This is a genomic window from Microbacterium sp. NPDC091676, assembly GCF_044756645.1.
Lineage (GTDB): Bacteria > Actinomycetota > Actinomycetes > Actinomycetales > Microbacteriaceae > Microbacterium > Microbacterium paraoxydans_D.
Window position 1 is genome coordinate 893,724 of the sequence record NZ_JBIVTI010000001.1, and the last position, 224,845, is coordinate 1,118,568.

Consider the following 224,845-nt stretch of genomic DNA (forward strand, 5'->3'; position numbering starts at 1 on the left):
GTTGACGATGCCCATGATCCGCACGACGCGGTCACCGGCGAGCGAGTCGCGCAGCGGACGGATGATCGGGATGGCGCCCGCGGCCGCCGCCTCGTAGTACACCGAGGCGCCGACGCGATCCGCCGCCTCGAACAGCTCCGGCCCATGGGTCGCCAGCAGCGCCTTGTTGGCCGTGACCACGTCGGCACCGGAGCCGATCGCCTGGAGGATGTTCGTGCGGGCGGGCTCGATGCCGCCGATGAGCTCGATCACGATGTCGGCGCCGAGGATCAGCGACTCGGCGTCGGTCGTGAAGAGCTCCTTCGGGAGCTCGACGTCGCGGGGCGCGTCGAGGTCGCGGACCGCGATGCCCGCCAGGTCCAGCGCGGCACCCGCGCGGTCGGCCAGCTCGTCGCCGTGGCGGAGGAGGAGGGCCGCCACCTGGGAGCCGACGGCTCCGGCGCCCAGCAGTGCCACGCGAAGTCGTCTGTAGTCAGTCAATGGGTGCTCCTTCGGGGTGGGTCATCGTGCTCCCTCGGGGGCGTGCGCCCCGTCGATGCCCGCGTCGCGGGCCAGCAGGTCGTGGACGGTCTCTCCGCGGACGATCACCCGCGAGCGCCCCTCCCGCACCGCCACGATGGGCGGCCGCGGGACGTGGTTGTAGTTGCTCGAGAGCGAGGCGCAGTAGGCACCGGTCGCGGGGACGGCCAGGAGATCGCCCGGCGTGACGTCTCCGGGAAGGTACTCGTGGTCGACGACGATGTCCCCGGACTCGCAGTGCTTGCCGACGACCCGGCTCAGCTGAGGCTCGTCGGTCCCCGTCCGCGAGGCGAGGCGGGCCGAGTAGCTGGCGCCGTAGAGGGCCGTGCGGGCGTTGTCGCTCATGCCACCGTCGACGCTGACGTAACGCCTGGTCGCTCCTGATGCGACCGTGACGTCCTTCGTCGTCCCGACCTCGTAGAGGGTCACGCCCGCCGTTCCGACGATCGCGCGCCCGGGCTCGAACGAGAGCGCCGGCACCGCGATGCCCCGCGCCGCGCAGCCCTCTGCCACCGCCGCGACGATCCCGCCGGCCAGCTCGTCGATCGGGGTCGGATCGTCGATCCGCGTGTACGCGATGCCGAAACCGCCACCGAGGTTGAGCTGCGGCACCGGACCGTGCGCGAGGAGGGCGGCGTGGAGCTCGAGGACGCGGGCGGCGGACTCGCGGAAGCCGGCCACGCCGAAGATCTGGGAGCCGATGTGGCAGTGCAGGCCCGCGAACTCCAGCCCCGGGATCTCGCGGATCCGCGCCACCGCGACCTCGGCCTCGGCGAGCGGGAAGCCGAACTTCTGGTCTTCGTGAGCCGTGGCGAGGAAGTCGTGGGTCTCGGCGTGGACACCGCTGATGACCCGGACCATGACGCGCTGCACGGTGTCGGTGCGCGCGGTGATGGCGGCCAGGCGCTCGATCTCGATCGCACTGTCGACGACGATGGTGCCGACGCCGATGGTCACCGCACGCTCGAGCTCGGCGACCGACTTGTTGTTGCCGTGGAAGCCCAGCGAGGCCGGTGCGACCCCCGCGGCGAGGGCGACTTCGAGCTCACCGCCGGTGCACACGTCGATGCGGAGCCCCTCGTCGACGACCCAGCGGGCGACCGTCGTGCACAGGAAGGCCTTGCCGGCGTAGTAGACCTGTGCAGTGGTGCCGTGCGCCGACGCGGCGCGGTCGAAGGCGTCACGGAAGGCCCGGGCGCGGCGCCGCACCTCGTCCTCGTCGAGGACGAGGAGGGGCGTGCCGTAGGTACGGGCGAGCTCGGGCGCCGGCACTCCGGCGAGCACGAGGCCGCCGTCCTCGTCGCGCGTCGCCGACGATGGCCAGACACCCGGCGCGAGATCGTTGGGATCTTCGGGGACGACGAGCCAGTCCGGAGCGAGCGTGGCGGCAGAGTCGAGCACGGAACACCAATCGTGGGACGGATCTCGGGCGGAGGCGCACATCGAGTTGCCCCGATTCTAGGGCACCCTCCCTCCCGCCCTGGTCATGGTGACACGCCGCGTCAACCCCCTGGGGAGCGGTACCGCCCGGCTCGTAGGGTGGGCACGTGGCAGACACCGACAACCGAGACTCCGAGAACCGCTCCGCAGCCCCGGCCCGCCCGGGGCTCGTCGCCCGCATCACGGGCCCGGTGATCGCCTGGGCCCTGGCTCGGCGACCGGTGAGGGCGGTGCTGCTGTACTCCGAACGCCGCGGTCCGATGCTCGCCGACAGCGTGACCTACCGGGCACTCTTCAGCGTCTTCGCCGGCGTGCTCCTCGGCTTCTCCCTCGCGGCCCTCTGGCTCTCCGGCAACCCGGAGGCGTGGCGCGCGATCATCGACGCCGTGCAGTCCGCGGTTCCCGGACTCATCGGCGAGGGCGGCGTCATCAACACCAACGATCTCCGGACTCCGGCCTCGTTCTCGATCGCCGGCATCATCTCCCTCGTCGCGCTGGTCGGTGCCGCGCTCGGCGCCATCGGCTCGCTCCGCACGGCGATCCGGACCATCGCCGGCACGATCCAGGCGGACATCCTGTGGGTCTGGGTGATCGTCCGCAACCTGCTCCTCGCGGCCGGCATCGGCATCGCGTTCGTGCTCGCCGCCGGGATCACCTTCATCGGACAGCTCGGGGTGACCTGGATCGGCGACCTGCTCGGGGTGCCGTCGGATGCGCCGCTGCTCGCCTGGACGGTCCGGATCCTGTCGCTGCTCGTGGTCTTCATCCTCGACGCGGCCCTGATCGTCGGCGCCTTCCTGCTGCTCTCCGGCGTCCGGCCCGCTGCCCGCTCGCTGTGGAGCGGAGCCTTCCTCGGCGCCTTCGGGCTCATCGTGCTGCAGCAGCTCTCCGGACTGTTCGTGGGCGGGGCGACGAGCAACCCCCTGCTCGCCTCGTTCGCCTCCCTCCTCGCCCTCCTGATCTGGCTTCAGCTCTCCACGCAGGTCATCCTCGTCGCGTGCGCCTACATCGTCACGGCCGAAGAGGAGCGCGGCGACCGCCTGCACGAACGGTTCGGCGCGCGGACGTTCGTCCAGCGACGGCTGCAGCGCGCCGAGGTCGACGTCAAGATCGCCACGGCCGAGCTGCGCGACGCCCAGCGCGCGGCAGCCGAGGAGAACGGCACGGCCGAGAAGGAGTGACCTTCCCCGTTGTGACCGCAGTCGATATGGTGGTCACAACGAGAGGGGACGCATGTCCGCACCACGACGGCACACCGTGACCGTTGGCGGCGCCCCCGTGTCGGTCCTGGAGTGGCGCCCGCCCGCGGAGTCGCAGCCTCCCGTGCTGCTGCTGCACGGCGGCGGCGCCGACAGCGCGGAGCTCTCGTGGGGCGAGGTCGGACCGGCGCTGGCGGCGGCCGGACACCGCGTCGTCGCCCCGGACCACCCCGGCTTCGGGCACAGCCCGCGCCTCGATGCGCCGCTGACGCAGGAGCGCCTGGTGACGTACGTGGGTGCCCTCGTGGATGCCGTCGGGCTGCACGGGTACGCCGTCGGGGGCCTGTCGATGGGCGCGGGGATGGCGCTGGGCCACCTCCTCGACCGTCCGGACGGCGCGCACGCCGCCGCCCTGCTCGGCAGCTACGGGCTGATGCCGCGCCTGACGGACGGGGCTCTCGGCCCCCTGTCGCACCTGTCGACCTTCCTGCTCCTGCGTTCGGGACTGCTCGGCGCGATGACACGCGTCTACGCGCGCGACCGGAAGGCGATGACGCGAGGCCTCCAGGATCTCGTCCGCTCCCCGGAGGCCCGCACGCCCGCCCTCGTCGATGCGGTGCTCGCCGAGGCCGCGAACGGCTCCGGCCTCACGACGTTCGGCGGCTGGCAGCGCGACCAGGTGCGGCCGCTGCGGCTCCGCACCGACTACCGTGATCGACTCGCCGAGATCCGCGTCCCCGTCCTGTTCGTGCACGGCGACCGGGACTCCGGGGTCCCGCTCCGACGGATCGAGGCGGCCGCGGAGAGCCTGCAGAACGGGCAGCTCCTCGTGGCCCCCGGCGCCGGGCACTGGGTGCAACGAGACCGTCCCGACCTCGTGATCCCCGCCCTGCGCGACTGGTTCGCGCGAGGTTCCGATGCCTAGGCCGCTCGTCCCGGACCGCCGGGCACGCATCCTCGACGCGGCGGAGCGGATGGTCCTCGCGGAGGGGTTCGACGCGATGAGCGTCGCGGCGATCGCCCGCGCGGCCGGCATCGGCAAAGGCGCCGTCTATCTGGAGTTCGCCGCGAAGCGCGACATCCTCGACGCCCTGCTCCAGCGCGGAACCGCGCGGATCGCCGACGCCGTCGCCCGCACCGCCGGACCGCAGCCCTCGCTCAGCGCCCTCTACCGCGCCACGGCCACCGCGCTGCTCGGCGACGAGCTCATGACGGCCGCGTTCCTCGACGACGCGGGAGTGCTCGGCGCCCACGTCGCCGCGCAGCCGCCCGCCCGCTATCGGACGCGTCACGAACAGGTCGTCGCCGGCATCAGCGACCTGCAGAGGCAGGGACGGATCGTGCCGGACGTGGAGCCCGAGGCCCTGGCTCTCGTGTTGTCCAGTGCCACGCTCGGCCTGCTCTCCGCGGCCCGCACGCTGGGGGCGCTCGACCGCCGGACCCTGGAGAGCGCGATCGACACCGTCGGCCGCATGGCCGCGAGCTTTGAGACGGAGTGACATGCATCACGAGACATCGGGTCCCCCGGGAACACCACCGCTTCTGCTCCTGCACGGCGGCGGGGTCGCCGGGTGGATGTGGGAGCCGCTGCGCCGACACCTCGATCCCGCGCGGCGGGTCGTCGTCCCGGATCTTCCCGGCCACGGCCGCAGCGCGAGCGTCGACTACGAGTCGCACGAGGAGACGGTGGCGAGGCTCATCCCCCTGCTGGAAAGGGAGACCGGACCGGCCACCGTCGTCGGCTTCTCCCTCGGCGCGCAGCTCGCCGTCCTGCTCGCGGCGCGACGGCCGGACCTCGTCGCCGACGCCGTGGTCATCAGCGCCCAGGCGGAGCCGATCCGGGCCGTCGGGCCCACTCTGGCGCTGCTCCGACTCACCGCCGGGCTCGCCAGGAACGAGCGCTTCGCCCGTCTGCAGGCACGCGAGCTGTTCATCTCGGAGGACCTGCTCCCCCGCTATCTGGAGACCTCCGCATCCCTCTCGCGCCGGACGCTGGTGCGCGCGGTCGAGGAGAATCTGCGTTTCGCACCGCCGCCCGCGTGGCGTGCGCATCCCGGCTCGGCGCTGGTCCTCGTCGGCGCGGAGGAGAAACCGCTGATGCGCCGCTCCGCCGCGCTGCTGAACCGCGTGCATCCGCGCAGCACGCTCGAGGTCGTCGAGGGGTGCGGTCACGGCATCCCCCTGCAACGGCCCGCGGAGCTCGCCGCACGCCTGCAGGAGCGCCGACCCGATTGAACCGCGGTCCGGTCAGCGGTCGCAGGTGCCCTTCGCCTGAAGCGCCTCGTCCGTGACTATCGCGCCATCGGCGTCGACGTCGATCACGGCGTCGTCGCCGTCGATCTCGACCCCTGTCAGCGTGAGGCCTGCCGGAAGCTGGTCGGCGATGCACACCCGTCGCGGCTGCGTGATCCCCTCGCCGAGGGAGCCGAGCGACGACCCGATGCGGTCGAGGTCGACGTCCACGCCGCCGACGCTGGCCGCCACCGGCGTGAGTTCGAGGTCCCCCTCGACCGCCCCTGGCGTGAAGGTGACGGACACCGGAACCGCCGTGCCGAGCACGGCGAACGAGCCCCCGAGCGTCGCGTTCGGCGCGGCGAACTCGACCGTGTCGACGGGGAGGTCGGTGTCCGAGAGCAGCGCGGTGAACTGCTCCTGGTCGATGCGGATGGTGCCGTCGGCGCCACCGAGGTCGCCCCCGCGCAGCGGGACCCCCGTCGCGGTGACGTCGGCCGCCCCCGTGATGCCCTGCAACGTCACGGCGTCGGTCGACAGGTGCAGGGTGTCGAGGCGGCCGGCGAGCAGCTGCGGCAGCAGGAGCCCCTCGGTCTCGACATCGAGCTGCTGGTCGACGGGGAGGTCGAGCTGCTCGATCACCATCGACCGGACGACGCCGGGGAGCACGGCGCGGGCGACGAGCTCCGCCGCGACCACGAGGGCGGCGAGCACGACCACGACGATGAGGACGGCCCAGGGCCACCGACGCCGGCGACGAACGGCACCGCCCCGCCCGTCCGCCGGGTCCGGGACCACGAGCGTCGGGTGCTCGTCCGAGGGCCTCGGGTACGGCAGGGTCGAGTTGTCGTCGCTCATGGCGCTCCCTACATGCGCTCGGGCGCGGAGACGCCGAGCAGGTCGAGTCCGTTGCGGAACACCTGGCCGGCGGCGTCGTTCAGCCACAGGCGCGTGCGGTGCACGTCCTCCACCGGGGCATCGCTCAGCGGGATGACCCGGCAGTTGTCGTACCAGCGGTGGTACAGGCCGGCGAGCTCCTCCAGGTAGCGCGCGACACGATGCGGCTCGCGCACCTCGGCAGCGAACGCGACGATGCGCGGGAACTCCTGGAGCGCGCCCAGCAGCGCCGCCTCGGTCTCGTGCGTGAGCGTCTCCGGGGCGAAGACCGAACGGTCGATGCCGGAGTCGGCGGCGTTGCGCGCGACGTTGTGGGTGCGGGCGTGTGCGTACTGCACATAGAACACCGGGTTGTCGTTCGTGCGCTTCTGCAGCAGCTCCGGGTCGAGGTCGAGCGGCGAGTCGGCGGGCGAGCGCTCCAGCGAGTAGCGCAGCGCGTCCGTGCCGAGCCAGTCGAGCAGGTCGTCCATCTCGATGATGTTGCCGGCGCGCTTGCTGAGACGGGCACCGTTGATCGAGACCATCTGGCCGATGAGCACCTGGATGTTCTTCGCGGGGTCGTCGCCCGCCGCTCCCGCGACCGCCTTGAGACGGTGCACGTAGCCGTGGTGGTCGGCGCCGAGCAGGTAGATCTTGTCGCGGAAGCCGCGGTCGCCCTTGTTGAGGTAGTAGGCGGCGTCGGCGGCGAAGTAGGTGTACTCGCCGTTCGAGCGGCGGATCACGCGGTCCTTGTCGTCGCCGAAGTCGGTGGTGCGCACCCAGACGGCGCCGTCCTCGTCGAACACGTGGCCCTGCTCGCGCAGACGGTCGACGGCCTGGTCGATGAGGCTGGTACCCGAGGCGTCCTTCGCGTGGAGGGTGCGCTCGGAGAACCACACGTCGAACGGCACGTTGAAGCGCTCGAGGGAGTTCTTGATCTCGGCGAGCTGGTACTCGTAGCCGAGCTCGCGGGCGACCGTGAGCTGCTCCTCCGCGGGGAGGTCGAGCAGGTCGGGACGGGCCTCGAGAACGCGACCGGCGAGCGTCGCGATGTACGCGCCCGGGTAGCCGCCCTCCGGCGTGGGCTCCCCCTGGGCCGCGGCCAGCACGGACGCCGCGAAGCGGTCCATCTGCACGCCCGCGTCGTTGATGTAGTACTCGCGCACCGCATGGGCGCCGCTCGCGAGGAGCAGACGGACGATCGCGTCGCCGAGGGCCGCCCAGCGCGTGTGCGCGATGTGGAGCGGACCGGTGGGGTTGGCCGAGACGAACTCGACGTTCACGCTGACGCCCTCCTGCGAGGAGTTCGTCCCGTAGGCGGGACCGGCGTCGACGATGACCTTCGCGAGCGCACCGGCGGCCGCCGCGTCGAGACGGATGTTGAGGAACCCCGGACCGGCGACCTCCACACTCGCGATGCCGTCCACATCGGCCAGTCCGTCGGCGATCTGCTGGGCGAGCTCGCGCGGGTTCGTGCCGAAGGGCTTGGCCAGGCGCATGGCGATGTTCGAGGCCCAGTCGCCGTGGTCGCGGTTGCGCGGGCGCTCCAGCACGATGTCGGCGGCGGCGAGGTCGAACGGCTCGCCCGGACGTCGTTCCTCGGCGATGGGGGCGAGGACGGCGAGGAGGGCGTGGGCGAGCGTTTCAGGATTCATAGACCCCCCAGTTTACGGGGGCGCGCGGGCCCGCTCCGTCGCCCGGCGTCCCGCGGAGTTTGCGATCCGTCCTCCGTGATCTACTCTCACACCATGAACGCCCCCGCCGCCCCTCGTCGACTGCGCATCGCGGGCGTCGCCGCCGCCCTCCTCGTCGCCGTCGCCGCGGGCGTCCTCGGGGTCTGGCGGCCCTGGGTCCCGGCACCGTCGTCCCTCCCGGTCGGCGCCGCCGCCGGAGACGAGTCCGTCGCGGTGATCGCCCCCGCGCCGCTCGTGCTCCCCGACGAGCCGACCGTCCTCGTGTTCGGCGATTCCTGGACCTACGGCTCGGCCGCCTCCGACCCCACGCTGGGCTACGCGTACGTGCTCGCCGACCTCCTGCACGGCTCGACCATCGTCGACGGCGTCCGCGGCAGCGGCTACCTCAAGCCCGGCATCGACGGCCCCACCTTCGGCGACCGCATCGCGGCACTGGACCCGACTCTCGATCCGGATCTCGTCATCATCCAGGGCTCCATCAACGACCGGGCGCAGGGCGCAGCCGGCTACCGCGAGGCCGTGACCGCCGCGTGGGACGCACTGACGGCCCTCTACCCGCAGGCCGCGATCGTCGTGCTCGGTCCCGCGCCGCACGAGTTGCCGGTCGGCGCGCAGACCGCACGGATCGACCGGGATCTCGCGGCTCTCGCCTCGGCCCGCGGCTGGTGGTACATCTCCCCGATCGAGCGGGACTGGATCACCGAGGACAACTATCTCGCCGTCATCGACGTGGAGGTCGGCCGCAAGCACCCGTCCACCGACGGCCACCGCTACCTCGCCGAGAAGCTGGCCGCCGCGCTCGACGAACTGCGCGCCGCGCCGGTCACGGAGGCCGGTGGGTCGGAGACCACCCCCGACGAGTGATATTGTCGATCGGTACGCCTCCGTAGCTCAGTGGATAGAGCGCCGGTTTCCGGTACCGTAGGTCGCAGGTTCGACTCCTGTCGGGGGCACGTACAGCAAGAGGGATCGTCCACACGGACGGTCCCTCTTCTCGTGCCGCCAGGAGTCCGTCCACGTCCCGCAGCCGAGCCGGGTAGCCTGGATCCGTGCCCTCCCTCCTCATCGCCGGTTCGACGCGCGCTCCGCGCCGTCTGTCGTCCGCGACGCCGATGACGGAGTGGATGCGCGTGGTCCTGCACCCCGGCACGAACGGGTGGACGAGCGTCTGGGGCACCCTCTCGCACGGCGAGATCGCCGGCTGCCCGCCGCCACAGGGATAGGCCGCGCCCGGACGGGTGCGGCGACATCGCGTCACCCATTCATCTGCCGTGAGGTATCCCTGTGTCTTCTTCGTCGTCCCCTGCCCGTTTCCGTCTCGCGCCGCATGAGCTCTGGCGCGGCATCCGCTCCACCGCCCGCAGCGACGTGCTCGGCGGCGGGCTGCTCCTGGCCGCCACGCTCGCCGCCCTGATCCTCGCCAACTCCCCCGCCGCCCCCTGGTACGAGGCCATCAGGGACTTCCGCTTCGGGATTCCCGAGTGGCACCTCGAGCTCAGTGTCGGCGCCTGGGCCGCCGACGGGTTGCTCGCGGTGTTCTTCTTCGTCGTCGGACTGGAGCTGAAGGAGGAATTCGTCGCCGGACGCCTCCGCGACCCGCGCCGTGCCGCGCTTCCGATCGCCGCCGCGGTGGGCGGCGTCATCGTCCCCGCCCTGTTCTTCGTCGCGATCAACGCCTCGTCGGGCGCCGAGGTCCTCCGCGGATGGGCGATCCCCACGGCCACGGACATCGCGTTCGCGATCGCGGTGCTCGCCGTCGTCGGCCGCTTCCTGCCGCCGGCCCTGCGGGTGTTCCTGCTCACGCTCGCGATCATCGACGACCTCATCGCCATCACGATCATCGCCACCTTCTACACCGAGACCATCAGCTTCCCCTGGCTGATCCTCGCGCTCTTGCCCCTCGCGGGCTTCGCACTCGCTGTGCAGAACGGCATCCGGTCCTGGTGGATCCTGCTTCCCCTCGCCCTGGCCGTCTGGGCGTTCGTGCATGCGTCCGGGGTGCACGCCACGGTCGCCGGCGTGCTGCTCGGCTTCATGGTCCCCGTGCGTCCGACGGCACGCGCGCGGGTGCGCACCGGGACGGACGCCGACGGCGCCCCGGTGTACGACGGCCTCGCCGCGCACTTCGCCGACCGCTGGGGCATCGTGGCGACGCTCGTCGCCGTGCCGGTGTTCGCGTTCTTCGCGGCCGGTGTCGAGATCGGCGGCGTGGACGGCCTCGTCTCGGCGCTGACCGACCCGATCACCATCGGGATCGTCGTGGGCCTCGTGCTCGGGAAGCCGGTCGGCATCTTGCTCACGACCTTCCTGTTGAGCCGGATGCCGGCCCTGCGCCTCGACGAGACGCTGCGCTGGCCGGATCTCGCCGGCATGTCCCTCCTCGCCGGCATCGGCTTCACGGTCTCGCTGCTGGTGGGCGAGCTCGCCTACGGCAGCAGCAGCGTCGCCGACGATCACGTGAAGATCGGCGTGCTCGTCGGCTCGCTCCTCGCCGCGGTCCTCGGCGGATTCGTGCTCGCAGCACGCAGCCGCCGCGCGCGCGGGGCCGCCTCCGCCGGCTGATGCCCCGGCGCGACGGCCGGCCTCAGGCGATCTCGAGGTTTCCGGCCGTCGCGCTGCCCGGCGGCTCCGGTACGACGTAGAGCCCGGTGGGGCTGTTGGCCGTGTAGGCGAGCGCGTCGACCCACGCGCGATTCACCTCGGGCTTCCTGCTGCCGAAGTACTGGAAGACGATGCTGCTGTAGGCGTGGATCCAGACCGTGTTCTTCCCGCCGCCGACGCTGGCATCCTCCCGCCAGCTGAACGCGAACGGCTCCCCTCGACGCAGCTTCGCGGTGATGACGAGCTGGATGTGCAGGAGCGCGCGGTCCTCGAGTTCGCATCGCGGGCCGCCCTCGTAGATGAACCGTCCCACGACCTGTCCTCCGCTCCGCGCCGCGCGCGTCGCCTTCCCACGGGGGAAGGTAACACCGAGACTCTCAGCGTTCCCGCCGGGAACCCAGCCCATTGCGCGAACCGCCGACCGGGGGTAGTGCCCGGGCAACCCTCACGAACCTCGCCCAGGGACACCGTCACTCGGCGGTGCTTCGGCCCCCGGCGTCCGCGTTCGTACGCCTCCCCGTCTGATCCGTCAATCCCCTGAGTCATCCCCGAGGCGGTGCATAGCGTCGGTCACTCCACGTAGCGAAGGAGCACCCGATGAAGGCGATGACCTACCGCGGACCGTACAAGATCCGCGTCGAGGAGAAACCCGATCCGACGATCCAACACCCCAACGACGCGATCGTGCGGGTCACGAGAGCCGCCGTGTGCGGGTCGGATCTCCACCTCTTCCACGGCATGATGCCCGACACCCGCATCGGGCACACCTTCGGTCACGAGATCGTCGGGGTGGTCGAGGAGGTCGGCTCCTCCGTGGAGACGCTGCGCCCGGGCGACCGGGTGATGGTGCCGTTCAACATCTACTGCGGCTCGTGCTACTTCTGCCGCCGCGGCCTCTTCTCGAACTGCCACAACGTGAACCCGAACGCGACCGCCGTCGGCGGGATCTACGGCTACTCGCACACGACCGGCGGGTACGACGGCGGGCAGGCGGAGCGCGTGCGCGTGCCGTTCGCGGACGTCGGCCCTTCGGTGATCCCGGAGTGGCTCGCCTCCGAGGACGCGCTGCTGCTCACCGACGCGTTCTCCACCGGCTACTTCGGTGCGCAACAGGCGGACATCGCCGAAGGGGACACGGTGGTCGTGTTCGGCGCCGGTCCCGTCGGCCTGGCCGCCGCCCGCTCGGCCTGGTTCCTCGGCGCGGGCCGCGTCATCGTCGTCGATCACCTCGACTACCGGCTCGAGAAGGCACGGGACTTCGCCTTCGCCGAGACGATGCACCTGCACGAAGCCGGTGACATCGTGCTCGCGCTGAAGAAGGCGACCGGCTACCTCGGCGCGGACGTGGTGATCGACGCGGTGGGCGCGGAGGCGGACGGCAGTGTCGTCCAGCACGTGACCGCCGCCAAGCTCAAGCTGCAGGGCGGCTCGCCCGTCGCGGTGAACTGGGCCATCGACAGCGTGCGCAAGGGCGGCACCGTGTCGATCCTCGGCGCCTACGGCCCGCTGGTGACCTCGGTGCGCCTGGGCGACATCATGAACAAGGGCCTCACGGTGCGCGGCAACCAGGCTCCCGTGAAGAGGCAGTGGCCGCGGCTGCTCGAACACATCCAGGCGGGCCACATCCGTCCGTCCGAGCTGCTGACGCACCGCTTCCCCCTGGAGCACATCGCGGAGGCCTACCACGTGTTCTCGTCCAAGCTCGACGACTGCATCAAACCGCTCATCGTCGTCGGAGAGGAATGACCATGCCGTACGAAGGATCTCGACCCATCCCCGCACCGACCCCCGATGAGCTGCGTGCCCGGATCCCGGGCTGGGGCGCCGACCTCGCCCCCGAGCACCGCCGCACCTGGCAGCAGCTGGAGGATGTCGGCGACACCGGCGCGCACTGGGACCTCCCCGAGCGTCAGGGCCCCGACCGCGGCCGCGAGCGCTCGATCGAGCACGGCATGCTGCCTCCCGTCTGGGGCACCGCTCAGCCGCTGCACGGCGTGTCGGGTGCCATCCGGCGCGTCGCCTACGACCGGTTCAGCGAGACGAAGAACACGCGCTGGCTGCTGCTCGTGCTGGGCGACCGCGTCGACGCCGTGACGGCGCACGCCCGCTCCCTGCTCACCCGGCGCCCGGACGACCCCATCACGCAGACCGGTGTCCTCGCGGAACCGCAGCATCGGCCGCTCGCATCGCGGTTCGGACGCGGACGGATCGATCTCCGGCACACGTGGCTCGACCCGATCATCGTCGTGGGGCCCTGGGTGCTGACGGTGGTCCTGGGCGTCCGCGCTCTCCGCCGCCTCGGCCGACGACACTGAGCCGGGACCGAGACGGCGGCGTGGTGGCGCTCAGCGCTGCAGGATGCCCGCGGTGACGACCTCCGGACGGAGATCGAGCCGCCGCAGCAACTGCGCGTTCAGCGCCACCACGATCGTCGACAGCGACATCAGCACCGCCCCCACCGACATCGGCAGCACGAAGCCGATCGGGGCGAGAACACCCGCCGCGAGCGGGACGGAGAGCAGGTTGTACCCTGCCGCCCACCAGAGGTTCTGCGTCATCTTCCGATACGAGGCGCGGGAGAGCTCGATCACCGACAACACGGCGCGCGGGTCGTCTCCGGCGAGGATCACGCCGGCGGAGGCGATGGCCACGTCCGTCCCGGCGCCGATCGCCAGGCCCACGTCCGCCTGAGCGAGCGCGGGGGCGTCGTTCACGCCGTCGCCCACCATCGCGACCTTGCGACCTTCGCGCTGCAGCTCCTGCACCTTCGCGGCCTTGTCCTCCGGCCGGACGCCCGCGAACACGCGGTCGATCCCGAGGTCGGCCGCGACGGTGTGCGCGACGGCCTCCGCGTCGCCGGTGATCATCACGACCTGGACGCCGAGCGCATGCAGCGCATCGACCGCGTCCCGCGACTCCGGACGCACCTCGTCCGCGAGCTTGAGCGCCCCGATGACGCGGCCGTCCCGCAGCACGTGCAGGATGATCGCGCCGTCCGCACGCCACCTTTCCGCGACGGGAAGCTCCTGCGCCCCCTCCTCCGTGAGCAGGTGCGGCCCGCCGACGCGGATCACCGCGCCGTCCACCGTCGCGGTCACGCCCACCGCCGGCGAGGACGAGAAGTCGCGGCTCGCCGGCACGCGGAGCTCCTTGTCGCGGGCGGCGCGGACGATGGCCTTCGCCAGCGGATGCTCGCTGTCGGCCTCGGCGGCCGCGGCGAGCGCCAGCACCTCCTCCGCGGTCTCCGTGCCGGCCACCGACACCTCGGAGACGACGGGCTCGCCCTTGGTCAGCGTGCCGGTCTTGTCGAACAGCACGGTGTCGACGGTGCGCATGCTCTCCAGGGCCAGCCGGTCCTTGACGAGCACGCCGCCGCGCGCCGCACGCTCGGTCGCGATCGACACGACGAGCGGGATGGCCAGCCCCAGCGCGTGGGGGCAGGCGATCACGAGCACGGTGATCGTGCGGATGACGGCGTCGTCCGGCAGGCCGACGGCGCTCCACACCACCGCGGTGATCACGGCGGCGCCCAGCGCGAACCAGAACAGCCAGCCCGCGGCCGTGTCGGCGAGACGCTGCGCACGGGAGGACGAGTTCTGCGCCTCCGTCACGAGCCGCTGGATGCCCGCCAGTGTGGTGTCGTCTCCGGTCGCGGTGATCTCCACGCGGAGGCCGGAGTCGGTGGCGACGGTTCCCGCCGTCACGAGGTCACCGGTCGACCGCGTGACGGTGCGGGACTCCCCCGTCACCATGGATTCGTCCATCGAGGCGCGACCGTCGACGATCCGCCCGTCCGCCGGGATGCTGCCGCCGGGACGCACCACGACGACGTCGCCCACGCGGAGCTCCGACGGGGCGACTCGCACGACCTCATCGCCCTCGACGCGCTCGGCCTCGTCCGGCAGCAGCGCGGCCAGCGAGTCGAGGGCGGAGGTGGTCTGCGCCAGCGACCGCATCTCGATCCAGTGCCCGAGCAGCATGATGACGATGAGGAGTGCGAGCTCCCACCAGAAGTCGAGCTCGTGATGCAGCAAGCCGAGGCTCGCTCCCCACGACGCGACGAATGCCACGGTGATCGCGAGGCCGATGAGCAGCATCATGCCGGGCTGCCGCGCCCGGATCTCGCTGACGGCGCCCGCGAGGAACGGCCTGCCTCCCCACACGTACATCACGGTGCCGAGGACCGGCGACACCCAGGAGAACCCGGGGATGTCGGGAAGCGGGTAGCCGACGATCATCGCGAACATGCCCGAGAGCAGCACGGTGGGCACGGCGAGGACGAGCATGATCCAGAACAGACGCCGGAACTGTGCAACGTGGTCGCCGTGACCGCCATGGCCGCCGTGACCGCCGTGTCCCGCGTGAGCGCCGTGCCCGGCGTGCTCCTCGTGATCTCCGCGTGCTGCGTGGTCTCCGTGTCCGGCGTGCTCCGCGTGTCCGCCGTGGTCCGCGGGCGTGCCGGCCTCCGCTCCCACGGGGTGGCCGTGCGCGGAATGGTCGTGGTGCGAGGTGCTCATGTCTTCCCTCCGACGTCGATGATGCCGTGCGGGGCCGGATCTGTCGCGGCCCCGCACGGGTGGGGGCTCACGCCGCCCTGGTGTACTTCGCGGGATCGGCGTCGAACGCCGGTCCGCAGCCCGCGCAGCAGAAGTAGTAGCGCGTGCCCTCGTGGTCGCGGTACAGGCCTGCGGCCTCGGCCGTGGCGATCACCACCGGGGTGCCGGCCATCACGGGGCATTCGGCCATGCCCTCGGCCGGCACGGCGAGCAGGTCGGTCCGGCCTTCGGCGGAGACGCCGCTCTGGCGCGGGACGCTGCAGCAGGATCCTGCGGGGGAATCGGACATGTCTGTGCTCCTCTGTCGTTCGTTCACGGGGTGTCCACCGCCCTGCTGCGGAAGGACCGCAGGCGGAGGCTGTTGCCGACGACGAAGACGCTGGAGAACGCCATCGCCGCTCCGGCGAGCATGGGGTTGAGCAGGCCGAGGGCCGCGAGCGGGATCGCTGCGACGTTGTACGCGAAGGCCCAGAACAGGTTGCCCTTGATCGTGCCGAGCGTGCGCCGGGACAGCCGGATCGCGTCGGCCGCGCTGCGGAGGTCGCCGCGGACGAGGGTGATGTCGCTCGCCTCGATCGCCGCGTCGGTCCCGGTCCCCATCGCCATCCCGAGGTCCGCCTGCGCGAGGGCCGCGGCGTCGTTCACGCCGTCCCCGACCATCGCGACGACCTTTCCCTCGTCCTGGAGCCGGCGCACCACGTCGACCTTGTCCTGGGGCAGCACTTCGGCGATCACCTCGGTGATCCCGACCTCGCGCGCGATCTGCTCTGCCACCGCGCGGTTGTCGCCGGTGAGCAGGACGGGCGTCAGCCCCAGCGCCCGGAGCTGCGCCACCGCCTCCGCGCTCGTGCTCTTGACCGTGTCGGCGACGACGAGGACTCCGCGCGCCTGCCCGTCCCAGCCCACCGCGATCGCGGTCTCGCCCCGGGCCTCCGCCTCGGCCTTGACCGCACTCAGCTCTGCGGATAGGTGCTGCGACCAGTCGGCGAGCAGCGATGTGCGTCCGACGACCACCGCGTGGCCGTCCACGATCCCCTGCACGCCCGTGCCCTCGACGTTCACGAACTCCTCGACGGCCGGAAGGGCGCCGAGCTCCCGGGTGGCGGCAGCCGCCACCGCCTGCGCGATCGGGTGCTCGGAGGCGTCTTCGAGCGCACCGGCCAGCCGCAGCAGCTCCTCGCGGTCCACCCCGCCGTCGGGGTGCACCGCGGTCAGCGTCATGCGACCGGAGGTGACGGTCCCCGTCTTGTCGAGCACGATCGTGTCGACCTTCCGGGTCGACTCCAGCACTTCGGGCCCCTTGATGAGGATCCCCATCTGGGCGCCGCGACCGGTGCCGACGAGAAGGGCGGTCGGCGTGGCCAGGCCCAGCGCGCAGGGGCAGGCGATGATGAGCACCGCGACCGCGGCGGTGAAGGCCGCGGACGCCGGGAACCCGGCACCCAGCCAGACTCCCAGCGTGCCGAGGGCGATCACGATGACGATCGGCACGAAGACGCCGGAGATGCGGTCCGCGAGGCGCTGCACCTCGGCCTTCCCGGTCTGCGCCTCCTCCACGAGCCGCGCCATCTGGGCGAGCTGGGTGTCGGCGCCGACGCGGGTCGCGCGCACCACCAGGCGTCCTCCGGCGTTCACCGTGGCTCCGGTGACCGCGTCGCCCGCGCCGACCTCCACCGGCACGGACTCACCGGTCAGCATCGAGGCGTCGACCGCAGAGGTGCCGCCGACCACCACACCGTCGGTGGCGATCTTCTCCCCCGGGCGAACGACGAACTCGTCCCCGACCCGCAGCTCGGTCGTCGGGATCCGTGTCTCGACGCCCTGCCGGAGCACGGCGACCTCCTTCGCGCCGAGCTCCAGCAGCGCCCGGAGCGCCGCACCGGCCTGTCGCTTGGAGCGCTTCTCGAAGTAGCGCCCGGCGAGGATGAACGTCGTCACCCCCGCCCCGACCTCGAGATAGATGTTGCCGGCGCCGTCGCTGGGCGCGACGGTGAACTCGAAGGGGTGCGTCATGCCGGGCAATCCGGCGGTGCCGAAGAAGAGCGCGTACAACGACCACAAGAGCGCGGCGATCGTGCCCATGGAGATGAGCGTGTCCATCGTGGCCGCACCGTGCCGGAGGTTGATCCACGCTGCCTTGTGGAAGGGCCACGCCGCCCACACGATCACGGGACCGGCGAGCGCGAGCGACAGCCACTGCCAGTACGTGAACTGGAGCGCCGGGATCATGGCCATCGCGATGACCGGGACGGTGAGCACGACGGACGCGATCAGCCGGTGCCGCAATGCCGTGAGCTCGGGGTCGGGTTCCTCGCCGTCGGGCTTCGTCCCCTCCGGAGCGGGAGGCGCGGGAACGACGGCGGTGTAGCCGGTCTTCTCGACCTCGGCGATGAGCAGGGCGGTGTCGACGCCCGCCGGCGCCGTGACGTTCGCCTTCTCGGTGGCGTAGTTCACGGTCGCGGTGACGCCGTCGAGACGGTTGAGCTTCTTCTCGATCCGCATCGCGCACGACGCGCACGTCATGCCGCCGATCTCCAGCTCCACGCTGGTCGCGGACGGGGTGTCCATCAGGACCGGACCGCCTGGTAGCCCGCCTCGTCCACGGCGGCCAGCACGGCCGCGTCGTCGACGGGGGCGGAGCTGCGCACCACGAGCTTCCCGCTCTGCGCGCTCACATCGATACCATCGACGCCGGGGATGCGGGACACCTCGTCGCGGATCGCCGTCTCGCAGTGGCCACAGGTCATCCCGGTCACCTGGTACTCGCTCGTGCTCATCATGGTTCCTTTCGTCGGATACCCCCCTGGGGTACTCCTTCGAGCCAACCCTATACCCTCCGAGGGTATTCCCGCACCTCGGGTGGCACCCCGACTCGTCCACAGCGGGTGAGGAGGACTGGGCATCGACGTCCGCACCTGTGAGGATCGCGCTCATGCACTCCTCTCCCCTGTCCTCCTGGCGGGACACCGCCACGCGCCGCCGCATCGAGGCGTTCGTCTCCGCCGCGACCACCGGCCCCGAGGCCGTCCCCGTCGACGAACGCATCGCCGTGTTCGACAACGACGGCACGCTGTGGTCGGAGAAGCCCATGCCCACGCAGCTGCACTACGTGGTGGAGCGCTGGCGCGAGGAGGCGACGCGCGACCCGTCCCTGGCCGAGCGGCAGCCCTACCGCGCCGCGGTCACCGGCGACCTCGCCTGGCTCGGCACCGCGATCGACAAGCACTACGCCGGCGACGACTCCGACCTCGGTGTCATCATCCAGGCGCTCCTGGGGCTGACCGCCGGCGTGAGCGTGGAGGACTACGCCCGTTCGGTGGCGGAGTTCTACCGCTCCGCCCAGCACCCGATCCTCGGCCGCCCGTACGCCGAATCCGTGTACCGCCCGATGGTCGAGCTGCTGCGGTACCTCGAGAGCCACGGCTTCACGTGCTACATCGTGTCGGGCGGCGAGCGCGACTTCATGCGGCCGATGACCCAGGCGAACTACGGCATCCCTCCCGAGCGGGTGATCGGCTCGGCGCTCGGACTCTCCTACGACGAGAAGGATGCCAGCGTGCGCTACTCCTCCGCGCTGGCGTTCTTCGACGACGGACCGGAGAAACCGGTGCGGATCTGGAGCCGGATCGGGCGGCGTCCGCTGCTGGCGGCCGGGAACTCCAACGGCGACATGCCCATGCTCGACTTCGCGCACGGCGGCCCTCGCCCCGGGCTCGCGCTGCTGATCCATCACGACGACCCCGGCCGCGACGACACCCCCTACGACACGGGAGCCGAGCGGGCCCTCGGTGCCGCCGCCGACCGGGGCTACACCGTGGTGAGCGTCCGGGACGACTGGGCGTCCGTGTTCCCTGACCCCGCCTGAACCGCGCGGCAGCGGGCGCTCACAGCGCGCAGCGGAAGCCGATGTGGGTCATCGCCGTGTCCTCCGCCTGGGCGGACCGCGCCGCAGGGCGATAGCGGAGGCAGTACTCGGGGGCGCAGAGGTGCGAGCCGCCCTTGAGCACGCGGCGAGGGATGGGCGACCCGGGCTCGGAGGACAGCAGGCTCGCGCGCTGACCGGCGTCGACGCCCATCGCGCCCGGCGGCACATGCCGGTGCGTCCAGTAGTCGTCCGTCCACTCCCAGACGTTGCCGATCATGTCGCGCAGGCCGTACCCGTTGGCGGGGAACGAGCCGACCGGCGCCGTGCCGATCCATCCGTCGGCGCCGTCGTTCCGGTAAGGGAAGGCGCCCTGCCAGGTGTCGGCCATGAGGGTGCCGTCCGGCTTCGTGTCCTGACCCCACGCGAACCGCGCGCCGACGAGGCCGCCCCGTGCCGCCCACTCCCATTCGGCCTCGGTGGGCAGCCGCGCGCCGGCCCAGGCCGCGTAGGCGGCGGCATCGGGGTGCGCGATCTGCACGACCGGATGATCGAGACGGTCATCGATCGACGAGGCCGGTCCGAACGGGTGCCGCCAGGACGCCCCCGGCTCCCACCGCCACCACTGACGCCAGTCGCGCAGGTCGACGGGGCCGCGGGTCGGCGTGAACACCATGGCGCCGGGGACGAGATCGTCCGGATGCACGCCGGGATAGTCGGCGGGGTCCATGGGCCGCTCGGCGATCGTGACGTAGCCGGTGTCCTCGACGAAGGCGGCGTACTGACGGTTGGTGACGGGGTGCGCGGCCAGGGCGAACGGCTCCACGCGCCGTTCGTGGACCGGCCCCTCCTCCGGGTAGAACTCGTCCGACCCCATGAGGAGCGTTCCGCCGGGGATCTCGATCATCGCCGTCATGCCCTCATGCTAGGCCGCCGCCCGCTCCGGACGGTCACTCGCGCGACAGCATCGCGGCCGCCTCGAGCTCCATATCGAGATACTGCTCCGTGCTCACGTCCACCGCCACGCCCAGGAGCCTGCCGCCGGTGAACGGGAACGGATTGCCGTACTGCGCGCTCACCGGATCGGCGCTGTCCCACCCGACGCAGAGCCCGTCGCCGCAGAGCGTGAACTTCCCGACCTGCGCGCGCATCGGACCGGACGCCACGGCGCGATCGTCGACGTACAGCGTGGTCGTGCCGACGGACTCGCCGTGCTCCCCCGCCCCCTCCCGGACGAACTCCACGCCGAGGGTGTGCGGACCGGGGGTGAGCGGGTCCGACGAGAACGACTGCTCGGGCGGGATGCCGAGGAAGTTGTACACGTAGACCAGCCGGTCGTCCTTGAGGAACAGCGAGTGCCCGCCGAAGCGGGACCCGTGCGCGAAGAGCACGCCCTCCGCGCCCTCGTACAGGACCACGTCGGCGATGATCTTGTACGAGCGGCCCCGGACGTTGACCGCGACGCTCTCCGGCACCGCGGCCGTCCCGGGGAAGTACACGTACCGCTCTCGGGGCGCCTCCGCCTGGGGCCGCGGGACCGTGAGGATCTCCCGGGCGGAGCGGTCGTCGAGCGGAAGGGCGAAGTTCGCCTCCGCCTCCGCGAACCACGCCGCGATGAGCTCCTGCAGCTTCTCCGGGTGGGTCGCGGCCAGGTCGTTCGACTCGGAGCGGTCCTCCGCCACGTGGTACAGCTCCCACACGTCGTCGTCGAAGTGGCCCTTGCCGCTCAGCGGGGCGTGCACCGCCGCCGCCTTCCAGCCGTCCTTCCAGATGCCCCGGGTGCCGAGCATCGAGTAGTACTGGACGCTCTTCTGCGTCGGCCCGTCCGGCGCGGCGTCGAAGGAGTACTTCATCGAGACGCCGTCCAACGGCCGCTGCGGGACGCCGCGGAACGACTCCGGCATCTCGATGCCGATGACGTCGAGCACCGTCGCGACGACGTCGACCGAGTGGTGGTACTGGTGGCGCAGCTCCCCCTTGGCCGCGATCCCCTTCGGCCAGTGCACGACCATCGGGTCGCAGGTGCCGCCGGAGTACTGGGAGTACCGCTTGAACATCTGGAAGGGGGTGGAGAACGCCGCCGCCCACCCCGTCGGGTAGTGGTTGTAGGTGTCGGCGGAGCCGAGCGTGTCGATCATCGCGAGGTTCTCGGCGAGGTCGTCGGGGTAGCCGTTGAAGAACTTGTTCTCGTTCACCGAGCCGTCCGGCGATCCCTCCCCGGAGGCACCGTTGTCGGCGCAGTAGAAGACGATCGTGTTGTCCAGCTGCCCGGTCTCCTCCAGGTAGTCCACGATCCGCCCGACCTGGGCGTCCGTGTACTCGGAGAAGCCGGCGAAGACCTCGGCCATGCGGGAGAAGAGCCTCCGCTCGTCGTCGTTCAGCTCCGCCCACGGCCGCACGTGGTCGGCGGGGTTCGCGGCGTCCTCCGGCAGCGGGTTGAACGGCGTCATCTGCGTGCCCTCCGGCAGCACGCCCTTCTCGATCATGCGGGCCAGCACCCACTCGCGGTAGGCGTCGTAGCCGTCGTCGAACATGCCCTTGTACTTGTCGATGTACTCCTGCGGGGCGTGGTGCGGGGCGTGGTTCGCGCCCGGGCAGAACCACATGTACCAGGGCTTCGAGGGATTCGACGCCTGCTGGTTCCGGATCATCGCGAGCGCCTGATCGGCGAGGTCCTTGGACAGGTGGTATCCGTCCTCGGGACGGTAGGGCTGCTCGACGAAGTGGTTGTCCTCCACGAGGTCGGGGTACCAGTTGTTGGTCTCCCCGCCGAGGAAGCCGTAGAACCGGTCGAAGCCGAGCTGCAGCGGCCACATCGAACGGCTGCCGCCGGGGGCGATGTCCTCCTCAGGGACGTTGTGGTTCTTGCCGAGCCAGAACGTGCTGTACCCGTTCTCCTGCAGCACCTGGCCGATCGTCGCGCATTCCGCCGGCAGGCGCCCCGCGAAGCCCGGGAACCCGTTCGTGCCCTCCATGATCACGCCGGCGCGGTTGACGTGGTGATTGCGGCCCGTGAGCATGGTGGACCGCGTCGGGGAGCACAGCGCCGTGGTGTGCCACTGCGTGTAGGTGAGGCCCCCGGCGGCGAGACGGTCCATGGTCGGCATCGCGATACGGCCGCCGTACGGCGACCACGAGGCCAGCCCGGTGTCGTCGTAGAGCACCACCAGGACGTTCGGAGCCCCCTCCGGCGCCTTCCGCAGCTCGTACGGCGACCAGTCAGGACGGGAGTCGCGGACGTCCAGTGTGATCTCCCCCGAGAAGTCCGCATTGAATTCCGACATCGTCTCTCCTTCGCTCCGGGCGCAGCGGCGCGCCTCGTCCCGAGTCTCCCGACCCCGCGTGCGTGCCGACAGGTGCTCTCACCCGGCCCGGGTGACCTCGGCGTCGTCGGCGTCCTCGACGACGGGCGCATCCCGCTCCTCGACGACCACGGCGGGCGCTGGCCGCCGCAGCAGCTCGACGAGGATCGTCAGCACGAGAACGCCGATCGCCACACCGAGGACGGAGCCGAAGGTGACCGGACGCGTCGCCAGGAGGATGAGCACCCCGATCGCCATCCCGGCGATGAGGATCGCGCCGCGATAGCGGTCGACCGCCCGCCCGAACCGCCCGGTGGAGATCCCGTGCGCCTCCGCCGCGCCGCGCAGCGCCCCGAACCCGCTCTCGGTGACGCGCCGCACCGTGAGGGCACTGCGGCTCGACCCGGCGAGCCAGGCCCAGAGCGCGATGAGCACCCCGACCAGGGCGAGCGCGACGACGGTGGATCCGAGGAGCGCGGTGAGCTGATCGAAGAGGGACTCGGCCGCCGCGGCCGTCATGATCGACGGACTGACGGCGCTGACGAAGAACCCGCGTCCGATGCCCATCCCGGCGGCGAGGAGGAAGAAGACGACGGCGAAGCCCGCACTCGTCCAGAACAGCGCCCGTGGCCGGTTCACCGCGAGCAGCACGCCGAGGACGACGAGGCCGAGGACGACCCAGGGCAGCCAGAACCCCGCCGTCACCGCGATCTGGTAGACCGTGCGGACCAGGACCAGCGCGTCGGCCTGCACCACCGGGATGGTGCGATCGATCACCGGGATGAGGTCGGCCACCCCGGCACCGCGCTCCGCCAGCGCCTCCTTGACCCGTTCGACGACCGCGCCCACGTCCACCGAGAGCACCCCGTCGTCGCTGAGTTCCAGCGCCGTGCCGGGCTCGTCCTGCAGGATCGCGACGGCGCGCTCATGGGTGAACCGCAACGTCTCCGCCCAGATGTCGGCGAACTGCCGGGACGAGACCACCTCGTGCACGACGCCGTCGATCAGGGACGACAGTCCGGACGCGGCCGGTGCCTCCAGCAGCCCGAGAGCGGCGGTGGCGCGCGGCGGGAGGTCGAGGGCACGCAGGCCGTCGAAGAGCTCGCCGACCACGGCATCCAGGTCGACCTGCTCGTCGATGGCGGCCGTCACCTGGTCGGCGACGAAGTCCTGCACGTCCGGGTCTTCGGCCAGCGGAGCGAAGGTCGCGACGAACCGGTCCGCATCCACGAGCTGCAGCCGTGCCCACGTCCCCATCGCCGCGATCGGCGCGAGGAGCACGGCGACGACGAGCACGATCCCGGCGATGATGCTCCGGGCCGAGATCCGGCGTCGAGGGCGTCGGAGCGCCTCGTTCTCCTGCTCCAGCGCGCGCAGTCGTTCCCGCAGGTCTTCGATCTCGCTCATCGGCGCCTCGTCTCGATCGTCGCGACGCTCAGCTCAGCAGCTTCTGCTTCGCGGCGGTGAACTCCTCCTCCGTCAGCACGCCGGAGGCCTTCAGCGATCCGAGCTCCTGGAGCTTGGCGATCAGGTCGTCCGCCGGTGCGGGGGGCGCGGCCGGCGGGCTCGTCGGCGGAGAGTACTGCGCGGCCGCGTTCCGAGCCGCGTCGTCCATCTGGGCCTGTTGCTGGGCGGCCTCGTACTGCTGCTGCTCGTACTCGCTCTGCGCACGGCGCTCCTGATTCCGCATCGCGGCTCCCTGCACCGCGGTCGCCGTCCCGGCGACCACCGCGGTCCGCGCGGCGAGACCGATGAGCCCCGGCCGACCGAATCTCCGCAAGGGCATGTCATTCACCTTCCTGTTCGAGGATGTCCATCACCGCGTTCACGACGGGAGCCGGAACGCGCTCGCTGCGCAGCACCTGGCCTCCCGCCGCGGCGACATCCTGGGCGAGGGTCCGGGCGAACAGGAGCTCCAGGACCACGACCGCCGCCGATCGTCCCGGCGGCACGACCTCCGCCAAGGCGCGGACGTCATCCTCGCTCGCGAGACCGGCGACGATCGGCTCGAGGCCGTCGAGGGCCAGGGGCCCGTCGCCCTCCTCCAGTTCGAGGATGTCGAGGTCCCCGTCCGCCGTCCGTGTCACCAGCACGAAGTCCAGCACGCGCACCACGCCCTTCGACACGAGGTCGGTCAGCGCGCCGAACGTGTCCGGATCCGGCCGGTCCCCGTCGAAGCCCACGAGATAGAACTCGACGGGCCCGAATCGGAACTCCTTCATGTCGCCACCCTTCATCCGGCACCAGGATGCACCCGTCGTCGCCGTCTGCGCCGCCGTCCTCACCCGCTGCGGGTGAGCGCGCGACCACTGCCGGTCCGTGCGGCTGTCACGATCGGAGGAAGGGACGAATCGAGGGTGGACATGAGGAGCCGGGTGCTGGGCGACGTGGCGTTCGTCGTGGTCGAGCTCCGCCGCGCGCACCCGGGGCCCCCCGTCCTGGAACCGCTGCTGCGTCAGGTCGAGGACGGCACGCTGCGCGTGCTCGACTTCCTCGTCGTGCGCCGTGACGCCGCGGACGTCCACCGCATCACGGAGGTCGACGGCGACGACTTCTCGCTCGCCGGCCTGCCTCTCTATGCGCCGGGCCTCATCTCCCTCGACGATGTCGGGCACTTCCTCCCGTGGGTGCCGCTCGGCGCGGTCGCCGCCGTGATCCTCGTCGAGCAGCGCTGGGACGTACGCTTCGTCCGCGAGGTGGAGGACGCCGGCGACCGCATCCTGGCGACCCAGGCGATCCCCTCCGCCGTCGCCAACGCCGCCCTCGTCGCCACTCTGGGCGCGCGACCCTGACGCGTGCCGGACTCACACCATCGCGTGCACGGCCTCCCGCCGAGACGAGACCCCGAGCTTGCGGTAGATCGCGCGCTGATGCGTCTTCACCGTGTTGACCGACACGGAGAGCTCCTGAGCGATCTCCGGCAGTGTGCGCGCTGTCTGCATCTGATGGAAGACGTCACGTTCGCGCTCCGACAGCCGATCGGCCACGGAGCCGACCGCGTCGACGGCGAGGCACTTCTCAATGAACTCCTCGAACTGCGTCCCGTGGTGCACGTGCGCCTGCAGGAGCCGCCGCACGGCGACCTCCCGCGGGCCGAAGAGCACGACGAGGTTCTCCGCGGAGGCGACGGCGAGTGCGGCCTCGCACAGCTCATGGGCGTCGTCCTGGTGGCCCGTCGCCCGTCGGAGCGCGGCCGCGGTGATCAGCGTGGCGGCTTTGACGTACGACAGCTCCGTGAAGGTCCGCAGCGATCGCAGCATCTCCAGCGCCGCCCCGTGCTCCTCCGCGCGGCGCAGGATCCCGGACAGCGCGACGCCCACGAGCGGGAGGTCCGTACCGCCCGCATACTTCTTCGCGATGCGCAGCGCCCGCTCCCTCCTCCCCACCGCCTCTTCGAGCAGCGCCACGGACGACTCCCGGAACGCCGGCCACGCCACCCCCTGCACGACGTCGATGGGCAGCTCCTGCACGCTGATGGCCGCCCGCCGGCAGATCGCGGGATCCCCGGTGAGCGCGGCCGCATAGGCCCCCATCATGCGCGCGTGCCCGGCGAGATCCCGCCCGGACGCGGCCACCTCACGCGCCGCGTCGAAGATCCGGACGGCCTCCTCCGCCTCCCCGGACCAGTAGGCGACCCATCCGGCGGCGGCCACGGCGCTGCCACGCGCGAAGGTGTTCCGTGGAAGGAGCGTCTCCCGGGGGTCCTCGGCCGCGGCCAGCACGGTCGCGGCCTCCGTGAGCCGGCCGGACGTGGCGAGGCCGTACGCGAGGTGTCCCTCGGCACGGGACGTGAGCTCCCGGTCGCCCGCCTCCCTCGCCTCCCGCGCCGCCGCGGAGAAGTACTCGATCGCGAGGTCCGGCGATTCCCGATTGCGCAGCGCCGTCCACCCCAGCAGATGGTTGAGCGCCACCCGACCGCCGTACATCCGGTCTTCCTCGGCATCGAGCAGCGCGCGGATCTCGGGACCGGACACCGCCACCTCGACGGAGGACTCCGCGAGCAGCAGACGGACGATGGGCAGGACGGCGGGGTCGGCGTGGCCGGGCGTCCGGTCGAGGAGAGCCTCGGCCCGTCGGCACAGCTCGCGGGCGACGCGATGATCCCCGAGGACGTCGCTGGCGCCGGCCCGCACGAGGAGCAGGTGCGGATCGTCAGGGTTGTCGCGCAGGAGGGTCGTGGCCGTCCGCTCCACGTCTCCTGCCGAGGCGCCGACCACGAGGCCCAGCCAATGCCGGAGGAGGACGGCTCTGGCGCCGGCCCGATCCCCGGCACGGCGGGCATGCGTCACGGCGGCGATCGGATCCGTGAGCTCCAGGGCGCGCGCGGCCCGGCGATGCACGGCGGCGAAGCGGTCACCATCCGTCCGTGCGAGGTCGGCGCACCGACGCGCGAACGCGGGGTGCCAGCGGTAGATCGGGCCCTGCGGGCCGTCAAACCGGTCGAGGAACAGGCCGAGTCGGACGCAGGTCTCCAACAGTTCGGCGGCGTCGTCGCTCGCCGTCACCTGAGCGGCGGTCTCCGGGGTGAGCTCCGCGCAGGCGGTGCCGTCCAGGACGAAGTCCGCGAGCACGGGCGGCAGCGCATCCAGGACGTGCTCGCGGATGTACTCTCCGAGGAACGACGAAGCCGTCGACGCGCCGCCGGACGGCAGAGACCCGCCCACGAGGACGAGCCGGACCGCGATGGGCCAGCCGCCGGTCTCGTCCCGGACCGCGGTCGCATCGAGCCCGCGGGGTGCCGACCTCGTCAGGTTGCGGATCTCGTCCGTGGAGAACCGGAGGGTCTCGACACCGACGAACGACCCGGGGTGCAGGAGGCGGTGGCGGGACAGGGTGACCTCGATCAGCGTCGTCCCGACCAGGAGGAGGCGCAGACCGTCCGGAGGCTGATCGGCGAGGAGCCCGAGCAGGCCGTCGCGCCAGGCTTCGCCCGCGCGGTGCGCATCGTCGACGACGAGGTGCACGGGGTGTTCGACGTCCTGGAGCTCCGCGCAGAGCTGCCGGTAGGCGCGAGCCGGGTCCTCGACATCGCGCGAGACGGCGAACGCGCGCCCAGCACGCTCCGCGGCGAGCGCGAGGGCGTCCACGACGCCCGAGGTCAGCAGCGCCGGGTCGTCGTCGGACGCGCTCAGCGAGAGCCAGGCGACGTCGTCACGCGTCGCCGCCCACGCCGCGACCGCCGTCGTCTTTCCGTAGCCGCTGGGCGCGCTGACGACCGTCACGCCCTCGGCGTCGACCGCGGCCGCGATCGCGGCCGTCACGCGTTCCCGCGGCACGACGCCGATGGGCGTGGCGGGTGGCCGGAAGCGCAGAGCCGGTCCCGGCCTCGTGGAACGTACGGGAGGCGACATGGCAACACGAAACCACGGCCCCGCGCGCCCTTCCAGGGGGCGGGAGCGCAATCACCCGGATGAAAGTGCCGCGGGCTACGCTGTCCGCGTGACCTCGCTCCCGACTCCTCCGCCCTCCGCAGCAGAACGTTCGCCCGCCCCCGCCCTGCGGACCCTGCTGATCCTGGCGGCGAGCGCGATCGTCCTCGCCGGCGTCTCGCTGGCCCGCGAGGTGTTCGGTCCCCTCGCCCTCGCGATCGTCATCGTGGTCATCTGCGAGCCGATCCGCCGCCCCTTCCAGCGCCCCGGTCGGCCCGCCTGGATCGGGACGACCGCCGTGATCGTGCTGGCCTACGTCATCCTGCTGGCGATGGCGGCGCTGCTGTGGCTCGCCGGCACCCAGTTCGCCCGCCTCGTCGGCGACCTCGCGTCCCAGGACGGCCTGGTGCACGCCGCCGATCAGGTCGTCGCGTGGCTGCAGTCGCTGGGCCTGGATCAGGAGGCGGCGGATGCCGCGGCCTCGGTCCTCGATCCCGAGACCCTGCTCGGTGTGGCGGGAAGCCTGGGCAGCGCGGTGCTCGGCGTCGCCACCGCCCTGTTCTTCGTCTGCGCGTACATCATCTTCCTCGCGGCCGACGCCGCCCGGTACCGGACGGCGCCGGCGCTCTTCGGCGCCACGCACGGCTCGGTGCTCGAGCGCATCGCCCGGCTGCAGACGGGGGTCCGTCGCTACTACGTCGTGAACGCCGCCTTCGGCGCCGTCGTGGCGATCGTCGACGGCCTCGCCCTGTGGTGGATGGGCGTCCCGGCCCCGGTGGTCTGGGCGATCCTCGCGTTCGTGACGAACTTCATCCCGAACATCGGGTTCGTGCTGGGACTCATCCCGCCGGCGATCCTCGCCTTCGTGGTGGGCGGCTGGCCGCTGCTCCTCGGCGTCATCGCCGTGTACTGCGTGGTGAACGTCGTGCTCCAGGTCCTCGTCCAGCCCAAGTTCGTCAGCGACGCCGTCGACCTCAGCCTCACGCTCAGCTTCTTCTCCGTGATCTTCTGGACCTTCGTGATCGGACCGCTCGGCGCCATCCTCTCGATCCCGCTGACCCTGCTCGTGCGTGCCCTCGTGCTCGAGGGCGACCCGGGATCGACGTGGGTGCGCTGGGTCAGCGGCGACCGTACCGCTCTCCCGGAGCCGAGCCCGGAGCCCCTCCCCGCCCCGACCCGACGCCGGTTCCGACGGCGCTGACGCCGCGCACCACCGACGCCGCCGCGCGAAATCACCAGGGCGAGGTTGCCCGTCGCTCTGGTCGTCGCCTTCCGACGATGCCATCGTGAACCCGGAACACGCCGGCGACGAAGGGAGAGCGCATGCCGCGTCCGCTCGCGGGCCTGACCCGACGCAACCTCGCGACCGAGCTCACCGCGGGGGTCACCCTCCTGGCGATCGCGATCCCGCTCAACATCGGCTATGCCCAGATCGCGGGGCTCCCCGCCACCGCCGGGCTGTACGCGCTGATCGTCCCGACCGTCGTCTATGCGCTCGTGGTCTCGTCGCGTCAGCTGGTCGCCTCCCCCGACGCCGCCGCCGCCGCGCTGGTGGCCTCCTCCATCGGCGGGCTGGCCGTCGCCGGAAGCGCCGACTACGCCACGCTCGCCCTCGCCCAGGCGATCCTCTGCGGCGGGATGTTCGTCCTGCTCGCGGTCTTCAAGCTCGGCTTCCTGGCGAACTTCCTCTCCAAGCCGATCCTCGTCGGCTTCGTCGGCGGACTGGCGCTGGACATCATGGTGAGCCAGATCGCGAAGATGCTCGGGGTGAAGATCGACTCCGGCGCGGAGTTCGTCGACAAGGTCGTCGCGCTGGTCACCGGCCTCCCCTCGCTCAACGGCTGGTCCGTGCTCCTCGCCGCCTGCTCCGTCGCGGTGCTGCTCCTCGGGCAGCGCTACCTCCGGGCGGTGCCCTGGGCACTGATCGTCCTCGTCGCGACGACGGTGGCCGTCGTCCTCACCGGGCTCGACGGCCGTGGCGTGGCGGTGCTCGGCGAAGTCCCCGCCGGCCCTCCGACGCTCACCTGGCCGGTCATCGACTGGTCCCTCTGGCTCGCCCTCGTGCCCTCCGCGATCGCCCTGACGCTCGTGACCACGGCGGAGGGCCTGCTGGTCTCGCGCTCGTACAGCGAGAAGCACCGCTACCCGTTCCACGCCAATCGCGACCTGCTCGCGTTCGGCGTCGCGAACGTCGCCGCCGGCGCCCAGGGCAGCTTCGCCGTCGGGTCCTCCACCTCGCGCACGGCGGCGATGGATCAGGCGGGGTCGCGGACGCAGCTCCCCGCGCTGGTGCTCGCCGTCGGGACGCTCCTGCTGCTGCTCTTCGGCACCGCGCTCCTCGCCGACATCCCCTCGCCGGCGATCGGCGCCATCGTCGGCGTCGCGATCATCCCGCTCCTCGGCATCCGCGACTTCATCCGGCTGTGGCGCCTGGACCGGTTCGAGTTCGTCATCGGCGCGGTCTGCTTCCTCGTGACCCTGTTCGTCGGGTCGATCGCGGGGATCGTCGTCGCCTTCGTCCTCGCGCTCGTCAACCTCGCCCAACGCGCCTCGCACCCGGCGATCGACGTGCTGGAGACGTCCGGCGATCCCGGCGAGTCCCTCCTGGAGGATGCCCCCGCGGGCACGACGACCGCGCCGGGAGTCATCGTCGTCCGGCTCGCGGCCCCGCTGTTCTTCGCCAACGGCGCCGTGTTCTCGGCCGCCGTGAAGGAGGCGGTGCGGGCCGCGGGGCCGTCCGCCGTCCAGCACGTCGTCATGGACATGGAGGCGGTCACGGATGTCGACGTCACCGGAGCGGAAGCGTTCCAGGCGCTGCGCGAGTGGCTCGACACGCAGTCGATCTCCCTCGCCTTCAGCCGCGTCCGACCAAACACCCTCCGCCGGCTGCGGTCACTGGGGCTCCTCGACCGGGAGTCGGTCTATGCGACCAACCGCGCCGCCATCACCGACCTCGTACCGTCCGACGCCGCTCCGCCGGCTCCGAACAGGAAGGGCAGCTGAATGGGTGCCGTCATCGGGGAGATCCTCCCCCTCGCCGTGGGTGTCGCGATCAGCCCGGTGCCGATCATCGCCGCCATCCTCATGCTCCTGTCCCCGAAGGCGCGGGTCACGAGCGTCGGCTTCCTGCTGGGCTGGATCGCCGGCATCGTCGTGGCGGCCAGCGTCTTCACCCTGCTCTCCGCGGTCCTCCCCGAAGAGGATCCCGATGCCTCTCGTCCGATCCGCGGAATCATCCAGCTCGTCCTCGGACTCCTGCTGCTGGTGCTGGCGGTCGGTCAGTGGCGCAAGCGCCCGAAGCCGGGGCAGCCGGCGGCCCTGCCGTCGTGGATGAAGGCTATCGACACGATGTCCTTCGGCACGGCGCTCGGCCTCGGGCTCCTCCTGTCCGCGGTGAATCCGAAGAACCTCCTCCTGGCGGCCGGAGCCGGGGTCGACATCGGCAGCGCCGCGCTCGATGCGAGCTCCACGATCCTCGTGATCGCCGTCTTCACCCTGATCGGCGCATCGACCGTGCTCCTGCCCGTCGTGGGCTACCTCGTCGCGGCCGCGCGGCTGCGCGCCCCGCTCGACGCCCTGCGCGGATGGCTCGCCGCCGAGAACGCGGTCATCATGGCCGTGCTGCTGCTCGTGATCGGCGTCTCCATGATCGGCAAGGGCATCGGCAGCTTCTGAGCGCCCACGCCGACGAGATCACCCGGATGAACGCGGTCCGCAGTCCGTGACCCCGGCCCTCGCCCGGCAGTACTGTGCGGGGAAAGGCGGTTCGGCAGAGATGAAGGAGATGGACATGGCCCGTGACTTCCAGGGCAGAATCGAACTCGACGTCCGCGATTCGGAGGCCGACTGGGAGGCCTTCCTCCCGGCGAAGCCCCGCGAGGGAGCGCCCAATGTGCTGGTCGTCCTCTACGACGACACCGGCATGGCGGCCTGGTCCCCGTACGGCGGACGCATCAACATGCCGACCATGGACCGCCTGGCGCAGAACGGTCTGACGTACTCCCAGTGGCACACCACGGCGCTGTGCTCGCCCACCCGCTCGACGTTCCTCACCGGACGCAACCACCACCTCAACGGGTTCGCGACGATCTCGGAGTCGTCCACGGGATTCCCCGGCTACAACTCCCACATCCCCGACTCGAACACGACCATGGCCCACGTCCTCCGCGACGCCGGCTGGTCGACGTTCTGGGTGGGCAAGAACCACAACGTCCCGATCGACGAGTGGACGGCCGGCGCCTCGAAGAAGCACTGGCCGCTGGCGCAGGGCTACGACCGCTTCTACGGCTTCATCGGCGGGGAGACCAACAACTGGTATCCCTCCCTCGCCGAGGACAACCACTACATCGACCAGCCCTACCTCCCCGAGGAGGGGTACCACCTCTCGAAGGACCTCGCCGACCAGGCGCTGTCGATGATCCGCGACGTCAAGCAGACGGAACCGGACAAGCCCTGGTACCTCTGGTTCTGCCCGGGCGCGAACCACGCCCCGCACCACGCGCCGCAGGAGTACATCGACAAGTACAAGGGCATGTTCGACGACGGCTACGAGGCGTACCGCGAGTGGGTCCTCGCCCGGATGATCGAGAAGGGCATCGTCCCGGAGGGCACCGAGCTCACCGCGCTGAACCCGATGCCGGAGGGCACCTTCTCGCCGACCGACGAGGTGCGTCCCTGGGACTCGCTGAACGACGAGGAGAAGGCGATGTTCTCGCGCATGGCGGAGGTCTACGCCGGGTTCAGCGAGTACACCGACGCCCAGGTCGGCCGCATCGTGGACTACCTGGAGGAGTCGGGGCAGCTCGACAACACCCTCATCATCTACTGCGCCGACAACGGCGCGTCCGGCGAGGGCAGCCCGAACGGCTCGGTCAACGAGGGCAAGATCTTCGGCGGCTACCCGGACGACGAGGCCGAGAACCTCCGTCTCGTCGACAAGCTCGGCTCCCCCGACACGTACAACCACTACCCGACGGGGTGGGCCGCGGCCTTCTCGACGCCGTACAAGATGTTCAAGCGCTACACCTACCAGGGCGGCGTGTGCGATCCGCTGGTGATCCACTGGCCGGCCGGCATCAGGGCCCGCGGCGAGGTCCGCCACCAGTACCACCACTCCACCGACATCGTGCCGACGATCCTCGAAGCCTGCGGTGTCGAGTTCCCGGAGGTCTACAGCGGCATCGAGCAGACGCCGCTCTCCGGTGTCTCGATGGCCTACTCGTTCGACGCGACGCCGGAGACGCCGACGGCGAAGGAGACGCAGTACTACGAGATGTTCGGGCAGCGCGGCATCTGGCACGAGGGTTGGAAGGCCGTCACGGTGCACGGCCCGGTCAGCGGCAAGGGGCACTTCGACGAGGACGAGTGGGAGTTGTACCACACGGACGTCGACCGCGCGGAGGCCGTGAACCTCGCCGCCGAGCATCCGGAGAAGCTGGAGGAGCTCAAGGCCCTCTGGATGGAGGAGGCGAAGGCGAACGCGGTGCTCCCGCTGAACGATCTCCAGGTCATCGGCAATCCGAAGGACTTCGAGACCTTCGTCTCGATGGAGTTCCACCAGCCCACGCCGCCGTCCGGCCGTTTCGTGTACTACCCGGGCACCAGCGAGGTGCCCGAGCGGTCGGCGGCGAACACCCACGGCGTCTCCTTCAAGATCGCCGCGGAGGTCGAGTTCACACCGGACACCGAGGGCGTCATCTTCGCGCACGGCTCCCGGTTCGGCGGACACGCCCTGGTGGTCAAGGACGGCCAGGTGCACTACGTCTACAACTTCCTCGGGATCCCGCCGGAGGACCGCATCTCCGGACCCGCCCCGACCTCCGGGAAGCACATCGTCGGGGTCGAGTTCGTCAAGGAGGGCATGGGCGAGTACCGCGAGGGCGTCGGACCCGCGCGGCTCTACATCGACGAGGAGAAGGTCGACGAGAAGCAGATCCGCACGGTTCTCGGTCACTTCTCGCTCTGCGGGGAGGGCCTGACGATCGGGCGGGACAGCGCCGACCCCGTGTCGTCCCTGTACGGCTACGGGTTCGACTTCCGCGGCGGAAGCATCGCCCAGGTCGTGTTCGACATCGCCGACGACGCCTACCTCGACCTGGAGGCGCACCTGGCGGCGGCCATGGCCCGCGACTGACGACCCGGCGGCCGCCCCGGCCCTCAGAGCAATCCGAGGGCCTGGGCGGCCGCTGTCACGCCATCGCGATCCGAGACGCCGAGCTTGCGGTAGATGTTCCGCACGTGCGTCTTCACCGTGTTCGGGGAGATGTACTCCTGCTGCGCGATCTGCCGCAGCGTGGCGTTCCGGCTCAGCGCGCTCAGCACGATGCGTTCCCGCTGCGTCAGCTCCTCCTCGACGAGCACTCCGGCGGCGGACAGCCGCTCGCGCACCCGGTCGGCGAAGTGCGTGCGCGCTCCCGCCGTCGCCCGCGCGGCGAGCAGCCGCGACACGATCGGGCCCGCCTCGGCGACGCGGCGCACATGGTCTTCCGGCTCCGCGAGGGCGAGGGCGGTGGCGAGCGCGAACTGCGCCCGATCCGGCTCCCCGTCGTGCACGTCGAGCTCGGCCTCGACCAGCCACGCGTCGATCATCGAGGCCGGGAGCAGACACGGGATCGCGCCCTCCAGCACCGGCGCCAGCGCGCCACGGGCGATGCCGTCGCGGCGGTCGTGCACGGCGGCGATCGCGCGGAGCACGAGCACGTCCCCCGTGTCGCCCAGCGCATCCTCCATATCGGCGATGAACCGGTCGCGGAGCGTCGGCTCCCCCAAGCGGTCGAAGGCATGGACGGCGAAGGGCGCCATCATGGCGTACCAGTGCGGCGGAAGCGGCAGGTCCTCGCGGGGGGTCAGGGTGTCGAGGAGGCTCACGGCCGCCTCACGGGGATCCGCACCCTGCTCCGCACCGAGCAGCGCGCGCATGCCCTGCAGGCCCCGCGCGATCGCCGTCTCTCCGCCGCCGGCGATCACCCGCGCCGCGGACTCCAGGGTCTCGGCCTCCTCCAGGATCTGCATGCCCTCATAGGGACCCCAGAAACGCCAGACCCTCGTCACCTCGAAGAACGGGTTGTCCGGCTCGTCGAACTCGTGCCAGCGGCGCTCCAGGGCGGCCCCCGCCTCGATCGCGTCACGGAGCCGCCCCCGGAACAGCACGCTGGTGGCGAGGACCGCCTCCGCCTGCAGCTCCGCCGCCCGGGCCCCGATCGCCCGGGCGAGGTCTCCCGCACGTCGGGCGGTCCCCTCGGCCTGATCGAGTCGTCCCACGTAGAGCTCCGCCGTCGCCGCCTCCAGGAGGGCGTAGGCGTCGAGCTGCTCCTCTCCGCTGAGGTCGCGGAGCTCGGCTCCGGCGCTGTCCAGGGTCTCGGCGATCCCGCCCCGCCGCAGCGCCGTGTGCAGCTCGATCCCGAGTCGCCAGCGGCGGTCGGCGGCGGACTCCCCCGTATCGACCGACGGCACGATCACGGCGGCCGACGGATCCCCGCAGGACAACTCCGCCGCGGCGATGAGCATCCGCACCGTCGGCACCGATCGCAGGGCGGCCGGCAGCTCCGCCATCGCCGTCCGCACCGCGTCCGCACGGCCGTCCAGCACGAGCTGCATCCCGCAGCGCCGCAGGACGCCCGCCGTGCAGGCCGTCTCTCCGCCGCGGAGCGCGTGCTGCAAGGCGAGGAGGGGCTGCTGCTGCGCGAACCAGTCGGCCGCCCGTCGGTGCAGCAGCTCTTCGCGGTCGGCGCCGCCTTCCCGCAGCCGGCTGAGGAGGAACTCCCGCAACAGCGGCGGATAGTGGTACCGGACGGGGTCCGCGGCGTCGGGTCCGGCGAGCACGTTGAGACGGAGCAGCCGGTCGATCAGGGCCGTCACGGACCCGGCTCCGGAGAGCACGGCGGCGAGCTCGGCGGTGAAACGCTCCACGACCGCCGTGGCCTCGAGGAAGGAGCGCAGCTCGCCGTCGAGGTCGCAGAGCACCTCCTCCACGAAGTAGTCCGCGACCTCCGGGGCGTCTCCCCGCAGCGACTGGCCGAGGACGCTCTGCGCCCCGGCGGCATCGAGCATCATGAGCTGCAGCCCGGTCGCCCAGCCCTCGGTGCGGGCGAGCACGGTGCTGACCTCTCCCTGGGACAGTCGCAGGCCTCGCGCACCGAAGAAGGCGCGCACCTCGGCCGGGGTGAAGGCGAGTGCACGGGCGTCGAGCTCGAGGGCGACCCCCGCGATGCGCCGCCGTGCGAGCGGGATCGCGCGAGTGCCGCGCCCGGCCAGCACCACGTGCACGGTGCCCGGCACGCTCTGGACGAAGGTCGAGATCAACTGGGCGGTGTGCTCGTCCTCGACGCGGTGCACGTCGTCGACGACGAGGACGATCCGCTTCTTCGCCTCCCGCAGGGCTCTGGCCAAGGTGCGCGCGGTCGCCGCAGAGCGCACCGAAGGCACGGCGGCGAGCGCCTCCTGCAGGTCGGGGTCGTCGATGCGCCCGAGGGCGGCACGCAGGAGCGGCAGGTCGGCCTCCCCGCGCTCGAGGGACACCCACACCAGATCGATGTCCGGATCGGCACGCAGACCCTGCGCCCATTGCGACAGCAGCCTCGTCTTGCCGGATCCCGCCGGAGCGCTCACGAGCGTGAGCGTCCACGGCCCGTCCATCGCCGCCGTCAACCGCGACAGCAGGCGCTCTCGACGGACCTCGCCCTTCATCGCAGCGGGTATGGGACTCTCGTCCGTTCCCGCCCTCCGTACACTCTGCAGCACTCGAAACCCCCCGATTTCGATCTTGCTCCCCCTCGCGGGCAGTCTATTGCAAGGTGGGAGCGGTCCCGCAAGGGGGACTCACTCCGCGACGTCCGCGCGCACCGGTCGCCGTATCGCGAGCAGCGCCGGCACGAGGGCGCCGAAGAACAGGGCGAGGGCGACCCCCAGAAGGGTCTCGAGGGTCCGCTCCAGGAAGCGCTCGGCCGGCGGCTCGGCCGATGTCGACAGCAGCAGGGTGAGCACGAGGAACGTCGTGAAGGCCGGCGCGACGTACCAGCGGCTCTGCTGGACCGCGCCGAGACACCCCACCGCGACGCCGATCCCGAGCCCGATCACCATCCCGCTCGGGGAGAGCAGCGCGAAACCGGCGGCCGCCAGCGCTCCGAGGAGCACCGAGGCCGCCCGACCCACGCTGCGCAGGACGAGCTGCCCGCGCACCGGACGCATCACGAGCAGCACGGTGCCGGTCGCCCAGCCCACGTGCTCGACCCCTGTCGCGAAACCGATGGCGGCCGCCGTCCCCGCGGCGGCACCCAGCAGGATCCCGTAGACCAGCAGGGCTCGCCCTTTGGGCATGGCCGCCGGGGCCCGCGCACCCGCCCCGCGCTCCGGCCACAGCAGCGCGATGAGCCAGGCGTAGACCGAACCCGCGACGATCGCGCCCGCCAGCAGGAGCGTCGTCGACGACAGAGGAAAGCTCAGACCGATCCCGACCATGGGCAGGACCAGGGTCAGGGCGAGCTGTCCGGCGCGCTCGCGCGCAGCGAGCATGCTGGCCAGCACCGCCAGCACCGCCACGGCGAGCACGGCGAGGATCGGCGCGAGGGCGAGGGTCGCGCCGAGCACGAGCCCCAGCGCGACCAGCGTGCCGAGGACGGGGATCGCCGACCGGGCCCGTCGCCGGGCAGGGAGTCCCATCGCGGCGGCGGGGAGGACGCCGATGCTGAGCGCCAGGGCGACCGCAGGGTCGAACGGCGCGACCGCGACCGACGGCACGGCGTACAGGACGCCGAGACCGAACCGCGACCACCGCCACGTCAGTCCGCCGCGCGCCGCCATGACCGTCTCGCTTCCCGGCTCCGGCTGCGGTCGGTCATGCGCTCCCCCGGTCTCGATCGCCCCTCGGCTCCTCCGTGCCGTCAGCCTAGGCAGGCGATGACCGCGCGTCACCGCCCGTCGGCCACTTCACCCGGGTGAACGCCTCCGCTGTCCTCCCGGTCGGCCGCCGCCCGGAGCGCGACATCGACGGCGGGATGCACGCGGCCCGCCGCCTCCAGCCCCGAGTACCAGGGCGTCCGCGCCGCGACGGCGGCCGCCGCCTCCGGCAGCGCCGCGAGGTGGAGCTGCACGCCGAGTTGAGACAGCTCCCGGTCGAGCGCCTCCAGGGTGTCGAGCACGGTGATGGACATCACGACCTGCTGCGGCAACCCGAGCACCAGCGTCCGCACGGGCTCGGACTGAGCGGTGACGGTCTGGACGATGAGCCGTTGATTGGCGAGGGCGTTCGCCGTGTACAGTCCCCGCTCCGGTTCGATTCCGAGCGCGGTCCCGCGCCGTCCGACCACCCGGACGCGGGGGATGTTCAGCTCCCGCAGCACCAGCACCAGCGTCACCACGACGCCGACCGCGACCGCGGGGAGGAGGCCGGCGGTGAGGCCGATCGCCGCCACGGCGGTCGCGACCCAGAAGTCCATCCGACTGATGCGCGCCCAGCGCACGAGCTCGGGGATGTTGATGAGTCCGGCCACCGCGGTGAAGACCATCGCCGCGAGTGTCGCCTCGGGCAGCAGGCTGAGCACCGGGGCGAGGAACAGCGCGACGAGGACGGCGAGCGCGACCGTGGTCAGCGTCGCCAGCTGGGAGCGCGCACCGGCGCCCTGGTTGACGGCGCTCTGCGAGAATCCTCCCGCCGCGGGCATCGCCGCGAAGAACGCACCGACCGTGTTCGCCGCCCCCGTGGCGAAGAGCTCCTGGTCGCTGTCGATCTGCGGTTCCGTCGCCTGGCGCAGGCTCCGTGCGACCGCCGCGGATTCGAGGAACGCCATGACGGCGATGGCGAGCGCTCCCGGCACGAGCGCCGCGGCCTCGGACAGGTCGGGGATCCCCGGGACGGGGAGGCCGCCGGCCACGGGAGCGATGAGGGCGACGCCGAGATCGTCGATGCCCCCGACCCCCACGAGCAGCATGCCGCCCGCGACGACGACGAGCGTCCCCGGAACCCGGGGCGCGAAGCGCTTGAGCAGCAGGAGTGTGGCGATGGACCCCGCCGAGAGGAGGAGCGTCGGGACGTTAACGCTGTCGAGCGCCTCGCCCACGGCGACCAGCGAGCGGAGGAATCCGTGGCCGGAGAAGTCGAAGGACTCCCCCAGGAGCTTCGGGAGCTGCCCGACGGCGACCGTCGCCCCGACGCCGATCTTCAGCCCGAGCACGGTGGCCCCGCTGATGTTCTCGACGAGCGATCCCAGGCGGCACGCCCGCGCCAGCAGCAGCACCGCCCCCACCAGGAGCGTGAGCATCATGAGCGCGCCGATGGCGTCGTCCGCACCGGCGGCGACGCCGGCGGAGACCAGCGTGGTCGCCGTGAGGGTGGCGATGGTCGAGGTCGTCGAGACGCTCATCGCCCGACTGCCGCCCAGCAGGGCGTAGACGAGCATCGGCACGATGCACGTGTAGAGGCCGACCTGCACCGGGAGGTCGGCGATCGTCGCGTACGCCATGGCCTGCGGCACCACGACAGCGCCCGCGGAGAGGCCTGCGAGCACGTCGCGCAGGATCCAGCGGCGCTGGTAGCCGTCCAGGGTGCTCAGCAGCCAGGGTGGTCTGTGCACTGCGCTCATGGGGCTCCCTCCGCCGTCGAGGGAAGCGTACTGCCGACGCTCCGGCGGCAGTCGGCCGGGAACGCCTCGCGACGGCGAGTCACCCGGGTGAACTCCCGATGCAACCGATGCGGAGGGGCCACGCCCGCCGGTATGTTCCGAGCGTGCCCCGGCGACGGCGGCACCGAGAAAGGAGCAGTCATGGGATTTTGGGCATCGTTCTGGGACATCATCTGGTGGTTCCTGTGGATCTTCGCCTTCACCGCGTATCTCTTCGCTCTGTTCGCGATCATCGGAGACCTGTTCCGCGACCACAAGCTGAGCGGATGGTGGAAGGCCGTGTGGATCTTCTTCCTGATCTTCGTGCCGTTCCTCACCGCCCTCGTGTACCTCATCGCCCGCGGCAACGGCATGGCCGAACGCAGCAGCGCCGAGGCCCGTCGGGCACAGGAGGCGGCGAACGCGTACATCCAGCAGGTCGCCGGCAGCAGCCCGAGCGAGGAGATCGCGAAGGCGAAGGCGCTCCTCGACGCCGGCACCATCACGCCGGACGAGTACTCCCTCATCAAGGCGAAGGCGCTGCAGTAGGCCCCGGGCCCGCCCCCACCAGCGCGAGGAGCCCGCGGCATGGACCTGCAGGATCTGCTGCCCACCGACATCGACTGGTGGCAGCTCCTGCTCGCCCTGCTCGTCGCCCTCGCGACCTGGATCGTCTCGCGGTTCGCACGCCGGGGCACCACAGCCCTGCTCCGGCGTGCACCCGGGATCTCCCCCGCCGTCGGGACCGCGATCGCGCAGTTCGTCGGCTACGCCATCCTCCTGCTGGGCTTCGGCATCGCGCTCGCGATGCTCGGCGCCAACGTGCAGCCCCTGCTCGCGATCGTCGTCATCCTCGGCATCGTCGCAATCCTCGTCCTCCGCGGCGTGGCCGACAACTTCGCGGCCGGCGTGCTGCTGCAGGCACGGCAGACGGTCCGCATCGGCGACGAGATCGTCGTGGAGGCATTGGACTCCGTGATCGCCGGGACGGTGACCGAGCTCAACGCCCGCGCGGTGATCCTGCACACGGTCGACGGACGCACCCTCCACATCCCCAACGCGCGCCTGCTCTCCGATCCCGTGGTCAACGACTCCACCCGCGGAGCCCGGCGCAGCGAGGTGGAGGTCAGGGTGCGACGGAACGGGACGACCGGGATCGACGACGTGCTCGGTCCGCTCGTCGATGCCGCGAGGACGGCGGAGGGCGTGCACCGGCACGAGAGCGTGCGGGCGCTCGTGATCAGCGTGAGCGGGGACCGGCTCATCGCGCGGCTGCAGTTCTGGCACCATCCGCTGCACGGCGCCCTCGTGAGCGCCGCTGTCGTGGTCGCGGTCTTCGACGTCCTCGGCGGCCTCGGCACGACCGGCACCGTCACCAGCGTCCCGGCCCCGCCACCGCTCGTGCCGTCCGACCCCGTGTGAGACCCGGGTGCGCGATGTCGGTGCCCTCGGGCATGATCTGCGCATGGACATCACCTTCCTGCAGCCGGACGGCCTCGTCCGCAGCCCCGCCTTCAGTCACGCCGCCGTCATCCCTCCCGGCGCGACCACGGTCTACATCGGAGGGCAGAACGGTGTCGACGCCTCCGGCGCCGTCGTCTCCTCCGACGTGGGCACGCAGTCCCTTCGCGCTCTCGACAACGCACGGGTCGCGCTGGAGTCCGCGGGGGCGACGCTCGACGACGTCGTGAGCTGGACCATCCTCATCCACCAGGAGGCCGATCTGCGCGCGGCGTACGGTGCCGTGGCCGCCACCCTCGCCAGGGACGGCGCTCCGCCCCTCGTGACCGCCGCGCGGGTGGCGGGCCTCGGCGTGCCCGGAGCGCTCATCGAGGTGAGCGCGATCGCCGCGGTGCTCCGCGACCGAGGTCAGATGCGGCCGCGCACAGGGGTGCGCTCGATGCCGTCCGGCTCGTCGGGCATCGTCATCTCGGCACGGACGCCGAGCAGACGCACTTCCCGGTCCGGGTCGAGGGTCTCGCCGAGGGCGCGCGCCATCGCGATCACTTCGTCTCGATCCGTCGTGGGGGCCGGGAGCTTCCGGCCGAAGGTCCTCGTCTCGAACGGGGCGTACCGCACCTTGAGATGCACCCGGGTCACCGGCCGCCCCTCGGCAGCGCAGTCGTCGAACGCGTGTCCTGCGAGCTCGCGCAGCGCCTCCTGCACGGCCTCCCGGGTCGTGAGGTTCTGCTGGTACGTGGTCTCCCTACTGTGGCTCCGCGCCACCCACGGGGTGTCGTCGACGATCCGTGGCCCGAGCCCCGAGCCCAGGCCGAGATACCATCGCCCCATCTTCGGACCGAACTCCGCGACGAGGGTCTCCTCCTCCGCCGCCGCGAGTTCGCGCACGGTGTCGATGCCGTGCGTCGCGAGCCGCTTCTGCACCTTCGGCCCCACGCCCCAGAGGTCACGGGTCGGCCGGTCGCCCATCACCGCGAACCAGTTGTCGGCGGTCAGCCGGAACACGCCTCGCGGCTTGCCGAACTCCGTCGCGATCTTCGCCCGCACCTTGTTGTCTCCGATGCCGACCGAGCACTGCAGACCCGTCGCCTCCTCGACCGCGCGCTGGGCGGCCCGCGCGACGCCCTCCGGGTCATCGGTCACGACGCCGAGGAAGCACTCGTCCCACCCGATCACCTCCAGCACCACGTCGGGCAGCGTCCGCAGCGCCGCCATCACCTCGTCCGAGGCCCGCTCGTACTCCGCATGGTCCACGGGCAGGAACACCGCGTCGTCCGGTGCCTTCCGCGCCGCGATCTTCAACGGCATCCCCGACCCGATGCCGAAGGCGCGCGCCTCGTACGACGCCGTCGAGACGACGGCCCGCTCGGTCGGATCGCCGCGTCCCCCGACGATGACCGGCCGTCCGGCCAGCTCCGGGCGGCGCCGCACCTCGACCGCGGCGATGAACTGATCCATGTCGACATGCAGCACCCACTCGGCCATGCATCGAGTGTGGCCGCTGACGCCGGGGAAGTCACCCCGTCAGACGAGGAAGATCGGCAGGAGCCCCGGATTGTGGGCGTGGACGAGCACGGCGAACACCACCGCATCGAAGAGGAGGTGCACCGTGACGACGTAGGCCAGCGAGTGCGTCCGGAGGAAGATGAAGCCCTGCAGGAGCGCGAACGGGATGGTCAGCAACGGCCCCCACTCCCGGTACCCGAGCTCCCAGAGGAACGAGACGAACACGACGGCCTGCAGCACGTTCGCCAGCGCATCGGGGAAATGCCGCCGCAGCAGAGCGAAGACGGTGCAGATGAAGAACAGCTCGTCCCAGATGCCGACCGCCCCGACACCGACGAACAGCCGTGCGATGAGATCGGGCGTGTCCACCACGGGCCAGTTCTGATAGACGCCGCTGGTGATGAAGTAGAAGGGCAGGATCAGCCAGCCGAGTACGAGAACGGCGACGAGCCAGCCCCAGTGGAGCAGTCCCCAGCGCTGCCCGGTCCGCCAGGGGAACCGGATCGCCCGGTCGCGGAAGACGAACCGCGAAAGCAGATACGGCACGAGCACCGCACCGCCGAGCGCGAGGGTGAAGCGGAGCATGGCCAGGTTGTCGAGCTCCGCCGCGAGCGGGATGACGCTCACGATGAGCATGCCGAGCGCGATCAGCGAGAGGTCACGGCTGAGCGAGGGGCGCCGGGATCCGTCGGTCCCGGGGCGCGGCTCGTCGCGGCGCTCCACGAGCACGGCGACGCCGAGGCCCAGCGCCAGCAGCAGCCAGCCGAGCCAGGGCAGCGCCGCGACGAAGAAGGCCGGGGCGGCCGCGCACACCAGCGCCGCGGGGACGAGGCGCACCCCCACGGGCGCGCTCGGTGGGGCCTGCGTCATGCACGATCCCGTCGGCGGTACACGAGGTCGCGGATGTCGCGCCCCTTGGCGAGACCTTTCCGCTCGAACGCGGTCATGACCCGACCGTCGAACCGCTCGGCCCAGTCGCCCTCGAAGGCCCGCTCGAACAGGGGCTCGGCGTCGAGCACCTCCCGCATCTGGAGCGCGTAGTCCTCCCAGTCGGTCGCGAGCCGGAGCAGGCCGCCGTCGCGCAGCGCCCTGGCCGCGGTGTCCCCGAACCCGGGCCGGACCAGACGCCGTTTCGTGTGGCGCTTCTTGTGCCACGGGTCGGGGAAGAAGATCCACACCTCGGCCGCCGCCGCCTCGGGGAGGTAGGAGGACAGCACCTCCGGCGCGTTGGCCTCCACGACGCGGAGGTTCCGCGTGCCCGCCCGGTCGGCGTCGAGCATGGTCCGGGCGACCCCCGCGCGGAAGACCTCCACGGCGAGGAAGTCGTCGTGCGGACGGCTCGACGCGGCAGCGACGATGGCGTGACCCTGCCCGGAGCCGATCTCGACGAAGAGATCCGCCTGGCGGCCGTACTCGGCCACGACGTCGAGCCGCGCCTCGGGGTGCACGGAGGTCCACGCGACCGCGCGCGGCACGTCCAGCAGATAGTGCGGGGCGAGATCGGTGAAGGCGCGCTCCTGCGCCTCGGACATCCGGCCGCTCCGACGCACGAAGGACACCGGCTCATCGCGGAAGGTACGCGGTTCGGGCATGGATCCAGGGTAGTCGCCGGGACCCCGGCCGCCGGACGCGGTCAGCCGGTGGGCGCGGTGACGAAGTCGATCAGCTCTTCCACCCGGCCGAGGAGCGCGGGTTCGAGGTCGCGGTAGGTCGTGACCTTCGACAGGATGTGCTGCCAGGCCCTGGCGGTGTCGGCCTGCGTCTCGTGCGGCCAGCCGAAGGCGCGGCAGATCCCGGTCTTCCAGTCGACGCCGCGCGGGATCTCGGGCCACGCGGCGATGCCGAGGGCTCGAGGGGTGACGCACTGCCAGACATCGACGAACGGGTGTCCGACGATACGGACATGGCGACCGTGCGGTCCCCGAGCGACCGCCTCGGCGATACGGGACTCCTTCGACCCCGGCACGAGGTGGTCCACGAGGACGCCGTATCGCCGGCGCGCGCTCGGCGGCTCCGCCGCGAGGAGCTCGTCCAGCAGGTCCACGCCCTGGAGGTACTCGACGACGACGCCTTCGACGCGCAGGTCGGCCCCCCACACCTTCTCCACGAGCTCGGCGTCGTGCCGCCCCTCGACGAGGATGCGGCTGGGCAGCGCCGTCCGCGCCCGCTGATCCGCCACGGCGAAGGAGCCGGAGGCGGTGCGACGGGGGCCCTGTGCGGACGCCGCCGGCGCCGCGAGGCGGACCGGAGCCCCATCGATCAGGAAGCCGCCGCCGAGGGGGAACAGCCGCCGTCGCCCGACGCGGTCCTCGAGCTCCACGGCACCGCCCTGCACCTTCGTCACCGCACCGCAGAATCCGTCCGCCGCGACCTCGACCACGAGATCGACCTCCGCGGGCACCTGCGGCACCGGCTTCGCGCCGCGCTCACGCCAGCCCGCCGCCAGCACGTCCGATCCGTACCTGTCGTCCATGCCTTCCAGCGTATGTGTCTCCGCTGAGGGCGAACGCCGAGACGCGCGCGAGTGCTGTCGCGTGTCGGACCCAGTGCATAGACTCGACTCATGGGGCTCGGCTGCCGGTCGGAGGGAACACGATGACGAAACGGTGGCTGACGCTGGGTGCTCTGGCCCTCGCGATCGCGACGGGTGCGCTGTCCGCCTCGGCGGCGTCCGCGACCGATCCGCTCACGCTCGACACCGGGTACGTCACCGACCAGGCCGACGTCCTCTCCCCCGCCGAGGAGGAACAGGTCGAGTCCCGCCTGCAGGAGCTCACCGACAACTCCTCCGCCGATCTCTTCGTCGTCCTCGTGGACGACTTCACCGACCCGAGCGACAGCGTCGCGTGGGCCGATCAGGTCGCGAACGACAACCGGCTCGGCCCCGATCAGTACCTGCTCGCGATCGCCGTGGACGGCCGCAGCCTCTACATCTCCGCCGACTCCTCGGGGCCGTTGAGCGACGGGCGGATCGCCGCCATCGAAGACGCGATCGCGCCCCTCGCCGGCGACGGCGACTGGGTCGGCGCGATCACGCTGGCCGCCGACGAGATCCAGGGGGACGGGGGCGCCGGGGCCCTCCGCGTCACGCTGATCGTCGTCGGGGTCGCCGTCGCCGCCCTCCTCATCTGGCTCATCGTCGCCCTGGTCCGACGCGCACGCCGTACCGCGGCCATCCGCGAGCGGGGCGCCATGCCGGAGACACCCGACCCCGCCGATCCGTTCTCCACGCTCACCGATGCCCAGGTCGAGCAGCAGGCCGGCGTCGCGCTCGTCCGCGCCGACGACGCCATCACCTCCAGCCGCGAGGAGTTGGGGTTCGCCGTGGCGCAGTACGGCGAGGGCGCCACCGCGGAGTTCTCCCGCGCGGTCGACGAGGCGAAGGCGAAGATCGCCGAGGCGTTCGACCTCCGACAGAAGCTCGACGACGAGATCGAGGATTCCGTCCACGACCGCCGTGCGTGGCACATCCGCATCATCCGGCTGGCCGACGAGATCGACGAGATCCTCGACGACAACACCGAGGCCTTCGACGAACTGCGCCGGCTCGAGCAGAACGCGCCGCAGGAGCTGGAGCGGGTGCGTCGAGAGCGCGCCGATCTGACGCCGCTCCTCGCCTCGGCCGCTCCTGCCCTCGCCGCTCTCGCCGCGACCTACGACCAGGCCGCCCTGAGCACCGTGACGGACAACCCGGCGCAGGCCCAGGAGCGCGCAGCCTTGGCCGATCGGGCGATCGACGCCGCGGCCCAGGCCCTCGCGAACGGGCGCACCGGTGAAGCGGCGTTCGCGATCCGTACGGCCGAGCAGGCGGTGGCGCAGGCCGCGCAGCTGGTCCAGGCGATCACCGCACTCGGAACCGAGCTGACCGGGATCGAGGCGCAGGCGCAGGCGCTCGTCGCCGAGCTCCAGGGCGATGTCGCTGCGGCGGCGCAACTGCCCGACCCGACCGGTGCCCTGGCGAGTGCCTCACACGGCGTGACCGCACAGCTTCAGGCGGCGCAGGCCGACCTCGTCGCCACACCGCGCAACCCGCAGCGAGCCCTCGACGCGCTCACCGCGGCGAACTCCCAGATCGACGGCGCGATCGCCGCCGGACGGGAAGCCGTGGAGCGCAGCCGTCGCGCCCAGCAGCTCCTGGAGCAGACACTCGCCCAGGCAGCCTCGGAGATCCGGGCCGCCCGGGAGTTCATCGAGACGCGCCGCGGCACCGTGGGCTCCACCGCCCGCACGCGCCTGGCCGCAGCCGACGCCGCATTGACCCAGGCCCTCACCCTGCGCACGTCGGGCGTCGAGAACGCCCTGGCCGAGGCCCAGCGCGCGCTCGACCTCGCACGCCAGGCCACGTCCGCCGCGGAGGCCGATCTGCGCGCATACGATCCCGGCGGCTATCAGGACGATAGCTGGGGCGGAGTCTTCGGCGGCTCCGGGTCCCGCTCCGGCGGCTCCGGCATCGGCGGGGACATCCTCGGCGGGATCATCGGCGGACTCCTCGCCGGCGGCGGGGGCGGCGGCTCGTCCCGGCGCAGCAGCGGCTGGCGCTCCTCGGGCGGCTTCCGCAGCTCCGGCTTCGGCGGAGGCGGATCCCGCGGGGGCGGCGGACGCGGACGCTCCGGAGGTCGACGCTTCTGATCCCCCGCACAGACACATACGCCAAGCTCTCGAAGACGCCCCTCTGAAAGGAACCACGCATGACCAAGCAGTCCATCTTCGGACGGATCTCCACCCTCGTCCGCGCGAACATCAACGCCCTCCTGGACTCTGCGGAGGACCCGCAGAAGATGCTCGACCAGCTCGTCCGCGACTACACCAACAGCATCGCCGACGCCGAGTCCGCCATCGCGGAGACCATCGGCAACCTGCGGCTGCTGGAGCGCGACCACGAGGAAGACGTGCAGGCGGCCAACGAATGGGGCAACAAGGCCCTCGCCGCCAGCCGCAAGGCCGACGAGATGCGCGGCGCGGGCAACACCGCCGACGCCGACAAGTTCGACAACCTCGCGAAGATCGCCCTGCAGCGCCAGATCAGCGCCGAGCGGGAGGCGACGAGCGCCGAGCCGCAGATCGCCGCCCAGACCGAGATCGTCGACAAGCTCAAGAGCGGCCTGAACGGCATGAAGGACAAGCTCAACGAGCTGAAGAACAAGCGCAGCGAGCTGCTCGCCCGCGCCAAGGTCGCCGAGGCGCAGACCAAGGTGCAGGACGCGGTCAGCTCCATCAACGTGCTCGACCCCACCAGCGAGCTCGGCCGGTTCGAGGACAAGGTCCGCCGCCAGGAGGCTCTCGCCCAGGGCAAGGCGGAGCTGGCCGCATCGAGCCTCGACGCGCAGTTCGAGAGCCTCGAGGATCTCGGCGAGCTGACCGAGGTCGAGGCGCGCCTGGCCGAGCTGAAGGCCGGTGGCAGCGCGCCGCGGCAGGCGCTCGAAGGCAACTGACACCGACGCGGATGCCCGGGTGCACGCCCGGGCATCCGCCGTTCCGTCTCCGGGAGGTCTCCCATGGTGCGTTTCCTGGTCGTGCCGCAGTGGCAGGGTTCGCCCGCCGCGCGCGCGATGCTCCTCGTCGACGGCGCGTCGGCCATCGCCGGCGATCTGCCGCGTGCGGCGACGACCGTCCTCGACGTCCCGGTCGAAGCCGGTGAGGCGCTGGGCACGGGTGTCCGGCGGCTCAGCGCGCTCGCACGTACGCGGGAGTTGGTCGCCGGACATCTCGAAGCAGGGACCGTGCTGATCGGCGGCGACTGCAGCATCACCGTCGCCGCCCTCGACACGCTCCCCGGCGGCACCGACGACCTCGCCGTGGTCTGGTGCGACGCGCACGCCGATCTGCACACACCGGAGACGTCGCCGTCCGGGGCGTTCTCCGGCATGGCACTGCGCGCGGTCCTCGGAGAGGGAGAACCACAGCTCGCCCTCTCCCCCGGCATCCCCCGTGACCGTGTCGTCACCGTGGGGGTCCGTAACGTGGACGACGCCGAGGCCGAGGAGCGGGACCGTCTCCGGAACCTCACCGTGGCCGACCTGGACGCCCCCGGCGCGCTCGCCGACGCCGTGCAGGCCACGGGGGCGCAGCGCGTCTGGGTGCACATCGACGTCGATGTCCTCGACCCGGCGTCCTTCACCGGGGTCTCCGCCGCCGTCCCGTTCGGAGTGACCCCCGCGTCCCTGAGCACGGCGATCCGGGAACTGCGGGCGCGCGTCCCCCTCGCCGGGGCGACGATCGCGGGCTTCGCGCCCCGCACTCCGGCTGACGCCGTCGATGACCTCGGAGCGATCCTGCGCCTCGTCGGAGCCGTCGCGTGAGCCCGGCACCCGGCTGGGAGGCGGTCGCGGCGGAGCGCCTCGCCCGCGGACGCCGCGCGGACCGCCGCATCCCGTCCTTCCTGCTGCGGTCGCCGATCAGCCGGCTGGGCTACCTCTGGGGAACGGCCGTCGGCTGGATCTGGGGCACGCTGTGGAGCACCGGCCCGATCGAACGGCGCGGCGGGCTCTGGGTGTTCCGGGGCATGCCCCGATGGGCCTTCCACCGCGGCGGCGTCTGTGTGGGCGGGTGCTTCCTCACCGGCGACGCGCGGCCCACCGACGCGGTGCTGCGCCACGAGGCCGTGCACAAGCAGCAGTGGCTGCGCTACGGCTTCCTGATGCCGGTGCTCTATCTGTTCGCGGGACGCGACCCGCTGCGCAACCGCTTCGAGATCGAAGCGGGGCTGGAAGACGGCAACTACGTGCGCCGCCCTCGCTGACTCAGCCCTCGACGGGAAGCAGTCCGAAGCGCTCCGGCACGCGGATCCGGTTCACGGCGACGCCGAGGCGGTCCGTGAGGTGCTCGACGATGTCGGCGGTGCCGAGGTAGCCGCCGAGCAGCGTGACGTGCGTCTCGACCTCGTCGTCCACCAGCATCTCGTCCGCCCACGCGCAGGTGGCTCGGGCCAGAGCCTGACCGGGCGTGCAGCCGCGGCCGCTTCCCGGGGCTCCGGAGCGCGCGGAACGTGCGAGCCAGGTGACGGTCATGCGGCCGGGCGCATGGATGACGCCGATGTCGGAGGCGTCGGGAACCTCGATGAAGATCCGACCGGAGGCGCAGAGCGGAAGGGTCGCGAGGAACGCCTCGAGGTCGAGCAGCGAATGCTCGTCGGCCGTCACCAGGTGGTGTGCGCGACGGCGCGCCGCGCGGCGAGCCGCACGCGTGCCTCGGGTGTCGAGCGTGGTGTCCATGGTGATCCCATCGTACACCAAGCGAAGGCTTGCCTAACCTTCGCGGGTGGCGTCCTCCGACACCGGCTCGACGAGGGCATCACGCAGGGCGGCGAGCTCTTCCTCGGTCATGCCGTTCGCGCGCAGGTAGCCCGCGGCCGAGCCCCACCGCTCGTCCACCTGGGCCAGCAGGCGACGCATCACCTCGGCAGGAGACCGGGTGGCCAGGTCCACCGCATGCACGGCCTCCGGATGCTGGCTCCGCAGATAGGCGGCGATGCGCCGTGACCGTTCGGCGGGCAGCTGCGACTCGGTGAGGGCGTAGTCGTCGATGACGGCTTCCCGATCCGCGCCGACCGCCGAGAGGGCCAGGGCGACCGTCACCCCGGTCCTGTCCTTGCCCACGGTGCAGTGCACCAGCGTCGGCTCCCCGGCCGCGATCACGCGGACGGCGGCGACCAGGCGATCACCGCTCTCCTCCAGCAGATGCAGGTACAGGTCGTCGAGGCTCGTGTCGGATTCGAAGAAGGAGCGCACGGATCCGAGGAACAGGGGCAGATGGGTCGTCTCCGGCCCCTCGATCTCGCTCGGCTCCGCGGCGACCTCCTCGCCGTCACGGAGGTCGACGATGCGGCGCACCGCCGACCTCAGGAGCGCGGCGCCATTCGTCGTCGCGGTGGAGAGCTGACCGGAGCGCAGCAGCACGCCGCTGCGGATGCGTCCACCCTCCGCAGGGATCCCGCCGACGTCCCGGACGTTGGTCACGCCTTCGACGTCGAGGATCGTCATGCGCCCGCCTGGGTGCCACGCGGAGGCACCGGGTACCGCCCCGCGATGACGATGCGGTTGAAGGCGTTGATCGACACGCATGCCCAGCTCAGTGCGGCGTACTCCTTCTCGGTGAACACGCTCCCCACCAGGTCGTACACGTCGTCCGAGATGCCGTCCTCCGCGATGAAGGTGAAGGCTTCCGCCAGCTCGAGGGCGGCACGCTCCCGGTCGCTGAACACACCGCTCTCCCGCCAGACCGCGATCTGGCTGATCGTGTCGACGTCCAGCCCGGCGGCGACCGCACGGTCCACGTGGATCCGCGTGCAGTAGCTGCACCCGTTCAGCTGCGAGCAGTGGATCATGACGATCTCCTTCAGCCGATCGTCGATGCCGTTCTCGGCACAGATCGCGCCGACCGTCCTCGAGAAGGCGTCGAGGGCCTGATAGGCCGCAGGCTCCGTCTTGGACAGGTGCACGCGCTGTTCGGTCATACCTCCATGATATTCGGCGCCGGGTGCGGACGACGGTGCAGGCACGACGCTGCTGAAATGCACATTGCCAAGTCGAATGCACTCCTCTGTCACAGATCGCCCTGAGAACGGTGGTCGGAGATTGGCAGAATGATCCGGCATTTCCCGTGGGGTCGGAACGGGGCGCAGAATAGCCGCGTGGCGATCGACACCAGCGAGTTCTCCTATCTTCCCGCGCAGGCCGACGCGCTCGGCGTACCGCTTCCGACCGTGGAGCGCCTGACGCTCCCCCTCCCTGAGGGTCGCGTCGTGAGCGGGCTGCGCTTCGGGTCCGCGCCGCCGCGCATCACCCTGCTGCACGGCGCCGGCCTGAACGCCCACACGTGGGACACGACGGCGCTGGCCCTGGGGCAGCCGCTCCTGGCGATCGACCTCGCCGGCCACGGCGACTCCTCCTGGCGCGACGATGCGGACTACTCCCCCCGCACGCTCGCCGCCGACGTCATCGCCGCACTGGACGCCTGGACCTCCTCGCCGCAGATCCTGGTGGGACAGTCGCTCGGCGGTCTCACGGGGGCCGCCGTCGCCGCGGCCCGACCGGACCTCGTGGCCGCGCTGATCGTCGTCGACATCACGCCGGGGATCGACGTCTCCGCCGGGCCCGCGGCGCTGCGGCAGTTCTACGCCGGGCCGACGGATTTCGCGACCCGCGACGAGCTCGTCGACAAGGCGATGTCCCTGGGGTTCGGCGGCACCCGCCCCGAGACGGAGCGCGGCGTCTTCCTCAACACCCGCGTCCGCCCGGACGGCCGGGTCGAATGGAAGCACCACTTCGCCCACCTCGCCGCCACCGCACTCGCCGCCCACGACCCCGGCACCCCGGCCGCCCCGTCCGTCCTGCACGAGACCGGCTGGGACGACCTGGCGGCGGTCACCGCGCCCGTCACGCTCGTCCGCGCCGAGCGCGGCTTCGTGAGCGCCGCCGACGCCGAGGAGTTTGAGCGCCGCCTCCCCGATGCGCGCGTCGTCACGATGGACGCCACGCACAACGTGCAGGAGACGGCGCCTCGCGACCTCGCCGCCCTCGTCGGCTCCGCAGCCGCGGCCGGAATATGACGTTCCGTTCCACGGCCAGCGCGCCGCATCCCGCACGACCCTAGGCTCGTCCCACCGGCACACAGCACCTGCCGCACCGAGAGGAAACACCCATGTTCCGACGTCATCGACGCCTCGCGCTGATCTCCGCGCTCGCGGCCACCGCCGTGATCCTCAGCGCCTGCTCCGGCTCCGCCGAGCCCGCCCCGTCGGCGGGCGGCGAGCCCGACCCCGACGCCACCCTGCACGTCGGGCTCGTGCTCGAACCCACCAACCTCGACATCCGGCACACCAGCGGCGCCGCGCTCGAGCAGGTCCTCATCGACAACATCTACGAGGGACTGGTCACCCGCACGCAGGACAACGAGGTCGTGGAGCGGCTCGCCTCGGACTACGAGGTGTCGGACGATGGCCTCACCTACACCTTCACCCTCAACGACGGGATCACGTTCCACGACGGCTCGCCCCTGACAGCGGCCGACGTCGTCTCCTCCTACGAGACCGTCCGCACCGACGAGACGGTGCAGGGCAACGCGGAGTTCGCGTCCGTCTCCTCGATCTCCGCTCCGGACGACACGACCGTCGAGATCGTGCTGTCCGAGCCGAACCAGAACTTCCTCTTCGCCCTCACCGGTCCGGCGGGTCTCGTCTTCAAGGAGGGTGACACCACCGATCTGAAGACCGCGGAGAACGGCACGGGACCGTTCACCCTCACCCGCTGGAACAAGGGCAGCACGATCACCTTCGCCCGCAACGACGACTACTGGGGCGAGCCGGCCGGCGTCGCCGAGGTCGAGTTCCAGTACATCCCCGACTTCACGGCCGGAGTGAACGCGGCTCTCGCCGGTGACGTGGACGTCCTCACCGCCGTCGACCCGAACCTCGCTCCGCAGCTCGAGGACTCGGGCGACTTCACCCTCACCACGGGCCGCACGACCGACAAGGCCACGCTCGCCTTCAACAACAAGAAGGCTCCGCTGGACGACGTCCGGGTCCGCGAGGCGCTGCGCCTGGCCATCGACCACGACGCGCTCATCGAGGCCGTCGGCGCCGGCACGCCGCTGTACGGCCCCATCCCCGAGCTCGACCCCGGCTACGAGGACCTCTCCGACGTCATCTCCTACGACCCCGAGCGGGCCAAAGAGCTGCTCGCCGAGGCCGGCCAGGAGGACCTCGACCTCACTCTGACCATCCCGTCGTTCTACGGCACCACCGTGCCGAAGGTCCTCATCTCGGACTTCGACAAGGTCGGCGTGAACCTCGAGGTCGATTCCGTGGAGTTCCCGACCTGGCTCGAGGACGTGTACACCAACAAGGACTACGACCTCAGCTTCGTCCTGCACGTCGAGCCCCGGGACTTCGGCAACTTCGCCAACCCGGACTACTACTTCGGCTACGACAACGCCGAGGTGCAGGACCTCTACGCACAGGCGCTGGCCGAGGTCGACCCGGATGCCTCCGCGAAGCTCCTCGCCGAAGCGGCCCGGATCGTCTCCGAGGACCACGCGGCGGACTGGCTCTACAACGGTCAGACGATCACGGCGGTGAGCCCGCTCGTCAGCGGCTTCCCGCAGGACTCGATCAACTCGCGCATCAACCTCGCGGGTGTGACCGTCTCCGCCGCGAGCTGACGACGGTCGACGCTCCGTGCTGCGTTACGCGCTCGTCCGAGGAGCCCTGCTGATCGCAGGGCTCCTCGTGTCGAGCGCGCTCATCTTCCTCACGCTGCGCGTCTTCCCCGGCGACGTGGCCCAGCTCATCGCCGGCACCCAGGCCTCCCCCGCCGAGGTCGAGGCGCTGCGGGAGTCGCTGGGGTTGAACCAGCCCCTGATCACGCAGTACGCCGACTGGATCGGCGGGATCCTCCGCGGCGACCTGGGCACCTCGCTGCTGTCCGGCGCCTCGGTCGGCGAGGAGCTCCTGCTGAAGGCGCAGGTCACCGTTCCCCTCGGGATCATGTCGCTGGTGATCGCCGTGCTCATCGCGGTGCCCTTCGGGATCCTCGCTGCCCTGCGCCGCGGCCACCGCGACGGCACGGCGCTCAGCGTCGGCGCCCAGGCGCTCGCGGCGGTGCCCGTCGTCTGGGCGGGCATGATGCTGATCGTCGTGTTCTCCGTATGGCTCGGCTGGCTGCCACCCCAAGGCTTCCCCCGCACCGGATGGTCCACGCCGGGAAGAGCGATCGAGGCGCTGCTGCTGCCGGCCCTCACCATCGGCATCGTCGAGGGCGCGATGCTCATGCGCTTCGTGCGCAGCGCGACCCTGCAGGCGGCCGGACAGGACTTCGTCCGCACCGCGGCCGCCAAGGGCCTGACGAAGACCCGCGCCCTCATCCAGCACGGGATCCCGGCGGTCGGGCTCTCCATCATCACGGTCCTCGGCCTCCAGGTCGCCGGGATCATCGTCGGCTCGGTCGTGATCGAGCAGCTGTTCACGCTTCCGGGCATCGGCCGCATGCTCGTGACCGACGTCGGCACACGCGACCTCGTCAAGGTGCAGAGCGAGTTGCTCGTGCTGACCGGCTTCGTCCTGGTGGTCGGCTTCCTCGTGGACCTGCTGCACCGGGCGATCGATCCTCGACAGCGGGAGGCCGCATGAGCGCTCGGTGGTTCCCTCGGCTGTGGCGGACCTCGACCGGCCGGTTCGGACTGATCGTCATCGCGATCGTCGCACTGGCGGCCGTCGTGTCCCTCTTCTGGACGCCGTTCGACCCGCGGGCCTCGAACATCGGCGACCGCTGGCTGCCGCCGGGGTGGCCGCACGTGCTCGGGACCGACGACACCGGACGCGACATCCTGAGTCTGCTCATGGCGGGGGCGCGGACGACCGTGTTCGTCAGCGTGGGCGCCGGACTCGTGGCCACCGTGGTGGGGATCGCCCTCGCCGCCCTCGGTGCCCTGACCACCCGGCTCGTGCGGGAGACGGTCGCCGTGTTCGTCGACATCCTCATCGCCTTCCCCGTGCTGCTGATCGCGATGATGATCTCGTCGGTGTGGGGCGGATCGCTCTGGGTCGTGATCTGGGCGGTGGGGATCGGGTTCGGCGTGAACATCGCGCGGGTCACGCGGCCGGAGCTGCGCCGTGTGCAGCAGAGCGACTTCGTGCTCGCCGCGCGCGCGTCGGGTCTCACCCCCGCGCAGAGCCTCGTCCGTCACCTCCTGCCGAACGTGGCTCCGGTGTTCATCGTGCAGCTCTCGTGGTCGATGGCCGTGGCCGTCCTCGCGGAGGCCGGCCTGTCGTACCTCGGCTTCGGCGCCTCAGTCGTGGAACCGAGCTGGGGGCTGCTGCTCGCGGATCTCCAGCGCTACATCGGCGTGCACCCTCTCACCGTGATCTGGCCCGGGCTCACGATCACCCTGACCGTGCTCGCCCTCAACCTGCTCGGCGACGGGCTCCGCGAAGCGACGGACCCCACCCTGCGGCACCGTGCCGCCGAGACGCACACACCGGCGGTGGTCGCATGAGTCTGACGGTCGAGGATCTCGTCATCGAGATCGACGGACGCCGGGTGGTCGACGGCGTCTCGCTCCAGGTCCCCGACGGCACCCGCCTCGGGGTGATCGGCGAGTCCGGTTCCGGCAAGTCCCTCACGGCGCTCGCCGTGCTCGGGCTGCTGCCGGAGGGGGCGACGGCACACGGGAGCATCCGGTGGGACGGCACCGAGCTGATCGGGATGCCGGACCGTGAGCTCGCCCGGCTGCGCGGCGACGACATCGGCATCGTGTTCCAGGAGCCCCGGACGGCGCTCAACCCGATCCGGACGGTCGGCCGTCAGATCGCGGAGTCCATCCGCATCCACGAAGGCCTGGGCCGGCGCGAGGCACGCGAGCGGGCGATCGCGGAAGCCGCCCGCGTGCGACTCCCCGACCCGGAGACCATCGTCGACCGGTATCCGCACCAGCTCTCCGGCGGCCAGCGGCAGCGCGTCGCGATCGCCATGGCCCTCGCCTGCCGTCCGCGGCTGCTGATCGCCGACGAGCCCACGACGGCCCTGGACGTGACGATCCAGGCCGAGATCCTGTCCCTGATGCTCGGGCTCGTCGCCGACGAGGGCATGTCCCTCCTGTTCATCACGCACGACCTCGCGGTGCTGTCCCAGGTGGCGACGGAGGGCGTCGTGCTGGAGCACGGTCGGGTCGTCGAGAGCGCGCCGGTGTCGCGACTGCTGACCGCGCCGACCTCTCCCGTCACGCAGGGGCTGCTGCGGGACGCGACCGCGACGCTCTGGCGGCCTGAGGGAGGAACGGCATGAGCCTGATCGAGGCGCGGGGGCTGTCACGCGACTTCGTGGTGCCGAAGCGGACGGCGTTCGAGCGCACACGGCGGCAGACGGCCCTGGAGCCGACCGACCTGGACGTCTCCGAGGGGGCCTCCCTCGGGATCATCGGCGAGTCCGGCTCGGGGAAGTCGACCCTCGTGCGGCTCCTGCTGGGTCTGGACCGACCGACCTCGGGCACCGTGTCCGTGGACGGCCGGATCGTCGACGCGGGGGCCTCCGCCCGGTCGCTGCACTGGCTGCGTCGGCAGACGGGACTCGTCTTCCAGGACCCCTACGCCTCCCTGGACCCCCGGATGACCGCGGGGCAGATCGTGCGGGAGCCGTTGTGGGCCCTCGGCATCGACGGCGACCACCGCGCCCGGGTGCGCGAGGTCATCGCCCGCGTCGGCCTCGACCCCGAGATGGGCGACCGCTATCCGCACGAGTTCTCCGGCGGACAGCGGCAGCGGATCGCCCTCGCCCGCGCACTCGTCCATCGTCCGCGGATCCTCGTCGGCGACGAGCCGCTGTCGGCGCTGGACGTCACGGTGCGCGCGCAGATCCTCGAGCTCCTCGCGGAGCTGCGGGTCGCGGATGAGCTCACGCTGCTGCTCGTGTCGCACGATATCGGCGTGGTGCAGAACCTCTGCGACACGGTCGTCGTCATGAAGGACGGCCGCATCGTCGAGCGCGGTCCGACGCGCGACGTGCTCCTGCACCCGACCGCCGACTACACCCGCACGCTGCTCTCCGCGATCCCCGTCATCCCCGACGCCTGATCGCCGACCCACCTATGCGGCCGCTCCGCCCCGTTGCGTGCGCCCGCAACGGGGTGGGAGGCACCAAGGGGGTGGGTCGACGGGTCAGCGCGGGAAGAGCGAACGACGACGCGGACGCAGCGGGCGGCGCAGCGACACCGTGCCCAGATCGCGGCCGAACTTCCGACCGACGCGCCCCATGCGTCCGGCCTCCACGAAGCCGAGCTTCTCGTGCAGCCGGATCGAGGCCTCCGCCCCCTGATCGCTGATCACGGCGATGATCTCGCGGAGTCCCCGCTGCTCGCACGCCTCGATCAGCGCCTGCAGGAGCGCCGACCCCAGCCCCTTCCCCGCGGCACCCGGCCCGAGGTAGATCGCGTCCTCGACGGTGTAGCGGTAGGCGTTCTTCCCGGCCCACGGCTGCACGAGCGCGTACCCGAGCACCGCACCGGACGGCGACACGGCCACGAGGAACGGCAGCCCGAGACGCTCCAGGAGGGTGAACTTGTCCCTCCAGTACGGGATGCTGCTCCGTCGCTCGTCCAGGGTCACCGCCGAATTGCTGACGAAGTGGTTGTAGATCTCGCGGACGTGGGGCAGATCCGCCGCCCGCGCGGGACGGATGACGTAGGAGAACGTGTCCGGCGCGGTGGTCCGTCGGAGATGGCGCGGGAGAACGCGACGTCGGTCCCCGGGCTCGAACTGCATGGGCTCAGCTTAGAGAGCAGGGCCCCTCGCCCTCCACCCTCCAGTCCACCGGAGCGCCGCCGAGGCCTTCCAGGAGCGCGTTCGCGCGGGAGAAGGGGCGGGACCCGAAGAAGCCGCGGCGGGCGGAGAGCGGCGAGGGATGAGCCGACGCGATCACCGGGGTGTCGCCGAGCAGCGGCTGGAGGTTCGCGGCATCCCGCCCCCAGAGGATCGCGACGAGCGGCTGGTCGCGGGCGACGAGGGCACGGATCGCGAGTTCCGTCACCTGCTCCCACCCCCAGCCGCGGTGGGAGGCGGCCGCACCGGGGCGGACGGTCAGGACGCGGTTCAGCAGCAGCACGCCCTGATCGCTCCACGCGGTGAGGTCTCCGTGCGGCGCGGGCGGGATGCCGAGGTCGGTCTCCCGCTCCTTGTAGATGTTCGTCAGGCTCCGCGGCAGCGGCCGCACGTCGCGATCCACGGCGAACGACAGTCCGATCGGGTGCCCCGGGGTCGGATACGGGTCCTGACCCGTGATCAGCACCCGGACGTCGGCGAGCGGTCGCTGGAAGGCCCGCAGCACGTGCGGCCCCGCGGGGAGGTAGCCGTGGCCGGCCGCCTGCTCGGCGCGCAGCCGCTCCCCGAGCGCCGTGACGGTGTCCTGCACCGGGGCCAGCGCCTCCGCCCACCCCGCGTCGATCAGCCCCTCGTCCGCGAGCTCGGCGAGGGTGCGTCCTCCGGTCACTCGACGGGCCGGACCCGCAGCGGTCCCCGCGCGAGCAGGTGCTGCGCCGACTGCGCGACCGGACGCATCGTGATGAGGTCGAGGTTCACGTGACCCGGCGCGTCCAGGGCGTAGGCGATGACGTCCGCCACGTCCTCGGCGAGGAGCGGCGCCTCGACGCCGGAGTACACGGCCTCCGCGGCGACAGCGTCGCCCCCGAGGCGGTTCAGCGTGAACTCCTCGGTGTGCACCATGCCCGGAGCGACCTCGGCCACCCGGAGGGGCTCGCCGTTGAGCTCCTGACGCAGGGCACGGACGAGCATCGCCTCGGCCGCCTTCGCCGCGTTGTAGCCCGCACCGCCCGGGTAGGCGGTCTGCGCGGCCGTCGAGGTCACGAAGAGGAGGTCGGCATGGCCGTCCGCGTCCGCGGTGCGACGCAGCAGCGGCAGCAACCCCGCGACGAGGCGCTGGGTCGCGAGCACGTTCGCGTCGTACATCCACTGCCAGTCGGCGAGCGCGGCGTCCTCGACGCGGTCGGTCCCCCGCGCGCCGCCGGCCACCTGGACGAGCGCGTGCACCGGTCCCGTGCGCTCCAGCTCGGCGAGGAGCGCCGCCACCGCCGCGTCATCCGTCAGGTCGCAGGCGATGGTCGACGCCCCCGTCTCCGCGGACAGCGCGGCGAGACGGTCGGCACGGCGCGCGACGCCGACGACGTCCCACCCGCGCGACCGCAGCACCCGCACCGTCGCCTGACCGATCCCGGAACTCGCACCTGTCACCACTGCACGTCTGTTGGCCATGCCCTCCACCGTACGATGTCCGCGGAGGTTCCGCCCGTTCTCGGCCCCCTCATCGTGTTACGTCACATTTCCCGGTCGTTGTTGACACGGCGCGATATTCCGTACTCTCGCTGCAAGGGCACCAGCCCATCCGACCTTCCGACCGTTCCAGGGGGAACACATGTCCGCACCCGAGACCTGGCGTTTCGAGACCAAGCAGATCCACTCGGGCGCCGCCCCCGACCCCGTCACCAAGGCCAGGGCGACGCCGATCTACCAGACCACGTCCTACGTGTTCGACAGCGCCGACCACGCCGCGAACCTCTTCGCGCTCGCCGAGTTCGGCAACATCTACACCCGCATCCAGAACCCGACCCAGGACGTCCTGGAGCAGCGCCTCGCCGCGCTCGAAGGGGGCACCGGCGCCCTCGTCCTCTCCAGCGGTCAGGCCGCCTCGACCTTCGCGATCCTCAACATCGCGCAGGCCGGCGACCACTTCGTCGCGTCGAGCTCGATCTACGGCGGCACCTACAACCTCTTCAAGTACACCCTCGCCAAGCTCGGCATCGAGGTCACCTTCGTCGAGAACCAGGACGACCCGGAGGAGTGGCGTCGCGCCGTCCGCCCGAACACGAAGCTGTTCTTCGCGGAGACCATCGGCAACCCGCAGATCAACGTGCTCGACATCCGCACGGTCGCCGACATCGCGCACGAGAGCGGCGTCCCGCTGATCGTCGACAACACGATCGCCACCCCGTACCTCATCCGTCCGTTCGAGCACGGCGCCGACGTCGTCGTCCACTCGATCACGAAGTTCCTCGGCGGCCACGGCACCACGATCGGCGGCGTCGTGATCGACGGCGGCTCCTTCGCCTGGTCGGAGAACGTCGAGAAGTTCCCCGGCCTCACCGAGCCGGACCCCTCCTACCACGGCGCCAGCTACACGGCCGCGGTCGGCGACCCGCTCGCCTACATCATCAAGGCCCGCGTGCAGCTGCTCCGCGACCTCGGCTCGGCCATCGCCCCGCAGAGCGCGTGGAACCTCATCCAGGGTGTCGAGACGCTGTCGCTGCGCATCGAGCGCCACGTGCAGAACGCCCAGGAGATCGCCGAGTGGCTGGACAGCCGCGACGACGTGGCCGCGGTCAACTACTCCGGCCTGCCGTCCTCGCCCTGGTACGCCAAGGCGAACGAGTACGCCCCGAAGGGTGTCGGCGCCGTGCTCTCGTTCGAGCTCAAGGGCGGGGTCGAGGCCGGACGCGAGTTCGTCAACAGCCTCTCCCTGTTCAGCCACCTCGCCAACATCGGCGATGTGCGCTCGCTCGTCATCCACCCGGCCTCCACGACGCACGCGCAGCTCACCCCGGAGCAGCAGCTCACCGCGGGCGTGACCCCCGGCCTCGTGCGCCTGTCCGTGGGACTCGAGAACATCGAGGACCTCAAGGCCGATCTCGACCAGGCGCTCGCCGCCGCGCGCGCCGTCTCCGAGGCCGCACGCGCCTGAGCGCATGCCTCCGCGAGGGCCCCGGACCGCACGGTCCGGGGCCTTCGTCGGGTCCGGTGTCGTAACCTGCGGGCCGGAACGCACCCGCCAGGCGAGAATGGAGACATGGACTGGCAGACGACCTCCGAGGACACGGTGCCGTCGGCACCGGTGACGGAGGCCGACGTCCGGCTACTCCGTGCCCGCCCGCCGGCCACCGGCGCGTGGCAGGACGGCGACCCCGTCGGCGGCCGCCGCTTCGCCGCGTTCGGCGCCTTCGACACCGAGAGCGGAGCCCAGCTCCCCGGCATCCGCCTCGCGTACGAGAGCTGGGGCGAGCTCAACGCGGCTCGCGACAACGCCGTGCTCGTCCTGCACGCCCTCACCGGGGACAGCCATGTGCGCGGAGACGCCGGTGCCGGCCACCCGACCGCCGGCTGGTGGGAGGACGTCGTCGGCCCCGGTGCGCCGCTCGACACCGACGAGTGGTTCGTGATCGCGCCGAACATGCTCGGCGGCTGCCAGGGATCGACCGGCCCCGCGAGCATCGCCCCGGACGGCTACGAGTGGGCGTCGCGCTTCCCCTACCTCACCATCCGCGACCAGGTGGCGGCGCAGGTGCGCCTGGCCGACGCGCTCGGCATCGACAGCTGGGCGGCGGTGATCGGCGGCTCGATGGGCGGCATGCACGCGCTCGAGTGGGCCGTGGCGCAGCCGGACCGCGTGCAGCGCCTCGCCGTGCTCTCCTCGCCTCCGGTCACCACCGCCGACCAGATCGCGCTCAACACCGTGCAGCTCGAGACGATCCGCATGGACCCGCGCTTCCAGGGCGGCGAGTACTACGACCTCGCGGACGGCGACGGCCCGCACCGCGGCCTCGCCCTCGCCCGCCGCATGGCGCTGCTGAACTACCGCAGCCCGATCGAGCTCAACCAGCGGTTCCAGCGCTCCTGGCAGTCGGACGTGTCGCCGCTCGGCCACGGCGGACGCTTCGCCGTGGAGTCCTACCTCGACTTCCACGGGAACAAGTTCACGCGCCGCTTCGACGCCAACAGCTACATCACCCTCGTCGAGGCCATGAACTCGCACGACGTCGGCCGGGGCCGCGGCGGCGCGGAGGAAGCCCTGAAGGCGGTGACCGCGACGACCCTCGTCCTCGGCATCGACAGCGACCGCCTCTTCCCGGTCGACGGTCAGCAGCGGATCGCCCGGAGCATCCGGAACGTGCTCGATGGCGAGGCGGTGGTGCTCACGAGCGACTTCGGCCACGACGGGTTCCTCATCGAGACCGAGGCCGTCGGCACGCACCTGCGGCGCCTGCTCGACGCCTGAACCGCGTCAGGCCGGGTCGAACCGCCACGGCAGGGTGTGGGCGTGCAGAGTCCCCTGTGCCCAGCCGAACGCCCGCCCGCCGTCGCGCACCTCCGTCTGGAACAGCTCGACCGCTCCGCCGGAGGCCAGCGCGGCCTCGACGTCGGTGAAGGCGGAGAGCCGGTGCAGCGTGAGCCAGGTGGGTGGGAAGAGCCGCCACTCCCCCGCCGCGTGCCGCTCGAAGGCCGTGACCGGTGACACCCAGGCGAGTTCGACGACCTCGTCGGCGGCGGGTGACGGCTCGGCGTCGGGGGCGGGGGCGAGGAAGAACCAGGTGCGGATCCGCACGGGCGCCTCCGCGGGCGGCCGCCATTCCGAGAGAGGCACCAGGTCGTCGACGACGAGTCCGACCTCCTCCGCGGTCTCTCGGGCGGCGGCACGGCGCGCGTCCTCGACGTCCGCGGCGCCCGCCTGACGATCCCCCGGCTCGACCTTCCCGCCGGGGAATACCCAGGCGTCCGCGAAGGAGCCTCGCGACGGACGGCGCAGCAGCAGCACCTCGAAGCCCCCGGAACTCGGGCGCAGCAGCACGACGGTTCCGGCGAGCGGGATGTCGTCGTCGGGAGCGGTCACCCCGTCACTCTACGACGCGAGGACCGGCGTCTGCGCCACCCGCCGTGCCTCCACGCGGAACGACACCAGAGCGATGAGGAGTCCGGCCACCGCGAGCACAGCCCCGGTCCACGCCGGTGCCGTGAAGCCCCAGCCGATCGCGATCACGATGCCGCCGAGGAAGGCACCGAGGCTGTTGCCGATGTTCAACGCGGAATGGTTCATGGCCGCCGCGATGGACTGGTTGTCTCCGGCCACGTCCATCAACCGCGTCTGGATCGTCGGGCTGAGCACGGACGAGACGAACCCGACGAGGACCACGACGAGGCTCAGGCTCACGATCCAGAACGAGAGCACGGCGAGGAGAGCGAACACGACGGCCATCGCGGCGAGGCCCAGCAGCAGCGTGCGGCGGAGGTCGATGTCGGCGAGATGACCGCCGACGAGGTTCCCGCCCGTCATGCCGAGCCCCATCAGCACGAGCACGATCGGCACGACCCAGTCCGGGGATCCCGCCACCTCCGTCACGAGCGGGGCGATGTAGCTGTAGACGGCGAAGAACCCGCCGAAGCCGATCGCCCCGACGCCGAGCGTGAACCAGACCTGACCGATGCGGAACACCCCGAGCTCCGCCCGCATCGTGCGTCCGGGGTTCCCCGGGTGCGCGGGCACGAACAGCGCGATGAAGACGGTGGCGAGCGCGAAGACGAGCGCGACGACCGCGAAGGCCGCGCGCCAGCCCCACTCCTGGCCGAGGAAGGTGCCCAGCGGCACGCCGACGACATTGGCGACGGTGAGCCCGGTGAGGATGAACGCCACGCCCTTGGCACGGTTGCCCGGCCCCATCACATCGGCGGCGACCAGCGCGCCGATGCCGAAGTACGCGCCGTGCGGGAGCCCGGCGAGGAAGCGCGAGACCCCGACGAGCTCGAACGTCGGCAGCACCACGGTGAGCGCGTTGAAGACGGTGAGCGCGAGGGCGAGCACGATCATCACCCGATGCCGCGGATAGCGGGCGACGAAGCCGGCGATGGTCGGGGCGCCGATGACCACGCCGAGTGCGTACAGCGAGATCAGCCAGCCGGCCTGGCTCAGCGCCTCCTCCTGGCTCGACGCCCAGACGGACGGGAGGAGGTCGGCGGCGATGTTCGGCAGCAGGCCCATGACGACGAACTCGGTCATGCCGATGCCGAAACTGCCGATGGCGAGGGAGAGGAGCGCCCACTTCGCCGCACCCCTCGAAGGTGTCGAGGGATTCACCGGTTCAGCTTACCGGTCGTCGGACTCCTCGATCGCCGCCTCCAGGCGCTCGACCTTGGCGTCGAGCTCGCCCGCATAGCCGGGGCGGATGTCCGCCTTGAGGACGAGGGACACGCGCGATCCGTACGGCATGACCGCCTCGGTCGCCCGCTTGACCACGTCCATCACGGTGTCCCAGTCGGGCCCCTCGATCTCGGTGAACATGCTCGTCGTACGGTGCGGGAGGCCCGACGCGCGGACGACGCGCACCGCGGCGGCCACGGCGTCGTGCACGGAGGCATCGGGGCGCTCGGCACCGTCGGCGGGCGTGCCGCTGGGGGCGACGGAGAAGGCGATCAGCATGGGTTCACTCCTGGGTTCGGGGACGACGGACGGCGGGGACCCGCGCGAGCGCGACGGCGCTCACGGCGGCGAGGACGACGAGCAGCGCGTTGCGCATCGTGAGCAGCACGACGGGGGCGGCTTCGGCCCGCAGCAGCCCGTCGTAGCTCAGCGGATACACGAGACACGTGAGCAGGCACAGCGCGAGCACGAGGGCGGCGGCGGTGCGCGCCCGGCGGCGGTCGAGCACGAGCCACAGGATCACCGGTGCGAGCAGCCAGGTCTGGAACTGCGGCGAGCCGACCTTGTTCAGGGCGATGAGCACCGTCACCAGGAGCAGGGCCAGCGGGGGGAAGAGTCGCGCGAACGACGCGCCGCGGGCGGCCTTGACCCCGCCCACGACGGTGACGACGGCGGCGGCGAGCACCAGGACCGGCGTGAGGACCGTCGCGACGACCTCCGCGCCCGGCGCGACGATCTGGAAGGTGAGGATGTCGTAGCTGTACTCGATGCGGGCGGCCCCCGTCACGGCCATCCAGAGGGACGGCGTCGCGGCGACCGCCTCGATCTGGAGTCCCCGGCCGGTCTGCGCGGTGAGGAAGCCGAGGATCTCGGTGTCGGCGCCGAGCAGCAGGAGCATGACCACCACCCCGGCGGTGATGCCCGCGGCGGCCAGGAGCATCCGCAGCCGCGCCCTCCCGGCCACGACCGCCGCGAGGAGGAGCGCACCGGGCCAGATCTTGATCCAGGCGCCGATGGTCAGCAGCGCCGCGGCGATGGTCGGGCGGGTCACCAGCCAGAGGCCGGCCACGACGGCGATCGGCACGGTGACGGCATCGATGCGGTACAGCGCGATGGGTCCGAGGAGGAGCAGGGCCGCGCACCAGAACCACGCGGCGGTGCGGCGCGCCCGCACGTGTCCGCGCCCGACGAGCACGGCGAAGGCGACGGCGTCGAGCACCGTGACCAGCAGCGCCCACCCGATGAGGTAGGCGCCCGAGACGCCGAGCAGCGGGAGGAACGGGGCGGCGAGCACGGCCGCGAGCATCATCGGCAGGAGCGCGAGCTGCGGATACACCCACGACTCCGTGACGCCCACGATCCCCCCGCCGCTCCACGCGGCCGTCGACCAGGGCTCGTAGACCAGCACGACGTCCCCCATGGGCTGGCTCGGGTAGACCCAGCCCAGCCACGCGGTCACGAGGTGGACGAGGAGGAAGGCGATCCACAGGCCGAGCGCGCTCCTCCGGGCCGTGTTCCTCACGACAGGAGATCCTCGACCGCGCGGGGCAGCGCCTCCGCGACGTCGAGCGCGACGATCGGATGGCCGCTCGCACCCCCGGTCGCGGCGGCGGCGAGGCGGGCGGCGTGCCCGTGCAGCCAGACGGCCGCCGCAGCGGACTCGACGAGCGGGCTGCCCGGATTCGCGGCGATCACGGCGGCGACGATCCCCGCCAGCACGTCCCCGGTCCCGGCCGTGGCGAGCCAGCCGGTCCCCGCCTCGACGGCGATGAGCGTGCCGTCGGGTGCCGCGAGAACGGTGCGCGCGCCCTTGCGCAGCACCACGCCGTCGATCGCGGCGGACGCGTCGCGGACGTCTGCGAGGTCGTCGGACGCCTCGATGCCGACATGCTCGCGCAGCCGCGCGAACTCCCGGCCGTGCGGCGTGGCGACGAACGGGGCGCGTGCGGTCGGCGCCAGATCGAGCGCTCCGGCGTCGATGACCACGGGGACGTCGCCGCCGACGATCTCGCGCAGCGCCTGCGCCTCCGCCGCGCTCCGGTCTTCCGGGTCGGTCCCGGAGCCGATCACCCAGGCACCGATCCGCGTGCGTCCGGCATCCGGCCCCCCGACGGTCTCGGGACGCCGGGCGAGCACCGCCGCCACCGCCGTCGCCGCACCCACGTAGCGCACGAATCCGGCACCGGCCCGCCACGCGGCCTCGACGCCCAGCACCGCGGCGCCGGGATAGGCGGCCGATCCGGTGCGCACGCCCACGACGCCGCGCGAGTACTTGTCGTCCTCGGCGGTCGGAGCGCGGAAGAACCGCGCCGCGTCGCTGCGGGACCACTCGCGCACGTCGCTCATGACTCCACGTTAGCCCGACGGCCCTCTCCCGTCCGCGCCGGCGGTACCGTCGAACGGTGAGTCTCCTCTTCTCCCCGCTGACCATCCGCTCCGCCACGTTCCGCAACCGCCTCTGGGTGTCCCCCATGTGCATGTACAGCGCCGTCGACGGCGTGGCGCAGGAGTGGCATCACACCCACCTCGCGCAGTTCGCCTCGGGCGGTGCCGGGCTCATCGTCGCCGAGGCCACGGCCGTCGTCCCGGAGGGGCGGATCTCCCCTCGCGACCTCGGCCTCTGGGACGACGCGCAGCGCGACGCCCTGGCCCCGATCGTCCGCGCGATCCACGACCGCGGGGCCGCCGCGGGCATCCAGCTCGCGCACGCCGGGCGGAAGGCCTCGACCTGGTGGCCGTGGGCCGACGAGCGCGGCTCGGTCCCCGCCGCCGCGGGCGGATGGACGACCACCGCGCCGTCGCCGGTAGCCTACGAAGGATTCACCGCGCCGGTCGCGCTGGACGCGGCGGGCATCGACCGCGTGGTCGACGGATTCGCCGCGGCGACCAGGCGGGCGCTCGAGGCGGGCTTCGACGTCATCGAGATCCACGGCGCCCACGGGTACCTCCTGCACCAGTTCCTGTCGCCGCTGTCCAACCTCCGGGAGGACGAGTACGGCGGCTCGCTGGAGAACCGGGCCCGGCTGCTGTTGCGTGTCGTGGACGCGGTGCGCGAGGCGGCCGGCGACGACGTGCCGCTGTTCGTCCGCATCTCGGCGACCGATCATGCCGAGGGCGGCTTCACGCCCGAGGAGGCCGCGACGGTCGGCGGCTGGGCGACCGCGCGCGGCGCCGACCTCATCGACGTCTCCAGCGGCGGCCTCGTCGCGCACCAGCGCATCAGCGTCTCCCCCGGCTACCAGGTCCCCCTCGCCGAGACCGTCCGCCAGGGCGGGCGGATCCCGGTGTCGGCCGTGGGCCTCATCACCGCCGCCGCACAGGCCGAGCAGGTGCTGGTCGACGGTGCGGCCGACACGATCTTCGCCGGACGGGAGTGGCTGCGCGACCCGCACTTCGCGCTGCGGGCCGCACACGAGCTGGGCGACGAGGTCGCCTGGCCGCCGCAGTACGAGCGGGCGCACTGGCGCTGACGCCCATGACGAAGGCCGCCGGTTCCCCGAGGGAGCCGGCGGCCTTCGCGTATCCGGATGTCAGTGACCGCGGACGCGACGGGTCGCGTCCTGCACCTCGCCGACGAGCTCCTCGAGGATGTCCTCCAGGAACAGCACGGCCGTGGTCTCCCCGCGGGCGTCGCGGACCTTGGCCAGGTGGCGCCCCGCCCGGCGCATGACGGCGAGGGCGTCCTCCAGGTCGGTGTCCTCCTGCACGGGCACCATGTGATGGATGCGCTTGCCGGGGATCGGCTCGAGCACCTTGGCCTCGGCATCCGGGCCCTCCGAGGCCCGCAGGATGTCCTTGAGGTGGACGTAGCCGATGGGGACGTCCTCGTCGTCGACGATCACGTAGCGCGAGAACCCGTAGCGGGCCACCGCCTTCTCGATGTCGTCGGGCGTGGTCGTCTGCGGCAGCGTGACGAGGTCGCTCAGCGGCACGGCCACGTCGCGAGCCTTCTTGTCGGTGAACTCGACCGCGGCCGTGACCGTGCCCGCGGTGTCCATGAGCACACCCTCACGGCGCGACTGGTTGACGATGGTCGCGACCTCGTCGAGGGTGAACGTCGACGCCGCCTCGTTCTTCGGCTCCACGCGGAAGAGGCGCAGCACGCCGTTCGCCGCCGCGTTCAGCAGCCAGATCACCGGCATGAACACCTTCGACACCCACACCAGCGGCGTCGCCAGCAGCAGCACGGCACGGTCCGGGACGGAGAACGCGAGGTTCTTCGGGACCATCTCGCCGAACACGACGTGCAGGAACGACACGATGAGCAGCGCGATCGTGAACGACACGACGTCCACCGCGCCGTCCGACCAGCCCAGCGCGTGCAGCGGCACGGCGAGCAGGTGGTGGATGGCGGGCTCGGAGACGTTCAGGATGAGCAGCGAGCAGATCGTGATGCCGAGCTGCGAGGTCGCGAGCATGAGCGTCGCGTGCTCCATGGCGTACAGCGCCGTCTTGGCCGGGCGCGAGCCGCGCTCCGCCTTCGGCTCGATCTGCGAGCGCCGCGCGGAGATCACGGCGAACTCGGCGCCGACGAAGAACGCGTTCGCCGCCAGCAGGACGACGAGCCAGGCGAGGCCTCCCCAATCGCTCACAGGGACACCCCCTCGATGACGACGGTGTCCGGTCTCGGGACGTAGCGCACCCGATCCACCCGGCGGCCGTCCATGCGGACCACCTGCAGCGTGCCGCTCTCCAGCGGCACCTCGTCGCCGACGACCGGCACCCGCTCGAGGACGCTCATGACGTAGCCGCCGACCGTGTCGTACACATCGCCCTCCGGCACCTCGACGCCCGCACGGCTGCGCAGCTCGTCCGGACGCAGCTCGCCGGGGAAGGTCACCCCGTCGCGGTTGCGGATGATGCCGGCCCTCGTCCGGTCGTGCTCGTCGGACACCTCGCCGACGAGCTCCTCCACGAGGTCCTCCAGCGTCACGATGCCGGCCGTCCCGCCGTACTCGTCGACGACGACCGCGAGCTGATATCCGCGACCGCGGAGGTCAGAGATCAGGGCGTCGACGTGGGCGGTCTCCGGCACGCGCAGGGGATCGGTCGCGAGAGCACCGACGGGCACCTCGGCCCTGCGCTCCCGCGGCACCGAGATGGCGGCCTTGAGATGCACGACGCCCGTGATGTCGTCGAGGTCCTCGTCGAAGACCGGGAAACGGCTGTGGCCGGTGCGCCGCGCCAGCTGGATCACATCGTCCACGGAGTCGCCGGCGGCGATCGCGTGCATGCTGGGGCGCGCCGTCATGACGTCCGCCGCCGTGAGCCGGGAGAAGGTGAGCGTGCGGTCCAGCAGCGTCGCGGTGTCGGCCTCCAGCACTCCCGCACTCGCCGACCGTCGCACGAGCGAGGAGAGCTCCTCCGCGCTGCGGGCGCCGGAGAGCTCCTCCTTGGGCTCGATGCCCATGCTGCGCAGCACGCCGTTCGCGCTGCCGTTCAGCACGACCACCGCCGGCTTGAACACCGTCGTGAAGGCGATCTGGAACGGCACGACGAGCTTCGCCGTGGCCAGGGGCAGCGCCAGCGCGAAGTTCTTCGGGACGAGCTCGCCGAGGATCATCGAGAGCACCGTCGCGACGAACATCGCCACCACGGTCGCGATGGGCGCGACGGCGGCTTCCGGGATGCTCCAGGCGACGAGCGTGGGGCGCAGGATGTTCGACAGCGCCGGCTCCATCGTGTATCCGGTCAGCAGCGTGGTCAGCGTGATGCCGAGCTGCGCCGAGGAGAGATGCGTCGAGGTGTGCCGCAGGGCGCTGATCGTCAGGGAGAGGCGGGACTCGCCTCGCGCCTGCCGCGCTTCGAGATCCGCGCGGTCGAGGTTCACGAGGGCGAACTCGCTCGCGACGAAGAGGCCGGTGCCGACCGTGAGCAGAAGCCCCACGCCCAACATGATGTAGTCCATCAGATCTTCCTCTCCGGGGAGAGAACGGGACGGTGGGGCGATGTTCGGCAACTGGGAGGGTCGTCCATAGTGCGCTCGATTCTACAGAAGCGGACTGTGGCCGCGGCAGGTGATCACCAACTGACCGGCAGCGCCTTGCCCTCCTCGTAGCCCGCCGCCGACTGCAGTCCCACGAGAGCGCGGTCGTGGAACTCCGGAACGGTGGCGGCACCGGCGTAGGTGAAGGACGACCGCACGCCCGACGTGATCATGTCGAGCAGGTCCTCAATTCCCGGGCGCAGCGGGTCGAGGTAGATCTTGGAGGAGGAGATGCCCTCGGCGAACAGCTCCTTGCGTGCGCGCTCGTAGGCGTCGAGCCGTCCGAACCGCGCCTGCACGGCCTTGGTCGAGGCCATCCCCCAGGACTCCTTGAACAGGCGCCCGTCCGCGTCGCGCTGGAGCTCCCCCGGAGCCTCGATCGTCCCGGCGAACCAGGAGCCGACCATGACGGAGGCGGCACCGGCCGCGAGCGCGAGGGCGACGTCCCGCGGGTAGCGCACCCCGCCGTCGGCCCAGACGTGCGCTCCGGCCTCGGCGGCGGCCTGCGCGGTCTCCAGCACCGCGGAGAACTGGGGGCGGCCGACCGCCGTCATCATCCGGGTCGTGCACATCGCCCCGGGACCGACACCGACCTTGAGGATCGAGGCGCCCGCGTCGACCAGATCCCGCACGCCGTCCGCCGTGACGATGTTCCCCGCGACGATGGGGAGTCCGAGTCCCAGGGACGCGACCTCCTGCAGCGCCCGGAGCATGCCCTCCTGGTGCCCGTGCGCGGTGTCGACGACGAGCACGTCCACTCCGGCCGCCGCGAGCGCCTTCGCCTTGGCGCCGACGTCGCCGTTGATGCCGACCGCCGCGGCGACGGCGAGGCGCCCGTCGGCGTCCACGGCCGGCCGGTACAGCGTGGCGCGCAGAGCGCTGCGGGCGCTCAGCGTCCCGACGAGGTGTCCGTGGTGCACGACGGTGACGATCTCGACGTCCGCCTCGGTGATGACGTCGAAGGCATGCCGCTCGGAGCCGATGTCGTCCGCGTCGATGGACGGCGTCCCGCGGTGCACGAGGTCGCCGAGCTGCGCGTCGGGCAGCGCGGTCGCGAGGCGGGTGGCCGGGAGCACGCCGACGATGCGGTCGACGGGGATCGGCGCCGCGCCGTGGGCCACGACGATCCCGTGGCCCGCCGCGGCGGGGAGCAGGCGGAGGGCGTCCGCGACGGTCGCCTCCGGGGACAGCACGAGCGGCGTGTCCCAGAGCACCGGCTGCCCCTTCACGTCGCGGATCGCGGCGTCGAGCTCCTGGAGCGGGAGGTCCTGCGGCAGCACGCCCAGCGCCCCTCGGCGCGCGAGCACGGCGGCGATCCGCGGCCCGGTCACCGAGTTCATGTTCGCGGCGACGAGCGGCAGCGTCGCCGGGGTGCCGTCGTGGGGAGCGAGATCGACCTGGAGGCGGCTGGTGACGGCCGAACGGCGCGGCACCAGGAAGACGTCCGAGTAGGTCAGATCGACGGTCGGCTGCGCACCTGAGAACTCCATGTCTCCACGGTACCCAGATCGGCGCGCCACGGGTCGTGCTGTTCGACGTCTCCTCGGTCGAAACAGGTTAGGCTTGGTGGTCGAGAGTGTGCGGGCCCGAGCGCATCCTGCGTCGTGCGTCCGCATCGGAGATCTTCAGCGATGAAAGAGGGCGATAGAGCGTGTCGAACCAGGTGACCGGCGTCGGTGGCGACGGGGGGTTCGGAGCCAATTCCTGGCTCGTCGAAGAGCTCTACGAGCAGTTCAAGGAGAACCGCGACTCGGTCGACAAGGAGTGGTGGCCCATTCTGGAGAAGTACCACTCCGAGACCACGGCCGCCGGAGGCGCTGCCGCTCCCGCCGCGACCGCGGCCCCGGCGCACCCCGTGACCGCTCCCATCCCCGTGATCGGTGCACAGCCCGTCGCCCGCACCACCGCGAAGCCGGCGGCCGCCGCGCCGATCCCCGCCCAGGCGCCGAAGCCGAAGCAGGAGTCCAAGGAGACGCAGCAGCCGTCCGAAGAGGACAAGGTCACCCCGCTGCGCGGCCTGCCGAAGACCCTCGCCGCGAACATGGACGAATCGCTCACCGTCCCCACCGCGACGAGCGTCCGCACGGTCCCGGCCAAGCTGATGATCGACAACCGCATCGTCATCAACAACCACATGGCCCGCACCCGCGGCGGCAAGGTCAGCTTCACGCACCTCATCGGCTGGGCGCTCATCCGCACCCTCGACGAGTTCCGCAGCCAGAACGTCTTCTACGCCGAGATCGACGGCAAGCCCTCCGTCGTGGCCCCCGCGCACGTCAACCTCGGCATCGCGATCGACCTGCCCAAGCCGGACGGCACCCGCGCCCTCATGGTCCCGAGCATCAAGCGTGCCGACACCATGACCTTCACCGAGTACCTCGCCGCCTACGAGGACCTCGTCACCCGCGCGCGCTCCAACAAGCTCACCGCCGCCGACTTCCAGGGCACGACGGTCTCGCTCACCAACCCGGGCGGCATCGGCACGGTGCACTCCGTCCCGCGTCTCATGAAGGGCCAGGGCTGCATCATCGGCGCCGGCGCCCTCGAGTACCCGGCCGAGTTCCAGGGCGCGAGCGACAAGACGCTCAACGAGCTGGCGATCGGCAAGACGATCACGCTCACGAGCACCTACGACCACCGCGTCATCCAGGGCGCCGGCTCCGGCGAGTTCCTGAAGAAGGTGCACGAGCTGCTCATCGGGCAACGCGGCTTCTACGACGACATCTTCGCGGCGCTGCGCATCCCGTACGCGCCGATCCGCTGGAACCCCGACATCGCGGTCGACCTCGCCGAGCGCGTCGACAAGCAGTCCCGCGTGCAGGAGCTCATCAACTCCTTCCGCGTGCGCGGCCACCTCATGGCCGACATCGACCCACTCGAGTACCGTCAGCGCTCGCACCCCGATCTGGAGATCGAGAGCCACGGCCTGACGTTCTGGGACCTCGACCGCGAGTTCGTCACAGGCGGGTTCGGCGGACGCCGCGTCGCCAAGCTCCGCGACATCCTCGGCGTGCTGCGCGACTCGTACTGCCGCACGCTCGGCATCGAGTACATGCACATCCAGGACCCGGAGCAGCGCCGCTGGTTCCAGGAGAAGGTGGAGGTCAAGTACCAGAAGCCCGGCCATGACGAGCAGCTGCGCGTGCTGCGCAAGCTCAACGAGGCCGAGGCCTTCGAGACCTTCCTGCAGACGAAGTTCGTCGGCCAGAAGCGCTTCTCGCTCGAGGGCGGCGAGTCGCTGATCCCGCTCCTCGACGAGATCCTCCAGGGCGCGGCCACGGCCGGGCTGGAGGGCGCCGCGATCGGCATGGCCCACCGCGGCCGCCTGAACGTGCTCACCAACATCGCCGGCAAGACGTACGGCCAGGTCTTCCGCGAGTTCGAGGGCACGCAGACCCCCGGCAACCAGCGCGGCTCGGGCGACGTGAAGTACCACCTGGGCACCGAGGGCACGTTCGTCGCCGACGACGGCTCGGCGCTGCCGGTGTACCTCGCGGCCAACCCCTCCCACCTGGAGACGGTCGACGGCGTGCTGGAGGGCATCGTCCGCGCCAAGCAGGACCGCAAGCCCATCGGGACCTTCGCCTGGCTGCCGATCCTCGTCCACGGCGACGCGGCGTTCGCCGGTCAGGGCGTCGTCGTCGAGACCCTGCAGATGTCCCAGCTGCGCGGCTACCGCACCGGCGGCACCATCCACGTGGTCGTCAACAACCAGGTCGGGTTCACCACGACGCCGAGCGATGCACGCACCTCGGTGTACGCGACCGACGTCGCCAAGACGATCCAGGCGCCGGTCTTCCACGTGAACGGCGACGACCCCGAGGCCGTCATCCACGTCGCGCAGCTCGCGTTCGAGTACCGCGAGCGCTTCCACCGCGACGTCGTGATCGACCTCGTCTGCTACCGCCGACGCGGGCACAACGAGGGCGACGACCCCTCGATGACGCAGCCCCTGATGACCGACCTCATCCAGGCGAAGCGCTCCGTCCGCCGCCTCTACACGGAGTCCCTCGTCGGTCGCGGCGACATCACCGAGGAGGAGTACGACGAGGCCAAGGCCGACTTCCAGAACCGTCTGGAGATCGCCTTCGCCGAGACGCACGCCGCCGAGACCGGCGCCACCCCGATCGCCCCGGAGGAGGTCCCGCAGGTCGAGGACCAGGTCGGAGCCCCCGAGGTCACCGGTGTGCCGGCCGAGGTCATCCGCCTCATCGGCGACGCGTTCGTGAACAAGCCCGAGGGCTTCACGGTGCACCCGAAGATCCAGCAGCTGCTGGACAAGCGCCTGGACATGAGCCGCAACGGGAACATCGACTGGGGCTTCGGCGAGCTGCTCGCCTTCGGCTCGCTCCTGGTCGAGGGCACCCCGGTGCGCCTCGCCGGCCAGGACTCGCGCCGCGGGACCTTCGTGCAGCGGCACGCCGCGCTCCACGACCGGGCGAACGGCCAGGAGTGGCTGCCGCTGTCGAACCTGTCCGACGCGCAGGGCCGCTTCTTCGTCTACGACTCGCTGCTCAGCGAGTACGCCGCGCTCGGCTTCGAGTACGGCTACTCCGTGGAGGCTCCCGAGGCCCTGGTGCTGTGGGAGGCGCAGTTCGGCGACTTCGTCAACGGCGCCCAGTCGGTCATCGACGAGTACATCTCCGCCGCGGAGCAGAAGTGGGGTCAGCAGTCCAGCGTCACGCTCCTGCTCCCCCACGGCTACGAAGGCCAGGGGCCGGACCACTCCTCCGCACGCATCGAGCGGTTCCTGCAGCTGTGCGCCCAGGACAACATGATCGTGGCGCGCCCGTCGACCCCGGCGTCGCACTTCCACCTGCTGCGCCGTCAGGCCTACGCCCGTCCGCGCAAGCCGCTGATCGTGTTCACGCCGAAGGCGATGCTGCGCCTGCGCGGCGCGACCAGCCCGGTGGAGGCGTTCACCGGAGGCCGCTTCGAGCCGGTCCTCGACGACGACCGCGGTCTCGACCGTTCCGCCGTGAAGCGCGTCCTCGTGCACAGCGGCAAGGTGCACTGGGATCTCCGCGCCGAGCTGGAGAAGAACCCGAACCCGGAGATCGCCCTGGTGCGTCTGGAGCAGCTCTACCCGACGCCCATCGACGAGCTGAAGAAGATCACCGACTCGTACCCGAACGCCGAGCTCGTGTGGGTGCAGGAGGAGCCGGAGAACCAGGGAGCCTGGCCGTTCCTGGCGCTGGCCTTCGCGGACGTCCCCGGCGACCGCTCCTTCCGCCCGGTCTCGCGTCCGGCGTCGGCCTCGCCGGCGACGGGCTCGTCCAAGGTGCACGCGACCGAGCAGGCCGCGCTCATCCGTGCGGCGGTCACCCTGGGCTGACCACCTCTCGGACGACGAAGGGCGCCCCGGCTTCGGCCGGGGCGCCCTTCGTCGTCCGTGGGTCAGTACCAGATGTCGAGGGACGGCGCGGGGAAGGCGACGAACGCGCGGTCCAGCGCCTCGACGGCTTCGGTCGCGCCGGTGATCCGGCCCGCTCCGTGCAGCGCGGCGACACGGACGCTGCCCGCATAGATCGATGAGAGCGCGGAGACGTCGAGGGCGAGGGTCGCGTCGGCGCCCGGAGCGTCCTCGACGTGCGCCCGACCCACCGCGTCGACGCGCAGCCGCCAGGTGCCCGCGGCGAATCCGAGGGCGTCCTCGATGTGGAGCACGGTGTCCAGCGGCGCGGCATACGTCCGTGCCGTGAGCGCGGACGGGACGTCCAGGACCCGGAGCCAGCCGTGGTCGTGCACCTCCTGGGTGACACCGCGGGGATCCGCGACCAGCCACGGCAGGGCGTCGTCAAGCGGTCGGAGATCGGCGGTCACCTCGTCGACGAGGTCGTGCTGCAGCGCGAACCGCCACAGCGCGGCGGTCGCCTCCGCCGTCTCGCCGACGAGCAGGCGCACGTGCAGCGCGAACCGGAACGTGCCGCCGCGTTCGCTGAGGTGGAAGGCCATCACGCCGCGCACCTGACCGGACTCGTCGCGATAGCGGAGACCGCGCACCCGGTCCCGATCGGTGTCGGTGGTCGCGAGCCCGCTGATGCCCGCCCAGCGGGCCGGCCACCCCGGGACCTGACCCGACCGCGCGGTGCGGGCGCGCTCGTGCGCCTCCGCCAGCGCGGCGGCGAGCTCCTCGCGCTCGAGGTACTCGACCCGACCAGCGGGGACGGGCCCCGCCCAGCCGGCGCGACGCACGTCCACCGTGAAGCGCGACACCGGCACGGCCGAGCCGAAGCCGTACCGCCCGTAGATCGTCGCCTCGGACACCGTGAGTCCGGCGACCGGGAGTCCGGCGTCGACGGCGGCGCGCAGCTCCCCCTCCAGCAGCGCCCGCGCGATGCCACGACGACGATGCGTGCCGGCCACCGTGACCCCGCTGATCGCCCACATCCCGATCTCGCCGCCGGGGACGGTCAGCGGCGTCACCCAGGAATCGATGGTCGCCACCGGGAAGCGGTCGGCAGGGGCGTCGGGTTCGTACACCCCGATGTTGCGCCGGCTCCTCAGGGTGCCGACGCCTTCCTCGCGCGCCGCCTCCGAGGGATCGGCGCCGAGGAACCCGCGGGCCATGGCCCGCTGGAAGGCGGCGACCCGCGTCGCGTCCGTCGTATCCAGGACCCGATAGTCGAGGTCCTCCCCCGCGAGGCGGTCGACGGAGGTCTGGTCAGCGGGGATCCCGCGCGCATCGATGAGGGCCATGCACACAGCCTACGGGCGGTCTCCGACGCGCCGCGCGCCCGCGGACGCCTCAGTGCTGAGCGGCCTGGACCTCGCGCAGCCGGGCGAACACCTGATCGCGCAGCTCCTCCGGAGCGGTCTCCTTGCAGGCACGGGCGATGACCTCGGTGAGGGTCGTCGCCACCAGCGCCTCGTCCCGGCACGCCGGGCAGTTCTCCAGGTGCTCGCGGATCTCGGCGTGCTCGGTCTTGCACACCTCGTTGCGGAGGTACTCCTCCAGATCCTGACGGGCCTTGTCGCAGCCGCAGTCGCTCATTTCTTGCTCCTCGGTTCAGCCGCGGCGATTCCCCGCTCCGCGGCGTAGTCGGCCAGCAGCTCCCGCAGCATCCGCCTGCCACGGTGCAGACGGCTCATCACGGTGCCGATGGGGGTCTTCATGATGTCGGCGATCTCCTGGTACGCGAAGCCCTCGACGTCGGCGAGGTACACCGCGAGCCGGAAGTCCTCCGGAACCGCCTGCAGGGCGTCCTTCACGACCGACGCCGGCATGCGATCGATGGCTTCCGCCTCCGCCGAGCGGCTGTGCGAAGCCGTCGTCGACTCCGCACCGCCGAGCTGCCAGTCCTCGAGTTCGTCGATGGTGCCCTGGAAGGGCTCGCGCTGCCGCTTGCGGTAGATGTTGATGTACGTGTTGGTGAGGATCCGGTACAGCCACGCCTTGAGGTTCGTCCCCTGCGCGAACGTCGACCAGGAGCCGTAGGCCTTGACGAAGGTCTCCTGCACGAGGTCCGCGGCGTCCGCGGGATTGCGCGTCATACGCATCGCGGCGGCGTACAGCTGGTCCATGAAGGGGAGCGCCTGCTCCTCGAACTCGCGCCGAGGGTCGCCGACGGGGGCTGCGGTTGCGGTGTCGTCCATCACCGGCCAGTCTAGGCGGCCGAGGTCGATCACCTCGCGTTCCAGCGTCGCAGGCATCCTCTTCCCTTCGCACCGAGGCCGCCTCTCACGAGGACGGCGCTGCGTTTACTAAGGTGAGAACCGATGAGCGCCAAAAGGTATTCCCCCACCCGTGTGCAGGGCGCCTACCCCGCGCCCACGATCGACGGCCCGGTGCATGCCGAGCTCACGATCCCCGGCTCCAAGTCCCTCACGAACCGCGAGCTCCTCATCGCGGCGATCGCGGACGGCCCCGGCCGCCTGATCGCCCCGCTGCACTCGGACGACTCGCAGCGCATGGTGGAGGCCCTCCGCGCGCTCGGCGTCGGCATCGAGGAGGTCGACGCCGGTCACGAGTTCGGTCCCGACCTCGTGATCACACCCGGCAAGCTCCGCGGCGGCACGACCATCGACTGCGGCCAGGCCGGTACGGTCATGCGCTTCATCGCGCCACTGGCCGGCCTCGCCGAGCAGGACGTGCACCTCACCGCACACGAGACGGCCCTGCACCGCCCCATGGGCGCGCTCATCAGCGCCCTGCGCGACCTCGGCGTCGACATCGACGACGAGGGCACGTGGGCCCTCCCGTTCACCATCCGCGGCCACGGCCACATCCGCGGCGGTCGTGTGGAGATCGACGCGTCGGCCTCCAGCCAGTTCGTATCCGGGCTGCTGCTCGCGGCCCCGCGCTTCGACGTCGGCCTGCACCTCGTACACACCGGCGAGCGCCTGCCGAGCCTGCCGCACATCGACATGACCATCGAGGCCCTGAGCCGCCGCGGCATCCGCATCGAGCGCCCCGCGGTCGGCGAGTGGCTGGTGGAGGCCGGAGTCCCCCGCGCCAAGGAGATCCCGATCGAGCCGGATCTCTCCAATGCCGCCCCGTTCCTCGCCGCGGCCCTCGTGGCCGGCGGCTCCGTCGCGATCACCGGCTGGCCGGCGCACTCGACCCAGCCCGGAGCGCTGCTCCCCGAGATCCTGCAGGCGGCGGGCGCCCACGTGAGCCGGCACGGCGGGGTGCTCACCGTCCGCGCCGGTGCCGGCATCCGCGGACTCGATCTCGATCTCTCCGCCGCCAGCGAGCTCACGCCCACCCTCGTCGGTCTCGCGGCCTTCGCCGACGGCCCGACGACCATCCGCGGCATCGGTCACATCCGCCTCCATGAGACCGACCGGATCGCGGCGCTCGTCGGGAACCTGCGCGCGCTGGGCGGGACCGCCGAGGAGCTCCCCGACGGCATCCGCATCGTTCCCGGCCCGCTCCGGGGCGGTTCCTGGGCCGCGCACCACGACCACCGGATGGCGACGACCGGCGCGCTGATCGGCCTTCGCGTCCCGGACGTCGTGATCGACGACATCGGCACCACCGCCAAGACCCTCCCGGAGTTCACCATGCTCTGGGAGCGGATGCTGCGAGGCTGACGGGTGAGCTGGCTGAACGACGCGGACGACCTCGAGGACGACTTCGAGGACTACGACGAGAGCAGCATCCGCACCCGGCCGAACCCGAAGGCCAACCGCCCCCGCACCAAGCGACGCCCCGCGCACGAGGACGCGCAGATCGGCCGGGTCCTGGGCGTCGACAGGGGCCGGTACTCCGTGCTCCTCGACGAGGACACCGCGCAGGAGCGCACGATCACCGCCGCCCGCGCGCGGGAGCTGCGGCGCACGCCGATCGTGACGGGCGACCAGGCCCGCGTCGTCGGCGACACCTCGGGAGACGAGGGCACGCTCGGCCGGATCGTGGGAATCGTCGAGCGCACCTCGCTCCTCCGCCGCAGCGCCGATGACACCGACGAGGTCGAGCGGGTGATCGTCGCCAACGCGGACCAGATGCTCGTCGTCGTCGCCGCGGCCGATCCCGAGCCCCGCGCCCGGCTCGTCGACCGCTACCTCGTCGCCGCCCTGGATGCCGGCATCCGTCCGCTCCTCGTCGTGACGAAGACCGATCTCGCCGACCCCGCGCCGTTCCTCGCCCACTTCGACGGCCTCGACCTCCGGGTCTTCACCAGCGCGCAGGACGAGATGCCGATCGACGAGATCGGCGCTGCGCTCATCGGCCACTCGACGGTCTTCGTCGGGCACTCCGGTGTCGGCAAGTCGACGCTGGTGAACGCCCTGGTGCCCACCGCAGGCCGCGCCACCGGACACGTGAACCAGGTGACCGGCCGCGGACGCCACACCTCCTCCTCGACCGTCTCGCTGCGTTACGAGGGTGCCGACGGCACCGGCTGGGTCATCGACACCCCCGGCGTCCGCTCCTTCGGCCTGGGGCACGTCGACCCCGCGAACATCCTCGCGGCCTTCACCGAGCTCGCCGTCATCGCGGAGGACTGCCCGCGCGGCTGCACCCACCTGCCCGACGCTCCGGACTGCGCCCTCATCGAGGCGGCGGACCGCGGAGAGCTGAGCGAGACGGGACGCGCTCGCCTGGACTCCCTGCAGCGCCTCCTGCAGACCTTCGCGGACAAGGCGGAGCAGCCCCCCGGACGATAGGCTGGGGACGTGACCGAACGCCTGGAAACCGGAACCGCCGCCCCCGACTTCTCCCTGCTCGACCAGGACGGGAACACCGTCCGCCTGGCCGACCTCCGCGGCACGAAGACGGTGCTGTACTTCTACCCCGCGGCGATGACCCCGGGGTGCACGACCGAGGCCTGCGACTTCCGTGACAGCATCTCGTCGCTCCAGGGCGCCGGGTATCAGGTCGTCGGCGTCTCGAGGGACGAGCCCGCGAAGCTCGCCGCCTTCCGCGACCGTGACGGCCTCACGTTCCCGCTGCTCAGCGACCCCGATCACGCGGTGCACGAGGCGTACGGCGCCTGGGGCGAGAAGATGAACTATGGCAAGGTCGTCGAAGGGGTGATCCGCTCGACGTTCGTCCTCGACGAGGACGGCGTCATCACCAGCGCGCAGTACAACGTGAAGGCCACCGGTCACGTGGCACGGCTGCGCAAGCAGCTCGGCATCGACGCCTGACGGGTCGGCGCGGACTCACTCCGCTTCGCGTCGGGTCCCCTCGCGGCGCGCGCTCGCGATGAGGAGCGCGAAGCCGGCGACGGCGGGGATCCCGAGTCCGAGCACGAAGGCCCACGGGATCGGCGGCAGCGTGAGGGCGCCCAGCGCCAGGGCGATCGCGAGGACCTGGAACACCACTCCGCCCGATCGTGCCCAGGAGCGTCCGGCCCTGGTGCCGAACGCGAAGGCGGCGAGCGCCGCGGCGCCGATCAGCGTCAGGACGATGAGGGCGATGGCCGTGGGCAGCGACGCGGCGTCCCCCGCCCCCAGCCCGGCCATCTCGATCGCGGCGAACACGAGCAGGGCGACGGCTTCGACCGCCAGGACGGCGGCGGCGGCGCGGGCGATTCCCGGTGCGCGCACGGGTGTCCTCCCGGGGATCGAATGACGAGAAAACCCTTGATTTCAGGGTATTCATGTAACAGAATAGAGAAAGTCATGTGCTCCCACAGCGGCGTGGGGCGAACGTTCGCGTTCGCATCACAATCAGCGGGCATCCGCCCGTATCTCAACAGGGTAGCGGAACCCGAACCGTCACCCGAATCGAGGGGTCGCGTCGCGACATCTCATGAAATCCACACCGAGGAGCCCCCATGGACTGGCGTGACAAGGCCGCCTGCCTGACCGTCGACCCCGAACTGTTCTTCCCCGTCGGGAACACCGGCCCGGCCGTCGATCAGATCGAGAAGGCCAAGACGGTCTGCGCGACCTGCACGGTCACCGAGATCTGCCTGCAGTACGCACTGGAGACCAGCCAGGACTCGGGCGTCTGGGGCGGCCTGTCCGAGGACGAGCGCCGCGCCCTCAAGCGCCGCGCGGCCCGCGCCCGCCGCGCTTCCTGAGATTCGCCGAAGCGGCCTGAGACTCGGTCTCAGGCCGCTTCTGCGTGCACGGGCGGGCTCAGCGCTCCAGCCACCGCAGCGGGATGTCGATGACCACCTCGGTGCCCTCGCCTTCACTCCCCTGCCAGTCGATCGTGCCGCCCAGCTCCCCCTGGATCAGGGTGCGGATGATCTGCGTCCCCAGGCCCTGGCCCACGCGGCCCTCCGGGAGACCGTGGCCGGTGTCGCGCACCGTCACGCGGAGGTTGTCCTCCGTCCGCTTCGCATCGATCGTGACGACGCCTTCCTGCCCGGCGAGACCGTGTTCGACGGCGTTGGTCACGACCTCCGTCAGCGCCAGCGCCAGCGGAGTGGCGTATTCGCTGGGGAGCACGCCGAAACGCCCCGTGGACTGCGTGCGCGCCCGGGTGTTCGGTGCCGAGGCGACCTCGGCGACGAGCTTGAGGACCCGGTGGAAGACCTCGTCGAAGTCGACCTTCTGTGTGAGGCCCTGCGCGAGGGTGTCGTGCACGACCGCGATGGCGTCCACCCGGCGCATGGCCTGGGTGAGGGCATCCCGGGCCTCGTCGGAGTGCGTGCGCCGCGCCTGGATCCGCAGCAGCGAGGCGACCGTCTGCAGATTGTTCTTCACCCGGTGGTGGATCTCGCGGATCGTCGCGTCCTTGGTGATGAGCTCCTGCTCCTGGTGACGCAGCTCCGAGACGTCGCGGCAGAGCACGATGGCGCCGATGCGCGTGCCGTGGTCCTTCAAGGGGATGGCACGGAGCGAGACGGTCACGCCCCGCGCCTCGATGTCCGTGCGCCAGGGCGCCCGTCCGGTCACGACCACGGGCAGCGACTCGTCGACCTGACGGGACGGCGGCACGAGACGGGTGGTCACCTCGGCGAGGGATTCCCCCTCCAGTTCGTCGTCGAAGCCCATCCGGTTGAAGGCGGAGAGCGCGTTCGGGCTCGCGAACGTCGTGATGCCGTCGACGTCGATGCGGATCAGGCCGTCGGACGCCCGCGGCGCACCGCGGCGCGGCGACGTCGGCGCTGCCGGATCCGGGAAGCTGCCGTCCGCGATCATGCGGAACAGGTCGTTGGCGCACTCGTCGAAGGTGATCTGCTGACGCGACGGCGTGCGGACCTCGCCGAGGTTCGTGTGCCGCGTCACCACGCCGATGACGCGGGGAGCCTTGTCCTCTCCGCGACGCTCGATCACGATCGGGACGGCGCGCACCCGGGTCGGCGTCTCCTCGAACCAGTCGGGCGAGGAGGAGTCCACGATCTCCGCCGACTCGAAGGCGCCCTGCACCTGCGTGCGCCACTGCGGCCGCACGCGCTCCCCGACGATGTCGCGGTAGAAGAGCGTCGCGGCGCCACTGGGCCGGGCATGCGCGACGGCGATGAACGAGCCGTCCTCCGTCTGGATCCAGAGCACGATGTCGGCGGAGGCGAGGTCGGCGAGGAGCTGGCCGTCACCGGCGAGCCGATGCAGCCACTCGACGTCGTCGTCGGTCAGAAGGCCCTGGGCCTGGGCGAGATCACTGAGGGTTGACACCTCTCCAGCCTAGGGTCCCGTACCTCAGAGGATGGCGAGCGACGTCGCGCGCCACCGGCGGTCGAGCCCTTCCAGGCGGATGGCCACCGCGCGCGTCCGCCCCGGGCCCGCCACGACGACGACCGCCTCGACGATGCCGTCGCGCGGATGGGTCACCCGCACCGTGCGGATGACGAAGGTCGGGCGGGCCGGCGGGACTCCGCGGGCACTGCGGGCGCGAGCGGCGAGATTGGCACGGGTGACGAGGCTGCGGTACGCCTCCTCGCTGAACCACCGCGCGAGCTGATCCACTTCCCGCACCCCGGCCAGCGCCTCGAGCACACCGTGCGTGAGACTCCGCACCAGGAGCGCAGGGTCGGGAAGCTGATCGGCAGGGGTGGGCTGCGGTCCGAAGTACTCGGCCAGCATCATCGGGATCTCCCCTCGAAGGCGGCGGCGAGCCGTCAGTAGACCACGCGGGGGAACCCGCGCGGGGAAGAGGGAGAAGGTCTGTGGACAACCCGTACCCGCCGCGGATGTGGATAACTCAGATCGGGCGACGCGCGCCCCTACGCTCGGTCGGGTGCACTGGGAATCCCTCTTCGACGACCTGGAAGGGCAGCTCGCCGCGGAATGGGAGGCCGAGCGCGCCGCCCGCGATGCCGAATCCGAACGCCTCCGGATCGCCCGGCTCGACCTCCGGTCGCGCCTGCGGCACCTGTGCGCCACGGAGGCCGAGGCGGTCGTCCACCTCGCAGACGGAGCAAGGCTGCCCGTGGGCCTGCGGTCCCTGGGGGTGGACTGGGTCGCCGCCCTCCCCCGGGTGCCGCAGGGGGCGCGCCTGCAGAGCTCCGTCCTGCTGGTCCCGCTCGCGGCGGTGCGCGGTCTCACGGTCGACCACGGGGCGATGCTGGCGAGCCTCACCGCCGAGAACCCCGGTGCGCCGACGCTGCGGGAGCGGATGACGCTGGGCTTCGTGCTCCGCGACCTCGCCCGCCGTCGCCTGCCGGTGCAGCTCCGGCTGCTGGTCGGGGACGACCTCCACGGCACCATCGATCGCGCGGCCGGAGATCACCTGGATCTCGCCGAGCACGACAGCGGGACCGCACGCCGCGCCGACGCCGTGCGCGGATTCCGGATGGTGCCGTACGCCGCACTCGCGACCGTCCGGGTCCTGGGCACCCCGTCGCTCTGAGCGCTCACACGATCGGCGTGACCGCGGGACCCCAGAGCTCCGGGAAGCTGGCCGCCTGCGACTGCCGCCACAGGGCCATCCGCCGCGCCTCCTCCGTCTGCGCGGCGAGGTACTCCTCGATGCTCGTCTCCTCGACGCGCCACCGCGGCGGCGACCCCAGCGGAGCACCACGCAGATGTCCGGCGTGCACGAGGGCGATCACCTCCTCGACCTCGATGCTCAGCAGTTCGGCGACCTGGCCGGGCGCGAGGAAACGGGGCGTCTGCGGGTGCGGGGGTGTCATGCCCTCATTCTGGGCGCGTGCGAGGGGCGGCGTCGGAGAGCGGCAGCGCCTTGTGGATAACTCGACCATCCGCGGCCGCGCTTCTGTGACGATGTCGCCATGTCCCCGATCTCCCGTTCCCCTCGTCGCCTCCGTGGCGACCTCCGCTTCGCGGTGGGCATCGCGCTCGTGCTCGCCTCGGTCTCCGGCGTCTGGTACGTCGTCACCGCGGCGGATCAGGCGACCCCGGTGCTCCAGGCGCGACGCACGATCGTCCGTGGCGAGGTCCTTCGCGCGTCCGACTTCCAGACCGCGGAGGTGGCGCTCGGCGCGGTCTCCGACGAGTACCTCCGGCCGGAGCAGCTCGGCGCGGGGCAGATCGCCGCCCGCACGCTGACGAAGGGCGAGCTCCTGCCGCGGACGGCGACGGCGGCAGCGGAGAGCGGCCGTACGACCACGGTCGTCGTGGAGAGCAGCGTCGGCCTCCCGGAGGATGTGGTGACCGGCACGGAGGTCGAGGTCTGGCAGGCGCCCCTGCGCGACGACGGCCGCTCCTACGACGAGCCGCGCATCCTCGTGGGGGATGTCGTCGTCCGCACCGTCCTCGAGCCGGAAGGACTCCTCGCCGAGGGCACGGCGGAGGTCGAGATCGTGATCGACCGCAGCGACGTCGCCGCGGTGCTGGGCGCCGTCACCGGAGGGGCGGCGCTCTCCGTGGTCCCCGTCGGGTCCGGGTCGTGACCGTCGTCCTCCTGGCGGTCGGTGCTCCCCGCGCCGAAGGGCTCGCCGCGGAGCTGGAATGGGAGGGCGTCGCGGCGATCGCCCTTCCGTCGGCCTCCCCCGCCGCCATCATCGCGCGTCTGCAGCCGGACGTGGAGGCCGTGGTGGTGCCGGCGACCAGGGAGACCCTCACGTCCGAGCTGCGGGCCGCCTGCGATCGCGCGGGCGTGCGCATCCTCACGCTCGGCGGGACGGACAGCCGCGCGGTGGCGCGGCTCGGCCTCGCTCGCCCGCTGCGCGCCGACGCGGCGGGATGGGAGGTCGCCGCAGCGCTGGCCGAGGATGCGTTCGACTCTCCGTCGGCGCCGACCTCCCCCGCGCGCATCACGACGGTGTGGGGACCGCAGGGCGCCCCGGGGCGGTCGACGGTCGCGATCCAGCTCGCCGTCGAGCTCGCCCGCCGGGGTCGCCGGACGGCGCTGGCCGATGCGGACACCGTGGCGCCCGCGCTCGCCCTGCTCCTGGGCATGGACGACGATGCCCCGGGGCTCGCCGGAGCCTGCCGACGCGTCGAGACGGGGGCGTTGGATCCCGCCGAGCTGTCGCGCCTCTCGGTCCGCCTGCTCGCCGGCGGCGCCGAGGTCGACGTGCTGGCGGGGCTGAACCGTCCGAGCCGCTGGCCGGAGCTGTCGGATGCACGGCTGCGCGCGGCCCTCTCAGCCTGCCGCACGTGGCGGGACGAGACGATCGTCGACGTCTCCGCCGCGATCGAGGCGGACGACGAGGCCACTTTCGATGTCGTCGGCCCCCGTCGGCATGCCGCGACCACGGCCGCGTTGCGCGCAGCCGACCAGGTCGTGGCGGTGGCCGCCGCGGATCCACTCGGCATCAGCCGGTTCCTCCGTGACCATGCCGAGATCCGCCGCCTCGTCGGGCACACGCCGGTGACGGTCGTGGTCAACCAGGTGCGCCCCGGACCGCTCGGCCTCGATGCCCGGAGCCAGATCCGTCGCACGCTGGAGCGGTTCGCCGGCCTCACCGAGGTGGCCTTCCTGCCGTACGACCGTCGCTCCGTCGATGCGGCGCTGCTCCATGCGCGCCCGATCTCCGACGTCGCCCCGCGCTCGACGATGGTCGCCGCCGTGCGTCGCCTGGCCGCCGACCTCGATGCGTCCGCGTCCCCGCCGGCTACTGCCGATAGCTCGACAGGAAGTTCCCGAGGCGCTCGACGGCTTCGCTCAGCACTCGCGGCTCTGGCAGGGTCACGAGGCGCAGGTGGTCCGGCGTCGGCCAGTTGAAACCCGTCCCCTGCACGAGCAGGATGTGCTCGGACACCAGCAGGTCGTAGACGAGCTTGGCGTCGTCGCGGATCTCATGCACGTTCGGGTCGAGGCGGGGGAACGCGTAGAGGGCGCCCTGCGGCTTCACGCAGGACACACCGGGGATGGCCTCCAGACCTTCCCAGGCGATGTCGCGCTGCTCGTGCAGCCGCCCGGTCGGCGCGATGAGGGCGTCGATCGACTGCACGCCGGACAGCGCGGCCTGCACGGCGTGCTGCGCCGGGACGTTCGGGCAGAGCCGGGTCGACGCCAGCAGCGTGATGCCTTCGATGAAGCCCTTGGCGTGATCCTGCGGACCCGTGACGACCATCCAGCCGGAGCGGTAGCCGGCGACGCGGTACGTCTTGGAGAGCCCGTTGAACGTGAGGCAGAGCAGGTCGGGCGCCAGGGTCGCCGTCGGGATGTGCACCGCGTCGTCGAAGAGGATGCGGTCGTAGATCTCGTCGGAGAGGACGAGGAGCTGGTGCTCGCGCGCGATCTGCACGAGGCCCTCCAGCACCTGTCGCGAATAGACCACCCCGGTGGGGTTGTTCGGGTTGATGATCACGAGCGCCTTGGTCCGCGGGGTGATCTTCGACCGGATGTCCTCGAGATCGGGCTGCCAGCCCGCGTCCTCGTCGCAGAGGTAATGCACGGGCGTCCCACCGGCGAGGCTGGTCATGGCCGTCCACAGCGGGTAGTCGGGGGCGGGGATGAGGACCTCGTCCCCCTCGTCCAGCAGCGCCTGCATGGTCATGGTGATGAGCTCGGAGACGCCGTTGCCGAGGTACACGTCGTCGGGATCGAAACGGGGGAACCCCTCGATCTCCTCGTACCGGCTCACCACGGCACGCCGGGCGGAGATGATGCCCTTGCTGTCGCTGTACCCGTGCGCCGTGGGGAGCGCGGCGAGCATGTCGTGCACGATCTGGTGCGGGGCGTCGAAGCCGAAGATCGCGGGGTTGCCGGTGTTGAGCTTGAGGATCCGGTGGCCCTCTGCTTCCAATCGCGCCGCCTCGACGAGGGCGTTTCCGCGGATCTCGTACAGGACGTTCTTGAGCTTCGACGACTGGTCGAAGGTGCGCAATGGTGTCATCGATCAAGCCTACAGGGACGCGAGGAGGGCCAATCCGCACGGACTGGCCCTCCTCGTCACCCGAAGGCTTACTTCTTCTTCTTGCTCTGCGCGCGCCGCTGCTCGCGGTTGCCCGCCGCCGGGGCGGCCGGCTCCGTGCGCTGCCCGAAGGCGCCGCGCGGGGCCTCCTCGGGCTCAGCCTGCTGCGGAGCCTGCGCGCGGGCCGCGGCCTGGCGCATCCGGTCGGTCGCGGCCTGCTGGACCTGCCCGCGGTCGTTGCGGACCTCGACCTCTCCGGCGTCGTTCGCCGCCGAGTACTCCAGGCGCTGCTCTCCACCGTCGGTGGCGAGCCCCTTGGCCTCGACCTCTGCCGTCTCGGCGTCGCCGGCGCGACGGACCTCGACCTCGAGGTTGTAGAGGTAGCCGACCGACTCCTCCTTGATCTGGCCCATCATCGACTGGAACATCGCGTAGCCCTCGCGCTGGTACTCGATGAGCGGATCGCGCTGCGCCATCGCACGGAGGCCGATGCCGTCCTTGAGGTAGTCCATCTCGTAGAGGTGGTCGCGCCAGCGGCGGTCGAGCACCTGGAGGACGACGCGACGCTCCAGCTCGCGGGTCGCGGCCTCGCCGAGCGACTCCTCGCGCTTCTCGTAGGCGATCTTCGCGTCGGAGAGCAGCTCGCGCGTGAGGCCCTCGGCGGTGATGCCGCCCTTGCGGCCGGCGGCCTCCGACACGACCTCGTCGATCGTGACGCTCACCGGGTAGAGCGTCTTCAGCTCGGTCCAGAGGGCATCGAAGTCCCAGCTCTCGTTGTGACCCTCGCCCGTGTGGTCGCGCACGACGCCGCTGATGGCGTCCTCGATGAAGTGCTGCACGCGGTCGGCGATGTCGTCGCCCTGGAGGATGTGGCGGCGGTCGGCGTAGATCGCCTCGCGCTGACGGTTGAGGACGTCGTCGTACTTGAGGACGTTCTTGCGCATCTCGGCGTTGCGCGCCTCGACCTGCGACTGCGCGCTGCGGATCGCCCGGGACACGAGGCCCGACTCGATCGGGACGTCGTCGGGGAAGTTCGTGCGGGCCAGGATCGCCTCGGCGGCGCCCGACTGGAACAGCCGCATGAGGTCGTCGGTGAGGCTCAGATAGAACCGGCTCTCGCCCGGGTCGCCCTGACGGCCGGAACGGCCACGGAGCTGGTTGTCGATGCGGCGAGACTCGTGACGCTCGGTGCCGAGCACGTAGAGGCCGCCGGCCTCGATGACCTTCTCGGCCTCCTCCTCGACGACCTTCTTCATGGCCTCGTAGGTCTCGTCCCAGGCGACCTCGTACTCCTCCGGCGTCTCCACCGGGTCGAGGCCCTTCGCCTTCAGCTCCTGCACCGCGAGGAACTCGGCGTTTCCACCGAGCATGATGTCGGTGCCTCGACCGGCCATGTTCGTCGCGACCGTGACGGCCCCGAGGCGGCCGGCGCGGGCGACGATCTCCGCCTCGCGCGCGTGGTTCTTCGCGTTGAGGACCTCGTGCTTGACGCCCTTCTTGGCGAGCAGGCGCGACAGGTACTCGCTCTTCTCGACGCTGGTGGTGCCGACGAGCACCGGCTGCCCGCTCGCGTGGCGCTCCGCGATGTCCTCGACGACCTGCGCGAACTTCGCGGCTTCGTTCTTGTACACCAGATCCGGCTGGTCCTTGCGGATCATCGGCCTGTTCGTCGGGATCGGGATGACGCCGAGCTTGTAGGTCGACATGAACTCGGCGGCCTCGGTCTCGGCGGTACCGGTCATGCCGGCGAGCTTGTCGTAGAGGCGGAAGTAGTTCTGCAGCGTGACGGTGGCGAGGGTCTGGTTCTCGGCCTTGACCGGCACGCCCTCCTTCGCCTCGATCGCCTGGTGGATGCCCTCGTTGTAGCGGCGCCCGACGAGGATGCGACCGGTGTGCTCGTCGACGATCATGACCTCGTCGTTCATCACGACGTAGTCGGTGTCCTTCTTGAACAGCGCGAGCGCCTTGATCGAGTTGTTCAGGAACGAGATGAGCGGCGTGTTGGCGGACTCGTAGAGGTTGTCGATGCCGAGATAGTCCTCGACCTTCTCGATGCCCGGCTCGAGGACGCCGACGGTGCGCTTCTTCTCGTCGACCTCGTAGTCCTCGCCGGCGACGAGCGTGCGGGCGATCTTGGCGAACTCCGCGAACCAGCGGTTCGCCTCGCCGGAGGACGGCCCGGAGATGATGAGCGGCGTACGGGCCTCGTCGATGAGGATGGAGTCCACCTCGTCGACGATCGCGAAGAAGTGCTCGCGCTGGACGAGGTCCTCCTTGCGCCAGGCCATGTTGTCGCGGAGGTAGTCGAAGCCGAACTCGTTGTTCGTGCCGTAGGTGATGTCGGCCGCGTACTGCTCGCGGCGCACGGCGGGCGTCTGGCCGGAGACGATGATCCCGGTCGTCATGCCGAGCGCGCGGTAGACGCGGCCCATGAGCTCCGCCTGGTAGCTCGCGAGGAAGTCGTTCACGGTGATGACGTGCACGCCCTCGCCGGCGATCGCGTTCAGATAGGCGGGGAAGGTGGCGACGAGGGTCTTGCCCTCACCGGTCTTCATCTCGGCGATGTTCCCGAGGTGCAGGGCGGCTCCACCCATGATCTGCACGTCGTAGGCGCGCATGCCGAGTGTCCGCTTGGCGGCTTCACGCACCGCGGCGAAGGCTTCGGGCATGAGCTGGTCGAGCGTCTCACCCTTCTCGTAGCGGGCGCGCAGCTCGGCGGTCTCGTTGCGCAGCTCGTCGTCCGTGAGCTGGGAGATGTCCTCCTCGAGGGCGTTCACCGCCTTCACCACCTGGTTCAGACGGCGGATGATCCGCCCCTCACCTGCGCGCAGCAGCTTCTCAAGAGGATTCGCCACGGATGTCATCTCCCTGTCATTGGGTCATTCGCCGGCCGCCGTGAGGCGAGCGCCAGGCATACTTTGCCATGTTACCGGCCTGTGACCTCCACGTCGCCTGCATGGGCCCGCCGCGCCGCGTCCGGGAAGTTGCCCGGTATGCATATACTCGGCACTGCTTTCCATCCGCCAGCTTTCAGGAGACCGGTCATGTCCGTACGTCAGAGCCTGCTCGCCATCCTCGATCAGGGCCCCTGCTACGGCTACCAGCTGCGCCACGAGTTCGACCGCCGGACCGGATCGACGTGGCCGCTCAACGTCGGCCAGATCTACAACACCCTGGAGCGACTCGAGCGCGACGGACTGGTCCAGCGCGGGGAGGCCGACGACCACGGCCATGTCTACTGGCACATCACCGCGGCGGGCTCGGCCGAGGCGGCGCGCTGGCTCGCCGCTCCGGTGCTCCGCGCCCCGGCCACGCGCGAGGAGCTCGCCGTGAAGCTCGCCGTCGCCGCCACCCTGCCCGGAGTGGATGCCGCGACCATCCTCCGCAGCCAGCGCGACGCCTCACAGCAGCGGCTGGACGAGCTGCGCCGCACACCCTCCCCCGGGCTCGCGGCGGGCAGCCCCGAGGACCTCGCGTGGTCGCTCGTCCTCGACTCCCTCGTCTGCGCAGCGGAGGCCGAGCTGCGGTGGCTCGATCAGGCGGAGGCACGACTCGCGCAGCACCCGCATCCGGAGATGGCCCTGGAGCTCACGACGGAACGCCCCAAGAGAGGGCGCCCGGCCAAGACGGTGCCGTCCGCCGTCGCCGGCGGCGACCCCGTCGCGGTGCCCGCCTGACGCGTTCGCCGACGACGCCCGCCGTTCGCCCGGAGCGGATGCTCAGCCCGCGCACGCGCCCGGGAAACTAGGATCGGCACATGGCTGGATTTTGGGGCAGACGCAAACGCGAACAGGAAGAACTCGCCGCGCAGGACGCGGACCTCGCCCGGCGTGCGGAGCAGGCGCTCGTCGCCGCCGACGAGCGCATCCGCACCACCTCCGACGAGCTCGTCTTCGCGGAGGCCGAGCTCGGCGAGTCCCTGACCGCCGACCTCAAGGCCGCGCTGCTGTCGGTGCGGACGCACCTGCGGGAGGCCTTCCAGCTCCACCAGCTCAACCACGACGAGATCCCGGACACCGACGAGGAGCTGCGCACGCGGAACGCGCGCATCCTGCAGCTCTGCGACTGGGCCCAGGACCTGCTCGACGAGAAGACCACCGTGCTCGCGGAGTCCGTCGCGAAGGTGCGGCGCGCGCCCGAGATCATCGCCCAGGTCCGAGCGGACGCGGAGGCGCTGAGCGCCCGGATCCCGCAGACGGACGAGACGGTGTCCCGGCTTTCCGCGCGCTACTCCGATTCCGCCATGCACCAGATCACCGCGAGCGCCGCCGAGGCGGAGCAGCTGATCCGCTTCGCCACCCACAGCGCCGACATCTCGGAGCGCCGCCGCGCCGCGAAGCAGAACGAGGAGGCGAACCTCGCGCTGGAGACGGCCACCGAGGCGACGCGCCGCGCCGCCGCCCTGCTCGACGCGGTCGAGGACTTCGAGATCGAGGCCCTGCGCGCCGAGTCGACGCTGGCCGAGGTCATCGCCGACTCCCGCAACGACCTCATCGCCGCGCGGACCGCTCCGTCCACGCCCGCCGTGGCGGAAGCCGTCGCGCGGCTGCAGGCGGCTCTGGCCGCGCTCACCCCCTCGGGGCAGCCCAACGATCCGTTCGCCGAGCTCTCCCAGCTGCGCGAAGCGAACGCGGGCCTCGATCACGCCATCGCCACCGCTCGGCACCGCGCCGAGAACCCCCTGCCGTCCCTCGCGCAGGTGCAGCACGCGATGGACGACGCCGACCGCCAGCTGGGTGTCGCCCGCGGGCTCATCGCCGGCCACCGCGGATGGATCGGCGCCGACGCGCGCACCCGTCTCGCCGAGGCGGAACGACTCCGCGTCGATCTGCCCGCGCTGCTTCCGGCCGAGGAGACCCGCGAGACGGCTCTCGCCCAGGCTCGCCGGGTGGCGCACCTCGCCGCAGAGGCGCTCCAGCTCGCACAGCGCGACATCGACTCCTCCCGCCCGCAGGACCAGGACTGGGGCGGCGGCGGCTGGGGTGGCGGTCCCCGTCGCGGCGGCGGCATGGGCGGCGGCGATCTCGCCTCCGGCATCCTCGGCGGGCTCGTGATCGGCAGCATCCTCGACGGCATCTTCGACTGACGCCCCTCCACGCGAGAACGGCCCGATCCCCGCGGGGATCGGGCCGTTCTCGGTCGTGTCAGGAGGCGAGCGCCTCGGCGGGCGGAGCCTGCGTGCTCAGGGCGATGACTCCGTAGTCCCAGCCCTTGCGGCGGTAGACCACGCTCGGGTGGTCGGTGCGGGCGTCGACGAAGAGGAAGAAGTCGTGCCCGACGAGCTCCATCCGGTCGACGGCCTCCTCCACGGTCATCCATTCCGCCTCGAAGCTCTTCGTGCGGATGACGACCGGGGAGTAGTCCTCCTCCTCCTCGCTCTGCACGGGGATGCTGCCCGTCGCCACGGCATGCAGCACCTCGGCGGAGGCCGGCTGCACGTCGATGCCCTCGAGGGAACCGCTGCCCTTCTCGAAGTGCGGACCGCGCGGATGCTGTCGACCGTCGACCCGCTTCTCCTTCGCGCGGCGCAGCTGCTCGGTCATCTTGTCGATCGCGAGATCGAGCGCCACGAACTTGTCGCCGTCGACGGCCTCGGCGCGGACCACGGGGCCCTTCCCGACCAGCGTCAGCTCGACGGTCTCGTCCGGGATGCGACCGTTGCGGTAGACCCGGTGCGTGACCTTCACGTCCAGCCGTTGCGCCTTGGCGGCGAGTGTCTGGATCTTGGCGATCTTCTCTTCGACGACGGTGCGGAAGCGATCGGTGATGCCCACTCCGACGCCCACGATGCTCGTTTCCATTGCTGCCTCCTTGTCCCGGTCCGCCCGGCCAAGGGCGGACCGTGGTCGCCTTGTGACACCCCACCGTAGTCCGACCCGCGGCGGATGTCACGGCCCACGGCCCTGTGTCTCCGGTGAGTCTCCGATGAACCTCATCCGGATCCGGGCGACTTCGGCGTGGCGGCGAGCGCGACGGCCCCGACGACCACGAATCCGGCCACGACGAGCGCCCGGGCGGCCTCGTCGAGCGTGGCTCCCGTCGTGATCACGTCGTCCACGACGACCGCCGGCGCCCCGAGCCCCGACCGCCGCGACCGCATCGCGCCGCGGACGTTCGCGGCGCGGTCCGGTGCGGCCAGCTCGCGCTGGTCCCGCACCCGGCGGGTGAGGGTCAGGACGCGCTGCGGATCGGCGCCGGCGCGCCGGACGAGGAGCTCCGGGACACGGTAGCCCCGCCGACGAAATGCGCCGCGGGAGGTCGGTACCGGGATCACCCAGGCACCGGAGACGAGGGCGGGCGTCAGGACGGCGGCGAGCGCGGCGCCGAGCGGCCGGGCCAGGAGCGTCTCGCCCTCCCCCTTCAGCCGCCGGACACAGGACGCGACCGGGCCCTCCAGGGCGAGCGCGGTCCGCACCCGCAGGCCAGCGGGCGTGCGCACCTCACGCGGCGACGGCTCGAGCGCGGTCCGGCAGTCGTCGCAGAGCAGCACCCCGGGGAGCTCGCACCCGGCGCACCGTGCCGCGAGCAGCAGCGCACCGATCTCGGCGAGGAGCGGATCCCTCCGCGTTCCGATACCCATGCATGGATCCTGTCGCCCGGAGCCGGTGCGTGGATCGCGGACGGGTCGAGGTGAGAACGGACGGGTGTCGTCCGCGACTGTGCAGGAGCGGTCACTCGCCCGCGCGCGTGGCGAGGACGGCGACACCCTCCGCGACCTCGCGCCACGCCGAGCCGGCATGGGCGAACAGCTGTCCGTCGGTGTCGAGGATGCGCACGCCCGCCGGAGTCCGGGCGCCGGCGACCGAGGCGGCGTCGCTCGGCGCGGTCTCCGCCGACCCCGGACCGCCGACCGGCTGCACGAGGAGGCGGGGGGTGGACGAGTCGGTCAGGACGGCCAGGCGGTCCGGCCCCAGCCAGACGAGTCCCGTCGACGCCTCGGAGAGCTGGAGCAGCGGTCGGACCTCGCCGAGCTCCGTGGGCACCCCGGAGTCGTCCCGCACCACCGCGGCGACCGCGAGCCAGCGCTGACCTCCGACGATGATCACCGCCGCCACTCTGGCTCCGTCCGCCGCCACCCGCACGTCCGAGACGGAGGAGGCGCTCGGCCAGGCGCTCGCCACCTTGTGGGCGACGACGTCCGCGCCGACGGCCTGCACGGCCTGTGGCGCCCCGGCGGGGACGGACCACACGTAGCCATAGGGGTCGAGGGACGGACGCACGAGACCCGGCCGGGCATCCAGCTCGTCGCGCGACCCCTTGCCCACCAGGTACACGTGGCCGTCGTCGAGCTGCAACGCCGCGCTGGCATCGTCGGCAGCGACGTCGATCGCCTCGATCGGCTGCGAGATGGACTGGATCTGCGGGCTGATCGCGGAGAGCGACGCGATCTCGTCGCCGACGATGCGTCCGAACACACCGTCCTTCAGCACGAGCGTCCCCGGATCGGGGGTGGGGCCGGCCAGCTCGACGACTCCCGCGTCGAGAGCCCGCCCGTCGACGCTGAAACGCACCTGGGTGACGTTCACGCCGGCGGCCTTCAGCGTCGCCTGGAGCTGCGTGCGCATGCGCGCCAGGGTGGTCCTGTCGAGACCCGCCGCCGGACGCGTCAGCGACACCTCGGCGACCTGCGCCGTGATCAGCACCGCATCCTGCGCCAGTTGCACATCGGCCGGGAACGCCGTCTGGACCGCCGGGTCGAGCCACTCCGCCGGTGTGCCGGCGACGAGCGCCTGGGTCACCGTGGTCGCCGGGCTCTGACGACGGGGGAACCACCGCGTGTCGGGGACGAGTCGAGACCAGCTCGCATCGAACCACTGCAGGGAGTACCCCTCGAAGACGTTCGGGAACCGCGCCTCGTCGATGACGACGCCGTCGGGCGCCTGGGTGATGCGCCACTCCCCGTCCTCACCACGGGCCAGCGCGAACGGGACGCTCGAGTCACCGGGAGCGCCGCTGTACTCCCCGGAGTCGTCGACGCTCGCCACCAGCTCGAGCAGCACCTGCACCTCGGCCTCGTCGGCGTCCTCGACCTGGTCGTCGGCGAGGTTCGATGTGAGAGTCCGCGCCTCGGACCCCGCATCGATGGAGACGCCCGCCGACGGACGCCAGCTCCGCTGCAGCGACGGCGCCAGGAACTCCCGCGCCGTGGCCCAGTTGTCCGAGGTCGTGATGCCGGCCTCGAGGAAGCCCTCCACGATCTCCTCCGGTCCCGCCCCCGCGATGGGGCCCGAGGCGACCGGGAGCACGTCGACGTCGTCCGGCGACTCGCCCAGCTCGAGGCCGACCGCGACGTCGCCGCTCGTCGGCAACCCTGCGCAGGCGGGCAGCAGCAGGGCCACGACCGCCACGGCGGCGGCGCGGAGGAGGCGACGTGACGCGCGCGTGGTCATGACTGCTCCTTCCCGTCGAGGAGATCAGAGTACGTCTCGGCGATGGAGATCGGCTGCGTGGCGTCCCCGAGCTCGGCGAGGGGCTCCTGCGGCTCCACCGGGATCGGGCTCGGACCGTCGAGCACGCGGTCGTGACGCGGGATGGTCAGCACGAAGTGCGAGCCGACACCGAGCTCCGACCAGACCGCCAGGGTCCCGCCGTGCAGCGTCGCGTCGCCGAGGGCGATCGACAGGCCGAGCCCCGTGCCGCCGATGGTGCGCTGGCGTGAGGGGTCGGCGCGCCAGAAGCGGTCGAACACCCGCTCCGCGTCCCCGGGGTCCATGCCGAGCCCGAAGTCGCGCACCCCCGCCGCCACGGCATGCTGGTTGCTGTCCACCGTGACGACGACCGGGCGTCCCTCCCCGTGCTCGATCGCATTGCCGATGAGGTTGCGCAGCACCCGCCGCACGCGGCGCGGGTCCATGTCCACCGGCGAGTAGCCGCCTGGTGCCACGAGGCGGATCTCCGTGCCGTGTCCTTCCGCGAGCGGCCGCATCTGCTCGATGACGTCCTCCGCGAGCTGGGCGAGACTCGTCGCCTCCAGCTCGAGCTGCACGGACCCCGCGTCGTAGCGACTGATCTCCAGCAGGTCGGCCAGCAGCGTGTCGAACCGCTGCACCTGCGCGTGCAGCAGCTCGGCGGTGCGCGCGGTCGTGGGGTCGAACTCGTCGCGCTGGTCGTTGAGCATGTCGGCGGCGAGACGGATCGTCGTCAGCGGGGTCCTCAGCTCGTGCGAGACGTCGGACACGAAGCGCTGCTGCACCATCGAGAGCTCGCCGAGCTCCTTGATCTGCGCCTCGATGCTGTCGGCCATCGCGTTGAAGGAGCGGCCGAGGGTCGCGAGCTCGTCCTCGCCGTGCACCTCCAGCCGCACGCCGAGGTCGCCCGCCGCGAGCCGCGCGCTCGTCTCCGCCGCCTGGACGATCGGGGTGGACACGGTCCGCAGCACGATCCAGGAGATGACCGCGACGATGGCGACCAGCCCGATGCCGGCGATCCACAGGGTGCGCTGCACGAAGACGAGGGTCTGGTCGGCGTCGGCGAGGTCGTAGGCGAAGTAGATCTCGAAGGATCCGGCCTGCGGCACCTGGAGCTGCTGCCCCACGACGATGCCCGGCACGACGCCGCCGTCCTCCGTGGGGAGGGCGACGGACTGCCAGGCCTGCCGGTCGTCGAACTCGCGGACCCTGGCCTGCAACTCGGGGCTCAGCAGATCCGGCGTGAGCCCGGCGGTGAAACCGTTGAGCCGGACCGTCCCCGAGCCGTCCTGGATCTTGAAGCCGGCGAGCAGGTCGGCGCTCGATGTACGAGAGAGGGTGTCCGGGATACCGTTCCACAGATCGGTCAGCGCCGCGGGATCGTCGCCCACCTCCGCCACGTCCAGCAGGGACTGCGCCTGATCCACCGCCCGGCGGGCATCCTCCAGCGCGACGTTCTTCCGCGACACGAAGAGGTCGTTCTGGATGACGAGCGCCATCGTGACGCAGGTGATGAAGATCGCCAGCGACGTGGCGACCAGGGTGATCGCGAGGGTGCGGAAGCGGAGCGACCGTCGCCACAGCGCCGCCAGCACGTCCGGCCAGCCGCGCCAGTCGCGGAGGACGGCGACGGCCGTGGTCGCTGTCGTCGCGGCCATGGGGTCCCTAGGTGACGCTGCCGGCGCGGTAGCCCACGCCGCGGACCGTCATGACGATCTTGGGGTTGTCCGGGTCGAGCTCCACCTTCGCCCGCAGGCGCTGCACGTGCACGTTCACGAGCCGGGTGTCGGCCTTGTAGTGGTAGCCCCAGACCTGCTCGAGGAGCATCTCCCGGGAGAACACCTGCTGCGGCTTGGAGGCGAGGGCCACGAGGAGCTGGAACTCCAGCGGCGTGAGGGCGATCGGGGTCGTCCCGCGGCGCACCTCGTGCGCGTCCACGTCGACGGTGAGGTCGCCGATCCGCAGCTGCTCGCTGGAGGCCTGCGGCGTCGGCCGCAACCGGGTGCGGATGCGCGCCACGAGCTCCTTGGGATTGAAGGGCTTGACCATGTAGTCGTCGGCCCCGACCTCGAGACCGCGCACCACGTCGGCCGTGTCGCTGCGGGCCGTCAGCATGATGATCGGCACCCCCGACTCGGCGCGGATCCGCGTGCAGATCTCGATGCCGTCCATACCGGGGAGCATCAGGTCGAGGAGCACCAGGTCGGGACGCTGCGCGCGCCACTCGTCGACGGCGCGCGCGCCGTCCGCGCAGAACACCGGCTCGAATCCCTCCGTGCGCAGCACGATGCCGATCATCTCGGCGAGCGCGGTGTCGTCGTCGACCACAAGGATGCGTGAGGTCATAACTGTTACCTTATGGCACCGAGTCCCGCCCTCCGCAGGTCTGCGCCTCAGCGCGAGGATATGACACGATGGGAGCGCACGACGGAGGGAGGCCCGTGAGCGGCCAGACGTGGACCCCAGCTCCCCGGAAGGGCATCATCCCCCTTCATCCGCTGACCTTCGGCATGCTGCTGGGCAAGGCCTTCGCCGCCCTCCGGCACAACCCCAAGGTCCTGTTCGGGTTCGCCGTCGTCATCCAGCTCGTGGTCGTCATCGCCACCGCCGGGGTGATGGGCGTCGTCCTGTTCACGACGTTCTCGCGGTTGGAGACGGTCTCCCCCTCCTCTCCCGATTTCGAGGCCGTGTTCGCCGGCACCATCGCCATCAACCTCCTCGCCGGGCTCATCGTCGGGCTCGCCTCCATCGCCTTCACCGCTCTCATGCAGGGCGTCGTCGCCGCCGAGGTCGGATACGCCACGGTGGGCGTCAAGGCCTCGCTGCGCATGCTGTGGCGCCGGATGACCCCGGCGTTCTGGCGGCTGGCGGGCTTCGCCTCCCTCTCGGTGCTCGCCCTCTTCGGCGGCCTCGCGATCGTCGCAGGCGTCGTCGGCGCTCTCCTCGCCGGCGGCCTCGGCGGCACCCCGGAGATGATCGGCATCGTCGTGCTCGTCGTGGTCCTCCTCGGCGCGGCCGCGATCCCCCTCACGGTCTGGCTGTCGACCAAGCTGCTGCTCGTGCCGTCGATCCTCGTGCTGGAGCGCGCCCGCTTCCGGGAGGCTCTCGTGCGGTCCTGGCGGCTGACCCGCGGCCGCTTCTGGGTCGCGTTCGGCGTGACCTTCCTCATCAGCCTGATCATGGGTCTGGCGATGCAGGTCGTCAGCTTCCCGACCGCCATGCTCTCCTCGTTCCTCGGCACCGTCATCGCGCCGACCGGTGCCAGTGAGCCGAGCGCGGTCATCGCGTACGTCTTCGCGCTTCTCGCCCCGCAGGTGCTCCTGCTGATCCTGCAGGCGATCACCATCGTCGTGCAGAGCACCGGGGGCGTGCTCGTCTACCTCGACTGCCGGATGCGCTACGAGGGTCTCGACCAGACGCTCCTCTCCCACGTGGAGCGCCGCGACCTCGGCATCCCGGAGGACCAGCTCGGCGACCCGTTCGCGGTCGATCCCTCCCGCGCGGTCAGCAGTGCTCCGCCGCCGCGTCAGATGCCCGAGCACGTCATGATGACCCAGGGGTATGGAGTTCCCGGATACGGAGCTCCCGCATACCCGGCACCGCCGGCGCCCGGTGCGTACCCGGCACCGCCCGCGCCCGGCGGGTACCCGGCACCGCCGGCGCCCGGCCCGCAGACCGCGCCTCCCGCTCCCCCCTCCTTCGCGCCGCCGCCCCCGCCCACCCCGGCGCCCCCGGCCGCTCCCCCCGCCGAGGCGGCGGGCGGATGGACGGCTCCGGGCACCACGCCGCAGCCATGATGCGGCGCTTCGACGACGTCTTCGTCCCGGACGGGGACGAGGCGCGCCGCTGGGCGGAGGAGGAGTTGTCCAACCCGCGCTACGCCGACGCGAAACCCACCTGGTTCGATCTGTTCGCGCGCGACGTGATGCGCTTCCTCGGCGATCTCTTCAGCGGGGACAACGGCGCGAACGTCGGCCCCACCGCGCTCATCGTCGTCACGGTGCTCATCGCCGCGGCCCTGGTCACCGCACTGCTCGTCTGGGGACGCCCCCGACGGTCGCGGGCGATCCGCCGCCCCCAGGGCGACCTCCTCGGCGCGGCGGACGACCGCAGCGCCGCACAGCTCCGCGCCGACGCCGAGCGCAGCGCACGGCAGAACGACTGGGACACCGCCGTCGTGCTGCGCTATCGGGCGATCGCCCGCAGCCTGCTCGAGCGCGATCTCATCGATCCGGCGCCGGGCGCGACGGCGCAGTCGATCGCCCGGTCCGCGAGTGCGGTGTTCGTCGATGAGGCGGAATCCCTGCGCCGCGCCGCGGCGTCCTTCGACGACGTGCGGTACCTGCGCCATCCCGCCGCCGCAGACGACTACCGCCACCTCGCCGCGACCGACGAGCGGCTCCGCGCCCACCGTCCCGAGGCGGTGCCCGCATGACGACGACCGCCGCACCCGACGAGGACGTCGATACCACCGCCGAACGCCCGAAGCGCCGCACCGCCTCCCTCCTGGGCTGGCTGCTCGTCGCGGTGCTCGTGATCGCGGTGGCCCTCGCCGCCTCGCAGCTCGCCGCGCGCGGTCCCGGTGCCCGCGGCGCCCTCGACCCGGAGAGCCGGTCCGGCACCGGTGCCCTCGCCCTCGCAGAGCTCCTCCGGGACCAGGGCGTCGAGGTCGAGGTCGTCCGCTCCCGGGCAGCGGCCGCGGCCGCCCTCGACGAGGACAGCACGCTCGCTCTGACCAACCCCTTCACGCTCTCCGACGAGGCGCTGGCGGATCTGCTCGCACCGGCCGACCGCGTCGTCTTCCTCTCCACCGGCACCCACCTCCTGGCCGAGCTCGCGATCGGCGAGAACGCCTCCGGTTCGGCGGCCCCGCGACCGGCCGCGTGCGCGGTACCCGCGTTCGCCGAGGTCGGCGACATCCGCCCCGATCGGCTCTTCTCCCCCGCCGACGGCGTCACCGGCTGCTTCGCCGACGGCGATGCCGCCGCCGTGCTCGTGGACGAGCGCGACGGGTACCGCGCCGTCGTCGAGGGCGTGAAGCTCTTCAGCAATGCGACGCTCGCGGAGGACGGCAACGCCGCTCTCGGTCTCGCGCTGCTCGGCCAGACCGGGCGCGTCGTCTGGTACGTGCCGTCTTTCGAGGACACCGACATCGAGGGCACGACCCCCGACACGCTCGGCACCCTCACGCCCGACTGGGTCACGCCGGCCATCCTGCTGCTGCTCGCCGCCGGTCTGGCCGTGGCCGTGGCCCAGGGGCGACGATTCGGACCGCTCGTCGCCGAGACCCTCCCCGTGACGGTGCGGGCCTCGGAGACGATGCACGGACGCGCCCGCCTGACGGCCAGGGCAGCCGACGCCCCGCACGCCGCCGAGGCGCTCCGAGAGGGCACCCGACGGCGACTGGCCCGACGGCTGGGGCTGGCCGTGCACGCGAGTGCGGACGAGGTGGCGGACGCCGCCGCCGACCGGCTGCGGATCCCCCGCGGCACGCTGCAGAGCCTGCTGGCGGGACCGCCGCCCCCCGACGATGCCGCGCTCGTGGCGCTCGCCCGGCGCCTCGACGAGCTCGAGGCCGCCGTGGACACGAGCGCGCAGACCCCCGGGAGTGACGCATGAACACCTGCCCACCCCGCATCCCGTTCCCGACCGAAGCCGAGGAGACCCCGTGACCGACGAGAACAGTCCCGCAGACGACGCCGCACTGCGCCAGGCCATGCACCGCGTCCGCACCGAGGTGGACAAGGCCGTGGTCGGCCAGGCCGGCACGGTCACCGGCCTGCTGGTGTCGCTCCTGGCCCGCGGCCACGTCCTGCTCGAGGGCGTGCCCGGAGTGGCGAAGACCCTCGTGGTGCGCTCCTTCGCGCGGGCTCTGGGCCTCGACACCAAGCGGGTGCAGTTCACCCCCGATCTGATGCCGGGCGACGTCACGGGATCGCTCGTCTACGACGCCAGGACCGGGGAGTTCGACTTCCGCGCCGGGCCGGTGTTCACGCACATCCTGCTCGCGGACGAGATCAACCGCACGCCCCCGAAGACCCAGGCGGCCCTCCTGGAGGCGATGGAGGAGCGCCAGGTCTCCGCGGACGGGGTGAGCCGTGCGCTGCCCGACCCCTTCCTCGTCGCCGCGACGCAGAACCCCGTCGAGCACGAGGGGACGTACTCGCTGCCGGAGGCTCAGCTCGACCGCTTCCTGATGAAGCTCGTCGTCGGCATGCCGGAGCGCGACGCCGAGGTGTCCGTGCTGCGACGCCACGCCCAGGGGTTCTCGCCGCGGGAGCTCACCGGCGTCGAGGCCGTGATCGGCGTCGACGAGATCCGCGCCGCCCAGCAGGCGGCGGCGCGGGTCGACGTGACGGACGACGTCCTCGGCTACGTGGTCGACCTCGCCCGCGCGACCCGGCAGTCCCCCTCCGTGGAGCTCGGCGCCAGCCCTCGCGCCTCGACCGGACTGCTCGCCGCAGCCAAGGCCTGGGCGTGGCTGAACGCCTCCACAGCCGTGACCCCCGACCACGTCCAGACGATGCTCGTGCCGGTGTGGCGGCATCGTCTCCAGCTCCGCCCCGACGCCCAGATGGAGGGCGTGTCCGCGGACGCCGTGCTGACGTCGGTGGTCCAGCAGACCCGGGTGCCGATCTAGGTGTTCGTCACGGGCCGTCTCGCCGTCGCCCTCGCCGTCGGCATCGTGCCGCTGGTCCTCGCCGGACTGGCGGGCGTCCCGCCCTATGCCGTCCTGGGCGGATGGATCGGTCTCTGCGCCCTCCTCGTCGCCATCGATCTCGTCTTCGCGGGCGACCCCCGCGCGGCGACCGTCACCCGCCGGGTCCCGTCCCGCGCACGCCTCGGCGAGCTGATCCCGGTCAGCGTGGCGGTGGAGAACCGCGGGGCCCGGCTGCTCGACGTCCTCCTCCGCGACGCCTGGCAGCCCACGGCCGGGGCGCCGGAGACGCGGCAGCATCTGCGCATCCCCCCGGGTGAGCGTCGGCGCGTGGACATCCCCCTCCGCCCGCGGCGGCGAGGCGAGCTGGTCAGCGCCTTCGTCGTGCTCCGCTCCCGCGGCCCCCTGGGTCTCGCCGGTCGCCAGGCGCCGCATCCCGTCCGCGGCGCGATCCGCGTGCTGCCGGCGTTCACGTCGCGCAAGCACCTGCCGTCCCGGCTCGCGCGCCTGCGCGAGCTCGACGGGAACACGAGCATCCAGGTCCGCGGGCAGGGCACCGAGTTCGACTCGCTGCGGGAGTACGTGCGCGGCGACGACGTGCGCTCGATCGACTGGCGGGCGACCGCGCGCGCGGGCACGACGATGCTCCGCACCTGGCGTCCGGAGCGCGACCGGCACGTCGTCCTCATCGTCGACACCGGACGGACCGCTGCCGCACGCGTGGGCGACGGCACCCGGCTCGACGCCGCGCTGGAGGCGGCGCTGCTGCTCTCCGCGCTCGCCTCCCGTGCCGGTGATCACGTGCACCTGCTCATGCACGACCGTGTCACCCGGGCGCGGGTCACCGGCGTGGACGGCACGGGACTCCTCCCCGCGCTGACGGACGCCATGGCTCCGGTGCACGCCCGCCTCGTCGACACCGACTGGCATGCGGCCTTCGCGGCGGTGCGCACGCTGACGACGCGCCCTTCCCTCGTCGTCGTGCTCACCGCTCAGGACGCGGCCGAGTCCGCCCGGGGCTTCCTCGGGGCGTTCCCCGACGCCTCGCGCGCGACCACGGTGCTCGTCGGGTCGGTGACCGATGACGGCATCGCCGCGCTCGCCCGCGCCCGAGGATCACGCGAGGACGTCTATCTCGCCGCGGCCGCCGAGCGCACGCTCCGAGACGCCGAGAACGTCGCGGACGCGATCCGCCGAGCCGGCGGGGAGGCGATCGCCGCCGACCCGGAGGATCTGCCGCCCCGGATCGCGGACCGCTACCTCGAGCTCAAGGCGGCAGGACGGCTCTGACCGCGGGCGCGGACGCGTCAGCCCGCGACGAGCCGTGGCGTGCCCGACTCGTACTCCACGAGATCGCCGGTCTCGCCTCGACGGTGCGCCCGGCGGCCCACGACGAGCATGTAGATGAGGAACACCGCGAGCGCCGCCGCCCCGATGCCGATCTTGACCGGCCAGGGCAGCGCCCAGCCGGTGACGAAGCCTTCGACGAGTCCGGACAGGAAGAGCGCGAACACGAGTCCGAGGGCGACGGTGGCCAGCGCCCTGCCCTCCGCGGCGAGCGCTTCGCCGCGGGTGCGGGGGCCGGGCACGACCCAGGCCCAGAACATGTGCAGGCCGGCGGCCGCGGCGACGAAGATGCACGTCATCTCCAGCATGCCGTGCGGAAGGATGTAGAGGACCATGAGGTCGGCCTTGTCGTGGACCGCCATCACCGCCCCGGACGTGCCGAGGCCCATGGCGTTCTGCACGAGCATGTAGACGGGCCAGATCCCGGTCACGCCGAACAGCACGCACTGCATCGCGATCCAGGCGTTGTTCGTCCACACCATGCCCATGAACACCGCGGCCGGGTTCTCCGTGTAGTACCCGGTGAAGCTCTCGTCGGCGTACTGCTGAAGGGCGTCGGGCGGGCCGAGGGTGGCGACCAGAGCGGGGTCGCTCGCGATCCAGGCCGCGGTGCCGACGGCGATGGCCACGAAGGCGAGGGCGATGACGAGGGTCGTCCACCGCAGACGGTACAGCGCGGCGGGCAGCTGCAGCCGGAAGAAGCGCGCCGTCTGGGTGAGGATGCTGTCCGCGGCTCCCGTGAGGCGGAGGCGGGCGCGCACGAGGATCGTGGAGAGATAGGCGCCCTGCGGCGACTCGCCGACGGACGTCTTCAGCTCCGCGAGGTCGGCGGAGGCGGCGCGATAGCGCACGATGAGCTCGTCCACGCCGGCGCCGTCGAGACGAGCCCGGCTGAGGGCGTCCAGCCGCTCCCATTCGGGCCGGCGCGCATCGGTGAGGGCATCGGCATCCACCTGATTTACTGTACTCATGTCCGCGCAGATCGACGTCTCCGACGAGGTGCTCTCCGGAGAGGCGGTGGCGATCGACGTCCAGCCCGTGGGGTTCCTCCTCCGCGCGGCGGGAGCGGTCATCGACATGCTCCTCGGGTACGCCGTCTTCGTCGGGTCGATCTTCCTGCGCCTCTGGCTCCTCGACATCGGCGTGCTCGATCCGGCCACCGACCGCATCGCCCTCGTGGCCTCCCTCGTCGTCAGCTTCGTGGTCCTGCCGATCACGATGGAGGTGGCCCTGAAGGGCCGCAGCCTCGGCAAGCTCGCGGTCGGCGGGCGGATCGTGCGGATGGACGGCGGCGCGGCCGGGTTCCGGCACGCCTTCATCCGCGCCCTGCTCGGCGTGCTCGAGATCTACCTCACCTTCGGCGGCCTCGCGGTGCTGGTCGGCGCCTTCACGGCACGCTCTCAACGGCTGGGCGACCTCGTCGCCGGCACGTACAGCCAGCGGGTGCGCACACCGAAGCTCTTCTCGCCGGCTCCCGTCCTGCCGCCCGCGCTGGCGGGGTGGGCGCAGGTCGCCGATGTGGCCCGCCTCCCCGATCGCCTCGCCCGCCGCATCTCGCAGTTCCTCGTGAGCGCTCCGCGCATGCTGCCGGCGGCGCGTGCCCGCGTGGCCGGGGATCTGCTGGCCGAGGCGACGCCCTACGTCTCCCCGATGCCGGCCGCGCCGGCGGAGCTCGCGCTGGTCGGCATCACCGTCCTGCGGCGGGAGCGGGAACGGCGGGCGCTGCAGAACGCGGACCGCCGGGCCGAGAGGCTCACCGGACGGCGACTGGGCGTCTGACGTCGTCGCACCGAGGGTCTCCTCGGCGGTCTTCGGTCAGGCGCGGAGGGCCTCGTGACGCACGACCAGCCAGCCCGCGGGGACCGACAGCCGATCGGCGTGCGGCGCGCACAGATCGTGCGCCTGGGGGTCGTTGGCCGCACCGAGCGGTCCGAGCGCGGCCATCTGGTCGCCGTAGTCATACGTGAGGGTGGCCACGGCCTCGCGCGCGCAGCCGACCTTCGAGCACAGTCGTCCGTCCATCTCCGTCAGCGTACGGCTCCTCGCTGCCCCGAGGGCGGTGCCGCGCCGGAGGGGCACGCAGCGCCTAGACTTTCGGCATGCCCCGTCGTCGCTCCGCCCCCGTCTCCGGTGTCCGCCGCGGCGCTCGACACGGACGACACGGACGGCTCGGCCGCAGCGAGGTCGTGAAGCCGCCGCTCGCCCCGCTGGACGGGCGCATCGATCGCTTCGACCTCACCGTCGGGACCGCCGTCGAGTTCCTCCGCGGCACCTGGCCGGAGCTCCAGGACGTCCGCTTCGAGATCGGCGCGCTGCCCGCCGCCGACGCCGACGGCGAGGTCCCCCGCTGGCACCTGGACCGGGAGCGGCGGAGGATCGTGCTCTTCCGCATCCCGATCGAGCGTCTCCTCCCCCCGGGGCACGACGACGCCACCCACCGCCGGCTGGCGATCGAGAGCGCCGTCTTCCGAGCCGCGGCGGAATACGTCGGCCGCGAGCCGTGGGATCTGGGCCACGACCACTGAGCGGCCCGCCCTCCCTGCTCAGGGATAGACGGTGATCGAGCTCTCCACCCCGGCGGGCGCGGGCACCGGCAGGACCGCCAGCGCCCCGGATCCCGTCAGCGTCACCGCCGCATGCACCGGCCCCGCGGGCTGGAGCAGATAGGACCGATCGGCGCGGACCTCGACAGCGCGGGTGCCACCGGCCGGAACGGTGATCTCCTGCGGAGCGTCTCCCTCGATCGTGCTGAGGGTGACCGTGACCTCCTCGTCCGAGGGATTGGCCAGCTGCAGCTTCGGGCTCGGCCCCGCGGGAACCGCGAAGGCGACATCGGTGTCGATCTGCGGAGCGGGCGTCACCCACGCGAAGTCGGAGTCCGCGCCGAAGCCGTCCTGCTGCCGGACGCCGGCGACGACCGGCGCGTCCGCATCGATCTCGACCGTGTAGGTCCCGGGCTCCAGACCGCTCAGCGACACCTGGGTCGGCTCGTCGGCGGTGAGCGGCACGGTGAACTCGTCGAGCCCGGCGCCGCCGCCCTCCCCCGTCACCCGCACGCGGGCCGTGGCGTCCGCACCGGGGGCGAGGAGCCGGAGGACGGTCATGTCGCCATGATCGCCCTCCGCGGCGAAGGCCTGCACCCCCGGGAGGACGAGGTGCTGCTGCGGGCCGGCGACCGCCTCCTGCTGGTCCGCCCCCACGGGGTCGAGGACGCGCATCAGCGCGGACTGCAGGACCGCCCGGACGGGCGCGCCGACGGCGCTCACCTTGACGACGGGGATGTCGTTCCCCGCCGCGACGGCGGTCAGTGGAAGGGCGATCTGCGTGCGCGGCGGCACCACCACCGTGCGTCCGCCCCTGGCCGTCCCGTAGACGGCGAGGGTCACGGTCGCGGCGACATCGGAGGCGTTCGCGAGCAGGACGACGTCTTCGGCACCGGTGCCGACGGAGCCGCCGATCAGCCACGACTCCAGTCGCGGCACGCCGCAGGGCGAGGCCGCGAGACCCGCGAGGTCGTCGGAGGAGAGCGCGACCGATTCGGCGCCGGCGATCAGGGGGGCCGTGCGGCCCTCGACCGTGCCCGTCAGCACGGGCACGTCGTCGCCGTCCACGAGGTCGGGGACGGCGAGCCCCGACAGCGCCGGTGCGCCCGAGGTGCCTCCCGCCGTCACCCGGGGCGTCCCCGCCGCACGCATCTCCAGCGGTGCCGCCGTGTTCCGCCCGAGGGCGCGGAAGTCGCCGGAGCAGAGGAGGACGCTGTCGCCGGGGAGCGGGGTCACCTGCTCCTGCGCCGGTTCATGGGTCACGGTCGTCCAGGGGGCGTGCACCGCTGTCGCCACCCCGACGACGCACGCCGCGGCGACCACCACGCCGGTGGCGAGCCGCGCGCTGGTGGCGACGACTCGGAATGCGCGCGTGCCGGTCATCGGTCCTCCTCCGGGGTGCGGATGTCGTCGCGATGCGCGGCGGCCGTGCCGTCCGCGCCCGAGGCATCCGTCGGGTGCTCCTGATCCGCGGGCCCCTGCGGCAGGGTGGTCCCGTCGTCCTGCGGGTCGGCGTCCGCGATCGGGGCGAGGGCCTCGTCGCTGAGGGCCGGTTCGTCCTGCGGGTCCTCCACGGCACCCACCGGGGCCTCGTCCACCGTCTCCGGCTCGCGATCCTCGGCATGGCGCGGAAGTACCAGCGGCTCCTCGGGCGCTCTGCCGACGATGCGGGAGCGTGCCCGTGCGGCGCGCCGCGAGGCGCGGGTCGGGATGGACAGCAGCAGGGCGGCGAGGACCACGAGCAGCTGGACGGTCACCACGAGCCGCGCGGTGCCCTCCTCGCCTGCGGTCAGCTCGGCGGACGCGGCGGACTCCCCCTCGAGACGCCAGAGCACCCCGCGGTCGGTGGACCCGGCCTGCATGAGGCCGGCGCGCTGATCGATCGCGGCGACCGACGCCGTCCGCAGCGACCGCGCCCGGTCCCCCTCATCGTCCACCGCGGCGAGGAGCACGTAGCTGATCCCGTGGTCGAGGAGCTCGGACGGGGCGTCGAAGTCGCGGGCCGAGATGAGGTCCACCGCCAGCGTGGAGACGTCGTCGCCCTGCGGCTCGACCGCGGTCGAGAGCATCGTCGTCTGCGCGCCCAGCGTCTCGCTGGCGCCGTTGACGACCTCGACCGCGAGCCCGCCGTCGTTCTGCGGCGTGAGGATCAGAGTGGCGATGGGCCGGTCTCCGGCCGCCTGCGCCCGCACGTACGCCGGCAGGGTCGACTCGGGGCCGTTCGTCAGCGGGGAGCGGTCGGCGTGGAGCGCGGTGAGAGCGGGCACAGCGCAGGCGACGAGGGCGAGAGCCGCCACGCCCGTCGCGGCGACGCGGAGTCGGGGCAACGGGAACGCCGTGTCCAGGGTGACCGTCGCGGCGCCGACCACGCCGATCCACGCGAGGCTCAACCCGGTGCCCGGCCAGATCGGGACGGCGGTCCCCTGCGTGAAGGCGACGCTGACGCCCACGGCGAGGAACGCGGTGCCCAGTCCGGTGAGCGCGACGACCAGGAGGGTGATGCCCGCGCGCCACCGCGGGGACACGGCGGACCCGAGGGCGAGCAGCGCGAGCGGGGCGCACAGCAGCGCGGCCCAGGCGCCGGGGACGACCGTCGTCCAGCCGGCGAGGTCCTCCGTGGGGAAGCCGGTGGCGAGACCGAGACGCCCGGCGGCATCCGCCGCCGCCTGCGGCCCGAGCCAGGTCAGCCCCGGATCGGCGAAGAGGCCGAGAGGCGTCCCGTGCGCGAACTGCCAGAGGATCAGCGGTGCGAAGAGCGCGGCGGTCGGCAGCGGCAGCCAGAGCAGACGGCCCGCGCCGCGGAACTGGGCGGTGCCGAGCACGATCCCCAGCGCCACGACCCAGAGCACCGCGAGCGCCGGGGCGAGGACCGGTGCGCAGGCCACGACGGCGGCGAGGAGCAGCGACGCGCTGCCGGCCGCACCCCAGGAGCGGTGCGCGACGACCGCGGAGTGGAACAGCCACGGCAGCAGCAGGTGCACGAGCACGGCGGCCGGGCGACCGTCGACGAGGGCGGTGAGGAAGGTCGGCGCGAGGGCCCACGCGATGCCGGCGAAGATGCGCAGACCCGCACGATCGGTGACGCGCGTGGCGGCGAACCACCCGCCGAGGACGGCGAGGGGAAGCGCGAGGATCCACAGCAGGACCATCGCGAAGGACGGCGCCCCCGGCCACAGGGAGCCGAGCAGGGCGACGATGGCCGCGAAGGGGTCGGCGGGCCCGACGACGTCGAGTCCGACGCCGCGCAGACCCCAGGCGGCGTCCCTCCACAGCGCGCCGACCGTCTCCCGCAGCGGAAGGAGGCCGCCCCCGCCGAGCGCCGGCCACGCGAGGAGGCTGGTGAAGGACGCGATGCTGACCACGAGCGCGGCCAGCACCGCCCAGGCGCCGCCGCCGGAGAAGAACCGGAGCTCGCTGACGGCCCCGTGCTCGCTGCCGTGCCCGTCGTCGAGCCGACGTCGCAACTGCGCCGGCGTGACCCGCAGCGGGGCGATGCTCGCCCAGGTGGAGGAGCGGAAGGACCGGATCCGGGCCCGCGATCGCGCGACGGCACCGAACCGGAGCATGGCGGTGAGAGCCGCCCCCCACTCCGGGAACACCGCCTCCGGCCGCTTGCCGACGAGGTGGGTGAGGGAACGCCAGAGCGCCAGGGGCAGGAAGGTCAGCCAGTGCAGGGGGACCGCGGCGGCCGGGGCGTACGCGAGGCGCCGGTGCAGCTGAGCGAGGCGGGTGACGAAGGCACGGCGGGACCGTCCGGTCGGAAGCGCCGCCGGACCGTCCGGCGCGGCGGAGACCCGCGCCGCCGGAGCGAGGACGACGCGACCGCCGCCGAGTCGCGCGCGCACGCCGAGGTCGAGGCCTTCGTCTGCACCGGCCAGCGCGGGGTCGGGACGAAGGGCCTCGCGCACCTCGCCGCGGATGAGCAGCCCCCGGATGTCGGCGCCGAGGGCGTCGTCCATCCGATCGTGCTGTCCCTGGTCGAGCTCCCCGGCGGCGAGCTCCACGGCACGGCCGAACGTGGTCATGCTCACGCCCAGGGACACGATCTCGCGGTCGTTGTCGGTGGCGACGAGCTTCGGCGCGACGATCGCGGCGGAGGGCGATCGCTCCAGCATGCCGGTGAGGCGCTCCAGCGCGCGCGGGTGCGGCGCCGTGTCCTGCGCGAGGATCCAGATCGCGGAGCCGTCGAGGATGCGGGGGCGTGCCAGGTCGAGGGCCTCGGCGAAGGAGGTCGAGGGGCGCGCCTCGATGATGCCCTCGACGGTGGCGGCGACGGCTTCGCTCTCCCGAGCGGTGGCGGCGTCGCCGCACATGATCAGCGTGACGGCCGCCGGCGGAAGGGTCTGGGCGCGCACGGCGTCGAGCGTGCGGAGGAGCTGAGCGCGGGCGGAGGGGCCGGGGCGCGCGACGATGAGGGCATGAACTCGGGCTGGCATGACGTGGTCAGCCTATGCGCGCGGTCAGGCCGGGAAGCGCACCGCTCCCGGCGCGCCCACGAAGCCGCGCAGGGAAGAGGCGTCAGCTGGCGCGGCGCTTGAGCTTGCGACGCTCGCGCTCGGAGAGACCGCCCCAGATGCCGAAGCGCTCGTCGTTGGCCAGTGCGTACTCGAGGCACTCGCCGCGCACGTCGCAGGAGGTGCAGATGCGCTTGGCGTCCCGCGTGGAGCCGCCCTTCTCCGGGAAGAAGGCCTCGGGGTCGGTCTGCGAGCACAGGGCGTCGCTCTGCCAGGCGAGGGCGTTGTCGTCGTCCGGGTCGGACCGGCGGACCCCGGGGACACCGAGGTTGACCGGATCGACGAACCAGTTCTCCGGCACATCGGAACGGTATCCCGTCATCTCGACCTCCAACCCTTCAAAAACCGCCCCCCTGGCGGGCCGTGCTCACCTAATTACACCCGTGTCATTCGCTCCGGTCAAGTCGCGGATCGTAAACCCTCAAGCGTTTCTTGAAGGTTCATGAGCTTCCCTCGGCGTGTCGCGCCGGCCGGGTCAGCGCCCGGGGGTCGCCACGAAGGCCTCCCCCGTGCCCGAGAGCGTGAGGGTGCGCTCGTCGGCATCGGCGAAGGCGACCGCACCGACCGGGACCGCGACCTCCGCGCCCGACGCCGCGGTCACGTGGACCGCACCGCCCGTGGCCAGCACCATCGTCGGCCCCGCCACCTCCACGGTGATCGGCGCGCCCTCGATGCGGACGCGCCGGAGGGCGAAGTCCGGCACGGGCACGGGATACGTCGTCACGGCCTCGTCGCCCGCAGGGCGCAGCACCGGCACCTCGCCCGGCGTGGTGTCCAGGACCGCGAGCAGCTCCGGCACGTCGATGCGCTTGGGCGTCAGGCCCCCGCGGAGCACGTTGTCGCTGGCCGCCATGATCTCCACGCCCAGACCGGAGAGGTACGCGTGCAGGAGGCCCGCCCGCAGGAAGACGCCCTCGCCGCGACGCAGCACGAGATGGTTCATGAGCAGCGCGACCACGACCCCGGGGTCGCCCGGGGAGGTCTCGGCGATCGCGGCGACGGCGCGCAGCGACGGGTGCTCCTCCCCCGCGGGTCCGTCCGCGGCACGGCGGACGGCCGCGATGACCTCGTCCACCGCGGACTGCGCCTCTCCCCCGAGCAGCCATCCGATCGCGTCGCCGAGCGGATCCCCCTCGCCCGAGAGCCGCTCGCGCAGGGATCGCACTCCCGGGACGTCGTCGAGGGCGTCGAGCAGACGCAGGGTGTCCGCGACCGGACGCAGGCCGCTGAGCGACTCGAAGCGGTCGCTGAGGGCGACGAGGAGCTCCGGTTTGTGGTTGTCGTCGCGGTAGTTGCGTCGCGGGTCGTCGAGCGGGAGGCTGCTCTCGCGAGCCCAGCCGTCCCGCGCCTGGTCCCTGGTCGGGTGCACCTGGATCGACAGCGGCCGCGCGGCCGCGAGCAGCTTCAGCAGGTACGGCAGCGTGCCCCCGGTCACCTCGTCCAGGGTGCCTCCGCCGTCGACGTCGGCGGGGTCGCCCGGGTGGTCGCCGAACCACACCTCGGCCTCCGGGGCGCCGGACGGGGCGCGCCCTTCGAGCTCGGCGAGGAGGGACGGCGATCCCCAGGCGTAGTCGCGGGGCACGTTGGAGAGGCTGCGCAGCATGCCCCCCAGCGTAGAACGCGAGGCGACGGACACGTCGGATCCGGGCCCGTCGAGGTAGCCTGAGTCGCGATGGCCCAGTACACCAAGCACCCGGTGGCCGCCCCGCCCACCGCGCCCGAGCGCGAATCCACGGGGCACCTCCTGCTGCGCGGGTACGTGATCGCCGTGCTCTTCGTGGCGTTCGCCCACTCGGCCGTGTACAACCTCCTGGGCGAGATCGGCGCGGCGATCGTGCTCGCGCTGTTCTCCGCGGCCACGCTGGCGATCGGGATCCCGATGCTCGCCCGCAACCGTCCGCAGCCGTTCCGCTGGCGCCGGCTGCCGTGGGCCGCCCTCGGCTACACGGCGCTCGCCCTCCTCTCGGTCGCCTGGTCCCAGTGGCGGGTCCCGACCGTCGCCACGGGCGTGCTCCTCGCCGCCGTCACGGTGAACGGCCTGTTCATCGCGCACGTGCTCACCTGGCACGAGATCGTGCGGGCCCTGTCGTCGGCCTTCAAGTGGATCCTCGGGCTCTCCCTCGCCCTCGAGCTGTGGGTCTCGCTCGTCCTGCACGGCCCCCTGCTGCCGAACTTCGCCGACATCCCCGCGGGGAAGATCGACCCGCAGTGGTACTGGGTCCGCGACAACCTCTTCGACGGGGGGCGCATCCAGGGCATCCTCGGCAATGCGAACCTGCTCGGCATCGTGTCGCTCTTCGCCCTGATCACCTTCGGCGTGCTCTTCGCGGCGAGGATGCGCTGGCGCACGACGCTCGCGCTGTGGATGGTCCTCGCGGCGTACTTCCTGTTCCGCACCGCGTCAGCGACGGCGCTCGCGTGTGCCGGCGCGGCCGCGGTGGTCCTCGTCGTCGCCCTGCTGATGCGGCGCGCGGAGTCGCCGACCGCCCGCACCCGGATCTACGTGGTCGCGATCGGGTCCACCGCCCTCCTGGCCCTCGCCCTGTGGCTGCTGCGCGAGCCCCTCCTCGGCCTCCTCGGTCGCAGCGCCGACCTCACGGGCCGCGCGGACAAGATCTGGGCGACGGTGTGGGAACGCGTCGGCGAGCACCCGATCATCGGCAACGGATTCTCCAGCCCGTGGGTCCCCACCGACCCGGCCTTCGACGGCTGGATCGTCGACCACGGGATCACCGTCTTCCACGCCCACAACATGTGGCTGGACGTGCTGCTGCAGCTCGGCGTCATCGGTCTCGTGCTGATGGCCGTGGCGTACGGCAGCCTCCTGTGGCGCTCCTGGTTCTTCGCCGTCGACCGCCCGCGCTGGGATCTCGACGCGCGGCGCCCGTACTCCCCGCTCACGCTGCTGCCCAGCCTGTTCACCGTCGTGCTGCTGGTGCAGGGGCTCACCGAGTCGACCCCGATCATGCTGTGGGGCTGGCTGCTCCTGGTGCTGCTGTCGTTCAAGCTCAAGTCGGTGCCGCTGGTCGGCGTCGGCGAGCGCGACCTCGTCTTCGAGCGCGGCGCGACACCGCGGCGGGTGCCGTGACGACGGGACATCCCCTCGCCCGCCTCCTCGGCTCGGCGGAGATGGCCAGGGCGTTCACCCTCGCGGCACTGCTGGCGGTGTTCGGCTCGTTCGCCATCGAGCGGATGACCTCGGCCGTGACCCTCGCCACCGTCATCACCGCGCTGTGCCTCCTCGCCGCGGCCATCCTGTGGGTGCGGCGTGAGGAGCTGTCCGTGCTGCGGATCGCACCGTCCTCGCTGCTGGCGTTTCTGGCCTGGGCGCTCGTGAGCCTCCTGTGGACCACCGACCGCTCGGACACGATCCTGGGATGGCTGTCGCTCTTCGGCTACGCCTTCCTCGCCATCACCATCGGGCACGTCCGCGACACCCTGCAGACCGTCCGGGCGCTCGGCGACACGCTGCGGGTGCTCCTCGGCATCTCGCTCGGCGTCGAGATCCTGTCCGGCATCCTCCTCGACCTCCCCTTCTCGTTCCTCGGCATCCAGGGGAACCTCGCGGCCGGCGGCCCCATCCAGGGCCTGTTCGGCAGTCGCAACATGCTCGGCTTCATCGCCGTGCTCGCCCTCATCACGTTCGTCATCGAATGGCGCACGCAGTCGGTCGACCCGCCGCTCGCCGTCGGCTCGGTGGCCCTCGCCGGCGGCCTCGCGTTCCTGTCCGCCTCGCCCACCGTGCTGGTGCTCGCCGGGGCCGTCGGGATCGTCACGATCGCGCTCACCATCGTCCGCCACACCGCGCCAGCACGCCGCAACGTCGTGCAGTGGGTCCTCGGTGTCCTCGTCGCCCTCGCCCTCACCGTGGCGTTCGCGCTGCGCCATCAGATCATCGCTCTCCTCGACGCGGGCTCCGACTTCTCCATGCGCGCCGAGCTGTGGAACATGATCCTCGACTTCGTCGCGGTCAAGCCGATCACCGGATGGGGGTGGTTCGGCGACTGGGCGCGCGGCGAGTACCCGTTCACGTTCATCAACTTCCAGCTCGACGACCGCCACCAGAGCGCGCTGAACGCCTTCTTCGACGTGCTGCTGCAGCTCGGCGCCGCGGGCCTGGTGCTCTTCCTCCTGCTCGGCGGCATCGCGCTGATCCGCTCATGGCTGGTCGCGAGCGTGCGCCGGTCGGTCGTCTACGCGTGGACCCCGATCACGCTGGTCACCCTGGCGGTCGACTCGATGTTCGAGAGCTTCACGCTCGTCGACGCCGGCTGGTTCATGCTCGTGCTGTGCGCCCTGCGGGCCGGGCAGTCGCGGTCGTGGCGGGAGAACATCGACGCGGCCCACACGGGCGCCATCCCGACCCTGCGCCCGCAGGAGTGACGAGCTCTCGAGGTCAGCGGACCGTCGGCAGCTTCTCGGCCCACGCCAGCGCGTCGCGCACGCCGTCGTCGACGGAGCGCTCCGCCCGCCAGCCGAGGACCTCCCGTGCGCGCTCCACGATCGCGTACGCGCCGGCCTGATCGCCCGGACGGCGCTCCGTCTCCACGACGGGCAACGGCGCGCCGGTGACGCGCTCGAAGGCCTGCACGAGCTCGCGGACGGTGACCCCGTCGCCGGTGCCGAGGTTGATCACCCGGTACGGCTCGGCGGCGGTGGCGACCTCGTCGAACCGCGTCACCGCGGCCACGTGCGCCAGCGCGAGGTCCCAGACGTGCACGTAGTCCCGCAGGCCGGAGCCGTCCCTGGTCGGCCAATCCGTCCCCGTGATCGTGAACGGCGCGCCGGCCGCCCGTGCCTGCATGATCTTCCCGAGCGCATGGGTCGGCTCGGGGTTCTGCAGACCGGTGCGCAGCTGGGGGTCGGCGCCGATCGGATTGAAGTAGCGGAGGGCGACGGCCCGGAAGTCGCCGGCGGCCGCGGCGTCGGCGAGGATCTGCTCGACCATGGCCTTGGTGGTGGCGTACGGGCTGGAGGGCGCGATGCGGCCGCCCTCGTCGACCCCGTCGCCCGTATCCCCCGCGTAGATCGAGGCCGAGGAGCTGAAGACGATGCGGTGAATGCCGGCGTCGCGGAGCCGACGGAACAGGACGATCGATCGGCCGACGTTGGTGTCGTAGTACCCGAGCGGGTCCGCCACCGACTCGGGCACGACGACACGCGCGGCGCAGTGCACGACGGCGTCGATGTCCGGATGGTCGCCCAGCAGCCGATCGAGGACCTCCGCGTCGGCGATGTCGCCCACGTACAGGTCGCGTCCCGCGCCGAAAGCGGCGAGGCCCGTGGACAGGTCGTCCAGCAGCACGACCTCGATCCCGGCCTCCAGGCACGCGGTCGCCACGGTCGATCCGATGTAGCCGGCTCCGCCGGTGATCAGTACCTTCATCGCGGTCAGTCTAGCCAGGCGGGTCGAGAGCGCAGGCGGGGCTCTCCGCAGATCCGAAGGAGACGAACGGTAGGCTACTCACTGCTCGTCGAGTCGCGCGCTGCCCTCCGGCAGCGGCTGCGGCACCAACAACGGAGAACCTCCCTGTGGCCCACGTCCTTCAGAACGTCGTCTTCCCGCTCGATCGCGACCCCGACCTGCTCCCGCTGTACGCCGACCCCGAGACGTGGTCCGTGATCGAGGACGAGCCGGTCCGCGTCTCCAGCCGCGCCCACCTCGGCAACATCCTCGGCCGCCACCGGGCGCGCATCGTCGCCGGGCGCCGCGTCTCCCTCGGCACCTACTTCAACGCCTTCCCCGCCTCCTACTGGCAGCACTGGACCAGCGTCCGGGAGGTCCGCCTCACGGTGCGCACGACCGGTCCGGCGACCGTCCTCGTGTACCGCTCGAACGGCTCGGGCGTGCGTCAGCGCGTGGCCACGCGCGAGGTCACCGGCGAGGCGACGACGTCGTTCGACCTCGACCTCACCCAGTACAGCGACGGCGGCTGGATCTGGTTCGACATCGTCGCGGACGAGAAGCCCGCCGTGCTCGAAGGTGCCGAGTGGACCACCGAGCAGGAACCCGCGCGTACCGGCAAGGCGTCGCTCGGGATCACGACCTACAACAAGCCCGACTACTGCGTCGAGACGCTGCGGGCACTCGCGGCATCGCCGGATGCGCTCGAGTTCGTCGACCGCATCTTCCTCGTCGACCAGGGCACTCAGCTCGTCGCTGACCAGGACGGCTACGCCGAGGTCGCCGAGCGGCTGGGCGAGACCCTCCAGGTCATCCGGCAGGACAACCTCGGCGGATCCGGCGGCTTCGCCCGCGCGATGCACGAGTCCCTCCAGCGGCCGGAGAGCGACTTCGTCCAGCTGCTGGACGATGACGTGCGCATCGAGCCCGAGTCGCTGCGCCGCTCCATCGTGTTCGGGCAGTTCGCGACCACGCCGGTGCTCGTCGGCGGGCACATGTTCGACCTCCTCGATCGCCCGAAGCTGCACGGGTGGGCCGAGGTCGTCGACGAAGAGCCGTTCATGTGGCGCAACCTCTACCAGGAGAAGATGCCGCACGACTTCGGGGCCGCCAACCTGCGGCAGTCCCCCCTTCTGCACATGCGCATGGACGCCGACTACAACGGCTGGTGGATGTGCCTCATCCCGCTCGACGCCGTCCGCGAGGTCGGGCTGTCGCTCCCGGCGTTCATCAAGTGGGACGACGCCGAGTTCTGCCTGCGCGCCGGGGAAGCCGGCTTCGCCACGGTGTCGATGCCGGGAGTCGCCCTCTGGCACGTGTCCTGGGTGAACAAGGACGACTCGATCGACTGGCAGGCCTACTTCCACGCCCGCAACCGCATCGTCACCGGCCTGCTCCACTCGAACGCGCCGCACGGCGGACGCCTGCTCGTGCACAGCCGTCGGGTGGACCTCAAGCACCTCATGATGATGCAGTACTACCCCGTCGCCCTGCGGGCGAAGGCGCTGCGCGACGTGCTCTCCGGCCCCGATCACATGCGGCGGAACCTCGCGACCGCCATGCCGGCCGCACGCGCCCTGGCCGCCGAGTACCCGGAGACCGTGGTCCACCGCGATCCCGCCCGGGTCCTGCACTCCCGGCACGGGCGCCAGGTCTTCCAGCGGCTGGGGCGCAACCAGTACGACAACCCGACCGGGATGCGGCTGCGCATCTTCACGCTGAAGACCCTCGTCTCGCACTGGCTGCATCGTCCCGACCCCGCCAACCTCGCCCAGCCCGAGGTGGAGTTCGGCAAGGAGGACGCCCACTGGTGGCGTGTGCCGCACTTCGACAGCGCGCTGGTCAGCGCCGCGGACGGCTCGGGGAAGAACATCTACACGCGCGACCGCGCCAAGTACCGCCGGATGCTGCGGGAGACCGTGCGTCTGCACGCCGAGCTGCGCCGGCGGTGGCCGGAGCTCCAGCGGCAGTATCGAGAGGCACTGCCCGAGCTCGTCTCGCCCGCATCCTGGCAGAAGATCTTCGAGGAGAAGGCATGACCGTCGAGTCCCCCGTGTTCGACCCCGCGAGCTCGGCGATCGTCATCGTCACCTTCAACCGCTCGCACCTGCTCTCGGGACTCCTGACGAGCATCACCGCGATGGACCCGAAGCCGGGCCGCGTCATCGTGGTCGACAACGCCTCCTCCGACGACACCACGGATGTCGTGGAGTCGTTCCGGGACGACATCGGCACGGAGCTGGTCTACCGCCGACTCGACACCAACACGGGAGGCTCCGGCGGCTTCAGCGAGGGCATGCGCACGGCGTACGACCTCGGCGCCGAGTGGATCTGGATGATGGACGACGACGTGGAGGTGCTCCCGGACGGCCTCGCCCGGATGGGTGCCTGGGCGCCGCGGTTCCGGAGCATCCAGGGGCGACGCTACGACTACGACGGCAGCGAGTTCTACTGGCAGTACCGCATCGCGGAGCGCATGGGCATCCCGATCCCGTTCGCCCCGGCGGGTTTCGACTCCTCCGGCTACAAGGAGATGAACAGCGGCTGCTTCGAGGGGATGTTCATCCACCGCTCGATCGTGCAGCAGATCGGCCTCCCCGACCCCCGCTTCTTCATCTACTGGGACGACCAGATGTACGGCTGGCTCGCCTCGCGCCTGACCACCGCGGTCATCGTGGACGAGTTCGTCCTGCGCCGCACCCGCGAGATCAAGCAGTGGGACATGGGCATCCGGCACATGAACGCGTCCAGCAACGCGTACCGCTACTACATCATGCGCAACCGCGGGTTCATCAAGCAGTACTACCGCGTGCACGGCGTGTACAACCCGGTGCTCTTCGGGCTCGGGACGACCGCCACGTTCTTCAAGGAACTGATCCGCCTCGTCTTCGTCGAGCGCACGGTCCGCGGCACGAGCAACCTGTTCCGCGGGCTCCGCGACGGCGGCCGCATCGGCCGCGACCGCTCGTGGCAGCCGATGAGCCCGCTGGAGGCCTGAGATGGTCGAGCCGCAGCCCGAGGTGCGGTGGGCGCCGCTTCCGCCACGCCCCCGGAACCGCGGACGCCTCTGGCTGATCGTCGGCCTCGTCGTCGCGGCCCTCGTGATCGTCGGGCTGCTGCTCTTCTTCCTCCTCCCCCGTGACGGAGCCCCGGCGCCCGGAGGAAGCGCGAGCCCCTCGCCGTCCGCCACGACGTCGCCCTCGGCATCGCCATCCACCCCGAACGCTCCGTCGGAGGGCGCGACGCCGGACCCCACGCCCCTCACCACGCCTCCGCCGGTCGGCGACCCCTCCCTCGAGGTCTTCCGGGACAAGGTCGGCGGGTGGCTGACCGCCGCCGAGCGCGGTCTCGACATCGTGGACGAGAACCGCAACCAGGACGCCCTCCCCGTCGTGGACTCCCTCCAGGAGGACGCCCAGCGGCTGGGTGACGCGGTCCCGCCGTCGTCCATCCAGGACGCCTGGCGCTCCGGCGTCGAGACCTACGCGGAGCGTCTCACCGCCTTGCGCACGGCGCTCGAGAGCGATTCCGGCGTCTCCGGCGCCCTCGACAGCGCCCGCTCCGCGGTCGCCGAGCTGCGCAGCGTCGCCGGGTTCTGACGACGTCGCGCTCCGCCGCCCGCCCCCGCAGGACGGTCAGACGGCGTAGTCGGCGTTGTAGCGGTCCAGCACTTCCGCGATCGGCGCGTCGAGAGCGAGCGTGCCCCGGTCGAGGTAGAGGCCGCGGGTGCAGAAGCGCCGGAGGTCGCGCTCGTTGTGGCTCACGAAGAACAGGGTGCGGCCGTCGGAGAGCAGCTCGTCGATGCGCTTGTAGCACTTCTCCCTGAAGGCCTTGTCGCCCACCGCCAGCACCTCGTCGACGAGCAGGATCGGCTCGTCGAGCTGGGAGACGACGGAGAACGCCAGTCGCACCTTCATCCCGTTGGAGAGGTGCTTGTAGGGCGTCTCCTCGAACCCGGCGAGCTCGGCGAAGGCGATGATGTCGTCGTAGCGCCGCGCGATCTCGTCCTTGGACATGCCGTGCAGCCCTGCCGTGAGTCGGACGTTCTCGCGCACCGTCAGGTCGCCGACGAAGCCGCCGGTGATCTCGATGAGCGGCGCGACCCCGCCGTTGACCCGCACGCGACCCTCGTCCGGGAGCAGGACGCCGGCCACGAGACGGAGCAGCGTCGACTTGCCCTGCCCGTTCCGTCCGACGACGCCGATCGACTCCCCCGGCTGCACGGTGAAGGAGACGTCGCGGAGCGCCCAGAACTCACCGGGGCGCGACCGGCGGGAGGCCCCGGCGAAGAGATCCTTGAAGCTCCGTCGCCCGCGCCGGTTGCGGCGGAAGCGGACGCCGAGGCCCTGGACATCGATCGCGGCGTCCATCACAGCTCCTTCAGCACGGGGCGCTCGAGACGCCGGAACGCCCAGACGCCCAGCGCCAGGATCAGCAGGCACATCACGACGCTGACGGCGAGCGTGAACGGGTTCCACTGGTCGGGGAAGAACGGCATGCGGTACAGCATGAAGATCCCCGCGAGCGGGTTGAAGGCCCCGAGGGTCTGGAAGATCCCGGGGAGGTCGGTGACGTTGTAGATGATCGGCGTCGCGTAGAACATGGCCCGCAGGATGAGGGCGGTGGTGCGCTCGAGGTCGGTGTAGAGCACGCACAGCGGAGCGACGAGCAGGCCGAGTCCGACGAGCAGCACGGTCTGCATGAGGATGGCCACGGGCACCCACAGCACGCCCCAGCCGATCTGCACGACCTGGTCGGCGTGGCTCTCGAACAGGAGGTTCACGACGATGAAGAGCACCAGCACCGGCAGCGAGAACAGGTACTCCATGCCTTTGCTGAGCACGATCCGGTTGACCCAGATCGATCGCGGGATCGCCGTGGAGCGGACCAGACGGGCATCCTTCTTGAACGCGCGGGTGAAGTCGGACACGGAGCTGTTGAACCACACCCACGGCAGCAGCGCGCTGATGAGGAAGATGATGTACGGCTCCTCGCCGACATCGCGTCGGAACACCTGCGTGAAGACGAACCAGTAGATGGCGCTCATCACGAGCGGGTCGAGCACCGACCACAGATAGCCGAGGAAGCTCGTCGCGTACCGGACCTTGAGGTCGCGGGCGGAGAGCAGCCACAGCGAATGCAGATAGCGCCGGGGCGTCCCGGGCGCCCCGGCAGCAGCGTGACCCACGATCCCGAGTCTAGGAGAGAGTGTTGTTCCAGAGCGACAGCGCCGACCCGATGGCCATGTGCATGTCGAGGTACTGGTACGTGCCGAGGCGTCCGCCGAAGTGCACGTCCTGCTCCCCCTTCGCGAGCTCGCGGTAGGCCAGGAGACCCTCGCGGTCGGTCGGGGTGTTGACGGGGTAGTACGGCTCGTCGTCGCGCTCGGCGAAGCGCGAGAACTCCCGCATGATGACGGTCTTGTCGGACTCGTAGACGTCCTTGCGCTCCGGGTGGAAGTGCTTGAACTCGTGGATCCGCGTGTAGGGCACGTCCATGTCCGGGTAGTTCATGACGCTGGTGCCCTGGAAGTCGCGGACGTCGAGGACCTCCTGCTCGAAGTCGAGCGTGCGCCAGCTCAAGGCTCCCTCGGCATAGTCGAAGTAGCGGTCGACGGGACCGGTGTAGACCACCGGGACCTGACCGACAGTGGCCTTCTTGCTCAGCGGCTGGGACTCGTCGAAGTAGTCGACGCCCAGCTTCACCTCGATGTTCGGGTGATCGGCCATGCGCTCCAGCCACGCCGTGTAGCCGTCGGTGGGCAGGCCCTCCCAGGTGTCGTTGAAGTAGCGGTTGTCGTACGTGTAGCGCACGGGCAGGCGGCTGATGATGTCGCCGGACAGCTTCTGCGGGTCGGTCTGCCACTGCTTGGCGGTGTAGTCGCGGAAGAACGCCTCGAACAGCGGGCGGCCGACGAGGGCGATGCCCTTCTCCTCGAAGTTCGTCGCGGACTTCACGTCGAACTCGCCGGCCTGCTCCTTGACCAGCGCCCGGGCCTGGTCGGGCGTGTAGGCCGCCTGGAAGAACTGGTTGATCGTCCCGAGGTTCACCGGCATCGGGAAGACGACGCCCTGGTGGGTCGTGTAGACGCGGTGCACGTAGTTCGTGAAGGACGTGAAGCGGTTGACGTACTCCCACACCGTCGCGTTCGACGTGTGGAACAGGTGGGCGCCGTAGCGGTGCACCTCGATCCCGGTCTCGGGCTCCGCCTCGCTGTAGGCGTTGCCGCCGATGTGCGCGCGGCGATCGATGACGGTGACCTTGCGGCCGGCGTTCGCAGCGCGCTCGGCGATGGTGAGGCCGAAGAAACCGGAGCCGACGATGAGGAGGTCCATGCGTGATTCTTTCCTGTCTGGCGCCCCGTCCGGGGACCCGTCGCGGCCGCCCGTCGCAGGGCGGCCGTTGGCCCTCCCATGCTACCTGCGCCGACGGGCGGCCCCGGTCAGCGGCGCCCCGCCGACGCCGGGCTTCGTATGCTGAAGGGACGATGACGATAGATATCATGCTGCCCTTCTGGGGCGATCCCACGCTGCTGCGCCGGACGGTGGAGTCCGTCCGCGCGCAGACCGACGGCGACTGGCGCCTCACGGTGATCGACGACGCCTACCCGGACCCCGCCGTGGCGGAGGCCTTCGCCCGCCTCGACGACCCGCGGATCCGGTATCGGCGGCATGACGAGAACGTCGGCATCATCGAGAACTTCCGGGAGAGCGTGCGTCTGGCCGAAGCCGACCACCTGGTGGTGCTGGGCAGCGATGACCTCCTGCTGCCGGGGTACGTCGCCGCCGTCCGTGCCGCCATCGCCCGCCATCCGGACGCCGCCGTCTTCCAGCCGGGCGTGCAGGTGATCGACGAGAACGGTGCGCCGTCGCTGCCGCTCGTCGACCGGGTGAAGCAGCGGATGCTGCGGCCGGACACCCGCGCCGGCGACGTGGAGCTGGCCGGTGAGCGGCTCGCGACGAGCCTGGTGCGGGGCAACTGGCTCTACTGGCCGTCGCTCGTGTTCCGGACCGACGCCATCCGTGCGCACGACTTCCGCGACGACCTGCCCATCGTCCTGGATCTGGCGATCCTCCTCGACATCGTCTTCGCGGGCGGATCGCTCGTCGTGATCGACGACGAGGTCTTCGCCTATCGACGGCACACCGAGAGCGCGTCCCAGAAGGCCATCCTCGACGGCTCCCGCTTCCGGGACGACCGCCGGTTCTTCCGGGAGACGGCGCGACGGGCCGAGGAGCGCGGCTGGAGGTCCACGGCCCGCGCGGCCAGGGCCCGCGTGTTCGCGCGCCTGCACGCCCTGACGACCGTGCCGACCGTCATGCGACGCGGGAACGCCGAGGGACGCCGCGCCCTCTGGGCGCACATCCTGCGCTGATCAGCGCCGGAGCGCCGATCCCCACGCCCGCAGCAGCATCACGCGGGCGCGGAGCATCGCCCCGATCCCCCGGGGCCGGGACGGAGAGGCGTTCGCATCGTGGATCCGCCGCCGGATCGTCGGGGCCTCGATGTGCGTCATGGTGCGGTGCGCGTTGCCGACGAGCGCGATCCAGAGATCATGGCTCTCGTCGAGGTACGGCGGGAACGGCAGGACCCGGTCGAGGGCGTCGCGGCGGACGGCCATGGCGCAGCCGTAGTACGGCGCCATCCCGGCGAGGATCCGCAGCGCGTTGCGCACGCCCTGCCGCGACCATGCCGCCCGCAGTCGCCAGGGCCGGCGGGTGATCGGGTTCGGGAGCGGGTCGTCGGAACCGAGCAGCACCAGATTCGACGCCGCGACGGCGGAATCCTCGAGCGCGGCGAGGAAGAGGGCGCGCCGACCGGGGATCCAGACGTCGTCCTGGTCGGACAGCATGACGACGTCGCCCGTGGCCCGGCTCAGCGCCTCCTCGAAGGTGCGGACGTACCCGCGGTTGTCTCCCCGCGCGTGCACCCGGATGCGCGGATCGTCGAAGCCCGCGAGCACGGCGACCGTGCCGTCGGTCGAGGCGTCGTCCACGACGACCACCTCGTCCTGGGGCTCCAGCTCCGCGAGGATCGACTCGAGCTGCGGCGCGAGGTACCGCTCGCCGTTGTACGTGGCCATGCACACGCTCACCCGGATCGCGTTCACGACACGGCCTCCTTCGCTGGTCGGCGCAGCTCGGCACGGAGCACGAGCACCTGATACCCCGCGACGCACAGCTCCGATACCGCCACGGCCCACGCCACCGCCGGCACGGATCCGGCCGCGGCGAAGAGGAGGATGAGCGGAGCTCCGACGAGAGCGCCGATGAGCGTCGAGATCGCGAGCGCGCGCACCCGGCCGACGACGACCAGACAGGCGTAGCCGACGATGGCCGCCGTCGCGATGCCGATGAAGGCGACGCCGAGCGGCAGCGAGACCTCCCAGGGGACCGTGATCGCGCCGACGGAGAGGATCGTCGACGCCCACGGGCTCAGCACCGCGATGCACGCACCGCCGATGACCCCGATGACGACGGCGGCGCCGGCGGCGATCCGGGCCCGACGTCGGTAGTCGGCCTCGGGGTCGGGCACCCACCCCTGGAAGAACTGCTGGATGGGCAGCAGGGCGATCGAGGCGTACTTGAACAGGCGGTCGGCGAAGGCGTACATCGGCTGCAGCGCGGGGAGGAACGCCTGCACGGCCACCATCGGCAGGGTCACGTAGAGACCGCTGACGAGCGTGGCGGAGACGGCATGGCGCTGTCCGCCGAGCACCACCCGCAGCGGCACCCGCGGGTGCGGGGATGCCGACGAGCCACGGAGGACGGTCATCGCGTCGATCACGACGGCGCCGACGAAGCCGAGCCCCTGGGCGACCAGATACACCCACAGCTCGCCGGTCAGGACGGCGCCGACGATTCCGACGACGGCGCCGAGGACGGTCGGCAGCGTGTCGCAGAGGAGCAGCCGCAGGGGTTTGCCCTCCCCCGTGAAGTACCACGCCGCCCCGAGGTTCGGCAGCAGGTACACCGCGGCGCCGAGCACGGAGACGAGGACGTCGCCGCGGGTGAGCAGGGCGAGGATGACCGCGATCACCGGGAGCACGAGCAGATAGAGCAGGGCACGCGCGCGGAGCGACGTGCGGTAGAAGGCCTGCCGGCTCTCGATGGGGATGCCGGCCACGGTCGCGGCGCCGGTCGCGCCCCAGCCGAAGGCCACGAGGATCCCACCGAACTGCGACACGGTCTGGATGAGCGCGAGGGTCCCCCAGGTGGTCTTGCCGAGAGAGGCCGTGAGGAGCGGGATGGAGATGATGCCGATGAGGGTGACGACGCCGACCGAGACGGTGAACCCGCTCAACCGGCCGGCCGCGGAGCGCACGGCGCCGCTCACACCGGCTCCGGCGCGATGACGGGTGCCGTCCACCGGATCTCGGCGGCGACGGGGGCGAGTGCCGCGGGCATCCGGCCCATCCGCCCCCGGAACGCGGCGACGACCGCGGCGCGGTACACCCGCAGCAGCGCACGTCGCGGCCGCGCGACCCAGACGGCGTTGACGAAGTGGATGGCGTCGAGGAGGGAGTCCCGGATGATCTGGCCGGGAGCCACGAGGAGGTACTCGCGGTTGAGCACGATCCGGTTCCGGAGACGGTAGAAGTAGCGGAAGGGCGTGCTCAGGGTGATCTCCGGCGGGATGCCGGGCAGCCGCACCGTGCGTCCGCACAGCTCACGGCGGTACTTCGTCCCGAGCGCGTGCTCCATCCGCACGCCGCCCGCGGCGAGGACCCGCCACCCCCGCCGACGCAGGCGGAGCTCGAACTCCGTGTCGACGAGATCGATGAAGAAGTCCTCGCGCAGCGCGCCGACGGCCTCGACCACCGGCACGGGGAGGAGCATCCCCGATTGGATGACGTTGGCGGCGTCGCCGTAGGGCGCCTCGGGCCCGCGCTGCTGCCGCACCCCGGCGAAGAACTCCGGCACGACGACGCCGACGCGGGCGCCCGCCGCCGTCGCGGCGTCGTGGGCGGCGAGGAGCGCCGCCACGAACCCCGGCTCGATGTGCGAGTCCTGGTCGAATGTCAGCACGAAGCCGGCGCCCGCCTCCTGCGCCCTGGCGATGCCGTCGTTCAGCGCCGCGGCGATGCCGTCGTTGGCCGGGCGTCGCACGACCGCGGCACCGTCGGCGACGAGCGCGGACAGCACCGGGTCGGCGGCCGGGCCGGAGCCGTCGTCGACGACGATCACGCCGTCGACCTGCCCGGCGACCGAGGCGACCGCCTCCCTCGCGGACTCACCGGGCCGGAAGGTCGAGAAGACGGCCCAGACACGCGAGGCACTCATCCGAGGCGCACCGGACGGGGGACGGAAAGCAGAGACTCCAGCATGGCGCCTTTAGACTAGCCTCATTCGCTGATCGACCCCGCAGACCCGGAAGGCCCTCTCGTGTCGACCTCCCCGTTCGGCACCATCGTGCTGGCCGCCTACTCCCCCGATCCGGAACTCTTCCGTCGTCAGCTCGCCTCCCTGCGGGCGCAGTCGGTGGAGGACTGGGAATGCGTGATCTCGGTGGACGGCGATCCCGCGCCCGTCGCCGCGCTGGTCGAGGAGATCACCGAAGGGGACGGTCGCTTCCGGATCGTCGGCGACGGATCGCGGCTGGGCTTCTACCTGAACTTCGAGCGCGGCCTCCTCGCCGTGTCCGAGCGCAGCACGTGGATCGCGCTCTGCGACCAGGACGATCGCTGGGACGCCGACAAGATCGAGCGTCTGCTCCCCCACCTCGACGAGGTCTCGCTCGTCTCCGCCCAGGCGCGGATCGTCTCGTACCCCTCCGAGAAGGAGACGGGGCGCACCGCCCGGCAGGATCACGGGCCGCTCTTCACCCTCCTCTCCAACGAGTTCACCGGCTCGCTGTGCCTCTTCGCCCCGGAGCTGCTGGCGACCGCCCTCCCCTTCCCCCGGGCGTCGACCAGGGTCGCGACCCACGACCACTGGCTCGCGGTGGTCGCGGCCGCCCACCGCGGCACGCGCATCGTGGACGACCTCGTGCAGGACTACGTCCAGCACGACGCCAACGTCTTCGGCGATCCGAGTCGGCTCGGCGGCGGCAGCATCCGCCAGTCGGTGCGGAACATCCGCGACCAGGCGGAGCGCTACGAGGGCTCCCGCTCGCCGCGCGCGATCGCCCGGATGACCTTCTGGACCTATGTGGGCTGGCGACAGCTCATGGTCGACACCCTCGATCGACGGATCCCGGAGTCCCGCATCGACGCCCGTCGTGACCGCGTGTTCGGCGACGGCCGTCGGTTCCGCGCGGCGTCGGCCCTGCTCCGGGTGGCGCGTCGGCGCGGCATCGTGCCGGCGCGCTTCGCTCTCGAATACCGCGCGAGCTGGCTGTGCGGAGCGATCAGCGGCGGGCGCCGCGCCGTTCGTCGTGCCGTCGCCGCCGCTCGTCCCTGAGGGCGGAACTCAGTCCCGCTCCCCCGGCGCACTGCGCTCCTCGAGGCCGGCGGTGCGCTGCTCCAGCCGCTCCAGCTGGGTGCGCAGGATCGCCGACTCCTCCGCGAGCCGACGGGTCTCCTCCTCGACCTGGCTGAGCTCCCACGACAGGTGCAGCGCCACGCCGAGCAGCAGCAGGATCGCGGTCGCGAAGAGCAGGTTCGACGGCACCTGCACGCCGAGGAACGCCGTGAGGCCGGCCAGGAGCCCCGGGAAGAGCCCGACGATGAGCACCGAGACGGCGATGACGAGCCAGAGGACCGCGTACTTCTCGCGGAGCCGTCTCGTGAGGAGCATCCACAGGACGATGACGAGGATGAGGACGGCGAGGGCGATGCCGACGAAAACGATCATGCGCGCGGTTCTCCCTTCCGCGAGCCGGTGCGTCGCATCGCGGCCAGCATCAGGGCGAACACCGACCTCAGCAGGTAGACGGTGGAGCCGAGCGGCCCCTGGCTGGGGGTGCCGTGTGCGCGGGGACGCATCGCCACCCCGACCTGGGTCACCGTGAGGCCGGAGTGCAGCGCCGCGACCAGGGAGTCGAGCGTGTCGCCGAGGTACTCCGCGGGGTAGTACCGGACGTACTGGTCGATGGCCCGCGCGTTGGCGGCGCGGAATCCGCTCGTCACGTCCGTGAGCCGGGTCTTCGCGATCCGCGACACCACCGAGGCGAGGAACACCATCGCCCATCGGCGCGGCCCGCGCACGGAGTAGTCGCCGACGTCGGAGAAGCGGGCGCCGATCGAGATGTCCGCATCCTGGAGCCCGCCGAGCACGCGTTCGATATCCCCGGGGTCGTGCTGTCCGTCCGCGTCGACCTGGATGGCCGCGCCGTACCCCTCGCGCGCCGCGTAGGTGAACCCGGTGCGCATGGCTCCGCCCACGCCCAGGTTGAACGGCAGCGACAGGACGGCGGCCCCGGCCTCTCGTGCCGCCGCGGCGGTGGCGTCGGTGGAGCCGTCGTCGATCACGACGACGTCGTAGCGCGACGACGCGGCGCGGATCTCGCGGACGGTCGTCCCGACGTTGCGCTCCTCGTTCCACGCGGGCACGAGGACGAGGACACGGTTCGCACGTGTCTTGTCGGTCATGTCAGGATCTCCGAGTTCAGCCCAGACCGCACGCGGTCACTTCGTACAGTCTGGCATCGCCTTCGCTGTCGACCAGACGCACCACCCCGGAATCCTCCAGCTCCTCCAGACCCGGAAGGGGGTGCGAGCCGTTGTGCACCTCTCGATCGCCGAAGTCCAGCACGAAGCCGACGCCCGTCTCGCGGAGGGCGTCGCAGACGTCGGGCTGCGTCTCGGCGTCGGCGAGATGGTCGTTCACCGTCTGGGCCTCCTCGGAGACGTCCACGAGGATGTGCGGCATGAGCACCTCGCGTCCCCCGATCGCATACGCCAGCGCGGTGCCCGTGTACGGATTCCCCGCGATCTTCTCTCCGGCCGGGACGTGCGTGGGGAGTCGTTCGAGCAGTGCCATCTCGTCCGCGCTCACCAGCGCGGAGTCATCGTCGAGCGCGAACCGTCCGTGCGCCTGCTCCACGGCGTGCGGCAGGGCGGGCAGCGGCAGCAGGACGGCGCCCACGACGGCCAGGGCCACGCCCGTGAGCGTGCGTGCCCTGACGGCTTCGGGGCGCGCCGCCGCCCAGCGCCGCGCGACCGCCTCGACGGTACGGGCGAGACCGAACGCCGCGAGGGGGACGAGCGCCACGCCGAACACCGCCGCGAGCCGTGGCCAGTTGTTGTACCAGCTTCCGGTGAGCGCGTCGCGGAGCGTGCCGAACGGCGAGGCGATCACGATCACGAACAGGGCGGCGCCGATGACCCACGATGCCACCGCCACGAAGACCGGCCCGGTGCGCTCCCGCACGGCCCACACCAGTCCCAGCAGGACGGCGAGGGCGACGCCGATCGACACCGCGCCGTAGAACATCGAGACCTGCGCCACCTCCCGCACGGCCTCGGCCGGGCTGAGCGCGGTCGGCCACAGGCGCGTGGGCAGCGGCGGACGGAGGATCTTGAGGAGCAGCAGCCCCAGGCCGAGGTACGCGAGCACGCCGACCACCAGTCCGATGCGCGCCTTGACCGCGGGGTGTCCGCGCCAGAAGCGGACCGCGAAGACGCCGACCATCGGGACGGAGAGCGCCAGCCACGCGACGAACCCTCCGGGGTGCGCGAGCGCCACCCCGGGGATGGCGCCGAGCAGGACGAAGCCCCACCAGCCCGGCGCCCGCTCCTCGGCGGTCGACCCGATCCCCAGCAGGGAGGCGGTCGCCGCGAGCGCGACCGGGGCGGTCGCGAGGGCGAGCTGGAAGGGGTAGAGGACGCCGTAGTCCATCGGGAGCAAGGGGAACATCGGCACCGACGCGCTGACGAGGGCCGCGCTCACGGTGACGGCGGCGCTCGGTCCGGCGAGCACCCGCGACAGCAGCACGGCGCCGAGCGGCCACAGCACCGCGGCGATGACGAGCGTCTGCGCGTTCACCACGGCGGGGATGCTCGCGCCGCTCAGCTGGACGACGATGGCGGCGGTGGCGTGCCAGACCGACGGGTAGAACGGCACGCCGCCGTGGGGACTCGTCATCTGGCCGAGCTCGAGGGGCGAGGCGGCGCCGGTGTCGAGGATGTACCGGATCGCGTTGAGGTGGAAGACGTTGTCGAACGTCTGGGAGATCGCCGTCGGCTCTCCGATCACCGAGAGCGTCTGCCAGCCGATGACGATCGCGGCGAGGCCCAGGGCGAGCACCGTCCACCACGGCGAGACGGATCGCGGCGCCACGGGGCGCGTCGTCGTCCGGCGTCGCACGAGCAGCACGCCGGCGCCGATCACCACCGCCAGGACGAGGCTCGGGAGGATCGACCACCCGAGACCGAGCCATCCGGCCACGACGCTCGCACCGCCGATCACGGTCGTCGCGAAGGCGGGGGCCGCGGCGACGGCCCAGAGCCCCCGGAGCCCGATCACCCAGGCGAGCGACCCTCCGAGAACCGCGTACACCGCGAGGAGGACGACGGCAGGCCACAGCAGTTCGAGCATTCCCATTAGTTCCAGATCTCTCGCGGACGACCGGATCAGGATATCCCGCGGCCATGGTGATCCCCTGCGTGGACCGGGACCGCGCGAGGCGGGGACGAGGCGCGCCCGGGACTTCCGGGAACAGTGTGTCAACATAGAGGCGTGAAAGGCATCATTCTCGCCGGGGGCTCCGGCACGCGTCTGCACCCGATCACACTGGGGGTCTCGAAGCAGCTGATCCCGGTGTACGACAAGCCGATGGTCTACTACCCGCTGTCGACGCTGATGCTCGCCGGCATCCGCGACATCCTGGTGATCACCACCCCGCACGACGCCGCACACTTCGAGCGGCTGCTGGGCGACGGATCGCAGTTCGGCATCAACCTCCAGTTCGCGCAGCAGCCGTCGCCGGACGGCCTCGCCCAGGCCTTCACCATCGGCGCGGACTTCATCGGCGACGACTCGGTCGCCCTGGTCCTCGGCGACAACCTGCTCTACGGCCCCGGCCTCGGGAGCCGCCTGCAGCGCTTCGAGGACATCGACGGCGGCGCGGTGTTCGCCTACTGGGTGGCAGAGCCCCAGGCCTACGGCGTGGTCGAGTTCGACGACGAGGGCCGTGCGGTGTCGCTCGAGGAGAAGCCCGCACAGCCCAAGAGCAACTACGCCGTGCCGGGTCTGTACTTCTACGACAACGACGTCGTCGAGATCGCCCGGAACCTCGAGCCGAGCGCTCGGGGCGAGTACGAGATCACCGACATCAACCGCGCCTATCTGGAGCGCGGGAAGCTGCAGGTCGAGGTGCTCCCGCGGGGCACCGCGTGGCTCGACACCGGCACGTTCGACCAGATGACGGACGCCGCGGAGTATGTGCGCACGATGGAACGACGCACCGCGCTGAAGATCGGCGTCCCCGAAGAGGTCGCGTGGCGCCAGGGCTTCCTGAGCGACGACGAACTGCGCGAGCGCGCCGAGAAGCTGGTCAAGTCGGGCTACGGGGTCTACCTGCTCGACATCCTGAAGAGAGGACACGCATGAGCCGTCTGCTCGTGACCGGAGGCGCCGGCTTCATCGGCTCCAACTTCGTCCACCACGTGGTGGCGCACACGGACCACCATGTGACCGTGCTCGACGCGCTCACCTACGCCGGCAACCGGCGCTCGCTGGAGGGCCTGCCCGAGGACCGGGTCGCCTTCGTCGAGGGCGACATCACCGACGCCGCCCTCGTCGACCGGCTCTTCGCCGAGACCGACGCTGTCGTGCACTACGCCGCGGAGTCGCACAACGACAACTCGCTGAACGACCCGCGTCCGTTCCTCGACACGAACATCGTCGGCACCTACACGCTGCTCGAGGCCGCACGTCGCCACGATCGCCGTTTCCACCACATCTCGACGGACGAGGTGTACGGGGACCTCGAGCTGGACGACCCGGAGCGCTTCACCGAGTCGACGCCGTACAACCCGTCGTCGCCGTACTCCTCGACCAAGGCCGGCAGCGACCTCCTGGTCCGCGCGTGGGTCCGCTCGTTCGGCGTCAAGGCGACGATCTCCAACTGCTCCAACAACTACGGCCCGTACCAGCACGTGGAGAAGTTCATCCCGCGGCAGATCACGAACGTGCTCCGGGGCATCCGCCCGAAGCTGTACGGCGCCGGGGAGAACGTGCGCGACTGGATCCACGCGGACGACCACTCCTCCGCGGTCCTCACGATCCTGGACAAGGGCGCCATCGGCGAGACCTACCTGATCGGCGCGGACGGCGAGCGCAACAACAAGGACGTCGTGGAACTCATCCTCACGATGATGGGGCAGCCCGCCGACGCCTACGACCACGTCACCGACCGCGCGGGCCACGACCTCCGCTACGCGATCGACTCCACGAAGCTGCGCACCGAGCTCGGCTGGCGTCCGCAGTTCTCCGACTTCGAGGCCGGACTGTCGGCGACGATCGACTGGTACCGCGACAACGAGTCGTGGTGGGCGCCGAGCAAGGACGCCGTCGAGGCGTTCTACGCGGGCAAGGGCCAGTGAGCGCCGCGTTCGGCAAGAAGCTCGAGCGGATCGAGACCCCCATCCCCGGTCTCGTGGTGTTCGAGCTGCCCGTCCACGGCGACTCCCGGGGCTGGTTCAAAGAGAACTGGCAGCGCGAGAAGATGGTCGGCCTCGGTCTCGAGGACTTCGGCCCCGTGCAGAACAACATCTCCTTCAACGACGCCGTCGGCACCACCCGCGGCATCCACGCGGAGCCCTGGGACAAGTGGGTGTCGGTCGCGACCGGACGCATCTTCGGCGCCTGGGTCGACCTCCGCGAAGGCCCCTCGTTCGGCGCGGTCTTCACGACCGAGCTCGACCCGTCGCGGGCCATCTTCGTCCCGCGCGGGGTCGGCAACTCCTACCAGACCCTCGAGCCGGACACCGCCTACACGTATCTCGTCAACGACCACTGGTCCCCCGACGCCTCGTACTCCTTCCTGAACCTGGCCGACGAGACGGCCGCCATCGAGTGGCCGATCCCGCTCTCCGAGGTGGAGATCTCGGAGAAGGACAAGGCGCACCCGCGTCTCGCGGACGTCACGCCGATCCCGCCGAAGAAGACGCTCGTCGTCGGTGCGGCCGGACAGCTCGGCCGAGCCCTGCGGGCCGCGCTCGGGGAGGCCCCGCACATCGAGTACGCGACGAGGGACGACCTCGACCTGCGCTCCGCGGAGCTGTCCACGGCCCGCCGCTGGCGGGACTACGGCACGATCATCAACGCAGCCGCCTACACGGCGGTCGACAAGGCCGAGACCCCCGAGGGCCGGGCGGAGGCGTGGGCGTCGAACGTGACCGGTCTGGTCGCGCTCGCGAAGGTCGCCGCCGAGAACGACCTCACCCTGGTCCACGTCTCGAGCGACTACGTCTTCGACGGCAGCAAGGACGGCGCGTACACCGAGAACGACGCGGTCTGCCCGCTCGGCGTGTACGGACAGACCAAGGCCGCCGCGGACGCGGTGGCGGCGACCGTGCCGCGCCACTACATCATCCGCACGTCCTGGGTGATCGGCGACGGCGGGAACTTCGTGCGCACGATGGCCTCGCTGGCCGAGCGCGGCATCGCACCCGGCGTCGTCTCCGATCAGATCGGGCGACTCACCTTCACGGAGGACATCGCCCGCGCGGTCATCCATCTGCAGGAGGCCGGGGCGCCGTACGGCGTCTACAACGTCACCGGATCCGGCGAGCCCCGCTCCTGGGCGGACATCGCGCGGGACGTCTTCCGTCTGCGCGGTTCCGACCCTGCCGACGTCCGCGACGTGACGACCGCGGAGTACTTCGCCTCGGCCACCACGCCGGTCGCCCCGCGCCCGCACAACAGCGTCCTCGACCTCGCGAAGATCGAGGCCACCGGCTTCCGCCCCGCGGATGCCGGGCGTTCGCTCGAGGCCTACCTCGCCGCCCCGGCCTAGCCCGGCCCGTCGCCAGGGTGCTCTCGGGCGCGCCCCGTAGACTGGCACGGTCGGATCCCGGCAGCAAAGAAGGGTCTTCATGCGGTCTGCTCTCATCGGTCATACGGGTTTCGTCGGCTCCAACCTGCTCGACGCCCACGGGTTCGACGACCTGTACAACTCGAAGAACATCGGCGACATCGCCGGCCGGGAGTACGACCTGGTGGTGAGCGCCGGCAACCGTGCCGACTCCTTCCGCATCAACAACGACGGCCCCGCCGACCTCGCCGAGATCGATGAGCTCGTGGACACCGTGCTGCGCGCCCGCATCGGCAAGCTCGTGCTCATCTCCACCGTCTGCGTCTATCCGGAAGGCGGCGCGCCCGACGAGGACACCCCGCTCTCGCCGGAGGGTCTCACCCCGTACGGGGCCAACCGCCTGCATCAGGAGCGGCGATTCGCGGACGCCGTGGACACCACGATCGTCCGCCTCCCCCAGCTCTACGGAGCGCGGCTCAAGAAGGGCGTGGTCTACGACCTCGCGAACGACTACCGCGTCGAGCACATCCGTCCGGCGAACCGCTTCCAGCACTACGACGTCCGCGAGCTGTGGGGGCACATCGACATCGCCCTCTCCCGCGGGCTGGAGGCGGTCAACATCGCGACGCCGCCTCTCACGAACGGGCGCCTGGCCGCGGAGGTGTTCGGACGCGACATCTCGGACCAGGTGCCTCCGGAACCGGAGTCGCCGTTCGCGCGGATGTACACCCGGAACATGACCACCCGTCACGCGGACCTGCTCGGCGGAGCCGACGGCTACCTCCTCACCGAAGAGGCGGAGCTCGCGGGTCTGCGACGGTTCGCGGACGAACTGCAGCAAGAGAGGCACTGAGCGTGTACAAGGGCCATTCCATTTCGGCGATCGTGACCTGCGCCGGCAAGGGCACCCGATTCGGCAGCAACAAGCTGCTCGTGGAACTCGGCGGGATGACGGTGCTGGAGCGCACCGTCCGCGCCGTCGCGTTGCCGTTCATCGACGAGATCATCGTGACGATCAGCGCGGAGAACGAGCACACGTACCGTCGCATCCTCATCGACGAGGCGGACCTGCCGGTGACCCTCGTCGTCGGCGGCGAGGAACGGCATCTGAGCGCGAAGAAGGGCCTCAAGGCCACCACGGGCGACATCATCCTCGTCCACGACGGTGTGCGCCCCTTCGTCACCGAGAAGCTCATCCGCGACGTCCTGGACGCGGCGATCGAGGACGGCGCCGCGATGCTGGGCACGCCGAGCACCGTCCAGGTGAAGCTCGTCGGCGACGACGGCTTCATCGAGGGCTCGCTGGACCGTTCGCACTCGTGGCTCGGTCAGACCCCGCAGGCCTTCCGCCGCAAGCTGCTGAAGAAGTCCTACAAGCGCGCCGTGAAGTCGAACTACCAGCGGGTGAGCGACGACGCCGACCTCGTCCACGAGTTCATGGGCACCCCGTCGCGCATCCTCCTCGGCGACGTGAACAACATCAAGATCACCACCCCGCAGGACCTCGGCACGGCACGGTTGATCGTGGACCGCCTGATCGCCGCCGAAGAGGACTCCTGAGATGACCGCTCCCGCACCGAAGGTCTCGGTGATCGTCGCGACCTATCGTTCCGGTGAGGGTCTCGATCGCCTGATCGCCTCGCTCGACGCGCAGTCCCTGCCGACGGACGAGTGGGAGGCGATCTTCGTCGACGACGGGTCCCCCGACGACACGTTCGACCGGCTCACCGAGATCGCCCGCTCGCGCCCGCACTTCCGGGTGACGCGCATCGAGAACTCCGGATGGCCCTGTCGTCCCCGGAACACCGGCATCGACCTCGCCCGCGGCGAGTACGTCGCGTTCATGGACCATGACGACGAGCTCTACCCGCACGCCCTCCGCGACGGCCATGCGTACGCGCGCGCCCACGGTGCCGACGTCCTCAACGGCAAGGAGGCGCGCACCGACGACGCCGGCTGGGCGATCGACCAGTTCCCGGCCGACCTGCCGCAGGTGCTGGGGCAGGGACTCCCCTACGGTGCCCTCACTCCCACCAACCCGCACAAGCTCTACCGTCGACAGCTCCTCATGGACCACGACATCCGCTTCCGCGAGGGCGGTCGCGTGCTGTGGGAGGACATCTTCTTCAACGTCGCCGTGCTCGCCAAGGCAGAGGTCGTCTCGACGATGGCATCGACGCCGTACTACCACTGGTTCACGACCGCCGGCAGCGGATCGACCACGTTCCGACGCGCCCGCGCCGAGTGGTGGTTCTGGCTGGGCGAGGTCATCGAGGCGATCGAGAGCGGACTCGACGCTCCGGGGCTGGAGGATGAGCGGCGCCTGCTCCTCGAGCACCAGTACCGCTCCCGCCTCATGGACGCGTTCAACGCGTACTACGTGGAGCGGGCTCCCGAGACGCGGAAGCTGATCTTCGAGCACGCGCATCGCCTGCAGGAGGAGCACTTCCCGGAGTCCGCCGACGACTGCCTCGACACGACGTGGCGACTGCGGGCGAAGCTGCTCCGCGCCGGCCACCCGCATGCGCTCGACCGGCTCATCCGCGAGGACCCGGTGCTCGGGCCGGTCCCGCGCGCCGCGGGGCTGCGCTGGGAGGACGGCCGCCTGCACATCGGGTTCCGGGTCGAGTGGAAGGACGGGCAGGGACGGCGTCACGCGCTGCGCACCGTCGACGGACGCATCCGCAAGGTGCTCCCGAAGCCGTTCGCGCCCCTGTTCACCGACGACGAGCTCGACGTCACGGCCGAGATCGACGGTGCCTCCGCCGCCGTGGGCGTCCGCTCGGAGGACACCAGGATCGGGTGGCTAGTGCCGAGCGAGAGCAGTGTCCAGCGACGGGACGACGCCGAGACGACCACGTTCGACGTCGAGGGGACGGCGACCGTCGATCCCTCGACGGCTGCGTTGGGGGCCCCGCTGGAAGGCCGGATCTGGGACCTCAGCGTCCGCAGCGTCCTGGGCACGATGCGACGTCAGCCGATGCTGCGCGGTTCCCTCGCCCCCGCGGTCTCCCTCACCCCCTCGGGGGCGCGAGCGGCCTACGCCGTCGGCGGAGACCGCATCGTCCTCGACCTCGACCCGCAGGACCTCGGAGCTCTCGTCCGCCCCACCGGCCGCGTCGCCGTCCACGACGGCCGCACCGCCGTCGAGCTGTCGGTCGACGAGCTCTCCTCCGAGACGCCGGGCATTCCGACGACCGTGCGCGTCGCCGGGCTCGGCGCCCCGGCCCGGGGCCGGGGCCTGGCACGTCTGCGTCGCCCCCGGGCGACGGTGGCGTGGAGCGAGCGGCCCGCCGAGCTCGTCGTCCGCGACGGCCGCGCCTGGCTCGAGATCGACGGATCCGTTCCCGTCGACGTCCATCTGGGGGCACGCTTCCCCGGAGGCGGCTCCGTCTATCGGGTAACCACCGCGTCGATCACGCCGCTCCGCCCGCGCTGAGCGCGGGCGGAGCGGGGCGTCACTTCTGGATGAGCGGGTTGTCCTGGCGCAGACGCTCGAACACGGCGTCGTAGAGCTCCACGACCCGCCGGTTGTCCTGGCGGATCTCGCGGATCTGCACCTCGAGGTCGGCGATGCGGGCCAGCAGGTCCTCGGTGATGTCGACCGACGCGGGCGTGGGCTTGTCCGGGTCGAAGCGCTGCAGCTTCCCGTACGTCGTCGGGGCGATGAGCATCGCGAGCTTTCGCAGGATCTTCCTCATGGGATCACTCCTTGATCGTGGTCTCGCGCCGCGCGGCGCGGGATGAGCCGTTGTCGCCGGCGAGGACGGGGCCCGGCACCCGGGTCAGACGCGCGGCGCGCACGGGGCGCAGCTGCCGGCCGTCACGCCGCCACCAGCGACCCTTCGGGGTCAGGGCGAGCGGGTGTCCGACCAGCTCCCGCTCGAGCCACTCCTGCGGCAGGTGCCAGGTCGAGGGCTTGCCGTGCTCGTAGCGCCGGCTCAGGGTCTCGTCCGAGATGACGTCCGCGAAACCGCGCCCGCGGAGGACGAGGTCCAGGAAGAGGAGGACGTTCTGCCGGTTCGTCTTCGTCAGCGCCTGCACGCTGTGGTGCGCGAAGACGAACCACTCCTCCCCCGTCCCCAGCATCCATGCGGCGAACTCGAAGACCGCCGCACGGTCGTTGAGGTTGAGGTAGCGGAAGTCGACGGCCGGATCCTGCGGGCCGGAGCGGGCTACGCGCAACGCCTCGTGGCTGTAGTCCACGCCGACGACGCGATGCCCCTGCGCCGCGAGCTCGCGGGTCCAGCGCCCGTCACCGCAGCCGAGGTCGAGGATGCGCGCGTCCGGGGGGACGTCGCGGAGGAATCGCCGGATCGAGCGTCGCGCCGGGGTGAAGCCCACCGGGTCGGTGTACTCGAGGTAGTGCTTGTCCCAGTACACCCGTCCGCGGTTGTAGACGCCGAACCACGTCTCGAAACGCCAGCGCGTGGACGTGGGCGTGACGAACTTGAACGTCGGATCCGGGATGCGCCACCCGGGGCCGTAGGCGTAGGACAACCAGGCGGTCGGCTGGGCCGGCTCCGGCAGCTCCACGCCCTCGACCTCGCGGGGCCGGGTGGGGACGAGGTCTTCCGGGGTGACCTCGGGACCGCGCAGCGCGAACGGCTGGCAGTAGAGGCCGTCGCGGAAGAAGCCCGTGAAGATGTCGATGTAGTGGTCGGGCTGGCCCTCGCTGTCGAAGAACTGCAGCTCGAGGTGCGTGAGGCTGTGCCGCACGATCGTGTAGCCGCGCGCCTGAAGGGCGCGCTCCATCCGATACGACTCGAGTCCGATGTCGGCGGGGTTGTCGGCGTGGCAGTAGAACGCGAGGTCGAGGTCGTCGTCGTGCGGCAGCAGCCCGCCGTCCCTGACGATCCCCAGCAGTGTCCCGCCGACGATGTAGACCTCGTGGCCGTCGGCCTCCAGGTCGTCCACGATGCGGCGGCCGTTGGCGAGGAGATCGCGCCCGACCATCCCGTCCCGCCCCTCGAGGACCGGTCCCAGCCGATCCCACTTCGTCATGGCCAACCAGCGCCCGCGGGCGTCCGTGAGCGAGAGCCGCTCGCTGCTGCGTCCGAAGCGCACGTCGACGGCCTCGTCGATGCGCCGCCCGGTGACGGTGTCCAGGATCGTGACGGTCGTGACCCCCGACAGCCGGACGGCCAGAGCCTTGGGCCACGGCAGGCTGATGACGCCGTCCACGGCGTACGGCACGCTCGCGGACCAGACGCGATGTCCGTCGAAACGGACGTCGACGACCTTGGCATCCTCGAGGGTGAACGGGTCGAGGACGATGCGCTGGAGGTCGACGTCGATCATACGCCGAGCGCCTCCACGGCCTCGTCGATCGGGCCGTCGAAGATCTTCTTGCCCTTCTTGATGACCACGCCGCGCTGGCAGAGGTCCTTCACCATGTTGGTGTTGTGGCTCACGACGAGCATGGTCACACCCCGGGAGGTGAGCTCCTTGATCTTCGCGGAGCACTTCGCGCGGAACGGTGCATCGCCCACCGACAGGACCTCGTCGACCAGCAGGATGTCCAGCTCCACGTGGATCGCGACCGAGAACGCCAGACGCATGAACATTCCGGAGGAGTAGTGCTTGACCTCCTGATCGATGAACTCGCCGATCTCGGAGAACGCCACGATCTCGTCGAACCGCTCGTCGATCTCGCTCTCCGTCATCCCGAGGATGGCGGCGTTGAGGTACACGTTCTCGCGTCCCGAGAGCTCGGGGTGGAATCCGGCGCCCACCTCGATCAGGCCGGCGACCCGCCCGCGGGTGAGCACGCGGCCCGTGTCGGGCTCCAGCACGCCGGAGATGAGCTTCAGCGTGGTCGACTTGCCCGATCCGTTCAGACCCATGATGGCGACCGACTCGCCCTCGCCGACCTGGAAGCTGATGTCGTCGAGCGCGGTGAACTTGTCCGCGCGCACCTTCTTGCCGCGGATCCAGCCGACGAACGCCTCCTTGAAGGAGTGCGTGTTCCGCTTGAGGAACCGCTTGGAGACGTGGTCGACGACGATGCTGGGAACAGCGTGGGTCTGGGAGACGATCTGAGACATCACAGGTCCTGAGCGAAGGAGCGTTCGAAACGACGGAAGGTGATCTGGCCGATGACGAGCATCCCCAGGCAGATGAGGAGCGCGACGAGCAGCGCGGTGCCGAAGCCCGGCAGGATGCTCGGATCGGCGGCTCCCGCGGCCGGGGGCTCCGTGGTCCCGGCCCAGAAGCCCTGGTGGAAGAGCTCGACCGCCACCGTGAGCGGGTTCCAGGTGTAGATGGTGAACATCCACGGGTGGTTGGCCAGGGCCTCCTGGACGAGGATCCAGCTGTACAGCACGGGAGAGGTCCAGGTGGAGAACATCTTGATGAGGTCGACGAAGTTCTGCGCGTCCCGGAACCGCACGTTGAGGGCGCTGAAGAACAACCCCAGCCCCAGCGCGAAGAGCAGCACGATGACCACGGCGAGCAGGATGCCGGCGAGGCCGAGGAGCGTGGGCGTCCACCCGATCAGGAGGCAGACGACCAGCAGGATCGCCATCTGCGGGAGGAAGTGGATGAAGGCGATGATGGCGGACGCCACCGGGAAGAGCTCCCGCGGCAGGTAGATCTTCTTCACCAGAGCGCGGTTGTCGACGATCGACGTGGTCGAATTGCCGAAGGCCTCGTTGAACAGGTTCACGGCGACGACGCCGGAGAACAGGTAGACCGGGAAGTTCTCGATGTTGTGATTGAGCTTGAGGATCACGCCCATCACGAAGTAGTAGATGAGGAACTGCGCGGCCGGCTTGACGTACGACCACACCCAGCCGAGCACGGAGTTGCGGTACCGGGTCGCGGTTCCTTTCCGCACGAGGAGGCGGAGGAGGTAGCGGCGACGGAAGACATCGAGGATGCCCTTGCCCCGGCCGGGAACGTCGTAGTCGCTCAGGTCGAGGGGCATGCCAACCGTCAACTCATTCGCCCTTCCGTCGGGAACGCGGGACTCGGGCCCGCGACACATCCTCCCGAGTATATCGGACCGACCCGGTCGGACCCTGAGCGTGGGCGGGGCGCGCCGCCTCCGCCCTCGCTCAGGGTCGGCGTCAGCCCTTCGGCATGCCGGCGATGGTGCGGGCGTCGAGGACGACGGCTCCGGTCGCCTTCTGGTCCGCGGCGAGGACGAGCTTGCCGCCCGACGGCGTGTAGAGCGGGCCCCCCGGAGAGGTGAGGAGCAGCGTCGTCAGGGGCGCCGCCGTGCTGAGCGTCAGCGTGGCGCAGGTCGCCGGCGACAGGGCCAGCGGGGTGAACCCTCCCAGCGCGCCGGGCGCCACCGGTCGGAGGGTGCCCCCCGCGCCCACGTACGTCGTGGCCCCGCAGGTCACGAAGACGCCGACCTCCGGCGTCCCCGCGATGCCCCGCGTCGCCACGGCCGCCGGAGCGACGATCTGGTAGCGGGCCTGCACGCCGAGATCGGCCGCGACTCCCCAGTTCGGGATCCGCTGGCGCACGGCGCCGTTGATGAGCGTCACCGGCGACTCGTTCGATGCGCGGACGAGAGCGCCTTCGGTCGGCACGACGGCCGCCGGCAGGCTCGCGAGGTACGCGGCCGAGACGCGCTTCACGCTGGGCGTGGTGCCCGCCGCAGCGCGCGTGATGCTGGCGGCGTCGGGAAGCCGCAGGAAGCCGCCCCCGACGGCGACGACGGTGAGTGCGCCGTCGTCGAGGAAGACCGGCGTCTCCGCCGCCGTGCCCGTCGTCCGCCCGGCGCACACCTGCGAGGTGAGGGCGGTCACCGTGTTCCCGCCGACCTGAGCGCCCGACACCGCGTGCAGCTTGCCCGATGCCGCCACGTACGTCGTGGAGCCGCAGGTGGCGAAAGACGTCAGCGGTGCGCGCTTGTCCATCCCCACCACGGCATCCGGGCCCACGAGGGTCGAGCTCGACGGAAGACCGTACTCGGCCGCCATCGCCCAGCTGGGCAGGTGCACGAGGGTCCTGCCGTCCACGAGCCAGACCTCGGAGGTGCCGGACACCCGGATGAAGGTCGCGCCGGTCGGGTAGGGCGAGCCGATCGTGACGGCGGACCGGTAAGCGGCACCGGCTCCGAGGATCGTCGGGGCCACCTCGCCGTTGATCGCCGTCCGCTGTGCGGTATCGGCCACGGCACGGTACTGGCCGCTGACGAGGTGGAAGACGTCCGTCGAGCCCGCGAACCGCACGAAGACCGCCGCGCCGTTCACCTTCGTGCCCGTGAGGTTGAGTCGACCGCACGTGGTGGCGTCGAGCGGCACCGAGCCGAACCCAGCCGGGACCGCGCCGGACAGCGCGCTGAGCTTGCCGCCCGCGGCCGCGTACGCCTTGCCTCCGCACTGCACGAACGGCGCGAGCGGCGCCCCGACCTGGTACCCGTTGAGGTCAGCCGCCGAGATGTTCGCCCCGACCTTCGACGGCAGCCCGATCTCCGCGGACTGCGCCCAGGACGGCAGATGGTGCAGCGATCCCGCGTCGTCCGCCAGCCAGACCTCCGGCTTGCCGGAGACCTTGACGTACGTCGCCGGCGCGAAGCGCAGCCGCGTCTCGACGGTGCGCGCCTTCACCACGGCGGCGGGGACGACGGCGGCGTAGGGGGTGGTCCCGCCGTTGCGCGCGGCGGCGGCCGCCGCGTCGTACATCGGCACCAGGGCGTTCCCGCTGAGCTGATGCAGCCGTCCCCCGGCGGCGAGACGACCGAAGGAGGTCATCTCCGCGCCGGCCTTGAACTTGGTGAAGTGCGCATTCGACATCGTCACCAGGGGATCCCCACAGGAGCCGCCCCAGGTGGCGACGAGACCGCAGCTGGAGAAACGGTGGGTCTGGGATCCCTGGAGCATCGCCACGACCCCGGTGCTGGCGTTCTTGACGTAGAACGATCCTCGCGCACCCTCGCGGTATCCGGAGAGCGTGGCCGCCGTCGTCACGACCGGCGCACCGAAGACCGCCTTGTACTCGGGGTACGCGTCGGCGGTGAGGTGGTACCGATTCGTCCCGGAGAGCAGCCACACGGCGGTGCCGACCTTGACCAGGCCCTGCATGGACGTCGGGTTCTGCGTGGATCCGAACCAGTCGGTGAAGTAGTTGTAGAAGTTCCGGTTGCCGTAGGCCGAGCACCCGTCACCGGTTCCGTACCCGGCCCGGAGCGCTGCCGCGTTGGGCTGGTACGGCGTGTAGTAGTACAGGGCCGAGGTGGCCTTGTTGGCCACGTAGACGGGCGACGAACCGCACGAGCGGTTGGGGTTGTAGAGGATGTTCCAGGTGCGGCCGGGCGCGTACCACTGGAACCACTTGCCCTCCATGTAGATCTGCATCTGCCGGGCGGCGCCGTAGATCTGGTGGAAGAAGCCGATGAAGTTCGGATCGCAGGGCGCGGTGTCGGGGCAGCCCTGACCCAACGCGATCCGGTACCGCCAGGCGCTCGGCCACGTGTGCGTGATCAGGCCCTGCTCCTTCTGGAGCATCACGATGAGCACCTGCGGGTTGATGTTGCAGGCCTGCGCGACCCGATAGATGATCCGCGCCGCGGACTCGTTGGCCGCGCCGCTGTAGCCGCTGCAGTACTGGTCCCCCGGCCGGCTGACCGTGTTCATCCGGAAGTCCTTGAGGCAGACGATCGCCTCGTTGTTCTCGTCCCGGCCGCCGAGGCATCGGGAGACCTTGCTGTTGAAGAAGCTCTGGATCTGCGCCTCGGTCATCGTGCTCTTGTTGGTGAACACGGCGTCGCTGATGATGTTGCCGGCGTTGAACCCGGCGAGCGTGCTCTTGGCTATCCCGGCGGTCACGGGGTCGCCCGAGATGCGGCCGGTGCTCGCGGAGGCGGGCACGGCGGCCGTGACGGCGGAAGCAGCGGTGGCGGGGACCACCGTGCCGAGGACCAGGGCGGAGACGGCGAGGAAACAGGTGAGAAGGCGGGTGACCTTCGCGGTGTTTCGAGAGCGTGGGGCACGTCGAGACATGTGACCAGTGTGACGGAAGTTGCAGGATGATGCCACCGTTACACGAAAAGGTCGACCTCTCGTCGGCGTGTCGCGTGTTTACGAAGCTGGCTCTCAGCCGTTCACAGCTCGGCGTGCAGACTCCACACGCGCTCCGCCGCACTCGCCCAGGAGAACGCCCGTGAGCGATCGGCGGCGAGCACCCGAAGTCGCGCGGCACCGTCTCCTGCGGCGTCCGCGACCGCATCCGGGAGCGCGTCCTCCCCCACGATCGCGCCTCCGTCCGCGATCACGTCGTGGTGGCATCCGGACTCCGTGGCCACGACGGGGATGCCCAGGGCCATCGCCTCCACCGCCCGCCACGGCCACCCGGAGACGGCGTCGGTGGCGACGAAGAGCCGAGCGGCGGACAGCACCGCGGCGCGGTCCGCCGCATCCAGCGCGCCACGGATGTGCGCGCGTCGCTCCGGGAGCCCGGCGGCGGCGGCGATCTCGGCGATCCGCGGCTCGCTCCCCTCCGCCGCCCCGATCACCACGGCGTCGAGTCCGGCGGCGACCGCGCCGCGGAAACCGGCGCTCAGGGCGTGCTCCGGGCCGGACAGCACGAGGTACTCCGCGGGCAGGTCCAGCTCGTCGCGGCGCGCGGACGCGGCGACGGGGACCACGAGGTCCTGCGGCGGGGCGCCGGCGATCACGCGGACGCGATCGCCGAGCTTCGCCAGACCGGAGAGCTTCTCGGCCATCGAGTGGGACGGCACGACCACGGCGTCCGCGTGCTTCACCGCCCGTCGCAGCATGCCCCGCTGCCAGGCGACCGCACCGCGCGACAGCTGGGACGGCGCCTCCCACGCACGCAGGTCCCACAGCGTGACGGTGGTCTGATCGTTGTCGTGCACGCGGTCGTGGCGCACCAGCGGGGCCAGCAGCGTCGGTGCGTGGATGAGACCGCCGCCGACACCCGGGGCGATGCCCAGCTGCCAGGACGCGGCGAGCTCGCGCCTTCCGACCGCGAGCGTGCGGACATCGCCGATGCCGCGGATCGCGACCTCCGCACCCGCGGGCACGATCGCCTCCACCGTGCAGTTCGGCGGCGCCGTCTGGACGAGGCCCGCAGCGAGATCCCGCGACGCCGCCGCCTGGTCGGCGTCGACGACATGCACGAGCTGATCCAGAACAACACGCAGCCGAGCACCCATGCGATCAGGCTAACCGCGGGACCCCGCCCAGGCAGGGAGCGCATCACCTTCCCGGGGCGGTACTCAGCGTTCCCACAGAATGAGGCTCTCGGCGGACGCCCGCGGCGTGCTTGAATGCCAGGGTGAGCGATGGTCGACTTCCCGTCCGGCGCCGATGGATCGGGTGGACCATCGGCCTCCTCATCACGCTGCTCGTCCTGGCTCTCGGCTGGGTGACCGTGCGCGGGATCGGGGCGGTGGACAACCTGCAGCAGATCGCGAAGGGGACGACCCAGCTCAAGCAGGCGATCGCCGCCGGCGACATCGACGGCGCGGGGCCCATCGCCGGACGCATCTCCCACCACGCGGAGTCCGCCCGGTCCCTGACCGGCGATCCGATCTGGCAGGCCTTCGGCGTCCTCCCCTGGATCGGCCCGAACTTCCGCGCCGTGAGCGAGGTCGCCGTGATCGCGGACGACGTCTCCACAGACGCGCTGGACCCCTTGCTCGACGTCGCCGGGGATGTCGACCTCTCCAGTCTCGGCTTCTCGGGCGGAGCGATCGACCTCGCCCCCTTCGCGGAGATCGAGAAGCCGCTCGGCACGGCGAGTGAGGCCCTGGCCGCAGCGGAGGACAGGGCCCGGCGCATCGACGCCGATGCCACCCTCCCGCCCCTGGCCGACGCCGTCCGCGAGATGCGCGGCGCCGTCACCCAGGCGGCGACGGCCGTCGGTGCGTTGCACGGGGCCTCCGTGCTCCTGCCCACGATGCTGGGCGGCGACGGCCCGCGCACCTACGTGCTCGCGATGCAGAACAATGCCGAGCTGCGCTCATCGGGCGGGATCGTCGGCTCCATCGCGCTCCTGCGCGCCGAGAACGGCAGGATCACCCTGCAGCAGCAGGCCTCGACGCGGGACTTCCCCCCTCTGGACACGGCACTGCCGCTCAGCGACAGCACGGTCGCCCTCTTCGAGGACCGGCCCGGCCGCTATCTGCAGAACATCACGAGCATCCCGGACTTCCGGGAGGCGGGCGAGACCATCGCGGCGCGATGGGAGGGCCGCTTCGGCGGAAAGGTCGACGGAGTGATCGCCGTGGACGCGGTCGTGGCCGCGCACCTCATGCGCGCCACCGGTGACCTGACGTTCGGACCCTTCACGGCGACGGCCGACACCGTGACCGACATCCTCCTCTCGGAGATCTACGCGGCGGTCCCCGATCCGGCCGTCCAGGACGACATCTTCGCGCAGGCCGCGGGCGGGCTCTTCGCGGCCGCGCTCTCGAACGCGAAGCCGCAGGATCTCGTGCGCGCGCTCGCGGACGCCGCCGGCGAAGGGCGCGTGCGCATCTGGAGCGCGCACGAGCCCGAGGAGGCGCTCCTCACGGCCAGCTCCCTGGGCGGGACCCTCCCCCGGGACGATGCCGATTCCGCGGCCGTGGGAGTGCTCTTCAACGACGGCACCGGCGGGAAGATGGACTACTACACCCGTGCGTCCATCGCCACGGCGGTCGGGACGTGCGCGGGGGCGCCGACGACGCAGGTGCGGGTGACCTGGACCAACACCGCTCCCGCGGATGCCGCCACCTCCCTGCCGCCGTACGTCACGGGCGACGGCGTGTACGGGGTGCCCGCCGGGAGCGTCCGCACGCTGATCGCCGTCTACGGCCCCGAGGGCGCGCTGCCTTCGCACATCGACCGCGACGGCGCCGAGGAGGGCGTCCAGACGACGACCGTCGAGGACCGGGCGGTCGTGCAGCACGAGGTGCTGCTCGCCCCGGGAGAGTCCACGACCATCACGGTGGAGTTCCAGGGCGAGGGCGCGGGAGAACGGCTGACGGAGGTGCGGCACACGCCGCTGATCGTCGATCCGAAGCTGACGCGCGACACCCTGCACTGCGGCTCGTGACATTCGCCGACGGATGAGGTACTGTCATCTCACTGGGGAATAACCGGGGTCCGTGAACCTGCCGTGGGGGCAGAGGGCCTCGCGCAGTCGGATGCAGGGGTGTATCCGGAGGCGATTCCGCGTGAAATTCTGGGGAGAAATCATGCTGAAGAAACTGGCTGCCATCAGCCTTACCGCTGGCGCGCTCATCCTGGCCGCGCCGACCGTCGCCTCTGCCGCGCCGAGCGACTCGTACCCGTCTCCGCCGAGCGCGAAGGTGGGTGACGCGATCATCGACACCTGCCAGGTCTCGACCGTCGCCTTCGGCGCCGGGTACTTCGAGCCGTCGGAGACCGTGGGCGTGTCCGTGTCCGGCCAGAACGCCGGCGCCGCCGCCATCTCCGGCAACACCGCCGCTTCCGACGGCAGCCTGACGGTCACGTTCCGCCCGCCGTCCGACGGACAGGGGGCCTACGCCCTCGACTTCGCCGGGTCGCGGCCGTACACCGCGATGGTGACGGTCTCGCACGGGAACACGGCCGCATCGAGCTGCGATCACGATCCCGGCGTGGCCGCGCCCGCCGGCACCGAGCTTCCGCTCACCGGCGGCATGGAGCTCGCCCTCACCGGCGGATCGGTGTCGCCGTGGATCGTCGGCGGTGGAGCAGTCGCTCTGGTCGCCGGTGGTGCCCTCGTCGCCGTCGGAGCCGCGCGCCGCAAGCGCGCCTGAAGCCGCGCGCCACAGCGCGCCTGAGCCAGGCTGCCGCCTCGTGCGGTGGTCGGCTGGACGACGGTGATCCCTCCCCCTCCGATCACCGTCGTCTGGCGAATCCGGTCCTGCACCGGACGCCCACGGGTGATGTTCCCGGGAACGTCACCCGTGGGCTGCGTCGTGCCCGGGCCCGCTCACGGGGTGGGCGTCGGCGTCTCCGTCGGCGGGTGCAGCTTCTCCTGCATGAGCTCGTGGATGAAGTCGTAGTTCGGGTCGAACTCGTCGACGCCGTTCTCGGGCGTGAGCTCGACGGTCTGCACCGACTGCTCCTTCGCCTTGAGCATCAGGTCGAAGAACTCCGGCAGCTTGCCCTGTGGCAGATCGGTGCTGATGAGCGCCGTGCCCGCGGCCGCCACCTCGTTGAACCGCGTGAGGACGGTCTGCGGGGTGAACTGGGCCAGGATCGCCGCCTGCAGCTCGCGCTGTCGCTTCATGCGGTCCCAGTCGCTGGTCGTGTAGCGCGACCGCGCGTACCACTGCGCGGTGTCGCCGTCCATGTGCTGCGCACCCGGCTCGATCCAGCCGATGGCCCACTCGTTCACGTCGGTCCCCGTCCACCCGTCGGGCGGCCCGCCCTTCGGCAGACGCTCGGTGACCGTGATGTCGACGCCGCCCAGAGCGTCGACCAGGTCGGCGAAGCCGTGCATGTCGACGAACACGTAGTACGGGATCTCGATGCCGAGCACGCCTTCGGCGGCCTCCTTGGTCGCCTCGATGCCAGGCGCCGAGCCGGCGGCCTCCGCATCCGGGTAGAGCCCGGTCCCCTTGTCCTCGCGGCAGACCTCGGCGGCGTTCCGGACGTGGTTCATCCAGCCGTTCCAGCCGCAGGACGACGACGCGTAGCCCTGGAACCCGTCCGGGTAGAGCTCCTGCATCGGGCTGCCGTCGCTGAACGGCGCATGCGGGAGCTCACGCGGGATTCCGGTGATGGTCACTGCTCCGGTCTCGGCGTTGACCGAGACGACGGAGATGCTGTCGAAACGCATCGAGTCGCGGCCGTCCCCGCTGTCCGCGCCGAGCAGCAGGATGTTGTAGTAGCCGTCGCTCGGCGGGAGGCTCGGGCCGCTCTGCCCGAAGATCGCCCCGACGCTCCCCCGCACGGAACCCACCGCCGTCGCCGCGTACCCGGTGACCCCGCCGACGAGCCCGAGCAGGACGAGGGCGACGACCGGGAGCAGGAACCGCGACGGAGCGGGGACCTTGACGAGCCGGACGAGACGGAGCGTGTCGAAGGTGAGGACGATCCAGAGGACCACGACGCCCACGAGCAGCACCTGCACGAGCGTGAGCAGGGCCGCGGACACGAAGCCGCCGCCGATCGCGAGCCAGAGGAAGACGGGGCGGGCGAACAGGGCGAGGCCGACGGCGACGATCGCGAGGAACCACGTGGTCAGCGTGACACCGAGCCCGAACCGGCCCAGACGGCGGTTGCCGGCCAGAACCTGCGCCGACCCCGGGAGCAGGACGTTGAGCCCGAGGAGCCACCAGGCCCGTTTCGACATGAGCCCCGGATCGTCGGAGTCGGGGTGGCGCAGCGGCCGCGTCTCGATGAGCGGGCGCCGCGTCGCGCGCGGGGGCGCAAGGGTCACAGCGAGTCCTTCAGCCGATCGTTCTTGACGGCGACCTGCGCTTCGAGCTCGGCGGCGTAGGCCTCCACGCGATCGGCCAGCTCGTCGTCCGCGGCGCCGAGGATCCGGGCGGCGAGCAGACCGGCGTTGCGGGCCCCGCCGATGGAGACCGTCGCGACGGGGATCCCGGCGGGCATCTGCACGATCGAGAGGAGCGAGTCCATGCCGTCCAGATACGCCAGCGGCACGGGCACCCCGACGACGGGCAACGCCGTCATCGACGCGAGCATGCCGGGCAGGTGCGCGGCTCCACCGGCGCCGGCGATGATGACACGCAGCCCCCGCGATCGGGCCTCCCGCGCGTACGACATGAGCTTGTCCGGCGTGCGGTGGGCGGAGACCACCTCGACCTCGTGCGGGATCCCGAAGTCGGTCAGCGCCTGGGAGGCGTCGCTCATCACGCGCCAGTCGGAGTCGGATCCCATGACGACGCCCACCACGGGGGCGGCGGAGGAGTGCAGTGGCTCGGTCACCAGATCAGGCTACGGTCTCGCGCTGGGAGAATCCCCGAGCGGCACACGTCTTTTCCCGTGTCCTGCCGCCCTCTCATTCGAACGCGGCGGCGGCCGCCCTGGCGACGTAGACCGCGTCGTCGAGGTCGTCCCCGGCGACGTTGACGTGCCCCACCTTGCGGCCCGGGCGAGGCGCCTTGCCGTACGTGTGGATCTTCGCGTCCGGATGCGCGGTCATCGCCGCCTCGAAGCGATCGCCGAGAGTGCCCTCCGTGGGACCGCCGAGGATGTTCACCATCACGGACCACGCCGCACGGGGCTGGGTGTTCCCCAGCGGCAGATCCGCCACCGCCCGCAGGTGCTGCTCGAACTGCCCCGTGATCGCGCCGTCCTGGCTCCAGTGGCCGCTGTTGTGCGGACGCATCGCGAGCTCGTTCACGAGGATGCGCTCGTCCTCGGTCTCGAAGAGCTCCACCGCGAGCATGCCGGTCACGCCGAGGCCCTCGGCGATGCGACGTCCGATGCCCTCGGCGACCTCGGCGAGCCGGTCGGTGGCGGCGGGCGCCGGAGCGATGACCTCCGCGCAGACGCCGTCGCGCTGCACGGTCTCGACGACCGGATAGGAGATCATCTCGCCGCCGGGGCGCCGTGCCACCTGCTGAGCGAGCTCGCGGACGAACGGCACGAGCTCCTCGGCGAGCAGCGCGTCGGCGTCGACCAGCGTGTCCAGCCAGTCCTGCGCCTCGGCGGCGGAGCGCACGACACGCACGCCCTTGCCGTCGTAGCCGCCGCGCGGCGTCTTCACCACGGCCGCACCGTCGTGCTCATCGAGGAAGCGCTGCAGATCCTCCGCAGAACGGACCGGCGCCCACTCCGGCTGGGGCACGCCGAGCTCCGTCAGGCGGGCCCGCATGGCGAGCTTGTCCTGAGCGAACTGGAGGGCGTCCGGGCCCGGATGCACGGTGACGCCCTCGGCGACGAGCGCCCGGAGGACCTCCTGCGGCACGTGCTCGTGGTCGAAGGTGACGACGTCGACGTCGGCGGCGAAGGCCCGCACGGTCTCGAGATCCCGGTAATCGCCGACCGCCGTGGCGGCCAGTCCTGCGGCCATCCCCTCCTCCTCGGCGAGGACCCGCAGGTCGAGCCCGAGCTCGACCGCCGGAGCGATCATCATCCGTGCCAGCTGTCCTCCGCCGATCACGCCCACGCGCAGCGCCATGTGCCGCCTCCATTCGTCATGCCCATTCTTCCGCACGCGCGAGGGCACGCGGAACGCTCACGCGTCGCCGATGCCCGCGGCGGGATCACGACAGGTCGTCGCCGCCGGCCTGGGCGTCGCGGTGGGCCAGGATCTGGCCGACCTCGATCTGGTCGGCCAGCGTCTCGTGCACGAGGGTGACGTTGGGCACGTTGACGAGGCGCAGGGGCGCGTCGACGCCGTTGGAGAGCGTGATCGTGCCGCAGCCCCACATCCGCTGCAGCGGACCGCGGCGCACGCCGATCGTGTAGCCGCGGGCGTGGGACATCTCCCGGCGGTGCCGCGAGCCGAGCCCCTGCGCGGCGATCACGCGACGGGTGGTGATCGTCGTCGTCCGCGAGTACCAGACGATGAACGGGATCACGACGGCGACGAGCACGACGAGGCCGGCGGCCGCGAGCAGCATCCAGTCCTCGAACCCGGCCGGGAGGTTGCCGTAGAAGTAGGCGGTGACGCCGAAGACGGCGATGAGCACCAGCGCGGACCAGAAGAGACGACGCGCGTGGCTGCGGAAGCGCGCGATGAGCAGCTCCTCGGCGGGGGTGCCGGGCGGCGGCATCAGCGGTCTTCCGCCGAGCGTCACGGGCTGGGTCACACCCCCATTGTGCCCGGGATCGCCGACAACGCCGTCCGCGGGGCGGCGTGTCCCCGCGTCACGCGGGGCGCACGTGCACGACGTCGCCCGCGGAGACGGCCTGCGCGGTCCCCTCCGCGTCGACGAGCAGGTGTCCCTCGGCGTCGATGCCGACCGCCGTGCCCTCGAGGGTCCGTCCCCCGGGGAGGGACACCCGGACCGCCTGTCCGATCGTGGCGCACCGCGCCGCCACCGCCTCGTGCAGCCCGCTCGCGACGGCGCCCCCGGAGGCGGCGAGCGCGCGCACATGCCCGTCCAGTGCCTCGAGGTAGTCGTGCAGCAACGCGTCCTCATCGGCGACGACACCGTGCACCGCGAACGACGTGGCCGTCGGCACCGGGAGCTCGGCCGGCGACATGGCCGTGTTGACCCCCGCCCCCACGACGACCACGTCCGGGCCCGCCTCGGCGAGGATCCCGCAGATCTTCCGGCCATCGACGAGCACGTCGTTCGGCCACTTGAGCGCCACCGCGGCATCCGGAAGCTGCGCGGCGACGGCGGCCGTCATCGCCGCCCCCGCCGCCAGCGGGATCCAGCCCCGGGCACGGGGCTCGGACGGGAGGTCGCGCAGGAGCACCGACACGGCGAGCGCGGTGCCGGCCGGGGCGGTCCACCGACGGTCGAGACGACCCCGGCCCGCAGTCTGGTCCCGGGTGAGGAGGACGGAGAGGTGCGGCCAGGCGCGAGCGTCGTGCGCCTTCGCGCGGAGGTCCGCATTCGTCGACCCCGTCGCCGCGAGGACCTCGAGACGCGGTGCGAGCGCGGCGGAGCGCGGGAACCCGGTGCTCATGCGTCCTCGTCGTCCGCCTCGTCGTCATCGTCGTCCTCGTCACCGCGGACGACGCCGATCTCGCGATCGCGCCAGCGCTCCCACTCCGCCATGAGCCCGTCGACCGCGGCGTGGAACTTCTCCGTCGCGACGCCGGGGGTGGTGTCGCCGAAGTAGTGGCGGACCCACATCCGCAGGCGCGCGACGGCCGCCTCGTCGTCGCGGACACGCTCCACCTCGGCCACGATGTCGTCCGCGGCCTCCGCGGTCAGCCATTCGCAGTCCGAGAGGTAGCCGGTGGTGTCGACGGCCGCCCGGTCGTCGACCGGGCGGGTGATCATGAGCGGCTTGCCCGCCGCCAGCCGGTCGTAGACCATCGCGGAGATGTCGACCACCGCGACGTCGGCGGCCGCGAGCTGCCATCCCAGCTCCGCGCCGTCGTCGTACACGTGCTGCGCGGCGGGATCGGCCGCGTTGGCGGCGGCGATGGCCGCGATGATCCGTCGATGGGCAGCCCCGTAGGCGTCGTCGACGACACCGCTCCGCGGATGCGGGCGGTAGATCACCCGGTGGCGGCCGGTCGCCAGCAGCCGCGACACGAGCCGCTCGCCGTGGGAAGCGATCGAGCCGTAGTGGGCGCTGGGGCGGTCCCCCTCCCAGGTGGGCGCGTAGAGCACCACGAGGCGCTCGTCCGGGGTGTACGGCAGCGAGCCCGAGTAGTGGTCGGCCTGCGGGCGACCGATCTCGATCGTGCGTCGCTCGACGTCGTAGTCCCACAGCGTGCGCGAGAGGCGATCCCTGGCGGCCTGCCCGGCCACGAACGCATAGTCGTACGCCTTGTACTGGTTCGTGGTCATGTACATCTTGTCGGACTCGCCGTGGTTGATGAACACGTGCCAGCGCCGTCCGTACCGGAACATCTGGAAGTTGCGGGTGTTCTGGTTGACGTACAGGACGACGCGGACGTCCTGCGTGGCGAGGAAGCGCTCGAGATCGCGCACCGTCGGCACGAAGGCGACGGGCGGGGCGTCCTCCTCGAGGAGCTTCTCGGCTCCGGTCGCCTGTCGTGCCAGCACCACGACGGGCCAGCGCTCCGCGAGCGTGGCGAGCGGGCGGTACCACTGGCGCATCTGGTACATGTTCACAGCGCCGTCGGCGAAGTACACGGCGACGCGGAAGTGATCGGCCGGGTAGGGGTCCTGCGCCGCGAGGCGGCGTCGCACGCGCTGCACCGCCGACCGTGACGCGAGCGCCCGTCGCAGGAGCCGATAGGCCTTCTTCGCGTCAGACAGTGCACCCATCCCTCCAGGATAGTTCGTCCCGCTGTCGTCCCCCTGGGCGGCCGGCGACCCGATGGCCCGCCTGGGAGAGGGTGGGGAGGCGCGCGTGACATGATCGACGTGTGCCAGCCAACGGATCCCCCGCCCCCGTCACCGGGGTGTCCTTCGTGATGCCGGTGCTCAACGAACGCGCCTACCTGGAGCACGCCGTCGCCTCGGTGCTGGCTCAGGAGGTGGGGGTCCCCACCGAGCTCGTCCTCGCGCTGGGACCGTCGTCGGACGGCACCACCGACCTCGCCCGCCGGCTCGCGGCCGACGACGACCGGATCCGGCTGGTGGACAATCCCGCCGCGCACATCCCCGTCGGGCTCAACGCCGCCATCCGGGCCAGCCGCTACCGCACGATCATCCGGGTCGACGCGCACTCGGAGCTCGCACCCGGCTACGCCGCCCGTGCCCTCGAGACCCTGCACCGCACGGGAGCGGCCAACGTCGGCGGCGTCATGCATGCCGAGGGCCGCACCCCGTTCCAGAAGGCCGTCGCGCGGTTGTACAACTCCCCCGTCGGCCTCGGCGGCGGCGCCTACCACGGAGGCCGTGTCGAAGGGGAGGCGGAGTCGGCGTATCTCGGGGTGATGAGACGAGAGGTGCTCGACGAGGTCGGCCTCTTCGACGAGTCGATCCGCCGCGGTGAGGACTGGGAACTGAACCTGCGCATCCGGCAGGCGGGCCACCGCGTGTGGTTCGACCCCGAGCTGTCGGTGACCTACTGGCCTCGCGAGAGCTGGCTGCGGCTGGCCCGGCAGTTCCGCGCGACCGGGGCGTGGCGAGGAGAGCTCGTCCGCCGATTCGGACGCCGCAACGGCCTGCGCTACTTCGCCCCGCCGGTGCTCCTGGTGTTCGTCGTGCTCGCCGTCGTCCTCGGCGTCCTGCAGCTCACCGGCGTCGTGTCCGGCACGGCCTCCCTCATCGCCTCGGGCCTCGTCTACGTCCCGCTCGCCCTGTATGTGCTGCTCGTGGTCGGCGTGGCCCTCGCCCCGGGCGGGGGCGGAGTGCGGCAGCGCCTGTGGACGCTCCTCGTGCTGCCCACGATGCACCTCTCGTGGGGCCTGGGCTTCCTCGGCGGTGTCCTGCGCGGAGCCGGCGACACCGTGGACGCATCCCGGCTCGGCACGCGCAACACGCCGCTGCCCTGAGGCCGACCGTCAGGCGGTCACGAAACCGAGGTCGAGGATCCGGTCGACGACCCGACGAGCGGCGTCGCCGTCGTCGAGCGCGTTGAACTGCCGCTGCCAGGCGGCGTAGCGCTCCGCATACCGCTCCCGGTGCCCCTCGTCCGCCAACGCCGCCACCAGCTCGTCCTGCGTGCGGAGCAGCGGGCCGGGCGCCCGTTCCGCCAGGTCGAAGTAGAAGCCGCGGAGCTGACCGCGGTAGTGGTCGAGGTCGGGCACCAGGAAGTACATCGGCTTGCCGGTCACGGAGTAGTCGAACATGACGGAGGAGTAGTCCGTGACGAGGGCGTCGGCGGCGAGCAGGAGCTGCGACGTCTCGGGATAGCCGGTCACGTCGATCACCCGGGCACCCGCGCGATCCCTCCCCTCCCCCAGCGTGCGCGAGTGACCGCGCACCAGCACCACCGCGTTCGTCTGCTGCGCCAGGAGCTCGGGATCGACGAAGTCGACCATCTCCGCCCGGTCGTCGCGCCACGTCGGCGCGTAGAGGACGACGCGCTCGTCGGCCCCGATGCCGAGCGCCGCGCGCACGGCGACCGGGTCGCCGGTGCGCAGCGCGTCGTTGCGCGGATAGCCGTCGACCCAGATCGGCCGCCCGAAGAACGCGTAGGCCTTGCGGAGGATCCGCGCGGCGTACGCGTTCTGCGCGAGCAGCACGTCCCACCGCCGGGACTCCTTGACGACCGCCGCCATCCGCCGGGGATCGAAACCGGGGCGGTGCAGGGCCAGGCGCTTGAGGGGCGTGCCGTGCCACGTCTGCAGCACCTTCTGCCCCGGCTTGCGTGCGAAGCGGCGCCGCATCCAGTCGTTCACGACGAGCAGCCGCGCGGCGCCACGGGCGCGCCACCACTCCGGGCTGCCCTCGATGACCGCGATCGCGCCGTCCGGCACCTCGACCGACAGATCCACGACGCTCCAGTACCGGCGCACGTGCGGCGCACGCCGGGCGAGCTCGCGGTCGATGGCGCGCGGGTTGCAGCCCACGCTCCGCCCGTAGAAGCTCTCGAAGAACACGGCGTTCTCGGTGCCGCCCGCCTGCGCCACATAGCGCTCCTCCAGCGTGGAGCGCCCCTCCGCCGTGTCGTACACGGGATCGACGGGGGCCCCGATCCGGACGACGGCGCCGTCGAGGGCGATCCGCACCCCCGGGAGGACGATCGGCGCGAGATGCAGCTCGGCCGGATCGACGCCGTCGATCCGCAGGTCGTACTCCCCGGACGGCAGAGGCAGCTCCGGGCCGCCCCATCGCGACGCGCGGAGCGCGAACGTCGCCTTCCAGGTCTTTCCCCCGCCGGTGAGGCGGGCGTGCACCCGCGCTCGCGGTCCGACGAGCTCGGCGCTCTTCGGACGCTCCCCGGTCCCTGCGATGACCAGCGCCTGTGCCGTGTCATCGATGCGGGCCGTCGTCATGCTGCTCCCTTCGGCGCGGGAATGCCCCGCGCACGGATCGCGCGGTACACCCGACGGGTGTTCTGACCGTCGCGGAACGCGTGCATCTCCGCGCTGAGCGTAGCGGAACGCCCGGCGGCCTCGTCGAACGCCGCCTCGTCGCCCAACAGCGCAGCCAGCCGCGCGAGGGCGGATTCCCACCGGGTCGCGACGCCGGTGGCGGCGACCTCCTCGAAGCGGCCGTAGAAACCGCGGGTGCGCCCGTACTCCGCCACATCCGGGGCGAGGAAGACGACCGGCATGGCCAGCAGGCCCACGTCGTAGGCCAGCGACGAGTAGTCGGTGAGCAGGACGTCGACGGCGGGGAGGACCGGGGTGACGTCGCTGACGACGGTGCTGGGCAGCGCTCGCACCCGCGTCGTGGGCACCGGCGGCGCGTAGCTGCCGTCGCCGAGCGGATGGGAGCGCACGAGGAGGACGGCGTCGTGCTCCTCGAGCACCCGGATGATCCGCACCCATTCCTCGGCCGTGGGCACGGAGGGGTCCGGAGCGCCGTCCCGCCAGGTGGGCGCGTAGAGGACGACCCGGGCCGGGTCGCCGATCGTGCCCACGGCCTCGGCGAGCAGAGCCCGCGCCCGGGCACGGCGTTCCTCGGGCGTCCCCGATGAGAGCACGTCGACGCGCGGCTCCCCCGTGACGACGACGCGATCGTCCCCCAGCGCGAACGCGGACTCGAGGCGTGCCCTGGCCCGGTGCGAGGCGGCGGGCAGCACGCGGATCCGTTGCGCGGCGCCGCGGTACAGCAGCCCGACGACGCGCCGGAGGATCGGCGCGCCGGGGACGGCGGGCACCTGCGTGGTGGCCGGTGAGTCGAGGCCGATGCGCTTGAGCGGGATACCGTGCCAGAGCTGCACGACGAAGGCGCCCCCGTTGCCGTAGCGGTTCACGTCACCGAGGCCGTGCGTCACGATCAGCACGCCGGCGCGGGCGGTCGCCCACCATCCGCGCAGCCCGCCCCGCGGGACGGTCCGCAGGCCGAGGGCCTCGGCGTCGGCCGCTTCGCGCGCTGATCCGGTCAGCCAGAGGGTGTCATGCCCCTCCGCGGCCGCATACCGGTGCAGGGCGAGAGCGCCGTCGCCGACGCCGGCACCGCAGCCGAAGACCCAGCGCCGACCGCGCGGCACGACGAGGGTGCCGAGACGACCGAGGGCGTACAGCGGGATCCGGAGCAGCTTGGCCGCGTTGCCGGTGCCGAAAGAGAAGGACGCCACCCGGCGAGCCTATCGCGCGGGTGGCGTCCTTCTCTGACGGGGTGATCAGCCGGCGAGCGTGCCGAGCGTCACCTCGATCTGACTCTGCTTGCCGTTGCGGACGTAGGTCACGTCGGCCTTGCTGTCGGCCGCCGCCGCGCGGACCTGCGCGGTCAGGTCGGTCGCGCTCGTGATCGGCACCCCGTTGAAGTTCGTCACGACGTCGCCGGCCTGGAGACCGGCGGCCGCCGCCGCGCCCCCATCGGTGACCTCGGCGATGTACGCCCCGGCCTCGGTCGCGCCCTCGACGCCGGACGCGTCGCGGACCGACGCGCCGAGCAGACCGTGGGTGGCCGCGCCGTCGGCGATGATCTCGTCGGCGACGCGCTGGGCGATGTTGGACGGGATGGCGAAGCCGATGCCGATCGAGCCCGACTCCTCGGAGCTGCCCGAGCTCGCGATGGCGACGTTGATGCCGATCAGCTCGCCCTTGCTGTTGACGAGGGCGCCGCCCGAGTTGCCGTGGTTGATCGCGGCGTCCGTCTGGATCACGGCGATCGAGATCGACTCGGTGGCCTGCTGACCGCTGTTGCCCGGCAGATCGAACTGGAACGGTCCCTCGCTCTGACCGTCCTCCGGCGCCTGCTGCTGCGGGGCGTCTTCGGAGGAGGAGTCGGGCAGAGCGGAGGAGGCGATCTGGATGCTGCGGTTCAGCGCGCTCACGATACCGGTGGTGACCGAATTCGCCAGGCCCAGCGGGGCGCCGAGCGCGACGGCGGTGTCGCCGACGTTGAGCTTCGACGAGTCCGCGAACTCGATGGGCGTGAGACCCTCGGCGTCGGTGAGCTTGATCACCGCGAGGTCGTAGATCGGGTCCGTCCCGACCACGGTGGCGTCGTAGATGCGGCCGTCGGAGGTCGTGACGCGGATCGTCGGATCAGCCGCCGCCCCGCCGAGGGTGACCACGTGGGTGTTGGTGAGGACGTAGCCGTCCTTGCTGATGATGACGCCGGAACCGCTGCCGGCCTCCTGGGAGCCGGCCACCTCGATGGTGACGACGGAGGGAAGAGCCTCGGTCGCGACCGCGGTGGTCTCGTTGACCGAGCCGGGGTTGTTCACCGTGACGGTCTGCGGACCCTGCGCCGTTCCGGAGGACGGCGAGTCCTGCAGCCCGGTGAGCAGCGCGCCGCCACCGAAGCCGGCGACGCCGCCGACGAGGGCGGCCGCGACGATGAACGCCGCGACGCGGGTGCCGCCGCGCGACTTCTCCTTTGTGGCGGCGGGAGCCGGCTCGCCCGGGGGCACCGTGCCGTCGAGCGGCCGGGTGTCCTGCGCCGGGACGCCGAACGCGGCGCCGGGGGTGCCGGCGGCCAGGCCGTGCGGCACCGGGGCCACGGTGGGGGCGCCGGCGGCGTGCGACGCGAACGTCGGCGGCATGTGGTGGCCCTGCGGGGCGACCGGGGCGGAGGCAGCAGGGGCGCCCGTCACAGGGGTGCCGTCGGCGGCCGGAGACGGCGCGCTCGGCGCGGCCTCGGGGGTCTGGGGGATCTGGGGGGTGTGTCCGGCCGACACGGCGTCGTCCGACGCCGGTGCCGGGCGGTCCTGCGGGTTGTCCTGGTTCATGGTGTGCTCCTTCAACGCTCCTCCAGGATGCCCCGCATCCCTGTGCGTTCCTTATGCCCAGCGTGAGTTTCCGCTATGGCCTTAGCCTGTTCTTCATGAGTGTCATCCCCGGCGCATGGCGTCGCACGGCGGCCGGTGCCGGTCTGCTCGACGCGGACGGTACGGTCGCGCCCACCATCTTCGCAGAGATGTCCGCCGCAGCGGTCAGAACCGGTGCCATCAACCTGGGGCAGGGCTTCCCGGACGAGGACGGTCCGGAGGCCGTCCTCGACGCCGCCCGTGCCGCGATCGCCGACGGGGTCAACCAGTACCCGCCGGGACGTGGGTTCCCCGACCTGCTGGCGGCCATCTCCGAGCATCAGCGGCGGTTCTACGGACTCGAGGTGGATCCGGGTACCGAGGTCGTCGTGACCGCCGGCGCCACCGAGGCCCTCACCGCGACCCTCCTCGCCCTGATCGACGGGCCGGACGACGAGGTCGTCGTCTTCGAGCCCTACTACGACTCGTACGCCGCGGCGGTGGCGCTCGCGGGTGCCCGGCTCCGGACGGTGCCCCTGCGGGCGCCCGACTTCCAGCCCGACCTGGATCGGCTGGCGGAGGCCGTCACGGACCGGACCAGGATCATCCTCGTCAACGACCCGCACAACCCCACCGGAGCCGTCTTCGACGAGGAGGTGCGCCGCGAGGTGGTGCGCCTGGCCGCGCGGCACGACGCGGTGATCGTCACCGACGAGGTCTACGAGCACCTCACCTTCCATGCCCCGCACGTCCCGATCGCCACCCTGCCCGGTGCCGCGGAGCGGACCCTCACCATCTCGTCGGCGGGGAAGACCTTCTCGACCACGGGGTGGAAGATCGGCTGGGTGCACGGCCCCGCCGCGCTCATCACGGCCGTCCTGACCGTCAAGCAGTACCTCACGTACGTCAACGGCGCGCCGTTCCAGCCTGCGGTGGCGGTGGGCCTCCGCCTCGACGACGCGTTCTTCTCGGACGCCGCCTCGCAGCTCGCCCGCAAGCACGCCATCCTCGGGGACGGTCTGCGCGCAGCCGGATTCGCCGTCCACGCACCGCAGGGCGGCTACTTCACGGTGGCCGATGCGACGGCCCTCGGTGGCACGGACGCGGCGGCCTTCTGCCGCGCGCTCCCGGAACGCGCCGGAGTCGTGGCGATCCCCCTCACCGCCTTCGTCTCCCCCGCCCGGCGCGCCGAGTTCGCGGGATTGATCCGCTTCGCGGCGTGCAAGCGCGTGGAGGTGCTGGAAGAGGCGTCCGCGCGTCTCGCGGGCCTGCGCCCCTGAACCGCTCGGATCAGCGCGGGACCACGGCGTAGCGTCGCGCGCGCAGCGAGGGGTTCGTCGCACGGACGCGGGCGATCGCCGCGCCGTCCACCACGCCGAGCGCCACTCCCGGCTCCGACCCGATGCCCGCGCGGACGACCCCCTGCGGGTCGACGATGCGCGAGTGCCCCACGCCGATCGGCGCCGGGTGGTCGGCGGCGATCACGAACACCGTGTTCTCGATGGCCCGCGCCGCGAGCAGGGTGGTCCAGTGCTGCTCCTTGAGCGGTCCGCGCACCCACTCCGCCGGCACCACGAGCGCCTCGGCGCCGGCGACCGCGAGAAGCCGCGACAGCTCGGGGAACCGCAGGTCGTAACAGGTCATCAGTCCGAAGCGCAGTCCGCCGACCTCGAACACCGCGGGCTCGCCGACGTCTCCCGGCTCCACCCAGTCCGACTCGGTCTGGCCGAACGCGTCGTAGAGGTGCTGCTTGCGGTAGACCGCGAGGATGCCGTCGCCGCGCACGGCGACGACCGTGTTGCGCACGCGCCCCTCGTCCGAGGCCTTCTCCGTGACGCCCGCGACGATGACGACGGCGAGCTCCGCGGCCAGACCGATCAGCCCGGTCACGAACTCGCCGTCCAGGCGCTCCGCGTTCGCCGCGAGGCGTTCGTCCATCGGATCGACGAAGTAGCTCGAGTACTCGGGGAACACGATCAGCTTCGCCCCGAGACGCGCGGCCTCCGTCACCAGCTCCGCGATCCGTTCCCGGTTGGCCTCGCGGGAATCCGTGGGGGCGAACTGGCACACGGCGACGGGCACGGCGGTGTTCTCAGACATGACGCCATCCTCTCGCACCCTCTGCCGCCGCGCTCGATTCGACGCCTCCCCGGATCCGTGATAAGTTATCTCTTGTGCCGCGGGGTGGAGCAGTTCGGTAGCTCGCCGGGCTCATAACCCGGAGGTCGCAGGTTCAAATCCTGTCCCCGCAACAAATGGAAGGCCCTCTGGCCGGGAGAAATCCCAGGCCGGAGGGCCTTTCGCATATCTAGCTTCCCCACAGACCGGCACTCTCCCCCGCGCTTCCCGCATTGTCCTCCCCCGCCCTGGATCTGGGAAGGCCCTCCGTTCGCGCACCGCCGGGGACCCACGATGGCCCGGCTCACAAACTGAGCCGAAACGGACATGGCCTGACCAGCGCTCCTCACTGCGGCACTCCATCGACGTTTCACATCGCTGAAAGGAAGAGGACATGAGAGCAGTAGTGTACGAAGGCCCGCATACGGTCAGCGTCACCGACGTACCGGACGCCCGTATCGAACGCCCCACCGACGTGCTCGTGCGCATCACCACGACGAACATCTGCGGCTCGGACCTGCACATGTACGAGGGCCGGACGAGTTTCGAGACCGGCCGATGGTTCGGCCATGAGAATCTCGGCGAGGTGATCGAGGTGGGCGAGGGCGTCGACAAGGTGAAGGTGGGCGACTACGTCGCGCTGCCCTTCAACGTCGCCTGCGGGCACTGCAAGAACTGCGAGCGGGGGTTCACCAACTACTGTCTCACCGCGCAGCCCGTCCCGGAGTGGGCGGGAGCCGCCTACGGCTTCGCCGACATGGGGCCGTGGGCCGGTGGTCAGGCAGAGCTCCTCCGGGTGCCGTGGGGCGACTTCAACTGTCTCCGCCTGGGAGAGGACGCCGAGGAGAAGCAGAACGACTACGTGATGCTCGCGGACATCTTCCCCACCGGCTATCACGCCACGGAGCTCGCCCACGTGAAGCCCGGGGACCAGACCGTGATCTACGGCGCGGGCCCCGTCGGCTACATGGCCGCATACTCCGCGATCCTCAAGGGGGCCGGAAAGGTCATGGTCGTGGACCGGCATCCCGACCGCCTGCGCAAGATCGAGGAGCTCGGCGCGATCGCCATCGACGACTCCGCGGTGGACCCCGTCGAGGCGGTCAACGAGATGACGATGGGCCTGGGAGCCGACAACGGCTGCGAATGCGTCGGCTATCAGGCCCACGATCCGAGCGGCACCGAGGACCCGACCCTCACCCTGAACCGGCTCGTGAAGTCGGTCCGGTTCACGGGTGAGATCGGCGTCGTCGGCGTGTTCATCCCGCAGGACCCCGGCGCCACGGATGAGCTGGCCAAGCAGGGCAAGCTCGCCTTCGACTTCGGGGAGTTCTGGTTCCGCGGCCAGAAGCTCGGGAGCGGTCAGTGCCCGGTGAAGAAGTACAACCGGCGGCTGCGCGACCTCATCGCCGGCGGCAAGGCGACCCCCTCCCGCGTGGTCAGTCATGATCTGCCCCTCGAAGAGGCGCCCCAGGCGTACGAGCACTTCGACAACCGGGACGACGGCTGGACGAAGGTCGTACTGCACCCGGATCGCACCTCGACGACGGCGTGACCCGGCGGGCGCGGGGTGACGAGAATGGAGACGGACGGCCGACGGGACCGGCGCTCGCCGGCGCCCGGGGCGGGACGTGCGGATCCCGGCCGCGCGGTCGCGTTCAGCGATGCGATCATCGCCATCGTCATCACGCTGCTCGTGCTCGATCTCCGACCGCCCCGGGCCGAGGAGGGCGAGCTGCTGCCCGCCCTCCTCGAGGAGTGGCCGACCTATCTGGCGTACGCCGGCTCGTACGTCTACCTCGCCGTGATCTGGCTGAACCACAAGGCCGCCTTCACCCGGATCCGGGAGATGGACCGCGGCCTGCAGTGGGCCAACCTCGGCATCCTCGCGACCCTCGCGCTCGTCCCCTGGCCCACCGCGGTGATCGCGGAGACGGCGAGGACCGGGAATCTCGCAGACGAGCGGGTCGCCGTGGCGCTCTACGCTCTCGTCGGGGCTCTCCTGTGCTCCGCGTGGCTGGTCTTCTTCTCGTACCTGGCTCGTCATCCCGACCTCACGCAGGACGACGTCGACGACTCCTACTTCGCCCACGAGCGCCCGCGCGCGCTCATCGGAGTCGCCCTGTACCTCGCCGCCGGGGTCCTCGGCGTCGCCGTACACCCGCTCGTCGCGTCGATCGTCTTCCTGCTCCTCCCGGCGTTCTACGGCTTCACGAGCCACGGTCACGACGAGGGGCCCCGGCTGTTCTCCTTGTCCCGCCGTTAGAGCGTGTCTCCGATCCCGGTGCTCGGAGGACGGTCGAGCCGTCGTCTGCGAGTATCGAGGGGTGAGCCGACCGGTCGTCATCGATGCGCGCGTCGTCGCGGAGCTCGTCGAGGAGCAGTTCCCCCGCTGGGCGCACCTGCCCGTCCGCGCCGTGGCGCGTCAGGGGTGGGACAACAGGACGTTCCGTCTGGGCGACGAGTTGTCGGTGCGGCTTCCCGTCGCCGAGCCCTATGCCGCGGCCGTGCAGAAGGAGAGCAGAGCGCTCGAGTTCCTCGACGGAAGGCTCCCCGTCGCGGTTCCCTCCGTCGTGGCGCTGGGGGAACCCGGTCGAGGTTATCCGTTGCCGTGGTCGATCCGCCGGTGGCTCGACGGCGATACCGTCGACCACGCCACGGGGATCGATCGCGTTCGCCTCGCCGCGGATCTCGGGGGCCTCCTCCGCGTCCTGAGGTCTCTCCCCGTGCACGCGGGGCGGGCCGCCGGCCGGCACTCGTTCTTCCGCGGTGCGCATCCGAGCGTCTACGGCGATGACGTCCACACCGCGCTCGAGCGCCTGGACGGCACTGTGGACGCGGAACGCTGCCGGAGCGTCTGGGTCGCCGCGACGAGCAGCGCGTGGGAGTCCGCGCCGGTCTGGTTCCACGGCGATGTCGCCGTGGGCAACCTGCTCGTCAGCAACGGCCGCCTGTCCGCGATGATCGACTTCGGCACCTGCGGCGTCGGCGATCCGGCCTGCGACCTCGTCATGGCGTGGACGTCCTTCGAAGGCGATGCGCGTGAGGCGTTCCGCGACGCCGTCGACTTGGACGCCGCGACCTGGCGACGGGCGCGCGGCTGGGCGCTCTGGAAGGCCCTGGTGACTCTGTCCGGCGAGTCAGGACCGGGTGGCGACGACAGCCGACGCGTGCTTCACGAGGTGCTGACCAGCCCGCTCTAGCCCGCGGATGCCGTCCCGCCGGTCAGCGGACGACGGCGGTGGGCGCCGCGAGCGCCGCGAGGACCTCATGGCTGATGGAGCCGAGCAGGAAGCGGGCGACCGCCCCTCGTCCGTGCGATCCGACCACGGCGAGGCTCGCGGTGGCGGCCGCACGGTTGATGACCTCCGACGGGTATCCGCGTTCGACCCGGGGCTGGAGCTCGAGATCCGGATACGTCTGGCGCAGCCCGGCGAGGGCGACGGCGAGGGTCTCCTCGGACAGCTCCTGCATGGACGAGAGGTACTGCTCGGGGTACGCCCGCGCCCCGCGCGGAAGGGGGACGGGGGTCCACACCGTCACCGGGATGAGGGGCTCGCCGAGACGATCGGCTTCGGCAGCGGCGAAGGCGACGGCGGCCTCCGAGATCGGCGACCCGTCCACCCCGACGACGACACCGCGACGGTCGCCGGTCTCGATGTCGGGGATCACCACGACGGGGCAGGAGGAGTCGGCGACGATGCGCAGTCCGTGCGCCCCGCGCCGGGGGCTGTCCGCGTCGTCCGGACGGAAGTCGCTCCCGATCACGAGGAGGTTCGCGCCGGCGGTGGTCGAGACGAGCTGTCGGACCGGGTCGCCGCGGAGCACGACGAGGTCGACGTCCAGGCCCTGATCCTTCAGCGTCTCCGCGTGCTCCTCCAGCAGACTCCGCGCCGCCGCGATCGCGGCGTCCACCACGGGGCCCTCCCCGACGGCGCCGACCGCTCCCCCGACGACGCTCGCGAGGAGCAGCGTGGCCTTCCGCGACCGGGCGCGGTGCGCGGCCCACTCCAGTGCTCGTCGTCCCGCCGACGTGTCCACCACTCCCACAACGATGCGCTCAGCCACGACACCCTCCCTGTTTCCCTCCACCCTCCCATGCCACCCCCTCCCCGCGCGACGGTCCGTCCCGGACAAAACCCTCCGTCGGCTCAGGCACTCGCGCCAGATCAGGCCTCCTCCCCAGAGGTCGCCTGAGCTCGCGAGCCCGCCTGCTACCGCGAGACCGCCTGTCCCGGCGTGCCGCACGCGGACGCAGGCATCCGCGCGGCATCAGGCCCGCGGGCAGGGTGTCGCCTGAAGAGGCGCGAGCGCCTGATGCGGCGGACGGGCTCGGGCGCATCACGAGTGGCGGGGAACGCGAGAGGGCACCCCGGTGGGGGTGCCCTCTCGGGTGCGCAGAGAGATCACTCTGCGGCGGCCTCCAGCTCCAGGAGCTTCTCGACGGCCGCGGTGAGGCGCTTGTCCGCCTCGCCGAACCTCTCCAGGTCGCCCTCGGCGAGAGCCGCCTGACGATCGAGCAGTGCCTGCTGGGCCTTCGCCAGGGCGTCGGCCTGCTCATCCGTGGGGGTCGGCGGCGTGGTCGGCGTCTCCCCGGTATCGGGGTCTGTGGTGCCCGGATCGGTGGGTTCGACCTCGTCGTCACCACCGGTCGCGCCGGAGTCGCCGCCGAACAGCGTGTCCAGCGCCTCGGTGAGCGTGTTCTCGAAGGCCACCCGGTCACCGAACGCGACGAGCACCTTCTGCAGACGCGGCAGCTGCGTCCCCTCGGACGACTGCACGTAGACCGGCTGGACGTACAGCAGACCGCCACCGACGGGCAGGGTCAGCAGGTTGCCGTAGATGACCTCGGACTCCCCCTGCTGGAGCAGGTTGAGCTGCGGCACCACGGCCGTGTCCGAGTTGTAGGTGTTCTGCACCTGACCGGGACCGGGCACCGTGGTGTCGGTGTCGATCTCGAGCATGCGCAACTGCCCGTATCCCTCGGCTTTCACGCCCTTCTCCGCGCCGGCATCGGAGTCGACGGCGAGGTAGCCCATCAGCACGTCACGGCTGCCCCCCGCGCCCTGGGAGGCGGGGATGAACGTCGAGAACATCGAGAACCGCGGTTCGTCCTGACCCGGCATCTGCATGGTCAGGTAGTACGGCGGCTGCAGCATCGCGTCGCTGCGCGGGTCGTTCGGCGTCTGCCAGCGGTTGTCCTGCTGGGCGAACGAGCCCGCCTTGTCGACGTGGTAGATGCCGAGGATGTCGCGCTGCACCTTGAACAGGTCGGTCGGGTACCGGACGTGGCTCATGAGCTCGCCGGACATCGCGCTGATCGGCTTGAGGGTGGACGGGTAGACCTTCTGCCAGGTCTTCAGGACCGGGTCCTCCTCGTCCCAGGCGTACAGCGTGACCGAGCCGTCGTAGGCGTCGACCGTGGCCTTGACCGAGTTGCGGATGTAGTTGATGTCGTCGATGGCGAGCGACGGCGTCGGCACGTTGGAGTCGGCGATCGCGTCCGACAGGCTCACGCTCGTCGAGTACGGGTAGGTCGAGCTCGTCGTGTAGCCGTCGACGATCCAGACGATACGGCCGTCCACCACGCTCGGGTACGGGTCGCTGTCGAGCTCGAGGTACGGCGCGACCTTCTGCACGCGCGTCTTCGGGTCGCGATCGTAGAGGATCTGCGAGTCGTCGTTGACGAGGTTCGAGAACAGGATCTGCTCCGACTGGAACTTGAGCGCGTAGAGCAGCTTGGTGAAGCTGTCGCCGATCTTCGGTCCGCCGTTCCCGGAGAACGTCGTCTTCGTCTCGCTCGACCCGTCCTTGCCGCGCGGGTAGTCGATCTCGACCGGGTCGGCCCCCTCCGGGGCGCCGACGATGGAGTACTCCGGGGAGTTCTCGCCGAAGTAGACCCGCGGCTCGAAGTCGCCCTGCTCGGACAGGAAGCCCGAGGTGGGGATGCCGCGCTCGAGGAAGACGGGCTCGCCGTCGGTCGTGCGCTGGTTGCCCGCCGCGGCGACGAGGCCGTAGCCGTGCGTGTAGACCGCGACGCGGTTGTTCCAGTTGTCGCCGTCGCCCAGACCTGACATGTCGAGGTCGCGGACGGAGACGACCGTGTCCTGCTTCACGCCGTCGATCTCGTAGCGGTCGACGTCCATGGTGGTCTGGAACTGGTAGTAGCCGCGGTACTGCTCGAGCTGGCGGACCGTCGGCGGGATGACCTTCGGGTCCATGATGCGGATCGATGCGGTGGTCTCGGCGTCGGCGCGGAGCTGGCCCGCCTCGGCGTCCGTCTCGGCCTCGAAGGCCGTGGTCTCCAGGTCGGCGACGCCGTAGGCCTCCTTCGTGCCTTCGATGTTCCGCTGGTAGTACTCGGCCTGATAGGCGTTCTGGTTCGGCTTGACCTGGAAGGTGGTGACCACCCACGGGTAGCCGATGCCGATGACGAGCGAGGCCACGATCAGCAGCGCGGTCGCCGCGAGCGGGAAGCGCCAGCGTCCGATGACGGCCGTGACGAAGAAGAGGATGGCCACGACCGCGGCGATGATCGCGAGGATCCCGAGGCCGGGGATGGTCGCATTCGCGCCGGTGTAGGCGGCACCGGTGATCCGGTCGTCCGGCTCCACGAGGGTCTTGTAGCGGTCCAGCCACAGGCTCGCCGCCTGCACGAGCAGGTAGAGACCGGCGATGACCGCGAGCTGGATGCGGGCCGGCTTCGAGATGCGCAGCTCGCCCTGGCCGACGCGCACCGAGCCGTAGAGGTACGACACGAGTGCGGTGACGAGAAGGCTCAGCAGCAGGACCGCCGAGACGAACGCGAGCAGGATCGAGTAGAACGGCATCGCGAACATGTAGAACCCGGTGTCGACGCCGAACTGCGGGTCGACCTCACCGGTGGCGACGCCGTTGGCCCAGAGCCACACGGTCTTCCAGTTGCCGGCTGCCGCGAACCCCGCGAAGAGGCCGAAGAAGATGGGCATGCCCCACATCGCCAGGCGGCGCAGCGGCTCGATGACCTCCTGGTAGCGGTCGAGCTGCGAGCTCAGCCGGACGTAGACCGGACGGAGCCGGTAGGCGAGCTGGATGACGACGAACAACGGAACCGCCATGCCGAGGAAGCCGATGACGAACATCACCGCCGTCGCGATCCACTGCGTGGTGAGCACGCCGGTGAACCCGACCTGGTCGAACCAGAGGAATTCGGTGTAGAGCGACGCGAAGACGAAGAACGCCGCGATGAGCGCGGCGATGATCACCAGGGAGATTCCGAGGATGCGTCGGGAGGTTCGAGGCGTGGCCGGGGGCTGGGCTGGGGTCGAGGTCACCCCTCCATCCTAGGCACCGCTCGCTGTGGGCGGGCTGTCACACCGGTCACGGCGGGGTCACGACCCGCCCCGGCTCAGGTGGCCGGGACGTCGCAGGTCGGCAGCGCGTCGACGTCGCCGTCCTCGGCGATGACCTCCAGCGCCGCGAGCGATTCGTCGAGGGTCGCGGTGCGGATGACCTGCAGGCCGTCCGGTACGTGCCCCACGACCTCGTCGCAGTTCGCCTCCGGGGCGAGGAAGTAGTCCGCGCCGGCGTCACGGGCGCCGTAGAGCTTCTGGCGGATCCCGCCGATCGGGCCGACGGTCCCCTCGGCGTCGATCGTCCCGGTGCCCGCGACCTCCTTGCCGCCGTTCAGCTCGCCCGGTGTCAGGGTGTCGATGATCCCGAGGGCGAACATCATTCCCGCGCTCGGGCCGCCGACGTTGTCGAGCTGGATGGTGACGTCGACCTCGAAGTCGTAGTCCGTGCGCAGCGTGATCCCGATGAGCCAGGTCGTCGTGCCGTCCTGCGTCTGCTCCTCCGGGGTGATCTCGACCGTCTGCTCGTCGCCGTCGCGGCGCACCGTGAGCGCGACAGGATCGCCGCCCGCCTCCTGGATGGCCTCGCGGAGCGCGGTGGCGGAGGTCACGGGTGTGCCGTCGATCGCGGTGATCACGTCGTCCGCCTGGAGCAGACCGTCGGCCGGAGACCCTTCGACCGCATCGACCACGACGACCTCGGCGCCGGTGTCGTAGCCGAGCTCGTTGAGCGCGGCGGCCGTCGCCTCGTGTTGCGAGTCGACCATGAGCATCGCGTTCCGCTCGTCCCGCTGCTCGGTGGTCACGCCCTCGGGGAACACCGCGTCCAGCGGCACGACGGCCCGCGACGCATCCATCCAGGCGAGGGCGAGCTCGAACCAGCTCGGCGTGCGCTCCCGGTTGCCGACGACCTGGACGGTCGTGAGGTCGAGCGTGCCGCCCGTCTCGTACGTCTCGGTGCCCTCCACGCTGATGAGCGGGACCTGCTCGCCGTCCGCGTTCTTCGCGGTGCCGAGGGTGTCGTACACGGGGCCCGGGCGCTGGATGACGTACGGCGAGGGGAGGAACGTGAGGACGGCGAGCGCGGCGAGCGCGACCACCAGTGCCCAGACCCCGAGTCCGAGCTTCCCTGCGCGCGGTCGTTCCACAGCAATCCTCCGTCGTTCGCGAGCGGCGTACAGCGATCTGCCCGCTTCGGGGTCGCGCACTGAAACCTGTGACTAGCGTAGATGCCACGGCTTCAGACGTGCTGAGAGGGCGAGCGACATGGCAGACAACGAACCCAACCCGGAGGACTTCCAGGAGTTCCTGCGGCGGATGCTCTCGAACCAGGGCGGCGGAGACATCGACCCCGAGGCCCTGCGCGACGCCTTCCAGGGCATGGACGGCTTCACCCTCGACCCGGCGATGATGCAGACGGTCATGGCGCAGCTCCAGGGCGCCTTCGGCGGCGATCCGTGGGAGAACTCGCTTCGCCAGGCCCTGCACATCGCGAACCGCGAGGGCCAGGGCATCGGCGACGGCTCCCGCTCGTCTCTCGCCGACTCCTTCGCGCTCGCGAACCTGTGGCTGGGCGAGGTGACCACCATCTCCGAGCTCGCCGCTCCCCCGGTGGCGATGACCCGCGGCGAGTGGGTCGAGAAGACGCTGCCGGTGTGGAAGGAGATCGCCGGTCCCGTCTCGACGAGCATCGCCGACGCCCTGACGTCCGCGCTCGACACCCAGGTCCCCGAGGAGATGCGCGGCGTCGTGCAGGGCGCAGGACGCCTGATGCGGGGCCTCGGCGGCTCCGTCTTCGCCGCCCAGTTCGGGCAGGTGCTCGGCAACCTCTCCCTGGAGGTCGTCTCCGGCGGCGACGTGGGCATCCCCGTGCTGCCCGCGGGCACGGCCGCGGTGATCCCGCAGAACCTCACGGCCTTCGGCGAGGGGCTCGAGATCCCCGAAGACCAGATCGCCCTCTACATCGCCACTCGGGAGCTCGCCTACGCCCGCCTGTACCGCCACGCCAAGTGGCTGCATCTGCACGTGATGGCGCAGATCACCGACTTCGCCCGTGGTGTCACGGTGGACGTCGACGCCCTGGAGGACGTGGCGAGCCGCCTCGACCCCTCGAACCCCGAGGAGCTACGCGCGGCGATCGAGGGCGGCGCGCTCCTCCCCACCCAGACCGAGGCGCAGCGCGAGGCCCTCGCCCGCCTGGAGAACCTCATCGCGACCATCGACGGCTGGGTCGACGTGGTCACCGCGGAGGCCACCACCCGGCTGCCCGACGGCGGCCGGATCGCCGAGGCGGCCCGCCGCCGTCGCGCGGTCGGCGGCCCGGCCGAGGACGCCTTGGGTGCGCTCGTCGGGCTCAAGCTCCGCCCGCGGCGCATCCGCGAGGCGTCCGCCATGTGGCGCGCGGTCACGGATGCCGTCGGCGTCGCCGCGCGCGACTCCCTGTGGGACTACCCCGACCTCATGCCGACCGCGGAGGACATCGACGACCCGACGGCACTCATCGCGCGTCTGCAGGCCGCCGAGCGCGGGGAGCAGCCCGAGGCCGATGAGTTCGACGAGGCTCTCGCGCGCCTGCTGGACGGCGACGACTTCTCCGGGGAGACGCCCACCGAGAGCGGCGACGACCGCGGCGACGACGACGCTCCCGAGGGCGACCGCCCGGTCTGAGCCCGGAGCATCCGTGGTCGGGGACGGCGGGTCACTCTCCCTCCCCGACTGCGGACGGCCCGCCGTTTTCTCCACCGATCCCTCGAACCGGCCTGCGGCCCCGTGCGGCTCCGCAGAATCGAGGGGTGCCGCTCTCCCCGACGATCCTGACCCGTCTCGATCCCGCGTTCCCGCTGCTCTGGCGTGACGGGACGACCCTCCAGATCGGTGACGATCCCGGCATCCGGGTGCCGGCGTCCGCTCCGTGGGTCGAACGGCTCCTCAGCCGCATGCGCAACGGTTTCCGGCGCAGCTCCTTCGACGTCATCGCGCATCGCGCCGGCGCGCCGTGGGCCGAGGCCCGACGGCTGCTGGCCGTCGTCGAACCGGCCCTGCAGGACGAGTCCGCCCGACCGCGCACGGCCCGGGTCTCCGCGCTCGGCCTCACCGACGCCCGCGCCGAGGGACGCCTGTGCGAGACGCTCGCCGACGAAGGGGTACCGCTCGCGGAGGCGGAGGCGCGGGCGTCGACGGTGGTCGCCGTCGTCCTCGTCCCCGGTGCGGCAGCCGCCGTGCAGTTCGCCCCGATGCTGCGCGCCGACCACCCGCACCTCCCGATCGCCGTCGAGCCGGGGCGGATCACCGTGGGACCGCTCGTGGTCCCCGGGCTGACGCCGTGTCTGAGCTGCCGGGATGCCGAGGACACCGCGCGGGATCCGGCCTGGCCGTTGCTCCACGGTCAGCTCGTCGGGCGCGATCCCGGACGCCTGACCCTCGCCAGGATCGCTGCCGCCGGTGCCGTCGCCGCCCGCCTGCTGGCCGCGGCCGACCCGGCCCGTATCGCCCGGATCAGCGCGGACGGCGGGATCGCGTGGCGTGCGGTGCGGTTTCGCGCAGAATGCCTGTGCCGCGAGCCGTCGTGCCCATCTCCGCCAGGAACCGCGACGGCGCCCGCTCTCCGCGCCCCGCCGAGCGCGCCCACGACAGCTCCAGCGTGCGCGCAGCCCGCGTGACCCCGACGTAGGCCAGACGCCGTTCCTCGTCGACGGCCTCGAACGTCGTCGCATAGGAGATCGGCAGAGACCCCTCCGCCCATCCGGCCAGGTACACGTGCGGCCACTCCAGGCCCTTCGCGGCATGCAACGTGGACAGCGTCACCGTCCGCATCGTCGGCTCGTGCTGATCCTTCGCGCGGGCCATGAGCTCGTCGCTGAAGGACCGCAGGGTCGTGTCCGGCCCGGCCTCCTCCGCGAGCCGCAGGATCGCGCGTCGCGCCTCCCAGCCGTCGCGCTGGGCTCCCCCGGCCGCCGGCGGCTCCTCGGTGAGACCGAGTTCGCGGAGAACCCGCCGCACTCCGGGCAGGAATCCGTGCTCGGTCGGCGCCACCGCGGCCGCGCGGAGAGCGAGGATCGCCTGGCGTACCTCCGGCATGGCGAAGAACCGCGTGCCGCCGAGCACCGAGGTGGCGATCCCCTCGGCGGCGAGCGCCTGCTGGATCACCGCGGACTGTGCATGGGCCCGATACAGCACGGCGATCTCCGCCGGGGACGCGCCCCCCGCGATGCGCGCGGCGACGCCGGCGGCGATGCCTGCGGCCTCCTCGGCCTCCGTGTCGTATGCCGTGACCGTCGGCGGTTCCGCCGTGAACTGCTCCCGGGCGGGGACGAGCTCCAGCGCCCCCGGGCGGCCGTGCATCAAGGCGTTCGCCGCCGTCAGGATGGGGGCCTGAGACCGGTAGTTCGTCTCCAGCCGGACGACCGTCGCGTCCGGATGCCGCCGCTCGAACTCGAGGAGGAAGCGCTGCTCCGCCCCGGCGAACGAGTAGATCGTCTGGCTGGCGTCGCCGACCACGCAGATGTCGTGACGATCGCCCAGCCAGAGCTCCAGGAGCCGATTCTGGAGCGGGGACACGTCCTGGAACTCGTCGACGGTGAAGTGCCGGTACTGCTCGTGGACCGCGGCCGCGACCCGGGGCTCGGTCTCCAGCATCCCCGCGCAGGCGAGCAGCACGTCCTCGAAGTCGAGTTGATGGCGCTCGTCCTTCAGCGCCTCGTAGCCGCGCATCAGCTCCACCAGCTGGGTGGGGTCGATCCCGCTGATCGGACGACCGAGTCCGGCGTAGCGGTCGATCGAGATCATCGACACCTTCCGCCACTCGATCTCCGAGGCGATGTCGCGCAGTGTCGCCGTGCTCGGGCGCAGGCGGATGGCATCGGCGGCCTGGCCCAGCATGCGCACCTTGTTGTCGATGATCGACGGCGCAGGCGCCCCCGCCAGCGTCGGCCAGAAGAAGTTGAGCTGCGCGAGGGCGGCCGCGTGGAACGTGCGGGCGGCCACGCCCTCGACCCCGAGTGCGCGCAGGCGGCCGCGGAGCTCGCCGGCAGCCTTCGCCGTGAACGTCACCGCCATCACGCGCGACGGCGAGTAGGCGCCGGTGTCCACCCCGTGGGCGATGCGGTGGGTGATGACCCTGGTCTTGCCCGTTCCGGCCCCCGCGAGCACCGCCACCGGGCCCCGCAGGACCGAGGCCGCCGCTCGCTGCCGCTCGTCGAGGGCATCGAGTGCGCTCACGGGCGCTCCTCGAACCAGTCGACGATGAGGGCCCGGGCGATCGAGGCCGGACCCGGCAACCCGACGGGACCGTTCCCGGCGAGCGCGGAGCCGATCTCCGCCCGCGTGAACCACCGGACGTCGATGATCTCCTCGCCGTCCGGACGCGCCGCCGCGTCGTCCTCCACGACCGCCCGGAAGCCGATCATGAGCGACCGCGGGAACGGCCACGGCTGGGAGGAGACGTAGCGGAGCGCCGACAGCCGTACGCCGGACTCCTCCTCGATCTCCCGGTGCACCGTGGCTTCGAGGGATTCGCCCGCCTCCGTGAAACCCGCGAAGCAGGAGTACATGCGTCCACCCCAGTTGGCGTTGGCGCCGAGCAGCAGCCGCTCACCGTCCGCGCTCTCCACGGCGACGATCACGGCAGGATCGGTCCGCGGGAAGTGCTCGCGTCCGCACACCAGGCACCGCCGAGACCAGCCCGCGTTGCGCAGCTCCGTCCCTCCGCCGCAGGTGGGGCAGAACGGGGCGTCGCGGAGCCAGCCGGCCAGGGCGACCGCGGCGACCAGGACTTCGGACTCCCCCGCGTCCAGGCGTCCGCCGAGGTCGCGGAGCCCGAGCCAGATCTCGTCGGGCGCCGTGTCGAGGGCATCGGTCTCCGGCGGGAGCGCGGCGAGCAGGAGCGCCGCGCCGTCGGCATCCCGGCCGAGCAGCGCCCACGTCCCGTCCGCGACCTCGTCCGACGAGACACGCAGCAGCGCGGAGGCCGCCACGCGCACACGTCCCTCCCGGACGACGACGACGCGCGAGCCCGCGTCGTCACGCAGACGCTCGAGCACGCCCTCCTCCTCACGGAGTTCGGCGGCGCGGTCGAAGAACGGGCGCGGAATGCTCATCGACTCCCCCTTTCACGGGCGTGGCGGAGGCGGGACCGCCCCTGAGCCGACCTACCCTGGGGGCATGGGACGCTCTCCATTCACTCTAGCCGCGGCGGTGACGGCCGCACTTCCCGGCGCGGAGGTCACGGGCACCCGGGCGCTCACCGCGGACGGCGACGGGCGCTTCGACTCCGCCGTCGCCTCGCTCGCCGACGGCCGGGAGCTCGCGATCCGCGTGGCGGACGACGACGACGCGGCGCGGGAACTGGCGGCTGAGGCCCTGGCGCTGCGCGCCCTCACCGACGGCGCGCGTGCCATGCTGCCGTTCCGCGCCCCCGGCTACATCGGCGAGACCCGGGTGGGCGAAGGGCGCGCGCTCGTGACCGAGCTGCTCCCCGGCTTCCAGATCGAGGCGTCGATGGTCCCCGCCGGACGCGGCGCCGCGGAGTCCATGGGAGCCGCGATCGCCGCCGTGCACGCGCTGCCGACGTCGGTGGTCCGCGGTGCCGGACTCGTGATGCGCAGCGCCGAGGAGAGTCGCGCCGAGCTGGAGCGTCTCGTCGACACCGCGGCCGCCACCGGACGCGTCCCCGCCCGCCTCACGGTGCGGTGGCGGGATGCCGTCGCCGACGACGACCTCTGGCGCTTCGAGTCGACGGTCGTGCTCGGTGGCGCGCAGGCCACGTCGTTCCTCTTCGACGATCATCCCGAGCGCGGTCCTGAGGTCACCGGCGTGATCGGCTGGCACGGTCTCGCCGTCGGCGATCCGGCGCTCGACCTGTCCTGGCTGTCGGCCGCCCCCGACGCCGCGCCCGACGTTCACGGCGCCTACGCCCGTGCCATGGACCGCACTCCCGATGCCGGACTCGAGGTCCGGGCGCGTCTGCTCGCCGAGCTGGAGTTCGCGCGCTGGCTCGTCCACGGCGACGCGCTGCGGCGCGACGACATCGTCGAGGACGCCTCGGCGCTGCTCGAGGCTCTCGCCGACGGACTGCGCCACGACGACCTCGGTGCGCCCGGCGAGCGGCGCTCGGACGTGGACTCCGCCATGGACGCGCTCGACCGCGTGCCGGTGGCGGCGGCTCCCGAGGTGGACACCTCGATGCAGACCGACGCGTACAACCCCGAAGAGCTCTGGGCGGCGGAGACGGACGACGCCGATCGCGACACCCCGGCCACCGCGGCGGCTGCGGGCGGGCCGGAGGACGCGCCGACGCCGCCCGAAGCGGAACGCCGTGCCGCGGTGGCGAGCATCGAGACCGAGGACCTCTCCGGCGTCGCACACGCGTTCGCCGAGACGCGAGGGGGCGGACGAAGCGAGTCCCCCGCCTTCACCGCGCCCTCGGCAGCGGACGACGACGACTCCGAAGAGGCTCAGCGCGCGGCGCGGGCGGCGCTCCAGCGCTGGAAGAGCTCCTCCTCGGAGTAGACGCGGTCGCCGCGGATGACGAGGTCGTCGGCCACGTAGTACAGCGCCACGTCGATCTCCTCGAGCGGGACGCCGAAGCGCCGGTGGTACGCGAGCCGGTAGAGGGCCAGCTGCAGCATCCGCTCCTCGCGCTCCTGCGGCGTGCGCGGCGCCCGCCCGGTCTTCCAGTCGACGATCTCGATCCGCCCGCCGCGATCGGCGCGTCGGTACACCGCGTCGAGCTTGCAGATGACGATGTGGGCGTCCCCGGCCTCGGGACGCGCTCCCGGGACCCCCGCTCCCAGCGCGAAGTCGATCTCGATCTCCACGGCGAGGGGCTGCAACGGCCCCCACTCGCTCCGCTCGAAGGTCTCCTGCAGCGCCGCGAGGTCAGCCGCGTCGGCGGCGGCGCCCGATGCCGACGCACCGGGCGCACCGTCACCCTCGGGCTCGTCCTCGTCGATCTCCCAGAGCGCCTCGTCGACCCGGGTGCCGACACCGACGATTTCGGAGCGCTGCTCCACCCACGCGTGAAACAGGGTCCCCAGACGGGTCTGGCGGTACGGGCGCTCCGGCATCGGGCGCACGAGCGAGGACAGGGTGCCGGTGTAGTCGGTGACGTAGTCCTTGAACCGGGAGGCGGGCACGCGGGTCGGGGCCTCCGCGTCCGTCCCGCGCTGGCGGGCCGTGCGCTCGTCCAGAAGCCGGCGCAGCTCCTCCGTCGGCACGACCGCGTCGTCATCCAGGGCCTCGTCGACCATCGCGGCCGCGGCGCTCACCACGGCGCGCCGCCCCCCGAGCGGATCGAGCGGCCAGTGCAGCGTGGCGCCGGGGCCGTCGTACGGGTTCTCGTCCGGATCGACCGGCGGGATCTCGTCGAGGCCGAGGACGTCGATGGCCTCCGCGAGGTAGGGGCTCGGTGTGCGCGGCGCCTTCTGGCCCGCCCAGTGCGCCCCGCTGAGCAGCAGATCGCTCTTCGCACGGGTGATCGCCACGTAGGCGAGACGGCGCTCCTCCTGCCGCTGGTACTCCCGGTAGGCGTCCTTGAACCGCTTGAGCGCGCCGCCGTGCGGGTTCGCCTTCGTCGCGCCGCCCGACAGCGACGCCTGGGCGAGCTTCTGCCGCTTGGCGGGGTCGGTCTCGCCCTCCATCGCCTCCTCCGGATCCCAGACGAAGCGCGGAAGCGCGTCGCGGTCTCCGCGCAGCGCGAAGGGCACGACGCCGAACCCGAACCACCCGGAGGTGTCGGACACCCGCCCCGGCAGCTCGTCGACGACGAGGCGCACGACGGCGACGGCATCCCACTCCAGGCCCTTCGACCCGTGGATCGTGAGCAGCTGCACGACGCCGGCCTCCGGGGGCTCCGGACGGGGCATGAGCTCGTCGGTGCTCTCCGCCTTGTCGAGCCAGGCCAGCAGGCTGCCGATGGTGCCGCGTTCGTCGGCGGCGAGGAACGCCCGCACCTCGTCGGCGAACGCCCGCAACTGGGTGGCCGCGACCCGCGCAGGTCCTCGGGTCTCGTTGGCGGCGAGCTCGATGTCCAACCGCAGCTCCAGCTCGATGAGTCGGATGAGCTCCGGGATGGGCTGGGACGATGCGCGACGCAGGCGTTCCAGCATCTCCCCCGCGGACCGGATCCGGGCGCGCCCCTCCGGGGTGATGCCCTCCAGCAGGCGATAGTCGTCGCGCACCGCGCGCACGATGTCGACCGCGTCCACGATGGAGACGGCCTCGTCGGCGCCACGGGAGGAGCGCAGCCGCGCCCGCACCTCCTCGGGGAGGGGCATGAGGGCGGTGTCGCGCTCCGCGATCGCCCGTCCCAGCTCGTAGAGCGCGGCCATATCCGCCACCCCGACCCCGAAGCGGGGGCCGGTGAGGAGCCGGATCAGCGCCGAGCCGGCCGTCGGATCGTGCACCACCCGTAGCGTCGAGACCACGTCGACGACCTCGGGCGTGGCGAGGAGTCCGCCCAGTCCGAGGATGCGGTGCGGAATCCCCCGCGCAGCGAGCGCGCCGGCGAAGGTCTGCATGTGGCGCTTGGACCGGAACAGGATCGCGCCGGTGTGCGGGGATGTCGAGGTCTCGTCATGGGCGGCGCGACGCTCGGCGAACCAGGCCGCCACCTCGGCGGCCTCGTCATCGACGGTGAACGGGTAGCGCACGGCGACCGTGCCCTCCCCCGCGCCCGGCCGCGGCTCCAGCGGCGGGACGTCGAGTCCCGGACGCTGGAGCGGCTCGAGGACCCGGTTGGCGACGTCGAGGATGCCCCGGTCGTTGCGCCAGCTCGTCATGAGGCTGTAGGTGCGCACGTCGCCCGTGCTCGAGAAGGACCGGGGGAACGCGTAGAGGTTGTCGGCGCTGGCCCCGCGCCAGCCGTAGATCGACTGATGCGGATCGCCGACGGCCATCACGGCCGTGTCGCGGAACAGCTCCGCGAGGAAGCGGGTCTGGATCACGGAGGTGTCCTGGTACTCGTCCAGCAGCACGACGCGGTGCTGTTCGCGGAGCTCGGCGCGGACGTCCGGGGCCGATTCGACGATGTCGTACGCGCCGGACACCTGGTCGGCGAAGTCGAGCACCCCGCGCCGGTCCTTCTCGGCGATGTAGTCGCGGACGAGCCGGCTCAGGGTCGACAGGCTCCGGAGGTTGACCGCCGCCTTCTCGACGTCGGCGTGCGCGCGGTAGGGCTCGAACGCCACGGCCTGCGCCGCGGCGAGACGCTCCGCCTCGGCGAGGTCGACCCGATGGTCGAGAGCCTCGCCGGCGAGCCGCTGCACGGCGTCGATCACCGTTCCCAGGGCGTAGTCGACCTCTTCCAGCTCCGGGAGGTCGCTGCGGAGCACGACCTCGCGCGCCAGCATCCAGGACGCCGCCTGGCTGAGCATCGCCACATCGGGGTCCCGACCGATGCGCGCGGCGTGCTCGCGGACGATGCCGTCGGCGAAGGCGTTGTAGGTCGAGACGCGGGGGCGGATCAGGAGGTCGTCGGCGGTGCGGACCGCGGCGGACTCCCCGCCCGTGCCGTAGTGCCGGGCGAGGTCGTCGAGGACGTGAGCGCGCACGAGCTCCCGCTGCCGCCCCGGCGCGGCCTCCGCCACCCGGCGCAGCGCCTCTCCGGCGACGATCTCCGGGAGATGCGGGAGTAGGCCCCGCCGCCCGTACTCGTCGACGACGGCGAGACGGGCGCCGATGCGCTCCGCCAGCTCCCCCGCCGCCTTGCGGGTGAAGGTGAGGCCGAGGACCTCGTCCCGGCGGACGAGCCCGTTCGCGACGAGCCAGACCACCCGGGCCGACATGGTCTCCGTCTTGCCGCTGCCCGCCCCGGCGACCACGAGGGCGGGCTCGAGCGGGGCCTCGATCACCTGCTGCTGGGCGGGCGTCGGAGTCGGGAGTCCGAGCGCGGCGGCGATGTCGGTCGCCGAGAGCACGGCGTCCGGGGTTCCTGCGGTCATGCGCTCACCGCCGGCACGGTGTGGATACGGCACGGATGCACCCGGCGCTGGGTGTCGGCGCAGTGCGCCTCGACCTGGGCCGTGAAGCTCGCCGCCGACATGCCGCGGGCGACCTCCGCGACCCGGTGCAGGAACTGCGACCGGGCCTCGGCGTCCAGCGCGTGCTGGTGGGCGATGCGGTAGTCGCTCTTGGCCAGGGTCTTCGAGACGATCACGAGACGCGCACCGCCGAGCGAGCCGGGCGCGGCCCCCGGCACGAGGCCCTCCTGCACCGCGATCTGATAGGCCGCGAGCTGCGCGTGAGCGACCACGCCGCCATCCGACTCCGGATCGGTCTTCCCGGTCTTGAGGTCGACGACCACCGTGGTCCCCTCCGGCCCTCCGGCCATCGACTGCCAGCCGCGGCCGCGGGCAGGGCCGTGCTCGCCCGCCCCTGGCGGGTACGCCTCGACCCGGTCGATGTAGCCGTGCACGATGGCGCGGTGGCCGCGGTCCTCGCCCACCGGATGCACGGTCGGCTCGGCGGTCTCGCCGGACACGTCGACGGCGAACCGGAACTCCACCTCGCTGCCGAGGACACGCCCGCCGTCTCTTCGCACCTCGCCGAGGTAGCTGTGCAGCCGGTCGACGAACAGGTCGGCGCGGCGCCGCTCCTTGCGACCGATCCAGGCCGTCTCGAAGTCGAGCTCCGGCCAGTGCTCCTCGACGATCTCCCGCATGCGCGCGAGGTCGCCGTCCGGCACGCGTTCCATCGCCTCGTGGACGATCGTGCCGATACCGGCCGTCGGCGGCAGGACGGTGTCGCCCCCGAGCGCCGAGACGACCCAGTTGAGCCCGCACTCCTCGTACGACTCCACGGCCGAGGGCGACACGCGCGCTCCGGCAGCGGCGAGATCGCGCAGCGGCGCCGCCGTCGACGGCGCCGTGACGCCGTACCACTCGTGCGGGTGCGCCCCCGGCACCCCCTCCCGGGCGAGGACGGCGAGCTGGGCGGCCGCCTCGCGCCGCGCGGATTCGGCGGGCGTCGTGGTGAGCACCCGACGGTACCGCGCGACCAGCCCGCGCAGCGTGAGCGGGTGCTCCGCGGAGGCATGGCGCTCCGGCGGCTCCGGCGGCGGAAGGAAACCGAAGAAGGCGCTGGGCGAGAGATCGTCGTCGTCCACGGCGGTGATGAGCAGCCGACGGCGGGCCCGGGAGATCGCCCGCACGAACAGGCGCAGCTCGTCGTGCAGCGCGGCGCGACGCCGGTCGAGGACGCCGGGCACCTCCACCGGCAGGCCGGAGCGCGCCGCGATCAGCGCGTCGGCGAGCCGCCAGGTCTGGAGCAGCCCGCCCCGCAGCCGCACGTTGGGCCAGACGCCGTCCTGGACCCCCGCGACGACCACGGCGTCGAACTCCGTGCCGAGCGCGGTGGCCGGCGTGAGCAGCGTGACCGTTCCCGGGCGCTCAGGCGACGACAGCGTGTCCTCCGGCACCTCGCTGTCGAGGATGTCGCGCACGAAGACCTCCGGGCGCTCGTTCGGGGTGCGCTCGACGAAGCGCTTGGCCGCGTCGAAGAGGGCCACGAGGGCGTCGAGCGACCGCGCCGTCTCGGCGCCGGTGGGCAGCAGTGAGATCTCCCGCCACGCGACCTGCAGCCGCCGCCCGTCGACGGCCCTGGCCTGCTCCCAGATGCGCCAGAGGAGGTCATGGATCGTCTCGCCCTCCGCCGCGGCACGGGCGACGCCCGCCACGGTCTCGGCGAAGCGCTCGGCGGTCCGCGATTCCGGTGCGTCGATGAGCGTGAGGGTGGCCGGCGCCGACATCGCCGCGCGCAGGAGCTCGCGCGCCGGCGTCGACCCGCCCTGCCCGAGTTCGAGGTGGCGGAGCCGCGCGCGCAGCCGGCGGAGCGCGATCGCGTCCATGCCGCCGAACGGTGTGCGCAGCGCCTCCTCCCAGGCCTGCACCGTGCGCTCCTCGTCCGGGGTCAACGCGAGCCGCACGATGCCGACGATGTCGCGCACGATCCCCTCGCTGCCGAGCGGGCGCTGCACCCCCGCGGCCCTCGTCGGGATCTCGCGCGCGGCGAGCTCGGTCTCCAGCGCCGTCACCTGACGGGTGTCATGGGCGATGACCGCCATCCGGTCCCACGGGACCCCCGCGCGGAGATGCCAGTCGCGCATGACCCCGGCGATGCGGTCGAACTCCTCGTAGGGCGACGGTGCGAGGAAGGTCGACACCTCGGCCTCGTCGTCCCCCGTCGCCGGTGCCGGCGCCCGCCGGTGCTCGACCCGTCCGGACACGCCGATCGCCTGCGTCACCGTGCGCGTCAGCGCGGTCAGCAACGGGCGCTGGCGATGGGCGCCGTCGAGCACGTGCACGGTGCCGAGTGCGCCGGCGAGCTGGGCGAACAGCTCGGGGCTGGCGCCGCGGAAGGCACCGGAGGAGATGTCGGGATCGCCGAACGCCTGCACCGCGATGCCCCGCTCCAAGAGCGCCCGCACCACGCCGATCCCGCCGCGCGTCAGCTCCTGGGCGTCGTCGATGAGCACCACGCGCAGCGGTGCCAGCGCTCCGAGCGTCGCGGCGTCCGCCGTGCGGAGGATCCCCGCCGCCTCACCGAGGAGGTCGGCGGCGTCGCGGTGGGCGGACCGCAGGGCGTCGAGCACGGTGCGATACTCCTCCACGAAGTCGGCGGCCGCCGTCCAGACCGCATCGCCGGTGGCACGCAGTTCCGCCGGGCTCGCCCCCAGCTCCGTGCACTCCGCGAGGAAGGCGCGGAGCCCGGAGCGGAAGCCCTTCGACGCGCGGACGGGTTCGCTGAGCGCCGGGGGCCAGGGGATCCGGCCGTCTTCGGCGTCGCCCGCTAGCAGCTCGGCGATCAGGCGATCCTGGTCGGCGCCGGTGAGCAGCGCCGGAGGCGCGGCCCCCTCCCGGACCATCGCGCCGCGCACCAGCTGGAACGCGAACGACCCGAGCGATCGGGCCAGTGGTCCCGGCGTCGCCTGGCCGATGCGCACGCCGATGCGGTCCCGCAGCGCGGTGGCTGCCTGCCGGCTCGGGGTGAGCGCCAGCACCTCCTCCGGCCGCAGTCCCTCGACCTCGAGGAGCTGCACGACCCGGTCGACGAGCGTGCGCGTCTTGCCGGTGCCGGGGGCGCCGATCACGACGCCGGACGCGGTCGGCGGCGCCGTGATCACGGCTCGCTGGGCGGCATCCGACATCATCCCTCCACGCTATCGGGAGGCGCGGACATCGGCGTCGAGGGCGAGGCCCGTCACCGGTTGTGCGCTCAGGGCGAAACGACCGCCGTCACCGGTCTCCGCCGCCGGCCGCGCGATAGAGTTGGGCGAGTCCGACGACCTGCAAGGAGCACCCGTGGAAATCCGCATCGGCATCATCAACACCGGCCGCGAGCTGAGCTTCGACACCGCTGCCACGGCGGACGAGGTCCGCACCCAGGTCTCCGCGGCACTCGAGCAGAGCGCCTCGCACCTGAGCTTCGCCGATGTGAAGGGCAACTCCTACATCGTGCCGACCGCGAACCTCGCCTACATCGAGCTGGGCACCGAGGAGTCGCGTCGCGTGGGCTTCGTCGCCTGACCCGCGCATGTACATCCTCCTCGCCCTCGTCGGCGCGTGCGTGCTCGGCATCGCCGCGCACTTCCTGATCGGCGGTCGCGAGCTGCGGGGCGTCGCCCTCGCCCCGGCGATCGCGACGGCCGTCTCGGCGATCGTCTACACGAGCCTGCAATGGGCCGGCGTGGGCGAGGAAAGCGTCTGGCTGTGGCTCGCGAGCATCCTCGGAGCGGTGGTCGTCGCGGCGCTGGCGACCGCGGCTCTCACCGCCGCCCGTCGACGCGGTGACGCGCAGACGAAGGCCGCCCTCGGGATCTGACCTACGACGCGAGCCCCATCGCATCCATGCGACGGGCGTGCGCTCCCATGAGCTCGGTGTACACGGGCTCGATGCGCGCCTCCTCCACGGCGAGGAGCTCCGGCCGCAGGGCCGCACGGCAGACGAGGATCGTGTCGCCCACGAGACGTCGTGCCCACATGGAGAGCAGTGAGCGCCACTCCTCATCGCTCTCGATGGTCTCCTGGATGATCGCGACGATCTCGTGGCGCGCGTCGTCCTCGCGCAGGATCTCGGCGACCCGGCGGCCCGTCTCGCCGTAGCTCGACGCCAGTGCGAGGTAGAAGTCGTCGAGCATGCCCGCCGTGATGTAGACCGCCAAGAGCGTCTCGCGCGGCCGCGCCCCGATCGTCTTGCGCCGGAACGCGTCCAGGTGCTCGCGGAAGGGCAGCATGAGCTGTGTCGGGTCCTCTCCGCGCGCCGCGATGAGATCGACGATGCCGCGATGCTTGGTGAGCGCGGCACCGGCGGCCCGCGACAGCGACTCTTTCTCGGCGAGCTCCGGAGTCGCCCGGATGAGCCGCGTCAGCGTCTCGAAGTAGCCGAGCTGGAGGTAGGCCGCCTGGCCGAGGAAGCGGTTGAGCTCGGGCGCCAGCTCCGCGAAGTCGACACGGGTCGCATCGCTCTGCTCGCCGCGGCTGCGCAGCGCCAGGGTGCGTCGCGGCGCGGCATCGCGCTGCCAGAACCACTTAACCACGAGGTGTTCCTCCCGAGTCGGCCACGTCGTTCACAATACTCGGGACGCGGCTTCCTCCCTGCCCCGCGCCGCCCCTCCGGTAGGCTGGGCGTGTCCCCGCCGTCGGAGCGGGGCCCCGCGCCTGTGGCACACGAGACGGCGTGGCTCCGTTTACGAGGCGATCGCGAGGTCGCCGGACAGGCATCTGAACACAGTGACAAGTTTCGCCGAACTCGGCATCGACCAGGACATCGTCGACGCACTGGCAGCGAAGGGCATCGTCGATGCCTTCCCGATCCAGGAGCAGACCATCCCCCTCGGCCTCCCCGGCCAGGACATCATCGGACAGGCCAAGACCGGAACCGGCAAGACCTTCGGCTTCGGCATCCCGGTCGTGCAGCGCCTCGGCAAGGACCCGGAGCCGGGCGTCAAGGCCCTCATCGTCGTCCCCACCCGCGAGCTCGCGGTGCAGGTCTACGAGGACATCGACCTCCTCACGAGCAACCGCTCCACGAGCGTCGTCGCCATCTACGGCGGCAAGGCCTACGAGGGACAGATCGACCAGCTCAAGGCCGGCGCGCAGATCGTCGTCGGCACGCCGGGTCGTCTCATCGACCTCGCCGGCCAGCGCCTGCTCGACCTCTCGAACGCGGCCGAGGTCGTGCTCGACGAGGCCGACAAGATGCTCGACCTCGGCTTCCTCGCCGACATCGAGAAGATCTTCCAGAAGGTGCCGGCGGTGCGGCACACCCAGCTCTTCTCGGCGACCATGCCCGGTCCGATCGTCGCGCTCGCGCGGCGGTTCATGACCAACCCCATCCACATCCGCGCGAACGACCCCGACGAGGGCCTGACGCAGGCGAACATCAAGCACCTCGTCTACCGCGCGCACTCGCTCGACAAGGACGAGGTCATCGCCCGCATCCTGCAGGCCGAAGGGCGCGGCAAGACCGTGATCTTCACGCGGACGAAGCGTGCGGCGCAGCGACTCGTCGACGAGCTCACCGACCGCGGCTTCAACGTGGGCGGCGTGCACGGCGACATGGGTCAGGACCAGCGCGAGCGCTCCATGGCCGCGTTCAAGGCCGGCAAGAAGGACGTGCTCGTGGCGACCGATGTCGCCGCGCGCGGCATCGACGTTGATGACGTCACGCACGTCATCAACCACACGATCCCCGACGAGGAGAAGACGTACCTGCACCGCGCCGGACGCACCGGCCGCGCGGGGAAGACCGGCATCGCCGTCACCTTCGTCGACTGGGAGGACCTGCACAAGTGGGCCCTCATCAACCGTGCCCTCGAGTTCGGCCAGCCCGAGCCCATCGAGACCTACTCCTCGAGCCCGCACCTCTACACCGACCTCGACATCCCCGAGGGGACGAAGGGCCGGCTCGTGAGCGCGCCGAAGAAGGAGGCGGTCAAGACCGAGCGCACCCGTCGTCCGGAGCGCGCCGCGGATGCCGCCGCCGAAGGCACCGCGGAGGGCGGCACGCGCCGCCGTCGCCGCCGCCGCACGGGTTCCACGCCCGTCGGCTCGACCTTCGCCGAAGGGGCGGCCGAGCGAGGGTCCGCCGAGGGCTCGACCGCGCAGGCCGCCGACCGCGGCGCCGAGGGCGCCGGCACGCACGACGGCGCCGGCAAGGAACACCACGACGGCAAGCCCGCTCCCGCGCGTCGCCGCCGTCGTCGTCGCGGCGGCTCCGGCACCGGAGCGGCACCCGTCACGGGCGCCTGATCCGCATCATCGTCGTCCGAGGGGCGCCGCACGGTCTTCCGTGCGGCGCCCTTCGTCGTGCAGGAGCGCGGCCGGGACCTGCGGCGGGTAGACCCAGGCGACGAGCACGACGGAGATGATCATCAGGAGGAACCAGGAGCTCAGCTTGCTCAGCGACACCGGCTGCCACCCCGCCGCCTGATCCGGGTAGGCCCAGGCGCCCGCCCATGTGCCGATGTTCTCGGCGAGGTAGATGAACACCGCGACGCCGGCGAACACGACCAGGAGCGGCAGCCGGATCGTGCGGCGCCACACGCGGGCGTGCAGGACCGTGGGCAGCCACAGCACCACCACGGCCGCGAGGAGCACCCACCGCGCGTCCCACCACCAGTGGTGGGTGAAGAAGTTGACGTAGATGGCGGCCGCCAGCACGGCCGTCATCCACCGCCGCGGGTAGCGGGTGAACCCGAGGTCGAACAGGCGGTACACCCGCACCATGTAGGAGCCGACCGCCGCGTACATGAAGCCGCTGAACAGCGGGACGCCGCCGATGCGCAGGATGCCGTCCGCGGCATACGCCCAGGAGCCGACATCGGTCTTGAACAGCTCCATCGCGGTGCCGGTGATGTGGAAGAGCACGATCACCCAGAGCTCCCGTCCGCTCTCGAGACGGAACACGAGCATCGCCACCTGGATCAGGACGGCCGCGATCGTCAGGGCGTCGTTGCGGGCGAGCGCCGCCTCGTCGGGATACCAGAGCCGGGCTGCGATGATCACCACCAGGAGAGCCGCCCCGAACACGCACGCCCACGCCTGCTTCAGCACGAACACGACGAACTCGGCGAGCCCGGCGCGGAAGCCCGAGGTCGGCACCGCACGGAGCATTCGGCGAGCGGTCGCGTCGACGCGGCGCTCCAGGGAGGTGGCACGTTGCATGCCTCGGACCGTAGCGGTCGGGATCGACAGAACGCCGGGAGACCGCCGACAGTCCGCCGGGCTCAGGGGCGCCGCGGCGGGGTGCCCGTGGCGCGGTCGATGATCCGGGCGACCATGTCCTCCGCCGTGGTGTTCTCCCCCGGCACGTTCGGCTTTCCGGTGCCGTGGTAGTCGCTGGACCCGGTGACGATGAGGTCGTGCCGGGCCGCCAGCTCGCGCAGCAACCGTCTGCCGGCCGCAGTGTTCTCCCGGTGGTCCACCTCGAACCCGGACAGTCCCGCGTCGATGAGCCGCTCGATGTACGGAATCGGCATCATCCGGTCCCGGCCGGCCGTGACCGGATGGGCGATGATCGCCACACCTCCCGCCTGGGTGATCAGTCGCACGGCGGTCAGCGGGTCCGGGGCGTAGTGCGGCTCGTAGTACCCCTCCCGCGGGTGGAGGATGCCGTCGAAGGCCTCGCCCCGATCTCGCACGATGCCGCGCGCCACCAGCGCGTCGGCGATGTGAGGGCGGCCGACCGTCGCGTCGAGCGTCGTCTGGGCGAGGACGTCGTCCCAGTGCAGGTCGTAGTCGCGGCCGATGTTGCGGACGATGCGCTCCGCACGTCCGATCCGGTCGTTCCGGATCCGGTCGGTCTCGGCCCGCAGCGCCGCATCCTCCGGATCGAAGAGGTACCCGAGCACGTGCACGCTGCGCCATTCGTGCTTGGCGGAGAGCTCCATCCCGGGGAGGAAGGTCATGCCGAGGGCGACCGCGGCGTCCCCGGCCTCCGTCCAGCCGGTGGTGCGGTCGTGGTCCGTGAGCGCGGCGGTCCGCACGCCGTGCCGATGCGCCTGCCTCATGACCTCGGCCGGCGATTCGGTGCCGTCGGAGTGGTTGGAGTGCAGGTGCAGGTCGGCGGGACCGGCGGGCGGAACGGGCATCCTCCGAGCGTACCGAGCGCCGACGCCCGCGGCGCGGATTCCGGGACCCCGATCGCGGCGACGGGCCGGTCACGAGGCAGGGACTTCACAGGCGGCGCTTCTAGGCTGGACGGGATGTTTCGACTCCTGGGGATCCTGCTGACCGTCCTGTTCGCGATCGCGACGGCGATCGTCGTGTGGCCGCAGTTCTTCCGCCTCGAGCAGACCTATCCGTTCGCTCAGCTCGTCGCCGCCCGCGGCCTCGTCCTCGGCGGCTTCCTGGTCATCGCGGTGCTGGCGCTGCTGCTCCTGCTCGCCCGACCGCTGCGCGGCTTCGCGGCGTCCGTCCTGATCGTCGCCCTGCTCGGTGCCGCCGCCACGGGCGTGATCGGGGCGACGCGGGGATTCGGCGTGGCCACCCTCCCCGACCGGACCGACACGAGCCTGCGGGTGCTCACCTGGAACACGGCCGGTGAGGCCGTGTCGGCCGAGCAGATCGCCCAGGAGATCCTGGAGCAGGAAGCCGACGTCGTGGCGCTGCCCGAGACCACCGAGGAGGTCGGCGAGCGGATCGCGCTCATGCTGCGCGAGCAGGGGCATCCGATGTGGGTGCACCACGTGCAGTTCCGCCCGGATGTGGAGGACGGCCCGCAGTCCTGGCAGACCACCGTGCTCGTGGCTCCGGAGCTCGGCGAGTACTCCGTCATCGAATCCTCCAAGGACGGCAGCAACAACACCGGATCGGTGCCGAGCGCCGTCCTCATGCCCATCGACGGGGACGGTCCGACGATCGTGGCCGTGCACGCCGTCGCGCCGCGCATGGAGGAGATGCAGCAGTGGCAGAGCGATCTGCAGTGGATCGCCGACCAGTGCCCCGCGGGCGACTTCATCCTCGCCGGTGACTTCAACGCGACCGTGGACCACATGGCCTCCCTCGGCATCGACGGCGGCGACATCGGGTATTGCCGTGACGTCGCCTCGCGGACCGGCAACGGGATGTCCGGCACCTGGCCGAGCTCTTTCCCTGCCCTCGCCGGCGCCCCCATCGACCACGTGATGGCGTCCGCCAACTGGCGCCCCACGGGGTCCGCCGTTCTGGAGGACGCCGGCGGAAGCGACCACCGCGCCCTCATCGTGCAGCTCGAGCCCGCCGGCTGACCACCCTCCGGACGTCCAGGTGAGAGACTGGACGGATGAGCACCGGTGAAAACGACACGATCGCCGACGAGACCGTCGAAGCCCCCGTCGAGAACAGCTCGACCAATCGCAAGCAGCCCTTCCCGCAGGGCTTCCTCGACACCATCTCCACCGGGTGGGCCGAGCGTCCGGAGACGCTGCCCACCCCGCGCCCCCAGGCTCCGTACGCCCAGCGCCGCCGCGCCGCCGTCTCGGCCGCGTTCCCCGGCAAGCGGCTCGTGATCCCGGCCGGCTCGCTGAAGCAGCGCAGCAACGACACGGACTACGTCTTCCGCGCGCACTCCGCCTTCGCGCACCTCACGGGCTGGGCGTCCGACGCGGAGCCGGACTCGGTGCTCGTCTTCGAGCCGACGGCTGACGGCCACGACATCACCCTGTACTTCCGCGAGCGCGCCGACCGCACGACGACCGAGTTCTACGCCGACGCCACGGTGGGCGAGTTCTGGATCGGGCCGCGCCCGTCGCTGGCCGGCGTCGCCGCCGATCTGCAGGTGGCCACGGCGCACCTGCACGAGTTCGCCCCGGTCGACGGGGAGCTCGTGCTCGAGGAGGACGAAGCCCTCACCCGCTTCGTCTCCGAGCTGCGCCTCATCAAGGACGACTTCGAGATCGCGGAGATGCGCCGCGCCGTGGAGATCACGGCACAGGGATTCGACGACATCATCCGCGAGCTCCCCGCCGCCGTCGCGCATGCCCGCGGCGAGCGCGTGGTCGAGGGCGTCTTCCATCGCCGCGCCCGCGAGGACGGCAACGGCGAGGGCTACGACACGATCGCCGCGTCCGGACCGCACGCCTGCTACCTGCACTGGACGCGCAACGACGGCACGGTCGTCCCCGGCGACCTCATCCTCGTCGACGCGGGCGTCGAGGCGGACAGCCTCTACACCGCCGACATCACCCGCACGCTGCCGGTGTCCGGGACGTTCACGGACGTGCAGCGCCGCGTCTACGAGACCGTGCGGGAGGCCGCCGACGCGGCCTTCGCGGCGGCGAAGGTCGGCGTCCGCTTCCGCGACGTGCACGCGGCGGCCATGACCGTCATCGCGGCTCGGACGGCGGAGTGGGGGCTGCTCCCGGTCACCGCCGAGGAAGCCCTGGATGCGGACAAGGGCGGCCAGCACCGCCGCTACATGGTGCACGGCACGTCGCATCACCTCGGGATCGACGTGCACGACTGCGCGCAGGCACGCCGCGAGATGTACTACGACGGCATCCTCGCGCCGGGCATGGTCTTCACGATCGAACCGGGACTGTACTTCCAGATCGACGACCTCACGGTTCCCGCGGAGCTGCGCGGGATCGGCGTCCGCATCGAGGACGACATCCTGATGACCGAGGACGGCCCGGTCAACCTGTCCGGTGACATCCCGCGCACGGCCGACGAGGTCGAGGCGTGGATGGCCCGTCTGCAGGGCTGACGACGGCGGGAGCGGGGCGGCGGCCCCGCTCAGCCCCGTCGCGCGCTGACGAAGGCCTCGACCACGGGCGCGAGATCCGCGCCGACCTCCGCGGGTGGCCGCCGCCGGCCCTTCACCTCGAAGGAGTGGCCGCCGCCCTCGACCCAGTGCACCCGTGCGTCCTGACACGACGCGACGGCTTCCTCGAGCTGCGCGATCGGCTGGATGAACGGGTCCGCCGTGCCCTCCACGAACAGCTGCGGGACGGCGATGGCGGGCAGATGAGCGATCCGCGGCTTGTCCGGGCGCCCCGGCGGATGGAGCGGGTAGCCGAGGTAGACGAGACCGTCCACGGCCAGGCCCTCCGCGACGGCCAGGGACGCCATGCGCCCGCCGTAGGACTTCCCGGTCGCCCACACCGCGGCCCGTGGTGCCCGCACGCGCGCCTCGGCGACCGCGGCCTCCCACGTCGCGACGGCGTGCGCGGCGGGACCGGGCATCCGCCGCCCCTGCTCGGCGTACGGGAAGCTGAAGCGCAGCGTCGAGAAGCCGAGCCCGGCGAGGGCGTGGTCGAAGCCGACGAGGAAGGGGTGATCCTTCCCTGCGCCGGCCCCATGGGCGATCAGGACGACGTCGTCGCGGGAGCCCTGCATCCACTCGGCGGACACCGTGGTCGCGCCGGCGGGCAGCGCGACCTCGATGCGGAGGGCCGTGGGCTCCGTCGTCACCGCACGGATCCGGGGGTGCCGGTCTCCGGGTCGGCGGGCCGCGGCGGAACACCGGGCTCGGGAGCCGGAGCAGGCTCCGGAGCGGGAGCGGGTGCCGGAGCGGGCTCCGGAGCGGGAGCAGGCTCGGGAGCGGGGGCAGGCTCAGGAGCGGGCGCAGGCTCGGGAGTGGGCTCCGGAGCGGGAGCAGGCTCAGGGGCCGGAGCGGGAGCACCGGTCGGGATCCGCTCGCCGTACTTCGGCGGCTCGTCCAGGTTCACCGGAGGGCGCACCGGCGCGACCCGCTGCGCACCGAGGACCTGCCGCGCCTTCGCCAGCGATCCGGGCTGCACGGTCACCTCGTAGTGGTCCGCGGCGAACTGCGTCACGCTCGCGAAGTCCCGACGACGACGCACGATCGCGTAGGTGATGAGGCTCAGCAGCATGCCCACCGCGACGCCGATGAGGACGAAGCCGACGAACAGCTGGATCGGCACCTCGGGGTTGCCGAGGACGAGGATCGCCGACAGGAAGAGGCCGATGAGCACGCCGTTGATCGCTCCCGACCGCGCGGCGGCGGCGTAGCCGAGTCGTCCGGTCACCCGTTCGACCGTCCGCACACTCTGCCCGACGATCGCGATGTCGCGCGCGGGCACCTCTCCGGCGATCAGCTTCGACACCGCCTTCTGCGCGCTCTCGTAGTCGCGCATGGAGGCGACGATCTCACCGGTGTCCGTGCCGCTCGCGGGGCGATTCAGCATGCTCATCCGGCTATTCTTCCACGTCGCGCCCCGCCGCCGGCCGAGCGACCGCCGCGACCGCCGGGCCGGCACGCCGCGGGCTACGCTGGTCGGGTGAGCACACAACGGGTTTTCGCCGCGCGCCTGGCAGGGTGCGCCGTCTTCGATCCCGTCGGCGACCGGCTCGGCAAGGTCCGGGATGTCGTCGTCGTGTATCGAAGTACCGCGGCCCCGCGAGTGATCGGACTGGTCGTGGAGATCCCCGGCCGCCGCCACGTGTTCCTCTCGATCGGCCGGGTCACGTCGATCCGGTCCGGTCAGGTCATCACCACGGGCCTCATCAACGTGCGCCGCTTCTCCCCGCGCGCGGGCGAGGTGCGCGTCCTCGCCGAGATGCTGGGCCGACGCGTGAGCCTGACCGACGGCAGCGGCACCGCCGTCATCGAGGACGTGGCCATCGAGCCCAACCGGCTCGGCGAGTGGGCGATCAGCCAGCTCTTCCTGCGCCGGCCGAAGACCGGGGCGTCGCCGTTCGCCAAGGGCCCGACGACGTTCGCCGCCTGGAGCGAGGTCACCGAGGAGCAGGCGCCGGGCGAGTCGCAGTCCGCCGAGCAGCTCGTCGCCTCCTACTCCGAGCTGCACGCCGCGGACCTCGCTAACACGCTCCTCGACCTCCCGCAGCAGCGGATGATCGAGGTCGCGGAGGAGCTCTCCGACGACCGCCTCGCCGACGCCCTCGAGGAGATGCCGGAGGACGAGCAGGTGCACATCCTCGACCGCCTCGGCGAGGAGCGCGCGGCCGACATCCTCGATCAGATGGAACCGGACGACGCCGCCGACCTCCTCGCCCAGCTCCCGCCGACCCAGCTGGAGCAGCTGCTCCAGCGGATGGAGCCGGAGCGCGCCGAGGACGTGCGGATGCTGCTGCGCTACGGCCCCGACACGGCCGGCGGTCTGATGACTCCGGAGCCGATCATCCTGTCCGCCGACGCCACGGTCGCGGAGGCGCTCGCGCTCATCCGCCGTCATGAGCTGCACCCGGCCCTCGCCGCGGCCGTGTTCGTGACGCTCCCGCCGTTCGAGACGCCGACGGGCCGCCTCCTCGGGCTCGTGCACTTCCAGCGGATGCTGCGCTACCCGCCGCACGAGCGGCTCGGCGCCATCCTCGACGACAGCCTCGAACCGGTGCCCGTCACCGCCTCCGCGGCCGAGGTCGCCCGCATGCTCGCCAGCTACGACCTCGTCTCGCTGCCCGTGATCGACGCGGCCCACCGCCTCGTCGGCGCGATCAGCATCGACGACGTGCTCGACTACCTGCTGCCGGACGACTGGCGCACGCACGACAGCGACGACGTCGCCCCGCCCGTGACGGAGGCGCGCTGATGGCACGCAAGGAGCGGGCCGCCCGCCTCGACGCGCCGGGACGGACGAGCACCCGCCCCCGGTCGACCTCGCGCGACCGCTTCGGTCGCTTCACGGAGTGGGTCGCCCGCGCGATGGGCACCCCGGCGTTCCTCGTCATCCTCAGTCTCTTCTGCATCCTCTGGATCGGCTGGAACACGCTGATGCCGCACGAGGTGCGCTTCGACGACGCCGCACTCGGCTTCACCGCGCTCACCCTGATGCTGTCGCTGCAGGCCTCGTACGCCGCGCCGCTCATCCTCCTCGCGCAGAACCGCCAGGACGACCGCGACCGCGTGCAGATCGAGCAGGACCGGCAGCGCGCCGAGCGGAACCTCGCGGACACCGAGTACCTCGCCCGCGAGATCGTCGCGCTGCGGATGTCGCTGGAGGAGCGCAACGCGCAGGTGGTCACCCGCGACGTGCTGCGGCAGGAGCTCCGTGCCCTGCTGGCCGAGCTGGGCGACGCCGAGGAGAAGCCCGCGGGCGGCATCGCCTCATGACCGCGGCCGAGAACGTCAGGGCCGCGGTGGCGGCGGTGACCGATCCGGAGCTGCGGCGGCCGATCGGCGACCTCGACATGGTGCGCGACATCTCGGTCGAGGACGGGGTGGCGCGTGTGGGCATCGTGCTGACGATCGTCGGGTGCCCCGCCGCCGACCGCATCGAGCGCGACGTGCGCGGTGCCGCGGCCGCGGTTCCCGGGGTCACGGACGTCGAGGTCGAGGTGGGCGTGATGACCCCGGCCGAGCGCAAGGCGCTCACCGAGCGGCTCCGCGCCGGTCGACCGCCGCGGCACATGCCCTTCGGGCCCGATTCCCTCACCCGCGTGATCCTCGTCTCCAGCGGCAAGGGCGGCGTCGGCAAGTCGACGGTCACCGCGAACCTCGCGGTCGCCCTCGCCGACCAGGGGCTCGCCGTCGGCCTGGTGGATGCGGACGTGCACGGCTTCTCGATCCCGGGGCTGCTCGGCATCCCCGCCGGCACGCAGCCGACGCGCATCGACGACCTCATGCTGCCGCCGGTGGCCCACGGGGTGAAGACCATCTCGATCGGGATGTTCCTGCGCGACGGGGAGTCCGTGGTGGCCTGGCGCGGACCGATGCTGCACCGCACCGTCTCGCAGTTCCTCACCGACGTCTTCTTCGGCGACCTCGACGTCCTGCTCATCGACATGCCGCCGGGTACCGGGGACATCGCCATCTCGATCGGGCAGCTCCTCCCCCACGCCGAGGTGCTCGTGGTCACCACGCCCCAGGCGGCGGCCTCCGATGTGGCCATCCGCAGCGGACTCGTGGCGCGCCAGACCGGTCAGCGCGTGATCGGCGTGATCGAGAACATGTCCGCGTACACCCTCCCCGACGGCACCGTGGTCGACCTGTTCGGTGCGGGCGGCGGCGCGGCGGTCGCGGAGGCCCTGTCCGAACCCGACGCGCCGGTGCCGCTGCTGGCCTCCATCCCGCTCAGTCCGGCGCTCCGTCAGGGCGGGGACGAGGGCGTCCCGGTCGTCACCTCTGCGCCGGACGACGCCGCCGCGCAGGCGATCCGCACGATGGCCGCCGGCCTCGCCCGACGGGGCCGTGGCCTCGCCGGCCGCTCGCTGCCGATGTCGATCGGATGAGTGCGCGTGGGAGGATGGACGGATGCCGCACCGCTCCGTGACCGTGGATGAAGGACTGCAGCGGAGGATGGCACGCGACGCCGCCGTCTATGCGCTGACCCGCCCCGTCGCGATCGTGATGTGGGTCGCCCTGGCCGCGGGACTCGTCCTCTCCGTCTTCACGCTCAACGACCTCCTCTCCACGGGTGCGGAGGTGAGCGCGCTCGTCGCCTGGATGCCTGCCGTCACGGTGGGGCTGGGCGCGTACGCGGTGCTCCTGACCACCTCGAGCGCGCGCAGGGCCGTCCGCGCCGCGATGCCGGTGGAGAGCGTCGTCTGGGTCGCTCTCGAGGACGATCGGCTGCAGCTGGGAAGCGATCGGCGCCGGTCCGAGATCCCGTACGGCACCTTCCAGAGCCTCCGCGTCGGCAGGGACGCCGTGATCTTCAAGGTACGCGACGCCTCGGTCGCCACCGCCATCCCGCGCTCGCTGTTCAGCGACGAGGAGCTGGCGACGTTGCGGGCCCGGATCTCCTGAACGGACGACTCAGGTCGCCTCGGTGTCGAACGGCGGACGGTTCTCCGCGCTGAAGGTCGGCGGCGCGGTACGAGGGGCCACCGGCTCCGCGATCGTCGCCGTCGCCTGCGCGGGGGTCGCGGGCTCCGGCTCCTCCAGGAGCGCGTCGCGGATGATGCGCCGGGGGTCGTACTGCCGCGGGTCGAGCTTGCGCCAGTCCACGTCGTCGAGTTCCGGCCCCATCTCCTCGCGGACGCGGGACTTCGTGTCGCGGATGTACTCGCCGGCCTTGCGCACGATGCTCGCGAAGGCCTCCGCGGCACGCGGCAGACGCTCGGGGCCGATGATCAGCACCGCGATCAGGCCGATGAGCAGCAGCTTCTCGAAGGTGAGGCCGAACGTCATGTGACCAGGCTACCGCCGCGCCTGCGGGCTCTGCGCGCGCTGAGCGAATACCCTGGACACATCAGCCATGCACGCAGGGAGAGGCAGGTCATGAGCGAGCACGACGCCAACGCGCGCTTCCTTCGCGAGTCCATCGTCGAGCCGGAGACCATCGCCCGCGCTCGCGCCCACGCCGTGGAGCTGGGGGCGGCCCCGATCAGCACGGTCGTCGGCTCGCAGATCGCCGTGCTCGCCGCCGCCGGGACGGCCCGCTCCATCGTCGAGATCGGAACCGGCGCCGGCGTCTCCGGACTCTGGCTGCTGCGCGGGGCCCCGAACGCGGTGCTGACCTCGATCGACAACGAGCCCGAGCACCTCGCCGCCGCCCGCCAGGCGTTCGCGGACGCGAAGGTGCCCGCCACCCGTGCGCGGTTCATCGCCGGACGCGCGATCGATGTGCTCCCCCGCATGAACGAGGCGTCGTACGACATCGTCCTCGTGGACGCCGACCCCGAGAACGTCATCGAGTACGTCTCGCACGGACTCCGTCTCGCCCGCACCGGCGGCCTGGTGCTCGTGCCCCGCATCCTCGCCGGGGGCCGCGTGGCCGACCCTGTGCAGCGCGACGACATCACCTCCGCCTATCGATCGCTGGTGCAGGAGACGCAGGAGTCGTCCGCCGTGCTGGCGACCGTCTCACCCGCCGGCGAGGGTCTGCTGCAGCTGATCCGCCTCGACGACCGCTCCTGATCCCGGGCCGCCGACGCGAAGAGGGCGAGGGATCCGCGGATCCCTCGCCCTCTTCGGTCGCGTTGCAGCGGACCAGGTCCGATCAGGCCGGGGCCACGACGGCACCGAGCACGTCGTGAAGCTCCTTGGCCTCGGCGTCGTTCACGGAGACGACCAGGCGGCCTCCTCCTTCGAGCGGAACACGCACGATGATGAGTCGTCCCTCTTTCACGGCCTCCATGGGTCCGTCTCCGGTCCTCGGCTTCATCGCTGCCATCGTGGCTCCCTTTCCTCCGGTGGTATGGGACGAGTTTATCGGGTGCGACCGCGCCGTGGACGTCACGGGGACACAATCCGGTCCGCCGCGTCGTCAGGGCACCTGCCAGAACGTGCTGCCGAGGGCGTAGACGTGATAGATCCAGACCCACTGGCCGGCCAGGCACAGTGCCAGCGCCCCCAGCCGCCACGCTCGTGAGCGGGGCACAGCGACCGCTCCCCACGCGGGGCTGAGTGGCAGCAGCAGGCGGAACGTGCTCGACTGCGGGAAGAACACCGCGAGCAGGTAGAGCAGGTAGCTCGCGCTCCAGAGACGCAGGTCGGGGCCGAGCGCCCGCACCTGCGGGGACAGCAGCAGCGCGGCGGCCGCCGCGACCACGAGCACGATGAGGGCGACCGGACCCCAGCCCGGCGGCACCCCCCACAGTCCGAACCAGAACTGCGATGCCTGCACCCAGCCCTCGAAGGGCACGAAGCCGTCGACGCCCCCGGCGATCCAGTGTCGTCGCCAGGCGAGCTCGGTGGCGAGGTAGGCGCCGGGATCGCCGGTCACGACACCGGCGATGAGCTGCCAGGCGAACCCGGTGGCCGTCGCGAGCGCGCCGAGGGCGACGATGTGCACGACCTCCCTGGCGCCCAGCGGATCGGTGCGGCGATGCCTCCAGCGGAGGATGCCGTGCAGGCCGAGGTACAGGGCGAAGGCGAGCACGCCGGGACGGGTGAACCCCAGCACCGGGATGAGCACGTACAGCCAGACGTAGTTCCGGCGGATCGTCGCGTCCAGAGCGAGGAAGAGCAGCAGCAGGAAGAGCGTCTCCGCGTATCCCACCTGGAACAGGGCGGCCAGCGGTCCGGAGGCGAAGAAGACCACGGCCCACAGTGCCGCGCCGTTCCCGATGCGGTCGCGGAGCAGACGATGCAGCGCGAGACAGGCCAGGTAGCCGGCTCCGAGCGAGAGCACGAGGGCCCCGGCGCCCCAGGAGCCGAACACGAAGCCCAGCGCCTTGGCGGCGTACGCGAACACGGGCATGAACGCCCAGGCGTTCTCGGCCACCTGCCCGTCGTCGGTCAGCGGGAGGTCGGTGGGATAGCCGTGCACCGCCACCTGCCAGTACCACTGCGCATCCCACCCGAGGACGAAGTCCACGAGCCCGGCGTCGCCGCCGAAGCGCGAGAACACCGTGGACAGGGAGGCCGCGGCGATGAGGAATCCGGTCGTCACGACCCGTGCGAGGACGTAGACGATGCCGATGCGCAGAGCCGGCGGCATCCGCGCCCAGCGCCGTGCGAGCGTCAGTGCGACGTGAGCCATGCGCGCAGACCCCGCTCGACGGCGTCGATCTGGGCGAGCGGCACGCGCTCCTCGTCGTGATGGGCGAGGTGCGGGTCGCCGGGCCCGTAGTTCACGGCCGGGATGCCGAGTGCCGAGAAGCGGGCCACGTCGGTCCACCCGTACTTCGGCTGCGGTTCCGCGCCGACCGCCGCGACGAAGCGACGGGCGATGTCGGCGTCCAGCCCGGGGCGCGCACCCTCGGCGGCGTCCGTGATCTCGACGTCGAATCCGGCGAGGACTGCCCGGACGTGGGCCTCGGCGTCGGCCGCGGACTTGTTCGGCGCGAAGCGGTAGTTGACCTCGACCTCGCAGGCGTCCGGGATGACGTTGCCGGCGACCCCTCCCGCGATGCGGACCGCGCTGAGCCCCTCCCGGTAGAGCAGGCCCTCGACCATCACCTCGCGCGCCCGGTACTCGGACAGCCGGGTGAGGATGGGGGCCGCGCGATGGATCGCGTTCTCGCCGATCCAGGCCCTGGCACTGTGCGCGCGGACGCCCGTGGTCCGCACGATCGCCCGCAGCGTGCCGTTGCATCCGCCTTCGACCTGACCGTTCGACGGCTCTCCGAGGATGGCGAAGTCGGCCTGGAAGAGGTCGGGCCGTGCCGCGGCGAGAAGCCCGAGGCCGTTCAAGGACGCCGCGACCTCCTCGTTGTCGTACCACATCCAGGTCACGTCGATCGCGGGGTCGGTGAGCTCGGCGGCCAGCTTGAGCTGCACCGCGACCCCGGCCTTCATGTCGACGGTGCCCCTTCCCCACAGATGCGGCACGCCGTCGATCTCGATGTCGCGCGTGGGCAGGTTGTCGTTGAGGGGCACGGTGTCGATGTGCCCGGCGATCGCGACGCGCTGCGCCCGACCGAGATCCGTGCGGGCGACGACCGTGTTGCCGTGTCGGATGACCTCCAGGTGCGGCAGACCGGACACCGCCTCCTCGATCAGGTCGGCGAGTGTCCTCTCGTCGCCGGAGACACTCGGGACGTCGCAGATCGCGCGGGTGATGTCGGCGGAGGACGCGGTCAGATCGAGCACCATGCCCCCAGCCTACTGATGCCCGTCATGCGGGACGGGACACCGTCGTCGGCGCGATACCGTGGAGGCATGAGCGACGCACGATCTGTCTGGGGACTCGGCCTGACGACCACCGCGAGCGACGGCACGGTCCTCGACGCGTGGTACCCGGAGGTCCGCTCGTCCGCGCCGTCCGAGACCGAGGTCGCCGCCGCGCGCACCGCGCTCGACGCACAGACCGGTCAGGACGAGCGCCGCGACGTCACCCTCGCGGTGGTCGAGCTCACGATCGACCTTAACGCGGCCCCGACCTCCACCGCGGACGCCTATCTGCGCCTGCACGCGCTGTCGCACCTGCTCGTGCGGCCGAACGCCCTCAACCTCGACGGCATCTTCGGTCACCTGCCGAACGTCGCCTGGACCAATGCCGGCCCGCTGCTCCCCGCCGATGCCGTGCGTCTGCGTCCGCAGCTCCAGCGCGCCGGGATCCAGATCCAGGGCCTGGACAAGTTCCCTCGTCTCACCGACTACGTGCAGCCCGCCGGGGTGCGCATCGCCGACGCCTCGCGCGTGAGGCTCGGCGCCCACCTCTCCCCCGGCACCACGGTCATGCACGAGGGCTTCGTCAACTTCAACGCCGGCACCCTCGGCGCCTCGATGGTCGAGGGGCGCATCTCGCAGGGCGTCGTGGTCGGCGACGGCAGCGACATCGGCGGCGGCGCCTCGATCATGGGCACGCTCTCCGGCGGCGGGTCGCATCGCGTGTCGATCGGCGCCCGCACGCTTCTGGGCGCGAACGCCGGCATCGGCATCTCCCTCGGCGACGACTGCGTCGTGGAGGCCGGGCTCTACGTCACCGCCGGGACGAAGATCGTGCTCGCCGACGGTCCTGCGACGGCCGATGGCGGCCGCAAGACCGTCAAGGGCGCCGACCTCTCGGGTCAGGACGGCCTGCTCTTCCGTCGCAACTCGCTCACGGGTGCCGTCGAGGCCGTCCGTCGGGCCGGCGTCGGCGTCACGCTCAACGAGGCGCTCCACGCCTGACAGCCCACCTGCAGCCTTCGACCGGTCTCCGCTGGTAGACTGGTTCCGTTGCCCGCGCCGCCGGCCGGTCAGCATCGTCGTCGTCTAGGGGTCTCCGAGGACCGAAGCGAGCGCCCGCGCTCCCCTCTCCAGCCCGAACTGGCCATTCGCACGGCGAACGGACGCGCACTCGCTGCGTCTTCGCCCACCTCACCCCACTATCCCGCGCCGTTCTCGTGCGCTGACGGAGTTCTCTGCATGCCTTCCTTCCTCGATCTCGGCGTTCCCGCCGAGCTCGCCACCGTTCTCGCCGCCTCCGGAAAGACCGAGGCGTTCGCGATCCAGCGTGACACCCTGCCCGACTCGCTCGCCGGCCGCGACCTCCTCGGTCGCGGACGGACGGGCAGCGGCAAGACCATCGCCTTCGCGCTCCCGCTCGTCGCCCGTCTGGCGGCCTCCGGCCACAAGCGCCGGTCCGGCCTGCCCCGCGGCCTCGTGCTCGCCCCCACCCGCGAGCTGGCCACCCAGATCGCCGCGACCGTCGCCCCGCTCGCCGAGGCCGTCGGCCTTCGGGTCACCACCGTGTTCGGCGGCGTCAGCCAGCGTCCGCAGGAGCAGGCGCTGCAGGGCGGCGTCGACATCGTCGTCGCCTGCCCCGGCCGCCTGGAAGACCTCATGAAGCAGCAGGTCGTGCGCCTCAGCGCCATCGAGGTCACCGTGCTCGACGAGGCCGACCACATGGCCGACCTCGGCTTCCTCCCCGGCGTCACCCGCATCCTCTCGGCGACGCCCGCCGACGGTCAGCGCCTGCTCTTCAGCGCCACGCTGGACCGCGGCATCGACACCCTCGCCCGCCGGTTCCTCACGAACGCCGTCAGCCACGAGGTCGACGAGGCGAGCGTGCCCGTCGGCGAGATGACCCACCGGGTGCTCGTCGTCGACTCTCCCGAGAACAAGACCGTGCTGGTGCGCGACCTCGCCTCGGGCACCGGTCGTCGCATCCTCTTCACGCGCACCAAGCACCAGGCGAAGAAGCTCGCCAAGCAGCTCACCGCCGCCGGGATCCCCGCCGTCGACCTGCACGGCAACCTCTCCCAGAACGCACGCGAGCGCAACCTCGGCGCCTTCTCCACCGACCCGGCCGACGGGGGCGTCCGCGTCCTCGTCGCGACCGATGTCGCGGCCCGCGGTGTGCACGTCGACAACGTCGACCTCGTCGTCCACGTCGACCCGCCCGTCGAGCACAAGGCCTACCTGCACCGCTCGGGCCGCACGGCGCGGGCCGGGGCGGCAGGCACGGTCGTCACCGTGGTCCTGCCCGAGCAGCGCCGCGACGTGAAGGATCTCCTGCGCAAGGCCGCGATCACGGCACCGCTGGAGAACCTCACCGCCGACGCCGTGACCGAGCTCGTCCCCGAGCGCGCTCCGCACGTGCGCCCCGCTCCCCCGCAGCCGCAGCAGCAGCAGCGCTCCGCGAAGCAGCGGCCGGCGGGCGGCGAGAAGAGCACAGCGACCACCCCGCCGTCCCGCCGTCGTCGTCGCCCGCGCTCCGCGGGTCAGGGCGGCGCGCCGGGCGCGCAGCGTCAGGGCGGCCAGGGCCGTCAGGGCACGCGCGGCGCGCAGGGACGCTGATCCCGGCTCACGCCCCACGATGGCGAAGGCCCCCTCGCACTCCGGTGCGAGGGGGCCTTCGGCGTCTGCGGCGCAGCGCTCAGCGCGTCGGGAACGCGCGCTCCGGCGACCCGGTGTAGAGCTGCTGCGGGCGGCCGATCTTCGTCTGCGGGTCGAGCTGCAGCTCGCGCCACTGCGCGAGCCAGCCGGGAAGGCGGCCGATCGCGAACAGGACCGTGAACATGCGCGTGGGGAAGCCCATCGCCTTGTAGATCACGCCCGTGTAGAAATCGACGTTCGGATACAGGCGCCGCTCACGGAAGTAGTCGTCCGCGAGGGCGATCTCCTCGAGCTCCTTCGCGAGGTCCAGGAGCGGGTCGGTGACGCCGAGCGAGCTCAGCACCTCGTCCGCGGCCTCCTTGACGAGCTTGGCGCGTGGGTCGTAGTTCTTGTAGACCCGGTGCCCGAAGCCCATCAGCTTCACGCCCTCTTCCTTGTTCTTCACCCGCTCGACGAACCGGGAGACACTCTGACCCGAGTCGCGGATCTGGCCGAGCATCGTGAGGACGGCCTCGTTCGCACCGCCGTGCAGGGGCCCGGAGAGGGCCTGGATGCCGGCCGAGACGGAGGCGAACTGGTTGGCCCCCGTCGAGCCGACGAGACGGACGGTGGAGGTCGAGGCGTTCTGCTCGTGGTCCTCGTGCAGGATCAGCAGCAGCTCGAGGGCCTTCACCATGGTCGGGTTGATCTCGTACGGCTCGGAGTTCACGCCGAAGTTCAGCTTCAGGAAGTTCTCCACGAAGCCGAGCGAGTTGTCCGGGTAGAGGAACGCCTGACCGACGCTCTTCTTGTGCGCGTAGGCGGCGATGACCGGCAGCTTGGCGAGCATGCGGATGGTGTTCAGCTCGACGTGCTCGGGGTTGTGCGGGTCGGTCTGGCCCTCGTAGTACGTCGACAGGGCCGCGACGGCGGAGGACAGCACCGACATGGGGTGCGCGGTGTGCGGCAGCGCCGAGAAGAAGCGCTTGAGGTCTTCGTGCAGCAGCGTGTGGCGGCGGATCTTCTCATCGAACTCCGCCAGCTCGCCGGCGGACGGCAGCTCGCCGTAGATGAGCAGCCAGGCGACCTCGAGGTAGCTGGTGCTGCCGGCGAGCTGCTCGATCGGGTAGCCGCGGTAGCGCAGGATGCCCTTGTCGCCGTCGATGAACGTGATGTCCGACTTGGTGGAGGCGGTGTTGACGAAGCCGTAGTCGAGGCCGGTGTAGCCGGTCTGACGGGTCAGCGTCGAGAAGTCGATGCTGTCGTGGCCCGCGGTACCGCGCACCAGGGGGAATTCGGCGGTGGTCTCGCCGATCGTCAGCTTCGCCGTCTGGTCTGCCGCAGCGCTCACGCGGACCTCCTCCTTCTGTCTGATCGCCCCGGCGTCGCGGGCGTCAGCAAGTTCTTGATCAAGCCGGAACTGGCGATCTCTCGGGCGCCGAGCGCCTGGCCGGGTGCCGACCGAATCGCCTTTACAGCCTAGTCGTCGCGCAGGCCTACTGTGACAACCGCCAAAGGGATCGTCGCAACAGGGAGGGTTCCTACAGAACCGCTCCGCGCAGGCGCCGAGCCGCCTCGGCGACGCGGTCGGTCGGCGCCGTGAGCGACAACCGCACATGCTCGGGCGACGAGGCTCCGTAGAAGTGCCCGGGCCCGGCGAGGATCCCGAGATCGGCGAGACGCGCCATCGACTCCCAGGCGTCGCGTCCCTCGGTCGCCCAGAGGTACAGCCCCGCCTGCGAGCCGTCGATGCGGAAGCCGGCGTCCTCGACGGCGGGCAGCAGCAGCGCCCGGCGCTCGCGGTAGAGCTCCTTCTGCGCCGCCACGTGAGCCTCGTCACCGAGGGCGACGGCCATCGCCCGCTGGACCGGCGCGGGCGGCATGAGGCCGAGGTGCTTGCGCGCGGTGAGGAGCTCGCCGACCACGCGGGCGCATCCGGCGACGAAGGCCGCCCGGTAGCCGGCGAGGTTGGACTGCTTGCTCAGGGAGTAGACGCTGAGGAGGTTCGCCCGCGTGCCGCCGGTCACCCGGGGGTCGAGCACCGACGGGATGGGCTCCTCGGCCCACGGACCGTCCCATCCCAGTTCGGCGTAGCACTCGTCGCTCGCCAGCACGGCTCCCAGCTCACGCGCCCGCTGCACGGCCGCGGAGAGCTCGTCGACGGTCCACGTGCGACCGTCCGGGTTGCCCGGGGTGTTGATCCAGATGAGCCGCGCACCCTCCGGCCATTCCGCCGGATCGTCGGCCGCGACGGGTGTCGCTCCCGCGACCCGCGCGCCGACGTCGTACGTCGGGTAGGCGACGCGGGGGTGGACCACGATGTCTCCGGCGCCGAGCCCCAGCAGCGTGGGCAGGAGCGCGACGAGCTCCTTGGAGCCGATCGTCGGCAGCACGTTGTCGACCCGGAGGTCCGGGACGCCGCGGCGGCGGGCGTACCAGTCGACGATCGCCTCCCGGAGCGCGGGAGTGCCGACGGTCTGCGGATAGGCGTGGGCGTCGGTCGCCTCGGCGAGGGCCTGACGGATGATCTCCGGCGTGGGATCGACCGGCGAGCCGACGGAGAGGTCGACGAGACCGCCCGGGTGCCGGGCGGCGCGCTCACGATACGGGACGACGGCGTCCCACGGGTAGTCGGCGAGGTCGCGGACGCTCACGGAGCGGGCCTACTCGCCCTGCGGCGGGAGCGCGGCGATGATCGGGTGGTCGAACGGGTAGACGCCGACCTTCGCGGCGCCGCCCGGCGAGCCGATCTCGTCGAAGAACTCGACGTTGGCCTTGTAGTAGTCCTGCCACTCGTCGGGCAGATCGTCCTCGTAGTAGATCGCCTCGACGGGGCACACCGGCTCGCACGCTCCGCAGTCCACGCACTCGTCGGGGTGGATGTAGAGCGACCGTTCGCCCTCGTAGATGCAGTCAACGGGGCACTCGTCGATGCAGGCGCGATCCTTGACATCGACGCACGGGAGGGCGATCACATACGTCACCCCCTCAGTCTACGACCCGTGGACCTCGGGTTCCTCCGAGGACGGCGCAGACGAGCGGACCGGCTGCCGGGAGAACGAAGGCCACGCGATCACGAGCAGCACGATGCCGGCGGCGAGATAGGTCCAGATGCGCCCGGCGAGGGTGTCCTGCACGACGACGGAGCCACCGGGACCGACGCCCGAGATGAGCACGATCATGCCCAGCATCCCGAGTCCGGCGGCGACCGCGGCCCCCCGGTCATGGGTGAGCGCCCGCACGGCGATGAGGATCGCGGCGCACGCGATCGCGGCGACGATCAGACCGATGGGGATCGGACCCCACATGACGCTGTGCGCGATGGTTCCGGCCACCCCGTAGACCCCGCCCACCAGGGCAGCGGCCACCCAGGACAGCACCCTCGACAACCACTTCCCGCGCACCCCCCGATCCTACCCGGGCCCGGTCCGGCGCGACGACGGCTCAGGCGGCGAGACCGAACAGCCGCAGCAGCGCCGCGACGAGGGCGGCCGACGCCACCACCACGAGGAACGACTGCCGCAGCCAGAGGAGTCCGGCCGCGACGAGCACCGCGGGCACGCGCGCGTCCACCGTGATGGCCTGCCCGTCCCCGAGGGACTGCACCGCGACGAGGGCGGCGAGCAGCGCGACGGTGAGGAGGTCGGAGATGCGGGCGGGCCGGGGCGCCTCGAGCACCTTCGGCGGCACGAGGTAGCCCACGGCCTTCAGCGCGAGGCAGATCAGGGCGGCGAGGAGGATGGCGCTCCAGAGACTCATGCGCCGGCCTCCTCGTCGCCGACCTCTGCGGCTCGCGGTGTCTCCAGCCAGTTGAACCACCCGACGACGATCGCGACGAGGGCGGCGACGAGCACGGGGAGTCCCGGCAGGAGGAACGGGGTGAGGGCGGCCGCGATCACGGCCGCCGCGATCCCGACGGCCACCGCCTGCCGCCGCCGCAGTCGCGGCCACAGCAGGGCGAGGAACGCCGCGGCCGCCGCGGCGTCCAGCCCCCAGGCCTTCGGGTCGCCGAGCACGTCGCCGACCAGCGCGCCGACGAGGGTGGTGAGGTTCCAGCCGAGGAAGATGCCGACCCCCGTGACCCAGAAGCCCACCCGGCGCAGGCGCGGATCGTCCTGCGCGATCGCCACCGCGGTGGACTCGTCGATGGTGAAGTGCGCGGCGACGGCCCGTCGCGCCGGTCCCCCGCCCACGACCGGCGACATGCGCATGCCGTAGGCGACGTTGCGCACACCGAGGAGGGCGGCCGACGCGATCGCCGACGGCAGCGCGGCCAGGCCGCCGGCGGCGAAGACGCCCACGAAGGCGAACTGGGATCCGCCGGTGAACATGAGGAGGCTGAGCACGCACGCCTGCCACACGTCGAGGCCCGCTGCCACGGCGAGCGCACCGAAGGAGATGCCATAGGCGCTCGTGGCGAGCACGACGCCGAGGGCCTCGCGCCACACCTCACGTTCAGCGGTCATCGACAGCCACCCGTTCGCTTCACTGAACACACGATCATCATTCTGAACATGGCGCTCCTCATAGTCAAGCGAACGATCGTTTGCCATGATGAACGCATGGAGGATCTCCGCACCCGCATCGCCCGCACGCTCCGCCGCGAGCGCGAGGCGGCGAACCTGTCCGTCTCCGAGCTCGCCCGCCGGGCCGGCATCTCCAAGGCCACCGTCTCCCAACTCGAGAGCGGCGCCGGCAATCCCAGCGTGGAGACGCTGTGGGCGCTGGGCGTCGCGCTCGGCGTCCCGTTCGCGGTGCTCGTCGACCAGCAGGCCAACGCCCCCACCCTCATCCGCGCCGACGCCCTCGCCGGGGTGCCCTCCTCCGCCGCCGCCTACAGCGCCACCCTCCTCTCTGCCAGCCCTCCTGGCGCGCGACGGGACGTGTACCTCATCCAGGCGGAGCCCGGGGATCCTCGCCGGTCCGATCCCCACCACGCGGGCACGATCGAACACGTGATCCTCATCGCCGGGCAGGCGCGGGTCGGACCACCGGAGGATGCCGTGGTGCTGAACCCCGGCGACTATCTGACGTATGCCGGCGACGCGGCCCACGTCTTCGAGGCGATCCTCCCCGGCACGAGCGCCGTGCTCATCTCCGAACTGCGCTGAGCATCACTCCCCCGGCCCTGTCGGCGACGGGTCGGGGATCTCGTGCGGACGGTAGTTCGGCAGGCGCGACGCGGGCAGGATCGCGAGCGCGCTCACCGCGGCGAGGATGAGCAGGCCCAGCTTGAGCGTGCGCAGCCGCGACTCCTCGTTGACGGCGACCGCGGCGTCGACCTGCTCCGGCGTCGCGTCCGTGGTCTCCAGCACCGCGCGCAGATCGTCGTTGCTGACGAAGTTCACCTCGTTCAAGTCGACCTGCGACACCAGCGACGGCGGCAGTTCCGGATGCTCCACGACCGCACGGCCCACGTTGAGCGCGAGCAGCGAGACCAGCAGCGCCCCGGCGAGCGCCGTCCCGACGGCGGAGGCGAGGTTCTGGGTGGTGCCCCGCAGCGACCCGACGTCGCCGGCGAGCTCCGGCGGCACCGCGGTCACGAGCACGTTGAACACCAGGGTGACGAGGGCTCCCTGGCCGATGCCGAACACGACGAGTCCGGCGATGGTCGGCACCGTCTCCCAGTTGTTGGTCACGACGACCGAGAGCCAGACCAGCGCCGCCGTGGTGAGGATGAACCCGAAGACGCCGATCGTCCGCGGCGGGTAGCGCTTGTAGAACCGGACGACGAGCGTCGCCGTCACGAACACCGTGAGGTTGAACGGCATCATCGCGAGGGCGGTGTCGAACGGCGTCCGCCCCTGGACGATCTGGATGTACAGCGGCACCGTGAAGTTCACGCAGGCTTCCAGCGCCACGACGATGAACATGGCGTACACCGCGGCGCGCTCCCTGGACGACCCCAGCACGCTCAGGTCGATGAGCGGCACCTTCCCCTCGGCCATCCGCCGCCGGGTCCACAGGAAGAACCCCTGGCCCAGGATGATCCCCAGCACGATGAAGATCGGTGCCGGCGAGAGCCCGACGACGGAGAACGGTGCGGAGGGCGCCGCCGCGAGCGCTCCCCAGCTGTTGAGGTTGTTGAACCCGAGGGTGAGCAGCACGATCGCCGCGCCGATGAGGAGGGCCGCGACGAGATCGATGCGGATCGCCGCATCGCCGCGGTCGCCGCGCAGCGTGAAGCTCAGGGCGAAGACCGCGACGGCGATCGCCAGCACGATGACGAAGAGCGGACGCCACCCGACGAGCGTCCCGAGCGTCCCTCCGATGAGGAAGGCGCTGACACCGGAGATCGCGCGCGCCGAGCCGATCGCTCCGATCGCCGTGGCCTGCTGCGGGCCCCGGTAGTTCTCGGCGATCAGGGCCACGATCGAGGGGACGATGATCGCGGCGGCCGCTCCCGCCACGGCCTGCCCGGCGATGGCCCACCAGACGGTGGGGGCGAGGAGCATCATCACCGCCGATCCGGCGAAGAGGGCGACGACCACGCGGAAGATCAGCACCCAGCCGACGCGCTGCCCGAGCTTGGCCCCGGTCATCACGAGCGCCGCGACGGCGAGGCCGTACATCACGATCGTCGTGCTCGCGACGGTGGGCGGGACGCCGAAGTCGCTCACCATGCCGCCGAGCGAGATCGGCAGCGCCGCGACGTTGAAGGACATGAGCACCTGTGCGAGGAACAGGCTGACCATCGGCAGCCAGGACGTCTTCACGGGGGCGGGGGCGGTGCGGGTCATGGGCGCTCTCCTTCCGACGGCGAGGCACCCGCCTCACCGGCATGCTCGCGGGCGGGCGCGGAGGCGAAGAGGTTCAGCCCCAGCGACCGCGACAGGTGACCGATCGCCATCTGCGACCGGATCGAGTTGCCCGCCTCGTCCAACCGCGGCGAGAACCCGGCGACGGCGCCCTTGCCCGGGGAGACCGCGACGAGGCCGCCCGAGACACCCGACTTCGCCGGCAGACCGATCTCGAACAGCCAGTCCCCCGACCGCTCGTACAATCCGCTCGCCGCGACGACGGCGAGCGTGTCACGGCAGACGTCCGCGGACACCACCCGCTCCCCTGTCACGGGGTTGACCCCGCCGTCGGCGAGTGTGGCGCCCATGACGGCGAGGTCGTGCGCGGTCACGGAGAGCGCGCATTGACGGGTGTAGACGTCGACGATCTCGTCGGGATCGCCGGCCAGTCGTCCGTAGCTGCGCAGCAACCAGCCCAGCGCGCGATTGCGCTCGTTCGACCCCGCCTCGGAGGCGTACACCTCGCCGTCCAGGCTCAGCGGTCGTCCGGCGAAGGCGGACAGCCCCTCACGGACACGCTCCCATTGCTCCACCGCCGTGGCGCCGGGCATCAGCGCCGTGGTCGCGATCGCCCCGGCGTTGACCATCGGGTTGCGCGGGTGTCCGTCGTTGAGCTCCAGCGCCACCACCGAGTTGAAGGCGAGGCCGGTGTTGTTCACGCCCACGATCTCGCGGACCCGCTCGTGGCCGTGCTCCTGGATCGCCAGCGCATAGACGAACATCTTGGAGATCGACTGGATGGAGAACGCGTGCAGGGCGTCTCCGGCGTCGTGGATGCCGCCGCCCACCTCGATCACCGCGAGCCCGAACAGCTCCGGATCGACCGCGGCGAGGACGGGGATGTAGTCCGCCACCTCCCCGGACACCTCGTCCGCGTACCGGGCGTGGGCCTCGCGGACGAGCTCGTCCACCCGCTCCCACCCCGGAAGCGTGCCCGTGGAGACCTCCTGCGGGACGTCGAGCCAGACGGTGGGGTCGAGCACACTTCCTCCTCGGAAATCACGACGCCCCCAGCCGTCTCCCTGTCACGGTAGCGTCCGTGTCGGGTGACGGCTAGGGGCAATCGTTCGCGAGGGGCCCGCTCTGCGGCTCAGTACCAGTTCATGGCCTGGGAGTGTCCCCAGGCGCTGCACGGGGTGCCGTAGGCGTCGGCGATGTACTTCAGGCCCCAGGCGATCTGGGTGGCAGCGTTCGTCTGCCAGTCGGCACCCGCCGTGGCCATCTTGCTGCCGGGCAGCGCCTGCGGGATTCCGGTCGCTCCCCCGTCGTTGTTGTACGCCTGGTAGTTCCAGCCGGACTCCTTGTTCCACAGCGAGTTCAGGCAGGAGAACTGGTCGCCGCCCCAGCCGTAGCGGTCGGCCATCATCTGCTGTGCGGTGGCGCGAGCCCCGTCCGGCGTGTTCGCGGAGGCGAGCGCGGCCGCTGCGGCCGCCGCCTTCTCCTCAGCGGCGCGGGCGGCGTCTTCGGCCGCCTTCTTCTCCTGCGCGGCGGTGTAGGCCTGCTGGAGGTCTGCCGTGGCGGTCACGACCTTCTCGGTCTCCGCCTCGGCCTGCGCGGTCGTGACCGTGATGAGGACCAGCGGCAGCGTGGCGCGATCGGCGAGGGTCTCCAGGTCGTCTTCCAGCGCGGTCGTGTCGACCGACGCGGCCGCGCCCACGTCGAGGCCCGACTCGGTGACCTCCGCGGTCAGGCTCTTCGCCGCGTCGACCGCATCGGTCGCGTTCGAGACCGTCATGACGGCCTGATCGGCGATGCGGGCGAGGGGCTCGGTGCCGAGGTCGTGGCTCGTGACGGCGGACGTGGCGTCGGAGCGCTCGGCTCCGGCCGCCGGGGCGGAGGCGAGGCCGACGCTGAGGGTGATGCCGACGAGCGCGGCCGTGGCGGCGCCGAGGGCGATGAGGGGTGTACGGGTGACGGTGGCGCGAGCGGCTGCCGCGTCGGAGGCGCGCCGAAGCGCACGGGTCTTCTGAAGCAAGGCTTTGACTTTCGGGTCGTCGTACGCCCATATCGGGGACTCATCGGGAGCTCGCCCCGGGCGCAAGTCAACGAGTCTGCGTCATCAACCTGAGCAAAAACTAGCTCTCACCTGGGATTTTCATGAGAGAGGGCCCCACGCGGCCAGATGGCGGCGTGGGGCCCTCTCTCATGATGAGCGCTGAGCGATCAGGCGTTCGCGTCCTGCCGCTTGAGGCGCGAGGCCTCGCGACCGCGGACGGTCTGGTCGAGGATCACCTTGCGGATGCGGACGGCCTCGGGCGTGACCTCGACGCATTCGTCGTCACGGGCGAACTCGAGGCTCTCCTCGAGCGTCAGCACACGCGGCGGTGTCATCGACTCGAACGTGTCGGAGCTCGCTGCACGCATGTTGGTGAGCTTCTTCTCCTTGGTGATGTTGACGTCCATGTCGTCGGCGCGGGAGTTCTCGCCGATGACCATGCCCTCGTAGACCTCCTGCGTGGGCTGCACGAAGAACGACATGCGCTCCTGCAGGGCGATCATGGCGAACGGGGTGACGACGCCCTGACGGTCGGCGACGATCGAGCCGTTCTGACGCGTCGTGATGGAACCGGCCCATGGCTCGTAACCGTGCGAGATCGCGTTCGCGATACCGGTGCCACGGGTCGTGGTGAGGAACTCGCTGCGGAAGCCGATCAGGCCACGCGACGGGACGATGAACTCCATGCGCACCCAGCCGGTGCCGTGGTTGGTCATGTTCTCCATGCGGCCCTTGCGGTTCGCGAGGAGCTGCGTGATCGCGCCGAGGTGCTCCTCCGGCGTGTCGATGGTCAGATGCTCGAACGGCTCGTAGACCTTGCCGTCGATCTTCTTGGTGACCACCTGCGGCTTGCCGACCGTGAGCTCGAAGCCCTCGCGGCGCATGTTCTCGACGAGGATGGCGAGGGCCAGCTCGCCGCGGCCCTGCACCTCCCAGGCGTCGGGACGCCCGATGTCGACGACCTTGAGCGACACGTTGCCGATGAGCTCGCGGTCGAGGCGGTCCTTCACCATGCGTGCGGTGAGCTTGTGCCCCTTGACCTTGCCCATGAGCGGCGAGGTGTTGGTGCCGATCGTCATGGAGATGGCGGGGTCGTCGACCGTGATCGCAGGAAGCGGTCGCACGTCTTCCGGGTCGGCGATGGTCTCACCGATGGTGATGTTCTCGAAGCCGGCGATGGCGACGATGTCGCCGGGGCCGGCGGACTCGGCGGGGTAGCGCTCGAGAGCGCGGGTCTTCAGCAGCTCGGTGATGCGGGCGTTGCTCGTGGTGCCGTCGGCACGCACCCAGGCCACCGTCTGGCCCTTCTTGAGCGTGCCGTTGAAGACGCGCAGCAGGGCCAGGCGACCGAGGAACGGGCTGGAGTCGAGGTTCGTGACCCAGGCCTGCAGCGGGGCCTCGTCGTCGTAGGACGGGGCCGGGACGTGCTCGAGGATGGCCTCGAAGAGCGGCTCGAGGTCGTCGTTGTCGGGCAGCGATCCGTCGGCCGGACGGTTCTGCGACGCGGCGCCGGCGCGGCCGGAGGCGTAGACCACGGGCACGTCGAGCAGCGCGTCGACGTCGAGATCGGGCACATCGTCGACGAGGTCGGAGGCCAGACCCAGCAGGAGGTCGTGCGCCTCCTCCTCGACCTCGGCGATCCGGGCGTCCGGACGGTCGGTCTTGTTGACCAGGAGGATCACGGGGAGCTTCGCCTCGAGCGCCTTGCGCAGCACGAAGCGGGTCTGCGGCAGCGGGCCCTCGCTCGCGTCCACGAGCAGCACGACGCCGTCGACCATCGACAGGCCGCGCTCGACCTCGCCGCCGAAGTCGGCGTGGCCGGGGGTGTCGATCACGTTGATCGTGATCTCCTTGCCGTCGGCGTGCTTGCCCTTGTAGGTGATCGCCGTGTTCTTGGCGAGGATCGTGATGCCCTTCTCGCGCTCCAGGTCGTTGGAGTCCATCGCGCGCTCCTCCACGTGCGAGTGTTCGCCGAAGGAGCCCGTCTGGCGGAGCATCGCGTCGACGAGCGTGGTCTTGCCGTGGTCGACGTGGGCGACGATTGCGACGTTGCGGAGGTCAGAGCGGAGGGCGTGCGCCATACAAGGGTCCTCAAAGAGTGTGGGGTTGCGCCGGGAAGCCGACGTTCCAGGATAACGTACGCGCGGATCGGGTTCCTGAACGCACGTCGTACCATCGTCCCGTGACCCTCCCCGACCCGACTCCCCCGGTGCCGCAGACGCCGTCGACCGCGCCCGCCCGACGCGACGAACCGCGTGAAGGTCGAGCGCGCCTGTGGTGGGAGATCGCCATCGTGCTCGCCCTGGGTCTGGGACAGTCCGCGATCTACGCGATCGTGCAGCTCGCCTATCGGCTCACCGACGACACGCCCCTCGCGGATCAGACCGCCACCCTCAACCCCTCCCGCAGCGACCGGGAGGTGTTCGACCTCATCTATCAGGTGCTGTCCATCGGCTTCGCCCTGGTACCGGTGCTCCTCGTGTGCTTCCTGCTGTGGCAGCGCCGTCGCCCGCACCTGGAGCGCCTCGGCCTCGACGGCACCCGCGTGGCCGGCGACGTCGGCCGGGGCGTGCTCCTCGTCCTCGCGATCGGCGTGCCGGGACTGGCGCTCTACCTCGGCGGCCGGGCGCTCGGACTGTTCGTGGCCGTGAACCCCGCCGGTCTGGACGCGCACTGGTGGACCGTGCCGATCCTCCTGCTCGCCGCCGCACGCGCATCGCTCCAGGAGGAGTTCGTCGTGCTCGGATACCTGTTCGCCCGCCTGCGGGAGCTCGGGTGGTCGCCGTGGACGATCATCGTCTCGACCTCGGTGCTCCGTGCGACGTACCACCTCTATCAGGGGCCCGGCGCCTTCATCGGCAACCTCGCGATGGGACTGCTCTTCGGGTGGCTCTACCACCGCACCGGTCGACTGCTGCCGTTCCTGGTGGCGCACTTCCTCATCGACGCGGCGGCGTTCGTCGGCTACCCCTGGGCCGCGGCCACCTGGCCCGCCCTGTTCGGTCTTCCCGGCTGAGGCGCGCTCAGCCGAGGTTGACGACGACGAGCGCCGCGACGGCCCACAGCACGATGACGACGAGGGCGATGAGGGCCGGGCCGTCCCAGCTGCGTCGGATCGGCGCATCCGCCGTCGCGGGCGCCGCGCCCCACAGATCGCGGATGCCGGTGAGCACCCGGAGCGCCGACGGCACCTTCGGCTCCGCGTCCTCATCACGGGAGCGACGAGGCGGACGCGCCTTGGCCGGTCCGCCCCAACAGCTCAGGGTGCGGCCGTCGTCCAGCGTGAACTCGAGCTGCCAGCGCATGTCGATGTCCTGCACACGCGCCCAGCCGAAGGTCGTGCGACGCAGCAGGTTCTGCACCACGGCCCCCTCCTGATCCACGCGGACGAAGGACACGAAGGCCGTCTCGTACACGATCCACAGACCGAGCAGCAGCCAGGGCGCCACGAGCAGCGCCTGCACGATGCTGCCGTTGACGACGGTGTCCCCGAGCAGGAACAGCACCAGCAGGATGCTGAGGACGAAGACGACGGTGCCCGAGGACGCACGGAAGGTCCGTGCGTCCTCGGGGTGTCCGGGCGATGCCACCTCAGCGGCCGCCGAGCGGGATCGACGCGCCGGGGATCGCCTTGAGAAGGCGGTCCGTGTACTCCTGCTGCGGGTTCGCGAAGATCTCGTCGACCGTCCCCTGCTCGACGACCTTGCCCTTCTCCATGACACAGACCAGGTCGCTGGAGACCCGGACGACCGCGAGGTCGTGCGTGATGAAGAGGTAGGTGAGGTTCAGCTCCGATTGGAGCTCGGCGAGCAGCTTCAGGATCTGATCCTGCACGAGCACATCGAGCGCCGACACCGCCTCGTCGAGCACGACGATGTCGGGCTTGAGGGCGAGAGCGCGCGCGATCGCGACGCGCTGCCGCTGACCGCCCGACAGCTCGTTCGGATACCGGGTGGCCAGCGCACGGGGCAGTGCCACCTGGTCGAGGAGCTCCTCGACGCGCTCGCGCTGCGCGGTGCGGTCGCCCACGCCGTGGATCTGCAGCGGCTCCGAGATCGTGTTCCCGATGTTGCGCAGCGGATCGAGCGAGCCGTAGGGGTCCTGGAACACCGGCTGCATGCGACGACGCAACCCGAACGCCTGAGCGTTCGAGAGGCGCGACACATCCTGCCCGTCGATCTCGATGGTGCCGCTCGTGGGCTCCTCGAGCTTCAGCACCATCTTCGCCACGGTCGACTTACCGGACCCCGACTCGCCCACGAGCGCGAGGGTCTTCCCCCGCAGGATCTCGAAGGAGACATCGTCGACCGCCCGGAAGGCTTCGCTGCGGAAGTTCCCCTGACGGATCTTGTAGTCCTTGGTGAGCCCGGTGACGCGCACCGTCGGCGGGATGGCGGCGAGGTCGTCGAGCGTCTCGATGCCCCGGTCCTCCACGACCGCCTGGATACGTTGCGACGCGACGCTGGGTGCGGCCCCGACCAGTCGCTGGGTGTACGGATGCTGCGGGTTCTCCAGGATCTGCCGGCTCGGCCCGGCCTCCACGATGTTGCCGTTGCTCATCACGATGATCTTCTCCGCACGCTCGGCCGCGAGGCCGAGGTCATGCGTGATGAGGAGCACCGAGGTGCCCTTGTCGCGCGTGAGCGTCGCCATGTGATCGAGGATGACGCGCTGCACCGTGACATCCAGCGCCGAGGTGGGCTCGTCGGCGATGAGCAGCTTGGGGTCGGCCGCGAGGCCGATCCCGATCAACGCCCGCTGACGCATACCGCCGGAGAACTGGTGAGGGTACTGGTGCAGACGCCTCTCGGCATCGGCCAGCCCCGCCTGCTTCAGCACCTCTATCGTCCGCGCCTTCACGGCCTCGCGGCCGCGGGCGATCCCGTTCGCACGGATCGCCTCCTTCACCTGGAAGCCGATGCTCCACACCGGATTGAGGTTGGACATCGGGTCCTGGGGGACGAAGCCGATCTCGCGACCGCGGACGGCCTCCATCTCCCGGCGACCGAGCTTCGTCAGCTCCCGGCCGTCGAGAGTGATCGATCCTCCGGTGACGACACCGGTTCCGGGCAGGAGGTTCACGATGGCGCTCGCCGTGGTGGACTTGCCCGAACCGGACTCGCCCACGATGGCGACGGTCTCACCCGGGAAGATGTCGAAGCTCGCTCCGTGCAGGACCTCGCGGTCGCCCTCCTGTGTGCGGAATGCCACCTTCAGGTCGCGAACGCTCAGCAGCGGGACGCGTGCGGTCTCACGATCGTTCATCGTCGTGCCCTCGCTCTCGGATCGATGGCGTCTCGGATGAGTTCGCCGAGGGTGACGAAGGCGAGCACCGCGAGGGTGAGCGCGATCGACGGATAGATGAGCGCCATCGGCGCGACCCGGAGCGACGACTGCGCCGCACTGATGTCATTGCCCCAGGACATGACCGTGCCGCCCAGCCCGACGCCGAGGAAGGACAGGGTCGCCTCCGCGACGATCGACGCCGCGAGCGCGAGCGTCGACACGACCAGCAGCGGAGCCAGCGAGTTCGGGATCACGTGCACCAGAAGAGTGCGGAACTTCGACAGCCCGACCGCTTGCGCGGCCACGATGAAGTCACCCTGCCGGACCCTCAACACCTCGGCCCTCACCACGCGCGCCGTGGACGCCCACGCGAAACCACCGATCGCGAGCGCGAGCACCGGAACGGACCGATACTGCGAGAACACCGTCATGACGACGACGGCGGCGAGGATGTAGGGGATGGCGAAGAAGATGTCGCCGATGCGCGACAGCAGGGAGTCCAGCCATCCGCCGTAGAACCCGGCGAGTGCCCCCATGATGAGGCCGACGATCGAGCCGATCGCCGTAGCGAGCAGTCCGACGGAGAGCGAGGTCTGCGCGCCCCAGACTATCCGCGAGTAGATGTCGCATCCCTGGAACGTGAATCCCAGAGGGTGTCCCTCCGTGGGGCCGCCGTTGCTGTTCGCGAGCTGACAGTTGCTGTCCGGCGGGACAGAGGTGAACAGCGTCGGCCACGCGGCCATCAGGATGAAGACGAGCGCGAGCACGACCGAGAACCAGAACAGGGGTCGACGCCGCAGGTCGGTCCACGCGTCCCGCCACAGGTTGCGCGGCTTCTCGGCGACGCGCACCGCATCGACGTCGATTGTCTGCGTTTCGACCGGCGCGACGTAGTGAGTGTGCGTTGTGGGGTCAGGCATAACGGATCCTTGGGTCGAGAAGACCGTAGAGCAGGTCGATGACGAGGTTGACCAGGACGTAGAGGATCACGAACACGGTGACGAAGGAGACCACGGTGGGGCCCTCATTGCGGATCGCGGCCTGGTAGAGGGTGTTGCCGACGCCGGGGACGTTGAAGATGCCCTCGGTCACCGTGGCACCGACGAGCAGCACACCGAAGTTGGTGGCCGAGTTCGTGATGACCGGGATCAGCGAGTTGCGCAGCACGTGCACCGGGATCACCCGGCCTCGCGAAAGGCCCTTGCTGTACGCGGTGCGCACCCAATCCTGGTTGAGCGTGTCGATCACGGAGCTTCGCATGAGCCGCATGCTCACGGCATAGAGACTGAAGCCGAGCACCAGCGCGGGCAACCACAGCCCGCCCCAGTCGTTGTCGGCTCCGACCGTCGGCTTGAACCAGCCGAGCTTGATCGCGAGGAAGTACTGCGCGAGGAAGGCCACGACGAAGATCGGGATCGCGATCGCGATGAGCGCGACCATAAGCATCGTATGGTCGAAGACCTTGCCCTTGCGCAGCGCCGAGACCGTGCCGATGATGATCGCGAGCGTGAACTCGATGGCGATGGCCATGACGGCGAGACGGCCGGTGACCGGGAGGGTCTCCGCGAGCACCTCCGAGACCGAGCGGCCCGAGAACGTGTTGCCCAGATCGCCCTGGAACACACCCGTGATGTAGTACCAGTACTGCACCAGGAACGGATCGTTCAGGTGGTACTGCTCGCGGAGCTGCTCCACGATCGCAGGGTTCGGGGTGCGGTCACCGAAGAGGCCGAGGATCGGGTCACCGGGCATGGCGAACACGAGGAAGTAGATGAGCAGAGTCGCTCCGAAGAAGACCGGAATGACCTGCAGGAGACGTCTGACGATATAGCCGAACATGCGTCTGTCCTGTAATCAGGAGGCGAAGTCAGTATGACGAACACAGCCTGTGAGGCGGCGACGGAAGACCGTCACCGCCTCACAGGTTCGTGCTGTCAGACTTACTCGCCGTCCTTGGTGACCTGGTAGAGGATCGGCCAGGTGTCCCATCCGAATTCGACGTTCTCGACCGAGTCGCCCCAAGCGCCCATGGCGTTGGTGTACCAGAGCGGGATGGCGGGGAGGTCCTGGAAGAGGATCTCCTGCGCCTCCTGGAACTTGGCGATGCCCGCCTCGACGTCCGGGGCCGCAGAGCCCTCATCGAGGAGCTTGTCGAACTCCGGGTTCGAGTAGTCGCCGTCGTTCGAGCCGGCGCCGGTGCCGAAGAGCGGGCCAAGGCCGTTGAACATCGACGGGTAGTCGAACTGCCATCCGGTGCGGAACGCGGTCTGCGTCTTGTCCTCCGTGATCAGGGTCCGGTGCTCGGCGAAGGTCGGAATCGGGTTGCCCGAGGCCTCGATGCCGAGGTTGTTCTTGATCTGGTTCGCGACCGCGTCGACCCAGCCCTGGTTGGGGCCGTCGGCGTTGTACTGGATCTGGAAGGATCCGGTCCACGGCGCGATGGCGTCAGCCTCGGCCCACAGCTCCTTCGCCTTGTCGGCATCGAAGTCGAGAACGTCGGAGCCGGGGATGTCCTCGGAGTAGCCGTCGATGACGGGCGACGTGAAGTCCTTCATCGGCGTACGCGTGCCGCTGAAGACCACGTCGGTGATCTCTTCACGGTTGATCGCGTGCGAGATCGCCGCGCGACGCAGCTGGCCCTCTTCACCGCTGAAGTGCTCGAGGCGCTCCGGAATGGTGATGGTGGCGTTCGCTGCCGCCGGCTGGTTCACCGTGCGGTCCGGGAAATCGGTCTCGAACGTCTGGAGAGCGGTGTCCGGGATCTCCTGGATGATGTCGAGGTCGCCACCCTGCAGGTCGGCGTACGCCGCCTCGGTGCTGGCGTAGAGCTTCATGTCGACGCCACCGTTCTGCGCCTCGCGCGGGCCGGTGTAGTCCTCGTTCTTGACGAGCTCGATGCTCTCGTTGTGCTTCCAGGCGCCCTCTTCCGCGAAGACGTACGGGCCGTTGCCGACGGGGTTCTCACCGAAGGCCTCGAGGTCGTCCCAGGCCGAGGCCGGCAGCGGGAAGAACGCGGTGTAACCCAGGCGCAGCGGGAAGTCGGACTCCGGCTGCTTCAGCTTGACCGTGAAGGTCAGGTCGTCGACGACCTCGAGGCCGGACAGCTCCGGAACGTTCTCGTCGTACGAGAAACCCTCGATGGACTCGAAGAAGTAGCTCGACAGCTGCTTGTTGTCGAGAGCGGCACCGTAGTTCCACGCCTTGACGAAGGACTCGGCATCGACCGGGTCGCCGTTGGCGAAGGTCTGGTCGGCCTTGATCTTGATCGTGTAGGTCTGCGCGTCGTCGGTCTCGATCGACTCGGCGAGATCGTTGTGCACGGCGCCCTCGGCGTCGTAGTACACCAGGCCCGCGAAGATGCTCTGCAGCACCAGGCCGCCGCCGACCTCGTTCGTGTTGGTCGGGATGAGGGGGTTCTGCGGCTCGGTGTTGTTGACCGAGATCACCGCGGTCGGGTCACCCGAGGGCGTCTCCTCCGTGGAGTCGTTGCCGCCGCCGCTGGCGCAGCCTGCCAGGGTCAGGGCGCCGATCACGAACAGTGCGCTGCCCGCGAGGGCGATCTTGTTGCGCTTCACTTTTGTCCTCCTGTGGACGTGGGAATTCTGCGCGGCTCATCATCGAGCGCGCAGGGATACCTGAGCGTAACCCGGGGGTCGCGAGTCCAGGACGTTCGGCTAACGAACTGTTACTGAGTGGTGACCATCTGTCACATGACGGAAACATGGCGTAACGCGAACGGCGCCGCGCCGCCGGGAGGCGGGCGCGACGCCGTTCGTCGTGCGGGTCCGTGTCAGGCGAAGGCCTCGATCGGCGGGCAGGCGCAGACGAGGTTGCGGTCGCCGTACGCCTGGTCGATCCGGCGGACCGGCGGCCAGTACTTCGCCGCCACCAGCGAGCGCACCGGGTAGGCGGCCTCCTCGCGGGTGTAGGCGTGCGCCCACTCCCCCGCGATGAGCGAGACGGCGGTGTGCGGGGCATGCACGAGCGGGTTGTCGTCCGCGGGCCAGCGCCCCGCGGCGACGGCGTCCGCCTCGGCCTTGATCATGATCATGGCCTCGATGAACCGCTCGATCTCGTCGAGGTCCTCCGACTCGGTGGGCTCCACCATGAGGGTGCCGGCGACCGGGAACGACATGGTCGGCGCGTGGAACCCGTAGTCGATCAGGCGCTTGGCGACGTCGTCGACGGAGATGCCGGTGGCCTCCTTGAGCGGACGCAGGTCGAGGATGCACTCATGCGCGACCCGTCCGTTCTCCCCCGTGTAGAGCACCGGGAAGTGTCCGCCGAGGCGCTCGGCGATGTAGTTCGCCGAGAGGACCGCCGCGGCGGTCGCGCGCCGGAGGCCCTCGGCGCCCATCATCCGCACGTACGCCCACGAGATCGGGAGGATGCCCGCAGAACCGTACGGGGCCGCGGAGATCACCGCGCCCTCGAACGTGTGGCCGCCGAAGTGCTCGGCGCGCTGCGCGAGCGGGTGCGACGGCAGGTACGGCGCGAGGTGCGCCTTCGCCGCGACCGGGCCGATGCCCGGGCCGCCGCCGCCGTGCGGGATGGCGAAGGTCTTGTGCAGGTTGAGGTGCGAGACGTCGCCGCCGAGGTCGCCGAATCGCGCGTAGCCGAGGAGTGCGTTGAGGTTGGCACCGTCGACGTACACCTGACCGCCGGCCGCGTGCACCGCCCCGGTGATCTCCACGACCTGCTCCTCGTACACGCCGTGCGTGGACGGGTACGTGATCATCAGCGCCGCCAGGTCGTCGGCGTGCTGGGCGATCTTCGCGCGGAGGTCGTCCAGGTCGACGTTGCCGAGCGCGTCGCTCGCCACCACGACGACCTTCATGCCGGCGAGCACGGCGGAGGCCGCGTTCGTGCCGTGGGCGGAGGACGGGATGAGGCACACGATGCGGTGGTCGTCGCCGTTCGCGCGGTGGTAGCCGCGGATCGCGAGGAGGCCCGCCAGCTCACCCTGAGAGCCGGCGTTCGGCTGCAGCGACACTGCGTCGTACCCGGTGATCTCGGCGAGCCAGCCCTCGAGCTGATCGATGAGCTCCAGGTAGCCGCGGACGTCGGCCTCCGGGGCGAACGGGTGGATGCCCGCGAACTCCGGCCACGTGATGGCGGCCATCTCGGTGGCGGCGTTGAGCTTCATCGTGCACGAGCCGAGCGGGATCATGCCGCGGTCGAGGGCGTAGTCCCGGTCGGACAGGCTCTTCAGATACCGCATCATGGCGGTCTCGCTGCGGTGGCTGTGGAACACCGGGTGCGTGAGGTACTCGTCCTCGCGGCGGAGGGCGTCTGGCAGCGCGTCCGCGTCGCCGAGGCCGAAGCCGAAGGCGCGCTCCTGCTTCCCGCCGAAGACCTGCGCGACCTGATGCAGCTCGGTCACCGTGGTCGTCTCGTCGACCGCGATGCCGATCGTGTCGGCGTCGGCGACCCGCAGGAGGATGCCGTAGCCGCCCCGCGCCTGGTCGGCGTACTCCGCCGCCCGGCCGGGCACGCGCACGGCGAGCGTGTCGAAGAAGTTCTCGTGGACGACCTCGGCGCCGGCCTCGACGAGCCAGTCGCGCAGCAGCGTCGTCTTGGCGGCGACGTCGCGGGCGATCTCGCGGAGCCCGTCCGGGCCGTGGTAGACCGCGTACATCGACGCCATCACGGCGAGGAGCACCTGGGCGGTGCAGATGTTCGACGTCGCCTTCTCGCGGCGGATGTGCTGCTCCCGGGTCTGCAGCGAGAGACGGTAGGCCGGCTTGCCTTCGGCATCGACGGAGACGCCGACGAGGCGTCCGGGCAGCTGCCGCTCCAGGCCTGCGCGCACGGCCATGTAGCCGGCGTGCGGGCCGCCGAAGCCCATCGGCACGCCGAAGCGCTGCGTCGTGCCCACGGCCACGTCGGCCCCGAGGGTGCCGGGCGCGGTGAGGAGCGTCAGCGCGAGCAGGTCGGCGGCCGCGACGGCGAGCGCGCCGGCGACGTGCGCGGCGTCGAACACCGCGGATGGATCCCACACGCGGCCCGAAGCCCCCGGATACTGCACGAAGACGCCGAAGAGCTCGGCGGGGAGCTCCTCCCCCGCCGCGAAGTCGACCGTGACGAGCTCGATGCCGAGCGCCTCGGCCCGGGACGCGAGCATGGCCTTCGTCTGCGGCAGCGCATCCGCGTCCACCGCGAAGACGTTCGAGGAGGTCTTCGAGGCCCGGCGCGCGAGCAGCATCGCCTCCACGACCGCGGTGGACTCGTCGAGCATCGACGCGTTCGCGGTGGTGAGGCCGGTGAGCTCGGACACCATCGTCTGGAAGTTGATCAGCGCTTCGAGGCGCCCCTGCGAGATCTCGGGCTGGTACGGCGTGTAGGCCGTGTACCAGGAAGGGTTCTCGAGGACGTTGCGCTGGATGACCTGCGGCGTGACGGTGCCGTAGTAGCCGAGGCCGATCATCGAGCGGTTCACGGTGTTGCGCCCGGCGAGGGCACGCAGCTCGGCCAGCGCCTCGGTCTCCGACGCGGCGACCGGGATGCGGGAGTCGGCGACCGCGTCCTCCGGTCCCGTGTAGATCGAGGCGGGGACGGCCTGACGCATGAGCTCCTCGACCGGGCTCAGCGTCCCGCTGTCGACGGAGCCGAGACCGAGCGCGTCGAGCATCGTGCGCTGGGCGGCCTCGGTCGGTCCGATGTGACGATCGGCGAATGCAACCACTTCCGGATCAGCCCTCCGTGAGTGCGACGTACGCGTCGCGGTCCAGCAGTCCGTCCAGCGCGCCGGCGGCGACGAACACCTTGAGCAGCCAGCCTCCCTCGAAGGGCTCGGCGTTGACCAGCGAGGGGTCGTCGACGACGGCGTCGTTGATCTCGACGACGGTGCCGGCGACCGGGGCGTAGAGCTCCCCGACCGACTTGGTGGACTCGATCTCGCCGACGACGGAGCCGGCGGTCAGCTCGGTGCCGACGGCGGGGAGCTCGACGAAGACGACGTCCCCCAGCTTCTCGGCGGCGTAGTCGGTGATGCCGATGGTGACGGTGTCGCCGTCACCGGCGATCCATTCGTGCTCGTCGGTGTAGCGGAGTGCGCTGAGATCGGTCATTTGTTCCTCCGGTAGAAAGGCAGGGCGGTCACGGTCGCGGGGATGCGGGTCCCCCGCACATCAAGGAATACTGCGGTTCCCTCCTCGGCGGAAGAAGGGTCGACGAAGGCCATCGCGATGGGGTGGCCCAGCGTCGGGCTCAAAGCGCCGCTGGTGATCTCGCCGATCGGAGAGCCGTCGGCGTCGACGACCGCGTAGCCGGCGCGGCCGGCGCGTCGCCCCTCCGCCGTCAGGCCGACGAGGATGCGGGCGTCGTCGGCCTGCGCCGGTGCGTCCTTGCCGACGAAACGCTCCTTCGCGGCGACCACGACGCGGCCGAGGCCGGCCTGGGCGGGTGCGGTGTCGAGGCTGAGCTCATGCCCGTACAGCGGCATGCCCGCCTCCAGGCGGAGCGTGTCGCGCGCGGCGAGGCCGGCGGGCACCAGGCCCTGCGGGGTCCCGGCGTCGACCACGGCGTCCCACAGCGCGGTCGCGTGGGCGGCCGGGACGAGGAGCTCGAAGCCGTCCTCCCCGGTGTAGCCGGTGCGGGCGAGGAGCAGCGGTTCCCCGGCGAACGACGCGGTCGCCCACGCGTAGTACTTCTGCTCCGCCCAGGGGACGCTGACGTCGGCGATGCCCGCCGTCGCCGCGAGGATCTCCTCGGCCCGCGGGCCCTGCACGGCGATCAGCGCGTAGTCGTCCGAGACGTCGGCGACCTCCACGGGGCCGGCGTCCGCGTCCGCCACCCGCGCGGCGAGCGCCTGCCCCACGGCGTCGCGGTTACCCGCGTTGGAGATGATGAGGAAGTCGTCGTCGGCCAGGCGGTAGACGATCACGTCGTCGACGATGCCGCCCTCGGGCGTCAGCAGCAGCGAGTACTTCGCCTTGCCGATCGCGAGCGCGGACAGCCGCCCGGCGAGCGCGTAGTCGAGGAAGGCCGCGGCACCGGCGCCGCGGACCGAGAACTCCGCCATGTGCGAGATGTCGAAGATGCCCGCCGCCTGCCGCACCGCGTGGTGCTCGGCGAGGTCGGACGTGTAGCGCACCGGCATCTGCCAGCCGCCGAAATCGGTGAAGGAGGCGCCGAGCGCCTCATGGCGCTCGCGCAGCGGGGTGTAGCGGGGGTCGGACATGGAGTTCTCCCGGGCTGGGTCGGGCGGGACGACGACGTCGCCCCTGGGAACTCCCCCTCTGTCATGGGCCTGAGAGCTTCGCCCGCGCGCGTGCACAGGGCTTTCACCGTCGGCGGATCCCCCGGTGCTCGGGATCGCTTTTCAGAGCGGCCGGACCTCCGCGGTACGCGTACCTGAGAGATTGGCGGGGAGGCTTGCTCCTTCGGTGCCCGGCTGCATGCGCCGGGGCTCTCCCGCGTCGGTCGTTCGGCCTGTCTTCGATTGTGGGTTCAGTCTAGCGGTCTCCCCCGCCCGCTCAGGAGCCCAGGGCGAGCTCCGCCCGGACCTCGTCACGGAGCCTGCCGAGGTTCTCCGGCTCCGGGGCCGCCGCCAGGAGGGTCCTGGTGTACTCGTGCTGCGGGTTCAGGATCACCTCGTCGGCCGTTCCCCGCTCCACGACGTCGCCCTGGAAGAGGACCATGATGTCGTCGGAGAAGTGCCGCGCGGTCGCGAGGTCGTGCGTGATGTAGAGGACGCCGAGGTTCTCCTCGCGCTGCAGCTCGGCGAGCAGGTTGAGCACGCCGAGACGGATCGACACGTCGAGCATCGACACCGGCTCGTCGGCCACGATGAACCGGGCGCCGGGGGCGAGGGCCCGCGCGATCGCCACGCGCTGCCGCTGCCCGCCGGAGAGCTCGTGCGGACGCCGTTCGGCGAAGCTCTCCCCCGGGGTGAGCCGCACCCGCTCCAGCAGCTCGATCGCCCGCG

The 224,845-nt window shown here is 71.5% G+C and carries 200 protein-coding genes, 2 tRNA genes, 1 pseudogene and 1 riboswitch (2 of these 204 only partly in view); of the genes and pseudogenes, 86 read left to right on the forward strand and 117 right to left on the reverse strand.

Going from position 1 to position 224,845, the window contains the following annotated elements; all coding sequences use genetic code 11:
- Together ACIQID_RS04540 and lysA are read right to left on the reverse strand one after the other, a co-directional pair.
- Positions 1 to 480: the start of a homoserine dehydrogenase gene (locus ACIQID_RS04540; RefSeq protein ID WP_062635006.1), read on the reverse strand. Its footprint begins 825 nt before the window's first position; 480 of the gene's 1,305 nt are visible here — the first part of the coding sequence; it begins with the start codon at positions 478 to 480; its stop codon lies off the left edge, out of view.
- A gap of 21 nt (positions 481 to 501) precedes the next feature.
- Positions 502 to 1,920, reverse strand: coding sequence for a diaminopimelate decarboxylase (gene lysA / locus ACIQID_RS04545; protein ID WP_400282361.1), 1,419 nt, complete (start codon positions 1,918 to 1,920; stop codon positions 502 to 504).
- A 146-nt stretch (positions 1,921 to 2,066) separates the two neighbouring features.
- Between lysA and ACIQID_RS04550 the strand changes: the two genes are divergently transcribed.
- Genes ACIQID_RS04550 through ACIQID_RS04565 form a run of 4 tightly spaced genes read left to right on the forward strand, consistent with a single transcriptional unit; the run spans position 2,067 to position 5,393 of the window.
- Positions 2,067 to 3,140, forward strand: coding sequence for a YihY/virulence factor BrkB family protein (locus tag ACIQID_RS04550; RefSeq protein ID WP_400282364.1), 1,074 nt, complete (start codon positions 2,067 to 2,069; stop codon positions 3,138 to 3,140).
- Positions 3,141 to 3,192: 52 nt separating this feature from the next.
- Positions 3,193 to 4,083, forward strand: coding sequence for an alpha/beta fold hydrolase (locus tag ACIQID_RS04555; protein WP_400282365.1), 891 nt, complete (start codon positions 3,193 to 3,195; stop codon positions 4,081 to 4,083).
- On the forward strand, positions 4,076 to 4,657 hold the full coding sequence (locus ACIQID_RS04560; RefSeq protein ID WP_400282368.1) for a TetR/AcrR family transcriptional regulator: 582 nt from the start codon (positions 4,076 to 4,078) through the stop codon (positions 4,655 to 4,657). Before ACIQID_RS04555 ends, ACIQID_RS04560 begins: the two co-directional genes overlap by 8 nt.
- 1 nt (position 4,658) lies before the next feature.
- Positions 4,659 to 5,393, forward strand: coding sequence for an alpha/beta fold hydrolase (locus ACIQID_RS04565; protein WP_400282371.1), 735 nt, complete (start codon positions 4,659 to 4,661; stop codon positions 5,391 to 5,393).
- A gap of 12 nt (positions 5,394 to 5,405) precedes the next feature.
- Here the strand turns inward: ACIQID_RS04565 and ACIQID_RS04570 are convergent, their stop codons facing one another.
- Together ACIQID_RS04570 and argS are read right to left on the reverse strand one after the other, a co-directional pair.
- Entirely contained in the window at positions 5,406 to 6,248 is an 843-nt protein-coding gene (locus ACIQID_RS04570) for a DUF2993 domain-containing protein (protein ID WP_400282374.1), read from the reverse strand.
- 8 nt (positions 6,249 to 6,256) lie between these two features.
- On the reverse strand, positions 6,257 to 7,921 hold the full coding sequence (gene argS / locus ACIQID_RS04575) for an arginine--tRNA ligase (protein WP_312672988.1): 1,665 nt from the start codon (positions 7,919 to 7,921) through the stop codon (positions 6,257 to 6,259).
- Between the two features lie 93 nt (positions 7,922 to 8,014).
- On the opposite strand from argS, the gene ACIQID_RS04580 reads away from it, so the two are divergent.
- From ACIQID_RS04580 to nhaA, 4 genes are all read left to right on the forward strand, one after another.
- Entirely contained in the window at positions 8,015 to 8,824 is an 810-nt protein-coding gene (locus ACIQID_RS04580; RefSeq protein ID WP_400282377.1) for an SGNH/GDSL hydrolase family protein, read from the forward strand.
- Positions 8,825 to 8,840: 16 nt separating this feature from the next.
- Positions 8,841 to 8,913, forward strand: a tRNA-Arg gene (locus tag ACIQID_RS04585).
- 96 nt (positions 8,914 to 9,009) lie between these two features.
- Positions 9,010 to 9,183, forward strand: coding sequence for a hypothetical protein (locus ACIQID_RS04590; RefSeq protein WP_164498170.1), 174 nt, complete (start codon positions 9,010 to 9,012; stop codon positions 9,181 to 9,183).
- 61 nt (positions 9,184 to 9,244) lie between these two features.
- The gene (gene nhaA / locus ACIQID_RS04595; protein ID WP_400282380.1) at positions 9,245 to 10,522 is read left to right on the forward strand and encodes a Na+/H+ antiporter NhaA; all 1,278 of its coding nucleotides are present in this window, start codon (positions 9,245 to 9,247) and stop codon (positions 10,520 to 10,522) included.
- Between the two features lie 22 nt (positions 10,523 to 10,544).
- Here nhaA and ACIQID_RS04600 read toward each other — a convergent pair whose 3' ends face one another.
- The gene (locus tag ACIQID_RS04600) at positions 10,545 to 10,874 is read right to left on the reverse strand and encodes an ATP-dependent DNA ligase (protein WP_400282383.1); all 330 of its coding nucleotides are present in this window, start codon (positions 10,872 to 10,874) and stop codon (positions 10,545 to 10,547) included.
- A gap of 284 nt (positions 10,875 to 11,158) precedes the next feature.
- Between ACIQID_RS04600 and ACIQID_RS04605 the strand changes: the two genes are divergently transcribed.
- On the forward strand, positions 11,159 to 12,307 hold the full coding sequence (locus ACIQID_RS04605; protein ID WP_062766527.1) for a zinc-dependent alcohol dehydrogenase: 1,149 nt from the start codon (positions 11,159 to 11,161) through the stop codon (positions 12,305 to 12,307).
- Positions 12,308 to 12,309: 2 nt separating this feature from the next.
- Positions 12,310 to 12,876, forward strand: coding sequence for a hypothetical protein (locus tag ACIQID_RS04610; protein WP_312672996.1), 567 nt, complete (start codon positions 12,310 to 12,312; stop codon positions 12,874 to 12,876).
- Positions 12,877 to 12,906: 30 nt separating this feature from the next.
- On the opposite strand, the gene ACIQID_RS04615 is transcribed toward ACIQID_RS04610, so the two are convergent.
- The 4 genes from ACIQID_RS04615 to ACIQID_RS04630 form a co-directional block, all read right to left on the reverse strand.
- On the reverse strand, positions 12,907 to 15,078 hold the full coding sequence (locus ACIQID_RS04615; protein WP_400282388.1) for a heavy metal translocating P-type ATPase: 2,172 nt from the start codon (positions 15,076 to 15,078) through the stop codon (positions 12,907 to 12,909).
- Positions 15,079 to 15,145: 67 nt separating this feature from the next.
- A complete protein-coding gene (locus ACIQID_RS04620) occupies positions 15,146 to 15,406 on the reverse strand; it encodes a YHS domain-containing protein (protein ID WP_025103119.1) in 261 nt (86 codons plus the stop codon).
- 23 nt (positions 15,407 to 15,429) lie between these two features.
- Entirely contained in the window at positions 15,430 to 17,685 is a 2,256-nt protein-coding gene (locus ACIQID_RS04625; protein ID WP_400282392.1) for a heavy metal translocating P-type ATPase, read from the reverse strand.
- Complete coding sequence (locus ACIQID_RS04630; protein ID WP_312673000.1) at positions 17,685 to 17,894, reverse strand: heavy metal-associated domain-containing protein; 210 nt, start codon at positions 17,892 to 17,894, stop codon at positions 17,685 to 17,687. Before ACIQID_RS04630 ends, ACIQID_RS04625 begins: the two co-directional genes overlap by 1 nt.
- Before the next feature lie 155 nt (positions 17,895 to 18,049).
- On the opposite strand from ACIQID_RS04630, the gene ACIQID_RS04635 reads away from it, so the two are divergent.
- Positions 18,050 to 18,982: an HAD family hydrolase gene (locus tag ACIQID_RS04635; RefSeq protein WP_400282395.1), complete on the forward strand. Its 933-nt coding sequence runs from the start codon at positions 18,050 to 18,052 to the stop codon at positions 18,980 to 18,982.
- A 19-nt stretch (positions 18,983 to 19,001) separates the two neighbouring features.
- Here the strand turns inward: ACIQID_RS04635 and ACIQID_RS04640 are convergent, their stop codons facing one another.
- The 5 genes from ACIQID_RS04640 to ACIQID_RS04660 all read right to left on the reverse strand — a co-directional run bounded on the left by ACIQID_RS04640 (position 19,002) and on the right by ACIQID_RS04660 (position 24,503).
- Positions 19,002 to 19,895 (reverse strand): formylglycine-generating enzyme family protein, encoded by an 894-nt coding sequence (locus ACIQID_RS04640; RefSeq protein ID WP_400282398.1) that lies wholly within the window; start codon positions 19,893 to 19,895, stop codon positions 19,002 to 19,004.
- Positions 19,896 to 19,929: 34 nt separating this feature from the next.
- Entirely contained in the window at positions 19,930 to 22,263 is a 2,334-nt protein-coding gene (locus tag ACIQID_RS04645; protein ID WP_400282401.1) for an arylsulfatase, read from the reverse strand.
- Between the two features lie 78 nt (positions 22,264 to 22,341).
- Positions 22,342 to 23,688, reverse strand: coding sequence for a hypothetical protein (locus ACIQID_RS04650; protein WP_400282404.1), 1,347 nt, complete (start codon positions 23,686 to 23,688; stop codon positions 22,342 to 22,344).
- Between the two features lie 28 nt (positions 23,689 to 23,716).
- On the reverse strand, positions 23,717 to 24,067 hold the full coding sequence (locus tag ACIQID_RS04655; protein ID WP_400282407.1) for an SHOCT domain-containing protein: 351 nt from the start codon (positions 24,065 to 24,067) through the stop codon (positions 23,717 to 23,719).
- A gap of 1 nt (position 24,068) precedes the next feature.
- Entirely contained in the window at positions 24,069 to 24,503 is a 435-nt protein-coding gene (locus ACIQID_RS04660; protein WP_312673007.1) for a DUF6325 family protein, read from the reverse strand.
- A gap of 141 nt (positions 24,504 to 24,644) precedes the next feature.
- Here ACIQID_RS04660 and ACIQID_RS04665 point away from each other — a divergent pair, with 141 nt between their 5' ends.
- The gene (locus ACIQID_RS04665; RefSeq protein WP_312673009.1) at positions 24,645 to 25,073 is read left to right on the forward strand and encodes a DUF6325 family protein; all 429 of its coding nucleotides are present in this window, start codon (positions 24,645 to 24,647) and stop codon (positions 25,071 to 25,073) included.
- Positions 25,074 to 25,085: 12 nt separating this feature from the next.
- Here the strand turns inward: ACIQID_RS04665 and ACIQID_RS04670 are convergent, their stop codons facing one another.
- A complete protein-coding gene (locus ACIQID_RS04670) occupies positions 25,086 to 27,632 on the reverse strand; it encodes a LuxR C-terminal-related transcriptional regulator (protein ID WP_400282411.1) in 2,547 nt (848 codons plus the stop codon).
- 88 nt (positions 27,633 to 27,720) lie between these two features.
- On the opposite strand from ACIQID_RS04670, the gene ACIQID_RS04675 reads away from it, so the two are divergent.
- From ACIQID_RS04675 to ACIQID_RS04690, 4 genes are all read left to right on the forward strand, one after another.
- Positions 27,721 to 28,851 (forward strand): AI-2E family transporter, encoded by a 1,131-nt coding sequence (locus ACIQID_RS04675; protein ID WP_400282414.1) that lies wholly within the window; start codon positions 27,721 to 27,723, stop codon positions 28,849 to 28,851.
- Positions 28,852 to 28,973: 122 nt separating this feature from the next.
- Entirely contained in the window at positions 28,974 to 30,653 is a 1,680-nt protein-coding gene (locus ACIQID_RS04680) for a SulP family inorganic anion transporter (protein ID WP_400282417.1), read from the forward strand.
- Complete coding sequence (locus ACIQID_RS04685) at positions 30,654 to 31,325, forward strand: GAP family protein (RefSeq protein ID WP_400282423.1); 672 nt, start codon at positions 30,654 to 30,656, stop codon at positions 31,323 to 31,325.
- A 115-nt stretch (positions 31,326 to 31,440) separates the two neighbouring features.
- Entirely contained in the window at positions 31,441 to 33,783 is a 2,343-nt protein-coding gene (locus tag ACIQID_RS04690; protein WP_400282426.1) for an arylsulfatase, read from the forward strand.
- Positions 33,784 to 33,806: 23 nt separating this feature from the next.
- Here the strand turns inward: ACIQID_RS04690 and ACIQID_RS04695 are convergent, their stop codons facing one another.
- The 3 genes from ACIQID_RS04695 to ACIQID_RS04705 all read right to left on the reverse strand — a co-directional run bounded on the left by ACIQID_RS04695 (position 33,807) and on the right by ACIQID_RS04705 (position 39,226).
- Entirely contained in the window at positions 33,807 to 36,335 is a 2,529-nt protein-coding gene (locus tag ACIQID_RS04695; protein ID WP_400282429.1) for a LuxR C-terminal-related transcriptional regulator, read from the reverse strand.
- A gap of 132 nt (positions 36,336 to 36,467) precedes the next feature.
- Positions 36,468 to 37,448: an FUSC family protein gene (locus ACIQID_RS04700; RefSeq protein WP_400282432.1), complete on the reverse strand. Its 981-nt coding sequence runs from the start codon at positions 37,446 to 37,448 to the stop codon at positions 36,468 to 36,470.
- A gap of 107 nt (positions 37,449 to 37,555) precedes the next feature.
- On the reverse strand, positions 37,556 to 39,226 hold the full coding sequence (locus ACIQID_RS04705) for a SulP family inorganic anion transporter (protein WP_400282435.1): 1,671 nt from the start codon (positions 39,224 to 39,226) through the stop codon (positions 37,556 to 37,558).
- Between the two features lie 180 nt (positions 39,227 to 39,406).
- Between ACIQID_RS04705 and ACIQID_RS04710 the strand changes: the two genes are divergently transcribed.
- The 3 genes and pseudogenes from ACIQID_RS04710 to ACIQID_RS04720 all read left to right on the forward strand — a co-directional run.
- Positions 39,407 to 39,793, forward strand: a complete 387-nt coding sequence (locus tag ACIQID_RS04710; protein ID WP_025103101.1) for an SHOCT domain-containing protein — start codon at positions 39,407 to 39,409, stop codon at positions 39,791 to 39,793.
- A gap of 39 nt (positions 39,794 to 39,832) precedes the next feature.
- On the forward strand, positions 39,833 to 40,666 hold the full coding sequence (locus tag ACIQID_RS04715; protein ID WP_400282439.1) for a mechanosensitive ion channel family protein: 834 nt from the start codon (positions 39,833 to 39,835) through the stop codon (positions 40,664 to 40,666).
- A 43-nt stretch (positions 40,667 to 40,709) separates the two neighbouring features.
- Positions 40,710 to 41,087, forward strand: a pseudogene (locus ACIQID_RS04720) (RidA family protein); the annotation flags it as partial.
- 26 nt (positions 41,088 to 41,113) lie between these two features.
- On the opposite strand, the gene ACIQID_RS04725 reads toward ACIQID_RS04720, so the two are convergent.
- The 4 genes from ACIQID_RS04725 to ACIQID_RS04740 are packed head-to-tail and all read right to left on the reverse strand — an operon-like array spanning position 41,114 to position 44,684.
- On the reverse strand, positions 41,114 to 42,190 hold the full coding sequence (locus ACIQID_RS04725; protein ID WP_400282442.1) for a DNA polymerase IV: 1,077 nt from the start codon (positions 42,188 to 42,190) through the stop codon (positions 41,114 to 41,116).
- 39 nt (positions 42,191 to 42,229) lie between these two features.
- Entirely contained in the window at positions 42,230 to 43,081 is an 852-nt protein-coding gene (locus ACIQID_RS04730) for a CPBP family intramembrane glutamic endopeptidase (RefSeq protein WP_400282444.1), read from the reverse strand.
- Positions 43,078 to 43,803 carry a tRNA (guanosine(46)-N7)-methyltransferase TrmB gene (gene trmB / locus ACIQID_RS04735; protein ID WP_331202630.1) on the reverse strand — a complete coding sequence of 242 codons (726 nt, stop codon included), beginning with the start codon at positions 43,801 to 43,803 and terminating at the stop codon, positions 43,078 to 43,080. Before trmB ends, ACIQID_RS04730 begins: the two co-directional genes overlap by 4 nt.
- A 41-nt stretch (positions 43,804 to 43,844) precedes the next feature.
- Positions 43,845 to 44,684, reverse strand: coding sequence for a DUF3097 domain-containing protein (locus ACIQID_RS04740; RefSeq protein WP_331202629.1), 840 nt, complete (start codon positions 44,682 to 44,684; stop codon positions 43,845 to 43,847).
- 122 nt (positions 44,685 to 44,806) lie between these two features.
- On the opposite strand from ACIQID_RS04740, the gene ACIQID_RS04745 reads away from it, so the two are divergent.
- The 4 genes from ACIQID_RS04745 (at position 44,807) to ACIQID_RS04760 (ending at position 48,950) form a co-directional block, all read left to right on the forward strand.
- Positions 44,807 to 46,840 carry a TPM domain-containing protein gene (locus ACIQID_RS04745; protein ID WP_400282449.1) on the forward strand — a complete coding sequence of 678 codons (2,034 nt, stop codon included), beginning with the start codon at positions 44,807 to 44,809 and terminating at the stop codon, positions 46,838 to 46,840.
- A 59-nt stretch (positions 46,841 to 46,899) separates the two neighbouring features.
- Positions 46,900 to 47,643, forward strand: a complete 744-nt coding sequence (locus ACIQID_RS04750; RefSeq protein ID WP_071328326.1) for a PspA/IM30 family protein — start codon at positions 46,900 to 46,902, stop codon at positions 47,641 to 47,643.
- Between the two features lie 63 nt (positions 47,644 to 47,706).
- Positions 47,707 to 48,510 (forward strand): arginase family protein, encoded by an 804-nt coding sequence (locus tag ACIQID_RS04755; protein ID WP_312673029.1) that lies wholly within the window; start codon positions 47,707 to 47,709, stop codon positions 48,508 to 48,510.
- The gene (locus ACIQID_RS04760; RefSeq protein ID WP_331202625.1) at positions 48,507 to 48,950 is read left to right on the forward strand and encodes a Fe-S oxidoreductase; all 444 of its coding nucleotides are present in this window, start codon (positions 48,507 to 48,509) and stop codon (positions 48,948 to 48,950) included. The genes ACIQID_RS04755 and ACIQID_RS04760 overlap by 4 nt, the downstream gene beginning before the upstream one ends.
- A gap of 1 nt (position 48,951) precedes the next feature.
- On the opposite strand, the gene ACIQID_RS04765 is transcribed toward ACIQID_RS04760, so the two are convergent.
- Genes ACIQID_RS04765 through ACIQID_RS04775 form a run of 3 tightly spaced genes read right to left on the reverse strand, consistent with a single transcriptional unit; the run spans position 48,952 to position 50,663 of the window.
- On the reverse strand, positions 48,952 to 49,422 hold the full coding sequence (locus ACIQID_RS04765; protein ID WP_136052537.1) for an SIP domain-containing protein: 471 nt from the start codon (positions 49,420 to 49,422) through the stop codon (positions 48,952 to 48,954).
- 33 nt (positions 49,423 to 49,455) lie between these two features.
- Positions 49,456 to 50,190 carry a tyrosine-protein phosphatase gene (locus ACIQID_RS04770; RefSeq protein ID WP_331202624.1) on the reverse strand — a complete coding sequence of 245 codons (735 nt, stop codon included), beginning with the start codon at positions 50,188 to 50,190 and terminating at the stop codon, positions 49,456 to 49,458.
- Positions 50,187 to 50,663, reverse strand: a complete 477-nt coding sequence (locus tag ACIQID_RS04775) for a carboxymuconolactone decarboxylase family protein (protein WP_400282455.1) — start codon at positions 50,661 to 50,663, stop codon at positions 50,187 to 50,189. The genes ACIQID_RS04770 and ACIQID_RS04775 overlap by 4 nt, the downstream gene beginning before the upstream one ends.
- Before the next feature lie 129 nt (positions 50,664 to 50,792).
- Here ACIQID_RS04775 and ACIQID_RS04780 point away from each other — a divergent pair, with 129 nt between their 5' ends.
- The 6 genes from ACIQID_RS04780 (at position 50,793) to ACIQID_RS04805 (ending at position 56,774) form a co-directional block, all read left to right on the forward strand.
- On the forward strand, positions 50,793 to 51,758 hold the full coding sequence (locus ACIQID_RS04780; protein ID WP_400282458.1) for an alpha/beta fold hydrolase: 966 nt from the start codon (positions 50,793 to 50,795) through the stop codon (positions 51,756 to 51,758).
- Between the two features lie 92 nt (positions 51,759 to 51,850).
- Entirely contained in the window at positions 51,851 to 53,368 is a 1,518-nt protein-coding gene (locus tag ACIQID_RS04785; RefSeq protein WP_400282461.1) for an ABC transporter substrate-binding protein, read from the forward strand.
- Positions 53,369 to 53,384: 16 nt separating this feature from the next.
- Positions 53,385 to 54,335 (forward strand): ABC transporter permease, encoded by a 951-nt coding sequence (locus ACIQID_RS04790; RefSeq protein WP_312673037.1) that lies wholly within the window; start codon positions 53,385 to 53,387, stop codon positions 54,333 to 54,335.
- Positions 54,332 to 55,201, forward strand: a complete 870-nt coding sequence (locus tag ACIQID_RS04795) for an ABC transporter permease (RefSeq protein ID WP_312673038.1) — start codon at positions 54,332 to 54,334, stop codon at positions 55,199 to 55,201. The genes ACIQID_RS04790 and ACIQID_RS04795 overlap by 4 nt, the downstream gene beginning before the upstream one ends.
- Positions 55,198 to 55,989, forward strand: a complete 792-nt coding sequence (locus ACIQID_RS04800) for an ATP-binding cassette domain-containing protein (RefSeq protein WP_400282466.1) — start codon at positions 55,198 to 55,200, stop codon at positions 55,987 to 55,989. Before ACIQID_RS04795 ends, ACIQID_RS04800 begins: the two co-directional genes overlap by 4 nt.
- Positions 55,986 to 56,774 carry an ABC transporter ATP-binding protein gene (locus ACIQID_RS04805; RefSeq protein ID WP_400282469.1) on the forward strand — a complete coding sequence of 263 codons (789 nt, stop codon included), beginning with the start codon at positions 55,986 to 55,988 and terminating at the stop codon, positions 56,772 to 56,774. The genes ACIQID_RS04800 and ACIQID_RS04805 overlap by 4 nt, the downstream gene beginning before the upstream one ends.
- Positions 56,775 to 56,858: 84 nt before the next feature.
- Here the strand turns inward: ACIQID_RS04805 and ACIQID_RS04810 are convergent, their stop codons facing one another.
- From ACIQID_RS04810 to ACIQID_RS04820, 3 genes are read right to left on the reverse strand one after another with little or no spacing between them, the layout of a single operon-like run.
- The gene (locus ACIQID_RS04810) at positions 56,859 to 57,461 is read right to left on the reverse strand and encodes a GNAT family N-acetyltransferase (RefSeq protein WP_071328315.1); all 603 of its coding nucleotides are present in this window, start codon (positions 57,459 to 57,461) and stop codon (positions 56,859 to 56,861) included.
- Positions 57,462 to 57,465: 4 nt separating this feature from the next.
- Complete coding sequence (locus ACIQID_RS04815; RefSeq protein ID WP_400282472.1) at positions 57,466 to 58,185, reverse strand: uracil-DNA glycosylase; 720 nt, start codon at positions 58,183 to 58,185, stop codon at positions 57,466 to 57,468.
- Positions 58,182 to 58,964, reverse strand: a complete 783-nt coding sequence (locus ACIQID_RS04820) for an SDR family oxidoreductase (RefSeq protein WP_331202618.1) — start codon at positions 58,962 to 58,964, stop codon at positions 58,182 to 58,184. Before ACIQID_RS04820 ends, ACIQID_RS04815 begins: the two co-directional genes overlap by 4 nt.
- Positions 58,965 to 59,124: 160 nt before the next feature.
- On the opposite strand from ACIQID_RS04820, the gene ACIQID_RS04825 reads away from it, so the two are divergent.
- On the forward strand, positions 59,125 to 60,447 hold the full coding sequence (locus ACIQID_RS04825) for a bifunctional o-acetylhomoserine/o-acetylserine sulfhydrylase (protein ID WP_400282476.1): 1,323 nt from the start codon (positions 59,125 to 59,127) through the stop codon (positions 60,445 to 60,447).
- 105 nt (positions 60,448 to 60,552) lie between these two features.
- Positions 60,553 to 61,758 (forward strand): homoserine O-acetyltransferase, encoded by a 1,206-nt coding sequence (locus tag ACIQID_RS04830; RefSeq protein ID WP_400282479.1) that lies wholly within the window; start codon positions 60,553 to 60,555, stop codon positions 61,756 to 61,758.
- A 6-nt stretch (positions 61,759 to 61,764) separates the two neighbouring features.
- On the opposite strand, the gene ACIQID_RS04835 is transcribed toward ACIQID_RS04830, so the two are convergent.
- From ACIQID_RS04835 to ACIQID_RS04855, 5 genes are read right to left on the reverse strand one after another with little or no spacing between them, the layout of a single operon-like run.
- On the reverse strand, positions 61,765 to 62,370 hold the full coding sequence (locus ACIQID_RS04835; protein ID WP_400282481.1) for an NUDIX domain-containing protein: 606 nt from the start codon (positions 62,368 to 62,370) through the stop codon (positions 61,765 to 61,767).
- Between the two features lie 9 nt (positions 62,371 to 62,379).
- Positions 62,380 to 63,609, reverse strand: a complete 1,230-nt coding sequence (locus ACIQID_RS04840; RefSeq protein WP_292789216.1) for an MFS transporter — start codon at positions 63,607 to 63,609, stop codon at positions 62,380 to 62,382.
- A gap of 9 nt (positions 63,610 to 63,618) precedes the next feature.
- Positions 63,619 to 63,951 carry a thiamine-binding protein gene (locus ACIQID_RS04845; protein WP_312673049.1) on the reverse strand — a complete coding sequence of 111 codons (333 nt, stop codon included), beginning with the start codon at positions 63,949 to 63,951 and terminating at the stop codon, positions 63,619 to 63,621.
- 4 nt (positions 63,952 to 63,955) lie between these two features.
- Entirely contained in the window at positions 63,956 to 65,194 is a 1,239-nt protein-coding gene (locus ACIQID_RS04850) for a hypothetical protein (protein ID WP_400282486.1), read from the reverse strand.
- The gene (locus ACIQID_RS04855) at positions 65,191 to 66,018 is read right to left on the reverse strand and encodes an NAD(P)H-hydrate dehydratase (protein ID WP_400282489.1); all 828 of its coding nucleotides are present in this window, start codon (positions 66,016 to 66,018) and stop codon (positions 65,191 to 65,193) included. The genes ACIQID_RS04850 and ACIQID_RS04855 overlap by 4 nt, the downstream gene beginning before the upstream one ends.
- 56 nt (positions 66,019 to 66,074) lie before the next feature.
- Here ACIQID_RS04855 and ACIQID_RS04860 point away from each other — a divergent pair, with 56 nt between their 5' ends.
- Entirely contained in the window at positions 66,075 to 67,142 is a 1,068-nt protein-coding gene (locus ACIQID_RS04860) for an NADH:flavin oxidoreductase/NADH oxidase (RefSeq protein ID WP_400282492.1), read from the forward strand.
- Between the two features lie 60 nt (positions 67,143 to 67,202).
- Here ACIQID_RS04860 and ACIQID_RS04865 read toward each other — a convergent pair whose 3' ends face one another.
- The 3 genes from ACIQID_RS04865 to ACIQID_RS04875 all read right to left on the reverse strand — a co-directional run bounded on the left by ACIQID_RS04865 (position 67,203) and on the right by ACIQID_RS04875 (position 71,148).
- Entirely contained in the window at positions 67,203 to 68,264 is a 1,062-nt protein-coding gene (locus ACIQID_RS04865; RefSeq protein ID WP_312673053.1) for a hemolysin family protein, read from the reverse strand.
- Positions 68,261 to 69,580: a hemolysin family protein gene (locus ACIQID_RS04870; RefSeq protein WP_312673054.1), complete on the reverse strand. Its 1,320-nt coding sequence runs from the start codon at positions 69,578 to 69,580 to the stop codon at positions 68,261 to 68,263. The genes ACIQID_RS04865 and ACIQID_RS04870 overlap by 4 nt, the downstream gene beginning before the upstream one ends.
- A gap of 113 nt (positions 69,581 to 69,693) precedes the next feature.
- A complete protein-coding gene (locus ACIQID_RS04875; RefSeq protein ID WP_400282497.1) occupies positions 69,694 to 71,148 on the reverse strand; it encodes a GuaB1 family IMP dehydrogenase-related protein in 1,455 nt (484 codons plus the stop codon).
- 161 nt (positions 71,149 to 71,309) lie between these two features.
- On the opposite strand from ACIQID_RS04875, the gene ACIQID_RS04880 reads away from it, so the two are divergent.
- Positions 71,310 to 74,993 carry a multifunctional oxoglutarate decarboxylase/oxoglutarate dehydrogenase thiamine pyrophosphate-binding subunit/dihydrolipoyllysine-residue succinyltransferase subunit gene (locus ACIQID_RS04880; protein ID WP_400282500.1) on the forward strand — a complete coding sequence of 1,228 codons (3,684 nt, stop codon included), beginning with the start codon at positions 71,310 to 71,312 and terminating at the stop codon, positions 74,991 to 74,993.
- A 62-nt stretch (positions 74,994 to 75,055) separates the two neighbouring features.
- Here the strand turns inward: ACIQID_RS04880 and ACIQID_RS04885 are convergent, their stop codons facing one another.
- From ACIQID_RS04885 to ACIQID_RS04895, 3 genes are read right to left on the reverse strand one after another with little or no spacing between them, the layout of a single operon-like run.
- Complete coding sequence (locus ACIQID_RS04885) at positions 75,056 to 76,357, reverse strand: GNAT family N-acetyltransferase (protein ID WP_400282503.1); 1,302 nt, start codon at positions 76,355 to 76,357, stop codon at positions 75,056 to 75,058.
- Positions 76,358 to 76,406: 49 nt separating this feature from the next.
- Complete coding sequence (locus ACIQID_RS04890; RefSeq protein WP_025103064.1) at positions 76,407 to 76,652, reverse strand: zf-HC2 domain-containing protein; 246 nt, start codon at positions 76,650 to 76,652, stop codon at positions 76,407 to 76,409.
- Positions 76,649 to 77,311: a sigma-70 family RNA polymerase sigma factor gene (locus tag ACIQID_RS04895; RefSeq protein ID WP_396654615.1), complete on the reverse strand. Its 663-nt coding sequence runs from the start codon at positions 77,309 to 77,311 to the stop codon at positions 76,649 to 76,651. Before ACIQID_RS04895 ends, ACIQID_RS04890 begins: the two co-directional genes overlap by 4 nt.
- Before the next feature lie 66 nt (positions 77,312 to 77,377).
- On the opposite strand from ACIQID_RS04895, the gene aroA reads away from it, so the two are divergent.
- Genes aroA through bcp form a run of 3 tightly spaced genes read left to right on the forward strand, consistent with a single transcriptional unit; the run spans position 77,378 to position 80,251 of the window.
- Positions 77,378 to 78,694 carry a 3-phosphoshikimate 1-carboxyvinyltransferase gene (gene aroA, locus ACIQID_RS04900; RefSeq protein WP_312673063.1) on the forward strand — a complete coding sequence of 439 codons (1,317 nt, stop codon included), beginning with the start codon at positions 77,378 to 77,380 and terminating at the stop codon, positions 78,692 to 78,694.
- A gap of 3 nt (positions 78,695 to 78,697) precedes the next feature.
- Complete coding sequence (gene rsgA, locus ACIQID_RS04905) at positions 78,698 to 79,768, forward strand: ribosome small subunit-dependent GTPase A (RefSeq protein WP_312673065.1); 1,071 nt, start codon at positions 78,698 to 78,700, stop codon at positions 79,766 to 79,768.
- Between the two features lie 9 nt (positions 79,769 to 79,777).
- The gene (gene bcp, locus ACIQID_RS04910) at positions 79,778 to 80,251 is read left to right on the forward strand and encodes a thioredoxin-dependent thiol peroxidase (RefSeq protein ID WP_105949568.1); all 474 of its coding nucleotides are present in this window, start codon (positions 79,778 to 79,780) and stop codon (positions 80,249 to 80,251) included.
- A gap of 15 nt (positions 80,252 to 80,266) precedes the next feature.
- On the opposite strand, the gene ACIQID_RS04915 is transcribed toward bcp, so the two are convergent.
- Entirely contained in the window at positions 80,267 to 80,653 is a 387-nt protein-coding gene (locus ACIQID_RS04915; RefSeq protein WP_312673067.1) for a hypothetical protein, read from the reverse strand.
- Positions 80,654 to 80,883: 230 nt separating this feature from the next.
- Between ACIQID_RS04915 and ACIQID_RS04920 the strand changes: the two genes are divergently transcribed.
- Positions 80,884 to 81,132, forward strand: coding sequence for a WhiB family transcriptional regulator (locus ACIQID_RS04920; protein ID WP_017203224.1), 249 nt, complete (start codon positions 80,884 to 80,886; stop codon positions 81,130 to 81,132).
- Positions 81,133 to 81,190: 58 nt separating this feature from the next.
- Here the strand turns inward: ACIQID_RS04920 and ACIQID_RS04925 are convergent, their stop codons facing one another.
- Positions 81,191 to 82,675, reverse strand: coding sequence for a sensor histidine kinase (locus ACIQID_RS04925; protein ID WP_025103058.1), 1,485 nt, complete (start codon positions 82,673 to 82,675; stop codon positions 81,191 to 81,193).
- Positions 82,676 to 82,699: 24 nt separating this feature from the next.
- Positions 82,700 to 83,086 (reverse strand): Rv3235 family protein, encoded by a 387-nt coding sequence (locus tag ACIQID_RS04930; protein WP_312673068.1) that lies wholly within the window; start codon positions 83,084 to 83,086, stop codon positions 82,700 to 82,702.
- A 151-nt stretch (positions 83,087 to 83,237) separates the two neighbouring features.
- On the opposite strand from ACIQID_RS04930, the gene ACIQID_RS04935 reads away from it, so the two are divergent.
- Positions 83,238 to 83,849 (forward strand): hypothetical protein, encoded by a 612-nt coding sequence (locus ACIQID_RS04935; protein WP_312673069.1) that lies wholly within the window; start codon positions 83,238 to 83,240, stop codon positions 83,847 to 83,849.
- 4 nt (positions 83,850 to 83,853) lie between these two features.
- Here ACIQID_RS04935 and ACIQID_RS04940 read toward each other — a convergent pair whose 3' ends face one another.
- Complete coding sequence (locus ACIQID_RS04940; protein ID WP_312673071.1) at positions 83,854 to 84,132, reverse strand: helix-turn-helix domain-containing protein; 279 nt, start codon at positions 84,130 to 84,132, stop codon at positions 83,854 to 83,856.
- A 99-nt stretch (positions 84,133 to 84,231) separates the two neighbouring features.
- Here ACIQID_RS04940 and ACIQID_RS04945 point away from each other — a divergent pair, with 99 nt between their 5' ends.
- The gene (locus tag ACIQID_RS04945) at positions 84,232 to 84,852 is read left to right on the forward strand and encodes a flagella basal body P-ring formation protein FlgA (protein ID WP_312673072.1); all 621 of its coding nucleotides are present in this window, start codon (positions 84,232 to 84,234) and stop codon (positions 84,850 to 84,852) included.
- Positions 84,849 to 86,129 carry a CpaE family protein gene (locus ACIQID_RS04950; protein WP_400282516.1) on the forward strand — a complete coding sequence of 427 codons (1,281 nt, stop codon included), beginning with the start codon at positions 84,849 to 84,851 and terminating at the stop codon, positions 86,127 to 86,129. Before ACIQID_RS04945 ends, ACIQID_RS04950 begins: the two co-directional genes overlap by 4 nt.
- On the opposite strand, the gene ACIQID_RS04955 is transcribed toward ACIQID_RS04950, so the two are convergent.
- Positions 86,020 to 87,246 carry a pyridoxal phosphate-dependent aminotransferase gene (locus ACIQID_RS04955; protein WP_400282519.1) on the reverse strand — a complete coding sequence of 409 codons (1,227 nt, stop codon included), beginning with the start codon at positions 87,244 to 87,246 and terminating at the stop codon, positions 86,020 to 86,022. The two genes, ACIQID_RS04950 and ACIQID_RS04955, sit on opposite strands and share 110 nt — an antisense overlap.
- A 68-nt stretch (positions 87,247 to 87,314) precedes the next feature.
- Positions 87,315 to 90,119 carry a preprotein translocase subunit SecA gene (gene secA / locus ACIQID_RS04960; protein ID WP_312673076.1) on the reverse strand — a complete coding sequence of 935 codons (2,805 nt, stop codon included), beginning with the start codon at positions 90,117 to 90,119 and terminating at the stop codon, positions 87,315 to 87,317.
- A 189-nt stretch (positions 90,120 to 90,308) separates the two neighbouring features.
- Here secA and ACIQID_RS04965 point away from each other — a divergent pair, with 189 nt between their 5' ends.
- Together ACIQID_RS04965 and ACIQID_RS04970 are read left to right on the forward strand one after the other, a co-directional pair.
- Entirely contained in the window at positions 90,309 to 90,941 is a 633-nt protein-coding gene (locus tag ACIQID_RS04965) for a PadR family transcriptional regulator (protein ID WP_312673078.1), read from the forward strand.
- Positions 90,942 to 91,021: 80 nt separating this feature from the next.
- A complete protein-coding gene (locus tag ACIQID_RS04970; RefSeq protein WP_312673079.1) occupies positions 91,022 to 92,350 on the forward strand; it encodes a hypothetical protein in 1,329 nt (442 codons plus the stop codon).
- Positions 92,351 to 92,408: 58 nt separating this feature from the next.
- Here the strand turns inward: ACIQID_RS04970 and hpf are convergent, their stop codons facing one another.
- The 5 genes from hpf to mtrA all read right to left on the reverse strand — a co-directional run bounded on the left by hpf (position 92,409) and on the right by mtrA (position 98,018).
- The gene (gene hpf, locus ACIQID_RS04975; protein ID WP_025103048.1) at positions 92,409 to 93,065 is read right to left on the reverse strand and encodes a ribosome hibernation-promoting factor, HPF/YfiA family; all 657 of its coding nucleotides are present in this window, start codon (positions 93,063 to 93,065) and stop codon (positions 92,409 to 92,411) included.
- Between the two features lie 131 nt (positions 93,066 to 93,196).
- Positions 93,197 to 93,844 carry a ComF family protein gene (locus ACIQID_RS04980; protein WP_400282526.1) on the reverse strand — a complete coding sequence of 216 codons (648 nt, stop codon included), beginning with the start codon at positions 93,842 to 93,844 and terminating at the stop codon, positions 93,197 to 93,199.
- 91 nt (positions 93,845 to 93,935) lie between these two features.
- Positions 93,936 to 95,654, reverse strand: coding sequence for an LpqB family beta-propeller domain-containing protein (locus ACIQID_RS04985; protein WP_400282529.1), 1,719 nt, complete (start codon positions 95,652 to 95,654; stop codon positions 93,936 to 93,938).
- Complete coding sequence (gene mtrB / locus ACIQID_RS04990) at positions 95,651 to 97,330, reverse strand: MtrAB system histidine kinase MtrB (RefSeq protein ID WP_312673085.1); 1,680 nt, start codon at positions 97,328 to 97,330, stop codon at positions 95,651 to 95,653. The genes ACIQID_RS04985 and mtrB overlap by 4 nt, the downstream gene beginning before the upstream one ends.
- 7 nt (positions 97,331 to 97,337) lie before the next feature.
- Positions 97,338 to 98,018, reverse strand: a complete 681-nt coding sequence (gene mtrA / locus ACIQID_RS04995) for an MtrAB system response regulator MtrA (protein ID WP_025103044.1) — start codon at positions 98,016 to 98,018, stop codon at positions 97,338 to 97,340.
- Between the two features lie 95 nt (positions 98,019 to 98,113).
- Here mtrA and ACIQID_RS05000 point away from each other — a divergent pair, with 95 nt between their 5' ends.
- From ACIQID_RS05000 to ACIQID_RS05020, 5 genes are all read left to right on the forward strand, one after another.
- A complete protein-coding gene (locus ACIQID_RS05000) occupies positions 98,114 to 99,469 on the forward strand; it encodes a glycerophosphoryl diester phosphodiesterase membrane domain-containing protein (protein ID WP_400282534.1) in 1,356 nt (451 codons plus the stop codon).
- Complete coding sequence (locus ACIQID_RS05005; RefSeq protein ID WP_312673089.1) at positions 99,436 to 100,107, forward strand: DUF4129 domain-containing protein; 672 nt, start codon at positions 99,436 to 99,438, stop codon at positions 100,105 to 100,107. Before ACIQID_RS05000 ends, ACIQID_RS05005 begins: the two co-directional genes overlap by 34 nt.
- The gene (locus ACIQID_RS05010; protein ID WP_400282537.1) at positions 100,104 to 101,291 is read left to right on the forward strand and encodes a DUF4350 domain-containing protein; all 1,188 of its coding nucleotides are present in this window, start codon (positions 100,104 to 100,106) and stop codon (positions 101,289 to 101,291) included. Before ACIQID_RS05005 ends, ACIQID_RS05010 begins: the two co-directional genes overlap by 4 nt.
- A 97-nt stretch (positions 101,292 to 101,388) precedes the next feature.
- A complete protein-coding gene (locus tag ACIQID_RS05015; RefSeq protein WP_331203129.1) occupies positions 101,389 to 102,312 on the forward strand; it encodes a MoxR family ATPase in 924 nt (307 codons plus the stop codon).
- On the forward strand, positions 102,313 to 103,620 hold the full coding sequence (locus tag ACIQID_RS05020; protein WP_400282540.1) for a DUF58 domain-containing protein: 1,308 nt from the start codon (positions 102,313 to 102,315) through the stop codon (positions 103,618 to 103,620). It begins immediately after the preceding gene.
- Between the two features lie 17 nt (positions 103,621 to 103,637).
- On the opposite strand, the gene ACIQID_RS05025 is transcribed toward ACIQID_RS05020, so the two are convergent.
- A complete protein-coding gene (locus ACIQID_RS05025) occupies positions 103,638 to 104,630 on the reverse strand; it encodes a stage II sporulation protein M (RefSeq protein ID WP_312673092.1) in 993 nt (330 codons plus the stop codon).
- Between the two features lie 16 nt (positions 104,631 to 104,646).
- Here ACIQID_RS05025 and ACIQID_RS05030 point away from each other — a divergent pair, with 16 nt between their 5' ends.
- On the forward strand, positions 104,647 to 105,456 hold the full coding sequence (locus ACIQID_RS05030; protein ID WP_400282543.1) for an RDD family protein: 810 nt from the start codon (positions 104,647 to 104,649) through the stop codon (positions 105,454 to 105,456).
- Positions 105,457 to 105,492: 36 nt separating this feature from the next.
- Here ACIQID_RS05030 and ACIQID_RS05035 read toward each other — a convergent pair whose 3' ends face one another.
- The gene (locus ACIQID_RS05035; protein WP_025103036.1) at positions 105,493 to 105,699 is read right to left on the reverse strand and encodes a DUF3499 family protein; all 207 of its coding nucleotides are present in this window, start codon (positions 105,697 to 105,699) and stop codon (positions 105,493 to 105,495) included.
- A 77-nt stretch (positions 105,700 to 105,776) separates the two neighbouring features.
- On the opposite strand from ACIQID_RS05035, the gene ACIQID_RS05040 reads away from it, so the two are divergent.
- The gene (locus ACIQID_RS05040) at positions 105,777 to 106,202 is read left to right on the forward strand and encodes a hypothetical protein (RefSeq protein WP_331202599.1); all 426 of its coding nucleotides are present in this window, start codon (positions 105,777 to 105,779) and stop codon (positions 106,200 to 106,202) included.
- Between the two features lie 18 nt (positions 106,203 to 106,220).
- Here the strand turns inward: ACIQID_RS05040 and ACIQID_RS05045 are convergent, their stop codons facing one another.
- The 4 genes from ACIQID_RS05045 to manA all read right to left on the reverse strand — a co-directional run bounded on the left by ACIQID_RS05045 (position 106,221) and on the right by manA (position 112,337).
- Complete coding sequence (locus tag ACIQID_RS05045) at positions 106,221 to 107,603, reverse strand: DUF5719 family protein (RefSeq protein WP_400282548.1); 1,383 nt, start codon at positions 107,601 to 107,603, stop codon at positions 106,221 to 106,223.
- Positions 107,600 to 110,656: a glycosyltransferase gene (locus tag ACIQID_RS05050; protein WP_400282551.1), complete on the reverse strand. Its 3,057-nt coding sequence runs from the start codon at positions 110,654 to 110,656 to the stop codon at positions 107,600 to 107,602. The genes ACIQID_RS05045 and ACIQID_RS05050 overlap by 4 nt, the downstream gene beginning before the upstream one ends.
- 82 nt (positions 110,657 to 110,738) lie before the next feature.
- On the reverse strand, positions 110,739 to 111,056 hold the full coding sequence (locus ACIQID_RS05055; protein ID WP_025103032.1) for a WhiB family transcriptional regulator: 318 nt from the start codon (positions 111,054 to 111,056) through the stop codon (positions 110,739 to 110,741).
- A 153-nt stretch (positions 111,057 to 111,209) separates the two neighbouring features.
- On the reverse strand, positions 111,210 to 112,337 hold the full coding sequence (gene manA, locus ACIQID_RS05060; protein ID WP_312673100.1) for a mannose-6-phosphate isomerase, class I: 1,128 nt from the start codon (positions 112,335 to 112,337) through the stop codon (positions 111,210 to 111,212).
- Positions 112,338 to 112,406: 69 nt separating this feature from the next.
- Here manA and ACIQID_RS05065 point away from each other — a divergent pair, with 69 nt between their 5' ends.
- Together ACIQID_RS05065 and ACIQID_RS05070 are read left to right on the forward strand one after the other, a co-directional pair.
- Positions 112,407 to 113,822 carry an O-antigen ligase family protein gene (locus tag ACIQID_RS05065; RefSeq protein ID WP_400282556.1) on the forward strand — a complete coding sequence of 472 codons (1,416 nt, stop codon included), beginning with the start codon at positions 112,407 to 112,409 and terminating at the stop codon, positions 113,820 to 113,822.
- Positions 113,819 to 115,117, forward strand: coding sequence for an O-antigen ligase family protein (locus tag ACIQID_RS05070; RefSeq protein WP_312673102.1), 1,299 nt, complete (start codon positions 113,819 to 113,821; stop codon positions 115,115 to 115,117). The genes ACIQID_RS05065 and ACIQID_RS05070 overlap by 4 nt, the downstream gene beginning before the upstream one ends.
- A 13-nt stretch (positions 115,118 to 115,130) precedes the next feature.
- On the opposite strand, the gene galE is transcribed toward ACIQID_RS05070, so the two are convergent.
- Positions 115,131 to 116,120, reverse strand: a complete 990-nt coding sequence (gene galE, locus ACIQID_RS05075) for a UDP-glucose 4-epimerase GalE (protein ID WP_400282559.1) — start codon at positions 116,118 to 116,120, stop codon at positions 115,131 to 115,133.
- A gap of 146 nt (positions 116,121 to 116,266) precedes the next feature.
- On the opposite strand from galE, the gene ACIQID_RS05080 reads away from it, so the two are divergent.
- The 3 genes from ACIQID_RS05080 to ACIQID_RS05090 are packed head-to-tail and all read left to right on the forward strand — an operon-like array spanning position 116,267 to position 119,737.
- Positions 116,267 to 118,177, forward strand: coding sequence for a glycosyltransferase (locus tag ACIQID_RS05080; protein WP_400282562.1), 1,911 nt, complete (start codon positions 116,267 to 116,269; stop codon positions 118,175 to 118,177).
- Entirely contained in the window at positions 118,174 to 119,136 is a 963-nt protein-coding gene (locus tag ACIQID_RS05085) for a glycosyltransferase (protein WP_312673105.1), read from the forward strand. Before ACIQID_RS05080 ends, ACIQID_RS05085 begins: the two co-directional genes overlap by 4 nt.
- Before the next feature lies 1 nt (position 119,137).
- The gene (locus ACIQID_RS05090) at positions 119,138 to 119,737 is read left to right on the forward strand and encodes a hypothetical protein (RefSeq protein WP_331202592.1); all 600 of its coding nucleotides are present in this window, start codon (positions 119,138 to 119,140) and stop codon (positions 119,735 to 119,737) included.
- Positions 119,738 to 119,773: 36 nt separating this feature from the next.
- On the opposite strand, the gene ACIQID_RS05095 is transcribed toward ACIQID_RS05090, so the two are convergent.
- Genes ACIQID_RS05095 through glf form a run of 3 tightly spaced genes read right to left on the reverse strand, consistent with a single transcriptional unit; the run spans position 119,774 to position 122,473 of the window.
- A complete protein-coding gene (locus tag ACIQID_RS05095) occupies positions 119,774 to 120,508 on the reverse strand; it encodes an ABC transporter ATP-binding protein (protein WP_312673107.1) in 735 nt (244 codons plus the stop codon).
- Positions 120,508 to 121,326, reverse strand: coding sequence for an ABC transporter permease (locus tag ACIQID_RS05100; RefSeq protein ID WP_400282567.1), 819 nt, complete (start codon positions 121,324 to 121,326; stop codon positions 120,508 to 120,510). Before ACIQID_RS05100 ends, ACIQID_RS05095 begins: the two co-directional genes overlap by 1 nt.
- Before the next feature lie 10 nt (positions 121,327 to 121,336).
- A complete protein-coding gene (gene glf, locus ACIQID_RS05105; protein WP_312673110.1) occupies positions 121,337 to 122,473 on the reverse strand; it encodes a UDP-galactopyranose mutase in 1,137 nt (378 codons plus the stop codon).
- Between the two features lie 152 nt (positions 122,474 to 122,625).
- On the opposite strand from glf, the gene ACIQID_RS05110 reads away from it, so the two are divergent.
- Positions 122,626 to 123,513, forward strand: a complete 888-nt coding sequence (locus ACIQID_RS05110) for a glycosyltransferase family 2 protein (protein ID WP_400282570.1) — start codon at positions 122,626 to 122,628, stop codon at positions 123,511 to 123,513.
- On the opposite strand, the gene ACIQID_RS05115 is transcribed toward ACIQID_RS05110, so the two are convergent.
- The 3 genes from ACIQID_RS05115 to ACIQID_RS05125 are packed head-to-tail and all read right to left on the reverse strand — an operon-like array spanning position 123,514 to position 126,421.
- Positions 123,514 to 124,248: a glycosyltransferase family 2 protein gene (locus tag ACIQID_RS05115; protein WP_400282573.1), complete on the reverse strand. Its 735-nt coding sequence runs from the start codon at positions 124,246 to 124,248 to the stop codon at positions 123,514 to 123,516.
- Positions 124,245 to 125,507, reverse strand: coding sequence for a hypothetical protein (locus ACIQID_RS05120; RefSeq protein ID WP_400282577.1), 1,263 nt, complete (start codon positions 125,505 to 125,507; stop codon positions 124,245 to 124,247). The genes ACIQID_RS05115 and ACIQID_RS05120 overlap by 4 nt, the downstream gene beginning before the upstream one ends.
- A complete protein-coding gene (locus ACIQID_RS05125; protein ID WP_312673116.1) occupies positions 125,471 to 126,421 on the reverse strand; it encodes a glycosyltransferase in 951 nt (316 codons plus the stop codon). Before ACIQID_RS05125 ends, ACIQID_RS05120 begins: the two co-directional genes overlap by 37 nt.
- Before the next feature lie 102 nt (positions 126,422 to 126,523).
- Between ACIQID_RS05125 and ACIQID_RS05130 the strand changes: the two genes are divergently transcribed.
- A complete protein-coding gene (locus ACIQID_RS05130; protein ID WP_312673118.1) occupies positions 126,524 to 127,540 on the forward strand; it encodes a glycosyltransferase in 1,017 nt (338 codons plus the stop codon).
- 9 nt (positions 127,541 to 127,549) lie between these two features.
- Here the strand turns inward: ACIQID_RS05130 and ACIQID_RS05135 are convergent, their stop codons facing one another.
- Genes ACIQID_RS05135 through ACIQID_RS05145 form a run of 3 tightly spaced genes read right to left on the reverse strand, consistent with a single transcriptional unit; the run spans position 127,550 to position 130,618 of the window.
- On the reverse strand, positions 127,550 to 127,933 hold the full coding sequence (locus ACIQID_RS05135; protein WP_312673120.1) for a DUF2304 domain-containing protein: 384 nt from the start codon (positions 127,931 to 127,933) through the stop codon (positions 127,550 to 127,552).
- A complete protein-coding gene (locus tag ACIQID_RS05140; RefSeq protein ID WP_312673121.1) occupies positions 127,930 to 128,670 on the reverse strand; it encodes a glycosyltransferase family 2 protein in 741 nt (246 codons plus the stop codon). Before ACIQID_RS05140 ends, ACIQID_RS05135 begins: the two co-directional genes overlap by 4 nt.
- A gap of 16 nt (positions 128,671 to 128,686) precedes the next feature.
- Complete coding sequence (locus tag ACIQID_RS05145) at positions 128,687 to 130,618, reverse strand: DUF6541 family protein (protein ID WP_331202586.1); 1,932 nt, start codon at positions 130,616 to 130,618, stop codon at positions 128,687 to 128,689.
- Positions 130,619 to 130,759: 141 nt separating this feature from the next.
- On the opposite strand from ACIQID_RS05145, the gene rfbA reads away from it, so the two are divergent.
- The 6 genes from rfbA to ACIQID_RS05175 all read left to right on the forward strand — a co-directional run bounded on the left by rfbA (position 130,760) and on the right by ACIQID_RS05175 (position 137,499).
- Positions 130,760 to 131,632: a glucose-1-phosphate thymidylyltransferase RfbA gene (rfbA, locus tag ACIQID_RS05150; protein ID WP_025103013.1), complete on the forward strand. Its 873-nt coding sequence runs from the start codon at positions 130,760 to 130,762 to the stop codon at positions 131,630 to 131,632.
- A complete protein-coding gene (gene rfbB / locus ACIQID_RS05155) occupies positions 131,629 to 132,627 on the forward strand; it encodes a dTDP-glucose 4,6-dehydratase (protein WP_312673124.1) in 999 nt (332 codons plus the stop codon). Before rfbA ends, rfbB begins: the two co-directional genes overlap by 4 nt.
- Positions 132,624 to 134,042, forward strand: coding sequence for a bifunctional dTDP-4-dehydrorhamnose 3,5-epimerase family protein/NAD(P)-dependent oxidoreductase (locus tag ACIQID_RS05160; protein WP_312673125.1), 1,419 nt, complete (start codon positions 132,624 to 132,626; stop codon positions 134,040 to 134,042). The genes rfbB and ACIQID_RS05160 overlap by 4 nt, the downstream gene beginning before the upstream one ends.
- Positions 134,043 to 134,121: 79 nt before the next feature.
- On the forward strand, positions 134,122 to 134,913 hold the full coding sequence (locus ACIQID_RS05165) for an NAD-dependent epimerase/dehydratase family protein (protein ID WP_312673127.1): 792 nt from the start codon (positions 134,122 to 134,124) through the stop codon (positions 134,911 to 134,913).
- A gap of 2 nt (positions 134,914 to 134,915) precedes the next feature.
- Positions 134,916 to 135,620, forward strand: a complete 705-nt coding sequence (locus ACIQID_RS05170) for a 2-C-methyl-D-erythritol 4-phosphate cytidylyltransferase (RefSeq protein ID WP_312673129.1) — start codon at positions 134,916 to 134,918, stop codon at positions 135,618 to 135,620.
- Position 135,621: 1 nt separating this feature from the next.
- Positions 135,622 to 137,499, forward strand: a complete 1,878-nt coding sequence (locus ACIQID_RS05175; protein ID WP_400282587.1) for a glycosyltransferase — start codon at positions 135,622 to 135,624, stop codon at positions 137,497 to 137,499.
- A gap of 19 nt (positions 137,500 to 137,518) precedes the next feature.
- Here the strand turns inward: ACIQID_RS05175 and ACIQID_RS05180 are convergent, their stop codons facing one another.
- From ACIQID_RS05180 to ACIQID_RS05205, 6 genes are all read right to left on the reverse strand, one after another.
- Positions 137,519 to 137,761, reverse strand: coding sequence for a hypothetical protein (locus ACIQID_RS05180; protein WP_312673132.1), 243 nt, complete (start codon positions 137,759 to 137,761; stop codon positions 137,519 to 137,521).
- Between the two features lie 4 nt (positions 137,762 to 137,765).
- Complete coding sequence (locus ACIQID_RS05185; protein ID WP_400282590.1) at positions 137,766 to 139,361, reverse strand: methyltransferase domain-containing protein; 1,596 nt, start codon at positions 139,359 to 139,361, stop codon at positions 137,766 to 137,768.
- Entirely contained in the window at positions 139,358 to 140,107 is a 750-nt protein-coding gene (locus ACIQID_RS05190; RefSeq protein ID WP_303708252.1) for an ABC transporter ATP-binding protein, read from the reverse strand. Before ACIQID_RS05190 ends, ACIQID_RS05185 begins: the two co-directional genes overlap by 4 nt.
- Positions 140,107 to 140,988, reverse strand: coding sequence for an ABC transporter permease (locus tag ACIQID_RS05195; protein WP_312673134.1), 882 nt, complete (start codon positions 140,986 to 140,988; stop codon positions 140,107 to 140,109). The genes ACIQID_RS05190 and ACIQID_RS05195 overlap by 1 nt, the downstream gene beginning before the upstream one ends.
- Positions 140,989 to 141,130: 142 nt before the next feature.
- A complete protein-coding gene (locus ACIQID_RS05200; protein ID WP_400282594.1) occupies positions 141,131 to 144,016 on the reverse strand; it encodes a hypothetical protein in 2,886 nt (961 codons plus the stop codon).
- A gap of 101 nt (positions 144,017 to 144,117) precedes the next feature.
- On the reverse strand, positions 144,118 to 145,191 hold the full coding sequence (locus ACIQID_RS05205; RefSeq protein WP_400282597.1) for a glycosyltransferase: 1,074 nt from the start codon (positions 145,189 to 145,191) through the stop codon (positions 144,118 to 144,120).
- 122 nt (positions 145,192 to 145,313) lie between these two features.
- Between ACIQID_RS05205 and ACIQID_RS05210 the strand changes: the two genes are divergently transcribed.
- The gene (locus ACIQID_RS05210) at positions 145,314 to 147,077 is read left to right on the forward strand and encodes a DUF4012 domain-containing protein (protein WP_312673138.1); all 1,764 of its coding nucleotides are present in this window, start codon (positions 145,314 to 145,316) and stop codon (positions 147,075 to 147,077) included.
- 142 nt (positions 147,078 to 147,219) lie between these two features.
- Positions 147,220 to 147,786: a hypothetical protein gene (locus ACIQID_RS05215; RefSeq protein WP_312673139.1), complete on the forward strand. Its 567-nt coding sequence runs from the start codon at positions 147,220 to 147,222 to the stop codon at positions 147,784 to 147,786.
- A gap of 176 nt (positions 147,787 to 147,962) precedes the next feature.
- On the opposite strand, the gene ACIQID_RS05220 is transcribed toward ACIQID_RS05215, so the two are convergent.
- From ACIQID_RS05220 to ACIQID_RS05245, 6 genes are all read right to left on the reverse strand, one after another.
- Entirely contained in the window at positions 147,963 to 149,417 is a 1,455-nt protein-coding gene (locus ACIQID_RS05220) for an LCP family protein (protein ID WP_400282601.1), read from the reverse strand.
- Positions 149,414 to 149,881: a 5-(carboxyamino)imidazole ribonucleotide mutase gene (gene purE / locus ACIQID_RS05225; RefSeq protein WP_312675033.1), complete on the reverse strand. Its 468-nt coding sequence runs from the start codon at positions 149,879 to 149,881 to the stop codon at positions 149,414 to 149,416. The genes ACIQID_RS05220 and purE overlap by 4 nt, the downstream gene beginning before the upstream one ends.
- A 121-nt stretch (positions 149,882 to 150,002) precedes the next feature.
- Positions 150,003 to 151,127 carry a 5-(carboxyamino)imidazole ribonucleotide synthase gene (locus ACIQID_RS05230; protein ID WP_400282604.1) on the reverse strand — a complete coding sequence of 375 codons (1,125 nt, stop codon included), beginning with the start codon at positions 151,125 to 151,127 and terminating at the stop codon, positions 150,003 to 150,005.
- Positions 151,128 to 151,212: 85 nt separating this feature from the next.
- Positions 151,213 to 151,725 (reverse strand): PH domain-containing protein, encoded by a 513-nt coding sequence (locus tag ACIQID_RS05235; RefSeq protein ID WP_312675035.1) that lies wholly within the window; start codon positions 151,723 to 151,725, stop codon positions 151,213 to 151,215.
- Between the two features lie 94 nt (positions 151,726 to 151,819).
- Positions 151,820 to 152,590 carry a biotin--[acetyl-CoA-carboxylase] ligase gene (locus ACIQID_RS05240; RefSeq protein WP_400282607.1) on the reverse strand — a complete coding sequence of 257 codons (771 nt, stop codon included), beginning with the start codon at positions 152,588 to 152,590 and terminating at the stop codon, positions 151,820 to 151,822.
- Positions 152,587 to 153,870: a CDP-glycerol glycerophosphotransferase family protein gene (locus tag ACIQID_RS05245; protein ID WP_312673144.1), complete on the reverse strand. Its 1,284-nt coding sequence runs from the start codon at positions 153,868 to 153,870 to the stop codon at positions 152,587 to 152,589. The genes ACIQID_RS05240 and ACIQID_RS05245 overlap by 4 nt, the downstream gene beginning before the upstream one ends.
- A 149-nt stretch (positions 153,871 to 154,019) precedes the next feature.
- Between ACIQID_RS05245 and ACIQID_RS05250 the strand changes: the two genes are divergently transcribed.
- Positions 154,020 to 155,045, forward strand: a complete 1,026-nt coding sequence (locus ACIQID_RS05250; RefSeq protein WP_312675036.1) for a glycosyltransferase family 2 protein — start codon at positions 154,020 to 154,022, stop codon at positions 155,043 to 155,045.
- 9 nt (positions 155,046 to 155,054) lie between these two features.
- Here ACIQID_RS05250 and ACIQID_RS05255 read toward each other — a convergent pair whose 3' ends face one another.
- From ACIQID_RS05255 to ACIQID_RS05265, 3 genes are read right to left on the reverse strand one after another with little or no spacing between them, the layout of a single operon-like run.
- Positions 155,055 to 156,491 (reverse strand): CDP-glycerol glycerophosphotransferase family protein, encoded by a 1,437-nt coding sequence (locus ACIQID_RS05255; RefSeq protein ID WP_312673145.1) that lies wholly within the window; start codon positions 156,489 to 156,491, stop codon positions 155,055 to 155,057.
- Positions 156,488 to 157,741: a CDP-glycerol glycerophosphotransferase family protein gene (locus ACIQID_RS05260; RefSeq protein WP_400282611.1), complete on the reverse strand. Its 1,254-nt coding sequence runs from the start codon at positions 157,739 to 157,741 to the stop codon at positions 156,488 to 156,490. Before ACIQID_RS05260 ends, ACIQID_RS05255 begins: the two co-directional genes overlap by 4 nt.
- A gap of 45 nt (positions 157,742 to 157,786) precedes the next feature.
- The gene (locus ACIQID_RS05265) at positions 157,787 to 159,343 is read right to left on the reverse strand and encodes a trypsin-like peptidase domain-containing protein (protein ID WP_331202570.1); all 1,557 of its coding nucleotides are present in this window, start codon (positions 159,341 to 159,343) and stop codon (positions 157,787 to 157,789) included.
- A gap of 95 nt (positions 159,344 to 159,438) precedes the next feature.
- Here ACIQID_RS05265 and ACIQID_RS05270 point away from each other — a divergent pair, with 95 nt between their 5' ends.
- Positions 159,439 to 160,641 carry an aminotransferase class I/II-fold pyridoxal phosphate-dependent enzyme gene (locus tag ACIQID_RS05270; protein WP_400282615.1) on the forward strand — a complete coding sequence of 401 codons (1,203 nt, stop codon included), beginning with the start codon at positions 159,439 to 159,441 and terminating at the stop codon, positions 160,639 to 160,641.
- Positions 160,642 to 160,651: 10 nt separating this feature from the next.
- On the opposite strand, the gene ACIQID_RS05275 is transcribed toward ACIQID_RS05270, so the two are convergent.
- Complete coding sequence (locus tag ACIQID_RS05275; protein WP_400282618.1) at positions 160,652 to 161,461, reverse strand: carbon-nitrogen hydrolase family protein; 810 nt, start codon at positions 161,459 to 161,461, stop codon at positions 160,652 to 160,654.
- 78 nt (positions 161,462 to 161,539) lie between these two features.
- Between ACIQID_RS05275 and ACIQID_RS05280 the strand changes: the two genes are divergently transcribed.
- From ACIQID_RS05280 to ACIQID_RS05295, 4 genes are all read left to right on the forward strand, one after another.
- Positions 161,540 to 161,613 (forward strand) — tRNA-Met (locus ACIQID_RS05280).
- A gap of 260 nt (positions 161,614 to 161,873) precedes the next feature.
- Entirely contained in the window at positions 161,874 to 163,034 is a 1,161-nt protein-coding gene (locus ACIQID_RS05285) for a glutathione-independent formaldehyde dehydrogenase (RefSeq protein ID WP_400282621.1), read from the forward strand.
- 24 nt (positions 163,035 to 163,058) lie between these two features.
- Positions 163,059 to 163,745 (forward strand): TMEM175 family protein, encoded by a 687-nt coding sequence (locus ACIQID_RS05290; RefSeq protein WP_400285663.1) that lies wholly within the window; start codon positions 163,059 to 163,061, stop codon positions 163,743 to 163,745.
- A 61-nt stretch (positions 163,746 to 163,806) separates the two neighbouring features.
- Entirely contained in the window at positions 163,807 to 164,682 is an 876-nt protein-coding gene (locus ACIQID_RS05295) for an aminoglycoside phosphotransferase family protein (protein WP_400282624.1), read from the forward strand.
- A 22-nt stretch (positions 164,683 to 164,704) separates the two neighbouring features.
- Here ACIQID_RS05295 and ACIQID_RS05300 read toward each other — a convergent pair whose 3' ends face one another.
- The 3 genes from ACIQID_RS05300 to ACIQID_RS05310 all read right to left on the reverse strand — a co-directional run bounded on the left by ACIQID_RS05300 (position 164,705) and on the right by ACIQID_RS05310 (position 169,958).
- Positions 164,705 to 165,547, reverse strand: coding sequence for a universal stress protein (locus tag ACIQID_RS05300; protein WP_312673156.1), 843 nt, complete (start codon positions 165,545 to 165,547; stop codon positions 164,705 to 164,707).
- 338 nt (positions 165,548 to 165,885) lie between these two features.
- The gene (locus ACIQID_RS05305) at positions 165,886 to 168,792 is read right to left on the reverse strand and encodes a UPF0182 family protein (RefSeq protein WP_400282627.1); all 2,907 of its coding nucleotides are present in this window, start codon (positions 168,790 to 168,792) and stop codon (positions 165,886 to 165,888) included.
- Positions 168,793 to 168,866: 74 nt separating this feature from the next.
- Positions 168,867 to 169,958 carry a PDZ domain-containing protein gene (locus ACIQID_RS05310; RefSeq protein ID WP_085607056.1) on the reverse strand — a complete coding sequence of 364 codons (1,092 nt, stop codon included), beginning with the start codon at positions 169,956 to 169,958 and terminating at the stop codon, positions 168,867 to 168,869.
- Positions 169,959 to 170,076: 118 nt separating this feature from the next.
- On the opposite strand from ACIQID_RS05310, the gene ACIQID_RS05315 reads away from it, so the two are divergent.
- A complete protein-coding gene (locus ACIQID_RS05315; RefSeq protein WP_400282631.1) occupies positions 170,077 to 171,477 on the forward strand; it encodes a zinc-dependent metalloprotease in 1,401 nt (466 codons plus the stop codon).
- A gap of 828 nt (positions 171,478 to 172,305) precedes the next feature.
- On the opposite strand, the gene ACIQID_RS05320 is transcribed toward ACIQID_RS05315, so the two are convergent.
- Positions 172,306 to 174,027, reverse strand: a complete 1,722-nt coding sequence (locus tag ACIQID_RS05320; RefSeq protein WP_331202562.1) for an ATP-dependent helicase — start codon at positions 174,025 to 174,027, stop codon at positions 172,306 to 172,308.
- Complete coding sequence (gene nudC, locus ACIQID_RS05325) at positions 174,024 to 174,905, reverse strand: NAD(+) diphosphatase (protein WP_400282635.1); 882 nt, start codon at positions 174,903 to 174,905, stop codon at positions 174,024 to 174,026. Before nudC ends, ACIQID_RS05320 begins: the two co-directional genes overlap by 4 nt.
- Before the next feature lie 64 nt (positions 174,906 to 174,969).
- Between nudC and ACIQID_RS05330 the strand changes: the two genes are divergently transcribed.
- A complete protein-coding gene (locus ACIQID_RS05330) occupies positions 174,970 to 176,316 on the forward strand; it encodes a hypothetical protein (RefSeq protein WP_400282638.1) in 1,347 nt (448 codons plus the stop codon).
- Here the strand turns inward: ACIQID_RS05330 and ACIQID_RS05335 are convergent.
- Both ACIQID_RS05335 and ACIQID_RS05340 read right to left on the reverse strand, forming a co-directional pair.
- The gene (locus ACIQID_RS05335) at positions 176,262 to 179,747 is read right to left on the reverse strand and encodes a UvrD-helicase domain-containing protein (protein WP_400282641.1); all 3,486 of its coding nucleotides are present in this window, start codon (positions 179,745 to 179,747) and stop codon (positions 176,262 to 176,264) included. The genes ACIQID_RS05330 and ACIQID_RS05335 overlap by 55 nt on opposite strands.
- On the reverse strand, positions 179,744 to 182,953 hold the full coding sequence (locus ACIQID_RS05340) for an ATP-dependent helicase (RefSeq protein ID WP_400282644.1): 3,210 nt from the start codon (positions 182,951 to 182,953) through the stop codon (positions 179,744 to 179,746). The genes ACIQID_RS05335 and ACIQID_RS05340 overlap by 4 nt, the downstream gene beginning before the upstream one ends.
- A 151-nt stretch (positions 182,954 to 183,104) precedes the next feature.
- Between ACIQID_RS05340 and ACIQID_RS05345 the strand changes: the two genes are divergently transcribed.
- Positions 183,105 to 183,329 (forward strand): DUF3107 domain-containing protein, encoded by a 225-nt coding sequence (locus tag ACIQID_RS05345; protein ID WP_025102974.1) that lies wholly within the window; start codon positions 183,105 to 183,107, stop codon positions 183,327 to 183,329.
- 7 nt (positions 183,330 to 183,336) lie between these two features.
- Positions 183,337 to 183,624, forward strand: coding sequence for a hypothetical protein (locus ACIQID_RS05350; RefSeq protein ID WP_312673173.1), 288 nt, complete (start codon positions 183,337 to 183,339; stop codon positions 183,622 to 183,624).
- A gap of 1 nt (position 183,625) precedes the next feature.
- Here the strand turns inward: ACIQID_RS05350 and ACIQID_RS05355 are convergent, their stop codons facing one another.
- Positions 183,626 to 184,339: a ferritin-like fold-containing protein gene (locus ACIQID_RS05355; protein ID WP_312673174.1), complete on the reverse strand. Its 714-nt coding sequence runs from the start codon at positions 184,337 to 184,339 to the stop codon at positions 183,626 to 183,628.
- 193 nt (positions 184,340 to 184,532) lie between these two features.
- Here ACIQID_RS05355 and ACIQID_RS05360 point away from each other — a divergent pair, with 193 nt between their 5' ends.
- A complete protein-coding gene (locus ACIQID_RS05360; protein WP_400282649.1) occupies positions 184,533 to 186,053 on the forward strand; it encodes a DEAD/DEAH box helicase in 1,521 nt (506 codons plus the stop codon).
- Between the two features lie 6 nt (positions 186,054 to 186,059).
- Here ACIQID_RS05360 and ACIQID_RS05365 read toward each other — a convergent pair whose 3' ends face one another.
- Both ACIQID_RS05365 and ACIQID_RS05370 read right to left on the reverse strand, forming a co-directional pair.
- Positions 186,060 to 186,968 (reverse strand): DUF817 domain-containing protein, encoded by a 909-nt coding sequence (locus ACIQID_RS05365; protein WP_400282652.1) that lies wholly within the window; start codon positions 186,966 to 186,968, stop codon positions 186,060 to 186,062.
- Positions 186,969 to 187,030: 62 nt separating this feature from the next.
- Entirely contained in the window at positions 187,031 to 187,894 is an 864-nt protein-coding gene (locus tag ACIQID_RS05370) for a PHP domain-containing protein (protein ID WP_400282654.1), read from the reverse strand.
- A gap of 114 nt (positions 187,895 to 188,008) precedes the next feature.
- Between ACIQID_RS05370 and ACIQID_RS05375 the strand changes: the two genes are divergently transcribed.
- Positions 188,009 to 189,031, forward strand: coding sequence for an endonuclease/exonuclease/phosphatase family protein (locus ACIQID_RS05375; RefSeq protein ID WP_312673179.1), 1,023 nt, complete (start codon positions 188,009 to 188,011; stop codon positions 189,029 to 189,031).
- Between the two features lie 35 nt (positions 189,032 to 189,066).
- Positions 189,067 to 190,488, forward strand: coding sequence for an aminopeptidase P family protein (locus tag ACIQID_RS05380; protein WP_400282657.1), 1,422 nt, complete (start codon positions 189,067 to 189,069; stop codon positions 190,486 to 190,488).
- Positions 190,489 to 190,517: 29 nt separating this feature from the next.
- Here ACIQID_RS05380 and ACIQID_RS05385 read toward each other — a convergent pair whose 3' ends face one another.
- Both ACIQID_RS05385 and ACIQID_RS05390 read right to left on the reverse strand, forming a co-directional pair.
- Positions 190,518 to 191,195 carry an alpha/beta family hydrolase gene (locus ACIQID_RS05385; RefSeq protein ID WP_396654616.1) on the reverse strand — a complete coding sequence of 226 codons (678 nt, stop codon included), beginning with the start codon at positions 191,193 to 191,195 and terminating at the stop codon, positions 190,518 to 190,520.
- Entirely contained in the window at positions 191,192 to 191,938 is a 747-nt protein-coding gene (locus ACIQID_RS05390) for a general stress protein (protein ID WP_312673181.1), read from the reverse strand. Before ACIQID_RS05390 ends, ACIQID_RS05385 begins: the two co-directional genes overlap by 4 nt.
- 87 nt (positions 191,939 to 192,025) lie before the next feature.
- On the opposite strand from ACIQID_RS05390, the gene ACIQID_RS05395 reads away from it, so the two are divergent.
- From ACIQID_RS05395 to ACIQID_RS05410, 4 genes are read left to right on the forward strand one after another with little or no spacing between them, the layout of a single operon-like run.
- Positions 192,026 to 193,294 (forward strand): magnesium transporter MgtE N-terminal domain-containing protein, encoded by a 1,269-nt coding sequence (locus tag ACIQID_RS05395; RefSeq protein WP_136050643.1) that lies wholly within the window; start codon positions 192,026 to 192,028, stop codon positions 193,292 to 193,294.
- A complete protein-coding gene (locus ACIQID_RS05400; RefSeq protein WP_312673182.1) occupies positions 193,294 to 193,815 on the forward strand; it encodes a DUF1003 domain-containing protein in 522 nt (173 codons plus the stop codon). Before ACIQID_RS05395 ends, ACIQID_RS05400 begins: the two co-directional genes overlap by 1 nt.
- Complete coding sequence (locus ACIQID_RS05405; RefSeq protein ID WP_400282662.1) at positions 193,812 to 194,933, forward strand: Mrp/NBP35 family ATP-binding protein; 1,122 nt, start codon at positions 193,812 to 193,814, stop codon at positions 194,931 to 194,933. The genes ACIQID_RS05400 and ACIQID_RS05405 overlap by 4 nt, the downstream gene beginning before the upstream one ends.
- Positions 194,934 to 194,955: 22 nt before the next feature.
- Positions 194,956 to 195,450 carry a YcxB family protein gene (locus tag ACIQID_RS05410; RefSeq protein ID WP_312673184.1) on the forward strand — a complete coding sequence of 165 codons (495 nt, stop codon included), beginning with the start codon at positions 194,956 to 194,958 and terminating at the stop codon, positions 195,448 to 195,450.
- A 9-nt stretch (positions 195,451 to 195,459) separates the two neighbouring features.
- Here the strand turns inward: ACIQID_RS05410 and ACIQID_RS05415 are convergent, their stop codons facing one another.
- Entirely contained in the window at positions 195,460 to 195,834 is a 375-nt protein-coding gene (locus tag ACIQID_RS05415) for a twin-arginine translocase TatA/TatE family subunit (RefSeq protein WP_060923136.1), read from the reverse strand.
- Positions 195,835 to 195,924: 90 nt separating this feature from the next.
- Here ACIQID_RS05415 and ACIQID_RS05420 point away from each other — a divergent pair, with 90 nt between their 5' ends.
- Complete coding sequence (locus ACIQID_RS05420) at positions 195,925 to 196,563, forward strand: class I SAM-dependent methyltransferase (protein WP_312673186.1); 639 nt, start codon at positions 195,925 to 195,927, stop codon at positions 196,561 to 196,563.
- A gap of 82 nt (positions 196,564 to 196,645) precedes the next feature.
- On the opposite strand, the gene ACIQID_RS05425 is transcribed toward ACIQID_RS05420, so the two are convergent.
- From ACIQID_RS05425 to dapE, 3 genes are all read right to left on the reverse strand, one after another.
- Positions 196,646 to 196,819 carry a DUF3117 domain-containing protein gene (locus tag ACIQID_RS05425; protein ID WP_071328210.1) on the reverse strand — a complete coding sequence of 58 codons (174 nt, stop codon included), beginning with the start codon at positions 196,817 to 196,819 and terminating at the stop codon, positions 196,646 to 196,648.
- 93 nt (positions 196,820 to 196,912) lie between these two features.
- Positions 196,913 to 198,130 carry a hypothetical protein gene (locus ACIQID_RS05430; protein WP_400282669.1) on the reverse strand — a complete coding sequence of 406 codons (1,218 nt, stop codon included), beginning with the start codon at positions 198,128 to 198,130 and terminating at the stop codon, positions 196,913 to 196,915.
- Positions 198,112 to 199,185, reverse strand: a complete 1,074-nt coding sequence (gene dapE / locus ACIQID_RS05435; RefSeq protein WP_400282672.1) for a succinyl-diaminopimelate desuccinylase — start codon at positions 199,183 to 199,185, stop codon at positions 198,112 to 198,114. Before dapE ends, ACIQID_RS05430 begins: the two co-directional genes overlap by 19 nt.
- A 66-nt stretch (positions 199,186 to 199,251) precedes the next feature.
- Between dapE and dapD the strand changes: the two genes are divergently transcribed.
- Together dapD and ACIQID_RS05445 are read left to right on the forward strand one after the other, a co-directional pair.
- Positions 199,252 to 200,205: a 2,3,4,5-tetrahydropyridine-2,6-dicarboxylate N-succinyltransferase gene (gene dapD / locus ACIQID_RS05440; protein ID WP_400282675.1), complete on the forward strand. Its 954-nt coding sequence runs from the start codon at positions 199,252 to 199,254 to the stop codon at positions 200,203 to 200,205.
- Between the two features lie 237 nt (positions 200,206 to 200,442).
- A complete protein-coding gene (locus tag ACIQID_RS05445; RefSeq protein ID WP_400282678.1) occupies positions 200,443 to 201,816 on the forward strand; it encodes a DEAD/DEAH box helicase in 1,374 nt (457 codons plus the stop codon).
- A 79-nt stretch (positions 201,817 to 201,895) separates the two neighbouring features.
- Here ACIQID_RS05445 and ACIQID_RS05450 read toward each other — a convergent pair whose 3' ends face one another.
- From ACIQID_RS05450 to ACIQID_RS05475, 6 genes are all read right to left on the reverse strand, one after another.
- Positions 201,896 to 203,185, reverse strand: coding sequence for a citrate synthase (locus ACIQID_RS05450; protein WP_105949517.1), 1,290 nt, complete (start codon positions 203,183 to 203,185; stop codon positions 201,896 to 201,898).
- Positions 203,186 to 203,375: 190 nt separating this feature from the next.
- Positions 203,376 to 204,488, reverse strand: coding sequence for a succinyldiaminopimelate transaminase (dapC, locus tag ACIQID_RS05455; protein WP_400282682.1), 1,113 nt, complete (start codon positions 204,486 to 204,488; stop codon positions 203,376 to 203,378).
- Between the two features lie 9 nt (positions 204,489 to 204,497).
- Positions 204,498 to 204,818 (reverse strand): ferredoxin, encoded by a 321-nt coding sequence (gene fdxA / locus ACIQID_RS05460; RefSeq protein WP_017203330.1) that lies wholly within the window; start codon positions 204,816 to 204,818, stop codon positions 204,498 to 204,500.
- A gap of 9 nt (positions 204,819 to 204,827) precedes the next feature.
- The gene (locus ACIQID_RS05465) at positions 204,828 to 205,238 is read right to left on the reverse strand and encodes a histidinol dehydrogenase (RefSeq protein ID WP_312673200.1); all 411 of its coding nucleotides are present in this window, start codon (positions 205,236 to 205,238) and stop codon (positions 204,828 to 204,830) included.
- A 40-nt stretch (positions 205,239 to 205,278) separates the two neighbouring features.
- Positions 205,279 to 205,593: an AzlD domain-containing protein gene (locus tag ACIQID_RS05470; RefSeq protein ID WP_312673201.1), complete on the reverse strand. Its 315-nt coding sequence runs from the start codon at positions 205,591 to 205,593 to the stop codon at positions 205,279 to 205,281.
- Entirely contained in the window at positions 205,590 to 206,300 is a 711-nt protein-coding gene (locus ACIQID_RS05475) for an AzlC family ABC transporter permease (protein ID WP_400282687.1), read from the reverse strand. The genes ACIQID_RS05470 and ACIQID_RS05475 overlap by 4 nt, the downstream gene beginning before the upstream one ends.
- A 96-nt stretch (positions 206,301 to 206,396) precedes the next feature.
- Between ACIQID_RS05475 and ACIQID_RS05480 the strand changes: the two genes are divergently transcribed.
- Entirely contained in the window at positions 206,397 to 206,945 is a 549-nt protein-coding gene (locus ACIQID_RS05480; protein ID WP_136050944.1) for a helix-turn-helix domain-containing protein, read from the forward strand.
- Positions 206,946 to 206,948: 3 nt separating this feature from the next.
- Here ACIQID_RS05480 and ACIQID_RS05485 read toward each other — a convergent pair whose 3' ends face one another.
- The 4 genes from ACIQID_RS05485 to typA all read right to left on the reverse strand — a co-directional run bounded on the left by ACIQID_RS05485 (position 206,949) and on the right by typA (position 212,711).
- Positions 206,949 to 208,574, reverse strand: a complete 1,626-nt coding sequence (locus ACIQID_RS05485; protein ID WP_400282690.1) for an MFS transporter — start codon at positions 208,572 to 208,574, stop codon at positions 206,949 to 206,951.
- Positions 208,571 to 209,617 carry a glutaminase A gene (glsA, locus tag ACIQID_RS05490; RefSeq protein ID WP_331202542.1) on the reverse strand — a complete coding sequence of 349 codons (1,047 nt, stop codon included), beginning with the start codon at positions 209,615 to 209,617 and terminating at the stop codon, positions 208,571 to 208,573. The genes ACIQID_RS05485 and glsA overlap by 4 nt, the downstream gene beginning before the upstream one ends.
- Before the next feature lie 107 nt (positions 209,618 to 209,724).
- Complete coding sequence (locus tag ACIQID_RS05495; RefSeq protein WP_400282693.1) at positions 209,725 to 210,609, reverse strand: phospholipase; 885 nt, start codon at positions 210,607 to 210,609, stop codon at positions 209,725 to 209,727.
- Positions 210,610 to 210,797: 188 nt separating this feature from the next.
- Positions 210,798 to 212,711, reverse strand: coding sequence for a translational GTPase TypA (typA, locus tag ACIQID_RS05500; protein WP_400282696.1), 1,914 nt, complete (start codon positions 212,709 to 212,711; stop codon positions 210,798 to 210,800).
- A 128-nt stretch (positions 212,712 to 212,839) separates the two neighbouring features.
- On the opposite strand from typA, the gene ACIQID_RS05505 reads away from it, so the two are divergent.
- Complete coding sequence (locus ACIQID_RS05505) at positions 212,840 to 213,646, forward strand: CPBP family intramembrane glutamic endopeptidase (RefSeq protein WP_400285666.1); 807 nt, start codon at positions 212,840 to 212,842, stop codon at positions 213,644 to 213,646.
- A 7-nt stretch (positions 213,647 to 213,653) separates the two neighbouring features.
- Here ACIQID_RS05505 and ACIQID_RS05510 read toward each other — a convergent pair whose 3' ends face one another.
- The 9 genes from ACIQID_RS05510 to ACIQID_RS05550 form a co-directional block, all read right to left on the reverse strand.
- Positions 213,654 to 214,220, reverse strand: coding sequence for a PH domain-containing protein (locus tag ACIQID_RS05510; protein ID WP_312673212.1), 567 nt, complete (start codon positions 214,218 to 214,220; stop codon positions 213,654 to 213,656).
- A 1-nt stretch (position 214,221) separates the two neighbouring features.
- A complete protein-coding gene (locus tag ACIQID_RS05515; protein ID WP_312673213.1) occupies positions 214,222 to 215,895 on the reverse strand; it encodes an ABC transporter ATP-binding protein in 1,674 nt (557 codons plus the stop codon).
- Complete coding sequence (locus ACIQID_RS05520; RefSeq protein WP_312673214.1) at positions 215,892 to 216,836, reverse strand: ABC transporter permease; 945 nt, start codon at positions 216,834 to 216,836, stop codon at positions 215,892 to 215,894. The genes ACIQID_RS05515 and ACIQID_RS05520 overlap by 4 nt, the downstream gene beginning before the upstream one ends.
- Entirely contained in the window at positions 216,829 to 217,755 is a 927-nt protein-coding gene (locus ACIQID_RS05525) for an ABC transporter permease (RefSeq protein ID WP_312673215.1), read from the reverse strand. The genes ACIQID_RS05520 and ACIQID_RS05525 overlap by 8 nt, the downstream gene beginning before the upstream one ends.
- A 101-nt stretch (positions 217,756 to 217,856) precedes the next feature.
- On the reverse strand, positions 217,857 to 219,491 hold the full coding sequence (locus ACIQID_RS05530; RefSeq protein ID WP_400282701.1) for an ABC transporter substrate-binding protein: 1,635 nt from the start codon (positions 219,489 to 219,491) through the stop codon (positions 217,857 to 217,859).
- A 215-nt stretch (positions 219,492 to 219,706) separates the two neighbouring features.
- Complete coding sequence (gene gcvP / locus ACIQID_RS05535; RefSeq protein ID WP_400285669.1) at positions 219,707 to 222,547, reverse strand: aminomethyl-transferring glycine dehydrogenase; 2,841 nt, start codon at positions 222,545 to 222,547, stop codon at positions 219,707 to 219,709.
- Positions 222,548 to 222,608: 61 nt separating this feature from the next.
- Positions 222,609 to 222,986 (reverse strand): glycine cleavage system protein GcvH, encoded by a 378-nt coding sequence (gene gcvH, locus ACIQID_RS05540; RefSeq protein WP_400282704.1) that lies wholly within the window; start codon positions 222,984 to 222,986, stop codon positions 222,609 to 222,611.
- Positions 222,983 to 224,098: a glycine cleavage system aminomethyltransferase GcvT gene (gcvT, locus tag ACIQID_RS05545; RefSeq protein ID WP_400282707.1), complete on the reverse strand. Its 1,116-nt coding sequence runs from the start codon at positions 224,096 to 224,098 to the stop codon at positions 222,983 to 222,985. The genes gcvH and gcvT overlap by 4 nt, the downstream gene beginning before the upstream one ends.
- A 151-nt stretch (positions 224,099 to 224,249) precedes the next feature.
- Positions 224,250 to 224,344, reverse strand: a riboswitch (glycine riboswitch).
- 49 nt (positions 224,345 to 224,393) lie between these two features.
- Positions 224,394 to 224,845, reverse strand: partial view of an ATP-binding cassette domain-containing protein gene (locus ACIQID_RS05550; protein WP_331202533.1) — the 3' portion only. 406 nt of this gene lie beyond the right edge of the window; 452 of the gene's 858 nt are visible here — the last part of the coding sequence; its start codon lies beyond the right edge, outside the window — the gene reads right to left on this strand; it ends in the stop codon at positions 224,394 to 224,396.

What these genes read in the sequence shown, in the direction of transcription:
- ACIQID_RS04715 (WP_400282439.1), top strand. Translation starts at nt 39,833, where the DNA reads ATGGACCTGCAGGATCTGCTGCCCACCGACATCGACTGGTGGCAGCTC.
- ACIQID_RS04820 (WP_331202618.1), bottom strand. Translation starts at nt 58,964, where the DNA reads ATGGCCAACAGACGTGCAGTGGTGACAGGTGCGAGTTCCGGGATCGGT.
- ACIQID_RS05515 (WP_312673213.1), bottom strand. Translation starts at nt 215,895, where the DNA reads ATGAACGATCGTGAGACCGCACGCGTCCCGCTGCTGAGCGTTCGCGAC.
- ACIQID_RS05015 (WP_331203129.1), top strand. Translation starts at nt 101,389, where the DNA reads ATGCACCGCGTCCGCACCGAGGTGGACAAGGCCGTGGTCGGCCAGGCC.
- ACIQID_RS04785 (WP_400282461.1), top strand. Translation starts at nt 51,851, where the DNA reads ATGTTCCGACGTCATCGACGCCTCGCGCTGATCTCCGCGCTCGCGGCC.
- ACIQID_RS05040 (WP_331202599.1), top strand. Translation starts at nt 105,777, where the DNA reads ATGCCCCGTCGTCGCTCCGCCCCCGTCTCCGGTGTCCGCCGCGGCGCT.
- trmB (WP_331202630.1), bottom strand. Translation starts at nt 43,803, where the DNA reads ATGCCCGAACCGCGTACCTTCCGCGATGAGCCGGTGTCCTTCGTGCGT.
- ACIQID_RS05375 (WP_312673179.1), top strand. Translation starts at nt 188,009, where the DNA reads ATGTTTCGACTCCTGGGGATCCTGCTGACCGTCCTGTTCGCGATCGCG.
- ACIQID_RS04610 (WP_312672996.1), top strand. Translation starts at nt 12,310, where the DNA reads ATGCCGTACGAAGGATCTCGACCCATCCCCGCACCGACCCCCGATGAG.
- ACIQID_RS05415 (WP_060923136.1), bottom strand. Translation starts at nt 195,834, where the DNA reads ATGACGTTCGGCCTCACCTTCGAGAAGCTGCTGCTCATCGGCCTGATC.
- ACIQID_RS04885 (WP_400282503.1), bottom strand. Translation starts at nt 76,357, where the DNA reads ATGGCCCTCATCGATGCGCGCGGGATCCCCGCTGACCAGACCTCCGTC.
- dapE (WP_400282672.1), bottom strand. Translation starts at nt 199,185, where the DNA reads ATGGTGCTCGATCTGACCGCGTCCTCCGCCGACATCACCCGCGCGATC.
- dapD (WP_400282675.1), top strand. Translation starts at nt 199,252, where the DNA reads ATGAGCGACGCACGATCTGTCTGGGGACTCGGCCTGACGACCACCGCG.
- ACIQID_RS04740 (WP_331202629.1), bottom strand. Translation starts at nt 44,684, where the DNA reads ATGGACGACAGGTACGGATCGGACGTGCTGGCGGCGGGCTGGCGTGAG.
- ACIQID_RS05470 (WP_312673201.1), bottom strand. Translation starts at nt 205,593, where the DNA reads ATGAGTCTCTGGAGCGCCATCCTCCTCGCCGCCCTGATCTGCCTCGCG.
- ACIQID_RS05095 (WP_312673107.1), bottom strand. Translation starts at nt 120,508, where the DNA reads ATGGACGCCGCGATCGATGTCCAGGGCCTCGGCGTCCGCTTCCGCCGC.
- ACIQID_RS05400 (WP_312673182.1), top strand. Translation starts at nt 193,294, where the DNA reads ATGGCACGCAAGGAGCGGGCCGCCCGCCTCGACGCGCCGGGACGGACG.
- ACIQID_RS04665 (WP_312673009.1), top strand. Translation starts at nt 24,645, where the DNA reads ATGAGGAGCCGGGTGCTGGGCGACGTGGCGTTCGTCGTGGTCGAGCTC.
- ACIQID_RS04725 (WP_400282442.1), bottom strand. Translation starts at nt 42,190, where the DNA reads ATGGCCGAGTGGGTGCTGCATGTCGACATGGATCAGTTCATCGCCGCG.
- ACIQID_RS04635 (WP_400282395.1), top strand. Translation starts at nt 18,050, where the DNA reads ATGCACTCCTCTCCCCTGTCCTCCTGGCGGGACACCGCCACGCGCCGC.
- ACIQID_RS05330 (WP_400282638.1), top strand. Translation starts at nt 174,970, where the DNA reads ATGGGACGCTCTCCATTCACTCTAGCCGCGGCGGTGACGGCCGCACTT.
- ACIQID_RS05425 (WP_071328210.1), bottom strand. Translation starts at nt 196,819, where the DNA reads ATGGCAGCGATGAAGCCGAGGACCGGAGACGGACCCATGGAGGCCGTG.
- ACIQID_RS04615 (WP_400282388.1), bottom strand. Translation starts at nt 15,078, where the DNA reads ATGAGCACCTCGCACCACGACCATTCCGCGCACGGCCACCCCGTGGGA.
- ACIQID_RS05035 (WP_025103036.1), bottom strand. Translation starts at nt 105,699, where the DNA reads ATGGACGGACGACTGTGCTCGAAGGTCGGCTGCGCGCGCGAGGCCGTG.
- ACIQID_RS04945 (WP_312673072.1), top strand. Translation starts at nt 84,232, where the DNA reads ATGTCCCCGATCTCCCGTTCCCCTCGTCGCCTCCGTGGCGACCTCCGC.
- ACIQID_RS04700 (WP_400282432.1), bottom strand. Translation starts at nt 37,448, where the DNA reads ATGGCGGCGCGCGGCGGACTGACGTGGCGGTGGTCGCGGTTCGGTCTC.
- gcvT (WP_400282707.1), bottom strand. Translation starts at nt 224,098, where the DNA reads ATGTCCGACCCCCGCTACACCCCGCTGCGCGAGCGCCATGAGGCGCTC.
- ACIQID_RS05055 (WP_025103032.1), bottom strand. Translation starts at nt 111,056, where the DNA reads ATGACGGGATACCGTTCCGATGTGCCGGAGAACTGGTTCGTCGATCCG.
- ACIQID_RS05050 (WP_400282551.1), bottom strand. Translation starts at nt 110,656, where the DNA reads ATGCCAGCCCGAGTTCATGCCCTCATCGTCGCGCGCCCCGGCCCCTCC.
- ACIQID_RS05145 (WP_331202586.1), bottom strand. Translation starts at nt 130,618, where the DNA reads ATGCTCGAACTGCTGTGGCCTGCCGTCGTCCTCCTCGCGGTGTACGCG.
- ACIQID_RS04825 (WP_400282476.1), top strand. Translation starts at nt 59,125, where the DNA reads ATGTCCGCACCCGAGACCTGGCGTTTCGAGACCAAGCAGATCCACTCG.
- ACIQID_RS05230 (WP_400282604.1), bottom strand. Translation starts at nt 151,127, where the DNA reads ATGGCGCTGCGCGTGGGCGTGATCGGCGGAGGACAGCTGGCACGGATG.
- ACIQID_RS05445 (WP_400282678.1), top strand. Translation starts at nt 200,443, where the DNA reads ATGCCTTCCTTCCTCGATCTCGGCGTTCCCGCCGAGCTCGCCACCGTT.
- ACIQID_RS04695 (WP_400282429.1), bottom strand. Translation starts at nt 36,335, where the DNA reads ATGAAGGGCGAGGTCCGTCGAGAGCGCCTGCTGTCGCGGTTGACGGCG.
- ACIQID_RS04890 (WP_025103064.1), bottom strand. Translation starts at nt 76,652, where the DNA reads ATGAGCGACTGCGGCTGCGACAAGGCCCGTCAGGATCTGGAGGAGTAC.
- ACIQID_RS04805 (WP_400282469.1), top strand. Translation starts at nt 55,986, where the DNA reads ATGAGCCTGATCGAGGCGCGGGGGCTGTCACGCGACTTCGTGGTGCCG.
- argS (WP_312672988.1), bottom strand. Translation starts at nt 7,921, where the DNA reads ATGAATCCTGAAACGCTCGCCCACGCCCTCCTCGCCGTCCTCGCCCCC.
- ACIQID_RS04580 (WP_400282377.1), top strand. Translation starts at nt 8,015, where the DNA reads ATGAACGCCCCCGCCGCCCCTCGTCGACTGCGCATCGCGGGCGTCGCC.
- ACIQID_RS04985 (WP_400282529.1), bottom strand. Translation starts at nt 95,654, where the DNA reads ATGACCACGCGCGCGTCACGTCGCCTCCTCCGCGCCGCCGCCGTGGCG.
- ACIQID_RS04650 (WP_400282404.1), bottom strand. Translation starts at nt 23,688, where the DNA reads ATGAGCGAGATCGAAGACCTGCGGGAACGACTGCGCGCGCTGGAGCAG.
- ACIQID_RS05430 (WP_400282669.1), bottom strand. Translation starts at nt 198,130, where the DNA reads ATGGCTCACGTCGCACTGACGCTCGCACGGCGCTGGGCGCGGATGCCG.
- ACIQID_RS04775 (WP_400282455.1), bottom strand. Translation starts at nt 50,663, where the DNA reads ATGACCGAACAGCGCGTGCACCTGTCCAAGACGGAGCCTGCGGCCTAT.
- ACIQID_RS04565 (WP_400282371.1), top strand. Translation starts at nt 4,659, where the DNA reads ATGCATCACGAGACATCGGGTCCCCCGGGAACACCACCGCTTCTGCTC.
- ACIQID_RS05250 (WP_312675036.1), top strand. Translation starts at nt 154,020, where the DNA reads ATGCCGGTGCTCAACGAACGCGCCTACCTGGAGCACGCCGTCGCCTCG.
- ACIQID_RS04670 (WP_400282411.1), bottom strand. Translation starts at nt 27,632, where the DNA reads ATGTCGCCTCCCGTACGTTCCACGAGGCCGGGACCGGCTCTGCGCTTC.
- ACIQID_RS05370 (WP_400282654.1), bottom strand. Translation starts at nt 187,894, where the DNA reads ATGCCCGTTCCGCCCGCCGGTCCCGCCGACCTGCACCTGCACTCCAAC.
- ACIQID_RS05045 (WP_400282548.1), bottom strand. Translation starts at nt 107,603, where the DNA reads ATGACCGGCACGCGCGCATTCCGAGTCGTCGCCACCAGCGCGCGGCTC.
- ACIQID_RS05030 (WP_400282543.1), top strand. Translation starts at nt 104,647, where the DNA reads ATGTCCGCGCAGATCGACGTCTCCGACGAGGTGCTCTCCGGAGAGGCG.
- ACIQID_RS04630 (WP_312673000.1), bottom strand. Translation starts at nt 17,894, where the DNA reads ATGAGCACGAGCGAGTACCAGGTGACCGGGATGACCTGTGGCCACTGC.
- ACIQID_RS04810 (WP_071328315.1), bottom strand. Translation starts at nt 57,461, where the DNA reads ATGCAGTTCGAGCCCGGGGACCGACGTCGCGTTCTCCCGCGCCATCTC.
- ACIQID_RS05270 (WP_400282615.1), top strand. Translation starts at nt 159,439, where the DNA reads ATGAGTGTCATCCCCGGCGCATGGCGTCGCACGGCGGCCGGTGCCGGT.
- ACIQID_RS05350 (WP_312673173.1), top strand. Translation starts at nt 183,337, where the DNA reads ATGTACATCCTCCTCGCCCTCGTCGGCGCGTGCGTGCTCGGCATCGCC.
- ACIQID_RS04980 (WP_400282526.1), bottom strand. Translation starts at nt 93,844, where the DNA reads ATGGGTATCGGAACGCGGAGGGATCCGCTCCTCGCCGAGATCGGTGCG.
- ACIQID_RS05335 (WP_400282641.1), bottom strand. Translation starts at nt 179,747, where the DNA reads ATGACCGCAGGAACCCCGGACGCCGTGCTCTCGGCGACCGACATCGCC.
- aroA (WP_312673063.1), top strand. Translation starts at nt 77,378, where the DNA reads ATGAGCGCCAAAAGGTATTCCCCCACCCGTGTGCAGGGCGCCTACCCC.
- ACIQID_RS04920 (WP_017203224.1), top strand. Translation starts at nt 80,884, where the DNA reads ATGGACTGGCGTGACAAGGCCGCCTGCCTGACCGTCGACCCCGAACTG.
- ACIQID_RS04685 (WP_400282423.1), top strand. Translation starts at nt 30,654, where the DNA reads ATGGGTGCCGTCATCGGGGAGATCCTCCCCCTCGCCGTGGGTGTCGCG.
- ACIQID_RS05185 (WP_400282590.1), bottom strand. Translation starts at nt 139,361, where the DNA reads ATGATCGACGTCGACCTCCAGCGCATCGTCCTCGACCCGTTCACCCTC.
- ACIQID_RS04745 (WP_400282449.1), top strand. Translation starts at nt 44,807, where the DNA reads ATGACGAAACGGTGGCTGACGCTGGGTGCTCTGGCCCTCGCGATCGCG.
- ACIQID_RS04855 (WP_400282489.1), bottom strand. Translation starts at nt 66,018, where the DNA reads ATGAGCGACGTGCGCGAGTGGTCCCGCAGCGACGCGGCGCGGTTCTTC.
- ACIQID_RS05245 (WP_312673144.1), bottom strand. Translation starts at nt 153,870, where the DNA reads ATGGGTGCACTGTCTGACGCGAAGAAGGCCTATCGGCTCCTGCGACGG.
- ACIQID_RS04845 (WP_312673049.1), bottom strand. Translation starts at nt 63,951, where the DNA reads ATGCTGATCGCCTTCTCCGTCGCCCCCAGCGGCACGCCCGCCGACGGT.
- ACIQID_RS05110 (WP_400282570.1), top strand. Translation starts at nt 122,626, where the DNA reads ATGACGATAGATATCATGCTGCCCTTCTGGGGCGATCCCACGCTGCTG.
- ACIQID_RS05485 (WP_400282690.1), bottom strand. Translation starts at nt 208,574, where the DNA reads ATGACCCGCACCGCCCCCGCCCCCGTGAAGACGTCCTGGCTGCCGATG.
- ACIQID_RS04940 (WP_312673071.1), bottom strand. Translation starts at nt 84,132, where the DNA reads ATGACACCCCCGCACCCGCAGACGCCCCGTTTCCTCGCGCCCGGCCAG.
- ACIQID_RS04955 (WP_400282519.1), bottom strand. Translation starts at nt 87,246, where the DNA reads ATGACACCATTGCGCACCTTCGACCAGTCGTCGAAGCTCAAGAACGTC.
- ACIQID_RS04605 (WP_062766527.1), top strand. Translation starts at nt 11,159, where the DNA reads ATGAAGGCGATGACCTACCGCGGACCGTACAAGATCCGCGTCGAGGAG.
- ACIQID_RS05190 (WP_303708252.1), bottom strand. Translation starts at nt 140,107, where the DNA reads ATGTCTCAGATCGTCTCCCAGACCCACGCTGTTCCCAGCATCGTCGTC.
- ACIQID_RS04755 (WP_312673029.1), top strand. Translation starts at nt 47,707, where the DNA reads ATGGTGCGTTTCCTGGTCGTGCCGCAGTGGCAGGGTTCGCCCGCCGCG.
- ACIQID_RS04690 (WP_400282426.1), top strand. Translation starts at nt 31,441, where the DNA reads ATGGCCCGTGACTTCCAGGGCAGAATCGAACTCGACGTCCGCGATTCG.
- ACIQID_RS04645 (WP_400282401.1), bottom strand. Translation starts at nt 22,263, where the DNA reads ATGTCGGAATTCAATGCGGACTTCTCGGGGGAGATCACACTGGACGTC.
- ACIQID_RS05085 (WP_312673105.1), top strand. Translation starts at nt 118,174, where the DNA reads ATGACCGTCGAGTCCCCCGTGTTCGACCCCGCGAGCTCGGCGATCGTC.
- ACIQID_RS05005 (WP_312673089.1), top strand. Translation starts at nt 99,436, where the DNA reads ATGGACGGCTCCGGGCACCACGCCGCAGCCATGATGCGGCGCTTCGAC.
- ACIQID_RS05405 (WP_400282662.1), top strand. Translation starts at nt 193,812, where the DNA reads ATGACCGCGGCCGAGAACGTCAGGGCCGCGGTGGCGGCGGTGACCGAT.
- ACIQID_RS05135 (WP_312673120.1), bottom strand. Translation starts at nt 127,933, where the DNA reads ATGATCGTTTTCGTCGGCATCGCCCTCGCCGTCCTCATCCTCGTCATC.
- ACIQID_RS04780 (WP_400282458.1), top strand. Translation starts at nt 50,793, where the DNA reads ATGATCCGGCATTTCCCGTGGGGTCGGAACGGGGCGCAGAATAGCCGC.
- ACIQID_RS04795 (WP_312673038.1), top strand. Translation starts at nt 54,332, where the DNA reads ATGAGCGCTCGGTGGTTCCCTCGGCTGTGGCGGACCTCGACCGGCCGG.
- ACIQID_RS04930 (WP_312673068.1), bottom strand. Translation starts at nt 83,086, where the DNA reads ATGATGCTGGCCGAGTACTTCGGACCGCAGCCCACCCCTGCCGATCAG.
- ACIQID_RS05390 (WP_312673181.1), bottom strand. Translation starts at nt 191,938, where the DNA reads ATGAGCATGCTGAATCGCCCCGCGAGCGGCACGGACACCGGTGAGATC.
- ACIQID_RS05285 (WP_400282621.1), top strand. Translation starts at nt 161,874, where the DNA reads ATGAGAGCAGTAGTGTACGAAGGCCCGCATACGGTCAGCGTCACCGAC.
- galE (WP_400282559.1), bottom strand. Translation starts at nt 116,120, where the DNA reads ATGAAGGTACTGATCACCGGCGGAGCCGGCTACATCGGATCGACCGTG.
- ACIQID_RS05265 (WP_331202570.1), bottom strand. Translation starts at nt 159,343, where the DNA reads ATGAACCAGGACAACCCGCAGGACCGCCCGGCACCGGCGTCGGACGAC.
- ACIQID_RS04965 (WP_312673078.1), top strand. Translation starts at nt 90,309, where the DNA reads ATGTCCGTACGTCAGAGCCTGCTCGCCATCCTCGATCAGGGCCCCTGC.
- ACIQID_RS05065 (WP_400282556.1), top strand. Translation starts at nt 112,407, where the DNA reads ATGGCCCAGTACACCAAGCACCCGGTGGCCGCCCCGCCCACCGCGCCC.
- ACIQID_RS04560 (WP_400282368.1), top strand. Translation starts at nt 4,076, where the DNA reads ATGCCTAGGCCGCTCGTCCCGGACCGCCGGGCACGCATCCTCGACGCG.
- typA (WP_400282696.1), bottom strand. Translation starts at nt 212,711, where the DNA reads ATGGCGCACGCCCTCCGCTCTGACCTCCGCAACGTCGCAATCGTCGCC.
- glf (WP_312673110.1), bottom strand. Translation starts at nt 122,473, where the DNA reads ATGGACCTCCTCATCGTCGGCTCCGGTTTCTTCGGCCTCACCATCGCC.
- ACIQID_RS04640 (WP_400282398.1), bottom strand. Translation starts at nt 19,895, where the DNA reads ATGACGGCGATGATCGAGATCCCCGGCGGAACGCTCCTCATGGGGTCG.
- ACIQID_RS04570 (WP_400282374.1), bottom strand. Translation starts at nt 6,248, where the DNA reads ATGAGCGACGACAACTCGACCCTGCCGTACCCGAGGCCCTCGGACGAG.
- ACIQID_RS05525 (WP_312673215.1), bottom strand. Translation starts at nt 217,755, where the DNA reads ATGTTCGGCTATATCGTCAGACGTCTCCTGCAGGTCATTCCGGTCTTC.
- purE (WP_312675033.1), bottom strand. Translation starts at nt 149,881, where the DNA reads ATGGGATCCGACTCCGACTGGCGCGTGATGAGCGACGCCTCCCAGGCG.
- ACIQID_RS04680 (WP_400282417.1), top strand. Translation starts at nt 28,974, where the DNA reads ATGCCGCGTCCGCTCGCGGGCCTGACCCGACGCAACCTCGCGACCGAG.
- ACIQID_RS04750 (WP_071328326.1), top strand. Translation starts at nt 46,900, where the DNA reads ATGACCAAGCAGTCCATCTTCGGACGGATCTCCACCCTCGTCCGCGCG.
- ACIQID_RS05365 (WP_400282652.1), bottom strand. Translation starts at nt 186,968, where the DNA reads ATGCAACGTGCCACCTCCCTGGAGCGCCGCGTCGACGCGACCGCTCGC.
- ACIQID_RS04555 (WP_400282365.1), top strand. Translation starts at nt 3,193, where the DNA reads ATGTCCGCACCACGACGGCACACCGTGACCGTTGGCGGCGCCCCCGTG.
- ACIQID_RS04830 (WP_400282479.1), top strand. Translation starts at nt 60,553, where the DNA reads ATGGACTGGCAGACGACCTCCGAGGACACGGTGCCGTCGGCACCGGTG.
- ACIQID_RS05140 (WP_312673121.1), bottom strand. Translation starts at nt 128,670, where the DNA reads ATGACCGACAAGACACGTGCGAACCGTGTCCTCGTCCTCGTGCCCGCG.
- ACIQID_RS05215 (WP_312673139.1), top strand. Translation starts at nt 147,220, where the DNA reads ATGCTGAAGAAACTGGCTGCCATCAGCCTTACCGCTGGCGCGCTCATC.
- ACIQID_RS05475 (WP_400282687.1), bottom strand. Translation starts at nt 206,300, where the DNA reads ATGACCGCTGAACGTGAGGTGTGGCGCGAGGCCCTCGGCGTCGTGCTC.
- ACIQID_RS04655 (WP_400282407.1), bottom strand. Translation starts at nt 24,067, where the DNA reads ATGCCCTTGCGGAGATTCGGTCGGCCGGGGCTCATCGGTCTCGCCGCG.
- ACIQID_RS04770 (WP_331202624.1), bottom strand. Translation starts at nt 50,190, where the DNA reads ATGACGATCCTCGACGTCGAAGGCGTGACCAACGTCCGGGACGTCGGC.
- gcvP (WP_400285669.1), bottom strand. Translation starts at nt 222,547, where the DNA reads ATGCTCGACGCGCTCGGTCTCGGCTCCGTCGACAGCGGGACGCTGAGC.
- ACIQID_RS05480 (WP_136050944.1), top strand. Translation starts at nt 206,397, where the DNA reads ATGGAGGATCTCCGCACCCGCATCGCCCGCACGCTCCGCCGCGAGCGC.
- ACIQID_RS05340 (WP_400282644.1), bottom strand. Translation starts at nt 182,953, where the DNA reads ATGATGTCGGATGCCGCCCAGCGAGCCGTGATCACGGCGCCGCCGACC.
- ACIQID_RS04625 (WP_400282392.1), bottom strand. Translation starts at nt 17,685, where the DNA reads ATGGACACCCCGTCCGCGACCAGCGTGGAGCTGGAGATCGGCGGCATG.
- ACIQID_RS05010 (WP_400282537.1), top strand. Translation starts at nt 100,104, where the DNA reads ATGACGACGACCGCCGCACCCGACGAGGACGTCGATACCACCGCCGAA.
- manA (WP_312673100.1), bottom strand. Translation starts at nt 112,337, where the DNA reads ATGCTGCGCAGCCTCTCCAACGTGCCCCGCGACTACGCCTGGGGATCG.
- ACIQID_RS05165 (WP_312673127.1), top strand. Translation starts at nt 134,122, where the DNA reads ATGCGGTCTGCTCTCATCGGTCATACGGGTTTCGTCGGCTCCAACCTG.
- mtrA (WP_025103044.1), bottom strand. Translation starts at nt 98,018, where the DNA reads ATGACCTCACGCATCCTTGTGGTCGACGACGACACCGCGCTCGCCGAG.
- ACIQID_RS05240 (WP_400282607.1), bottom strand. Translation starts at nt 152,590, where the DNA reads ATGAGCACCGGGTTCCCGCGCTCCGCCGCGCTCGCACCGCGTCTCGAG.
- ACIQID_RS04970 (WP_312673079.1), top strand. Translation starts at nt 91,022, where the DNA reads ATGGCTGGATTTTGGGGCAGACGCAAACGCGAACAGGAAGAACTCGCC.
- mtrB (WP_312673085.1), bottom strand. Translation starts at nt 97,330, where the DNA reads ATGGCCGCGACGACAGCGACCACGGCCGTCGCCGTCCTCCGCGACTGG.
- ACIQID_RS05290 (WP_400285663.1), top strand. Translation starts at nt 163,059, where the DNA reads ATGGAGACGGACGGCCGACGGGACCGGCGCTCGCCGGCGCCCGGGGCG.
- ACIQID_RS05380 (WP_400282657.1), top strand. Translation starts at nt 189,067, where the DNA reads ATGAGCACCGGTGAAAACGACACGATCGCCGACGAGACCGTCGAAGCC.
- ACIQID_RS04870 (WP_312673054.1), bottom strand. Translation starts at nt 69,580, where the DNA reads ATGGACTACATCATGTTGGGCGTGGGGCTTCTGCTCACGGTCGGCACC.
- ACIQID_RS04660 (WP_312673007.1), bottom strand. Translation starts at nt 24,503, where the DNA reads ATGAAGGAGTTCCGATTCGGGCCCGTCGAGTTCTATCTCGTGGGCTTC.
- ACIQID_RS05090 (WP_331202592.1), top strand. Translation starts at nt 119,138, where the DNA reads ATGGTCGAGCCGCAGCCCGAGGTGCGGTGGGCGCCGCTTCCGCCACGC.
- ACIQID_RS04800 (WP_400282466.1), top strand. Translation starts at nt 55,198, where the DNA reads ATGAGTCTGACGGTCGAGGATCTCGTCATCGAGATCGACGGACGCCGG.
- ACIQID_RS04620 (WP_025103119.1), bottom strand. Translation starts at nt 15,406, where the DNA reads ATGTCCGATTCCCCCGCAGGATCCTGCTGCAGCGTCCCGCGCCAGAGC.
- ACIQID_RS05410 (WP_312673184.1), top strand. Translation starts at nt 194,956, where the DNA reads ATGCCGCACCGCTCCGTGACCGTGGATGAAGGACTGCAGCGGAGGATG.
- ACIQID_RS04705 (WP_400282435.1), bottom strand. Translation starts at nt 39,226, where the DNA reads ATGAGCGCAGTGCACAGACCACCCTGGCTGCTGAGCACCCTGGACGGC.
- ACIQID_RS05235 (WP_312675035.1), bottom strand. Translation starts at nt 151,725, where the DNA reads ATGCCGCCGCCCGGCACCCCCGCCGAGGAGCTGCTCATCGCGCGCTTC.
- ACIQID_RS04710 (WP_025103101.1), top strand. Translation starts at nt 39,407, where the DNA reads ATGGGATTTTGGGCATCGTTCTGGGACATCATCTGGTGGTTCCTGTGG.
- rfbB (WP_312673124.1), top strand. Translation starts at nt 131,629, where the DNA reads ATGAGCCGTCTGCTCGTGACCGGAGGCGCCGGCTTCATCGGCTCCAAC.
- gcvH (WP_400282704.1), bottom strand. Translation starts at nt 222,986, where the DNA reads ATGACCGATCTCAGCGCACTCCGCTACACCGACGAGCACGAATGGATC.
- ACIQID_RS05520 (WP_312673214.1), bottom strand. Translation starts at nt 216,836, where the DNA reads ATGCCTGACCCCACAACGCACACTCACTACGTCGCGCCGGTCGAAACG.
- ACIQID_RS04765 (WP_136052537.1), bottom strand. Translation starts at nt 49,422, where the DNA reads ATGGACACCACGCTCGACACCCGAGGCACGCGTGCGGCTCGCCGCGCG.
- ACIQID_RS05255 (WP_312673145.1), bottom strand. Translation starts at nt 156,491, where the DNA reads ATGACGACGGCCCGCATCGATGACACGGCACAGGCGCTGGTCATCGCA.
- ACIQID_RS04895 (WP_396654615.1), bottom strand. Translation starts at nt 77,311, where the DNA reads ATGCCTGCGACGCTGGAACGCGAGGTGATCGACCTCGGCCGCCTAGAC.
- ACIQID_RS05175 (WP_400282587.1), top strand. Translation starts at nt 135,622, where the DNA reads ATGACCGCTCCCGCACCGAAGGTCTCGGTGATCGTCGCGACCTATCGT.
- ACIQID_RS05195 (WP_312673134.1), bottom strand. Translation starts at nt 140,988, where the DNA reads ATGCCCCTCGACCTGAGCGACTACGACGTTCCCGGCCGGGGCAAGGGC.
- ACIQID_RS05315 (WP_400282631.1), top strand. Translation starts at nt 170,077, where the DNA reads ATGGCAGACAACGAACCCAACCCGGAGGACTTCCAGGAGTTCCTGCGG.
- ACIQID_RS05200 (WP_400282594.1), bottom strand. Translation starts at nt 144,016, where the DNA reads ATGTCTCGACGTGCCCCACGCTCTCGAAACACCGCGAAGGTCACCCGC.
- ACIQID_RS04730 (WP_400282444.1), bottom strand. Translation starts at nt 43,081, where the DNA reads ATGACGCAGGCCCCACCGAGCGCGCCCGTGGGGGTGCGCCTCGTCCCC.
- ACIQID_RS05180 (WP_312673132.1), bottom strand. Translation starts at nt 137,761, where the DNA reads ATGAGGAAGATCCTGCGAAAGCTCGCGATGCTCATCGCCCCGACGACG.
- hpf (WP_025103048.1), bottom strand. Translation starts at nt 93,065, where the DNA reads ATGGAAACGAGCATCGTGGGCGTCGGAGTGGGCATCACCGATCGCTTC.
- ACIQID_RS04875 (WP_400282497.1), bottom strand. Translation starts at nt 71,148, where the DNA reads ATGGAGTTCTCAGGTGCGCAGCCGACCGTCGATCTGACCTACTCGGAC.
- ACIQID_RS05420 (WP_312673186.1), top strand. Translation starts at nt 195,925, where the DNA reads ATGAGCGAGCACGACGCCAACGCGCGCTTCCTTCGCGAGTCCATCGTC.
- ACIQID_RS05275 (WP_400282618.1), bottom strand. Translation starts at nt 161,461, where the DNA reads ATGTCTGAGAACACCGCCGTGCCCGTCGCCGTGTGCCAGTTCGCCCCC.
- ACIQID_RS05205 (WP_400282597.1), bottom strand. Translation starts at nt 145,191, where the DNA reads ATGGGTGCTCGGCTGCGTGTTGTTCTGGATCAGCTCGTGCATGTCGTC.
- ACIQID_RS05125 (WP_312673116.1), bottom strand. Translation starts at nt 126,421, where the DNA reads ATGAGTGCCTCGCGTGTCTGGGCCGTCTTCTCGACCTTCCGGCCCGGT.
- nudC (WP_400282635.1), bottom strand. Translation starts at nt 174,905, where the DNA reads ATGAGCATTCCGCGCCCGTTCTTCGACCGCGCCGCCGAACTCCGTGAG.